The organism is Fictibacillus macauensis ZFHKF-1 (genome assembly GCF_000269865.1).
GTDB classification, from domain to species: Bacteria; Bacillota; Bacilli; order Bacillales; family Fictibacillaceae; genus Fictibacillus_C; species Fictibacillus_C macauensis.
In genome coordinates this window covers 230,687-392,263 of the sequence record NZ_AKKV01000020.1, presented here as the reverse complement: position 1 = coordinate 392,263, position 161,577 = coordinate 230,687, and the positions used below count along the sequence as shown (strand labels likewise).

At 40.8% G+C, this 161,577-nt stretch carries 164 protein-coding genes, 1 tRNA gene, 1 other RNA gene, 1 pseudogene and 1 other annotated feature (1 of these 168 running past the window's edge); of the genes and pseudogenes, 126 read left to right on the top strand and 41 right to left on the bottom strand.

What is annotated here, in order from left to right:
* Both A374_RS04950 and A374_RS20470 read right to left on the bottom strand, forming a co-directional pair.
* Window positions 1-785: pseudogene (locus A374_RS04950) on the bottom strand (IS3 family transposase); the annotation flags it as partial.
* Window positions 786-796: 11 nt separating this feature from the next.
* Window positions 797-1,222, bottom strand: coding sequence for an HTH domain-containing protein (locus A374_RS20470; protein WP_007201095.1), 426 nt, complete (start codon window positions 1,220-1,222; stop codon window positions 797-799).
* A 382-nt stretch (window positions 1,223-1,604) separates the two neighbouring features.
* On the opposite strand from A374_RS20470, the gene cotE reads away from it, so the two are divergent.
* The 6 genes from cotE to hfq all read left to right on the top strand — a co-directional run bounded on the left by cotE (window position 1,605) and on the right by hfq (window position 10,235).
* Window positions 1,605-2,177: an outer spore coat protein CotE gene (gene cotE / locus A374_RS04940; RefSeq protein ID WP_007201094.1), complete on the top strand. Its 573-nt coding sequence runs from the start codon at window positions 1,605-1,607 to the stop codon at window positions 2,175-2,177.
* Between the two features lie 106 nt (window positions 2,178-2,283).
* Complete coding sequence (gene mutS, locus A374_RS04935; RefSeq protein ID WP_007201093.1) at window positions 2,284-4,863, top strand: DNA mismatch repair protein MutS; 2,580 nt, start codon at window positions 2,284-2,286, stop codon at window positions 4,861-4,863.
* A 15-nt stretch (window positions 4,864-4,878) separates the two neighbouring features.
* Window positions 4,879-6,753, top strand: a complete 1,875-nt coding sequence (gene mutL / locus A374_RS04930) for a DNA mismatch repair endonuclease MutL (protein ID WP_007201092.1) — start codon at window positions 4,879-4,881, stop codon at window positions 6,751-6,753.
* A gap of 301 nt (window positions 6,754-7,054) precedes the next feature.
* Window positions 7,055-8,800 (top strand): MFS transporter, encoded by a 1,746-nt coding sequence (locus A374_RS04925; protein ID WP_007201091.1) that lies wholly within the window; start codon window positions 7,055-7,057, stop codon window positions 8,798-8,800.
* Window positions 8,801-9,027: 227 nt separating this feature from the next.
* Window positions 9,028-9,975 (top strand): tRNA (adenosine(37)-N6)-dimethylallyltransferase MiaA, encoded by a 948-nt coding sequence (miaA, locus tag A374_RS04920; protein ID WP_007201090.1) that lies wholly within the window; start codon window positions 9,028-9,030, stop codon window positions 9,973-9,975.
* A gap of 29 nt (window positions 9,976-10,004) precedes the next feature.
* Entirely contained in the window at window positions 10,005-10,235 is a 231-nt protein-coding gene (gene hfq / locus A374_RS04915; RefSeq protein ID WP_007201089.1) for an RNA chaperone Hfq, read from the top strand.
* A 25-nt stretch (window positions 10,236-10,260) separates the two neighbouring features.
* Here hfq and A374_RS04910 read toward each other — a convergent pair whose 3' ends face one another.
* Entirely contained in the window at window positions 10,261-11,277 is a 1,017-nt protein-coding gene (locus A374_RS04910; protein WP_007201088.1) for a tyrosine-type recombinase/integrase, read from the bottom strand.
* A 142-nt stretch (window positions 11,278-11,419) separates the two neighbouring features.
* Here A374_RS04910 and A374_RS04905 point away from each other — a divergent pair, with 142 nt between their 5' ends.
* From A374_RS04905 to A374_RS21430, 8 genes are all read left to right on the top strand, one after another.
* Window positions 11,420-12,034: a YhcN/YlaJ family sporulation lipoprotein gene (locus tag A374_RS04905; protein ID WP_007201087.1), complete on the top strand. Its 615-nt coding sequence runs from the start codon at window positions 11,420-11,422 to the stop codon at window positions 12,032-12,034.
* Between the two features lie 252 nt (window positions 12,035-12,286).
* Complete coding sequence (spoVK, locus tag A374_RS04900; RefSeq protein ID WP_007201086.1) at window positions 12,287-13,249, top strand: stage V sporulation protein K; 963 nt, start codon at window positions 12,287-12,289, stop codon at window positions 13,247-13,249.
* A 40-nt stretch (window positions 13,250-13,289) separates the two neighbouring features.
* Entirely contained in the window at window positions 13,290-14,522 is a 1,233-nt protein-coding gene (gene hflX / locus A374_RS04895) for a GTPase HflX (RefSeq protein WP_007201085.1), read from the top strand.
* A 13-nt stretch (window positions 14,523-14,535) separates the two neighbouring features.
* Window positions 14,536-15,804, top strand: a complete 1,269-nt coding sequence (locus A374_RS04890; RefSeq protein WP_007201084.1) for a methionine gamma-lyase family protein — start codon at window positions 14,536-14,538, stop codon at window positions 15,802-15,804.
* A gap of 152 nt (window positions 15,805-15,956) precedes the next feature.
* On the top strand, window positions 15,957-16,349 hold the full coding sequence (locus tag A374_RS04885) for a MerR family transcriptional regulator (RefSeq protein WP_007201083.1): 393 nt from the start codon (window positions 15,957-15,959) through the stop codon (window positions 16,347-16,349).
* A gap of 46 nt (window positions 16,350-16,395) precedes the next feature.
* Window positions 16,396-17,730, top strand: a complete 1,335-nt coding sequence (gene glnA / locus A374_RS04880; RefSeq protein WP_007201082.1) for a type I glutamate--ammonia ligase — start codon at window positions 16,396-16,398, stop codon at window positions 17,728-17,730.
* 199 nt (window positions 17,731-17,929) lie between these two features.
* Window positions 17,930-18,484, top strand: coding sequence for a GNAT family N-acetyltransferase (locus A374_RS04875; protein WP_007201081.1), 555 nt, complete (start codon window positions 17,930-17,932; stop codon window positions 18,482-18,484).
* 152 nt (window positions 18,485-18,636) lie between these two features.
* Window positions 18,637-18,729 (top strand): NUDIX hydrolase, encoded by a 93-nt coding sequence (locus tag A374_RS21430; protein WP_420794942.1) that lies wholly within the window; start codon window positions 18,637-18,639, stop codon window positions 18,727-18,729.
* 285 nt (window positions 18,730-19,014) lie between these two features.
* On the opposite strand, the gene A374_RS04870 is transcribed toward A374_RS21430, so the two are convergent.
* Window positions 19,015-19,467, bottom strand: coding sequence for a hypothetical protein (locus A374_RS04870; protein WP_007201080.1), 453 nt, complete (start codon window positions 19,465-19,467; stop codon window positions 19,015-19,017).
* A 486-nt stretch (window positions 19,468-19,953) separates the two neighbouring features.
* Window positions 19,954-20,574 carry a transcriptional repressor LexA gene (gene lexA, locus A374_RS04865; RefSeq protein WP_007201079.1) on the bottom strand — a complete coding sequence of 207 codons (621 nt, stop codon included), beginning with the start codon at window positions 20,572-20,574 and terminating at the stop codon, window positions 19,954-19,956.
* Between the two features lie 155 nt (window positions 20,575-20,729).
* On the opposite strand from lexA, the gene yneA reads away from it, so the two are divergent.
* From yneA to A374_RS04810, 11 genes are all read left to right on the top strand, one after another.
* Entirely contained in the window at window positions 20,730-21,008 is a 279-nt protein-coding gene (yneA, locus tag A374_RS04860) for a cell division suppressor protein YneA (protein ID WP_007201078.1), read from the top strand.
* Between the two features lie 7 nt (window positions 21,009-21,015).
* Window positions 21,016-21,684, top strand: coding sequence for a YneB family resolvase-like protein (locus A374_RS04855; RefSeq protein ID WP_007201077.1), 669 nt, complete (start codon window positions 21,016-21,018; stop codon window positions 21,682-21,684).
* Between the two features lie 30 nt (window positions 21,685-21,714).
* On the top strand, window positions 21,715-21,954 hold the full coding sequence (locus tag A374_RS04850; protein ID WP_007201076.1) for a DUF896 domain-containing protein: 240 nt from the start codon (window positions 21,715-21,717) through the stop codon (window positions 21,952-21,954).
* 98 nt (window positions 21,955-22,052) lie between these two features.
* Window positions 22,053-22,337, top strand: coding sequence for an iron-sulfur cluster biosynthesis family protein (locus A374_RS04845; protein WP_007201075.1), 285 nt, complete (start codon window positions 22,053-22,055; stop codon window positions 22,335-22,337).
* 178 nt (window positions 22,338-22,515) lie between these two features.
* Window positions 22,516-24,501, top strand: coding sequence for a transketolase (tkt, locus tag A374_RS04840; protein ID WP_040340337.1), 1,986 nt, complete (start codon window positions 22,516-22,518; stop codon window positions 24,499-24,501).
* A gap of 163 nt (window positions 24,502-24,664) precedes the next feature.
* Window positions 24,665-25,105 (top strand): sporulation inhibitor of replication protein SirA, encoded by a 441-nt coding sequence (gene sirA / locus A374_RS04835; RefSeq protein ID WP_007201073.1) that lies wholly within the window; start codon window positions 24,665-24,667, stop codon window positions 25,103-25,105.
* An 80-nt stretch (window positions 25,106-25,185) separates the two neighbouring features.
* A complete protein-coding gene (locus A374_RS04830) occupies window positions 25,186-25,398 on the top strand; it encodes a YneF family protein (protein WP_007201072.1) in 213 nt (70 codons plus the stop codon).
* Between the two features lie 205 nt (window positions 25,399-25,603).
* Entirely contained in the window at window positions 25,604-27,358 is a 1,755-nt protein-coding gene (locus A374_RS04825; RefSeq protein WP_007201071.1) for an ABC transporter transmembrane domain-containing protein, read from the top strand.
* A complete protein-coding gene (locus A374_RS04820; protein ID WP_007201070.1) occupies window positions 27,355-29,142 on the top strand; it encodes an ABC transporter ATP-binding protein in 1,788 nt (595 codons plus the stop codon). The genes A374_RS04825 and A374_RS04820 overlap by 4 nt, the downstream gene beginning before the upstream one ends.
* A gap of 59 nt (window positions 29,143-29,201) precedes the next feature.
* On the top strand, window positions 29,202-29,909 hold the full coding sequence (locus A374_RS04815; RefSeq protein WP_007201069.1) for a cytochrome c biogenesis CcdA family protein: 708 nt from the start codon (window positions 29,202-29,204) through the stop codon (window positions 29,907-29,909).
* A 28-nt stretch (window positions 29,910-29,937) separates the two neighbouring features.
* Window positions 29,938-30,396, top strand: coding sequence for a CcdC family protein (locus tag A374_RS04810; protein WP_007201068.1), 459 nt, complete (start codon window positions 29,938-29,940; stop codon window positions 30,394-30,396).
* An 83-nt stretch (window positions 30,397-30,479) separates the two neighbouring features.
* Here A374_RS04810 and A374_RS04805 read toward each other — a convergent pair whose 3' ends face one another.
* The gene (locus A374_RS04805; protein ID WP_007201067.1) at window positions 30,480-31,637 is read right to left on the bottom strand and encodes an MFS transporter; all 1,158 of its coding nucleotides are present in this window, start codon (window positions 31,635-31,637) and stop codon (window positions 30,480-30,482) included.
* Window positions 31,638-31,785: 148 nt separating this feature from the next.
* Between A374_RS04805 and A374_RS04800 the strand changes: the two genes are divergently transcribed.
* Entirely contained in the window at window positions 31,786-32,685 is a 900-nt protein-coding gene (locus A374_RS04800; RefSeq protein ID WP_007201066.1) for a LysR family transcriptional regulator, read from the top strand.
* 381 nt (window positions 32,686-33,066) lie between these two features.
* Here the strand turns inward: A374_RS04800 and A374_RS04795 are convergent, their stop codons facing one another.
* From A374_RS04795 to A374_RS04780, 4 genes are all read right to left on the bottom strand, one after another.
* Window positions 33,067-33,495, bottom strand: coding sequence for a DUF2621 domain-containing protein (locus A374_RS04795; RefSeq protein ID WP_007201065.1), 429 nt, complete (start codon window positions 33,493-33,495; stop codon window positions 33,067-33,069).
* 359 nt (window positions 33,496-33,854) lie between these two features.
* Window positions 33,855-33,995: a small acid-soluble spore protein P gene (locus tag A374_RS04790; RefSeq protein WP_007201064.1), complete on the bottom strand. Its 141-nt coding sequence runs from the start codon at window positions 33,993-33,995 to the stop codon at window positions 33,855-33,857.
* 21 nt (window positions 33,996-34,016) lie between these two features.
* Window positions 34,017-34,181 carry a small acid-soluble spore protein SspO gene (gene sspO, locus A374_RS04785; RefSeq protein WP_007201063.1) on the bottom strand — a complete coding sequence of 55 codons (165 nt, stop codon included), beginning with the start codon at window positions 34,179-34,181 and terminating at the stop codon, window positions 34,017-34,019.
* 126 nt (window positions 34,182-34,307) lie between these two features.
* Window positions 34,308-34,499: a DUF378 domain-containing protein gene (locus A374_RS04780; protein ID WP_007201062.1), complete on the bottom strand. Its 192-nt coding sequence runs from the start codon at window positions 34,497-34,499 to the stop codon at window positions 34,308-34,310.
* A gap of 249 nt (window positions 34,500-34,748) precedes the next feature.
* On the opposite strand from A374_RS04780, the gene acnA reads away from it, so the two are divergent.
* The 6 genes from acnA (at window position 34,749) to A374_RS04755 (ending at window position 39,427) form a co-directional block, all read left to right on the top strand.
* Window positions 34,749-37,472: an aconitate hydratase AcnA gene (gene acnA, locus A374_RS04775; protein WP_007201061.1), complete on the top strand. Its 2,724-nt coding sequence runs from the start codon at window positions 34,749-34,751 to the stop codon at window positions 37,470-37,472.
* A gap of 117 nt (window positions 37,473-37,589) precedes the next feature.
* The gene (locus A374_RS19855; protein ID WP_007201060.1) at window positions 37,590-37,718 is read left to right on the top strand and encodes an FbpB family small basic protein; all 129 of its coding nucleotides are present in this window, start codon (window positions 37,590-37,592) and stop codon (window positions 37,716-37,718) included.
* Window positions 37,719-37,786: 68 nt separating this feature from the next.
* Entirely contained in the window at window positions 37,787-37,927 is a 141-nt protein-coding gene (locus tag A374_RS04770; protein WP_007201059.1) for an acid-soluble spore protein N, read from the top strand.
* A gap of 131 nt (window positions 37,928-38,058) precedes the next feature.
* Window positions 38,059-38,559 carry a hypothetical protein gene (locus A374_RS04765; protein WP_007201058.1) on the top strand — a complete coding sequence of 167 codons (501 nt, stop codon included), beginning with the start codon at window positions 38,059-38,061 and terminating at the stop codon, window positions 38,557-38,559.
* A gap of 116 nt (window positions 38,560-38,675) precedes the next feature.
* On the top strand, window positions 38,676-39,101 hold the full coding sequence (locus A374_RS04760) for an acyl-CoA thioesterase (RefSeq protein WP_007201057.1): 426 nt from the start codon (window positions 38,676-38,678) through the stop codon (window positions 39,099-39,101).
* 2 nt (window positions 39,102-39,103) lie between these two features.
* Complete coding sequence (locus A374_RS04755) at window positions 39,104-39,427, top strand: hypothetical protein (protein WP_007201056.1); 324 nt, start codon at window positions 39,104-39,106, stop codon at window positions 39,425-39,427.
* 19 nt (window positions 39,428-39,446) lie between these two features.
* On the opposite strand, the gene A374_RS04750 is transcribed toward A374_RS04755, so the two are convergent.
* Complete coding sequence (locus A374_RS04750; protein WP_007201055.1) at window positions 39,447-39,728, bottom strand: HesB/YadR/YfhF family protein; 282 nt, start codon at window positions 39,726-39,728, stop codon at window positions 39,447-39,449.
* Between the two features lie 165 nt (window positions 39,729-39,893).
* Between A374_RS04750 and asd the strand changes: the two genes are divergently transcribed.
* Both asd and A374_RS04740 read left to right on the top strand, forming a co-directional pair.
* On the top strand, window positions 39,894-40,718 hold the full coding sequence (gene asd / locus A374_RS04745; protein ID WP_007201054.1) for an archaetidylserine decarboxylase: 825 nt from the start codon (window positions 39,894-39,896) through the stop codon (window positions 40,716-40,718).
* Between the two features lie 20 nt (window positions 40,719-40,738).
* Window positions 40,739-41,377: a uracil-DNA glycosylase family protein gene (locus tag A374_RS04740; RefSeq protein WP_007201053.1), complete on the top strand. Its 639-nt coding sequence runs from the start codon at window positions 40,739-40,741 to the stop codon at window positions 41,375-41,377.
* Here the strand turns inward: A374_RS04740 and A374_RS04735 are convergent.
* Window positions 41,358-42,770, bottom strand: a complete 1,413-nt coding sequence (locus tag A374_RS04735; RefSeq protein WP_007201052.1) for a Na+/H+ antiporter NhaC family protein — start codon at window positions 42,768-42,770, stop codon at window positions 41,358-41,360. The two genes, A374_RS04740 and A374_RS04735, sit on opposite strands and share 20 nt — an antisense overlap.
* A gap of 458 nt (window positions 42,771-43,228) precedes the next feature.
* On the opposite strand from A374_RS04735, the gene cshA reads away from it, so the two are divergent.
* Both cshA and A374_RS04725 read left to right on the top strand, forming a co-directional pair.
* Window positions 43,229-44,773: a degradosome RNA helicase CshA gene (gene cshA, locus A374_RS04730; protein ID WP_007201051.1), complete on the top strand. Its 1,545-nt coding sequence runs from the start codon at window positions 43,229-43,231 to the stop codon at window positions 44,771-44,773.
* Between the two features lie 318 nt (window positions 44,774-45,091).
* Window positions 45,092-48,736, top strand: a complete 3,645-nt coding sequence (locus tag A374_RS04725) for a dynamin family protein (RefSeq protein WP_007201050.1) — start codon at window positions 45,092-45,094, stop codon at window positions 48,734-48,736.
* Between the two features lie 56 nt (window positions 48,737-48,792).
* Here A374_RS04725 and A374_RS04720 read toward each other — a convergent pair whose 3' ends face one another.
* Window positions 48,793-49,299: a hypothetical protein gene (locus A374_RS04720; protein WP_007201049.1), complete on the bottom strand. Its 507-nt coding sequence runs from the start codon at window positions 49,297-49,299 to the stop codon at window positions 48,793-48,795.
* Window positions 49,300-49,473: 174 nt separating this feature from the next.
* Here A374_RS04720 and A374_RS04715 point away from each other — a divergent pair, with 174 nt between their 5' ends.
* Complete coding sequence (locus A374_RS04715) at window positions 49,474-49,740, top strand: DUF2533 family protein (protein WP_007201048.1); 267 nt, start codon at window positions 49,474-49,476, stop codon at window positions 49,738-49,740.
* Between the two features lie 97 nt (window positions 49,741-49,837).
* On the opposite strand, the gene A374_RS04710 is transcribed toward A374_RS04715, so the two are convergent.
* Entirely contained in the window at window positions 49,838-51,004 is a 1,167-nt protein-coding gene (locus A374_RS04710; protein WP_007201047.1) for an aminotransferase A, read from the bottom strand.
* Between the two features lie 136 nt (window positions 51,005-51,140).
* Between A374_RS04710 and bcbE the strand changes: the two genes are divergently transcribed.
* The 7 genes from bcbE to A374_RS04680 all read left to right on the top strand — a co-directional run bounded on the left by bcbE (window position 51,141) and on the right by A374_RS04680 (window position 56,666).
* Window positions 51,141-52,382 carry a bacillibactin exporter BcbE gene (gene bcbE, locus A374_RS04705; protein WP_007201046.1) on the top strand — a complete coding sequence of 414 codons (1,242 nt, stop codon included), beginning with the start codon at window positions 51,141-51,143 and terminating at the stop codon, window positions 52,380-52,382.
* Window positions 52,383-52,739: 357 nt separating this feature from the next.
* A complete protein-coding gene (locus A374_RS04700; RefSeq protein WP_007201045.1) occupies window positions 52,740-53,558 on the top strand; it encodes a hypothetical protein in 819 nt (272 codons plus the stop codon).
* A 10-nt stretch (window positions 53,559-53,568) separates the two neighbouring features.
* Entirely contained in the window at window positions 53,569-53,907 is a 339-nt protein-coding gene (locus A374_RS04695; RefSeq protein WP_007201044.1) for a hypothetical protein, read from the top strand.
* Window positions 53,908-54,112: 205 nt separating this feature from the next.
* The gene (locus A374_RS04690; protein WP_007201043.1) at window positions 54,113-54,439 is read left to right on the top strand and encodes a hypothetical protein; all 327 of its coding nucleotides are present in this window, start codon (window positions 54,113-54,115) and stop codon (window positions 54,437-54,439) included.
* Window positions 54,440-55,356: 917 nt separating this feature from the next.
* Window positions 55,357-55,509 (top strand): IS3 family transposase, encoded by a 153-nt coding sequence (locus tag A374_RS21425; RefSeq protein ID WP_083841941.1) that lies wholly within the window; start codon window positions 55,357-55,359, stop codon window positions 55,507-55,509.
* Window positions 55,510-55,552: 43 nt separating this feature from the next.
* Window positions 55,553-55,885 carry a hypothetical protein gene (locus A374_RS04685; RefSeq protein ID WP_040340336.1) on the top strand — a complete coding sequence of 111 codons (333 nt, stop codon included), beginning with the start codon at window positions 55,553-55,555 and terminating at the stop codon, window positions 55,883-55,885.
* Window positions 55,886-56,327: 442 nt separating this feature from the next.
* A complete protein-coding gene (locus tag A374_RS04680) occupies window positions 56,328-56,666 on the top strand; it encodes a hypothetical protein (protein WP_007201040.1) in 339 nt (112 codons plus the stop codon).
* A gap of 83 nt (window positions 56,667-56,749) precedes the next feature.
* Here the strand turns inward: A374_RS04680 and zwf are convergent, their stop codons facing one another.
* Window positions 56,750-58,240, bottom strand: a complete 1,491-nt coding sequence (gene zwf, locus A374_RS04675; RefSeq protein ID WP_007201039.1) for a glucose-6-phosphate dehydrogenase — start codon at window positions 58,238-58,240, stop codon at window positions 56,750-56,752.
* A 107-nt stretch (window positions 58,241-58,347) separates the two neighbouring features.
* On the opposite strand from zwf, the gene A374_RS04670 reads away from it, so the two are divergent.
* The 9 genes from A374_RS04670 (at window position 58,348) to A374_RS04630 (ending at window position 67,666) form a co-directional block, all read left to right on the top strand.
* Complete coding sequence (locus tag A374_RS04670; RefSeq protein WP_007201038.1) at window positions 58,348-59,187, top strand: sulfurtransferase; 840 nt, start codon at window positions 58,348-58,350, stop codon at window positions 59,185-59,187.
* A gap of 118 nt (window positions 59,188-59,305) precedes the next feature.
* The gene (ablB, locus tag A374_RS04665; protein ID WP_007201037.1) at window positions 59,306-60,163 is read left to right on the top strand and encodes a putative beta-lysine N-acetyltransferase; all 858 of its coding nucleotides are present in this window, start codon (window positions 59,306-59,308) and stop codon (window positions 60,161-60,163) included.
* A gap of 68 nt (window positions 60,164-60,231) precedes the next feature.
* Window positions 60,232-61,617: a sigma-54 interaction domain-containing protein gene (locus tag A374_RS04660; RefSeq protein ID WP_040340335.1), complete on the top strand. Its 1,386-nt coding sequence runs from the start codon at window positions 60,232-60,234 to the stop codon at window positions 61,615-61,617.
* Window positions 61,618-61,871: 254 nt separating this feature from the next.
* Window positions 61,872-63,290, top strand: a complete 1,419-nt coding sequence (gene kamA / locus A374_RS04655) for a lysine 2,3-aminomutase (protein WP_007201034.1) — start codon at window positions 61,872-61,874, stop codon at window positions 63,288-63,290.
* Window positions 63,291-63,301: 11 nt separating this feature from the next.
* A complete protein-coding gene (locus A374_RS04650; protein ID WP_007201033.1) occupies window positions 63,302-63,580 on the top strand; it encodes a YokU family protein in 279 nt (92 codons plus the stop codon).
* Between the two features lie 74 nt (window positions 63,581-63,654).
* Window positions 63,655-65,022 (top strand): aspartate aminotransferase family protein, encoded by a 1,368-nt coding sequence (locus tag A374_RS04645; RefSeq protein WP_007201032.1) that lies wholly within the window; start codon window positions 63,655-63,657, stop codon window positions 65,020-65,022.
* A gap of 21 nt (window positions 65,023-65,043) precedes the next feature.
* Window positions 65,044-65,766, top strand: a complete 723-nt coding sequence (locus A374_RS04640; protein ID WP_007201031.1) for a CoA transferase subunit A — start codon at window positions 65,044-65,046, stop codon at window positions 65,764-65,766.
* Window positions 65,736-66,398, top strand: a complete 663-nt coding sequence (locus tag A374_RS04635; RefSeq protein WP_007201030.1) for a 3-oxoacid CoA-transferase subunit B — start codon at window positions 65,736-65,738, stop codon at window positions 66,396-66,398. Before A374_RS04640 ends, A374_RS04635 begins: the two co-directional genes overlap by 31 nt.
* Before the next feature lie 23 nt (window positions 66,399-66,421).
* Window positions 66,422-67,666 (top strand): peptidase, encoded by a 1,245-nt coding sequence (locus tag A374_RS04630; protein ID WP_007201029.1) that lies wholly within the window; start codon window positions 66,422-66,424, stop codon window positions 67,664-67,666.
* A gap of 38 nt (window positions 67,667-67,704) precedes the next feature.
* On the opposite strand, the gene A374_RS04625 is transcribed toward A374_RS04630, so the two are convergent.
* The gene (locus tag A374_RS04625; protein WP_007201028.1) at window positions 67,705-68,076 is read right to left on the bottom strand and encodes a hypothetical protein; all 372 of its coding nucleotides are present in this window, start codon (window positions 68,074-68,076) and stop codon (window positions 67,705-67,707) included.
* Between the two features lie 235 nt (window positions 68,077-68,311).
* A complete protein-coding gene (locus A374_RS04620; RefSeq protein ID WP_007201027.1) occupies window positions 68,312-68,563 on the bottom strand; it encodes a hypothetical protein in 252 nt (83 codons plus the stop codon).
* 163 nt (window positions 68,564-68,726) lie between these two features.
* On the opposite strand from A374_RS04620, the gene ssrS reads away from it, so the two are divergent.
* A non-coding RNA gene (ssrS, locus tag A374_RS19845) (6S RNA) lies at window positions 68,727-68,914 on the top strand.
* Between the two features lie 76 nt (window positions 68,915-68,990).
* Window positions 68,991-69,872, top strand: a complete 882-nt coding sequence (locus A374_RS04615; protein WP_007201026.1) for a 5'-3' exonuclease — start codon at window positions 68,991-68,993, stop codon at window positions 69,870-69,872.
* 415 nt (window positions 69,873-70,287) lie between these two features.
* On the opposite strand, the gene A374_RS04610 is transcribed toward A374_RS04615, so the two are convergent.
* Window positions 70,288-70,680, bottom strand: a complete 393-nt coding sequence (locus tag A374_RS04610; protein WP_007201025.1) for a reverse transcriptase-like protein — start codon at window positions 70,678-70,680, stop codon at window positions 70,288-70,290.
* 89 nt (window positions 70,681-70,769) lie between these two features.
* Between A374_RS04610 and A374_RS04605 the strand changes: the two genes are divergently transcribed.
* Together A374_RS04605 and A374_RS04600 are read left to right on the top strand one after the other, a co-directional pair.
* On the top strand, window positions 70,770-71,432 hold the full coding sequence (locus A374_RS04605; RefSeq protein ID WP_007201024.1) for a reverse transcriptase-like protein: 663 nt from the start codon (window positions 70,770-70,772) through the stop codon (window positions 71,430-71,432).
* A gap of 58 nt (window positions 71,433-71,490) precedes the next feature.
* Entirely contained in the window at window positions 71,491-71,769 is a 279-nt protein-coding gene (locus A374_RS04600) for a DUF6123 family protein (RefSeq protein WP_007201023.1), read from the top strand.
* Window positions 71,770-71,803: 34 nt separating this feature from the next.
* Here the strand turns inward: A374_RS04600 and A374_RS04595 are convergent, their stop codons facing one another.
* Complete coding sequence (locus tag A374_RS04595; RefSeq protein WP_007201022.1) at window positions 71,804-72,055, bottom strand: DUF2564 family protein; 252 nt, start codon at window positions 72,053-72,055, stop codon at window positions 71,804-71,806.
* A 77-nt stretch (window positions 72,056-72,132) separates the two neighbouring features.
* Here A374_RS04595 and A374_RS04590 point away from each other — a divergent pair, with 77 nt between their 5' ends.
* The gene (locus A374_RS04590) at window positions 72,133-72,774 is read left to right on the top strand and encodes an HD domain-containing protein (RefSeq protein ID WP_007201021.1); all 642 of its coding nucleotides are present in this window, start codon (window positions 72,133-72,135) and stop codon (window positions 72,772-72,774) included.
* 35 nt (window positions 72,775-72,809) lie between these two features.
* Here the strand turns inward: A374_RS04590 and A374_RS04585 are convergent, their stop codons facing one another.
* Window positions 72,810-73,130: a 2Fe-2S iron-sulfur cluster-binding protein gene (locus A374_RS04585; protein ID WP_007201020.1), complete on the bottom strand. Its 321-nt coding sequence runs from the start codon at window positions 73,128-73,130 to the stop codon at window positions 72,810-72,812.
* Window positions 73,131-73,272: 142 nt separating this feature from the next.
* Between A374_RS04585 and A374_RS04580 the strand changes: the two genes are divergently transcribed.
* The 9 genes from A374_RS04580 to A374_RS04545 all read left to right on the top strand — a co-directional run bounded on the left by A374_RS04580 (window position 73,273) and on the right by A374_RS04545 (window position 82,445).
* A complete protein-coding gene (locus A374_RS04580; protein WP_007201019.1) occupies window positions 73,273-74,958 on the top strand; it encodes a formate--tetrahydrofolate ligase in 1,686 nt (561 codons plus the stop codon).
* Window positions 74,959-74,983: 25 nt separating this feature from the next.
* On the top strand, window positions 74,984-75,142 hold the full coding sequence (locus A374_RS19840) for a YycC family protein (RefSeq protein WP_007201018.1): 159 nt from the start codon (window positions 74,984-74,986) through the stop codon (window positions 75,140-75,142).
* A gap of 55 nt (window positions 75,143-75,197) precedes the next feature.
* On the top strand, window positions 75,198-76,058 hold the full coding sequence (locus tag A374_RS04575; protein WP_007201017.1) for a CvfB family protein: 861 nt from the start codon (window positions 75,198-75,200) through the stop codon (window positions 76,056-76,058).
* 175 nt (window positions 76,059-76,233) lie between these two features.
* The gene (locus tag A374_RS04570) at window positions 76,234-76,911 is read left to right on the top strand and encodes an MgtC/SapB family protein (RefSeq protein ID WP_007201016.1); all 678 of its coding nucleotides are present in this window, start codon (window positions 76,234-76,236) and stop codon (window positions 76,909-76,911) included.
* 14 nt (window positions 76,912-76,925) lie between these two features.
* On the top strand, window positions 76,926-77,480 hold the full coding sequence (locus tag A374_RS04565) for a cysteine hydrolase family protein (RefSeq protein ID WP_007201015.1): 555 nt from the start codon (window positions 76,926-76,928) through the stop codon (window positions 77,478-77,480).
* A gap of 127 nt (window positions 77,481-77,607) precedes the next feature.
* Window positions 77,608-78,249 carry an NAD(P)H-binding protein gene (locus A374_RS04560; RefSeq protein ID WP_007201014.1) on the top strand — a complete coding sequence of 214 codons (642 nt, stop codon included), beginning with the start codon at window positions 77,608-77,610 and terminating at the stop codon, window positions 78,247-78,249.
* An 89-nt stretch (window positions 78,250-78,338) separates the two neighbouring features.
* Window positions 78,339-78,764 (top strand): BrxA/BrxB family bacilliredoxin, encoded by a 426-nt coding sequence (locus A374_RS04555; RefSeq protein WP_007201013.1) that lies wholly within the window; start codon window positions 78,339-78,341, stop codon window positions 78,762-78,764.
* 572 nt (window positions 78,765-79,336) lie between these two features.
* A complete protein-coding gene (locus A374_RS04550) occupies window positions 79,337-80,995 on the top strand; it encodes a M4 family metallopeptidase (RefSeq protein ID WP_007201012.1) in 1,659 nt (552 codons plus the stop codon).
* Window positions 80,996-81,170: 175 nt separating this feature from the next.
* Complete coding sequence (locus A374_RS04545; protein WP_007201011.1) at window positions 81,171-82,445, top strand: ammonium transporter; 1,275 nt, start codon at window positions 81,171-81,173, stop codon at window positions 82,443-82,445.
* Between the two features lie 56 nt (window positions 82,446-82,501).
* On the opposite strand, the gene A374_RS21420 is transcribed toward A374_RS04545, so the two are convergent.
* Together A374_RS21420 and plsY are read right to left on the bottom strand one after the other, a co-directional pair.
* Complete coding sequence (locus tag A374_RS21420; protein ID WP_007201010.1) at window positions 82,502-82,855, bottom strand: YjcZ family sporulation protein; 354 nt, start codon at window positions 82,853-82,855, stop codon at window positions 82,502-82,504.
* Window positions 82,856-82,933: 78 nt separating this feature from the next.
* Window positions 82,934-83,512, bottom strand: a complete 579-nt coding sequence (gene plsY / locus A374_RS04535) for a glycerol-3-phosphate 1-O-acyltransferase PlsY (protein ID WP_007201009.1) — start codon at window positions 83,510-83,512, stop codon at window positions 82,934-82,936.
* Window positions 83,513-83,668: 156 nt separating this feature from the next.
* On the opposite strand from plsY, the gene A374_RS04530 reads away from it, so the two are divergent.
* The gene (locus A374_RS04530; RefSeq protein WP_007201008.1) at window positions 83,669-84,457 is read left to right on the top strand and encodes a class I SAM-dependent methyltransferase; all 789 of its coding nucleotides are present in this window, start codon (window positions 83,669-83,671) and stop codon (window positions 84,455-84,457) included.
* Window positions 84,458-84,486: 29 nt separating this feature from the next.
* Here the strand turns inward: A374_RS04530 and A374_RS04525 are convergent, their stop codons facing one another.
* Window positions 84,487-84,762 carry a YciI family protein gene (locus tag A374_RS04525; RefSeq protein ID WP_007201007.1) on the bottom strand — a complete coding sequence of 92 codons (276 nt, stop codon included), beginning with the start codon at window positions 84,760-84,762 and terminating at the stop codon, window positions 84,487-84,489.
* A 158-nt stretch (window positions 84,763-84,920) separates the two neighbouring features.
* Between A374_RS04525 and A374_RS04520 the strand changes: the two genes are divergently transcribed.
* The 11 genes from A374_RS04520 (at window position 84,921) to dat (ending at window position 91,525) form a co-directional block, all read left to right on the top strand.
* On the top strand, window positions 84,921-85,205 hold the full coding sequence (locus A374_RS04520; RefSeq protein ID WP_007201006.1) for a hypothetical protein: 285 nt from the start codon (window positions 84,921-84,923) through the stop codon (window positions 85,203-85,205).
* 77 nt (window positions 85,206-85,282) lie between these two features.
* Window positions 85,283-85,666, top strand: coding sequence for a DUF2203 domain-containing protein (locus tag A374_RS04515; protein WP_007201005.1), 384 nt, complete (start codon window positions 85,283-85,285; stop codon window positions 85,664-85,666).
* Between the two features lie 90 nt (window positions 85,667-85,756).
* Window positions 85,757-85,831, top strand: a tRNA-Arg gene (locus A374_RS04510).
* An 89-nt stretch (window positions 85,832-85,920) separates the two neighbouring features.
* Window positions 85,921-86,868 carry an oxygen-dependent tRNA uridine(34) hydroxylase TrhO gene (gene trhO / locus A374_RS04505; RefSeq protein ID WP_007201004.1) on the top strand — a complete coding sequence of 316 codons (948 nt, stop codon included), beginning with the start codon at window positions 85,921-85,923 and terminating at the stop codon, window positions 86,866-86,868.
* Between the two features lie 123 nt (window positions 86,869-86,991).
* Window positions 86,992-87,741 carry a DeoR/GlpR family DNA-binding transcription regulator gene (locus tag A374_RS04500; protein WP_007201003.1) on the top strand — a complete coding sequence of 250 codons (750 nt, stop codon included), beginning with the start codon at window positions 86,992-86,994 and terminating at the stop codon, window positions 87,739-87,741.
* Complete coding sequence (gene pfkB / locus A374_RS04495; protein ID WP_007201002.1) at window positions 87,738-88,655, top strand: 1-phosphofructokinase; 918 nt, start codon at window positions 87,738-87,740, stop codon at window positions 88,653-88,655. Before A374_RS04500 ends, pfkB begins: the two co-directional genes overlap by 4 nt.
* A 16-nt stretch (window positions 88,656-88,671) precedes the next feature.
* Window positions 88,672-88,959, top strand: a complete 288-nt coding sequence (locus A374_RS04490; RefSeq protein WP_007201001.1) for a hypothetical protein — start codon at window positions 88,672-88,674, stop codon at window positions 88,957-88,959.
* A complete protein-coding gene (gene kapB / locus A374_RS04485; RefSeq protein ID WP_007201000.1) occupies window positions 88,956-89,336 on the top strand; it encodes a kinase-associated lipoprotein KapB in 381 nt (126 codons plus the stop codon). Before A374_RS04490 ends, kapB begins: the two co-directional genes overlap by 4 nt.
* A gap of 126 nt (window positions 89,337-89,462) precedes the next feature.
* Entirely contained in the window at window positions 89,463-90,278 is an 816-nt protein-coding gene (gene nadE, locus A374_RS04480; RefSeq protein WP_040340333.1) for an ammonia-dependent NAD(+) synthetase, read from the top strand.
* A gap of 87 nt (window positions 90,279-90,365) precedes the next feature.
* The gene (locus A374_RS04475; protein ID WP_007200998.1) at window positions 90,366-90,623 is read left to right on the top strand and encodes a hypothetical protein; all 258 of its coding nucleotides are present in this window, start codon (window positions 90,366-90,368) and stop codon (window positions 90,621-90,623) included.
* Between the two features lie 47 nt (window positions 90,624-90,670).
* On the top strand, window positions 90,671-91,525 hold the full coding sequence (gene dat, locus A374_RS04470) for a D-amino-acid transaminase (protein ID WP_007200997.1): 855 nt from the start codon (window positions 90,671-90,673) through the stop codon (window positions 91,523-91,525).
* 19 nt (window positions 91,526-91,544) lie between these two features.
* Here dat and A374_RS04465 read toward each other — a convergent pair whose 3' ends face one another.
* From A374_RS04465 to A374_RS04455, 3 genes are all read right to left on the bottom strand, one after another.
* The gene (locus A374_RS04465; protein ID WP_007200996.1) at window positions 91,545-92,057 is read right to left on the bottom strand and encodes a hypothetical protein; all 513 of its coding nucleotides are present in this window, start codon (window positions 92,055-92,057) and stop codon (window positions 91,545-91,547) included.
* A gap of 148 nt (window positions 92,058-92,205) precedes the next feature.
* Complete coding sequence (locus A374_RS04460; RefSeq protein WP_007200995.1) at window positions 92,206-93,216, bottom strand: inorganic phosphate transporter; 1,011 nt, start codon at window positions 93,214-93,216, stop codon at window positions 92,206-92,208.
* An 11-nt stretch (window positions 93,217-93,227) separates the two neighbouring features.
* Window positions 93,228-93,848 carry a DUF47 domain-containing protein gene (locus A374_RS04455; protein WP_007200994.1) on the bottom strand — a complete coding sequence of 207 codons (621 nt, stop codon included), beginning with the start codon at window positions 93,846-93,848 and terminating at the stop codon, window positions 93,228-93,230.
* Window positions 93,849-94,198: 350 nt separating this feature from the next.
* On the opposite strand from A374_RS04455, the gene A374_RS04450 reads away from it, so the two are divergent.
* Entirely contained in the window at window positions 94,199-94,867 is a 669-nt protein-coding gene (locus A374_RS04450) for an SGNH/GDSL hydrolase family protein (RefSeq protein WP_007200993.1), read from the top strand.
* A gap of 65 nt (window positions 94,868-94,932) precedes the next feature.
* Here the strand turns inward: A374_RS04450 and proC are convergent, their stop codons facing one another.
* Together proC and A374_RS04440 are read right to left on the bottom strand one after the other, a co-directional pair.
* Window positions 94,933-95,772, bottom strand: coding sequence for a pyrroline-5-carboxylate reductase (proC, locus tag A374_RS04445; RefSeq protein ID WP_007200992.1), 840 nt, complete (start codon window positions 95,770-95,772; stop codon window positions 94,933-94,935).
* A 206-nt stretch (window positions 95,773-95,978) separates the two neighbouring features.
* Entirely contained in the window at window positions 95,979-96,554 is a 576-nt protein-coding gene (locus tag A374_RS04440) for a cysteine dioxygenase (protein WP_007200991.1), read from the bottom strand.
* 184 nt (window positions 96,555-96,738) lie between these two features.
* Between A374_RS04440 and A374_RS21260 the strand changes: the two genes are divergently transcribed.
* Window positions 96,739-97,314: a cell wall hydrolase gene (locus A374_RS21260; protein ID WP_007200990.1), complete on the top strand. Its 576-nt coding sequence runs from the start codon at window positions 96,739-96,741 to the stop codon at window positions 97,312-97,314.
* Between the two features lie 52 nt (window positions 97,315-97,366).
* On the opposite strand, the gene A374_RS04430 is transcribed toward A374_RS21260, so the two are convergent.
* The 4 genes from A374_RS04430 to fabL all read right to left on the bottom strand — a co-directional run bounded on the left by A374_RS04430 (window position 97,367) and on the right by fabL (window position 101,844).
* The gene (locus tag A374_RS04430) at window positions 97,367-97,870 is read right to left on the bottom strand and encodes a universal stress protein (RefSeq protein WP_007200989.1); all 504 of its coding nucleotides are present in this window, start codon (window positions 97,868-97,870) and stop codon (window positions 97,367-97,369) included.
* 134 nt (window positions 97,871-98,004) lie between these two features.
* Entirely contained in the window at window positions 98,005-99,597 is a 1,593-nt protein-coding gene (locus A374_RS04425) for an MDR family MFS transporter (RefSeq protein WP_007200988.1), read from the bottom strand.
* 21 nt (window positions 99,598-99,618) lie between these two features.
* Window positions 99,619-100,500: a TetR/AcrR family transcriptional regulator gene (locus A374_RS04420; RefSeq protein WP_007200987.1), complete on the bottom strand. Its 882-nt coding sequence runs from the start codon at window positions 100,498-100,500 to the stop codon at window positions 99,619-99,621.
* A gap of 594 nt (window positions 100,501-101,094) precedes the next feature.
* Complete coding sequence (gene fabL / locus A374_RS04410; protein WP_007200985.1) at window positions 101,095-101,844, bottom strand: enoyl-[acyl-carrier-protein] reductase FabL; 750 nt, start codon at window positions 101,842-101,844, stop codon at window positions 101,095-101,097.
* A 180-nt stretch (window positions 101,845-102,024) separates the two neighbouring features.
* On the opposite strand from fabL, the gene A374_RS04405 reads away from it, so the two are divergent.
* Entirely contained in the window at window positions 102,025-102,918 is an 894-nt protein-coding gene (locus A374_RS04405; RefSeq protein ID WP_007200984.1) for an ATP-binding protein, read from the top strand.
* A gap of 27 nt (window positions 102,919-102,945) precedes the next feature.
* Window positions 102,946-104,847: a nitric oxide reductase activation protein NorD gene (locus tag A374_RS04400; protein WP_007200983.1), complete on the top strand. Its 1,902-nt coding sequence runs from the start codon at window positions 102,946-102,948 to the stop codon at window positions 104,845-104,847.
* A 45-nt stretch (window positions 104,848-104,892) separates the two neighbouring features.
* On the opposite strand, the gene A374_RS04395 is transcribed toward A374_RS04400, so the two are convergent.
* Both A374_RS04395 and A374_RS04390 read right to left on the bottom strand, forming a co-directional pair.
* On the bottom strand, window positions 104,893-106,266 hold the full coding sequence (locus A374_RS04395; protein ID WP_007200982.1) for an MATE family efflux transporter: 1,374 nt from the start codon (window positions 106,264-106,266) through the stop codon (window positions 104,893-104,895).
* Between the two features lie 136 nt (window positions 106,267-106,402).
* A complete protein-coding gene (locus A374_RS04390; protein ID WP_007200981.1) occupies window positions 106,403-107,476 on the bottom strand; it encodes a bifunctional 3-deoxy-7-phosphoheptulonate synthase/chorismate mutase in 1,074 nt (357 codons plus the stop codon).
* Between the two features lie 258 nt (window positions 107,477-107,734).
* Window positions 107,735-107,970 (top strand) — a binding site (T-box leader).
* 64 nt (window positions 107,971-108,034) lie between these two features.
* On the opposite strand from A374_RS04390, the gene aroC reads away from it, so the two are divergent.
* The 13 genes from aroC (at window position 108,035) to A374_RS04320 (ending at window position 123,779) form a co-directional block, all read left to right on the top strand.
* On the top strand, window positions 108,035-109,204 hold the full coding sequence (gene aroC / locus A374_RS04385; RefSeq protein WP_007200980.1) for a chorismate synthase: 1,170 nt from the start codon (window positions 108,035-108,037) through the stop codon (window positions 109,202-109,204).
* Window positions 109,204-110,304: a 3-dehydroquinate synthase gene (gene aroB / locus A374_RS04380; RefSeq protein ID WP_007200979.1), complete on the top strand. Its 1,101-nt coding sequence runs from the start codon at window positions 109,204-109,206 to the stop codon at window positions 110,302-110,304. Before aroC ends, aroB begins: the two co-directional genes overlap by 1 nt.
* On the top strand, window positions 110,301-111,404 hold the full coding sequence (locus tag A374_RS04375) for a prephenate dehydrogenase (protein ID WP_007200978.1): 1,104 nt from the start codon (window positions 110,301-110,303) through the stop codon (window positions 111,402-111,404). The genes aroB and A374_RS04375 overlap by 4 nt, the downstream gene beginning before the upstream one ends.
* A 12-nt stretch (window positions 111,405-111,416) precedes the next feature.
* Window positions 111,417-112,700: a 3-phosphoshikimate 1-carboxyvinyltransferase gene (gene aroA, locus A374_RS04370; protein WP_007200977.1), complete on the top strand. Its 1,284-nt coding sequence runs from the start codon at window positions 111,417-111,419 to the stop codon at window positions 112,698-112,700.
* A 138-nt stretch (window positions 112,701-112,838) separates the two neighbouring features.
* Window positions 112,839-114,458: an ABC-F family ATP-binding cassette domain-containing protein gene (locus tag A374_RS04365; RefSeq protein ID WP_007200976.1), complete on the top strand. Its 1,620-nt coding sequence runs from the start codon at window positions 112,839-112,841 to the stop codon at window positions 114,456-114,458.
* 98 nt (window positions 114,459-114,556) lie between these two features.
* Entirely contained in the window at window positions 114,557-115,381 is an 825-nt protein-coding gene (locus A374_RS04360; RefSeq protein WP_238535148.1) for a DUF2268 domain-containing putative Zn-dependent protease, read from the top strand.
* 331 nt (window positions 115,382-115,712) lie between these two features.
* Complete coding sequence (locus A374_RS04355; RefSeq protein ID WP_007200974.1) at window positions 115,713-116,291, top strand: thioredoxin family protein; 579 nt, start codon at window positions 115,713-115,715, stop codon at window positions 116,289-116,291.
* 111 nt (window positions 116,292-116,402) lie between these two features.
* Window positions 116,403-117,335, top strand: coding sequence for an EamA family transporter RarD (rarD, locus tag A374_RS04350; RefSeq protein WP_007200973.1), 933 nt, complete (start codon window positions 116,403-116,405; stop codon window positions 117,333-117,335).
* Window positions 117,336-117,642: 307 nt separating this feature from the next.
* A complete protein-coding gene (locus tag A374_RS04340) occupies window positions 117,643-120,519 on the top strand; it encodes a 2-oxoglutarate dehydrogenase E1 component (RefSeq protein WP_007200972.1) in 2,877 nt (958 codons plus the stop codon).
* Window positions 120,512-121,759: a 2-oxoglutarate dehydrogenase complex dihydrolipoyllysine-residue succinyltransferase gene (gene odhB, locus A374_RS04335; protein ID WP_007200971.1), complete on the top strand. Its 1,248-nt coding sequence runs from the start codon at window positions 120,512-120,514 to the stop codon at window positions 121,757-121,759. The genes A374_RS04340 and odhB overlap by 8 nt, the downstream gene beginning before the upstream one ends.
* Window positions 121,760-121,833: 74 nt before the next feature.
* Window positions 121,834-122,076: a DUF2584 family protein gene (locus tag A374_RS04330; RefSeq protein ID WP_007200970.1), complete on the top strand. Its 243-nt coding sequence runs from the start codon at window positions 121,834-121,836 to the stop codon at window positions 122,074-122,076.
* 89 nt (window positions 122,077-122,165) lie between these two features.
* A complete protein-coding gene (locus tag A374_RS04325; RefSeq protein ID WP_007200969.1) occupies window positions 122,166-123,434 on the top strand; it encodes a dicarboxylate/amino acid:cation symporter in 1,269 nt (422 codons plus the stop codon).
* A gap of 141 nt (window positions 123,435-123,575) precedes the next feature.
* Complete coding sequence (locus tag A374_RS04320; RefSeq protein WP_007200968.1) at window positions 123,576-123,779, top strand: DUF6501 family protein; 204 nt, start codon at window positions 123,576-123,578, stop codon at window positions 123,777-123,779.
* Window positions 123,780-123,820: 41 nt separating this feature from the next.
* Here A374_RS04320 and recQ read toward each other — a convergent pair whose 3' ends face one another.
* Complete coding sequence (gene recQ / locus A374_RS04315) at window positions 123,821-125,935, bottom strand: DNA helicase RecQ (protein WP_007200967.1); 2,115 nt, start codon at window positions 125,933-125,935, stop codon at window positions 123,821-123,823.
* A 401-nt stretch (window positions 125,936-126,336) separates the two neighbouring features.
* On the opposite strand from recQ, the gene eutS reads away from it, so the two are divergent.
* The 15 genes from eutS to eutH all read left to right on the top strand — a co-directional run bounded on the left by eutS (window position 126,337) and on the right by eutH (window position 139,065).
* On the top strand, window positions 126,337-126,678 hold the full coding sequence (eutS, locus tag A374_RS04310; protein ID WP_007200966.1) for an ethanolamine utilization microcompartment protein EutS: 342 nt from the start codon (window positions 126,337-126,339) through the stop codon (window positions 126,676-126,678).
* Window positions 126,679-126,689: 11 nt separating this feature from the next.
* Window positions 126,690-127,181: a EutP/PduV family microcompartment system protein gene (locus A374_RS04305; RefSeq protein ID WP_007200965.1), complete on the top strand. Its 492-nt coding sequence runs from the start codon at window positions 126,690-126,692 to the stop codon at window positions 127,179-127,181.
* A 141-nt stretch (window positions 127,182-127,322) separates the two neighbouring features.
* Entirely contained in the window at window positions 127,323-128,759 is a 1,437-nt protein-coding gene (locus tag A374_RS04300; RefSeq protein ID WP_007200964.1) for a sensor histidine kinase, read from the top strand.
* Complete coding sequence (locus A374_RS04295) at window positions 128,752-129,351, top strand: ANTAR domain-containing response regulator (protein WP_007200963.1); 600 nt, start codon at window positions 128,752-128,754, stop codon at window positions 129,349-129,351. The genes A374_RS04300 and A374_RS04295 overlap by 8 nt, the downstream gene beginning before the upstream one ends.
* A 93-nt stretch (window positions 129,352-129,444) precedes the next feature.
* Entirely contained in the window at window positions 129,445-130,863 is a 1,419-nt protein-coding gene (locus A374_RS04290; protein WP_007200962.1) for an ethanolamine ammonia-lyase reactivating factor EutA, read from the top strand.
* Between the two features lie 15 nt (window positions 130,864-130,878).
* The gene (locus A374_RS04285; RefSeq protein ID WP_007200961.1) at window positions 130,879-132,240 is read left to right on the top strand and encodes an ethanolamine ammonia-lyase subunit EutB; all 1,362 of its coding nucleotides are present in this window, start codon (window positions 130,879-130,881) and stop codon (window positions 132,238-132,240) included.
* A gap of 18 nt (window positions 132,241-132,258) precedes the next feature.
* Window positions 132,259-133,188, top strand: a complete 930-nt coding sequence (eutC, locus tag A374_RS04280) for an ethanolamine ammonia-lyase subunit EutC (protein WP_007200960.1) — start codon at window positions 132,259-132,261, stop codon at window positions 133,186-133,188.
* Between the two features lie 13 nt (window positions 133,189-133,201).
* Window positions 133,202-133,855, top strand: a complete 654-nt coding sequence (gene eutL / locus A374_RS04275; protein WP_007200959.1) for an ethanolamine utilization microcompartment protein EutL — start codon at window positions 133,202-133,204, stop codon at window positions 133,853-133,855.
* 21 nt (window positions 133,856-133,876) lie between these two features.
* The gene (locus A374_RS04270; RefSeq protein ID WP_007200958.1) at window positions 133,877-135,412 is read left to right on the top strand and encodes an acetaldehyde dehydrogenase (acetylating); all 1,536 of its coding nucleotides are present in this window, start codon (window positions 133,877-133,879) and stop codon (window positions 135,410-135,412) included.
* Between the two features lie 31 nt (window positions 135,413-135,443).
* Window positions 135,444-135,725: an ethanolamine utilization microcompartment protein EutM gene (gene eutM, locus A374_RS04265; protein WP_007200957.1), complete on the top strand. Its 282-nt coding sequence runs from the start codon at window positions 135,444-135,446 to the stop codon at window positions 135,723-135,725.
* A gap of 22 nt (window positions 135,726-135,747) precedes the next feature.
* Window positions 135,748-136,398, top strand: coding sequence for a phosphate propanoyltransferase (gene pduL, locus A374_RS04260; RefSeq protein WP_007200956.1), 651 nt, complete (start codon window positions 135,748-135,750; stop codon window positions 136,396-136,398).
* The gene (locus A374_RS04255) at window positions 136,395-137,030 is read left to right on the top strand and encodes a hypothetical protein (RefSeq protein WP_007200955.1); all 636 of its coding nucleotides are present in this window, start codon (window positions 136,395-136,397) and stop codon (window positions 137,028-137,030) included. Before pduL ends, A374_RS04255 begins: the two co-directional genes overlap by 4 nt.
* 18 nt (window positions 137,031-137,048) lie before the next feature.
* Complete coding sequence (locus tag A374_RS04250; protein ID WP_007200954.1) at window positions 137,049-137,321, top strand: EutN/CcmL family microcompartment protein; 273 nt, start codon at window positions 137,049-137,051, stop codon at window positions 137,319-137,321.
* An 8-nt stretch (window positions 137,322-137,329) separates the two neighbouring features.
* Window positions 137,330-137,686, top strand: coding sequence for a BMC domain-containing protein (locus tag A374_RS04245; protein ID WP_007200953.1), 357 nt, complete (start codon window positions 137,330-137,332; stop codon window positions 137,684-137,686).
* A 101-nt stretch (window positions 137,687-137,787) separates the two neighbouring features.
* Entirely contained in the window at window positions 137,788-139,065 is a 1,278-nt protein-coding gene (gene eutH, locus A374_RS04240) for an ethanolamine utilization protein EutH (RefSeq protein WP_007200952.1), read from the top strand.
* Window positions 139,066-139,132: 67 nt separating this feature from the next.
* On the opposite strand, the gene cbpA is transcribed toward eutH, so the two are convergent.
* The gene (gene cbpA / locus A374_RS04235) at window positions 139,133-139,780 is read right to left on the bottom strand and encodes a cyclic di-AMP binding protein CbpA (RefSeq protein WP_007200951.1); all 648 of its coding nucleotides are present in this window, start codon (window positions 139,778-139,780) and stop codon (window positions 139,133-139,135) included.
* Window positions 139,781-140,003: 223 nt separating this feature from the next.
* Between cbpA and A374_RS04230 the strand changes: the two genes are divergently transcribed.
* The 6 genes from A374_RS04230 to A374_RS04205 all read left to right on the top strand — a co-directional run bounded on the left by A374_RS04230 (window position 140,004) and on the right by A374_RS04205 (window position 145,700).
* On the top strand, window positions 140,004-141,500 hold the full coding sequence (locus A374_RS04230; protein ID WP_007200950.1) for a M1 family metallopeptidase: 1,497 nt from the start codon (window positions 140,004-140,006) through the stop codon (window positions 141,498-141,500).
* Window positions 141,501-141,668: 168 nt separating this feature from the next.
* Entirely contained in the window at window positions 141,669-142,577 is a 909-nt protein-coding gene (locus A374_RS04225) for an NAD(P)/FAD-dependent oxidoreductase (protein WP_007200949.1), read from the top strand.
* A complete protein-coding gene (locus A374_RS04220; protein ID WP_156793126.1) occupies window positions 142,574-143,758 on the top strand; it encodes a MalY/PatB family protein in 1,185 nt (394 codons plus the stop codon). Before A374_RS04225 ends, A374_RS04220 begins: the two co-directional genes overlap by 4 nt.
* Before the next feature lie 142 nt (window positions 143,759-143,900).
* Window positions 143,901-144,389 (top strand): hypothetical protein, encoded by a 489-nt coding sequence (locus A374_RS04215; RefSeq protein WP_007200947.1) that lies wholly within the window; start codon window positions 143,901-143,903, stop codon window positions 144,387-144,389.
* A gap of 131 nt (window positions 144,390-144,520) precedes the next feature.
* On the top strand, window positions 144,521-145,300 hold the full coding sequence (locus tag A374_RS04210; protein WP_007200946.1) for an STAS domain-containing protein: 780 nt from the start codon (window positions 144,521-144,523) through the stop codon (window positions 145,298-145,300).
* Between the two features lie 28 nt (window positions 145,301-145,328).
* Window positions 145,329-145,700: an STAS domain-containing protein gene (locus tag A374_RS04205; RefSeq protein ID WP_007200945.1), complete on the top strand. Its 372-nt coding sequence runs from the start codon at window positions 145,329-145,331 to the stop codon at window positions 145,698-145,700.
* 399 nt (window positions 145,701-146,099) lie between these two features.
* Here the strand turns inward: A374_RS04205 and A374_RS04200 are convergent, their stop codons facing one another.
* Window positions 146,100-146,336, bottom strand: a complete 237-nt coding sequence (locus A374_RS04200) for a hypothetical protein (RefSeq protein WP_007200944.1) — start codon at window positions 146,334-146,336, stop codon at window positions 146,100-146,102.
* 60 nt (window positions 146,337-146,396) lie between these two features.
* Entirely contained in the window at window positions 146,397-147,296 is a 900-nt protein-coding gene (gene gltC / locus A374_RS04195) for a glutamate biosynthesis transcriptional regulator GltC (RefSeq protein ID WP_007200943.1), read from the bottom strand.
* 117 nt (window positions 147,297-147,413) lie between these two features.
* Between gltC and gltB the strand changes: the two genes are divergently transcribed.
* The 4 genes from gltB to A374_RS19445 all read left to right on the top strand — a co-directional run bounded on the left by gltB (window position 147,414) and on the right by A374_RS19445 (window position 155,611).
* Window positions 147,414-151,970, top strand: a complete 4,557-nt coding sequence (gltB, locus tag A374_RS04190; protein ID WP_007200942.1) for a glutamate synthase large subunit — start codon at window positions 147,414-147,416, stop codon at window positions 151,968-151,970.
* On the top strand, window positions 151,942-153,399 hold the full coding sequence (locus tag A374_RS04185) for a glutamate synthase subunit beta (RefSeq protein ID WP_007200941.1): 1,458 nt from the start codon (window positions 151,942-151,944) through the stop codon (window positions 153,397-153,399). The genes gltB and A374_RS04185 overlap by 29 nt, the downstream gene beginning before the upstream one ends.
* Window positions 153,400-153,770: 371 nt before the next feature.
* Complete coding sequence (locus tag A374_RS04180; RefSeq protein ID WP_007200940.1) at window positions 153,771-154,913, top strand: NADH-dependent flavin oxidoreductase; 1,143 nt, start codon at window positions 153,771-153,773, stop codon at window positions 154,911-154,913.
* Window positions 154,914-155,056: 143 nt separating this feature from the next.
* The gene (locus tag A374_RS19445) at window positions 155,057-155,611 is read left to right on the top strand and encodes a lamin tail domain-containing protein (protein WP_083841938.1); all 555 of its coding nucleotides are present in this window, start codon (window positions 155,057-155,059) and stop codon (window positions 155,609-155,611) included.
* A gap of 36 nt (window positions 155,612-155,647) precedes the next feature.
* Here the strand turns inward: A374_RS19445 and yhfH are convergent, their stop codons facing one another.
* Window positions 155,648-155,776 carry a protein YhfH gene (gene yhfH, locus A374_RS19830; protein ID WP_007200938.1) on the bottom strand — a complete coding sequence of 43 codons (129 nt, stop codon included), beginning with the start codon at window positions 155,774-155,776 and terminating at the stop codon, window positions 155,648-155,650.
* A 230-nt stretch (window positions 155,777-156,006) separates the two neighbouring features.
* Here yhfH and A374_RS04170 point away from each other — a divergent pair, with 230 nt between their 5' ends.
* Window positions 156,007-156,936: a manganese-dependent inorganic pyrophosphatase gene (locus A374_RS04170; RefSeq protein ID WP_007200937.1), complete on the top strand. Its 930-nt coding sequence runs from the start codon at window positions 156,007-156,009 to the stop codon at window positions 156,934-156,936.
* Window positions 156,937-156,987: 51 nt separating this feature from the next.
* Here A374_RS04170 and A374_RS04165 read toward each other — a convergent pair whose 3' ends face one another.
* Complete coding sequence (locus tag A374_RS04165; RefSeq protein WP_007200936.1) at window positions 156,988-157,608, bottom strand: CAP domain-containing protein; 621 nt, start codon at window positions 157,606-157,608, stop codon at window positions 156,988-156,990.
* 116 nt (window positions 157,609-157,724) lie between these two features.
* On the opposite strand from A374_RS04165, the gene glsA reads away from it, so the two are divergent.
* Window positions 157,725-158,660 (top strand): glutaminase A, encoded by a 936-nt coding sequence (glsA, locus tag A374_RS04160; RefSeq protein ID WP_007200935.1) that lies wholly within the window; start codon window positions 157,725-157,727, stop codon window positions 158,658-158,660.
* Between the two features lie 41 nt (window positions 158,661-158,701).
* Here glsA and A374_RS04155 read toward each other — a convergent pair whose 3' ends face one another.
* On the bottom strand, window positions 158,702-158,893 hold the full coding sequence (locus tag A374_RS04155) for an alpha/beta-type small acid-soluble spore protein (RefSeq protein ID WP_007200934.1): 192 nt from the start codon (window positions 158,891-158,893) through the stop codon (window positions 158,702-158,704).
* A gap of 109 nt (window positions 158,894-159,002) precedes the next feature.
* On the opposite strand from A374_RS04155, the gene A374_RS04150 reads away from it, so the two are divergent.
* The 3 genes from A374_RS04150 to A374_RS04140 form a co-directional block, all read left to right on the top strand.
* Window positions 159,003-159,833: a MerR family transcriptional regulator gene (locus A374_RS04150; protein ID WP_007200933.1), complete on the top strand. Its 831-nt coding sequence runs from the start codon at window positions 159,003-159,005 to the stop codon at window positions 159,831-159,833.
* A 65-nt stretch (window positions 159,834-159,898) separates the two neighbouring features.
* Window positions 159,899-161,125: a multidrug effflux MFS transporter gene (locus tag A374_RS04145; RefSeq protein ID WP_007200932.1), complete on the top strand. Its 1,227-nt coding sequence runs from the start codon at window positions 159,899-159,901 to the stop codon at window positions 161,123-161,125.
* A 164-nt stretch (window positions 161,126-161,289) separates the two neighbouring features.
* Window positions 161,290-161,577 carry the 5' portion of a TetR/AcrR family transcriptional regulator gene (locus A374_RS04140; RefSeq protein WP_007200931.1) on the top strand. The gene runs 279 nt beyond the window's last position, so only the first 288 of its 567 coding nucleotides appear in the window; the start codon lies at window positions 161,290-161,292; the stop codon falls past the right edge of the window.

Below are 161,577 nucleotides of genomic sequence, written 5' to 3'. Positions count from 1 at the left end.
TGCAGCTCTTCTATCGTCTTACAGGAAGAGGCATCAATTTCGTCCTTCATATGTCCAAAGAATGATTCCATAGGGGCATTATCCCAACAGTTTCCTTTGCGAGACATCGATTGGGTAAAGCCCATTTCTTTTACGCGGCGGCTATATTCCGGATGCGTATAATGCATCCCTTGATCCGAATGTAAAAGAGCTTCCGGGTGAATGTTACCCTCCAATGCCTCATCTAACCGACGCAATGTTTGATAGACAATGTCCATTTTTAAAGAAGAGGAGAGGTAATAGGCTAACAGTTCTTTTGTTGTAGCGTCTTTCACACAAGACAAGTAAGCAGGTTTTCCACTTTGTAAATACAAATACGTAATATCTGTGAGTAAAGCCATTCCAGGTTCCGGTTGAACAAATGCACGGTTGAGCTTATTCTTGCAGGTGCGATGTTCTTGCGTTGCTTGTGCCATCTTACGGTAGGGGTTCACGCGTCTTTTCAGGGTGTACATTCCGTACGCTTTCATCAGGCGGTAGATTTTCTTAAGATTCATCATGATCTCATATTGCTGTTCTAGTACCATTTTAATGAAACGTCCGCCTACTTTCTTGTTGTGTTGATCATGGATTTCACGGATGAGCTCCACGTCCTGTTCGTCCTGAATTTCTTTCTCTCTTCGCTTCTTTTCAGCCTTTAGCCACGCATAATAACTTTTTCGTTTCACGTCTGCTAGTTGACAAAGGTACGATACCATACGTTTTAACCCATGATGACGAATGGTTGCTTCAATGAGTGTAAAGCGTTCCCCTCTTGTTACTTTCGTTTCTTCGCCTGCCTTTCGAGTTCTTCCAGCTTTTTTAAGAAATCATTTTCTGTTTCAAGAAAGGCAATACGAGCTTCTGCCTTTTTCAGTCGTTCTTCTACCGTTTGTTCCTTTGCAGAAGGGCGTCCTGTGCTGCCTTTTCCGCGTAGTTCTGTTTCTAGTCCTACTTCTCCATGAAGTTCATACGTCTTTCGCCAACGCTTTAAGCATTGCGTAGGTTTATCGAGACCAATCATTTGCAGATCAAATCCGTTGTCGATAAAAATCCGTTGTGGCCCTTTTCCAGCAAGATTTTCTTTCACAGCACGAACTTTAAAAGCCGGCGAATACGTGATGGCACGTTCCGTCACATGGGCTACATTTGGGTTATTCTCTAATTGCTTCAGCTCAAAGGCTGTAAACGTTCTTTTACTCATTCTACTCTCTCCCCGTACATCTTTGTTCCTTTCATTATAACGAGGATCTTTTGTGCAAGCACACAAAAATCCCGAATAAGGGACTTTTTTATAAGTGTCCATTATTCGGGATACAGTTCAATCAAAATGGATGAAGACTTTTTTTATAGGTAAAAAAGTATAAAAAGGATGCAATTCTAAAATAAAAGCAGAGATGTACAACCTGTTTCAAGATTTCACGTACCGTATTCCTTGTTTTTTTATATTTTTTTTTGAAAAACAGGTCACCATTTGGGCGGCTGACATAAACTAAAGTATGTGATTTCTTTTTTGCACTTTTTGCACACTAGTCATTCGCCCTGCATACGATGAATTGAAGATTGGAAGAGGAGGGGTTAAGTCTATGTCAAGCATAGATCAAGAACTGAATTATCGAGAGATTATTTGCAAAGCTGTATGCGGCAAAGGTCGTAAATTCTCTCAATCGTCTCATACGATCACTCCAAACCATAGACCGACAAGCATCCTTGGAAGCTGGATTATTAATCATTCCTATAATGCTGCCAAACGAAGCGATGACAAGGTCGATGTGGAAGGACAGTATGACATTAACATTTGGTACTCGTATAACAACAACACAAAGACAGAAGTTGTGACCGAAACGGTGAAGTACAAAGATGAGATTGCGTTGAGTACGAAAGATTTAAATGCAACGGGCAAACATTATGAAATTGCTGCTCGCTGCATTCAATCGCCGAATACGCTTGAAGCAACAATCTCTCCAAATGGAAGTAGAATGGTCATTCAATGTGAACGAGAATTTGTTTGTGATGTCATTGGTGAGACGAAAGTATGTGTATATGTGAATCGCAGTGGTCCACCTAACGAATGGCAAGATAAAAATTGGGAATATGAACTGGATGATCAAGACGTAGATGATATCGATCAGTTTTTCATGGGAGAACTGGATGAATAAAAAAGCAAGGAAGAAGACATCTTCTTCCTTGCTTTTTTTCGTTTATAAGAGGGGGAGTATGCTATAATGAACTATTGAAAAATAGTATGTGAGATTAGGTGAGAGAATGTCCCAATATACGCCGATGATTCAGCAGTATTTAACAATAAAAGAAAAACATCGAGATGCTTTTTTGTTTTTCCGCCTTGGTGATTTTTATGAAATGTTTTTTGAAGATGCAAAACGTGCATCACAGCTTTTAGAAATAACATTAACGAGTCGTGATGGGGGATCAAAAGACCGCATCCCGATGTGTGGTGTCCCACATCACTCGGCTCCCAATTATATTAAACAACTAGTAGAAATGGGTTATAAAGTAGCGATTTGTGAGCAAGTAGAAGATCCAAAAGCAACAAAAGGTGTGGTGAAGCGCGAAGTCATTCAAATTATCACGCCAGGAACGGTAATGGATCAAACTTTATTAAAAGAAAGCGAGAATAACTTTATTGCTGGAGTTGCTCACGAAGGAACAGCATTTAGCATTGTGTTAAATGACTTGTCTACAGGTGAGCTCCGAGGCTATTTATACAACGGCGATGTTGATAGTATACTTCAAGAGCTACAGGCACTAGAAGTACGAGAAGTTGTCGTCTCCTCGCAACTATATGATCAGCTTGCCGAGCCGCTTCGTATCCGTCAACAAGTCATTGCATCGATTCAAGAGGAACATACTGTTCCAGCATCGTTTGTTGGTAGTATGGCTAATAGTGCACATCCTTTAGTGACGGCAGCAAGCGGTCGATTGTTTTCTTATTTAGTACACACTCAAAAACGTTCACTTGAGCATATCCAGCCACTGGCGATGCAAAAAAATGAAGAGTTTATGAAGATAGATAGTTTTTCAAAACGAAACTTAGAGCTAACCGAAACGAATCGTTTAAAAGGCAAAAAAGGCTCACTGCTTTGGTTATTAGATCGAACGGTAACTGGAATGGGCAGTCGTAAGTTAAAGCAATGGATGGAACAACCGTTATATATAAAAGAACACATTGAAGAGCGTTTACACGTTGTTGAAGAATTAATGAGCGAATTTTTTATTCGTGAAGAGCTACGTGATGCTTTGAAAAATGTATATGATTTAGAACGATTAGCAGGGAAAGTTTCATTTGGCTCTGTTACGGCGCGCGATTTAGTACAGTTAAAAGTAACGCTAACGTGTATGCCGAAAATCAAAGAGATTATCTCTCGTTTGCGTAGTGCATTTAGTGAGCGCGTTGCTCAAAATTTAGATTGCCATGAATCACTCTGTGAGTTTTTAGACGAAGCGTTGCATGAAGATCCGCCTCTTTCGATTAAAGAAGGTGGACTTATTAAAGTCGGCTATCATGAAGCGCTCGATCGTTATCGCGATGCAAGTGTGAACGGTAAAGCATGGATTGCTGCTCTTGAACAACAGGAGCGCCAAGCTACAGGCATTAAATCTTTGAAAATTGGTTATAACCGCATTTTTGGTTATTTTATTGAAGTGACGAAAAGCAATTTACACGCAATTCCTCAAGGACGTTACGAGCGCAAGCAAACGTTAGCTAATGCGGAGCGTTATGTGACACCAGAGCTTAAAGAAAAAGAGCGATTAATTTTAGAAGCCGAAGAAAAAATGGTCTCGCTAGAATATGAGCTTTTTTTGCAACTTCGTGAGCATGTGAAGCAATACATCCAATCCTTGCAGCAGTTAGCAAGTCAGGTGAGTGCCATTGATGTACTGCAAGGATTTGCGGTGATTAGTGATGAACAGCATTACGTAAAACCTGTGATTTCTGAGCGGGGTACTGTATCAATTGTCAACGGACGTCATCCGGTCGTCGAAAAAGTGCTAGATTCTCAAGAATACGTGCCAAACGACTTCTCCCTTCATGAAGCACGTTCGATGCTGCTTATAACGGGACCGAATATGGCAGGAAAAAGTACGTATATGCGTCAATTAGCATTGACGGTGATTATGATGCAAATTGGTTGCTTTGTACCTGCTGATGAAGCAGAATTACCATTGTTTGATCAAATCTTCACACGCATTGGAGCTGCAGATGACTTAGTCGGTGGCCAAAGTACATTTATGGTAGAAATGCTTGAAACGAATTATGCGCTTAATAAAGCGACGAAGCATAGTTTACTATTGCTTGATGAAATAGGGCGCGGCACGTCTACTTATGATGGAATGGCACTAGCTCAAGCGATTATTGAATATATTCATCACGAAATTGGGGCGAAAACGCTCTTTTCAACGCACTATCATGAGTTAACGGTGTTAGCAGAAATGCTGCCATCATTGCAAAATGTATTTGTTTCAGCGGTAGAAGAGGAAGGGCGCTTAGTCTTTTTACACAAAGTAATTGATGGCCAGGCCGACCGTAGCTTTGGTATACACGTAGCACAGCTTGCACAATTGCCGGCAGTTGTTATTAACCGCGCAAAGGACATTTTAACTGTGTTTGAAGCAAATGAAGATCGTCCAAGCGCTCAGCAAGAAACTGCCGCCGCGCTTGCAGATACACAGCTGACCTTATTTACAGAAGAACAGAGTGAAAAGAAGGTGGAGATTGAAAAGCCTTCGGAAGTTGAAGACATGTTACGAAGCATGAATGTGTTAGACATGACACCGCTAGATGCGATGAATGCACTATATGCTTTACAAAAGAAATTGAAATAAAGGAGCGTGGAAGTGTTGGGACAAATTATCCAGCTAGATGACCATTTATCAAATAAAATTGCAGCTGGGGAAGTAGTTGAGCGTCCTGCTTCCGTCGTGAAAGAACTTGTCGAAAATGCGATTGACGCCAAGTCAACTCGAATCGAGATTGAACTAGAAGAAGGAGGGCTCTCTTCCATTCGTATTCTTGATAACGGCTCAGGAATTGAGCCGGAAGATTGCGAATTAGCATTTAGTCGCCATGCGACCTCCAAAATTAAAGACGAACAAGATTTATTTCAAATACGTACGATGGGCTTTCGTGGTGAGGCATTGCCGTCCATTGCGTCCGTTTCTCATGTTGATATGAAGACAGGGACAGGCAACGGTCCAGGAACAGCTATGAAAATCGTAAATGGGCGTGTACAACAGCTTGAACGAGCTAATGCTAGAAAAGGGACGGAAATTACCGTATCAGCTCTTTTCTATAATACGCCTGCTCGTTTAAAACATATGAAAACGATTCACACGGAGCTAGGCAATATTTCAGATGTGGTGAATCGACTTGCCTTAGGTCATCCTCATATTTCGTTTCGCTTAAAGCATAATGGCAAAGAAATGCTTCATACGAATGGTAATGGAAATCTATTACAAGTAATTGCGGCTGTCTATGGCATGAGTACGGCCAAGCAAATGGTTGCTGTTTCAGGACAGTCGCTTGATTATAGCATTGAGGGCTTTGTTGTAAAACCTGAAGTAACAAGGGCCTCACGCAATTATATGTCTTTTTTTATGAATGGTCGCTACATTAAAAACTATGCTGTACAAAAAGCACTTGTGCAAGCCTATCATACCTTGTTGCCTATTGGTCGGTATCCTATTGCAGTGCTTTCCATTACGATGGATCCTTCGATTATCGATGTGAATGTTCATCCATCTAAATTAGAGGCGCGCTTAAGTAAAGAACCAGAGCTAACAGCACTCGTTGAAGATGCTGTGAAACAGGTTTTGCGTCAACTTAAGCTTATTCCAGAACCGTTGAAACAAGAAAAGCGTGAGTCGCTCTATAGTGAACAAGCAGCATTAAGTTTAGAGCATTCTTTTCAAGCGGCTGATATAGCCGATCGTCCTAAAGAAGATGACCACCAAGTCTTTTTACTACGTAGCGAGCCTTCGTATACAACCATCGTCTCAGAAGAAATCGAGACGGTAAAAGAGGAACGAGCTCAAGAAGTAGTTTGTGAGGAACCGGAAAATGAGGTTTCAAGCGAAGTAATGATGCATGAGCCCGCTCAGCAAGAGCATAGAATGGAGCCTGCCACAACCCAAAAGGTACCTGTACTCTATCCTGTCGGGCAAGTGCATGGCACGTACATTATTGCTCAAAATGATCAAGGCATGTATTTAATTGATCAACACGCTGCTCAAGAGCGAATTAAGTATGAATATTTTCGTGAAAAAGTCGGCGACATTGCGTCTGAAGTACAAGATTTACTCGTCCCAATGACCTTTGAAGTCACACATAAAGAATGGCTTATTTTAGAAGAGCACCAAGCTTTATTACAACAAGTTGGCGTGTTTTTAGAGCACTTTGGTACGCATTCGTATATTGTTAGGTCGCACCCACAATGGTTTCCAAAAGGATACGAACAAGAAACGATTGAAGAAATTATCGCGCAAGTTTTACAGGAAAAGCGTACAGATATTAAGAAACTACGTGAAAAATCAGCCATTATGATGTCTTGTAAAGGTTCTATTAAAGCTAATCATCATTTAACAGAAGATGGGATGTTTACCCTCTTAGAAACACTTCGTCGCTCCGAAGATCCGTTCACATGTCCGCATGGCCGCCCGATTATTGTTCATTTTTCTACATATGAACTTCAGAAAATGTTCAAACGAGTAATGTAGTAAGCATTTAAAAAACTTCTTTAGGCTGCGTTCGACCAACATACATGGCGAATGGCAGCCTGTTTTTTTACCTAAAGTACGGATCATTTATAAAGGCATTTTACCTACTACGCACCGTTCACTTCACTTCTTTAATTAACCACTTTTAAAACCTTTTTGTTAAATTTTTCTTGTTCTTACATAATCTTTTATGCTACTTTTATAACAGTTGAAGGTCCTTTCTTACCGTATGTTGAGTGTTTACAATTCTATGGTTTTAGAGAATTTGCAACAATTAAGAAAGAATGGAGAGAAAAGAACAATGAAGCAATCGAAAGGTATGAAGATTGTTTTCTTAATGTGCATAGGTATTTTTCTTTGCATGTTAGATACGACCATTATGAACATTGCTTTGCCTGCTATACAAACAGACTTAGGAACATCATTAGAAAAGCTTTCCTGGGTGCTTAATGTTTATACAATTACCATTGCTGTGTTATCCATTCCACTAGGGAGAATGGCCGAAATAGTAGGTAAGGGTAAAATTTATATGTTGGGATTACTCCTATTTGGTGGAGCTTCTTTACTTTGTGGTCTAGCATCAAGTGGAGACTATTTAATCATTGCCCGTTTTATTCAAAGTATTGGAGCGGCCATTATTTTTCCAACGGCTATGATTATTGGGGTGTCAGCTGTACCGATTGAAAAACGTGGGATTGCATTGACGTTATTAGGCGTAACACAAGGCTTATCTGCGGCGATTGGTCCGATTGTTGGAGGAATGATTACGGAAGCCCTTGGCTGGAGATGGGTATTTACAATCAATGTTCCAATCTGCATCCTTGCTATTGTTCTAGGTTATTTCTTATTAAATTTAAAAAATGAAGAACGAGTACGTACAAAAATTGATTGGTTAGGCGTGTTGCTTTGCAGCATATCAATTTTTTGTCTCACTTTAGTGTTAGTCAAAGGAAACACGTGGGGATGGACAGATTCCTATTCAATATTCTGTTATGTTAGCAGTTTCGTTTCCTTCCTTTTATTCATCATTACGGAGCGGAAAGTAAAAACCCCGATGATTAATTTAACCTTATTTAAGGATCGTACATTTGTGGGTGCAGCTACTACACTGATACTATGCAATGTATTTTTAATTGGTGTTAACGTGTTACTTCCAACGTTTCTAACGAAGATGCAAGGTAAAAGTGAATTAAATGCCGCGCTGCTTATTACGCCGATTTTTGTTATGATTTTTTTCATGGCGCCAATAGCCGGGGGACTTATACGAAAAGTAGGCAATGCGACCGTATTCTTTATAGGATTTTTATGTATGACAGGGGCTTATGTTTTGCTAAAAGACCTTGCAGTAAGCGCTTCAATGGTAAGCATCATCATCGTTTGCTTATTGTTAGGAACAGGGTATGGATTAATTGTCGGACCCGTCACTACCCTTGGTGCCTCCTCCTTTGAAGGAGAATTACTTACTGCATCACAATCCGTTCTTTCCATGTTTCGTCAGGTCGGAATCGCCTTAGCGATTGCCATTTTTGTTTCTACCCTTACAAATAACTTACATACTAAACAAGCCGATAGTTTGCTTTATGCAAAAAAACAAGTGGAATCGTTAGAAGTGGAACCATCCGTAAAGGCGCGTATGATCGATCATGTGCAAAAAAAATTGAGCGACCCTAGCCTTACTAAGAATACGGCTTTTTCTCAAAAAGAGACCACGCTAACATCAGGACAGCGGGATCAGATCATTAAAGAAAATGTTGACATACAATTAAAAAAACTACCACTCTCAAGGCGTAATGAGGCGAGACAACAAGTTGAAAAAGAAGTGACTTTTGCAGTAGATCGTAAAAATGAAAAGCTAAAAAAACAAATAGAGTCGTTCCGTCATGATGTATCAAACTATGCTGAAAACAAAATGGCTGAAGGATTTGCGGATCTTTATAAAATGGCAACACCGTTCGTGTTCCTTTCTGCCTGTATCAGTATCGTTTTATTTAGAAGAGGCAAGGTAAAGCAAGTGCAACAAAATGTAGCTAGAGACTCAGGTCAATAATGGATAACAAGTACCTAGCCTTTTCGTAGTAAGTTTTTTGTGTTTTTTATTGTTACTCCCTTTTTTTTAGTGTAGTCTAAAAGAAATAGGGTCCTTTGTGAATGGTCGTGGCAATGCTAGTGCCTAACCGTTATAAAGGACTTTTTCTTTGTAAACACTAAGTGAGTATACACTCAGAGAAATTAACGGAGTCTCCCGAACAGGTGGAGAATAGGATTGGAGACGTTATGAAAGAAGAAGTTATTGTTGTTGCTGGGCCTACTGCGGTCGGAAAAACAAAAACAGGCATTGAACTTGCGAAAGCATTACATGGGGAAATCATTAGTGGTGATTCCATGCAAGTTTATCGAACGATGGATATTGGAACGGCTAAAGTAACGAAAGAAGAGATGGAGGGTATTCCTCACCATTTACTTGATATAAAAGAGCCAACCGAATCCTTTTCGGCCTCCGAGTTTCAAACGCTTGCACGCGCATGCATTGCTGATATTTCATCACGTGGTAAAGTGCCGATTATTGTTGGGGGAACGGGCTTATACATTCGGGCAGCAATCTCCAACTATGCGTTTTCAGAAGCAAAGGAAGATAAAGCATATCGCATGCAACTAGAACAGATGGCTGCTGAAAAAGGAAATGAGGCTGTTCATGCACTTCTGTTGGAACGTGATCCCAAAAGTGCCGAGCGTATTCATCCTAATAACGTAAGACGCGTCATTCGTGCCCTGGAAATATATCATATTACGAAACAAACAATGACAGAGGTTTTAGCAGATCAACAGCCAGAGGAAATGCTTTATAAGCCCATACTAATTGGGTTAGAAATGGAGCGGGACTTATTGTATCAACGCATTAATGAGCGGGTTGATCTTATGGTAGAGCGTGGCTTGGTTCAAGAGGCAAAAGCGTTGTATGAAGCTGGCGTCATTGATTGTCAATCGGTTCAGGCTATTGGCTACAAAGAAATGTACGCCTACTTCAAAGGGGATGTTTCTTATGAAGAGGCGATTGCTCAATTAAAACAAAATTCAAGACGTTATGCAAAACGGCAATATACGTGGTTTCGCAATCAAATGAATATGAACTGGTTTGATATGACATCGTTAGATTTTCAAAAAGAATTTAAGGAAATCCAGTCTTTTACAGAAGGAAAACGTGCCTCTTTGTCGAATGAATAACATAATGGCAAATGAGGAGGACTGTATACATGAAGCAAGGGATAAATATCCAGGACCAATTTTTAAATCAGTTACGTCGGGAAAATATTTATATTACCGTTTATTTGCTCAATGGCTTTCAGTTGAAAGGGCTGGTCAAAGGATTCGATAACTTTACGGTCATCCTAGAATCAGACGGAAAGCAACACTTAATTTATAAGCATGCCATTTCTACATTTACGCCTCATCGGCCGGTAGAGCTTTCGGCTGAACAACAATAGATGGAAGAAAGCAACAACCCCTTTATCAGAAGGGAGTTGTTGCTTTTTTAGTGTCTACAGATTGCAGTTGTTCTTGTTCTAAATAGGCAATGAATCGATTTAAGCTAAGCGGTGTCTTAAACCCAAACCATGATTGCACGGTTTCATAAGCTTCCCCTGCTTGCAATTGCTTTAAAATACACGTCCTTCGTAAATGTTGAGCGGATATTCCTTTACGAAGACCGCCGCGCTCTACTTCTAGCCGCATCATTTTTTGCACAGCAATTTCTGTTAATGGTTTTGGCGCATGATCTGAATAAACCCAACGATAGGTGCCGCGTTGGTAATCAAAGGCCACAAAAAAAGCATCGCCAGAATAAAGGGCAGGCCGGACGGGTGAAGGAATGTTCTCCCAATACGAATAGAGAAGCTGATGATCGGCCTTTGTTAGAGGTAAGATGCGCGATCGTTGTCCGTTGCTATAGACGGCTAACTCATGATGGACGAAGTTAATGTGTCGCATTTTAATACTCGTTATTTCTTGTAAGGTGAGCCCGTATTGAGCTAATAAAGTAAAAATGGATAAGTTACGCTCCATGAGTAAATGTCGATATTTTTGCTGATTTTCAGTTAACCCTTCTTCGGAAGTAATAATGTCTTTTAATTGCGCTAATTCTTGATCCGAGACAAAATCTAACGTTTCAAATGGCGTAATCTCTTCCTGATGCAACTGAACCTGTTTCGCACGATTGTAGGATAACTTGTTGCGTTCTACGTAAAACTGTTCCATTTGTTTGGCAACCGTTAAAACGCGCTTGAGTGTTCTCATCGAATACGCGCGTTCGTTCGTTAGAAAATCAAAATAGGATTGTACCTCATCCGTCGTCAATCGTTCATAGACGAAAAAGGAGTCATCTCCTTTTACGACGCGCATCCAAGCTGCTACATCATTTAAGTCATAGAAATAACGTTTAATCGTACTTTCTCTGCGCCCTTTCGCATGAAGCGACGCTAAATAATCCTTCATATAGGGGGGAACACAGTCAGCATCAAAAGGTAACAAAGGATCACGTCCTTTCCTTATAAGGATATATGTGAGTTGTTTGTTACATTATACCAAGAAACATAGTGTTCTTCCCAATGTATAAACCAAAGTAGAGAAAAGAACACTAAGCGTGTTGAACAATAGAAGGGATGATATTTCTATGAAACGAATGATGAGCACGTTCATGGCTATTGCATTTCTAGTAGGCTGTAGTTCAGAAAAAAGTCTAGAACATGAAAAAAATTATCGTCGCCCGACGAATGTAAATATGAAACACCTTCCAAATGAACAAAGTGATTTACCGAATTTAAAGCCATTTGCTTATGAACGAAAAAATGCGCGGGACCTTGCGCATCTTGTACAAACAGTAGATGGTGTGAAAAGCAGCGTTGTGATTGTTAGTGGCATTTATACGGTCGTAGGCGTTCAACCTAAAAAACCTGTTAAAACAAAAGCAGCACAGGAAGCTTTTCGATTGCGTATTTATCGGGCTATTCAAGGTAATGCTCATGGTGCCAATGCGGCCATTACAATCAATCCAGAGCAACTAGCACAACTGAAACAGATCTATCGAGGTGTAAAGGCAAGTCCGCGCAATGCTCACTATCATAATCAATTAGGTGTATTAATTGGAAAAATCCAACCACTACCGAATCAAGTGAAAAGAATCAGGGAAAAACCAATGCAACAACCGGGAAATCAACCGGAAAATTCAAAGCAACCTTCTTCATTTATTTCCCGGATAAGCGCAGAAACTGACAAATTGAGCATATAACGTCGACAAAGCAAACGTTATAAAGAGAGTAAAGGGAGAGGCAGTGTTACAAACTGTACTCTCTTTTTTCATGCTATTTTTCGACAAATCGTTACATAAGCAAGGAAAAGAAATTGCTTGATCCTGTAAGAGAGACAGTATAAATAGGGACGATAGTCAATAGTATAGAATGAGGCGATATGGTAGGCATGTGTCACCATCATCAATGTCATGAGTATAGTATTTAAGATCGCAAAAAAAGAGGTGAATCTCTTGCATGATTCCATGACATTTAAGAAGAAAACGCAAATTAATATTATTTTAAATCAAGAACAAGAAAAAGGGGTTACCGAACGAATAGAGAAGGCGGCGCCCGTGTCAAAATCGAAAGCGGCAGCACTTGAAAAGCATTTACCGTTAAAAAAAATGGAACAAGAGATGGCAACGTTAGTCGGCATGGAGGAGCTAAAAAGTTTTGTAAAAGAGGTTTATGCATGGATTTATGTGAATAAATGTCGAGAAAGTCAAGGGTTAAAAGTAGAAAAGCAAGTATTGCACATGATGTTTAAAGGAAATCCTGGAACAGGTAAAACAACGGTAGCTCGACTTTTAGGGCGCCTATTTCATGAAATGAATGTACTATCTAAAGGTCATTTAATTGAAGTAGAGCGCGCAGATCTTGTAGGTGAATATATCGGCCACACCGCCCAAAAAACACGTGATCTCTTAAAAAAAGCAATGGGTGGCATTTTGTTTATTGATGAGGCGTATTCGTTAGCGCGCGGGGGAGAAAAAGATTTTGGTAAGGAAGCCATTGATACGCTTGTAAAAGCAATGGAAGATCAACAGCACGACTTTATTTTAATTTTAGCAGGCTATTCAAAGGAAATGGAAAAATTTCTTGAATTGAATCCTGGGTTGCCGTCACGGTTTCCGACGATTGTTACCTTTCCTGATTATTCAGTGGAAGAGTTGATGGAAATTGCTCGGCGCATGATTGCGGAACGGCAATATTTACTTTCAAAAGATTTAGAGTGGCGCTTAAAACAACATTTACAAAAAGTGTGTTCCAATGGAGAAAAAGGCTTTAGCAATGGGCGATACATTCGCAATATTATTGAAAAAACAGTTCGCAAACAATCGGTTCGTTTGTTGAAAGAAGAAAAAACAGATAAAAAATCATTAATGACGTTAACCGCGGATGACCTCCATCTGGAAGAAAAACTTGGGATTTGATATGATAGAGGTATCATGAGTTAGAAAGCAGGTAGGTTATTTGGAAGAAATCATTCATGTTCCAAATGAAAAGGCTATTCTCGTTGGCTGCCAATTGCCACGGCAGTCTGATGAGCGCTTTTTTTATTCGATGGAAGAGCTTCAATCGCTCATTAAAACCGCAAACGGAACGGCCGTTGTAACGGTTACCCAAAAACGTGAACGCTATGATGCATCAACGTTTATTGGAAAAGGTAAAATTGAGGAAATTAAAGCATTACAAGAAGAGCTAGAAGCAGATATTATCGTGTTTAATGATGAGTTAACGCCTGCCCAAAATCGAAATCTTTCTCGTTTTTTTGATGTATTAGTGATCGATCGCACGCAGCTAATTCTTGATATTTTCGCTACGCGTGCGCAATCGCGTGAAGGAAAGCTTCAAGTGGAACTAGCGCAACTGCAATATTTATTACCGCGACTTTCCGGAATGGGTGTTTCCCTTTCACGGCTTGGCGCGGGAATTGGAACGAGGGGACCTGGAGAAACAAAACTTGAAAAAGACCGTCGTCACATTCGTTCACGCATTACCGAAATTAAACATCAGTTGCAAGATATCGTTCATCACCGCGATCGCTATCGGGAACGCCGTAAGGAAAACCAAAGCATCCAAGTAGCGCTCGTTGGCTATACGAATGCAGGTAAATCTACCTTATTTAACGGATTAACAGAAGCGGATAGTTATGAAGAAAATCTATTGTTTGCTACGCTCGATCCGCTGACGCGTAAAATGAAGCTTCCAAGTGGTTTTCAGGTGCTTGTAAGTGATACGGTGGGCTTTATTCAAGACTTACCAACGTCCTTAATTGCAGCGTTTCGTTCGACGTTAGAAGAGGCAAAAGAAGCGGATTTGCTACTTCATGTTGTGGATGGTTCAGCGCTTGATCGTGAGCAACACGAACAAACGGTTCATTCCATTTTAAAAGAACTAAAGGCGTCACATCTGCCGATGGTTACGCTTTACAATAAACGTGATAAAGGGACAGGGCCTTTTGTCCCCCCTGAAGCTTTTGCCATTAGTGCAATTAACGAGCAAGATATTAAGAAAGTAAAACAGCTTCTAGAAGAAAAACTAAAAGAACAGCTCCACTACTATCATATTTATGTTTCAGCATCTGATGGTCGCAAGCTGGCACTTTTGCGGAGTCATACGCTCCTTACGTATCAACAGTTTGACGAAGAGAGTGGTAGCTATGAATGCAAAGGCTACGCTCCATCCTCTATGAAATTACACTAAAAGGAGTACTACTATGTTTTCACAGTTTCAAAACGCCGACGCATTGCGATCGCTTGCGCAGCAAACCGAAGAGAAAATAACAGAGCAACATAAAAATATTCAAGCAACCGCTGAATACAACCAGCTTAAGGTGTTGAATAGCTTTAAAGCACATCAAGTGAGCGATTTTCATTTTACGCCATCGACCGGATACGGTTACGACGATGCCGGACGTGATACGTTAGAAAAAGTGTATGCATCCGTTTTTGGAGCGGAGGCGGGGCTCGTTCGTCCGCAGCTTATTTCCGGTACACATGCGATTTCAACCGCCCTTTTTGGCGTATTGCGCCCAGGTGATGAGTTATTGTACATTACAGGCAAGCCATATGATACGCTTCAAGAAATTGTCGGCATCACGGGTTCCGGTATTGGTTCTTTAAAAGAATACAATATTACCTATCAACATGTAGCGTTAGCGGCAACAGGTGGCGTGGATTTTGATGAAGTAGCTCGGCAAATTAAGCCAGAAACAAAAATGATCGGCATTCAACGTTCCAAAGGGTACGGTGAGCGTAAATCATTTTGTATAGATGAAATTAAAGAAATGATTGCTTTTGTGAAAAAGATCAATCCTGAACTCGTTGTTTTCGTAGATAATTGCTACGGTGAATTTGTTGAAGAACTAGAACCGTGTGATGTGGGCGCTGACTTAATGGCAGGCTCGCTAATCAAGAACCCAGGAGGCGGTTTAGCTAAAACGGGTGGCTACATTGTTGGAAAGCAAGCGCTCGTCGAACGCTGTGCGTATCGCTTAACAACGCCAGGAATCGGAAGTGAAGCAGGAGCATCACTTTATAGCCTGCTTGAAATGTATCAAGGCTTCTTCTTAGCGCCCCATGTGACCGCGCAAGCGTTAAAAGGAGCTGTGTTTACAGCAGCACTTCTTGACTCGTTAGGCATGACAACAGAACCTGCGTGGGATGAAAAGCGGACTGATTTAATTCAAGCCGTCAAACTAGGCGACAAACAACGAATGATTGCGTTTTGCCAAGCCATTCAATCGGTCTCACCGATTAATGCGCATGCGACACCTTATCCTGCCTATATGCCAGGCTATGAAGATGATGTCATTATGGCAGCAGGGACATTTATCCAAGGAGCGAGCATTGAATTAACAGCAGATGGCCCAATTCGTGCGCCATATACGGCTTTTGTTCAAGGTGGCTTAACGTATGAACATGTGAAGATTGCCATTTTAACCGCTGTCGACCGCTTAATAAGTGACCAATTAATTACATTGTAATGTATGAGGAGGAGTTAGCTTTTCACGGCTAACTCTTTTTTTCGTGCTTAGGACCTATTTTTCAAATAATCATGTTAATTTTTCTAACATAGGTTGACATGTGAGGTTTTGTGACATAATATAAAAGCAAGTTGAAAGGAGAATGCAACATGATGAATGACGATACAAGGCGGAATCAGCCATTGTTTCCTATAAGTATTGTAATGAAGCTTACGGAGTTATCTGCCCGTCAAATCCGCTATTATGAGGAACATCAATTAATCCATCCTGCTCGCACAGAGGGCAATCGGAGGATGTTCTCTTTCAACGATGTGGATACGTTGCTTGAAATCAAAAGTCTTCTTGAACAAGGAGTAAACTTGGCGGGAATCAAACAAGTTTTCGAAATGAATCAAAAAGCCGTCAATCTTTTGAAATCAGGTGCAAAAAATGAAACGATATCAGACGCGGCTCTTCATCGTCGCTTAAAGCGTGAGTTAATGCATGCCGGTCGATTTGGGAAAACCTCGCTCATTCAAGGGGAGCTTTCACGTTTCTTCCACTAAACCATAATAAATGCTTAATTCCAACATTATTTAGGAGGAGTAACCATTGGCTAAGTTCACGAAAGAAAACATTAGAAAAATTGCAAAAGAAGAGAACGTACGCTTTATCCGCCTGCAGTTCACAGATTTACTTGGTGTTATTAAAAACGTTGAGATTCCTGTAGGACAATTGGAAAAGGCATTAGATAACAAAATGATGTTCGATGGCTCTTCCATTGAAGGCTTTGTACGTATTGAAGAATCAGATATGCTATTGTACCCAGATTTAGATACGTGGGTTGTTTTTCCATGGACATCAGAAAAAGGAAAAGTAGCTCGTTTAATTTGTGATATTTATAATCCGGATGGCACACCATTTATCGGTGATCCGCGTGGCATTTTAAAACGCGTTCTTAAAGATATGGAAGAACTAGGATTTACAGACTTTAACATTGGACCTGAACCAGAATTCTTCTTATTTAAAAATGATGATAAAGGTGAACCTACATTAGAGTTAAATGATAAAGGTGGTTACTTTGACCTTGCACCTACTGACTTAGGGGAGAATTGTCGTCGTGATATCGTTCTCGAACTAGAAGATATGGGCTTTGAAATTGAAGCTTCTCACCATGAAGTAGCGCCAGGACAACATGAAATTGATTTTAAATATGCAGATGCCATTACGACGTGTGATCATATTCAAACCTTTAAGCTTGTTGTAAAAACCATTGCGCGTAAGCATGGCTTGCATGCGACATTTATGGCAAAACCGCTATTTGGTGTCAATGGATCGGGCATGCATGCGAACATGTCACTCTTTAAAAATGGTGAAAATGTATTTTATGATGAAAAAACAGAAACAGGTTTATCAGAAACAGCAATGCAATTCCTAGCAGGAATTTTAAAGCATGCGCAAGATTTCACGGCATTGACAAATCCAACCGTAAACTCTTACAAACGTCTTGTACCAGGCTATGAAGCACCATGTTACGTTGCTTGGTCTATGCAAAACCGCAGCCCACTCGTTCGTATTCCAGCATCCCGTGGCTTGAGCACACGTGTAGAGGTTCGTAGTGTCGATCCAACGGCTAATCCTTATTTAGCAATGGCAGCGCTACTTGCATCCGGTCTTGATGGTATTAAAAATAAACTTCAAGCGCCAGCCCCAGTTGATCGCAACATCTACGTGATGGATAAAGAAGAGCGTGAAGAAGAAGGCGTAAAAGATCTTCCAGCAACACTAAAAGAAGCCATTGAACGCTTAAAGAAAAGTGAAGTGCTTCTAAAAGCAATCGGCGAGCATGCCGCTGAGCACTTTATTGAAGCAAAAGAAATCGAATGGGATATGTTCCGCACACAAGTTCATCCGTGGGAACGTGAACAATACATGAGCATGTACTAAGATGATAAAACCCTTTAACGTCAAGCGTTAAGGGGTTTTTATTTGTGTTTATGCTCAACTGTTAAATTTTTTTTCTACTATGCTTACCCACGAAACACCCACAAATTTTTTGAACTGAAGTAGCTAAAAAGAAACAAAATAGGTAACATAGAAAGATGGAACAAGAAAAATAATGGAAATGGTAAGGTGGGCAAAAAGAATGGAGTATAACGAACCTAGTTATATACAATCAAATCGGTTAACGCTACGACATTTTTCAAAAAGAGATGTTGAATCTTTTTATGCGTATCGTTCTACGCCTGAAGTGGCTAAATTTCAGTCGTGGGAGAACTATCAATACAGTGATGCTGAACAGTTTGTTGAAAAACAAGTGCAAAATAAACCCAATCAACCAGGTACTTGGTTTCAGTTTGCGGTCGCGTTAACAGATACCAATCAATTGATTGGAGATTGCGCGCTGCATACCCTTTTGGATGAGCCTAGAATTGTGGAAATTGGTTTCACCATCGCTAGCGAGCACCAAGGAAAGGGCTATGGTAGTGAAGCCGTCAGAGCGTTACTTACGTATGTATTTAAGACGCTAGGAAAACACAAGATCATCGCATTTACAGATGTTAGAAACGACCATTCTATTGCTTTGCTTGAGCGTGTTGGCTTTCGACGCGAAGGCCATTTGCTTCAGAACTATATGTCAAAGGGGAAGTGGATTGACGAATATCAATATTCGCTATTACATTCAGAATGGTCCCTTTGAGCTGGTTTCAATTGCTAGACGCGATGATGATCGATTCTCAGTCAAAGATGGAAAAGGAGAGATGATTCATGAGAGATAGAGGTTCGGTGATCATCATAGAAAATGAGAAAGTCTAACTCATTCAAAGAAGTAGGAATGGTTCTATTGATTATGTGTTCCCTGGTGGGGGAATTGAGAATGGTGAAACACCAGAAGCGGGAGCTAAAAGAGAAGCTTTTAAGGAATTAGGGGTACTGGTACGCTAGGAACGGGACAAGGTGAAGAATACACAAACGAAAATAGAGGTAGAGGAACGTACGTCCCCATGTGGGTAGCTATAAAACGATGATCTTCTATTGATGTAAGACCGAATGAAGTGGCTTTAAAGGTTCAATCCCTACGAAATGGAGCACTCCGTAGCTGTTAGAGTGCTCTCCTAGGATTGTAATTTTACTACACCTGTTAAAATGCATTCCATTACATGTCGCTCATTGCTTAATCACTCTACTATTCTTTTTTTTTGAGGTGAAAAAAGCCAAGGAGTCATTCATTTATGTAATGAAATAGTGATAATAAAAAGAGAACGTGGTGACAATACCAATCAACGTAAAAATTAAAGTGCCGAGTGTAAAAGGATTAACACTAACTTTCAACGCTCGTTTAGATTCATAATGCGTTCCGATGTAAAACTTTTCTGTCATATTAATATAGTTTGTAGAAGATTGGCTGAAAATCGTAATAATCCACATGATGCTGGGAAAGATGATTGAACACGAAAACAGAGTATCAAGATAGAATAGATGAAAACGATTAGAAAAATACCATACGATGAATAGTTCACTACAAATGATTACGAGTGTTTGACAAAAAGTAATGAAAGTTGGGCTTACTCCTTTCTGTTTAAGTTTGTCAATTAGTTCCTCCGTTTTACTCCAAATAAGCGCAAATCCAAAAATTAACCCCACAAATAGTAAATCTATGAATAATCTCAGTATAAAATACATGCTTTTTACTCCTTGTCTGGAATCCTCCTTTTAATGTAGTATAAATCAAATGGAAATATTTTGGAATTTTTATTTCCCTAGTTAGTGGGTTAATAAAAGATAGTGGTGACTTCTAATCAAATTCTTTGAATGGATGAGGAGAAAAGAACAACTCAAGCCTTATAGGTTCCCTTTTATGAAAAGAGATGAAGTCATGGATGCTATAGATAGAAGCGAAAATGAGGGAATGTGTTTCACTCCAGATAAAAATTGTTGTTACATCGAAGAGAGTCATAGAAATCTACTGTCATACTAGTTCATTCCTAAATGAAATCATAGCTTGGAGTAAATAGCAGTGTAGTAGCGGTGAGAAGCATCATAATAGACAAAAGAAGCGTGGCTTATTTGCCACGCTTCTTTTGTTTAAGTACAGTATTTCATTTGCGAATCTATTGTCTTTTTTCTGTTTTGCACCCTTTAAGTAAATCCCCATCTTAAGCTAGGGTGTTAGTGGATGGTGCGATAAACGCCAATCACTTTTCCGAGAATGGTGACGTTATCTAAAATGATTGGAGACAAAGTAACGTTTTCAGGCTGAAGACGAATATGATCCTTTTCTTTGTAGAAACGTTTGACCGTTGCTTCATTTTCATCTGTCATGGCTACGATAATATCACCATTTTCAGCAGTAGGCTGCTGCTTTACGACGACGAGGTCTTTGTCATATATGCCGGCGTCAATCATACTTTCCCCTGATACGATGAGCATAAAAACATTGTCATCGCCTACAACGTGGTCAGGTAGTGTAAAGTAGTCATCGACATTTTCAATCGCTGTAATCGGTGATCCAGCGGTAACTTTCCCAATAATGGGTACGTTTACAGAACGAGATTTAGAAATGACGCTATCACTATCTAAACCGAGTACTTCAATGGCTCTTGGTTTTGTTGGATCGCGACGAATTAATCCTTTTTTCTCAAGGCGAGAAAGATGTCCATGTACGGTTGAACTTGAAGCAAGTCCAACTGCCTCCCCAATTTCTCGAACAGAAGGAGGATATCCTTTGGCGTTCACTTCTTCTTTAATAAAATCTAGAATATCAAGTTGTCTTCTCGACAGTTTCGTCATAATTACACCTCTTTTTTACTGAAAACTCTTAAAAAAAGTATAGCATGTACGTTCGCTATATACAAACATAAGTTCGAAAAAACAGTTGAAAAGAACGAATGTTCGTATTATAATCATAAAAAAAGGGAACAAATATTCGCAAAGGCGGGAGAAAGATGAAAAGAAATTCTCAAATTTTTGTGCTACTATCATGTATGGTGATAGGTTTTTGTTTGCTCGCATACCAAGTTCACGCAGATCGTTCGACAAAATATATGAAAATTACCGTTAATAAAGGAGACTCGCTATGGGGAATTGCCAAGCAATATCAGCAAGGTAAAGAACCTCGATGGCAGTTTGTAGAATGGGTCGAAAAAAATAATGGCGTACAAGCAGAGTTAATTACACCAGGTCAACAACTCGTTATTCCAGTGAAAGCAGAAGGAAAAAGGTGAGAAAGAGATGAGATGTATTATTTATTGTCGTGTGAGCACAGAGAAGGAAGCGCAAGCGCTCTCGTTACAGCGACAGGAAGAGGAACTGCTTAGATTGGCGCAGGAAGAACAGCTGGAGGTAGTGGAGATCATAAGAGAAAAAGAAAGCGGTTATAGCATGGATCGTGAGGGGATTTTTCAACTTATGAAACATGCGACTGAAAAAGCGTTTGATATTCTTTTAGTAACAGATGATACTCGACTTGGCCGAGGAAATGCAAAAATTGCCCTTTTACATGAACTCGTTAAGCGTGATATTAAAATTTATACGTTTACCAATCATGGAGAATATCAGTTATCAGAAGCGGAATCGATGGTACTTGAAATTGTCGGTGTTGTCGAGGAGTATCAGCGCAAATTGCATAATTTAAAAATTAAGCGTGGCATGCAAGAAGCCGTGAAGCGGGGCTATAAACCGCAAAATAATTTAAAGAACACGCACCTAGGAGGACGGGATCGCAAGCAACTTCCGATTGAAGAAATTGTTCGGCTTCGGTCTTTAAATATGACGTTTGCTGACATTGCCGCTGCGCTGCGAGGTTTCGGATATGATGCTTCGAAAGCAACCGTTCATCGGCGCTATAAAGAATATACAGAATCTGAAAGTGGAAAGTCTCCCGAAAATCCTGTACGATAGCGGTACGAACTAAATAAAGGGAGAGTTAGTATGTTAACACCTGAGAAATTAGCGCGAATCAATGCGCTTGCTAAAAAAGCAAAAACAGATGGATTAAGTAAAGAAGAAACGTTAGAGCAAAAAAAACTACGTGAAGAGTATTTAAAAAATGTTCGTGCTTCATTTGAAAATCGTCTTCATTCCATTAAAGTAGTGGATCCTAACGGAAATGATGTAACACCGAAAAAGTTAAAAGAGAGTAAAAAAAGCAAACAAAATCCAAAGCAATAAGGAGCAAAACCCGGTTTGAAAAAACCGGGTTTTTTGTTGTTGCAAAATTAAGAATTTTGTATATACTGTTGTATAACAAAAAGCAAGGAGAGGAAATGATGGCGTTTTCATTAAGTGAGTCAGTCATCAGCCTTTATCGTCAAATTGATTTTGATGAGGGAGAGGCGCTTCAATTGTTTGCACGGTATTCGGGCAGTCCTGATCACGGTGGATATGCTATTGGCGTGCAAAAAGGGCATCCGACTGATAACGATTACATTCAAGAGTATGAAGGACTAACGGTTTTCGTACGTCCAGATGATCAGTGGTTCGTTCAAGATATGATGCTTGATTATGATGAGCAAGAAGATTTCTTTTCTTTTGAGTTTCCAGCTGTTCTATAGAGGGTACTCCTGTCTGTAATATAACAAATGTTCATATTACAGATTTTTTTTGTGCATGAATTCTGATTTTTTTTGGAAGGCTAACTGTGTGCATTGTGCTTGTATTCATGATGTAATGAGTTTATGATTGAAACGTAAAAAACATTTACATATTGTAGATGAAGGGATGATTAGTATTATGTCAATTGAACAATTATCAATCAACACTATCCGTACGTTAGCGATAGATAGCATTGAAAAATCCAACTCAGGTCACCCTGGTATGCCGATGGGTGCTGCACCAATGGCTTATAGCCTTTGGACAAAATTCATGAACCACAATCCAGAAAACCCAGAGTGGTTTAACCGCGATCGTTTCGTATTATCTGCAGGTCACGGTTCTATGCTACTTTACAGCTTGCTTCACCTTTCTGGATACGATCTTTCTATTGAAGATCTAAAGCAATTCCGTCAATGGGGAAGTAAAACACCAGGACATCCAGAGTTCGGTCATACTGCTGGGGTAGACGCTACAACAGGACCACTTGGACAAGGTATTGCAATGGCAGTAGGTATGGCAATGGCAGAACGCCATCTTGCAGCTACTTATAATAAAGAAAACTTCGACGTTGTTGACCACTATACGTATGCAATGTGTGGAGACGGCGACTTAATGGAAGGTGTTTCTGCTGAAGCAGCTTCTCTAGCTGGACATCTTGGTCTTGGTAAACTCGTTGTTCTTTATGATTCAAACGATATTTCTCTTGATGGAGATCTACACCTTTCTTTCTCTGAAAGTGTTCAAAATCGTTTCGAAGCATACGGTTGGCAAGTAATCCGTGTAGAAGACGGAACGGATACGAAAGAAATTGAAGCAGCCATTGCAGAGGCGCGTAAAGATACAAGCCGTCCAACGCTAATTGAAGTGAAAACAGTCATCGGATTTGGTTCTCCTAACAAATCTGGTAAATCTGCTTCTCACGGTGCGCCACTTGGAGCTGAAGAAACAAAACTTACAAAAGAAGCGTATAAATGGGTATTTGAAGAAGATTTCTACGTACCAGACGAAGTACGCTCTCACTTCGGTGAAATAAAAGAAGAAAACAAAAAGAAAGAACAAGCTTGGAACGATCTTTTTGCAGCGTATGAAAAAGAGCATAGCGAAGCTGCTGCTCAATTAAAACTTGCGATGCATAATGAGCTTCCAGAAGATTATGATGCAAACCTTCCAGAATTCGAGAAAGCTATTGCGACTCGTGCTTCTTCTGGTAAGGCCCTAAATGCATTTGCGAAAAACATTCCAGCTATGTTTGGTGGATCTGCTGACTTAGCAGGGTCTAACAATACAATGCTTGAAGGCGAAAGCAATTTCAGCCGTGACGACTATAGCGGTCGTAACATTTGGTTTGGTGTTCGTGAATTTGCAATGGGTGCTGCAGTAAACGGAATGGCTCTTCACGGTGGGGTAAAAGTATTCGGAGCGACATTCTTCGTATTCTCTGACTACTTACGTCCAGCAATCCGTCTTGCGGCGCTAATGAAACTTCCTGTAACATTCGTATTTACACATGACAGCGTAGCTGTTGGTGAAGATGGTCCAACGCATGAACCGATCGAACAACTTCCTTCACTTCGTGCAATGCCAGGTCTTTCCGTTATTCGTCCAGCAGACGCATATGAGTCTGTAGCAGCTTGGAAACTTGCGGTAGAAAGCAAAGACAAGCCAACGGTTCTTGTTCTTACTAGACAAGCTCTTCCAATCTTGAACGGAACGAAAGAAAATGGCTACGAAAACGTGAAAAAAGGTGCTTACGTTATTTCTGAAGCAGAAGGTACACCACAAGCACTACTTCTTGCTTCAGGATCTGAAGTAAGTCTTGCGATTGAAGCACAAGCGAAACTAAAAGAAGAAGGAATTGCAACTTCTGTTGTGTCTATGCCTTCTTGGGATCGTTTTGAAGAGCAATCTGCAGAGTATAAAGAAAGTGTTCTACCGTCTTCTGTACGTGCGCGTCTTGGTATTGAAATGGCTGCTTCTCAAGGTCTTCACAAATATGTAGGTCTTGATGGAGATACCATTGCGATTGATCAATTTGGTGCTTCTGCTCCTGGTGAAAAAATCATGCAAGAATACGGCTTTACAGTAGAAAACGTAGTAAACAAAGTAAAAGGTCTTTTGAAATAAATAGATAAAAGATAAAGTCTGAAGCGAAACATGCTTCAGACTTTTTTCTTTTTTGACAGAAGAAATGCACCTTCGACAATAATAGTGGACAAGTTGCTGTCAGTAACAGACAAGGATTTTACCCTTTCTTTCGTATAATAAAAAGAAAGAGAGGGGGAGGGCTATGCGAGAATATTACATCTATCAACTTCATGAAGGAATTGCAGAAGATTATTTTGGAAAGGAACAAAAGCTGTATCAGCTGTTTTTAGATGAATATCGATCACAGGCCAGCCGAAAGACCCTGTTAAGACGGCAAATTCAATACATTACAAAGGAACTACATGCACATGACATTGTGACCTTTTTAAATGCAAAGCTTCTTTCCTATGAAGGGTTTGTCCCTCATGATCATTCACTTCTTTTAGAATGCTGTAATAGTAGCGCGCGCTTAATTATTTCGAATCACTATTTACTTTTACAATCTGAAGGAAGTTTTGAAGCAGAAAGTATTTTATTTGAGCTTCTTCGAAAATATGGTAGCGGCTTTTTAGCAATGGATTTACTAGAGGGCAATTATGGCTGGCTGAACCCCCTAAAACCGAGAAGAAGTTTAACGCTATAATTATTTTGGCGGGTACCTTGTATATACTTGTCTTTTTATAGTAAACTAGTTCTAGACAACATGAAGGAGGAAGTTTTTATATGTTTTATTATATCCTTGTGGGTATTATTGCGCTTCTTGCTGGGGTCGCACTTGGCTTTTTCATTGCCCGCAAATACATGATGAGTTACTTACAAAAGAACCCGCCAATCAATGAAAATATGCTTCGCGTGATGATGATGCAAATGGGCCAAAAGCCATCACAAAAGAAAATCAATCAAATGATGCAAGCAATGAACAAACAGATGAAATAACGCGTTATATAAACAAGGCAGGGGTGGTTACGTTGTAACTCGCTCATCCATTGTCTCTATAACGCGTTTGCGAAAAACCACCTTTTATAAAAAGGTGGTTTTTTTACTTGCTTAAAACCATAGATATGAATACAGCAAGAAATGCACATTATTTGTTAGGGTATTTTTGGTAAAATGAAAAGAGGTGTAAAAAGGGGGAAAGAGTGTGAGTGTGTTTGCGGATTTATTTTGGTATTTTAAGTCAGAAAAAAAGCGCTACATAGGAGGCATTGTGTTGTTGGCGCTCGTTTCATTATGTTTGCTGCTTCCGCCGAATATTGTCGGACGAGCGATTGATCAAATGAAAGCTGGGACATTAACGAAGAGCGACTTACTTTTGTACGTGCTTCTCTTGGCGATTGTCGCTGTAACCGTTTACGTGTTGCGCTTTTTTTGGCGGGTATTGATTTATGGTGCGTCCATTTCACTTGCTTTGTTGCTAAGAAATCGTTTGTTTACTCATTATACGAAAATGTCGGCCTCTTTTTATCATAAGCGCCGTGTCGGAGATTTAATGGCGCATGCTACAAATGACTTACAGGCTATTCAGCAAACCGCTGGAGATGGGGTATTAACGCTCGTTGATTCAATCATGATGGGCAGCTTTACGATGATTGCAATGACTACGACCATTAGCTGGAAGCTTACCCTCGTTAGTTTGTTACCGTTGCCTTTTATGGCGTGGTCGACGAGTCGCTACGGCAATCTACTACATAAACGCTTCGCTTCTGCACAAGCCGCGTTTTCATCGATGAATGATAAAGTGCAAGAAAGTATAGCTGGTGTTCGCGTCATTAAAGCATTTGGTGAGGAAAAACATGATCGTGACGCTTTTCAAGCGCTGTCAAAGCAAGTGGTGAAGCAAAATATTGAAGTGGCCAAAGTGGATGCGCTTTTTGATCCTACCATTTCTTTGATTATTGGTCTTTCGTATTTACTTAGCGTATCGTACGGCTCTTATCTTGTCATCGGGGAGCAATTAAGTATCGGGCAATTGATTGCATTTACAACGTATTTAGGCTTGCTTATATGGCCTATGCTGGCTTTTGGTTGGTTATTTAATATCGTAGAACGTGGGAAAGCCTCCTATGAGCGGGTCACGGCTTTGTTAAAAGAAGAGGCGTGCATTCAGGAAGAGGCGCATGCTTGTGAGAAAGTCCCGCTTGGAGAGATTTCGCTTGCGCTGTCTACTTTTACGTATGATGGAGCTAATAGTCCTGCGTTGCGTGATGTGTATCTAACCATTGAGCAGGGGATGACAATAGGGATTGTCGGTCCGACTGGGAGTGGGAAATCAACGCTTTGTAAGCTGCTGTTACGTGAAATGGACTGTGAGGAAGGGAGTATCGTCATTGATGATGTTTCCATTCGAAACTATCGTGTGGATACACTTCGTCAAGCGATTGGTTATGTACCACAAGATCACTTTCTTTTTTCGTTATCCATTTTTGAAAATATTGCTTTTGGAAAGCCGGATGCTTCGTTTAAAGAAGTGAAGCGGGCCGCACAAGCAGCGGCTATTTATGAAGAGATTTGTCAGTTAAGCGATGGGTTTCAAACGCTCGTTGGGGAGCGCGGTGTGACGCTATCAGGCGGTCAAAAACAACGGCTTTCCATTGCGCGAGCGCTGCTCTTGCAATCTACTATTTTGCTTTTAGATGATGCGTTATCTGCGGTTGATGCGAAAACAGAAGAAGCCATTCTAAGCGTGCTTAAAAAAGAGCGACAGCAGCAAACGACACTCATTACCGCTCATCGGTTATCGAGTGTGGCGCATGCAGATTGCATAATCGTCCTCGATGAAGGCAGGATGGTTCAAAAAGGAACACACGAAGAGCTTATTGCCTCGCAAGGGTGGTATCAAGAAACTTACCGCCGTCAAGCGTTAGAGCAACTTCTCGAAAAGGGAGGATCCTCATGAGTCAACGAAAAGAACGCAAGCAGCAGTGGATGACACTAAAGCGCTTACTTGCTTATTTAAAAGGAGAACGAAAGCGACTAAGCTTCGCGGTTTTGTGTTTAATTTTAGCATCGGGGGCGGAGTTGACCGGTCCGATTTTGATTAAGCATGTACTAGATGAATATGTAACGAAGCAGCGGTTCCCGACCAACACGTTAATGATGTTAGGAATGGCCTACGTTAGTCTCCTAATAGTGGCAGCAATTTTTCACTATGTGCAGCTCGTATTATTTCAAACGACAGCCATGCATGTGATTCAAACGATGCGCAATGATTTGTTTGCGAAAGTTCAAAAACTGAGTTTGCGCTTTTATGATCTAACACCAGTCGGTTCGCTCGTTTCGCGTATTACAAATGATACGGAAGCCATTAAAGACCTATATATGACCGTTTTATCTACGTTTGTCCAAAATATCGTTTTCCTAACGGGTATATTCATCGCGATGTTTTCATTGAATGTGACGCTCGGCTTGTTTTGCTTGTCTCTTTTGCCGCTCATTGGACTGATTATGATGAACTATCGAAAGTATAGCTCACAGTCATTTTTGCATATGCGTGAAAAGCTCAGCGCATTAAATGCAAAATTGCACGAATCAATTCAAGGTATGATGATCGTGCAAGCATTTAGACAGCAAAAACGAGTGCGCCAAGAGTTTCAAACGATCAATGAAGCACATCACGCCGCTTGGATGAAGAACATGAAGTGGAATGGCTTGCTATTGCGTCCTGCTGTTGATCTTGTCTACGTATTTTCCATCATGTTGATTCTTTCTTATTTCGGTACGCAATCGTTTACGAATACGGTTGAAGTGGGCGTAATCTATGCGTTTGTTGCCTATATTGATCGTTTTTTTGAGCCGGTTAATATGATGATGAGCCGATTAGCAACGGTGCAACAAGCGATTGTTGCTGGCGAGCGTGTATTTGCATTGTCTGATGAAAAAGAAGAAGAGGTAGAAAACCGTACGACGCATCCCTCCCCAGTGATTGCTTCGGGTGAAATTCAATTTGATAACGTATCGTTTTCATACGATGGAGAACGCGACGTTTTAAAAAACATTTCGTTTACAGCGAAAGCCGGTCAAATGGTTGCGCTTGTTGGTCATACTGGTAGTGGGAAAAGCTCTATTAGCAACGTACTGATGCGTTTTTATCCATATCATAGCGGTGAAGTTCGCCTAGATGGAGAATTGCTAGAGCAGTTTAGCGAGCAAGAGCTTCGTTCCAATATAGGTCTTGTGTTGCAAGATTCCTTTTTGTTTTCAGGGGACGTGGCTCACAATGTGCGCTTTTTTTCGAACGCTTCCATGGCACGAGTAGAGGAAGTATGTCAGTTTGTTCAAGTGTCACGATTTATTGAAAAGTTACCTGAAGGCTATCATCACCCTGTAGCCGAACGAGGAAGTCGTTTTTCAAGTGGTGAACGTCAGCTGTTATCCTTTGCTCGAACGATGATTCGCGAGCCGCGTATTTTAATTCTTGATGAAGCAACAGCGACCATTGATACACAAACGGAGGAAGCGCTACAGCGTGCGCTTCAAGTAATGAGACAAGGACGAACGACACTAGCAATTGCCCATCGCTTATCAACGATTCAAGCGGCTGATCTCATTTTAGTGTTGCATCAAGGAGTCATTATTGAACGCGGTACACATGAAGAATTGTTGGCGTTAGGGGGACAATATTACCGCATGTTTTCTCTACAGCAAGGAATAATGGAAAAAATCCAATTGAATAGCGATTGAAACCTTGCGTGAAATTCATTACACTTAAAGGAAGAAGTAGAAAAAAAGGGGTGACTTCGATGGATTTAAACATATGGTTAGCATTTGCTGCAGGTTTACTTTCTTTTATATCGCCTTGTTGTTTACCGCTATATCCTGCGTTTTTGTCGTATATTACTGGCATTTCAGTACGTGACTTAAAAGAGGAAAAAGGCATGTTAAAACGACAAGCGATGATACATACCGCATGTTTTCTGTTAGGATTTTCGATAATCTTTATCGTGTTAGGGCTTTCTTCTTCCTTTATTGGCCAGTTCTTTGTACAATTTAAAGATGGATTACGGCAAATCGGCGCGATTATTATCGTCGTGTTTGGTCTTATTATTTTAGGTGTCTTTAAGCCGTCATTTCTTATGAAAGATCATAAATTAACGTTTCGTAACCGGCCTACTGGATACCTTGGTTCTATTTTAATTGGCATTGGTTTTTCCGCCGGTTGGACACCTTGTACAGGTCCCATTCTTGCGGGAGTGATCGCACTAGCTGTGACTCATCCAGGTGCAGGGATGTTATATATGTTTTTTTATGTACTTGGATTTGCGGTACCTTTTCTATGTTTAAGCTTCTTTTTAGATAAACTAAGTTATATTAAGCGATTTAACGTGCAAATTATGAAATCAGGTGGTGTGCTTATGGTGAGCATGGGTGTGATTTTATATTTTGATTGGATGACAAAAGTAACCTCGTATCTCGTCAATCGTGTTTTTGGTGGGTTTCAAGGATTCTAATTGATGGTGAAGAAAGAAGGATGTTCCATTGTTTTTAATCGTAAGTAGTGTATTTGCGGTGTTAATGGCAGTTTTTATCGTTTTTGTACGCCTGAAAGCAACGAGCAAACCAGTAGATGCTAAAAAAGTAATTTTACCGCCTTTTTTTATGGCAACGGGCTTTTTAATGTTTGTTTTTCCGGTATTTCGGGTGACGTGGAGTGAAGCAGCAGAAGCATTTCTCGTTGGTTGTGTTTTCTCGCTTTTTTTAATTAAAACGAGTAATTTTGAAAAGCGTGGTGAAGCGATTTACTTAAAACGTTCGAAAGGCTTTGTTGTCATCCTGATTGCTCTTTTTCTAATTCGAATGGGCATGAAGCAGTTTTTTGGACACTACATATCCGTTGGGGAAACGAGTGGTCTCTTTTTTATCGTTGCGTTTGGCATGATTTTACCGTGGCGTTTTGCTATGTATTTTAAATTTAAAAAAGTAAAAGCAACGTCGTAAATAAGCGTTTAAAAAGGTGATTTCCTCGTGTGGAAGTCACCTTTTTTTGGTGTGCCTGGCATGGGTTCAAGCTATATATAAAATCACGTTACTAAGCGATGGTGTTTCATTCTAAATGTAATAAAAAGTGTGCTTACGGCTAACGATAAAATTCCGACAAACACGATGTATGGCGTTCCTAGAGATGAAATAAAAAGACCACCAACAAAGGTGCCTAGTGTTGTCCCTAAGTTTACTGCTGATAAAAATAAGCCATTAGCGAAATCAGGAGCTTCAGGCGCTGCAGATGAAATCCAGTATTGATTAATATTGGTGCCGATTCCAGCGACTATCCCCCAAATGAAAGTGATGATTGCCATTGGCAACGTAAAGGAGCCAATTAAAAATAAAAGGATATAAACGAAGCCTAACGCAAAGGGAAACATGATGACTGTTTTCAAGGGTGATTTTATAAGTATACTTCCTGCAATGGTGTTTCCCAATATATTGGCTCCCCCAAATATAAAAAGTAGGAAGCCAATCAACTGTCCAGAAATATGGGTAACACTTTTAAGGTACTCCGCAAGAAAGCTATACACACCAAAGATGGCAGCATTAAATAAAACAACAGCAAAAATAGAATGCCAAACAATTGGTTTTTTTAATATGTTTAACTGTGTACTGTAAGATGCCTTTTTCGTAACGGGCATGGAAGGAAAAAACACCCATGTGCATATAAGAACGATGATGTTTACAAGAGCGAAAAAGGACATGGATACTTGAAGCGAGAAGGTACTTGCGAGAAAACTTGCAATTGGTACTCCGAGGACCATACCTGCTGATACACCAATAAACACTTTTGAAACTGCTCTTGGAGCATCCTTTTTTTGAACAGAATGCGCAGCCAGTGTAAAAGCAGATGAAAAATAGAGTGGATGAACTAAAGCTGGTATAATGCGAGCGATCAGAGCGATGCTATAATTTGTCGTGAAGAGAGCGATGAGATTACCTACAACGAAAATACTAAGTACAATTAGCATTATTTTCTTGCGATTAATCCCAGAAAATAACAACGGCGTGGTAGGTCCGGAAATTGCCACTGTTAAAGCGAAGATACTAACTAGCAATCCAGCTGTTGCTACGCTCGTGTGAAAATGATTCGCAATGTAAGGGAGGATTCCGATAACCCCCATTTCGGTGTTGATGATCCCAAATGCTCCTAACGTTAATACGAAAAGAAATAATTTATTGTTACTATTCATTTAAATAACCTTCTTTCTACGAAACGTTGCCTCTAGTTTAAAGGTTTCTGTTTTGTATAGAAAATACTTATATCTTATACCTTGTTATGCTTGATAGGCATTTCTTAAATGACTATACTAAAAAACATAGATTGGAGGAACAGGCACTATGGAACTGAGAGTGTTGCGCTATTTTTTAACAGTTGCTAGAGAAGGGACTATAACGAAAGCAGCTGATTTTTTGCATATAACACAGCCCACCTTATCGAGACAGTTAAAAGACTTAGAACTTGAATTAGGGAAAAAACTTTTGATTCGTAGCAGTCATAGTGTTACTTTGACAGAGGAAGGAGTGATTCTGCGTAAGAGAGCAGAAGAAATTTTGAAGATGGTTGATAAATTAGAAAATGAATTCACAGCGATGGAAGAGATGATGAGTGGCGATGTATACATAGGTGGAGGGGAAACGGAAGCGATGAAGCTAATTGCCAAAGTAGCAAAAGATGTGCAGAGTCGTTATCCAAACATTCGCTATCATTTGTATAGTGGTAATGAAGAAGATATAACGGAGCGACTTGATAAAGGATTGCTTGATTTTGGTATTCTCATTCAACCAGCAGATCTCTCAAAATATAATTACTTAGATGTGCCGGCAAAAGACGTATGGGGAGTAGTCATGAGAAAAGACAGTTTTCTTGCTAAGTATGAAACAATTAACGCGAGTCAACTGCTCGAACTTCCACTCATCTGTTCACGACAAGCAGTACAGCAGACATATTCAAAAAATGATTTTGCTGCTTGGTTTGGCGAAGATTTTCATAAGCTAACTATTGTTACGACCTATAACCTTGCCTTTAATGCTTCTTTAATGGTGGAGGAGGGGATTGGTTATGCGATTACCCTTGATAAAATTGTAAATACATCGGACGATCGCTTCCTTTGTTTTCGCCCGTTGCAACCTCGTTTGGAATCTGGACTACAATTGGTTTGGAAAAAGCATCAACTTTTTTCAACGGCAGCTGAAGTATTTTTAAAAGAAATACAGAAAGAATTTTCGCGCACTGTGTAGCGCATCGACTCGTTGTTCATTCGTTGGTATGGAAGCTGCTTTCTTGAGCTGCTATGTGATTACAGTTAGCTCTCCTTAAACAAAGCTACTTTCTGAGAATCTAACGATCGGTCAATTCATAATAAAAGATAATAGATAAAACAAAGGCTATAAAAAAACGTAATCGTAAAAGAAGTGCCCTCTTCTAAATAGGAAACAGTTTAAGTAATAATAATGTCTGGACAACCTAGGAATGGCTATCAATCAGTTCCTAAAGAAGGTTCGTCCACATAAAAAAAACAAAAGTTTATTATACCATTTTTAACTTGTTAACAAGTGAGACCCTAAGTCGTTGTCCTAGAACACCAACTTAGGGTCTCGTTTGTAAGCGATGCCATTTTTTTAAGAACCGAGCAATTGCTCGTAAGGTGATAAATCTACCTTTTTTTCATGTAATTTTTTAACGAGCCAACGATGATCCCGTTTCGGGGTGGCGATGATATAACCGCGCACAATTAAATCTTGTGTCATGCGTGGAGCGCGTTCTTTTAGTGCTAGTTCACCGATAACGCCAGCAATTTTTTCGCGAGCGACGTCTCGAAATAACTCTGGAACCGGTGAAACGAGTTCCTCTAAAAACGCTTTTTGCTCGGTACTCCATAAATGGCGCGTTTGCTCAATATAATGATCTTGCCAATCAAGAATGGATTTGCCGTCTTCTTTTGGTAAACGTTTTAGAAACTTGCGAAACATAAAGTAGCCTCCGATCGCAAACATTCCTAATAAAAAAACCATCCAAAACGAAATAAAAAGAAAAAACCCCGTAGACATCGTGCCCACCTCTATACTTGAAAAGTTTCCAATCTCTGTCTTTATAGTAAATTATAGCGTGAAACTCTGTCGAAAATCAACTATACAATAACCGACAATTGTCGCGAGTTAGTACAGTCTTTTTTTCTATGTATAACAGCTTATGGTATCATACAGTGCTCATTAGGAAGTAGTACAGAAAGAGATGTGGATAAGTGTGGATAACTTTAATATCCAATTACGCTACTTTGTATAAATATGCAATCGTGGATACAACGTGAGAAGGCGGTTGGGAAATAATGAGATGCTAAAGCAGCTTGGGGGATTTTGACAGAAAACGTTCACAGTAAAAAAGAGAGCAGTGAAGCTCTCTTTGGTCGTTAAAGATGGCCGCCGTGCTTTTGACGCGTATGTTGACGATTTTTCACCTTTTTTGAACCTTGTAATGGTTCAGGTTGTCCAGAATGTTCTCCCTTTGGCGCGTTTTTGCGAATATCTTTCGCTGTATTATGTTCAGTCATTTTGTAATCATCCTTCCATTATTACTGTCGTTTTTTACGTTTTTTATTATTTTGGCGAGCTTCTTCTGATAGTGGCTCATTCTTTTCTAACAACGCTTCATTACCAAATTCCGTATTATAACCTGCTCCGCCGCCTTGTGATTTAGCAGCGTTCATTCCCGAAATGACGTGTTTTGCTTTTGGCATATTCGTCACCTGCCTTTCCTTTATAGTGTGTACGAAAGTAAACGAGACCATGGTGGCAATATAAGGAGTGCTTTATAAAAAAATGCGTACACTCTCAAAAAAAGAGTGCACGCATTAAAAATTCAGTCAATCGCCTTTGATCCAATTTGCCAGTAGATAAAGACCGCTTAATCCAACAAGAATATAAATAATTTCGGCTGTGATGGAGCTGCTGCCAAACAATTCATTTACAACATTGTAATCAAAAATACCTACAACGCCCCAATTTAGTGTACCAATCACAGCTAACAGCATGGCTAAATGTTTCAGTATGGCCATGTATTGTCCCTCCTTCGCAACGAAGATTTTGTTTTTCAATTTAGCATATGAAAAGAAAAGCAAAAGGATGAGAAGAATTTTCAATAAGTTTTTCTTATACTTGGCCATAACATATATGTACTTTACTTACTGTAAGCACTTTCGTATGATAAACAAGGGAGAAAATTGCAGAACGAAAGAGAGAGAATTTTTTTTCGACAATTACTCCGTGTAAATGTACCAATGGTTTTTAAGGAGGAGAGTGGAGTTATGACGAAACAACAACATGATATTTTTAAAGCGCGTTCATCTTTTAACGCCAATGGAAAAACGTACAACTACTACAATTTAAATGCACTTGAAGAAGCAGGGGTAGGCCAAGTTTCCAAACTTCCTTACTCAGTAAAGGTATTGCTTGAATCTGTATTACGTCAACATGACGGTCGCGTAATCACGAAAGAGCATATTGAAAATTTAGCTAAATGGGGTACGGATGAGCTACAAAACGTAGACGTACCATTTAAACCTTCACGTGTCATTCTACAAGATTTTACAGGGGTACCAGCGGTTGTAGACCTTGCATCCCTTCGTAAAGCAATGAAAGACATGGGTGGCGATCCAGCACAAATCAATCCAGATATTCCGGTTGATCTTGTTGTTGACCACTCTGTACAAGTTGATAAATTCGGTACAGCTGATTCCTTAAACGTAAACATGGATCTTGAGTTTGCGCGTAATGAAGAGCGTTATAAATTATTAAGCTGGGCACAATCTGCCTTTGATAACTATCGTGCCGTTCCACCAGCAACAGGTATCGTTCACCAAGTAAACCTTGAGTATTTAGCATCTGTAGTGCAAACGCACGAAGTAGATGGTGAATTCGAAGCATTCCCAGATTCACTCGTTGGTACGGATTCTCATACAACGATGATTAACGGAATCGGTGTACTTGGCTGGGGTGTTGGTGGTATTGAAGCTGAAGCAGGTATGCTTGGTCAGCCTTCTTACTTCCCAGTGCCAGAAGTTATTGGTGTAAAACTAACAGGTGAACTTCCTGATGGAACAACAGCTACGGATCTTGCTTTGAAAGTAACACAAGTTCTTCGTGAGAAAAAAGTAGTAGGGAAATTCGTAGAATTCTTCGGACCAGGTCTTGCGGAAATGCCGCTTGCTGACCGTGCAACGATTTCTAACATGGCACCAGAATACGGCGCTACATGTGGTTTCTTCCCAGTAGACGAAGAAGCATTGAACTACTTACGTCTTACAGGCCGCTCAGAAGAGCAAGTGAAAGTGGTTGAAGAATACTGCAAAGCAAATGGCATGTTCTACACGCCAGCTTCAGAAGACCCAATTTTCACAGACGTTGTAGAAATTAAATTAAATGACATTGAATCCAACCTTTCTGGTCCGAAACGTCCGCAAGACTTGATTCCTCTTTCAAAAATGAAAGAAGCATTCAATACAGCGCTTGTTTCTCCACAAGGAAATGCTGGTTTCGGTTTAACAGATAAAGAAATCAACAAAGAAGCAGAAGTGAAGCATGCGAATGGCGAAACTTCTCTTGTTAAAACAGGTGCGGTTGCAATTGCGGCGATCACAAGCTGTACAAATACATCAAATCCATACGTAATGCTTGGCGCGGGTCTTGTAGCGAAAAAAGCGGTTGAAAAAGGCTTAAACGTTCCTGCTTACGTAAAAACATCGCTTGCTCCAGGATCAAAAGTTGTTACAGGGTACCTTGATAAAGCGGGTCTTACACCATATCTTGATCAATTAGGTTTTAACCTTGTTGGTTATGGCTGTACGACATGTATTGGTAACTCAGGACCACTTGCTCCAGAAGTAGAAGAAGGCATTGCAAACAATGATTTAACGGTAACTTCTGTTCTTTCTGGTAACCGTAACTTTGAAGGACGTATTCACCCGCTAGTTAAAGCGAACTACCTAGCATCTCCACCGCTTGTAGTGGCTTATGCACTTGCTGGAAATGTGAATATTGATCTTCAAAAAGAATCTCTTGGTAAAGACCAAGATGGAAAAGATGTATTCTTTAGCGATATTTGGCCTTCATCTGACGAAATTAAAGAAGCAATGCGTCTAGCAGTTACGCCAGAATTGTTCAAGAAAGAGTATGAAAGTGTATTTGATGAGAACGCTCGTTGGAATGCTCTTAAAACAAGCGCTGACAAACTTTACGGTTTTGATGATGATTCTACGTACATTCAAAACCCACCGTTCTTCGAGAACTTATCTGCTGAGTTAAAAGAAATTGCACCGCTTAAAGATCTTCGTCTTGTTGCGAAGTTTGGTGATTCTGTAACAACAGACCACATTTCACCAGCGGGAGCAATTGCTAAAGATTCGCCAGCAGGTAAGTACTTAATGGACAACGGTGTAGAACCTCGTGAGTTTAATTCTTACGGCTCTCGTCGTGGTAACCATGAAGTTATGATGCGTGGTACGTTTGCAAATATCCGTATTCGTAACCAAATCGCACCAGGAACTGAAGGCGGCTGGACAACATACTGGCCTGAAGATAAAGCTATGAGCATCTATGATGCAGCGATGAAATACAAAGAGCAAGGCACAGGTCTTATGGTCATTGCAGGTAAAGATTACGGAATGGGAAGCTCACGTGACTGGGCAGCGAAAGGAACTAACCTTCTCGGCATCCAAACGGTTCTTGCTGAAAGCTTTGAGCGTATTCACCGCAGTAACCTTGTGTTGATGGGTGTTCTTCCTCTTCAATTTAAAGAAGGCGAAAGCGCTGAAACACACGGCTTAACAGGTAAAGAATCCTTTACTGTAGCTGTAGATGAAACGGTAAAACCACGTGATTTTGTAAAAGTAACAGCTGTTGCTGAAGATGGTACAACGAAGGAATTCGACGTACTCGCTCGTTTCGATAGTGAAGTTGAAATCGACTACTACCGTCACGGTGGAATTCTTCCAATGGTACTTCGTAATAAAATTGCTGCGGCAAAAGCGTAAGCAGTTCATAAAGGATGACATCGACGTATACTCGATGTCATCCTTCTTTTTTTCGTTGCATGCATAAAGACGCAGCTATTCGTCGATACTGCTTGTAAAAATAAAGAGGTGCCCATTATGCGTAAACAACGCCATAAAAGCTTTAAAGAACTCGTAAATGAAAACAAACGTGAATTGCTTCAAGATCGTGAGGCGATGGAACGATTAGAACAAAAATGGGAAGAAAAACATAGCAAACAAGCGTAAAAAGAGACAGTCAAAGCTGTTTCTTTTTTTTGTGTGAGGTCATACTACTAGTGAGGGAGGTGGAAAGCATGAGCAATCCAAAAAAATTTCCGCAACCGTTCGTACCGAGTCATATGGGAACACAACCTCGTGAAGGAAAAGGTAATAAAGGCAAGCAAATGGCGCAAAAAAGTAACGAACAACCTGATTATGTGCCACCAAAAGGATAAGGAATTAAAAACTGTGCTTCACCATCAGGAGCGCAGTTTTTTTTATTTGGTTTTTATTACAAACTTTTCGACCACCATAACTGATTTCATAGCTCGAACATTGTAGTAGTGAAGAAATAGGAGGGGTATGGTTGATTATTGCGGAAGTGAAACCATTACCGGTTTCAAGAAAAAAAGAAGACCAAGATCTCATGTATCGAAAATTAGAATTAAAAATGCAACAATTAGGACATCTTGTTTCGTTTCGCGAACAGCTTAACTGGGAGCATTCGCTTCATGCCGTTGAAATTGAAAAAGAAGCACTACAGAAGTTGCGAAAGACAGCTGCTAAAAGTGACGGAGTACTGTTGTTATACGCTAAATTACTAAAAGGGACGGTATATCAGCACATTATTTTGCATCCTAATACAGAAGGATTTTATTTACCATTTCGTTTTGATTCACCATTTTACATAGAAGTAAACCGTAAAAAAATATGGATTGGTTCTTCCATTCGTTTACAAGAAGAGTTGAATTGGCTCAAGTTAACGATACAAGAATCTCAAGATGAAAAAGCAAAGGCCGCTTGGCAAACCTACCAAGAATTATGTCAACAAAGCATTGCCACTTGCTCACCTATTGTTTTTGCTTAAACCTCGTGAAGCCGTTGTTTTGTGGGAGAATGTGTAAGTCGTTCTAGTTTTGCTAATAATGGTGCTATGGTACACTAAACGATGATACGAATAAGTGAAAAGTTAGGTGTAAAGGTATGTTACTTTCAAAAACAACCGTCGACGTTCGCTACGCTGAAACCGATCAAATGGGCGTAGTTTATCATGCGAATTATTTAGTTTGGTTTGAAATCGGACGTACGGTATATATTGAAGACTTAGGCTTTCAATATGCACAAATGGAACAAGATGGTGTGCTCTCACCGGTAACAGAAGCTCATGTACACTATAAAAAGCCACTTCGTTATCCAGATCGTGCAACGATTTCAACGTGGGTAGCTGCTTATAATGGTGTGAAAGTACACTATCATTATGAAATTCACAATGAAAAAGGCGAGCTTTGCTTAACAGGCTCTACAGTTCATGTATGTGTTGACAAGGATACGTTTCGCCCGCTTTCTTTGAAAAAACATTTTCCACAGTGGCATGCGGCGTATGAACAACATAAGAAGCAGGAGTGTTAAGGATGGCGTTTGGTATTACGCGACATGAATTGCAAGTATGGAAAAATGAAGTAGCCTCCGGAAAAGTAGCGTTTTTAACTCACTACTGGCAAGATGACCGCTTTCCAGAATGTTATACCGTAACGAAAGTCGGCTGTAATAATAAGGAGAAATTACTGAAATGGGGAGCGCAATACGGACTGAAACCGGAATGGATCGATGATCATCCTGGATTGCCCCATTTTGATTTGTTAGGAGAGCGTCAAGTCGCTATTCTTCAACAAGAAAATGAGTATGAGCAGTTGCGAAAATTAATACAACGAAAAAAGGCCGGCTCTCTTAAATAGAAAGCCGACCTTTTTTTCGTTAAGAGAAAAGATAGGTTAAGGCGCCATTTTCAGTATCGACCGTTAAATCATGACCATCTAGATACCAAAGATCTTCTTGCTCAATGAAAAAGTGATAGCCCTTTTCGTCTACAGCAAGACCTGCTTCTTTTGCTGCTTCTTTTGTTACCCCAAGTGAAAAACCGCTTTGTGCCGTACTGCATCCACCGAGGCGCACGAAAAAGCGAAAAGCATCCCCTTCCGTTGCATCCATTTCTTGTTGAAACCATGAGAGTGCTTGCGCAGTAATTGTTAAATTCATTGTAAAACCCCTTTTCTTTAGTGCACCAGTAACATTCTATTGTATCAATGCTACTATACCGAAAGAAGCATTACAAATAAAGAATGTTGTGTTTTTTTGTCCATGTTATAATATAAAATTAGTAGACAAGCTAGTAGAAATGAATGGATATTGAGGGGACGATGTATGAAACAGCGAATGGCAAAACAAGTAATCTCTATGCTTCCACAAAATGCGATTTCAAAAGCGGCAGGGGCGTTAGGACGTTCAAAAATGAGTCGCTTAGCAATTAAGCCGTATGCGAAGCTTTATGACATTGATCTATCACAAATTGAAAAACCAGTGCACCACTATAAGCACTTAACGGAGTTTTTTACGAGAAAATTACAAGCTGGAGCGCGTCCGATTGCAAATGGAGAAAAAACGATTGTTTCGCCAGTAGACGGTACAGTTGCACAGCTTGGCTTTATTACTGAAGGAGCAATGATTCAAGCGAAAGGCATTGATTATTCAGTCGAAGCGTTGCTTGGCGATCGTGTAGCCCATTTCCAAAACGGTTCATTTATTACGATTTATTTAAGTCCACGTGATTATCATCGCATTCATATGCCGCTTGCTGGCTATATTACGTCCAGTACGTATATTCCTGGACGGCTATTTCCTGTTAATGAAATTGGTGTGAATCATGTACAAGGGTTGTTTACAAAAAATGAACGACTCATCACCTATGCTAATACGACGGCAGGAGAGGTTGCTATCGTCAAAGTAGGAGCGTTTATCGTTGGTAGTGTGAAAGTCGGTTATAATGAGGCATTCAAACAAGGTGGCCGTGATGTTGTGAAAACAACTCATGAAGCTACGCACGTGGAAAAAGGTCAAGAGCTCGGCTTATTTGAATTTGGTTCCACGGTTATTTTATTATTTGAAGAAGGAAAAATGACGCTCAATCATACGTTAAAGCCGGGTTCAATAGTTAAAATGGGAGAAGCAATCGGCACGATAACAACCTAAGATGAACAGGAGTGAAGGCAATGGAATATCCTATAGAAGCTCTCTTTCAAGAAGCACAAGAGCGTTTTTCTGTTCATGATGTGATCCGAGAGGGCGTATCTCTAGTATTTCTTTTAGAATCTCCGCATGTCGACGAGCTTACATTCAATGCTCCTTTAGCAGGTAGTTCAGGTCGGTCTGTAACAAAAATTTTAACCGATCAAGCTGAAACGTTACCTTTTGGTCGTCTGTTAGCTCAAGAAAAAGATCACGACCTTTATCGCCGTATTGGCATTATGAACGTATGCTCGTTTCCTTTGCAACAAGCGGCGATTCAAGATGTTCAATTTACATCTTCTCATGCCTCTTTTTTTACCATAGCCAATAAGGTGCGGACAGCAAATGAGCGTACTCACTATAAAAACGAAGAATGGAACACCTTTCAACACGTGATGCAACGCCATTTTCAGCAACGATTAAAGCGGCTGCAAAAGCAACCGCTCATTCTCGTGCCTTGTGGCAAGTTTGCCCAAAAGCATCTTCTGTTAAGTGGGATTACAAGTGAGCAATGGAGAATTATTTGGGACGTTCCACACCCATCATATAATGCGTGGAGTAAGGACCGCTATGCGCCTAACATTCAAAAAGTAAAAGAAGCTTTTACGTCATTAAAAACGTAAGGCCATAAAGGACGGTGCTAATGCCTGCAGCAATAAGCGCGGGCTTTAGCTTATACCGTGCGTACTCAAGCACGGGTAAGTTTAAGATGCGAGCAATGGTATTTGTATCATCGCTTAACGGGGAGGCAAATGCCCCAAACGTACCGCTCGCAAAGACAGCGCCAATGACGAGTGGCATTGAAACGCCAGTCGCTTGCGAGAGGGAAATTCCAAGCGGCATTAAAATGCCCCATGTTCCCCAACTTGAGCCGATAAAATAGGAAACAGCAGAACCAAATACAAAAAGGGCAGCGGGCACGAAAGCGTGTGGGATCCAGCCTGTATGAGCGGTTATAAAGCCGGAAAACCCTAGATGATCTGTCGTCGCAGATAACCCCCAAACGACCGCAAGTAAGACGATGACCGACATTAGCTCATTGCCACCTTGTATAAACCCTTCCATTAATGAAGCGATCTTCATGCCCTGTAGGCGATAAAAAACAATCGACACAATTAGCGTTACAATCAGGGCCATAACCATCACGCGTAATACATCTGCCTTCACAAAAGCTCCGATAAAGCTTGTCGCGTGTGAATGACCATCCCACCATGTTAACAAGAAAATAAAAAACAGAAGTACAATCAGTGGGAAAAGTAAATTCCAAGGCTTACTTGGCAAATCTTGATGAACAGCAGGGTCACACGTATGCCAATCCTCTTCTTTTTCTTCGCTTTGAACGTCTTCTTTCTCACTCATAGGCTGTGAAGAGGAGCGATGGAAAAAACTTAAGTATAGACCGAGAAGAATCATAACGAACGAAAAGAAGTTAAACGGAATGCTTGAAATAAATAAACGATACGCGTTAGCTGAAAGATGTTCGTTCTCTAATGACATATCTACAATGCTCGTCATATACCCAACAAAAGCGGTTGCTACTGGTATAAGCACAATTAAGGGTGTCGCCGTTGTTTCGATGACAAAGCCTAACTCTTGAGTGGACATCTTTATTTTTTTGAGCAAGGCTCGCATAATCGGAGCAATCGTTACAAAACGAAAGCTTGGCGCTGTAAACGTACCAATCGCGGATAAGTACGTAAGGGCAAGCGCTCCTTTTTTAGTTTTGATTCGGGTGGATGCTTCTTCTACAAAGCCACGAATGCCACCAGATTGTTTAATAATACCTATTAATCCAGAAAAACTATAAAGAAAAAGAACTATTTTTAAATTCGTACCATCTTTTAAACCGTCCATAACAAGGATTACAAGCTCTTTTATTCCCCCAAAAAGAGAAGGTTTAAGTAAGTAACAACCGGTTAGAAGACCGGCAAATAAACCAGGCAATACTTGACGTGTAATCATAGCTACAGGAATCACAATAAGGAACGGTAAAAGAGAAACCCAATGATGTTCCATACGTTGCCTCCATACTTTAAGAAAGTTAACTCTTTCCTTAGAATGGTTGGCGATGAGGGGAATTATACTTTTTTCCATATACGTAAAGGTTGCAAAAATTCACGTCGCATGGTAAGGTTATGTTCGATAATAAATGTACGGCAAAACTGTTTATATATACTTCTGTATAGGGGCATATTAAAATATATATGTGCCTTTTTTTAAGGCCTATTTTATACGATCAGTACGTCTAAATGGATAGTAAGCGTCCATTTGAAGAATGAAGTATAAGAGCAACCACGCCTCTAGTACGCCTAAGGGCTCGCAACCATTGCGGGTTTTCTAAGACAATGATCTTTTTTGATGGAAGAGACACCGAGCTGGATTTTCGGTTTTTTAAGATTGTAGACGTTTTTTTTAGGATATGTATTTTGAAGTATTACGAAATGGTTTTGACGAAAAAAGGAGACAGTTACACATTGACAACATTCAGTGAATTAGGATTAAGTCCCGAATTGCTAAAATCGATTAATAACATGGGGTTTGAGGAAGCGACACCAATTCAACGTGATACAATTCCAACAGCACTTCAAGGAACAGATCTAATCGGTCAAGCACAAACAGGTACAGGAAAAACAGCCGCTTTTGGGATTCCGTTGATCGAGAAAATCGATGTTAAATCACGTAAGATTCAAGGTATCGTTCTTGCTCCAACTCGTGAGCTTGCAGTGCAAGTAGGAGAAGAATTAAACAAAATTGGCCAATACAAAGGAATTAAAACACTTCCTATCTATGGTGGTCAATCAATCGTTCGCCAAATTAAAGCATTAAAAGGTGGACCACATATCATCGTTGGAACACCAGGTCGTGTCATTGACCATATTAACCGTAAAACGTTAAAGCTTGAAGATGTTCATACTGTTGTTCTTGATGAAGCAGACGAAATGTTAAACATGGGCTTTATCGAGGATATTGAAACAATCCTTGAGAATGTGCCAACAGAGCGTCATACAATGCTCTTCTCAGCAACAATGCCAAAACAAATTCAAAAGCTTGCTGAACGTTTCATGAAAGATGTGCTTATCATTCGTGTAAAAGCAAGTGAAATGACAGTTAAAAGCATTGAACAAGAATATGTTGAAGTGAAAGAAAAGCAAAAGTTTGACGCGCTAACTCGTTTGCTTGACATTCATTCTCCAGAGCTTGCGATCATTTTCGGACGTACAAAGCGTCGTGTAGATGAGCTAACAGAAGCGTTAAATAAACGTGGCTATTCTGCTGAGGGAATCCATGGTGATCTTCCACAAAACAAACGTGACATGGTCTTGCGTGCGTTTAAAAACAATACAATTGAAGTATTAGTTGCAACAGACGTTGCTGCCCGTGGTCTAGATATTAGTGGTGTATCTCACGTGTACAACTTTGATATTCCTCAAGATCCTGAAAGCTATGTTCACCGTATTGGACGTACTGGTCGTGCAGGAAAAACAGGTTATGCTATTACATTCATTACGCCTCGTGAAATTGATCATCTTTATACGATCGAAAAAATTACAAAGCGTAAAATTAATAAGCGTTCTGTTCCTTCTTTACATGAGGCGATTGAAGGTCAACAAAAAATGACCATTGAGAAATTGTTAAATGTGATGGAAGAAGGCGACATGCAAGCCTACAAGCAAACAGCAATGGAATTGCTTGAAGAGCATGATTCTGTATCCCTTCTTTCTGCGGCGCTTAAAGTGCTTACGAAAGAACCTGATGAAACACCGATCGAGCTTACTTTTGAGCCACCATTGGCTGTGAAAAAACGTCGTGGCGAGCAACGTGGTGGCGGTGATCGTCGTCGCGGTAACTATAACCGTGGTGGTGGTGAATACCGTGGCGGTGGCGATCGTCGTCGTTCTGGTGGTCGTCCTGGCGACAAATCACGTAGCGGTGGAGCACAAGGATCAAAAACACGCAGTACGGGTGACATGTCTTACCGTGCGTCTAAACGCGTTCGTGAAGACAAAAAAGCTAGATAACAATCGGAAAGACTGGAGTTCTCTTCACAGAGAATTTCAGTCTTTTTTGGTTTATAGCTGAAATGACAAGAAAAGTTCCTTCCTAAAGAGGGAGACAAATAAAAAAATTATACGTGTCCAGATGTACAAAAACTCGCAATGGGTTGAAAAAGAGGCTTTTTGTATACAATGGATAGGATTGATTATTTCTAAAATGAGTGAAATGAGTGCGGCAAAGATTCGCTATGATATGCACGAATTCCATTTTATTTCATAGAGATTAATACATATATATGGTAAAGTGAATAGGACAATAACTGATGAGATTGGGAGAGTTTCATGAAAAACGCAAAAGATACAGTCATACAAGATCCTCACTATAAAGAAGTAGCCTCTGCTGTTGCTTCTGTGTATACAAAATTAGAAGAACAATCCTATCCTACGGAAGCGCCTGCTGTGCTAGAGCTTTATGAGAAACTAGTACAGCAAGAGTTTGCGATTGCTTTTTGTGGGCATTTTTCAGCTGGAAAATCTACAATGATTAATGAAATTATGGGTGAAAATATTTTGCCATCTAGTCCGATTCCGACAAGTGCAAACGTTGTCAAATTGCGAAGTGGAGAATCATTCATTTCTGTAAAAATTAAAGATAAAGGTCATGTCCGACTTGCGCCACCCGTTAATTTAGATGATGTGAAAAAATGGGCCAAAAATGGAGATGATGTAGAAAGTATTGAAATCGGAGTCGGTGAAGGGCTCTTACCTCCAAACGTGGCTGTGTTCGATACGCCTGGAATTGACTCTACTGATGATGCCCATAAAGTGGCGACTGAGTCCGCCTTACATATGGCTGATGTCGTTTTTTATGTGATGGACTATAATCATGTATTATCACAACTGAATTTCTCATTCGTACGCTTATTAAAAGAACAAGGAAAGAAATTATATTTAATCGTTAATCAAATTGATAAGCATAATGAAGAAGAGATATCGTTTGCACAATTTCAAGAAAACGTGATAGCGGGCTTTCGATCGTGGGACATCGAACCAGAAGAGATTTTCTTTACGACGATTAAAGAGCCAACTCATAAGGGCAATCAGTTAGCCGACATCAAAACATTGTTTCAGAAGTTTTATTTAGAAAAAGACGAATGGATTAAAGAAAACGCTTTAAAAGAAACAGAACTGATGATTCAAAAAACAGTGCAAGCAAGCTTAGCTCATGAAGAAGAGACGCATGCTGAGGCATTTGTGATCGCTGAATCGTATGATGCGGCTGAATTACAACAGAATTTCGAAGCCAATCAGAAGCAACTTACGAAGCTTACCAGTGAAAGTGAAGAAAAAAGTAAAGAGGCAGCTAAAACGTTTAAAGAAATTCTTGATACGGCAATTTTAATGCCTTTTCAAACGCGTGAAGCAGCAACGCACTATATCGAAAGCTTGCAAGCGGGCTTTAAAGTAGGCTTTTTATTTTCTCAAAAGAAAACAGAACAGGCACGAAACGAACGTTTACAAGTATTTTATGAAAGTGTACTGGAAAATATTAAAACACAAATTAGTTGGCACTTGAAAGATTATTTTCATGCTTATCAACAAACAGTGCAGAGTGAGCCGGAATTGACACCAGATCACTTGCGTTCGCTCGTTCAGAGTGGGGCGTCCTTATCTGGCAACTATGTGCTTCAATATTGTAATGATGTTACCGCTGCTATTCAAAAAATGTATACCGCTCATTATCGAAATGAAATTCAAGCCATTCAACAGGTAGTAAAAGCAGAAAATGAAAACGAGATAACAGCTTTAAAAGAGATGATTTTAAAAGAAGAACAGGCACTTGATGCATTACAACGTGTGCGTAGCATTAGAGATCGTTGGAACGCCATACAAGAAGAATGGCTTGTCACCTTATATGAGCGTCACGTTAATGAACAGGCTCTACAGCATGCTAATGAGGCATTATTTGCGATTGAAACGAATGTAGCGACCTTAGAAGACCTCTCACAAATGACCGCAAGTGCTTCTCCTGAGGCAGTTGAAGGGGTGGTAGAAGAACAACCACTTACAGAGAAACAAGATGTAGAGCAAGAAGCAACGACGTTACAGAAAGCGTCTAGCGTTCTTGCTGATGCGCAGTTATTACCGACCATTGCAGAAGCCTTGCAACAAGCTTCTTCGCGGATTACACAGCGTTCGTTTACGGTGTCATTGTTCGGAGCCTTTTCAGCTGGGAAGTCTTCCTTTGCAAATGCCCTTATTGGTGAAAAGTTACTTCCTGTATCACCAAATCCAACAACGGCGACGATTAATCGTATTCTTCCGCCAACAGCAGAGCATCAACATGGAACAGCGCTTATTACATTTAAGGAAGAACAGGCGCTCTTAATTGAATTAAATCAATCGTTAGCTCCTTTTGGACTAAAAGGAGAAACACTAGATGAGGCTATACGAGCCGCTCAACAAAAAAAAGAAAAAGTAACCGATGCTCTTCGTCCGCATTTGCAATTTTTATCAGCGGTTGTTGCTGGTTATACGGAAAACAAAGAAAAACTTGGAACGACAATGGTTGTATCTGTTGCTGACTTTCAAGCGTTTGTTGCACAAGAAGAGAAGGCGTGCTTTACAGAAAGCATCGCTGTGTATTATGACTGTGCGTTAACGAGGATGGGTGTGACACTCGTCGATACGCCGGGAGCGGACTCCATTAATGCGCGTCATACGAACGTTGCTTTTGAGTTCATTAAAAACAGTGATGCCATTTTATATGTCACGTATTATAACCATGCTTTTTCCGCAGCAGATCGAGAATTTTTAATTCAGTTAGGACGTGTTAAAGATACGTTTGAGCTAGATAAGATGTTCTTTATGATTAATGCCGCTGATTTAGCTCAAGACGAAGCGGAGTTAGAAGAGGTTACGTCTCATGTTGCTTCGAATTTGCAGCAATTTGGCATACGAAATCCGAAGTTATTTCCTCTTTCCAGCTATTATGCGTTACTTGCACAACAAAACAATGAAGAAGCACACCGGAAATTAACAGCACTCTATGGCGAAGAAGAGAATGAAGCAACGTATTTGCAAAAAACAGGCTTTCCATCATTTTATGATTCCTTTACCCACTTTTTGCGGCATGATCTTGCTCAAGTGTTGTTAGCATCTGCTCATAAACAACTAACACAAGCAAAATCAACGTTAGGTCAATTTATTGCGCAGGCGGAAAAAAGTGAAGAAGAGCGAGAACAAGAAAAAGCAAGACTTCAAGGAGCGCTACAAGAAGGAATCCGTTGTCTGCATGCGTATTCAGAAGAGAAGCAAAGTGAGCTTCTTACCAAAGAAATAAGCGAACTATTGTTTTATGTTCGACAGCGTGTGATGTTGCGCTTCACGGAATTTTTTAATGAAGCGTTTAACTCTTCTGTTATAACAGGAGGAGTACGTGAGCAAAAAGCAGCTTTAGCTTCCTGCTTACAGGAATTACATCAAATGATTGAATTTGATTTGCAACAAGAATCACGAGCGACGGCTTTGCGTGTAGAAAAGCAACTGTTATCGCTAGTAACGGCTTTTAATGAGGAGCTTGACGAAGTATTACAAGGCTATGTTGCACCAGCCTTTATCAGTCAAGTTGAACAACTGTCTATCGACACTCTGCAATCAACGGTTTCATTGTCGTTCCCAGCTCAGGCGCCACATATTGTTAAAGACTTTAAAAATGCGAACCATTTCTTTGAACAAAATGGTAAAAAAGACATGATGGAACGATTATATGAACAGCTTGATCAAGAAGTGGCAGTATTTGTAGAGCAAAGCATTCCTGTGTTTGAGCATTATTATCAAGCTATTTTTGAAAATGTAATTGAATCTCAAAAGCAAGAGCGCGAGAAAGAGTATGTTCGTTACATTCAAAATAGTATTGAGGCGATGGATTCACCGGAACAAAAAGAAAAAATGAAGCTAGCACTATCAAGCTTACAAGCGCTATAAAAACAAAGAACGCTTTAGGAAAGTATGACTCCTAAAGCGTTCTTTTTTCGTTCCTGTTATTTTAAGTTAGCATGAAGATCGCCAGTAGCTAAGCCTAGCTTCTTGTTCACTTCATCAACTTTACTGTTAAATGATTTGAATGAAGCATCGCCAGAAGCTTGAACGTCTTTAGCATCTAAGTTCTCGCCTTCTGTTTTAAAGAATTTACCGAGATCAGCAAGTGCTTCTTTTAGCTTGTCGCTGTTTTCTTTTGACACGTCACCAGGAATTTTCATTTCTGGAATTTCTTTAGCTGCTTGATCAGCACCATCTTTAGCTTCTTTTTTCAGCTTTTCTAGGTCAGCTTTTGGTGTTTTTAATTCAGGATTTTTTGCGCCTATGTAATTGCTAATTGGTTCTTGATTTTTTTTCATCGCTGTTCCTAACTCTGCTGTAAAGGAAACTACTGCGTCTTTTTCACTGCCTTTTTTCTCATCGCCGCTTGACTTGCTATCTTTGTCTTGGCAACCAACACTAAATGCAAGCAATGCTACAGCTGCTAAACCCATCATTCGTTTTTTCAATGATTTCATCCCCTTTTTAACTGTATCTCTTTTAAATCCTGTCAAATCTTAGTGTAAACTAAATGCCCTATATTTGTAAATATATTAATAATTCTGAAAAATTTGTAATAATAGAAAGTTACAAAAAGATGCTATACTGGAAATATAGAAGAAAAAGAAGAAAGGGTGAGGATTGTGAGTGTCCATCAAGCGATTAGTGAACATTCAAAAAATCAACATCAGATCGTTTCCCAATTTGTAGGATTGGAACAAGAACGCGAACGAGCCATTGCAGAAGCGCTTCATCTTTGTCAAAATGAACAATTTTTTTCTGTAGAGGATATTAACAAGATTACGAAAGAAATGAATGCTCTTGCGCAAAAAGGAATTGTGCCAGCTCGCCAATATGTAACGGTAGAGATGGTTAAAGATTATGCTAATAAAGTAAATTCAAAAAAATAAAAAATTTAAAAAATGTAGTAGAAAAGGTGTAGGAAAAGGACGCATTGCCATACAATGGGTCTTTTTTAGTGCAAAAAAAAGGCCCCTCGGCCTTTTTTTATTTATTCTTTTTGTGTTGAGATAAAAACTGCTGAAGGCGATCTAGCCCCTCGCGTAATTGCTCAAAGGAAGCCGCATAAGAAAGGCGGATAAAGCCTTCGCCATAAGAAGAGAACGCAGAGCCAGGAATAACGGCTACTTCTTGTTCTTGTAATAACGTGGTAGCAAATTGAAGGGATGTTAGGTTATAGTCAGCAATTGACACAAAGACATAAAATGCGCCTCCAGGATTTTCAACATGTAGCCCCATATCTTTTAGACGACCCACAACATAATCGCGTCGTTGATGATACTCGTGGCGCATAACAAGCGCATCATCAATGCCCGTTGTTAATGCTTCAAGTGCGGCCATTTGTGAAACAGTAGAAGTGCAGGAGACATTATATTGATGAACCTTTAGAAGATGTTGGGCAATGGCAGCAGGTGCAAATAATAACCCAATACGCCAGCCTGTCATGGCATGTGATTTCGATAACCCATTTATAACGATGGTTCGATCACGCATGCCAGGAAAAGAAGCGATGGAGCGATGAGGCTGTTCATAGGTTAATTCACTGTAAATTTCATCCGATACGACAAAGATTTCTTTGGAAGAAAGCAATTGCGCAATAGCTCCTAGCTCTTCCTCAGTAAGCACACACCCTGTTGGATTGGAAGGGTAGGGTAAGATGACAGCGCGTGTATTCTCCGTAAGATGCTGTTCAATGAGCGAAGCAGTTAATTTAAACTCATGCTGCGTCGTATCGACATACACAGGTGTTGCGCCACACATCTCAATGACCGGTGCATATCCAGGATAAACTGGGGCAGGAAGAATGACTTCACAACCACTTTCTAAAATAGTGCGCAATGAAATATCGATTGCCTCACTCGCGCCAACGGTGACAATCACTTCAGACGCTGGGTCATACGTTAATTGGTATTTACGCTCTACAAACTGTGCAGCAGCTTCTCGCAAAGGCAAGTACCCAGCATTATGAGAATAGGTAGTATAATCTTCATCAATGGCTTTTTTGGCAGCGTCTTTAATACCCTTCGGTGTTGGGAAATCCGGTAAACCGAGTGTAAAAGAAATAGCATTTGGGTACTGACTGACTAAGTTATAAAAGGTTCGAATGCCTGAGATTTGAATATTTTTTACGAATGGATTGATTAAGTGTTCCATAGTGCTACGTCCTTTCTTTATAAACGTTGTTTCAGTGTAGCTTTATTGTGAATGACAGTCAATAGTGTGAATTACGTGTATGACTTGCGCTGTAATCTCCATACTAAAAGAAAGACTGTCGTTTTTGGAGGAGATTATGGAATCGAAAAAGAAATGGGACTTGGTTGCACTTGCATCCATTCCTCTTGTTATGACGCTAGGGAATTCGATGTTAATTCCCGTGCTACCTTCCATTGAAAAAGAATTGCATATTTCTGCGTTTCGCGTATCGATGATTATTACGGTCTATTCAGTCGTTGCCATTTTATTAATTCCGATTGCAGGGTATTTATCCGATCGCATCGGGCGAAAAAAAGTCATTATTCCAAGTTTAGTGATCGCCGGCATCGGTGGCCTTGTGACGGGGTGGGCTTCTTGGCAATTAGCGCATCCTTATTACATTATTTTAGTCGGCCGTCTTCTGCAAGGAATTGGCTCAGCTGGAGCGGCCCCTGTCGTTATGCCATTAGTAGGGGATATGTTTAAAGACGAAAAAGAAGTGAGTGCGGGTCTCGGCTTAATTGAAACGAGTAATACGTTTGGAAAAGTGATGAGTCCCATTATAGGGGCCGCATTGGCAACGTGGATTTGGCATTTACCGTTTTGGTTTATTCCGATTTTTTGTGCCATTTCTATCGTTCTTGTCGGCTTTTTAGTAAAATCACCACAAAAAGAGAGTAAAGAACCGCCGCCGTTTAAAACGTTTATTAGTAACTTTAAAAAGACCTTTAAAAATAATACGCGCTGGTTACTCGCCATCTTTTTTATCGGTGGTATTGTCATGTTTGTGCTTTTTGGTGTGTTATTTTATTTATCTACAACACTGGAAGAGCGCTATCACATTAATGGCATTAAGAAAGGGCTTGTGTTAGCTGTTCCGTTAGTGGCATTATCGCTCTCTTCTTATATTGCCGGAAAGAAAATAGGTCAAAATAAGCAAGTCATGAAATGGCTCATTTTTAGCGGTATTTTATTGCTAGCTATTTCGCTCGTTTCGGTTACGTTTACGGAAGGGTTGTATTTTTTACTAGGGATTTTATTTATAAGTGGAGTGGGGCTCGGTGCCGCCCTACCGTGCTTAGATGCTTTAATAACAGAAGGCATTGAAAAAGAAGAACGAGGCACCATTACCTCATTATATAGTTCCATGCGTTTTGTTGGTGTTGCTCTTGGACCACCGATCTATGCCATCATTATGAAAGGTGATCACGCCATGGTCTTTTACACTTCATCAGGAATTAGTATCGTAGCGGCATGTTTAGCGTTTTTTGCCATTAAGCCTGAAAAAAGTGAGAAATCAGATACGACGAAAAAAGCATTTAAACCCGCTGTTCATTAGTTGGAAAAGGGTGTTGAGTTAAAGAATAACTCAACAGCCTTTTTTTTTGTGGATTGAAAAGAAAAAGAGCACTAAATTCGTTGAAAGATGGATACATAGCACTATTCATGAAAGATTTTCGAAAATGATACTATAAAACAGAGGTAAAGTTTTACATGGGATTTTATTTTCTCATACAATAATGAGTTTTTTAACATATGAGAAGAGCTATGCAAACCCTGTTTGATGAGTGCTAGTAATGAAAGGTGAGGAAATTAACTCTCACTTTAAAGAAATCGTGTGAAATCTTCGAATAGTGGTTGAGGTAAGAATGTGGTCTTTTAGTGGAAGTAAATCTAGTTTGAAAAGGAGAAGGATATGGACACTATTATTTCAATGACAAGTGAAGAATTAGGCGTTTTATTAAGCACAGCCGAATTTGATGACGAATCACGTATTATGATTCATGACTTCATTAAACCTAAAGGTGAAAGAGAGCTTGTAGCCATTTTTAATTCTACCGTCAATCAGCTCCGAATGAAGGGAATTTGGGATGAAGAGAAGCATAAAAAGGAGTTAAATCCGATCAGTGAAGAAATCATGACTTTTTTAAAAGTGTATAGCAATTATCGTTACATGATCCGCGCAACGAATGAATGGAAAAAAGCGACATTGGTGCTACGCTATGTAAAAGAAGATACATGGTTATACCAGTATATTGACGATGAAATTATACATAATTTTGCTTATATATCAGAAGTAGAGATTCCTGAGGTTCTAAAAGAGTTTTACGCCTATTCTTTTATCGAAAATGAGTATGATGCTATATTTTATTTAAGTGACAAGGAATTCGACCTTATTTGTAACCCTAAAAAACAAAAAAAAGTAGAGAAAAGTTTTACTGGCACATCCTTAGAAAAAATGTCATTTGAAAAATTCATGGTTGACTTACATACCAATTATCATGCAAGAGAAAGTATATGTGTTCTTTCATACGATGAAGGGGGACAATTGCAACTTCTGAATGGCGCTTATTTCTTTTATGCCCCGAACGGCGTCTGGTTAACGGAATATGAACACGAAAAAGAAGTACCTGTGAAAATACATTTAGCTCATGAGGAAACATGGGATGAGATTTTGTATGGGGTTCGATTATTTTCATCGAATTTGATAAAAGAATTAGCTAAAGAATTATAAAGGAGACGGTATGGTAGAGTTAATCAGAATTGGTATTACCGTTGTTTTAACAACACAAGCATCCTATTTTGCTGCAATGATTCTCGTCTACGAGTCTATGATGGACTGGTATGAATGGAGTACATTTCCTGATCCAGAGAATATTTTTGAGAAAACAGTTAATGTTGTAACGGCGTCATTTATAGGCGTTGCTTATTGGGCAGGACTTAGAGTGAAAAAGAGAAACTGGTTTATGAAACGTGTGTATTTAGTGGGCTATTTAAGTGTGTATACTATTTTTGCAACCATTGTATATAACATTTTATATTCTTTCGTTAAATTTCTTGGAAGAACATTTGGCTGGTCATGAGAAGTAATAAAAAGGCGCCAATCCTCCTTTATGAACTGTAGCCTTAATTTTTGGATACTTATAAAAAGCACCGATTCGGGATTGATGTATGCATAAAAGATTGTTTGATGGCGTTTCTTTTAATTAGTAATAAACTACACGTCTGGGATAGGGATGTGAGTTTTTAAATTTGAAAATAATGAACAATTTAACTTAAGGAGTGGTTGTGATAGAGTTAATTAGACTTGGCTTATATATGATTATAAGTGCCCAAGCAGCTTATTTCATAGTCATTATTCTACTGTATGATTTGATGATGGATTGGTATGAATGGGGTACATTTCCTGATCCGAGGAATATCTTTGAAAAAACGGTCAATATATTAACTGCTCTAATATTTGGATTGTCTTATTGGGCAGGACTTAGAGTAAAGAAGCGTAATTGGTTTATGAAGCGTGTATATTTAGTAGGATATTTCATCTTATTTATTATTCTTGCGACAATTACTTATAAATTAATAAATATTGTTCTTAAGTATATCGAGCAATTATAAGATGCACATAGGATAAAAATATATAAATTGAAGGTCGACAAGGTGATTTCATTAGGTCACTGTTAGGGGATGATTAAAGTTTGGTGTCATAGTAATTCCGTACGTTGGCTAGTTCTTGTCTACTCTCAAAAATGTCAAGACAAAAAACTTCCAATTTTTAGATTGTAAAGAAAACTTCCTTGATTGTAATCAACAGTTTGTAGTTTGTAAAATGCTTAATCCGACTATCTAAGCATGACTTCTTCAAATTCTGTATCGTGACCTTAATGAAATAGGCGCTTGTCCGCTTTTTTCTCTGCGACAATACGAATGGATGTGACAAGGTGCGTTTTTCCAACTCCACTGAAGCCTGAGATGTTCTTGACGCGTTCTATAAAACGAAACGTATATAGAAGTTTTTTCTCTTGTTCTCTTTGGAATAAATGCATTTAAATATGTATCCAGTTTTCGGCGATCCACATTTCCTACTATTTTACTTTTCTTGATCTACATTTTTTAATGCTCCATTATTTGTTTGCCTTTTGGTAAGTCTTCTCAACTTTTTGATTCATATTCAGTGCTGCCATCATTTCTAGATACACATCAATCACCTCTAAATCAGTTTTTGTACATTTTTATTCAAGTAGGAGTCTTCATTTTTAAAGTAGCATTTATACCTTGATGGCGTTGACATAACCATTTCCTTTTCGAGACATACTCTGAATGAGCTGGATGATGCCGTTAGGGAGAACATTACAAGGATTTCTTTTTATAATAACATGTAGATGGATAAAAAGTTAATTATTAGTAATGGCATGTAATAGCTCGTAAATCGAAGAACGTTTAAAAGTGAATAAGCTGTTCTAGTGTTGATAATAATTATCAATTTAAAATTACCCTACTTAGTCATTGGAAATAAACCATCTTTTTACATATGAGTGGCTTTCAAACATCGCTTCCTTTCCCTTAACCACCAGGAGCTTAAAGTTTTTAATGATCTCAATTGGTATAATAACATCTGTCTACGTAGTGCCCTTGGGTATCAAAGTCCTGTCAGTTATCGAAACGCAGCTCTTAAAATTGTTGTTTAATTTGGTGTTGACATACCCTATTAGCAAAATAAAAGGAGAAATTATGACAGAGTTAATCAGAATCGGTATACTAACCATATTAGGTTCACAAGCTTCATATTTTATTTTGCTTATTTTAATATACAATATAATGATGGATTGGTATGAATGGGGCACTTTTCCTGATCCAAGGAATTTTTTTGAGAAAACGGTGAATTTCTTAACTGCTCTTATTTTCGGAATAGCATATTGGGCAGGTTTAAAAGTGAAAAAACGTAAATGGTATTTGAGACCGTTTTATTTAATTGGGTATTTAGCAATGTACACAATTCTTGCTGTGATCATTTATAAATTACTAAATGCTGTGCTTAAGTATATTGAATGGAACATCATCTGAGTTGAATTATTTTAAAGATTTTACTGCCAAGCTGCTTGTTTTTTGCCACTATTCATACAATCTCATTATGAATGGGGATACAGGGGCACATCTCCTGATGCAGTATTTTTTGAAAATCGGTTAAGTTCTTAACCTCTTTATTATTGGAATAGTATATCGGGCAGGTTTACAAGCTACCTATTTTTTCCTACATAAACATATACGACAAAACTATAAATTTTTTACCGTTATTATTTTGGAATCGCGGACTGGGTGGGTTTGAGATGGAAGAAGTGGATGTATCTAATAGGGTAGGTATATTGTTGTTGCAACTATTAACTATAAAATTATGAGACAAATCTATTATATTTGTCTAATAAGATAATAAAAAACACGGATGGGGTTCGATTATTTTCTTCAAATTTGATTAAAGAACTAGCAAAAGAAAGCTAAAGGAGTCACTATGGTAGAGTTAATCAGAATTGGTATTATGGTGGTTTTAGGAACACAAGTATCCTACTTTTTGGCGATGTTGCTCGTCTACGATTCTATGATGGACTGGTATGAATGGAGTACGTTTCCGGATCCAGAGAATATTTTTGAGAAAACAGTTAATATTGTAACGGCGTCATTTATAGGAGTTGCTTATTGGTCAGGTCTTAGAGTGAAAAAACGAAATTGGTTCATGAAACGTGTGTATTTAGTAGGCTATCTAAGTGTATATTCCATTATTGCAACCATTATTTATTTCGTATTATATTCTTTCGTAAAATTTCTTGGAAGAACATTTGGCTGGTCATGAAAGTATACAACTTTAAAAAAATAAAAAGGCGCCAGTCCTCCGTAAGGATTTGGCGCCTTTTCTCTATCTACTTCATCAACGTCTTAGCGTTTTACTGTAGTTGGGTTCCACCATGTGTAGCCATCTTCATTAAGAAGTTCTTCTGCTTCGAGTGGTCCCATTGTTCCAGATGTATATTTGTACAGTGGAATGTCTTTGTTTTTCCATGCGTTTGTAATACCATCAATGAATTCCCATGATAGTGCTACTTCATCCCAACGTGTAAAGTACGTAGAATCACCAACGAGGCAGTCGTACATTAATTTTTCATACGCTTCTGGTGTATTCATTTCGTTTTCACAGTTATTGCAGTAGCTCATATCGATTGGAAGGAGTGTTGGGTAATCTCCTTGTGGCTTCGCGTTGAGTGATAAGCTTAAGCCTTCATCTGGTTGAACGTGAATGCGTAACAAATTCGGTTGATCGTTATCACTGTTTTCATGATAAAGAGCCATTGGTCCTTTTTTAAATTGAACAACAATCTCTGTTGCTTTTGTCGCTAGTCGTTTACCCGTACGCAAGTAGAATGGTACGCCTGCCCAGCGGAAGTTATCAATAAAGACACGTGCTGCGACAAATGTATCTGTTTTTGATTGTGGATCAACGTTGTCTTCATTTACGTAAGCAGGTACTTCTTTGCCATTCATCGTACCTTCTTTATATTGGCCGCGAATAATGTTTTTCGCTACTTCATCTTCATTATAGAAGCGAAGAGAACGTAATACTTTTACTTTTTCATCGCGAATTAGTTTAGGATCAAGTCCTCCTGGTGGTTCCATCGCTACCATCATTGCCATTTGAAGCATGTGGTTTTGAAGCATATCTAAAATGGCTCCAGATTTCTCGTAGTAAGACGCACGATCTTCTACACCGAGTGTTTCACTAGCGGTAATTTGTACAGAAGAAATGTACTTGTTATTCCAGATGGATTCAAAGATTGCATTACCGAAACGAATCACTTGAATGTTTTGTACCATTTCTTTTCCAAGATAGTGGTCAATACGGTAAATGCTTTCTTCAGGGAAGCTTTGTAACAACTGTTCATTTAGTTCAGTTGCTGATTGAAGGTCATGTCCGAAAGGTTTTTCGATAACAAGACGTTGCCAACCATCTGTTTCTGTTAGGCCTTCTTGCTTTAAGAACGTTGGAATCGTTCCGAAAAAGCGTGGTGCCATTGATAAGTAGTACATACGGTTACCACCGAGGTCATACTTGCTGTCTAGTTCGTCAGCTAGTTCTTTTAGCTCGCGATAACTTTGTGAATCAGAAACATCCATTGGGATGAAGTAAAAATGAGAGCTAAATGTATCGACTGTCTCTTGTGCATATTTACCGTTAGGGTCTACAGACTGGCGTACCTCTTCCTGAAATTGTTCACTTGTTAGCTCTTTTCGGCCCGTACCAATGACAGCAAACTTTTCGTTTAGCTTATCCTTTTGGTACAATTGGAAGAGAGCAGGGTAGAGTTTGCGGTGAGCTAGGTCGCCTGTTGCTCCAAACAAGACGATACATGCTTCCGGAACTTGGTTCATCATAATAAAAATCAGTCCTCACTTTGCTTTGTAATGCTTATTATTTTAGTTTCCCCCATGGCATTAAAAAATAACGATAAAATATTTTTCTTGTCGAAAGGAGTCGCCTTATGAAAAACATTGTAACACAAGAGTGGTTATATTCTCATTTCTCACGCTCACAACTCATCATTTGTGATTGTCGCTTTTTGTTAGGACAGCCTTTAGAAGGGCAAAAACAATATGAGCAAGATCATATTGAAGGTGCGATTTATGTAGATTTAGAGCGTGATTTATCGCAAGAAAAAAGCAAGCATGGTGGCAGACATCCGCTCCCAGCGATCAACCGTATGCAGGACACAATGGGAAGGTTAGGGATCAAAGAAAGTAGTACCGTTGTTGCTTATGATGATCAAGGAGGAGCCATGGCTGCTCGGCTTTGGTGGATGCTAAAATATCTCGGGCATGAAAATGTGTTTATTTTAGATGAAGGCTATGCCGCATGGAAAGTAAAAGGTTACCCCGTGGCTCATGAGGCAACGGTCTTAACGCCCGTTACGTACGTTGCTCAAAAACCAAAAGTGGAGCTCGTAACGATGGAAGATGTCCACAAGCTTATGAATGCAAACGATTCTCTCACCGCCTTAGTTGATTCACGTGATGAGAAGCGCTACACAGGAGAAGAAGAACCCGTTGACAAAAAGGCGGGGCATATCCCAACCGCCATGAATATGCCGTGGATGAAAAATTTAGAGAATGGCAAATGGAAATCTGCTGATGAACTGCGCAGGATTCATCAATCCATAAAGGGAAAAAAAGAAGTTATCGTCTATTGTGGATCAGGAGTGACCGCATGTGCCAATATCGTAGCAATGCAGGAAGCAGGCGTGACCAACGTGAAGCTGTATAGTGGTAGCTGGAGTGATTGGTCGAGCTATGATGAAAATCCTATCGCGACAGAAAAAGAATAAGCAAAAGGCACGACGAGCAGGAGAGGCCTCCTCGTTGTGCCTTTTTATATGGAATGAAAATGAGTAAAGGAGTCCTGCAATTTTTGTTGAATTACAGTATATAGCAGGAGGGATTACAATGCAGACAGAAAAATTTTATAAGACGGTACAACTTCAAAAGGAAACATTTACGGCAGAACTTTGCCTAGATTACTTTAACGAGCGGTTACGCGTTGATGATTATCGGGGCAATATTAACGATTTAGCACATGAAGTGATTACGTATGCTGAACAAAATGATTTTACGAAAGTCATAATAAAAGCAAGAGAAGAGCATATGAGTGCGTGGCTCACGTTAGGTTATCAGCCAGAAAGTTTATTCCATTCTTATTTCAATGGCGGCAATGCGATTATGATGTGTCGCTATTATACAGATGAGCGCAAGCGAAGTGATCATTGGTTGCAGGAAGATGACATTATGGATCAAGTGATCGCGCTGCCACCAAAAATGGAGCAAGCTGTTCTTCCTCCTAATTATTCCATGCGTCTTGCGTCCAAGGAAGATTGTCTTAAACTAGCCAAATTGTATGATGCTGTGTTTGAAGTATATCCAACACCGATGGATGATCCGAATTATATTGTATCAACGATGGATAGCGGCACTATTTATTATGTCGTAGAACATCAAGGTGTTCTTGTTAGCGCGGCGAGCGCCGAAATTAATGCAACGTATCATAATGCGGAAATTACCGATTGTGCGACGTTAGTAGAACATCGTAAATATGGACTGATGAAAGTGTTAGTTCAGCAGTTAGAAGAAGAACTAAAGAATCGCCGTATTTTTTGTGCTTATTCCATTGCACGTGCGCTTTCGTTTGGGATGAATGCTGTTTTTTGTCAGCGAAACTATCGTTACTACGGAAGAATGGTAAAAAATTGTCGGATTTTTGATAAATTTGAAGATATGAACTTATGGGTGAAAGATTTGTCTCAATAAAACGCCTAATTTTTGGCGCCTATGACGAAAAATGGGCATTTGCAGCGAGAGCACCAAAGGAGGCCGTGATGTTTAAAGAAACCATTGAGACGATTGAAATGTTAAAAGCCATTTTAAAAACGATTGATGAAGGCATTCATGTGGTCGATGCCAATGGAATGACGATTTTTTATAATGAAGTCGCTGCGCGCTTAGATGGAATGAAAATACCTGAAGTCCTTCATCAGCATGTGCTAGACTCTTTTCCCTCGCTTGATCATCAAACGAGCACCCTTTTAAACGTCGTTAAAAGTGGTCAACCGATTTTAAACGAGCCGCAATCTTACACGAATTTAAATGGTAAGCGCGTAGATACAGTCAATACAACGCTCCCTCTCATCGTGCAAGGGGAGTTAATTGGTGCGATTGAAATTGCTAAAGATTTAACGCGCATTAAAGAATTATCTGAGCAGTTAGTAGACTTGCAAGCGCGTATGCACAAAAGCCCTAAACAAGTGGCAACGGGGCATATAGCTACCTTTGAACTTGACGATTTTTTATCTCATGATCCGAAGATTCACCAATTAAAAGCGCTATCAAAAAAAATAGCCCAGACCTCTTCTCCGGTCCTTGTATATGGCGAAACAGGAACAGGCAAAGAAGTGCTCATTCAAGGCATTCATAATGAATCACCACGAAAAAATGAGCCATTTATTGCGCAAAACTGTGCAGCCATTCCCTCTCAATTGTTAGAGAGCATTTTATTTGGAACGGTAAAAGGAAGTTTTACGGGGGCCGTCGATCGACCAGGATTATTTGAATTAGCGGATGGTGGGACGCTCTTTTTGGATGAAATTAATTCAATGCCACTGGACGTACAGGCGAAATTATTACGCGTTCTTCAAGATGGTGTCGTCCGCAGAATCGGTGCTACGAAAGGAAAGACGGTCAACGTTCGGATTATGGCGGCGTTAAACGAACATCCTCTTCTATGTGTGGAGCAAAAAAAACTGCGGGAAGATTTGTATTATCGCTTAAATGTCATCTATTTTGAATTGCCACCTTTACGCCTACGTCCGTTTGATTTTGAACTGTTAAGTCACCATTTTATTAGCATGTATAATGAAAAATTCCAAAAAAATATAACGGGAATTAAAAAAGAGGCGTTACACCTTTTTCAGCACTATCCGTGGCCAGGCAATGTGCGGGAGTTAAAGCATGTCATTGAATATGCGATGAACATTGCTGACGCTACGGTCATTACGTGTGATGATTTACCACAGCATTTGTGGGTGGATAGGGAGCCTATTGCAGAGTCTTCACCCATTGAACCGTTGCGTGAAGCATTAAAAAGAAAAGAGCAAGAGCTGATTACGCAAGCACTACTAGAAACAGACGGAAATGTTCAACAAGCCGCGCTATTGTTAAACATTCCACGGCAAACGCTGCAATATAAATTAAAAAGTCATGCTTGAAAGAACTGCCGAAAAATTGGCAGTTCTTTCTTTATGAGATGGAAAGCGGTAAAAAAGGGTAAAGGGCGAATGCTGTTGAACCATCACGAACGAAAGAGGGGCGGAACACGCATTGGAATGCCCATTTATGAGAGTTCTGCATATAGTAAGAATAGGCAGATGATAATGAATCGTTCCATTATTTTTAATAATGAAACTTTGGCATGGAAATTGCATCTATAAAAAAGCGAGGCAAGTATAAAGGAGGAATTAGAATGCCAATCGTAAATGGACTGTATCAACCGAAGAAACATTGGAGCGAATATGAACTATGGAAAGACGTAACAGAAGAACAATGGAATGATTGGTTATGGCAATTAACGCATACGGTACGCAATTTAGACGATTTACAAAAAGTTGTAAATTTAACACCTGATGAAATTGAAGGTGTTAAAATTTCGACGATGACAATTCCCTTAAATATTACACCTTATTATGCATGGTTAATGGATCAAGACGATGCACGTTGTCCGATTCGCATGCAATCTGTTCCCGTTGGAAATGAAATTTTGAAAACGAAATATGATTTGGAAGATCCTTTACATGAAGATGAAGATTCACCAGTACCAGGTTTAACACATCGATATCCTGATCGTGTCTTATTCCTTGTTACGAATCAATGTTCAATGTACTGCCGTTACTGCACACGCCGACGCTTCTCCGGTCAAGTAGGAATGGGGGTACCGAAGAAACAACTTGATGCGGCCATCGATTATATTGCAGCGACACCTGAAGTGCGTGACTGTCTCATTTCTGGTGGGGATGGCTTACTCATTAATGATAATATTTTAGAATATATTTTAAAGCGCTTACGTGAAATTCCACACCTAGAAATTATCCGGATTGGAACGCGCGCACCTGTCGTATTCCCACAACGTATTACAGAGAATTTATGTAATATTTTAAAGAAATATCATCCGGTTTGGCTCAATACCCATTTTAATACGTCAATTGAAATGACAGCAGAATCGAAAAAAGCATGTGAGATGTTAGCCAATGCAGGAGTTCCTGTCGGCAACCAAGCTGTCATTTTAAAAGGTATTAATGATAGTACCCATATTATGAAGAAGTTAATGCACGATCTTGTAAAAATTCGTGTTCGCCCTTATTACATTTATCAGTGTGATTTGTCGGAAGGAATTGGCCATTTCCGGGCGCCAGTTTCAAAAGGGCTAGAAATTATGGAAGCGCTGCGCGGCCATACGTCAGGGTATGCAGTTCCAACCTTTGTTGTAGATGCGCCTGGTGGTGGTGGGAAAATATCACTGCAGCCAAACTATTTAATTTCTCAATCTCCAGATAAAGTTGTTTTACGAAACTTTGAAGGAGTTATTACATCGTATCCAGAACCTAAGAATTATGAACCGGGAACGGCGGATGATTACTATAACAACATGATGGGCATTACCGAGCACGAACCGGCGATTGGTATTACAGCGCTTATGAAGGATGAGAAATTTAACCTTGTGCCAGAAGGGCTACGCCGATTCGATCGCCGCAAAAATTATGAAGTGAATCCAGATCACGCAACGATCAAAGATAAGCGTGATAAGCGAGATGAAATGAAAGAACGCAAGTATAAGCATGAACAGAAAAAAAACGAAGTGGCGGATGAAAGCCCGGTGCAAGCGTAGGAGGTGCTTATATGAAGAAATGTCATTGGTGCAATGAACAAGCTGCAGTAGCAAGCGTGAAAACGGGCTACTGGGAGCTACATGATGGCACGCGTGCGATTGAAATTAAAGAGATTCCAAGTATGACGTGTATGGCATGTGGCATGGAATATCATGAAGACGAAGTGGTGGAAGAAATTGAAGATCAACTCATGCTCATTGACACGAAGAAGCTTTCGAATAGCATGACACATGAAGAACTCATGGGTCACGAACGGTTTTTAAAACGCAATTACTTTAAAATGTCGTAGCTAGAAAAAAAGGAAAGCAGCGGGCCTTTCCCGTTGCTTTTTCCTCCATATTAGAGAGAGAGGAGTGCTTTTCAATGGAAAATCGAGGTGTCATTAAACCGATGCTTGGCACTCATTATCCAATGATCAGCCATGGAAAAGGGATTTATCTATATGATGATCAAGGGAAGCAGTATATTGATGGATCCTCTGGAGCTGTTACTGTAAATATTGGGCACGGGGTAGATGAAATTGCGATGGCAATGGCAGAACAAGCTTCAAAGGTAGCTTTTGTGTATCGTTCTCATTTTACAAGTCAAGCGGCAGAACGATTAGCGAATAAACTGGCAGATTTAGCACCTGGCGATTTGAATTGGACGTTTTTTGTAAACAGTGGTTCAGAAGCAACCGAAACCGCTCTGAAAATAGCAATTCAATATTTTCAAGAACAAGGCATTACGTCAAAAACAAAAATTTTATCACGATGGACCTCATATCATGGCATTACGCTCGGAGCCTTATCAATGTCTGGTCATTTAATGAGACGGGCGCGCTTTACCGATTTGTTAGAAGATTTCCCAGCCGTTTCCGCACCGTATTGTTATCGATGTCCGTTTCATAGTACGTATCCTGGTTGTGGACTACAATGTGGCGAAGATTTAGAACGTGCCATTTTAGAAATTGGTGCAGAGAATATTGCTGCCTTTATTTTCGAGCCGATTATTGGCGCGGCTGGTGGTGCAATTGCTCCACCTCCAGGTTATTATGAGAAAATTCAAGAAATTTGTCATAAATATAATATCGTAACCATTGCAGATGAAGTCATGACAGGAATGGGTCGAACAGGAAAACTATTTGGCGTTAACCACTGGAACATGACGCCAGATATTATGACGCTCGGTAAAGGGCTCAGTGCAGGGTATACGCCAATGGCTGCAACCATCGTTTCAGATCGAATTATTTCTGTGATTAAACAAGGAACAAAAAGTGTAATGAGCGGTCATACGTTTAGTGCCAATCCTCTATCCGCCGCTGCTTGTTGCGCTGTATTAGACTATGTGGAAAGTCATCATCTTGTCCACAACAGTGAAGCACGTGGGGAAGAAATGATTACAGGTTTAAAAGAACTCATGATGAAATATGCCATTATTGGTGATGTTCGTGGGAAAGGATTAATGGTCGGGGTTGAATTTGTGTCCGATTTAATGACGCATCGTCCGTTTCCAGCAGAAGCAAAAGTAGGAGAACAATTTCTTTCTATTTGTTTTGAAAAAGGATTAATCGTTTATCCGGCATTTGGCGGTGTTCGTGGTTATGAAGGCGATTCCATTATGATTGCACCTCCGCTTGTTGTAACAAGTGCACAAGTAAAAGAAATCTTAAACATTATGGATGAAAGCTTAAGTGAACTGATGACACGATTAATCGCCTCTGGAAGATATGAACATAAGGCGAGTAGCTAAAAGGCAGAAGGGAAGATGAGGATGCTTTCACATACAGAAGCACATCCACTAAAAACGAAACAAATTACAATGGATGAAGCGGCTCGTTATTTTTCCGATGGAATGTCACTCATGGTAGGAGGCTTTGGAGGTGTCGGGGCGCCTCCAGGCCTCGTACAGCTTATCCTGGATCAGGAAATAAAGGACATTACCATGATTAGTAACGATACTGGGTTTCCATGGATTGGTCCAGGCAAGCTCATTACTGAAAAGCGCGTCACGTCACTCATTGCATCACACATTGGATCAAATCCTGAGGCAGGAAAGCAAATGCACGAAGGAACACTTGCAGTAGAATTCGTCCCACAAGGAACACTTGCTGAACAAATTCGTGCGGGCGGCATGGGATTAGGTGGCGTTCTTGTTGATGTTGGTCTAGGAACGGTCGTTGAAACGGGCAAAGAAAAAGTTAGGCTAAAAGAAAAAGAATATATGATTGCTCCGGCATTAACGGCTGACGTTTCCATCGTTTATGCGTGTAAAGCAGATACGTATGGAAATTTAATGTTTGATAAGAGCGCGCGCAATACAAATCCACTAGTAGCCATGGCAGGAACGATTACGATTGCTGAAGTCGATGAAATTGTACCTGTAGGCACATTAGATCCAGAGTGTATTGTTACGTCTGGCGTGTTCGTTGATTATATCGTTCAAAGCAAAGGGGTGGATTGGAAATGGGTTTGGGAATTGAAACAAGGCACTTAATTGCCCGCCGCGCAGCATTAGAAATCAGGCCCAATATGATTGTAAACTTAGGCATTGGCATTCCAACACTTGTAGCAGATTATATTCCCAATGACCATGGCGTTCTTTTGCATACAGAAAACGGGATATTAGGCATGGGTGGCTCTCCTGAAACAGGCATGGAAGATGGTAATTTAGCCAATGCCGGTGGGTATCCCGTTACCATCTTAGCCGGTGCTTCGTATTTCGATAGTGCAACGGCCTTTGGTATGATTCGTCGAGGCTTGTTAGATGTAACGGTATTAGGCGCATTAGAAGTGAGTGAAAAAGGCGATATTGCTAACTGGATTGTTCCGGGAAAACGGGTTCCTGGTATGGGTGGGGCTATTGATCTTGCGCAAAAAGCTAAAAAAGTAATTGTTCTGATGAATCATACGGATAAAACAGGTGCGCCTAAAATTGTAAAAGAATGCAGCTTACCACTTACGGTGCAAGAAGGTGCACATATGATTATTACGGAAAAAGCAGTCATTGACGTTACCGAGAAAAAATTAGTATTGCGTGAAGTTATGCACCCCTATACGGTGAAGGAAGTGCTAGAAACGACCGGGGCTCCATTATCGCTTCCAGAAAAAGTAGCTGTCTTTCGCTAATGCTACATAGAGGAGGAGAACGCGTGAAAGATCAAATATCTGCTTGGATCGCTAATGAAAAGCAAGAAGGCATTCAATTGCTACAAAAAATGGTGCAGCTTGAAAGTGAACAAGGTCATGAAGAGCGTGTCCAATTGCTCGTTGCCAATAAGTTAAAAGAGTGGGGCATGGACGTGGATGTATGGTATCCAGATGAGAAGGAATTTCTTGAACATCCTTATTTTTGTGCGACAAGAACAGATTTCTCGAAAAGCCCAAACGTTGCGACGGTCCTAAAAGGGACAGGTGGTGGACGTTCAATTGTCTTAAATGGTCATGTGGACGTTGTGCCACCTGGTGATGTAAAGCAATGGAGTGATCACCCATATAGCGGAGACATTCGCGACGGGAAATTGTACGGTCGAGGCGCTACAGATATGAAGGGTGGCAATTTATGTTTATTGCTAGCATTAAAATGTTTAAAAGAATTACAAGTTCCCCTTAAAGGCGATGTGATTTTTCATAGCGTAATGGAAGAGGAAAGCGGCGGTGCAGGAACCCTCGCTGCTATTTTACGTGGCTACACGGGAGATGCGGCTTTAATTCCTGAACCGACCAATCTGAAAATTTTTCCGAGTCAGCAAGGATCGATGTGGTTTCGGATTCATGTTTATGGTCGTGCTGCTCATGGCGGTACACGATATGAAGGTGTGAGCGCTCTTGAAAAAGCAACAACCGTTATAACAGCGCTACAAAACTTAGAGAAAAAACGGAATGATGCGATAACGGATCCCCTGTATGAAAAAATTCCGATTCCATTACCGATTAATCTTGGGAAAATTCAAGGAGGAGAGTGGCCTTCTTCGGTACCGGATCATGTTATCATCGAAGGGAGAATTGGTGTCGCACCAACTGAGTCACTTGATGACGTTCGCGCAGAGCTCGAGGAATGGATTGAGCAGATTGAAGATGATTGGCTGCGTCAACACCCGCCAACGGTAGAATGGTTTGGGGCACAGTGGTTACCGGGAGCCATTCCAACACATCATGAATTAATGAACATTTTATCCGCTACGTATAAACACGTTCGTGGCAGTGAACCGGTGGTTGAAGCGTCTCCATGGGGAACAGATGGCGGTTTATTAACAGCTGTTGGCCATACACCAAGTCTTGTATTTGGTCCCGGTGTTACTTCGGTTGCTCATTATCCAGATGAGTATATCGAGCTTGACGCCGTATTTGAGGCAACAGAAATTATCATTGGAACGATTATTGCTTGGTGTGAATAAACGAGTGATTAAGCCTGCTTCGGCGGGTTTTTTTAGTTTTAGTGAATACATACTTCTTCAAAAGTAGGCAACGTACGCCAATGTAACGGTTGCTCAGTAAGAGCTTGTGCTGTAATTAAGGACGAGCGGTGGTTTGATGGGGTAGTTTGTAGTTGGTCATACACGAAGTTTAACCCTAGTGGTAAAAGAAAAGAAGAAACATAATGAGGAGAACAAATGTTAAGCTGATACGCAGCATCGTACGTTATGCCAAGTTCATATAACATATAAGGTGCCCCTTGCTGTGAAATGATGAAATTTCGATATAAATACCGTTCATGTTCATAGAAATGAGAAATAATTTGATAGTGAGCATCTGCGATGGAACAGTGATTTGCTTTAAATAAATAGTTGGTTGAATTTTCAATCATAGACTGTAGCCTCCTTATTATTCCATTAGTTTCGACATGAAATGACAAAACCCTTCCTATGGATAAAAAAAGCATAAGGTATGCTTACTGAAGCGTAGTTGCGAACACTAAAACGAATGGTTGAAGAAGCTGCAGGGGGGCGCTCATGTGAGGATAGCGGACAATCGCTGTATCCAATAAAAAGCTTGCTGAGAAGTTTTTTCTCAACAAGCTTCAGGTGAACAGTTTTTCTTTTCTACAACGGTTTATGTTGTGCATGTTTAACAAAGGTTGTTTCGTCAGCAACCACTCCACAAGCTGCGCATTGAACAAGGCGCTGTGTACCGTTATAAGGTAAGTGAAACGGATCCAGTTGCTCATCGTTTTCATAGTGAGTAACAACAGCTCCTGTGGCTGGATCTAGCTTAACAGACGTAGGCACTTGTTCAATGACGTTAAAGCGTGTGCGATTGCTTTTGCAATTGGGACATAAATACGCATTTGACATTATTTTTCAACCTCCTTCTCGTATAGAATGCTTCTTTTCATGGGAAAGTATGTAAAAGATTTCTACTTTGACTTTTAGAACAAAACGAGCTATGCTATATATACATTGCAAGTGACGATGTTTTATTGATAACTTTACATGAAAAGTTTTATACGTTATAATAAATTTTCTGCGATGTTAGTAGCTCTTATTTTGTCTTAAACCGATATGTAAAAACCGGGAATCCTACATGCCTGTTGAATACACCGTGCCTCTCTCTTTTAGACAGTGGAAGGTGAAAAGATAGCTGCGGATACCCACCTGTGAGAACGGGTTTTAAGACAGGATGGGTTACGGCAAAGCGGATATACATAGAGAGAAGCTTATTTTACTTCATAGTAAAATAAGCTTTTTTCATGATGAGGTTGATTGGATGGAGGAATGGGTTATGGAGGAAAAATTACTTATGATTGACGGCTTTAATTTATTGAGCCGTTGTTACTTTGCCACATCATATGGGAAAGAGATGCATCAGCTGACGCGCAATTCGCAAGGACAATTTATAAATGGCCTGCGAGCAACATTTCAAAAGCTGTTGCAGCTAAACCGTCTTCACCAACCGACGCATCTATTAATTGCTTGGGATGTTAAACGAAATGAAACCATTCGAAAAGAAACATTTCAAGAGTATAAAGGAACAAGAAATGAGCTTCCTGAGCCTCTCATTCAACAATACGAAACAGCGGTTGCTTTTTTTGAACAAATTGGGCTGGCACAATATACAATTCCAAGATATGAGGCAGATGATATTCTAGGGACGTTTGCCCAAAAATGGCGTGAGGAAAAAACAGGGAAGTGTATCATTTATAGCAATGATCGTGATTTACTTCAATTGTTATGTCCACAAACGTCACAGCTGATTGCTACGAAGCAAGGAGAACTAAACTATTCATTAGCTCACTTTCAACAAGAATATGGCATCGATCCTTCGCAATGGGTTGATGTAAAGGCATTACTAGGGGATAAAAGTGATAATATTCCGGGAGTAGCAGGAGTGGGCGAAAAAGCAGCCTTGCCGCTCGTTCAACAATATGGTGGCATTGAACAAATTTACGATGAGCTACCAACATTAGATGACCGCTATAAACGCTATATTAACAAACTGCAAGCAGGAAAAGAAATGGCATTTTTAAGTAAAGAATTGTGCACGATTATTACAGATGTTCCTACCATTAAAGAACAAACGTGGGATGCTTGCTGCTTACAAATCGAAAGAAATACGCTCGTACAAGCGTTAGCCTCTCTTGAAATTGCCATTAAAATAAGCTAAAAAAAACGAACGATTTGGGAGTGACCCCTACCGTGATAGAGGTGTTCCCGAGTCGTTCGTTTTTTCATGATGATTTACGAGCTAGCGGTACTGTGGAAAGTAGCATCCCATAAAGAATAAGCATACACCGAAAAACCGTAAACGGTGAAGGCTCTCATGACCATAAGTAACAGCTGTTAAGGCCCCAGAAACGAGCTTTAACGCATAAATAATAGCGACACGTTTTGCACGCGCGTTTGTACATAGAAAGCGAAGGCCGTCGCAAACAAAGAAGTAAGCACTAAAGCAAGAATCACTTCTTTTTTTTAAATTGAAGAGAGAGAATTCTGAACGGTGGCCTCTTGAACGATGACAAACGTCGCTCCCAAAAAGAAAGCACCCGTTACGAGCGCTGTCGAGGCAAAGCGTGTCGAAATCATCTCTTGAGCAAAATTGCTTTGCGAGCTAGTTTGTCGGCTTGTTTATTCTGTTTGCTTGGGATCCATTTAATAAAAAACAGCTGTAATTGATCAATGAGCCCAAGCGCTTCTTGTAAGAGAGGTTCATAGCGGGCGTCTTTTGCAAAGCGTTTCTCAACAGCACGTTCAACAGCTTGGGAGTCTGTGCGGAAGGAGACAATCTGATAGCCTTGTTTGAGACAATGTGCAAGAGCATTCACTAAGCTATGAAACTCCGCTTCATGGTTTGACATAATGCCTAACGGAACGCTGTAGCTTTCCGTTTCACCATTTCCGCGCTTAATAAAAATGCCAGCACCAGACGGTCCAGGGTCGCCAGCGCTTGCGCCATCAATATAAACTTCAATCATGTGAAATCTCCTTGTCATCTTTTTTTCTTTATTATAATAAAGTTGGTTACAATAGGATAGAGAATCGTACGACAAAAGGAGGGTTCTTAATGAATGTTCGTTTAGAATGGCGCTATAAGCTTCCAAAGCGCAGTGAAGGCATTGCGATGGTTTCTGAGGATCTTTCAATAGAGGAAGCACTTTTGTTAATTCTTGATTTAGAGAAAAGTGGTCGGTTGTCGACACTTTCTATCGTGGATGAACGTGGTGTCTATTGGTCAAAAAAAGAATTAAAAAAACGAATAGAAATAGAAAAAACGGCGATCAGCGAAGTTACGATCTATTTTGATGGCGGTTTTGATCTGCAAGACCGCCACGCAGGGCAAGGAGCCGTCGTCTATTATAAGCAGAATGGTTCGAATTTTCGTGTCCGTGTGAATGAGGAGGACCGAGAATTACAGTCCAATAATGAAAGTGAATATGCAGCACTGTGGCTTGCTGTGCGTGAACTTGAAAAATTAGAGATCGCGTCACAACGTATTTCATGTCGTGGTGATTCCATGGTCGTTATTCGTCAAATGAGTGGGGAATGGCCTTGTTATGAAGAAAGGCTTGAGCGATGGATGGAGCGTATTGAACAAAAGCTTCACAAGCTGGGACTATCTGTAAACTACGAGCTGATTGATCGAAAAGAAAATAAAGAGGCAGATGAGCTAGCAACAAAAGCAATGAAGGGATCGATTGTCCATGCCAAGAAAGAAATCATTGCTTAAATGATTGCGCTCTTGATACAATTTAAAGTGGATTGCTAGGTAAGGGAAGGGATGCTTTATGGCATTTTCTATTGAAGAATATGTGCGTTTTTTAGCGTCGAAGGGCATTGTGTTACAAGAAAAGGACAGAGCTTTTATTGAATTTGGACAGCATTATACGGGTATGAGTGAGCAGATGGTAACCGTCGCCATTGAGCTAACGTTGAAAATTCAACGAGAGTTTGATGGAAGCTATTATATTGCCTTATTAGAAACATTTAAGAATCAATGGATTGCTTCTAAACAAGCGGCGTATGCGTATCTCGCTCAAGTTGAAAAAGAATTGATTCAACAGTAAACAAACTCGCCATTTGGCGAGCTTGTTTTCGTCTTTATGCTTTTAATGCTTCGCTTATTTGTGACTCACAACGTGTTACTATTTCTTTTGCTTGTGACAACATAAAGCTATTCTGATCCGTTTCCTGTGAGGCCATTTGTTCATAGGTCGCTTTTGCGAGGGCAAGAGCTTCTGCTGCCTCTTGCAGCTGTTGCGGATTCATGCTCATCGTTGCTTGGCCAACCATGTGCTCCGCGCTCTGAAGTAACAATTGGACTTGTTCTAAATCGTTAAAAGGCTCTGACATACTGCTTCCCCTTTCCATAGAAGATACTCGTAGTATGGTTAGCTTTTTAAATTTTTATAAGGAAAAGGGGAAATCCTATGAATACTGTACTTGAAGCGGCAACTTCTTATGTAAAAGAAGAATTAGCTGGTGAAGGAAGCGGTCATGACTGGTGGCACATTTATCGTGTGGAACAGTTAGCGATCACACTGGCTACGGAAGAAGGAGCTGATCTTTTTATTTGTCGATTGGCGGCATTGCTTCATGATGTAGCGGATGAAAAGCTTAATGAGTCAGAAGAAGCCGGTATGAAAAAAGTAGCAGACTGGTTAGCGCTTCATGCTGTTGATCCTGAGCAAGCACAGCATGTGTTAAGTATCATCCAAGGAATGTCCTTTAAAGGTGGCGGCGGTCAAATAATGCCAACGCTTGAAGGGAAAATTGTTCAAGATGCTGATCGCTTAGATGCTCTTGGTGCTGTCGGCATCGCGCGAACGTTTCAATATTCAGGTAACCGCGGACAATTGATTTACGATCCTGATTTACCTGTACGTGTAACGATGACAAAAGAGGAATATCGTAACGGTCGTTCAACCGCGATTAATCATTTTTATGAAAAACTACTAAAATTAAAAGAACATATGAACACAGATTATGGGAAGAAGCTGGCTGAAGAGCGTCACGCGTACATGGAAACTTTTTTAAAAACGTTCTATGCAGAATGGGATGGCAAAAAATAAAACAACCAATCATTAAAGATTGGTTGCTTCGTAGGCTATTCGGCAGGACGAGGGCCAGGGTCGAGTCCATCTTTTTGGACGGTCATGACGGGCACGATGTCTGCATCTTCTTGGACGGTTACTTGACAGGAGAGGCGAACGTTATCGGGTAATCCTTTACTTTGAATGAGAGCTTGTTCCATTTCATTCATGGCACCTAAATCGCCTGCTAGCACTTCGACGCGACACGTTGTACAACGCGCTTTTCCACCACAGCGGTGTAGAATGTCAACGCCGTGATCTTCGAGTGCGTTAACGAGTTTTGTGCCATTTTCAATGGTATACGTTCCATAGCCTTTTACGTTAATTTTTGCCAATGATCATCAACTCCTTTTTTCATAGTACATACTTTCGCCTTCTGGAAGAAACAACCCTTCTTTCTTCGTGAAACTTCTTTTCCATTGTGTGCAGTTATTAGGTAAAATAGAATTAAGTGAGTTTGAAGGAGGTTTTAGCGCATTGACGAAAGTAACCTATAAATCAGATATTGAGATTGCTCAAGAAGCATCTATTGAAAAAATTAGTACGATTTGTGAACAGTTGCAGCTAGAGGAAGAAGATTGGGAGCCGTATGGGAAGTATAAAGCGAAGCTCTCACTGAGCCTTTTTGATAAATTGCGTACGAAAAAAGATGGGAAAGTGATTCTCGTAACATCAATTAATCCCACTCCCGCTGGTGAAGGAAAATCAACGGTGACCGTTGGCCTTGGACAAGCGCTCAATGCTATTGGGGAAAAAGCGATTGTTGCTTTGCGAGAGCCATCGCTTGGACCAAGTATGGGCTTAAAAGGTGGAGCGGCCGGTGGTGGCTACTCACAAGTCATTCCTATGGAAGATATCAATCTTCACTTTACAGGAGATATTCATGCGATTACGACCGCTAACAACGCTTTAGCAGCGTTCATTGACAATCATATTCATCGAGGCAACGAACTAAAAATAGATCCCCGTAAAATCGTTTGGAAGCGTGTGTTGGATATGAATGATCGCGCGTTACGGCAAGTCGTTGTAGGACTCGGTGGTCCTCTTCAAGGTGTTCCAAGAGAGGATGGTTTTGATATTACTGTCGCTTCAGAAGTCATGGCTATTTTCTGCTTAGCAAGCGACATGAACGATTTAAAACGGCGTTTAGCAGCCATGGTCATTGGTTATACGTATGATCATGAACCAGTTACGGTTGCCGATTTGAAAGTAGAAGGCGCCTTAACGTTATTGTTAAAAGATGCGCTAGCGCCCAATTTAGTACAAACACTAGAAAATACACCAGCGATTATCCATGGTGGTCCGTTTGCGAACATTGCACACGGTTGTAATAGTATTATTGCCACTAAACTAGCGGCAAAGCTCGGTGATTATGTTGTCACAGAAGCAGGCTTTGGTGCCGACTTAGGTGCTGAGAAATTCTTAAATATCAAAGCACGGTACGCACAAATAAAGCCAAGCGCTGTCGTTATTGTAGCAACGGCGCGCGCATTAAAAATGCACGGAGGCGCCAAAAAAGACGAGCTAGCTTCAGAAAACCTTGTTGCCCTAAAAGCAGGCATGGCGAACTTGCAAAAGCATATTGAAACAATTCAAGCGTTCGGCTTACCACTGGTTGTTGCGGTGAACCATTTTGTGAATGACCATGAAGAAGAAATTGACTATATCCTATCGTGGTGTCAAGAGCAAGGGGTGAAAGCGGAACGAGCGGAAGTATGGTTAAAAGGTGGAGCAGGCGGTGAAGCGTTAGCAAGAACGGTTTTAGCCATCACTGAATCAGAAGAAAACCATTTTGCGCCATTATATACGCTCGATCAATCGTTAGAAGAAAAAATAACGATAATTGCTCAAAAAGTGTACGGTGCCTCTCGGGTTGATTTCTCACCAAAAGCGTTGGTGCAATTAAAAGAATTTGAACACAATGGATGGGGAACATTGCCTGTATGTATGGCAAAAAGTCAATATTCGTTATCAGATGATCCGACAAAGCTCGGCCGGCCCACTGATTTTACAATAACAGTGCGTGAATTAAAGGCATCTGTTGGTGCGGGCTTTATCGTTGCTTTAACTGGAAATGTCATGACGATGCCTGGACTACCTAAGCACCCAGCTGCGTTACAAATGGACGTCACAGAGGATGGAAAAGCAAAAGGCCTATTTTAACGATGGGATCAGGAGGAGAAATCAAGTGAAACCTTTACAAATTTCCGCGGAAACGGCAGTAATGTTAGCCAAAAAACTAAACGTTCCGCTTGAACAATTAATGCATATGCCGCAGCATATTTTAATGAAAAAGTTAATGGAGCTAGAGCAAGCAGACAGTGAAAGTGAAACGAAAAAAGACTAACTTTTCATAACGTACTTTTATAAAGTATTTTAAAGAAAAAAAGGATGGAACAACAATGGATACGACAATTAGAGCCGGTGAAATGTATACCTTAAAGGTAGATCGTCAAAGTGATTTTGGTTATTTTTTAAGCGACGGAACAGAAGAAGTGATGTTGCATAAAAGAGAAGCTTCACGATCATTGCAAGACGGAGATGAAGTAACGGTATTCGTCTACCAAGATCACGAAGGACGATTAGCGGCAACAATGAGTGAACCGAAAGTCCGTTTAGATAGCTTAGCGTGGCTAACCGTCGTTGGCTCACAAAAACGTCTTGGAGTCTTTTTAGACATTGGCATTGCAAAAGACGTACTGTTATCAAATGATGACTTGCCAGGTCCGCTAGAAGAGTGGCCGCGCATCGGTGATCAATTGTATGCAGGGTTACGTTTAGATAAGAAAGGACGTTTGTTTGCCGATTTAGCTTCAGAAGAAGAACTTGTTGAGATTGCTGAAAGTGCGGAAGAAGCACACTTTAACAAACAAGTAACAGGTCATGTGTACAAGTTAAACGAAGTGGGTGCATTGCTGTATACGAAAGATCATCATATTGGCTTTATACATCGAGACGAAATGACGCGCCCTCTTCGTTTAGGAGAAGAAGTAGAAGCACGAATCTCCTTTGTACGTGAAGATGGTCGTGTGAATCTTTCAATGAAGCCGCGTAAAGAACAAGCATATAGTGAAGATGCTGAGATGATCTATGCGTATTTAAAAGAGCATAAAGGACAAATGCCTTATACAGATCGTTCCGAACCAGAGGCGATTAAAACCGAATTTAACATTTCAAAGGCAGCCTTCAAACGAGCGCTCGGAAAGCTTATGAAAGAAAATAAAATTAAGCAAGAAGAAGGCGTTACCTTTTTAAAAATTTAAGAGAAATCAAACGAACGATAGTTGGCGATTCGCTTTACTATCGTTTTTTTTAGTACATGTGCCTAAAAGAGTGAAGAATGACGATGGAGGGAACGCTAACGTTACCTTTTTGCAGATGTTACGGAAGTTTTTGAGAGTAATGCCATACATATAGAAGAGAGAGGGCGGTGAGGGAATGGATGTAATACTCATAAAGCTTGGCATTTCAGCTTTGCTCGGCTTAATTATTGGGTTAGAACGAGAATTAAAACGCAAGCCCGTTGGCTTAAAAACGTCGCTTGTTATTTCTATAAGCAGTTGTTTGTTAACGATTGTATCGATTGAATCAGCGCAAGCTTTTTCAGAAATCAGTGGCAGAACACAAATGGACCCGATGCGGTTAGCCGCTCAAATTGTAAGCGGAATCGGTTTTTTAGGAGCCGGTGTTATTTTAAGAAGAAGTAATGATGTCATTTCTGGGCTAACGACGGCAGCAATGATTTGGGGTGCTTCAGGTCTTGGGATTGCTGTTGGCGCAGGCTTTTATTTGGAGGCAGGAGCAGGGGCATTAATGATGTTGATTTCTGTAGAATTGATTCCAATGCTCATGAAGAGGTTAGGACCTAAAGCATTAAGCGAAAAAGAAGTAAGAGTGCGGCTTCATGTTGCGGATGATGCAGACATGACGGCGATTGTGAAAAGCATTAAAGAGAAAGAAGTAAAAATCTATAATGTTCGGGTAAAAGATTTAGAAAGTGCCTCGTCGAAAATGGAACTCATGCTTGGCGTGTATGAAAAGCGCTATACAACGGACGTTTATTATGAAATTAAAAGCATTCCTGGTGTTCAAAAGGTGGAAATTGAGACGTTATAAGAGGTGAGGACGTTATGAGAGCGTTGCTTGTAATTGATTATACGTATGATTTCGTTGCTGATGATGGGAAGTTAACGACTGGGAAGCATGGACAATACATCGATGAAGCCATTTCCAAATTAATTATGCAATTTGCGGAGCGTGGTGACTATATAGTATTTGCGGTCGATCGTCATGAGCTATCTGATCCGTTTCATCCTGAATCGAAATTATATCCACCACATAACATTGTAGGAACAAAAGGAAGAAGCTTATACGGTAAGGTTGGCTTTCTCTATGAGGAGCTGCTCCGTAATAATTACCCTTACGTCACTTATATGGACAAAACACGTTACAGCGCCTTTGCCGGTACGCCTTTAGATATTAAATTAAGGGAACGGCGCATTACAACTATTACGTTAACAGGCGTCACAACCGATATTTGTGTGCTACAAACGGGTATTGATGGGTATAACCTTTGTTACGACATGATTGTTCCAGCTCAAGCGGTACAAAGTTTTACGCAAGAAGGTCAACGATTTGCGCTACAGTATTTTAAAACGGTACTAGGAGCTACAGTCTTAATGTAGATTGTACGGTTAAATAGGCGAGCCTTTATTATGGTTCGCCTTTTTTAGCACTTTATGAGAAGATAGAAAAAGATGTTACTAGAACGATTTGTAAACGTGAGTTCATGAAAGTAAAAGGAGTGGGGATATGGGGAAAAAGGCGGTTCTTGCTGGCGCAACCGGGCTTGTGGGTCGTCAGTTAGTACAACTATTAATGGAAAGTACTCAGTATGATGAAGTGGTTCTTTTTAGTCGACGGGAAACGGGTTATCAACATAAAAAAATTCGCGAAATCATTTTGGATTTTGCGCATTTAAAAAATTATCGGCAAGAATTTCAAGGAGCAGATGTTTTTTGTTGTCTCGGTACTACGATTAAAAAAGCTAAATCAGAGGCCCTATTCCGTATGGTTGACCGCACGTACCCGGCGGTTATGGCTAAGTTAGCGGCCGATGAAGGTGGGGCATGTTTTGCGGTCATTTCTGCTCTTGGCGCTAAAGTAAACTCGCCATTTTTTTACAATCGGGTAAAAGGAGAAATGGAGCGGGATGTGTTAAGTGATGGTCCAGAAAAGACAGGAATCTTCCGTCCGTCCTTATTAACAGGGGAACGTGAAGAATGGCGGTTAGGCGAAAAAGTGGGTGAAAAAGTGTTACAGGCATTCTCTTTCGTCTTAAGTGGTCGTCTCAGTAAGTATCGATCGGTGTCTGCGAGTGCAGTAGCCTATTCTATGTATGGATGGGCCCAATCAAAAGAAACAGGCAAAAAGATTCTCTATCCATCTTCGTAACGAACTTTTTTTCACTAAGAACAAGCGCTTACTGGTTTTATCCTTACATAAAATCCGCTATAATAATAAGAGAAAGTGGAGGGATTACAATGAATGCATATGAAGAATATATGAAACAAATGGCACAGCCGATGAGAGACGAGCTTACAAACGCTGGTTTTCAAGAGCTAACAACACCTGAAGAAGTAGAGCAGTTTATGGAAAGTGATGAAACATCGCTCGTAGTGATTAATTCTGTTTGTGGTTGTGCAGCAGGTCTTGCGAGACCATCTGCCATCTATTCATTAAACTATGAAGGACGTCCGCAACGCATCGCGACTGTTTTTGCTGGTCAAGATAAAGAAGCTACTGCGAAAATGCGCGAATACTTTGAAGGCTTACCACCATCATCACCTTCAATGGCCATCTTAAAAGGCAAAGAAGTTGTACACTTTATTCACCGTCATGATATTGAAAATCATAGCCCAGAAGAGATTGTTGGCAATCTTGTTCAAGGATATGATCGCTTAAAATAAAGCGTTATGAAAAGAAACAGAGAGGGCTCTGCGTAGAGTGCTTCCTCTGTTTCTTTTTTTATGTTTTCTAGCCTTGTAGAAAGAAACGGGCTAGATACTTTTTACTACCTTGCTTCCTAGAACACACGGTATTTCTATAAACAGTAACCCTTTTTTATAGAAGAAGGTTTAGTAATTTGGAAAAAAATCCAGGGAAAACGTAGTTTAAAAGGGAATTTTATATGAACATTCTACTAACTCTTTCTTTTTTTTTTGAAAGTAGAGAGGCAAGGAGAAAAGTGTCAAGGTCTTTTTTCCTTTTCAACCTATAATTTTCAGAATATTTAGTTAAAAAATCAAGGTTGTTAGGGCTTCTTCACTGAAAAATTTGCATAATTTGTCTATTAACTAGTGAAGATAGGTCTTCTTTAAATAGGAAAATCTCCATTTGTGCACTTATTGAAGAATTGTGTATGATATAGTCAATATTCAGAATATTCATAGCGAAGTAAACAGTGGGAAATGAGACGATTGATTACTAGCATGCATGAATGTTTGTATTATGTACTATTAAACTATTGGAGGTATGTAGAATGCGTAAAAAACAAGTTGTGGGAACGGTATTATCGGTAGGGTTACTAGCTGCGAGCTTATCAACAGGAGGACAAGCTTTTGCTAAGGGAGCAGACGAGGGTAAGTCGTTAGTGAAAAATGTCTTAAGCGTTGAAAAGTATAATCAAACCATTGGCGCTGTCGAATTTAAATCTGGCAAGCTAACGAAAGCATCATCCAAGTCTCCTAAGCAAGTTGTTTTTAATTATTTAACGCAAGATAAGAAAACCTACCAATATGGAAAAGGAGATGCGGCGCGTTCCTTTATTGTGAAAAAGCAAGTGAAAGATCCTCAAGGTAACACGGTTGTTAAACTGCAACAAAAGGTTAATGGTGTCCCTGTTTGGAACTCAGAACAAGCAGCTACCGTAGCAAAAGATGGCACGATGACCGTTTTCTCTGGAAGTGTTATTCCGCATTTAGAACAAAAGCTACAAGGGCAATCTAAAAAGGGTGTTTCTGCATCAAAAGCAGTAAAAATCGCTCAAAAACAGTTAGGCTTTGTGCCAAAATACGAAAAGAAGCCTAGTGCCGAGTTAGTAGTTTATACGACAAGTGATCAAAAAGCACACTATGCGTATAAAGTGAATTTAAATTTCCTTTCACCTAAGCCGGGAAATTATGATTATTTCGTTTCTGCAACGAATGGTTCCGTTCTTCATCACTTTAATAGTATTGATCTAGTGGATGGAGAAAATGCAAAAGGAACCGGTGTTGGTGTATTAAAGGATAAAGTTGATCTAGATTTAACGTCTGCTGATGGTAAGTTTTATTTGCAAGATAATACGCGAGGAGATGGTATCTTTACGTATAATGCCAATAATTCAGAAGACATTCCTGGTACGCTCTGGTCAGGTGATAAAAAAGACTTTACGAGTAAAGAAGATGCAGCAGCGGTTTCTGCTCATAATTTTGCAGCTAAAACGTTTGACTATTACAAAGATACATTTAAACGAAATTCCTATGATAACAAAGGAGCTGCGTTAAAAAATAGTGTTCACTATGGCTCTGACTACAATAATGCCTTTTGGAATGGTTCTCAAATGGTGTACGGTGATGGCGATGGAAAAATGTTTATTCCGCTATCAGGGGCAGTCGATGTTGTCGCTCATGAATTAACGCATGCGGTTACCTCAACAGAATCAAATCTTACGTATGAAGGTGAATCAGGTGCTTTAAATGAATCATTATCTGATATTTTTGGAACATTGGTAGAGTTTAAAACATCACCGGATACAGCAAATTATGAAGTAGGCGAAGCTGTATACACGCCTGATCAAGACGGAGATGCTTTGCGCTCTATGTCCGATCCAGCAAAATATGGCTACCCAGATGATTACACAAAACGCTATAAAGGTTCTGAAGATAACGGTGGTGTTCACAAAAATAGTAGTATCATCAATAAAGCAGCTTATTTGATTGCAGCTGGTGGGAAGTTTAATGACGTTGACGTAAAAGGAGTAGGCAATGATAAGCTTGGTGCCATTTTCTATAAAGCAAATACATCCTATTTGACGTCTTCATCTAACTTTTCCCAAGCTCGTCAAGCAGTAGTTCAAGCCGCTTCTGATTTATACGGAGCTGATAGTCAAGAAGTTAAAACAGTCAATGCAGCCTTTGACGCGGTCAAAGTAAAATAAGTACTGTGCAAAACGTAAAGAAACCGGTTCATTATTGAACCGGTTTCTTTACGTTGTTTCACCCTCTTATTCATCCTCCATTCTTAAAAAAAGGTTGCTTGTAGCTTTTATTCGTCATATAATATCACTTATTGATGTAAGGAAATATGACATATGATGAGGGGTGATGAAGTCTATGAAGGAATCAGTACTGCTTAATTTGCTATGGGTGATGTTTGCTACGATCCTTGTGATGGGGATGCAAATCGGATTTGCCTTACTAGAAGCGGGTTCAGCACGAATGAAAAATGCTGCTCATGTTGCCGGCAAGCAAATGATAAGTTTTGCTATTGCTACCCTTTCTTTTTGGGCTATTGGCTTTGGAGTTGCCTTTGGAAAAGGGAATGCGTTGCTAGGAACAGAAGGGTGGTTTATGCATGGAGATAGCATGTCAACTGCCGGTGTACCGATTGCTAGTACCTTTTTATTTCAACTTTCTTTTGCGGGGGTATCGTTAGCCATCGTTTGGGGAGGGTTTGCGGAACGAGCAAAGCTATCTCTTTATTTTCTGTTCGGGGCGTTTTATATGATCGCGATCTATCCGGTTGTTGGTCATTGGGTTTTTGGTGGTGGTTGGTTAGCTGCATGGGGAATGCAAGATTTTGCTGGATCCACAGTCGTTCATTTGCAAGGAGCAGTGGCAGCTTGTGTGGCGAGCGTGCTTCTTGGGCCGCGAAAAGGGAAGTTTAATAGGGACGGTACTGTGAATGTGCTGCCTGGACACAATCAGGTGTACACCGTCATTGGTGGATTCATCCTTTGGATTGGCTGGATTGGGTTTAATGCGGGAAGTACGTTAAGTGTAAAAGATGGTTTCTTTGCTTATGTCACCTTTACTACGATGCTTGCGTCTAGTGCAGGTGCGGTTGTTGCTGTCGGTCTCTCATTATTGCATGGTAGAAAAGCTGACATACCGACGATGGTAAATGGAGTGATTGCTTCACTCGTAGCCATTACGGCTGCGTGTGCTTTTGTTGAGCCGTGGGCAGCTGTCATTATTGGTGGAGTTGCTTCAGCGATCGCTTATTGGACAGCGATTGTTGTTGAGCGGCGAGGATTGGATGATCCGATTTTTGCTTGCTCTGTTCATGGAATCGCTGGCGTTGTCGGCACCCTTTTAACAGGCGTATTTGCTGCTCCTCGTCTTGTTGAAAAAGTAGGGGTGGGACAGATGGGGCTCATCTATGGCGGAGGCATTCACCAAATGGTCGTGCAGTTGGCGGGTATTGGTGCAACGATTCTGTATGCAGGAGGAGTGTCATGGTTTGTTCTGAGTGTACTAAAGAGGTGGATGGGTCTTCGTGTACAAGAGAGAGAAGAGGTATCAGGATTAGATTTGAGTGAGCATGGTGCTTATGGCTATCCAGAGCATATCGCCTTTATGAAGGAAGAAAAGCGTAAGCGTGCGTAATATAAAAAACACACCAAGAAGCAACTATCGTGCTGTTTCTTGGTGTGTTTTCGTTCTTATTTATAATTGCTGCTGCAACATGTGCTAGAAGAGCTGCAAGACGAGCTAGAAGATGAACTGCAAGACGAGCTTTCTTCTTGTTTGCTTGTGCCATACCAACAAGAACAACCAATAATAATAAGCAAAATAAATAAAACAATAAGTAACGTAAAACCATTGCGGCCCCCAAAACCACCGTAGGATACACCGCATCCGCCTCCTGCGCCATAGGACATACCGTAGTGAGGAAGCCCTACTGAAGGTAGTGCTGTAATGGGTGCATTCATACTAGGGTAGGCAATTGGTGCGTTTAATGCTGCATTAGGTTTCACGCCCGCTGTTAGTGGTATATTGCTTTTTGATCCTTCCATTTCTATTCCCTCCGCCATAAAAAAATAGTCATCTCACTACACTTTATGTAGCAGGAGGAAAAAGGGAACTAGGATTTCTTATAGCCATTTTACCTTTGGTTCCGTTTTGGCGATTATGCGACGAATATTGGCACGATGGCGGTAGAGTAAAAATAATAGAAAAGCAACCATAACGAGTGTTAAGGTAACATCTCGAACAACGATGCCGTAAATAACAGCGGCTGCACATGCTAATAATGAAGATAGTGATACGTATTTTGTCACATATAGTACGAGGAAAAAGACAGCGATTAATAGACAAAACATAAGTGGTGCATAAAATAGCAAAACACCCGCTGATGTTGCAACGGCTTTGCCGCCTTTAAATTTAGCAAACACAGGATAACAATGACCGATTACCGCGGGAATACCAGCAACGAGAATGGGTAAGCTGCTGTCGAAGAAAAAGGGCAGTGCTGCTGCAAGTGTTCCTTTTAACAAATCTGAAATGGTTACGATAAAACCTGCTTTTTTTCCAAGAACACGAAACGTATTCGTTCCGCCTAGATTTCCGCTTCCGTGTTCGCGAATGTCTACATCATAAAACACTTTTCCTACAATTAATGCAAAAGGCACAGAGCCAATTACGTAGGATAACAATAAAATAATGGCAATCATTACTTCACCTTCCGCTTCTCTCTTTTCTTCTTATTATAATGGCAAACATAAGTTTGGAATAGTTCTTTTTTAGTGAGGAGCCCGTTGCCCTTTCTTTTGAACTGTGCTATAGATGAAGGTGAATATACATAGAAAGATAATAGGTGAGCAGAACAGATGATTGTTACAACGGCAGGAAAATTTAATGAAAAACTAATACAAAAGGCATTAACTCTTTGTGAAGAAGTACAAGGAACATTTGTTTATCGGAAAAATCGTTCCATCGCCTCGTTGCAAGAACAAGGGAACGATTATGTTTTAATGGTGGGCGTTGAGAAATTAACATTATATGCACCTGGAAGCAACGAGCCGGTCTTTTTTCATCCGAATTCATCCATGTTTCGCGTAAAGCAGCTTTTGCGCAGGGAACATGATCCGCTCGTAGCGGCGGCGCAATTAACGACGGGAATGACCGTGTTAGATTGTACAGTTGGACTTGCCTCTGATGCGATTGTCTGCAGCCTGGCAGTAGGAGAAACAGGCTCTGTGACAGGCATTGAAAAAAATCCTTATTTAGCCTTACTTGTTAGAGAGGGTTTGCGAGCATGGGACAGTTCGCTGCCTGAAATGAATGAAGCAATGCGGCGGATTGTCATTGAAACAAATGACCATTTGACCGCTTTGAAAAAAAGAGAAGACGCTTCTGTTGATGTGGTCTATTTTGATCCGATGTTTGAACAATCACTGGATTCTCCGGGGTTAGCGGGCTTAAAAACCGTTGCGGCCCATACGACGATTACAGAAGAAGTACTTCATGAAGCATTGCGGGTCGCTAAATGTCGTGTTGTCATGAAAGATCATTACGCTAGTTCCCGATTTCAAGCATTTCCTTTTCATGTATATAAACGACCGTCTTCGAAGTTTCACTATGGTGTAATCGAAAAAGAAGCAAGACGAACCATGTAACGTGAAAGCATGGTTCGTCTTGCTCAGCATTAAGAAGTGAGAACGTCTGTATTCATGACCCATTCTTTAATGACGCAGTCGCGAGCACCGGTCGTTACGTAAGGATCATTTGTAGCTAATTCTTCAGCAGCTGCTAGAGACGCTGCCTTATAAATAACGAGTCCGCCCGAACCGTCGGCAAAACGACCATAGGTAACGATGTGTCCTGCGCTCGTAGCTTCTTGTAAATACGCTAAATGCTCATCGCGGTACCTAACACTTTTCTTTTCATCTAGAATGGGTAAAGTTACTGCAAAATACTTCATAAAATCGCCTCCTTCTTTTATTATGCGTAAAAATTGCTAGCCTTGCAAAGATGTTCTACTAAATTAGTAGAGAGATTTTTTTTCGTTGATTAGTATAAATCGCTTCTTTTCTGAATAATATGGTAACAACAAAGGGAAAGAGGAAGGTGGCCGACTCTATGAAAACGATTGAAACGCTAACGATGTATAGTAGAAAGAACGAAGCGGAAAATTCCAATGATAGAATAACGTTGTTCTTAACTAAATTTCATCTGAAGTCTAAGGTAGCACGTTGTATCACCTTGCGTCGATTAATGCTTGGTGGGGCAAGAGCTGTCGTGGCACACATTTTAATTTCCTCTGAATATCGAGCGGACTTTCATGAGTTATTAGAAGACACTGTCATTAAAGATTTTTATTTGGATTTAAAAAGAGGTAACCTAGAATCTGTCGTTTCTGTGTAAAAAAGCACGTAATAGGTGCCAATCCCTCAAACAGTTGTTATAATATGAAATGAATGAACTTAAGAGGGGTTTTGTAGGTGAAGTATTTTACAGTCGAAGAAGCAAACCAACTTATACCTGTAATCTCAAAGGAATTAGAGGAGCTTCAAGCGCTTCAACGCTCCTTTGCGCAGTTTTATGACGAGCTTGAACGTGTGAAAAAATCAGACAACCCACCCGATGACCATTTTTTTCAATTGGAAAGCAACTTGGACCTGATGGAGCATGAGGCACAAGCTCGTATTCAAGCCATTCATTCCCTTGGTGTAGAACTAAAGGATATTTATGATGGCCTTGTTGATTTTCCTGCGATCATTGACGATGAAGAAGTATTGTTAACATGGCGGCAAGGGGAACCGACCGTCGTTTATTATTATCCATCACATGAGTATGAGGCAAAAAGCCGAGCGTTATGGAATTAACACATCTTTATAATGGGGGTTGTGTTTTTTTGAGAAATGTCTTATGATAAATGTCGTGACAGTACCTCGAAAGAATGGAACAACTTTCCTGCGCCTATAGTGAAATGGATATCACACGAGATTTCGGCTCTCGTATTCTGGGTTCGAATCCTGGTGGGCGCGCCATTAAAAAGTTATAAATACCACGGGGGAACCGGTGGTTTTTTATATGCATTTTAAACTAAAAATACAACGTTGCAGGTTGGTGATTTAAAGTGTCGAAAGAAGTAGAAAAACCGTATCGCATTTTATTGTACTATAAGTATGTACCAGTGGAGGAGCATGAATACTTTGCGAAGCAACACTTAAAGTATTGTAAAGAGCTAGGTGTGCTAGGACGTATTATTGTTGCTCCTGAAGGAATTAATGGTACTGTTTCTGGTACAGTGGAACAAACGGAACAGTATATGAAAGATTTAAAAAGTGATCCTCGTTTTGAAGATGTAGTTTTCAAAATTGATGAATCTGATGAACATGCATTTAAAAAAATATTTGTTCGTCCAAAACAAGAACTCGTTACGTGGCGTTTTGAACAAGACGTCAATCCAACGGAGCTTTCAGGGAAGCGATTAAGCCCGAAAGAATGGATGGAAATGATTCAACGTGATGATGTTGTGATTGTTGATGGTCGTAACGATTATGAATATGAAATTGGCCATTTCCGAAATGCAATTCGTCCGGGTGTACAAGCATCAAGAGATTTTCCGAAATGGGTTCGTGAAAACTTAGATCAATTTAAAGATAAAAAAGTACTAACGTATTGTACGGGTGGTATTCGTTGTGAGAAATTTTCTGGCTTCCTTCTTCAAGAAGGGTTTCAAGATGTCTATCAGTTAGAAGGCGGTATTGCGACGTACGGTAAAGACGAAGAAACGAAAGGTCGTTTCTGGGATGGTAAAATGTACGTATTTGATGAGCGTATTTCTGTGCCTGTCAATCGTACCGAAGAAGATGTTGTTATTGCCTCATGCTATTATTGCGGCAAAACGGAAGATCGCTATGTAAACTGCGCAAATCCTGATTGCAACCGTCAGCACGTTTGTTGTGAAGAGTGCGAGAAAACGTATAAGCGTTCTTGTTCAGATGAGTGCCGTGAGCATCCGAAAAATCGATATGACCTTGAAATGCAACAAGAAAACGAACAAAAAGCATCGCATGCTTAACGATGCGCCCTAACAGTCAACATCACGTTGGCTGTTTTTTTAGGATAAAAATGAACGTTTTTGATTGAAAATGATTGTTATTGGATGATTCTTTCGTTATACTTAGGATAAAGGAGGCGGAAGATGCTACGTTCGTTACGATTAGAAAAAATTATGGGGCTTGTTGATAGTAAGCAAATGGCGACGCTTGATGAGTTAATGCAAGCAACGCACTCTTCAGAATCGACCATTCGTAGAGATTTGGATGCTCTTGAAAAAGAAGGTAAGTTATCACGTGTTCACGGCGGCGCAATTAAGCGCTCATTAAAAAATAGGGAAGCTTCTTACGCTGAAAAAGCGGTGAAATTTAGTGAAGAAAAAGAACGAATTGGGCAATACGCGGCAACGTTCGTTGCAAATTATGCGTGTATTTTCTTAGATGCGGGTACAACGGTTGCGAAAATGATTCCATACTTAACGGCGGTTGGTGTAACGGTTGTTACAAATGGCATCGATCTCGTTTCGCCTTTATTGAAACAAGGCATACAAACGTATGTTGTTGGAGGTAAAGTAAAGGAGCGAACCGGTGCATTTGTTGGAAGTAACGCGCTTCATAGTCTTGAACAATATCGTTTTGATGCTTGTTTTCTTGGTATGAATGGTATTCATCCGGAATGGGGCTATACGACGCCAGATCCCGAAGAAGCCATGTTAAAACAAAAAGTTCTATCTCTTTCTAAAGTGGGCTACGTTCTTGCAGATGCCTCTAAACTAGGAGAGAGTTGTTTTTCAAGTGTTGCATCCTTACGGGCAGCGACGCTAGTAACGTCGAATGGAACAACGCCGCTAACGTTATACGAAAACAAAACAAACATAAAGGTAGTGAAGCTATGATTTATACAGTAACGTTAAATCCATCTGTCGATTATCATGTAGAAACACCAACCCTTCATGTTGGCGAAGTAAATGTTGCTCAGCGTCAGCACTATAAAGCAGGTGGAAAAGGAATTAATGTTTCCATGGCTTTACAGAATTTACATATAAAAAGTGAAGCTTTTTTACTTGCAGGTGGTTTTACAGGTCAATTTATTGTAGAAACCTTACAAGAAAAGGGAATTGTTTATCATGCGGTTGCTGTGGAAGAGCCAACGCGTATTAATGTGAAATTAAAGCAAAAAGTAGAAACGGAATTGAACGGACGATCTCCTTATGTATCTGAACAAGTCCTTCGTTCTTTAACGCAACAACTACTAGATGTTGTTGCCCCAAAAGACTATGTTGTTCTATCGGGAAGTTTACCTGAAAGTGTAGCAGCATCCACCTATGCGACGCTATTAGAACAATTGGAGAGTAAAGGTGTATACGTTGTAATTGATAGCAAAGGGAAGGCATTAGAAGAGGCGTTACCGAAGCGACCGTTTCTCATCAAACCCAATCAGCATGAAGTGTCAGAATGGCTTGGTTCAACCATTTCCACTCCACAAGCAGCATGTAACGCAGGGAGAGAAATGATGAAACACGGTGCAGAGCATGTGATTGTTTCCATGGCTGGTGAAGGCGCTGTATTCGTAAGTGAAGAAGTATGCGTAGTTGCGAATGCTCCAAAAGGCATTGTTCAGCATTCAATTGGAGCGGGAGATTCAGTAGTAGCTGGCTTTCTTGCGCATTATTCGCAGCATGGCGATTTAGTAGAAGCTTTTCGTTATGGTGTGGCAGCAGGAAGCGCGTCGGCATTTTCGCACGATTTATGTACAAAGGCTGAGGTAGAGGCACTTGTAGACCGCGTAACGATCTCACCACTAGATTAAAAAAGGAGATTGGACGATGAACTCAGAAGAAGTGATTAAAAATTATAAGGATCAAGAAGCAATGATGGTTTTATTATTTGCGCAATGGTGTACGAATCATGGCTACGATCCCATCGCATTATACACGGCTGCTTACCCAGATCAACCTAACAATGAAGCGTTGCAACGCGCCATCCATGAAACGGTTGCAAAGGAAGAAGAAGCGTATGTTCCAGATGAGCTTTTATTACAGGTGTTATCTTCTTTCGGAAATGAAGAACTCGCCTTTGTTATTACAGAAAAGATGAAAGGAAGAAAAAAATGATACAAACAGGAACGATGGTTACGGCTTTATATAAGACAGGTAAGTATATTGGTCAAGTGGTCAACATAAAAAATGATAAAGCGTTAGTTGAAGTGCACGCCGTGCTAAAGCATCCTGATCAAGGAGATTTGCATCAGTATAAACAGAGTGATGTTGGCTTTTTTCATCAACGAAAGGCACTGGCTTTTCAAGAAAAAACATGGGCACCGCTGTCTACTGTTTCCGCATATGAAGGGGAAGTGCCTCTTTATGACCATTCGCTGCAAACAGCCTTAACAGCTCTGGAAGACGTCTTGAAACAGCGTGGTGATGAGTGGAGTGCTCGCTCATTAATGTGTTTAGAGTCGTTAAAAAAAGAGTACGTAAGTTTACGTTAAAATGTGCGTGTATCTTTAAAGGGTGCTATACTATATGTGAAGAAAGCTCACATGATTTTTTAATCGCAAAAAAGGGTAGTCTATGAAAGATAATGATTTGTAAAGGTGGCTTAAAACATGAAAGAGATGCAGCAACACATTATTTCTCAGTTGGCGGTGAAATCGTCCATTGAGCCTGCGGAAGAAGTACGACGTCGTATTGAGTTTATGAAAACGTATGTAAAAAAGACGGGTATGAAAGGATATGTCCTCGGCATTAGTGGGGGGCAAGACTCTTCTTTAGCCGGTAAACTTGCGCAGCTTGCGGTGGAAGAACTGCGTAAAGAAACAGGAGAAGATTTTGTTTTTATTGCGGTTCGTCTTCCGTACGGCGTACAAAAAGATGAAGATGATGCTCAGCGTGCTCTGCAATTTATTGCGCCAGATGAAACGGTAACGGTAAACATTAAAGGAGCGGTCGATGCTTCTTCTCAAGCGTTTCGTGAAGCAACAGGCACAGCGATTACGGATTTCTTAAAAGGAAATATTAAAGCGCGTGAACGTATGAAAGTACAATATGACATCGCTGCCTCTCGTAAATGCCTTGTTATTGGAACAGATCATGCAGCTGAAGCAATTACTGGGTTTTTTACAAAGTATGGCGATGGCGCTTGTGATCTTGCCCCGCTTACCGGTCTAAGTAAACGACAAGGAAAAGCTTTGTTAAAAGAAATGAATGCTGAAGAGCGCATTTATATGAAAGTGCCAACAGCGGATCTAGAGGATGACAAACCGCTTGTTCCTGATGAAACGGCACTAGGTATTACGTATGAAGAATTGGATGATTATTTAGAAGGAAAAGATGTATCTGAACAAACGCGTCAAAAAATTGAAGATCGGTACCGAATGACCGAGCACAAACGCCAATTACCAGCTGCGCCAAGTAACGATTGGTGGAAGTAATGTAAGAAGCAGACAATGAAACTCATTGTCTGCTTTTTTTTGTTACGTTATACTAATTTTGGGAGGAAAAGAGAGGGGGGAGCAGCGATGAGTAAAACAGCAAAGTGGGTATTTATTATAGGTGGATTGATTACCGCTTATGTGATCTTTTCAAGTGTTCAACGAGAAAATGATCGCAAAGCAAATTTGGAAGCGATTCACACGTATTTTCATAAAAAAGTTGAGATAGATGAAAAATTGAAAAAGCAATATGATGATACATTTTATGTGACAGTTGAAAAGAAAAAGTATGTTGTTACAGTAAAAGATCATAAAGTTTCAAGAGTGAAAGAGCAAAAACAATAGCAAGTGCATGGTTTTTTAGCATATAATCGGGGCAAGAGGTGAATTTAATGGAAACGAAATGGGTGCTTTACGGAACAGAAGTAGTAGAGCGAGACAAAGTTTCAATTGATTTGGAAGACCGTGGCTATAACTTTGGTGATGGCATTTATGAAGTCATCTCAATCCATGGTGGCAAACCATTCGCCTTACGTCCGCATTTTCTTCGTTTTGTAGAAAGTGCACGTAAAATGCAAATAGCTTTACCTTGTAAGTGGGAAGACATCGCAATGAGTGTAGAGGAATTACTTCGGAAAACGGGTGTGCAAGATGGCATCGTCTACATTCAAATGACGCGTGGTGTTTCGCAGCGCAATCATGTATACACTCACAAAGAACAAGCCGTTATCACAGGGTTTGCACGCAGTACAAGCTCAATGGAAGAAGAGCAAACGAACGGAATGGCTTGTTTTGTTACCGAGGATCTTCGCTGGTTACGTTGCGATATTAAAAGCTTAAATTTATTAGGTAATATTATGGCTAAACGCCAGGCAGCAGATGAGGGCTGTCAGGAAGCCATTTTACATCGCCAATGGCAATGTACAGAAGGCTCTGCGTCCAATGTATTTATCGTAAAGAATGGCATCGTTTACACACATGAAGCAAATCACTATATCTTAAACGGCATTACACGTCAATATGTGCTCAGCTTGGCGCAGAAACTTAATATCACGGTCCGTGAAGAAGCATTTTCTCTTGCTGCTCTAGAACGAGCGGATGAAGTGTTTTGTACGAGTACGTCATTAGAGGTTGCTCCTGTTGTTGAGGTAAAGGGAGACATTCAAGCAACGTATGAAATCGGACAGGTAACCAAAACGTTACAGCAGGCTTTGCAGCAAGTTCTTTTTGAAGAAGTAAATGCCTGAAAAAACTGTTGTCTCTCTTTTATTTAAAGAGAGAGACAACAGAACCTAGTTGTTGCATAAAGCCCATGGCAGAGTTAATGCCATTAAATGTTTTTCCCCAGCTAAAGGGACTTTGATTCTGACCTTGATTTTGAGGGTTGGTTGCGTTTATGCCTTGATTAAAGGGAAACCCTTGTGGAAAGCTGCTGTTACCAAAAGGAAATGAGTTGCTTTGGTTGTAAGGATTGTTGTTTTTGGAAGCACCGAAGCCTTGTTTTTTTGAAGGATATCCTTGTGGCGGTCCTGCGTAAGGAGGCGGTGCTGGTAACATTGGATAGGCAGCATACGGACTTTGCGGTGGATAAAGAGGAGATAGTGGTGGTGGAGCGTAATTCCCGCTTGGAAACGGTGTAATCGGTGTGGCATTCGTTGGCGGACGAGGAGGAGAATACTCGGTTAGTTCGGGCTGATGCGAAACGGGTTGACTATGAAATGGATCATATCCACCATAGGGAAAATTACGGAGTGAGCGTTTCGTAGGTTCATCGTACATATGTTTTCACCTCGACTTTTTCTTTTTATGTATATGTACAGGGACTAATAAATGTATAGACAAGAATCCTAGAAGAGATAAAAAGAGTGCTTTAAACAAAAAACCCCCGAGAAAAGCCAGGAAGACTATTCTCGGGGGTTTCACTATGTTATACGAAAAGATGTAGAATTTGATAAATGATTGAAGCAACTATAGCGGAAATCGGTAGCGTAATAATCCACGTCATAACGATGCGACGAGCAACGCCCCATTTTACCCCTTTTACACGTTTGGCCGAACCAACACCCATAATTGCAGAAGAAATCACGTGTGTAGTACTGACAGGAAGCTTCAAGGCTGTAAATGTAAAGATAATAATAGAAGAAGAAAGGTCAGCGGCTGCGCCGTTTACAGGCTGCAACTTCATAATTTTCCCACCAACAGTTTTAATGATTTTCCAACCACCGATGGACGTCCCAATCCCCATTGCTAGCGCTGCTCCAAAACGAACCCACATTGGAATGCCGTCAGAGTCATTTAAATATTTACCTGAGACAAGGGCAAGTGTAATAATCCCCATCGCCTTTTGAGCATCATTCGTTCCGTGAGAAAACGATTGTAAAGCCGCAGTGAATACTTGGAAAGAACGGAACCCTTTATTCGTTTTTGTTTTGTTAAAGTTTTTAAAGATCGCTGCGAAAAGCGTCATAATGATAAATCCGACCGCTAAAGCAACGAACGGTGAAATAATGAGTGCTTCAATAATTTTTACGAAGCCTCCATAGTTTAGAACGCCAAATCCTTTTGCGGAAATCGCTGCACCCGCAATGGACCCGATAATCGCATGAGAGGAACTAGACGGTATGCCGAAATACCACGTCACTAAGTTCCAGGCAATACCAGAGATAAGTGCTGACAATACAATTGTAAGCCCAATTTTCCCATCTGAGAATTGAAAAGGATCTACAATGTCTTTACTAATACTTTTAGCAACACCAGTAAAGGTAAGTGCTCCAACGAAGTTCATTGTAGCTGCTAAAGCAATCGCGACTTTAGGTGGTAATGCTTTTGTTGAAACACTCGTAGCAATGGCATTAGCTGTATCGTGAAAACCGTTAATAAAATCAAAAGCAAAAGCAAAGATAGCTATAAGAACAATAAGTACGAAAAGAGTATCCATTACGAGTCTCCTTATGCGTTACGCATGATGATCGTTTCTAACGTATCAGCTACATCTTCTGTGCTGTCAGAAACGCCCTCTAGCAATTCGTAAATCTCTTTGTACTGAATAATTTTAATTGGGTCTTTCTCAGTCTTGAATAAGTGCTTAATGCTCGTACGCAAGAGGTCATCTACTACAGATTCTAAGTCGTTAAGTTTGATCGCGTGCGGACGAATGTCCATTAATTTCTTTTTGTTTAACAATTTTGCAGATTCAGCCACATAATACGTCGCTTCAAGAATATGTTCTGCAAATTTAATCATAAATTGGTCAGCGGTTGTAATGTTGTACATTTCGAAACGAGACGAACATTGTTCCATGCCATCAAGAATGTCATCCATTTTGTTGGCAAGTTCTAAAATATCCTCACGTTCTAGGGGGGTGATAAAGGTTTTATTTAAACCGATAATAAGTTCATGAATGAATTTATCGCCTTTGCTTTCATATTCCTTCATTTTTTTTGAGAAAACTTTTAAATCTTCATCGGATTTGATTTTGAAATCGACAAAATATTGTGCTGAGTCGCGAACGTTGTCGGCGATGCTCATAAGTAAATCTAGAAACAAATCCTTTTTTGATGAAAAAATCATTTACTAAAACCTCCGTTTTGTTAAGAAAAAGTGAATTTCCCCTAAAATTTTTGCTAACCCAAACCAATCGTATTATATCGTGTATGTACATAAAGATAAACAGCTTTTTCGACTTTGAAATAAAACCTTTACAAAAGGTTTACAAAAGCTTAGGCTCGGTATGATTCAGTATGCCCGAGGACATTTAAAAAGATTAGGGATTAGAGGAAAGACACCATTCGTCAAATTTCGCATCCTTTGTAAATGTACCGCCTTTTTTCATGGATGACAAGCATTTAGGTGAAATCTTGTGTACATTTCTTTTGATTGTGTCATATTGTATTGCAAATGGATGAAAGGTGAATAGGAGGATGGGTGTAAAACGGGAAAATAACAGTTTTTATACGGCGTTAGGAGATTCAATCTCTGTTGGGGTGCGAGCGCGTAATCCTAGTCATGGATTCGTGCAACGATACGCTGCCAGATCAGAAGAGGTGTTAGGGAAATCTTATCACGTACACAATTTTGCTGTTAACGGTTTTACTACAGAAGATGTGTTATATGGTTTAGCAGAAGGAAAAGTAAAAGACGCGGTTATCCAATCGGAGATCATTACGATTTCTGCCGGTGGCAATGATTTACTAAAAGCTGGAAAGCGCTACTTATTGCGTAAAGATGAAGCTGGTCTTGCGCGTACCGTTGCTCAGTGTCGTCAGAATATGACGGACATCGTTCAACATATACGTGCCTTGAAGGAAAACAGTTGTCATCGTTATATGATTCGATTATTGAATATGTATAATCCTTATCGAAAATGGGACATTGCCCATCGTTGGATTCGTCATTTTAATGAAATGATGCTGATGTATAATAAAGTCAATCATGTAAAGGTTGTCGATCTTTATACGCCTTTTCTACAACGAGAGCGAGAACTCCTGTCGTGGGATAGCATTCATCCTAATGAAGAAGGACATGATGTAATTGCTGAAGCAGTTTTTCGATCGGGATATCGTGAGTTACGTTCACGAAAAAGACGATAACCTAAAAAGAATAACCCGTCTCCAACGAGAAGTTACGCTGGAGTTGGCGGGTTTTTTTGTATGAATTAGGAATGCAACATTTCTAGCTCTTTCGCAATGGCGGTCGAACGATTCTTCGCTCGTAAAATCGCCTCTGTGAAGGCCATTCCGGCACCATGTTGTTTCAAAGCATCGACCCCAGCTGCGGTTGTACCGTTAGGAGAGGTAACTTTTTTTCGCAAAGTACGCGGAGAGGTTTTCGTTTCTAACACCATTTTACTAGCCCCTAAGACCGTTTGAGCCACGATTTCACGCGCGAGTTCAGGTGGAATTCCCTCCTGTTTTGCGGTTTCCTCCATATGCTCTAAGACGTAGTAAATATAGGCAGGACCGCTGCCAGCAATGCCAGTAAAAACATCCATTTGTTGTTCATTAATGACGGTTACGCCCCCTATGCTTTCAAATAAGGTTCTAGCTAGCTGAAGATGATCTGCTGAAACAGCTACTCCTGGAGTGAGCGCTGTAATGGACTCTCCAATGGTGCTAGATGTGTTAGGCATGACTCGAATGACGGGTTGCTCTAACGGAAGCATGCCTTCTAAAAAGGTAGTCGTTACCCCGGCAATCACTGATAAAAGCAGCTGATGTGGCAAGAGTTTTGGTGCCAGCGCGGCTATCGCGGATGCGGCATCCTTTGGCTTCATTGCAAGCACGATGAGGTCCGCTTCTTGCACTTCTGTCTCTTCAATCGGCAAAGAAATGACATGGTAGTCTTTCATAAGCTGCACACGTCGTTGTTCGTCTTGCTTGTTAGTCATAGTAATGTGGTTAGGTGGTACCTTGTTTTGCTGAACAATGCCAGCTGCAATGGCCTCGGCCATGGATCCTGCACCAATAAAAAGCACCTTTTTTTTCTGAAGCATCATTCTGCTGCTACTAAAAAGATCATTTCTTTCCCCATTTCTACGAGAAATGGCCTCATTAATGATCTTTTTTTAGTAACAGATTCACCGTCCTTTCGTTTTGGAAAATGACTGTTTCTTTTGGGAGGACTGCGCAATAGGTTGGTGACCTTGCTGCTTAATAGTGTTTTATGTTAGCAGAAAAGAAGGTGCTTTTTAAGTGATATGCTTTAGCGCTCTATACGAGTTGAAGAGTAACGCATTTCTTGAACAATTTGCCGCTGATCTTCTGGCCACCATGCTCCGCAATCATCGGCGACGATACAAACCGCGCATTTTGGAAGATCGTACACTTTCATTCCCGAGACGGGTGGCGCATACACGTGAAGGGTAATCAGTGGTTCTTCTCCCGCTGTGCCCATTTTATGCACCAATTGATTGGTAACGCGTAAGGAACTGCCGGTTGGTTCAATCTTTTCTTTAATTGCCTGCGGTTGCCCTTGTTGATCAACGCGATAAAGCGTATGAGATGATTGGCCCGATAATAGTTGAACCCATCCGTAAGACTGGCCGTGATCATGAGGAGCGCAGTCTATTGTTTTCGACCAATGCATGACGAGCATTTCAAGCCAGGGAGTCTTATAAATCATTTTTCTTCCATATGGATAGTGTTCAGGTGCTTGTAAAAAGGGTTGGACGTCAGCTTTCGTGGCTTGTAGGTCATGTAGTGCATCGCGCAGTTGTTCTGAAGTAGGATACGTTGTGAAGGAAAAGTGCGTATGAACACGTTCGAGAAAAGAAGACATAAAAACCTCCTGAAATAGTGTAAACAAAGGATTTTACTGATTATTCCATAAAGTGGAAGGCGAATCTTGAACATGACATGGACAAAAAGGTCTCCTCTCTTCCGAACAATAAACGGTGAGGGTAGTTAAGCACAGATGCTACCGATGTAGATGAATCACCTAAAAGGTTAGAGGAGGAGTTCTTATGAAGAAACTTAGATTATATACAACAGCATTTGTACTTGGGCTAACGATGGTAGGTGCAACTACAGCGAGTGCGCACACTGTTCAGCATGGTGAATCGTTATGGAAAATTAGCCAAAAATATGGTGTTTCCATCCAAGCACTAAAAGCAAAAAATGGATTAACCAGTAATTTAATTATACCTGGGCAACAGTTGAAAGTGGAAGGGCAAAATACAAAAAAGGTAGCAAATGGTGAAACGCATCTATTAGCGTCTCTTGTAGAGTCGGAAGCTGGCGGGGAAAGCTATGCAGGGAAACTAGCTGTAGCAGCTGTCGTCATGAATCGTGTGGAAGCCAAGTCGTTTCCGTCCACTATTAAAGGGGTTATTTATGATAAAGGTCAATTTCAACCTGTTATGGAAGGGACGTTAAAAGCACCTTCTAATGATGCGGTTAAAGCAGCAAAAGAAGCGATTGAAGGTAAAGATAATACAGGCGGTTGCTTATTTTTCTATAATAAAAAAACGGCACAAAATCGTTGGTTAGATCATAAACCTGCGCAAAAAGTGATCGGTCGTCATACATTTTCAAAATAAAGAGAGGAAAGCGACTGAATGTAGGCAAGAAATCTACATTCAGTCGCTTTTTTTACATGTTGCTTGTATAGGTCGTGCTTTTAATGCTAGCGCCTGTAGCTTCTGTTTTTCGTTCAGGTGTCCGAGCGATGAGGACATCACACGTTGCATGTCGCATGACATATTCAGATACGCTACCGATGAATAAACGCTCAACCGTACTCATACCAGTAGCTCCACATATGATTAAATCAACATTATGCATAGAAGCAAAGGAAAGAAGTTCATTTTTCGGTGACCCTGCGTTATTTAAGAGGCGATACTGTGTAATGCCTGCTGTTTGCAATTCTTCTTCATAGCGTTGTAATAAATGCTCATTCGTATTTTGTTGACCAACATATTGAATCATTGAAGCATCAATATCTAGCGGTGTTGGAGTTGGCATAGGTTCTTCCGAAATGTGGGCAATAAACAATTCTATTTCGCCTTCTTTTGCGAGAGTAATGGCTCGTTGAAAGGCAATTTTTGCGGATTGAGAGCCATCAACACCAACGAGAATTCTTTTATACTGAAGCATAAAAGTCACCTCCATTTTTAGTTAGTTTGTAAATTCCCTTCTTTTTCCTTATGCAAACCTCTTTCTTTTTTTATACTTCACCATTCCTATTCAAAAAAATCCAGAAAATCACGAGGATTTTCTGGATTAACTTCTTACGATTTCAGCGGTTGCACGGAAGGATCATCCGTCGTTGCGACGTTTTTTGTTGAGGCAATTCTACCAGATCCAACGGATAAGGCTACAAAAATACCAATGCCAATAAAAATCAAGCCTGTTAAAAAGACAGTCGTAAATGAGTCACTCCAAATCGTCTGAATGCTGTGAATGACGGTTGTTTTTAATGTCGTTGGTAACTTTAGTAGTTCTGGATGAATCAATAAGCTAAAGAGAGCATCTGTTTTTTCGCTGAGTTTCATAAACATAGCTTTTAACATCGGCGTTGTTTCTTGAGTAGCAACGTCCGTCATTTTTTGTTGAAGCGTGTGATTCATGACTACATTTAGGATGGTAATACCGATTGTTCCACCAATAGAGCGGAAAAACGTTGAAGCGGAAGTGACGGCACCAAGCTTCGTTTTAGGAAATTCATTTTGGATGGCAATCATTAAGGTAGGCATAACAAGCCCCATACCCACACCCATGATGACCATATAGAAATAAGCGGTCATTTCATTTGATTGTGTTCCCATCGTACTCATTAAATAAAAGCCGATACTCGTAATGATCATACCGCTCGTTAATACGGTACGGTAGGTTACTTTTAGCAGCAATCTCCCGCCAACAATGCTCGCAAGAATGAGTGAAATCATCATCGGTGTCATTGTAGAACCAGCTCTTGTTGGTGTCACCCCGAGAATACCTTGCATAAACATCGGAACGAACATAATGGCTCCGAACATACCTAGACCTAATAAAAACCCAAGTGCATTTGTAGTGGCAAACACGCGGTTTTTAAAAAGCGATAAATCTAAGACAGGCTCTTTTGCTTTTCGTTCAATTAAAACAAAAACAATTAATAGTAACAATGACCCCCCGAAAATAAGAAAGCTATTCGTTGAGAGCCATGCAAATCGATCGCCACCAAATGTTAAGCCAAGCAGCAGCAACACAACGGCAGGAATAAGTGTGGCAATCCCCAAATAATCAATGGACACATCTTCTTTTGGACGAATGCTTTCATGCTTCATGCCTACGAAAATTAAGATGGCAGACAAAAGACCAAATGGCACATTGATCAAGAAAATCCAGTGCCAACTAATGGTGTCAACGAGAAAGCCACCAATAAAAGGACCAATAACGGAGCTTAAGCCGAAAATAGCGCCAAAAACACCTTGCCATTTGGCACGTTGCTCCGCAGTGAAAATGTCACCAATAATGGTTTGTGATAATGGCATAATCATACCGCCACCAAGTCCTTGAATGCCTCGGTATAGGATTAATTGTTCCATGGAAGAGGCGGTAGCGCAAAGGCCAGAACCTATAACAAAAATAATGGTGCCTATTAAGTAAAGCGATCGTCTGCCATATAAGTCAGAAAGCTTGCCGACAATCGGTATGATGGTGGTTGACGTAATCAGATAAGCGGTTGTAACCCAGGCAAAAATGGAAAAACCATTTAATTCACCAATAATGGTTGGCATGGCTGTACCGACGACCGTTTGTTCCATGGCACTAAAAAACATGCCGATAATTAAACCGATTAATACGACATTTCGATTAATGGTTGGTGGTGTTGATAAATTCATGTGACCTCTCCTTTTGTTGACTTACAGTGTAATGTCATAGTGTTGCGCTAGCTGGTGGCAGTAAGTTGTGAGCGGTTGAAGTTGTTGAATGATGGTTAAAGCTCCCCGTACACTGTATACGTCCACGTCTTCTTGCGATAGTATTCTTTCTAAATGAAGAATGGCTTTTTCACTTTCTTTAAGTAAGGATGCCTCGCCTGTTAAAGTAGGCACTATTGTTTTCATGTGCAGAACAAGATCCTTTGCGTCTAGAGGCTCGGGAGAAGAAGAGGGCTGAAAAAATCGTTGAATCGCTTCTTCCTTTAGAAGGGGTGGAGCTGCTTGGTGCAAAATCCCTTTAACAAGATCATCCATTCGATGCAAGATATACGTACCTATCTCTTCTGTATTAAGCGGCAACGATGTAATGAGTAATAATCGAATAAAGCCGTTTCGAATGCCATCTAAAAGTAAGGAAAGATCGTATCGATAGGGTGTTAACTGTTGACCGTAAATGGTTAACAGCATGTTTTCATACCATTCTTGAATTTCACGTTGGGTTGCTTTTGTCAGTGCGCGTATTTCATCATTTAGTGCCACTGTTTGTTCGCGATAATGCATGATAATAAAATCACGTCGTTCAATAATTTCCGAAAGCTGCATAGAAAGTTGCTTGATAAAGGTGTCGCGAGCTGGTAAGTGTAGCGCCTCGATGGCACGGATTTTTTTGCGAAGATGATCTTGGTTGTATTGAAAAATAGAGAGAAGTAGCGCCTCTTTTGATTTAAAGTGCAAATAAAAGGCACCTTTTGAAATGTCGCAAGCAGTTGCGATTTCTTGAATAGACGTAGCATCATAGCCTTTGTTAGCAAATAAAGCACTTGCTTCTTCTATGATCAGTTGTTTCCTTTCATTCGTAGTCATCACCCCATTACATTATAGTGACTCATTGGTCATTAATTAATAAATAATTGCTACCGGATTATTATAAACGCTTGCTGACTCATTGGTCAATTGTTTCTTTTTTCAAGCGAAAAAGTGACGTTTTTTGACAAAAAAGGAGGAGGGACACACTTTGTGGCACATGCGGTGGGATGGACTTAGATTGCGCGAGTCGGAGGCTTCTGCGCACGAATGGTCTGGGTCTGCGCACAAACTAAGAATCTCTTATGCGCTTCACTCTTTTCACAATTATGGAAGAGCTTTTACACTATTTCTTCTCATTTTTGAGCGCATTTATGAGATTATCTCTTTATTTGTTCTATTGATCATCCTTTACATCCGCCGCTGGAGGTGATTTATCTAGTCTGCGCGCGAATCGAAGGCACCTGAGCGCGAACGGACCTAGTCTGCGCGCTAATACAGAGGAGCTTGCATCCTACTCCATTTTGGTGCAATCAATGGCTGCTTAAACGAACGAGCGACATGAAAAAAATGGCTTAATCAATCGAAACCGATGATCAAGCCATTTGTATGTGGTAAGGCTGTTTAAGTCCCAGCCACTTTGTTACTCTTTTCTTAGGCGAGTAGTGATAAACCGCCATCTACAATTATCGTTTGGCCACGAATCATACGTGCAGCCGGTGTTGTTAAGAAGTATACAGTAGCTGCTAAATCTTGTGGTTCGACAATGCGACCGGCAGGGTTGTTTTGTTTTGCCGCTTCTAGTAATTCTTCGCGATTTGGAAAATGCTTCAGCGCATCCGTATCGACTGCGCCGCCAGAGACAGCATTGACGACAATGTTTTTGGAAGCAAGTTCAACCGCTAAATAACGCGTGATGGCTTCAACGCTAGCTTTTGAAACACCAACAGCTACGTAGTTAGGCAAAGCACGAATGGAACCGAGACTCGATAAGGCTACAATGGCACCCCCTGTTGCTTCCATGAGCTTTGCTGCTTCTTGGGCTGCAAAAAGGTAAGCTTTTGCATTAATATCCTGTGTCCAATCCCAGTGATTTTCTTCAATTTCCATAAGCGGTCGCAATACGCCAGAAGCAGCGTTGTTTACAAAAACATCGAGTCGCCCACATACATCCTTTACTTCGGCAAACAATGCTTTAATTTGATCAACCTCACCAACATTTGCCTTGATGAGATGAACGTTAATTGAATAGGTAGATTCAAGCATTTCCTTCGTTTGCTCAGCATCTTTTCGTTTTCGCATATAGTTTAAAACGAGATCATAGCCTTCTGATGCGAATTTTTCGGCGATGGCTTTGCCGATTCCTCGACTTCCCCCTGTAATGAGTGCTACTTTTTCAGCCATTTTTCCACGTCCTTTTCTTCTACTGTTAGTACCTGGTCCTAATATTAAAGATTTCTTCATACGTTGTCAATGTCAGGGAGACACTAATGACTTCAACTGCAATCATTTGAAACACGTGCTTAAAAAGTATACGATAGAAGAGATTTTTTAGGCTTACATGAAAGGTGATTAACGTATATTATGGAGAATTATGCTCACGAGCTTGCAGCTTCATTACAAGCTCGTCTTGATGAACAACGAAAACAACGCTTGGCTTCCTATAGTGCAGAAGAGCAAGCGATGATTGGCAGTGAAGGGTACCGAGCGCACGATCATGCGATTTTAAATGATGCGATAACCGCCCTATTAATGGGGAAAAATGTGCTTTTAAAAGGGCCAACGGGATCTGGGAAAACGAAGCTTGCTGAACATTTATCAGCGCTTTTCGGACAGCCGCTTCATGCAGTGAACTGTTCTGTGGATTTAGATGCTGAAGCGTTGCTTGGCCATAAAACAATTACTTATGAAGATGGTCAATCTCACATTACCTTTATTCCTGGACCTGTAACGAAAGCGGCACTCGCAGGTCATTTTTTATATATTGATGAAATTAATGTGTCCAAACCGGAAACGTTACCCATCTTAAATGGGATGCTTGATTATCGCCGGACGATTGCCAATCCATTTACAGGAGAAGTAATTAAAGCGGCTGAAGGATTTAACGTCATCGCGGCCATCAACGAAGGATACATTGGAACGGTGCCATTAAATGAGGCGTTGAAAAACCGTTTTGTCGTTATTGAAGTTCCCTATATTCAAGGCGACGCCTTGCTGACTATGTTGCGTCAGCAATCACAACAACAGGATGAAGCAATGCTCCAAACGTTTGTCCAGTTTTCTAGCGACCTTGTATCTCAGGCGCAACACGGTCATCTTTCGGAAGAAGCTGCCTCTATTCGAGCGTTATTGGATGCGTGTGATCTCTCTCTTTATCTTCCACCAAAGCGTGCAATCTTGCGTGCAATTACCGATAAATTAGAAGATGAACGCGAAAAAGCGCTCATAAAAAATATTGCAGATACGCTCTTTGTGTAAAAAAAGCAGGTTAGAAGGGAGAATCCTATGAAATTTTTAACCTTTGCTCATACGAAAATTGATTCTTTTCTTCAAATGGAGCTATTAGATCTTGCGCGCAGTCTATCTCGAGATAAAAAACTAAAGGTGGAATTTTCTTACCATTCCTATTGTAACCGAACAGGGGGCGTCATTCACGTAAGTCAGTTTTGGATGCCGTATGCGGACGAAATTGCGCGCCCAGGCCTAAAGAGTGATGTATATTTACGGGCATTTGGTAGTTATTATTATAGCGATGCGGCTGCTATTTCTAATGCGTTAGATGAGATCAAAGGAAGCGAGCATGCCAATTTTTTAAAACATCTTCTTTTACTCTTTGAAGATATTCGCCTTGAAGCTCTTTGTGTAGCAAACCGCCCAGGAATGAAGGCGGCGTTTGAAGTGCGAAGAAAGACGTTGGCTACTCATTATCAGCGTCAATTTAAGCAGCATGTAGTTCAAAAACGTCAATTAGATGCCTTGTTTTGCTTTTTATTTGCTAGAGTGTATCGCCGCTTGCTTTCGTTAGAGACGTTAGCACCCCTTTTCCATGAGCTAGCGCCGTTTCTTCAGAAGTTGCATGAGGCTTCTTCTACGAGTGAAATGGTGCACGTTTTACCAGAAATTTCTCAACGTCTGAAACAAGCTGGTGTAAAAGATATGGAAACGTCTTATTTATCTTTTCATGAGTCACAACCAACAGATGAGACGTGGAAAGATCTTCTTCGTGAGGACGATTTACAAAGTGTGAGGCCTGATGATACAACACATGAAGCGAGCGAAGAGGGGACGGTACGAGAGGAAATGCCAAGCTGGCATGAAGAAACGTCATCTCCTCATGAATCATTTTTACAATTTGATTTAGAGCAAGGAACAGCGACTGATTTGCTCGGTGAAGGTGAGCGCCAAGCGGAAAGCGGCGACCAAGCGTATGGCGCCGTTCAGTCAGGCACACAAACTAAAAAAGGCAATAATTTTGATCAACAAGACGCAGCAAGTAATGAGCAAGGGAAACCGGCGTTAGGCGAACAGCCGATCTTTCGCTATGGTGAATTAAATCGCTATGCAACATTTAAAGAAAGAGAGCCAGTCACCCCCTCCTTAGAAGAGGTTGTCACGTATCGAGAGCTCAAAAAGGACATTCAGCCGTCTGTTCACCGCTTGCAACAAAGCTTTTTAAAAACGTTGCAGCATAAAAAGAATACGCCAATGTCGGATTTGCATTTTGGCCGTTTAAGTCAAAAGAAACTAACAACGCTCATTACCGAAAAAAACCCGCGTTTGTTTTATAAAGTAGCAGAGTCACCTAAAGAACTCGACGCTGTCTTTACGTTATTGGTGGATTGCTCGGCTTCCATGTTTGATAAAATGGAAGAGACGCACAAAGCGATTGTTCTTTTTCATGAAACGTTAAAAGCGGTGTCTTTGCCGCACTCTGTTATTGGTTTTTGGGAAGATGCTGCCGATGCGACGAAGGAAGAGCAACCAAACTATTTTCAAGAAGTGTTATCGTTTACGAGTTCTACACAATCGCAGGCAGGTCCTGAAATTCTACAGTTAGAGCCACAAGAAGATAACCGTGACGGCTATGCGATTCGAAAGGCGGCGGAAGCATTATTGCGCCGTTCCGAGAAACAAAAGTTTTTACTCGTCTTTTCGGATGGAGAGCCAGCAGCGTTTGATTATGAAGATCATGGCGTTCGTGATACGCATGAAGCGGTTATGGAAACGAGAAAAAAGGGCATTGAAACACTAGGCATGTATATTGCGAACGGTCACGTAACCGAAGAAGAAAATCAATTAATGAGAAATATTTATGGCAATCATCAAGTCGTTGTACCAAGCGCATCAGAGCTTGTAAGCTATTTAGTACCAATCTTACGTCGTCTTTTATTTGCGCTTTCAATATAATGGAATGAAAAAGAACGAAGCAGCTGCTTCGTTCTTTTTCATTTCTTATAAGCTGTTTTCGTAGGCAGGGGTTGCTTGATGTTGTTTTCTTTGAATGGTGAGAAGTCGCATCCATAATAAACAAGCTCCAGCAGCTAAACCTGAAATGAGACCAATCCAATAGCCATAAGGACCGATGGCTGTATAATGGGCTAGCACATAGCCAAGTGGTAGGCCGATGACCCAATAGGATATAAGGGACAAAACAAGCGTGACATTAACATCTTTATAACCACGAAGGGCTCCTTGAATAGGGGCGGCGATGGCATCCGATAGTTGGAAAAAGATGGCGTATAGTAAAAAGTGTTTCGTTAAGGATAAAACGTCCGTATTGTTAGAGTACAGTGCCGCAATAGAATCTGTGAAAAAATACAATCCTGTTGCGCAAAAAACCGCTAAAATCAAGGCGGAAAGAATGCCGAGTCGGCTGTATTGACGGGCATCACGGAAGCGTTTTGCACCGACTTCATAGCCTACTGCAATGGTCATTGCAAAGGAAATCGATAAAGGTAACATATAAAGAAAACTAGCAAAATTCAGTGCTGCCTGATGAGCGGCAATCGTTTCCGTATTGTATACGCTCATAAATAGCGTCACTGCCGCAAAAATACTCGTTTCAAAAAAGATAGAAAAACCGATTGGAATGCCAATTTTCAACTGTGTTTTCCATGCTTGAAGAGAGACGGGAAACCATGTCTTGAAAATACGAAGTGCTGAAAAAGGTGCTTTTTTATGAACAATATAGAGAGCAATAAGTGTAATAAACCAATACGTAATCGCCGATGCATAGCCTGATCCAACGCCACCGAGCTTAGGAAAGCCCCATTTTCCGAAAATGAGCAAATAATTGATGACAAAATTAACAGGAAGTGCGACCAACGTAATGGTCATCGTTACACGGGTGCGTCCGAGCGCATCAATAAAACTGCGTAACGTATTGTAAATAAACAGAGGAATCATTCCGAAACTTAAAGCAACAATATAACCGTGAGCAACATCGCGGACGGCTCGTTCTAGGTGCATGGCATCCAGTAATGGGTTTAAGACGAATGAGCCAAGCACAATGACAGAAAGTGCTAAGGCGATGGCTAAATAGATGCCTTGGATGACCACATACGGAATTTTAGTTGATTGGTTGGCGCCGTTTAATTGTGAAACAAGAGGGGTAATGCTTGTTAAAATCCCGCTTAAACCTGTAAATACAGGCACCCAAATGCTCGTGCCAATGGCAACACCTGCAAGTTGAGCAGCGCCAGCATGGCCAGACATGACCGTATCTAAAAAGTTCATGGCGTACAAACCGATTTGTGTAATGAAAATAGGAAGAACGAGACGGAAAAAAAGTGCCCCTTTTTGTTGTAAATTACTTGTGCTGTTCATAGCATCGTTCCTTTTATCGTTGATTGTAGCATTATATCACATTCTTTCCTGAAAAAAGGAAGGGAATTTTATAAGGATGTATGCTACACTTGAGAACAATAAAAAAAGCCTCTCTAAAGAGAGGCTAGTCTTACATTTATGCATGTACAACAGCGTGTTTGCGAACTTCTTCAAGAAATTCATTGAATTGAGGAATGTTCATTTGTTGTGCAGAATCAGAAAGCGCAACAGCTGGATCTGGATGAACTTCTGCCATAACACCGTCTGCCCCAATGGCAAGTGCTGCTTTTGCGGCAGGAATAAGAAGATCACGACGACCTGTAGAATGCGTTACATCAACCATAACAGGAAGGTGTGTTTCTTTCTTCAAAATTGGAACAGCGGAAATGTCAAGCGTGTTACGTGTTGCGCGTTCGTACGTACGAATACCGCGTTCACATAAAATAATTTGGTCATTTCCTTGTGCCAAAATGTACTCAGCTGCGTACATGAATTCTTCAATAGTTGCTGCCAGACCGCGTTTTAGTAAGATTGGTTTATTAATTTTACCTGCTTCTTTTAACAATTCAAAGTTTTGCATGTTACGTGCACCAATTTGTACTACATCAACGTAATTTAATGCTTCTTCGAGATCATTTGGGTTTAAAATTTCAGAAATGATCGCTAAGTTTTCTTCGTCAGCTACTTGACGTAAAATGCGTAATCCTTCCATACCTAGACCTTGGAAATCGTATGGAGATGTACGAGGTTTGAAGGCGCCACCGCGCATCAATTTTAAGCCTTGTGCTTTCATGGCTTGTGCTACTTGTTTTACTTGGTCATAGCTTTCAACCGCACATGGCCCCATAACGAAATGCTGTTCGCCTGTTCCAATGGCAACACCTTTTACATCGACAATCGTATTTTCTGGCTTTTTCTTACGAGATACGAGCAATGCTTTACGGTTATCGTCTTCTTGAAGTTCAAGGCTTGCTTTAAAGATTTGTTTGAAAATGTATTGTAACGTGGACGTTTCAAACGGTCCTTTGTTGTGTTCAGCGATAATATTTAACAATTTACGCTCTCTCACTGGATCAAAGCGTTTTACGCCTTGCATTTCTTTTAATTTACCAATTTCTTGAACGACTGTGGCGCGTTTGTTGAGCAGTTCTAAAATTTCATGATCAATTACTTCGATTTCACTACGTAATGTTTCAAGTTCTTTTGCCATTGTGTGTTCCTCCTCGGGGACTCCTATATTCATGACGAGTTCATTCGTCAATGTCTAACCTAATTGCTGATCATGCGTAAAGTCATGATGAGACAGCGCATGGTGAAAAATTTTAATGTAATTGTTTGCTACTTTAAAGCACCAAATATCATCTTGTCAAGTGATTATGAAGTGTTTTTTTTGGAGAAAATAAAAAAAGACGTTTTCTCTTTACATTCACGCTTTTAAGTGTTAAAGTATCTTTAAAATTTATTATAGAAACACGCAATGACAGGCAACAGTAGAATTCTTCTCCCTGTTTCATAGAGAGCTGATGGTTGGTGGAAATCAGCACAAAGAAGAAATCGAATTACACCCTCGAGCATTCCTTACCTAAACGCGGTATACCTTCCGTTGTTTAAGTAAGGACGGTGCATAGCCGTTATATAAAAAGAAGTGGCGGAACTACGATTCCGCAATTTAGGGTGGTACCGCGATGCACATTCGTCCCTGCTAGAGTAGCAGGGACTTTTTTGCGTATACAGCCGTTTTCTACAATAGGATAAGGAGGAATAAATAATGAGATATTTAACAGCAGGAGAATCCCATGGACCACAATTAACGACGATATTAGAAGGGGTGCCAGCAGGACTGAGTCTTACGGCAGAAGATGTAGATCAAGAGCTACTAAGAAGACAAAAAGGGTATGGACGTGGACGTCGCATGCAAATTGAAAAAGATACGGTTGCCATTAATAGTGGTGTTCGTCACGGCCGTACACTAGGCTCGCCGATTACATTAACAGTAACCAATGATGACTTTACGCATTGGACGAAAATTATGGGGGCTGCTCCGTTAGAAGACGAGGGAGAAGAAGTAAAACGTCAGCTATCACGTCCTCGTCCTGGACACGCCGATCTTAATGGAGCCATTAAATACAATCATCGTGATATGAGAAATGTTTTAGAGCGTTCGTCAGCACGTGAAACGACTGTGCGTGTAGCAGCGGGCGCCGTAGCTAAACGATTCTTAAATGAACTAGGTATTTCTGTTGGTGGACATGTGATTGAAATTGGTGGTGTTGTTGCTACCGATTTACACTACCAATCCATCGAAGCGTTACAAACTCGTACAGAAGCATCTCCTGTTCGTTGTTTAGATGAAAAAGCAGGACAACAGATGATGGCGGCCATTGATGAAGCAAAGAAAAATGGTGACTCAATTGGCGGGATCGTAGAAGTAATCGTCGAAGGAATGCCTGTCGGAGTTGGAAGTTATGTTCATTACGATCGCAAGCTTGATGCGAAATTAGCAGCGGCAATTATGAGCATTAATGCTTTTAAAGGAGCGGAAATTGGTATTGGCTTTGAAGCAGCTCACAAACCGGGCAGTCAAGTTCATGATGAAATTTTATGGGATGCAGAAAAAGGTTACACACGCCGTACGAATAATGCGGGAGGATTTGAAGGTGGTATGACAACAGGCATGCCAATCGTTGTTCGTGGGGTGATGAAACCCATTCCGACGCTCTATAAACCGCTGCAAAGCGTAGATATTGAAACGAAAGAGCCATTCTCTGCTAGCATTGAGCGTTCAGATGCTTGTGCAGTTCCTGCAGCTAGTGTAGTGGCTGAGGCCGTCGTTGCTTGGGAGCTAGCGGCAGCGATTGTTGAACAATTTGGTGTTGATCATATTGATCGCATTAAGGAAAACGTTCAACGTCATATGAAAGAGGCGCGTGAGTTTTAATGGAAATCGTTCACGTTTCAACGCCTTCAAAATCATATGATGTGATGATTGGCAGTCATTTATTAGACGCGCTTGTTTCTTTTTTTCAGAAGCAAGCGTCGTTACCATCAAGTATTTTTATTCTTACCGATGATCACGTAGCGCCTCATTATTTAGAAAATAGTAAAGAAGCATTAGCGGCTTTAGGGGTACCCATCTTTGATCACATTGTACCTCATGGCGATCATGGAAAGTCTTTTGATAACTATTATCGTGCGATCACCTACGCTCTTGAAAGTGGAGTGGATCGTAAGTCCTTTATTGTTGCACTAGGTGGAGGAATGATTGGTGATTTAGCTGGTTTTGTAGCGGGTACGTTTATGCGTGGTATTTCCTTTGTACAGCTGCCAACGACGCTGCTAGCGCACGATAGTGCTGTTGGAGGCAAAACAGGCATCAATCATCCGCTTGGTAAAAATATGATTGGCGTGTTTCACCAACCAGAAGCTGTATTTTATGATACGAGTACACTTGTTACCTTGCCTCATGAACAATGGCGTTCTGGTTTTGCTGAAGTGATTAAGCATGCCCTCATTCAAGATTCAGCGTTTTATACGTGGCTACAAGCCCATGTAACCTCGTTAACGCACGTAACGGATGAAGATGTTGTGCACATGTTAAAAAAAGGGATAGCTATTAAGGCGAATGTTGTTTCCAAAGATGAAAAAGAAAGTGGCTTGCGCGCTATCTTAAACTTCGGACATACCCTCGGTCATGCGATTGAAAGTGAAGCGGGATACGGTGTTGTTTCACATGGTGACGCTGTGGCCATTGGCATGCGTTTTGCGCTTGAACTAAGTCGTGATCTCGGCAGTGAAACGTTGCCGGTTGATGAAATTACGGCTTGGATGAAACGACTCGGTTACCCAAGTATTCCAGATGGTATGAGAGCAGAGGCATTGTTAGAGAAAATGAAACGAGATAAAAAGTCAACAGCAGGGAAGGTAACAATGGTATTATTACGCAACATTGGAGACACCTATCTACGAGAGCTAGACGACTTTCTACTATTAAATGCACTGCAACAATTTATACAGCGAGACAAGGAGCAGTTTGCGTGAATAAAAGAGTTCTTATCGTAGGGTTAGGATTAATTGGTGGCTCGGTCGCCTTAGGAATTAAACAGCAGCATCCGGACAGTATGATCATAGGCTATGATCGGAGTGAGGCTAACCTTGAAACCGCTAAGCGTCTGTTCATTATTGATGAAGGATGTACAGACTGGCTCGAAGCGGCAAAAGATGCGGATTTACTACTGTTAGCAACACCGGTAGAAGTAACGAAGCAGTTGTTAGTTGACTTAGCAGATGTGTCACTAAAAGATGGTGTGATCATAACGGATGTAGGTAGTACGAAAGGTTCTATTATGAAGGCGGCTTCGGCTTTAGTAGAAAAAGGTATCACGTTTATTGGCGGACACCCCATGGCCGGTTCTCATAAATCAGGCCCTGCTAGTGCAAAGGCGCATTTGTTTGAAAACGCCTTTTATATGTTAACACCTTTTTCCGACACACCGCCTCATCAACTAGAACAGTTAAAAGACTGGTTACGTGGAACGCGTGCGAAATTTATGACGCTAGATGCCGATCAGCATGACTTGCTTACGGGTGTCGTTAGTCATTTTCCGCATATTGTAGCGGCAAGTTTAGTGCGTCAAACGAAACGGTATGCGGAAAGTTTTGAAGAAATAAATGATTTAGCGGCCGGTGGCTTTAAAGATATTACGCGCATTGCTTCAAGCAGTCCGGAAATGTGGAAAGATATTACGAAACAAAATCGAGCGCATCTTCTTACCTTTTTAGATGAATGGATGGAAGAAATGAAAGACGTTCGCTCGTGGGTAGCGCAAGGGGACGATCATGAGCTCTACTCGTATTATGCAGGAGCAAAAGAATACCGCGATGCGCTGCCGATTCAAAAGCGAGGAGCCATTCGCTCATTTTATGATTTGTACGTTGATATTCTTGATGATGTTGGGGTGCTTTCACGGGTAACAGCCATTCTTGCGGAAAACCAAGTGAGTATTACAAACATTCGGATTATGGAAGTGCGCGAAGATATATACGGCGTCTTGCGCATTAGTTTTCAAAATGAAGACGATCGACAAAAAGCAAAAAATAGTCTTGAAGCATTGCAGTTTACGACTTATATAGCACTTTAAAGGAGAGTTACTATGAAAAAACTTCAGAGCGTGAATGGCCTAAATGGGGAAATTCCTATTCCAGGCGATAAATCAATTTCTCATCGATCTGTTATGTTTGGTGCGATTGCGAATGGAACGACAAACGTAACGGGCTTTCTTCCGGGCGATGATTGTTTAAGTACAATAGCTTGTTTTAAAAAATTAGGAGTGGATATAAAGCAACATGAAGACTCCGTTATAATAGAAGGAAAAGGAATTGATGGGCTTGTGGAGCCTACAGAAGTGTTAGATGTGGGTAACTCTGGGACGACGATTCGTTTAATGCTCGGTATTTTAACGAATACACCGTTTCATTCTGTTTTAATTGGCGATCATTCAATTGGAAAGCGACCGATGCAACGCGTAACAAAGCCGCTACAAGCGATGGGAGCAGCCATTGAAGGACGCGCTGAAGCCAATTTTATTCCGTTAAGCATTCGAGGAGGACAAGCAGAAGGAATGGCGTACACGTCACCAGTCGCAAGTGCGCAAGTGAAATCTGCTATTCTTTTAGGTGGCTTACAAGCGAGTGGAACGACAACAGTAACCGAGCCTCATAAATCACGTGACCATACGGAGCGTATGCTAAAAGCGTTCGGTGTAGATGTACAAGTTGATGGCAATACGGTTAGCATTCGTGGTGGACAATCACTCCGTGCTACTGCAATTGAAGTGCCAGGAGATATTTCATCGGCGGCTTTCTTTTTAGTAGCAGGATCGATTGTGCCCAATTCATCACTACATTTAAAAAAGGTTGGCTTAAATCCAACGCGTACAGGCATACTTGATGTGTTACACAATATGGGAGCATGTCTTGAGCAATTAACTGTGCATGGCGAAGAAGCAGAACCGTTTGCGGATCTTACGGTAAAAACCGCCGCGTTGCAAGCAACCGAAGTAAGCGGCGAGCTCATTCCTCGTTTAATTGATGAAATTCCGATTATCGCTTTAGCAGCGACGCAAGCGACTGGTACAACGGTCATTAAAGATGCTGCTGAATTAAAAGTAAAAGAAACGAACCGCATCGATACGGTCGTTCAAGAACTTTCAAAAATGGGAGCAAACATTGAAGCAACAGAAGATGGCATGATTATTCACGGTCCAACGCCATTACATGGAGCAAACGTTGATAGCCATGGCGATCATCGCATCGGCATGATGCTAGCGGTAGCTGCTTCTATTGCGCAAGGCGAGACAATCCTTGCGAATAGTGAGGCAGTAACGGTGTCTTATCCGAAGTTTTTCGCTGAATTAGAGCGCTTAACACAAAACTAATGATGAGCCTTTATGATCGTATGATCGTAAAGGTTTTTTCTATTCATAGTCACTTGAAAAGGATAACTCTGTTGTATGTCATTGAGCTGTGGTATGATACAATCAGTGAGAATGGAAAACGAAGGAGAACAGAATTTTATGATTACAGTAACGAACGTCGGTCTTCGCTATGGTGACCGCAAGCTTTTTGATGAAGTAAATATTAAGTTTACACCGGGCAATTGCTACGGATTGATTGGAGCAAATGGAGCTGGGAAATCTACGTTTTTAAAGATTTTATCCGGTGAAATTGAAGCGCAATCAGGCGATGTGCATATTACGCCAGGCGAGCGATTGGCCGTTTTGAAACAAAACCATTTCGAGTATGAAGAGCAAGAAGTGTTGCAAACCGTTATTATGGGACATGCTCGTTTATATGAGGTTATGAAAGAAAAAGACGCGATTTATATGAAAGCGGACTTTACCGATGAAGATGGGATTAAAGCAGCTGAGCTTGAAGGCGAATTTGCTGAACTAAATGGTTGGGAAGCAGAGTCCGAAGCAGCCATTCTTTTAAAAGGTCTCGGCATTACAGACGAACTTCATATGAAGAAAATGGCTGAGCTAACAGGTTCTGAAAAAGTAAAAGTCTTACTTGCGCAAGCGTTATTTGGCAAGCCTGATATTCTCTTGCTCGATGAGCCTACGAACCATTTAGATTTGCGAGCGATTCAATGGCTTGAAGAGTTTTTAATTAACTTTGAAAACACGGTCATCGTTGTTTCCCATGACCGTCACTTCTTAAATAAAGTATGTACACATATGGCCGATCTTGACTTTGGCAAAATTCAACTTTACGTAGGAAATTATGACTTCTGGTACGAGTCTAGTCAATTAGCGTTAAAAATGGCTCAAGAGCAAAACAAAAAGAAAGAAGAAAAAATTAAAGAGTTGCAAAACTTCGTGGCACGCTTTAGCGCGAATGCTTCAAAATCGAAGCAAGCCACTTCTCGTAAGAAGCTTTTAGATAAAATTTCACTAGATGATATTCGTCCATCTACGCGTAAATATCCGTATGTTAACTTTGGTATTGATCGCGAAATCGGCAATGATTTATTGTTCGTAGAAAATCTTTCAAAAACGATTGATGGTGAAAAAGTTTTAGACAATGTTAGCTTTACTGTCAATAAAGGCGACAAAATCGCCTTCGTTGGTAAAAATGAGCAAGCGGTAACCGCGCTCTTTAAAATTTTAATGGGTGAAATGGAAGCGGATAGCGGTACTTTCAAATGGGGCGTAACGACGAGTCAAGCGTACTTCCCGAAAGATAACTCAATCTACTTTGAAAACAATGAGTTGAATCTCGTTGATTGGCTGCGTCAATACTCTCCGGTTGATCAATCAGAAAGCTTCTTACGTGGGTTCTTAGGACGGATGCTGTTTTCTGGAGAGGAAGTCTTAAAGAAAGCAAAAGTGCTTTCTGGAGGCGAAAAAGTTCGTTGTATGCTTTCAAAAATGATGCTTAGTGGAAGCAATGTGTTGTTGCTTGATGATCCGACGAACCATTTAGACCTTGAATCAATCACGGCACTAAATAATGGTCTAATGACGTATAAAGGCTCGCTTCTTTTCACTTCACATGACCATCAGTTCGTCCAAACGATTGCAAACCGAATTATTGAAATTACACCTAAAGGTCTTCTTGATAAGCAAGCTACGTATGATGAGTTTCTTGAAGATGAATCATTACAAAAACAACGAGAAGCACTCTATCAATAAAGTAGAAAAGCAAAAGCGGTCCATTGTGGATTGCTTTTGCTTTTTTTTTGATACACTAAAGTCTCTATAAAAGGGTCGTTTTAGAAAGGGTGGTAAATGTGGGTATAGTGAAAAATAGGGGTCGTCTTGCACAAATGGAGACGTTTATTTCAACTGTAAAAGGCAATCCTGCTGTGAACGTGAAAGAAACATTGTTAACTAGCTTCTGTTTTAAGGAAGAGGAATTTGAAACGATGTCATTTTTTGGATTGTTTCACTATACGAAGGAGCTTTCGGTACTTGAAAAGCAGGTAGCATTGATAAAAGCGCTTGATCTTGAACGGTTGATCACCGAAGAATTGAAAGCATTAGCGCGTCAGTATCCTACGAAAAGGGATGTACAGTTTGACCTCTTTCTGTTAGATGAACAAGATGCGTTCGTACGCTCGAAATTAGGTGGCGTTTCTGCTTTTACCGATTGGAATGGTATTATTTCATTTGTTGTTTTCCCAGCAGAAAACGTCCGTCACACGTTAAAATCGGTCATTACTCACGAATATCATCATCTTTGGCGCATGAGTGCTGTGGGGGGAGCAGAAGAGGAAGAGACGTTACTTGATCGTCTCATACTAGAAGGCTTAGCCGAACATTTTGTTAAGAATAGACTAGGAGAGCATAATCTCGGGCCATATAAAGAGGCGTTAACAAAGTCTGAAGCTCTCTCCTTATGGGAAAGTACGTTTAAACATTCTCTTGATTGTAGTGGAGCTGCAACCGATCCCTTTATGTTTGGAAGTAAAGAAAAAGGGTTGCCGTTTTGGGGTGGTTATGCCATAGGCTTCTACTTAATCGAGCGCTATATGGAAAAAAATAGTTCACTCTCCATTGAAGAGCTAACGCTGTTACCAAGTGCTGCTTTTGTCGCTGAAGACCTCTTTACTTGAAAGTTACAAATCCTGTTATAGAGCAGAAAAAACGTATAATAGCTGGAAGATGGAGAAGGATGATTATAAGCGAAATGGACTAGGATGAAAGGCTACTTACAGTGAACAACGTAGCTGTTTTTTGGAATGAAAAGGTAAGATTATGCGTTTTGGCCAATCAGAGAAATGATATCACTTTTTATAGCATTCTTCGGAGAGAAAATCTGTTATAATACAGTTTAGATGCTTGCTTATTGCCGTCTTAAAAGTACAAATTTCACTCAGTGATTTATGTGCGGTACACTTTTCAAATAAGGCGTAACGCGCTACAATCAAGCAAGAGGTGAATAAAATGAAAACATTGCCGTATTGGTTTGAAAAAGGAATGACGAAAGAAGCTTATATTGAAAATATGACGACCAATCAAGAAGAACTGTTAAGCATTGAGCAAAACTACACGCTCTCAGAAGCAGAAGTAAGTGAGCTTGCGTTGCTATCTACTAAAAAGATTAAAGGGGTTGTACTCACCGCTGATTGGTGTGGCGACGCACTTCTTTGTGTCCCTGTTATTAGTAAAATGGCAGAAGCAGCAAACATTGAGCTTTCTTACTTAATTCGTGATGAGAACCTAGAACTTATGGATCGCTATTTAACGAACGGAACAGCGCGAGCTATTCCCAAGTTTATCTTTTTTGATGAACATGGTGAGGAATGGGCAGTATGGGGACCGCGCTCTGCGGCTGTTCAAGAACATATTATGGCAGAGCGTGCGAAACTCCCTCACAGCGAGGATCCAGACTTTGCTTCTGCACAACAAGTTATGTATCAAAATTTTCGTCAACGTCTTTCTACCGATCGTGAATTATGGCAGTCGGTCACCGATAGTGTGCTAACATTATTTAAACAAGCACGTAAAAAAGATCTTCGTTAAGAAGGTCTTTTTTTATGAGGTGAAGAGCTTAGAGCACTTTTTTTGTACAATGATGTTTACTTCACTATAATAAGGACGATAGAAATTGAACAGATAGGGGTTAGTACATCGATGAACAAACAGTCAGAGCACACGAAGGGGATTATTTTTACAGCGCTCGCTTATTTCATGTGGGGATTTTTACCACTCTATTGGAAGCCGCTTCATAGCATCGAGGCAGGTGAGCTCCTTTCTCATCGAATAGTATGGTCTTTTGTTTTTATGATGATCATTGTAGTTGTAACCGGAAAAACGCGTGCCTTTTTTCAAAATTTAAAACAATTATTTACAGAACGCAAGCACTTTTTTGCGATTTTAGCCGCTTCTTTACTGATAAGTGCGAACTGGCTTATTTATATTTGGGCCGTCAATGCAGATCATGTCATTGAAGCGAGTATGGGCTATTATATCAATCCGCTTATCTCAGTGCTCCTTGGCATTATTGTGTTAAAAGAAAAGTTAAACTTTTGGCAGAAAGCTTCATTTGGTGTGGCGTTGATTGGTGTATTGATGTTAACCATTCAATACGGTCACTTTCCATGGATTGCTTTATCACTTGCCTTAAGTTTTGGTTTATATGGGTTAGTAAAAAAATTGGGTAATTATGATGCGGTGCTTGGTTTAACGTATGAAACGATGTTTGTAACGCCGCTAGCGCTGCTATTTCTTCTGTTTTGGGGACAGCGTGGCTTTGGCGTTTTTGCAACCTCAGGAGCTGGCATTAACGCGCTCATTTTATGTGCAGGCATAGCGACGGCCATTCCGCTCTTGTTTTTTGCATCAGGTGCACAACGAATTTCGCTTGCAATGGTTGGCTTTTTACAATATATCGCGCCATCTATTATGCTTTTATTAGGCGTATTCTTATATCATGAACTATTTTCAACGGTTCATCTCATTGCTTTTTGCTTTATTTGGTTGGCACTTCTTCTTTTTTCTTTTTCTAAACATAAGTGGATGGTGCGCTTACAGCCCAAAAATAAGCGTAAAACCTATAGTATGTAGCTGAAATCGGGAGCATTTCCATGCTTCCGGTTATTTTTTTTGAAAGTTAACTTTTGACGTGTGGCAATACTGTGCTAAAATAACCATGAAAACGTTTAATAAAGAAGTTCAAGAAATACCTTTTTCTTTATGGCAAAAGAAAGACTTTTGGCAAATGATGGGTTTCACCGTTAGGCTTTTAGGGGATGGAAGCCTTGATGACAGATTTGCTTTTGCTTTAAAACAGGCACTTTTTTGAGAACTTCTTTCCGTTCTCTTTATTATTGTTAAAATTTGCGATTAAAAATGCAGCAGGGGGTATCAACCAATGAGTACAAACCGTCCGAGCCAGGATTCTCCATGGCAGGGATTTTACGGACCTAACCTCGGTTATGTGATTGAATTGTTTGAACAGTATACCGCTGATCCTAATTCAGTTGACGAGGAATTAAGACAACAATTTGAAGCGTGGGGTCCGCCACCATCTACTGATGAAGCAGATGAAAACATCGCGCCTACGCAACAAGCTTCTTCAGGATTGCCTGTAAGCAAGATCGTAGCCGCATCAAAGCTTGCGGAAAATATCCGTACATACGGACATTTAGCAGCTGATATTCATCCCCTTAATGAAACACCAAAAAATATTAAAATGCTGGACCCTACTCACTATGGATTGAGCGAGGGAGACTTGAAAACGATTCCAGCCACTCTTATTTGGAGTGAGGCACCTCGCGATGTGAAAACAGCGCTAGATGCTATTCTTCGTCTGAAAGATCTTTACACAAAATCATTAGCGTATGAATTTAGCCACGTGCATGTCGAAGAAGAGCGCAACTGGTTAAACAACATGGTGGAATCAGGTTACCTATATCCTGAAATGACAAATGAGCAAAAAATTGCCTTGTTAAAGCGGTTATCCGAAGTAGAAGGCTTTGAAAAATTTTTGCATAAGACCTTTGTTGGACAAAAGCGTTTCTCGATTGAAGGATTGGACATTCTCGTACCAATGCTTGATGAGATTGTTTCTAAGAGCGTAAAAAATGGAACGAAAAATGTCATGGTCGGCATGGCTCACCGTGGCCGTTTAAATGTGCTTGCGCATACGCTTGGTAAACCATATGAGAAAATTTTCTCTGAGTTTCATCATTCGCCAAACAAAGAGCTTATTCCTTCTGAAGGTTCTCGAGGAATTAACTTTGGTTGGTCTGGCGATGTGAAATATCACCTTGGTGCCGATCGTTCGATTGAAGAAAATACAGTGAAAGCAAGCGTTACGCTTGCTAACAATCCAAGTCACTTAGAGTTTGTAAATCCAGTCGTTGTAGGTTACACACGTGCGGCTCAAGAAGTACGAACTGAAGCGGGCTATCCTGTTCAAGATGTGAATAAGTCGTTTTCGATTTCCATTCACGGTGACGCAGCGTTCCCAGGTGAAGGAATTGTAGCGGAAACATTAAACTTAAGTCGCTTAAAAGGCTACCAAACGGGTGGTACCGTTCATATTATTGCCAATAACATGATCGGCTTTACGACTGAAAGCTATGACTCTCGTTCAACGAAATATTCAAGTGACCTTGCAAAAGGCTTTGAAATTCCGATTGTTCACGTGAATGCAGACGATCCAATTGCTTGTATTGCCGCGGCATCGTTAGCATATGAGTACCGTACACGCTTCCAAAAAGATTTCTTAATTGATCTTATTGGTTACCGCCGTTTCGGTCACAATGAAATGGACGATCCGACAGTAACACAACCGGCGCTTTATGAAAAAGTAAACAACCATCCAACGGTTCGTACGTTGTTTGCGAAGCAGCTTGAGACAGCGGGCGTATTAGCAGCTGGCAAAGGCGAGGAAATTGACGCAGACGTACAGCAAATGCTTCAAGAAAAATACGACAAAGTGAAAGGTGCAAAAACGGCTGGCGAAGTAAAAGACGTTGTTGTTCCAGAAACGATTGTTAAGGGCATTCCTAAGCAAGATACGGCTGTGGATCATGAACAATTGAAAGCGATTAATAAAGCGCTTCTTGAGCGTCCTGAAGAGTTTAACGCGTATCCGAAGCTTGAGCGTATTTTAGCACGTCGTGCGAATGCGCTAGAAGAAGGCGGAAAAGTGGACTGGGCGCTCGCGGAAACATTGGCGTTTGCTTCCATTTTAAGTGATGGAACACCAATCCGAATTACAGGACAAGATTCAGAGCGTGGAACATTTGCTCAACGTCATCTCGTGCTGCATGATAGCAAAAATGGCAAGCTGTTTTCACCGCTTCACCATATTCCGCAAGTGAAGGCATCGTTTGGCATTCACAATAGTCCACTTTCTGAAGCATCTGTAGTTGGCTTTGAATATGGCTATAATGTATTTGCTCCAGAAACGCTTGTACTTTGGGAAGCACAATATGGTGACTTTGCAAACTGTGCGCAAGTCATTTTTGATCAATTCTTATCAGCTGGACGCGCAAAATGGGGACAAAAATCAGGTCTTGTTTTATTGCTTCCACACGGTTATGAAGGTCAAGGACCAGAGCATTCTAGTGGACGTATTGAACGTTTCCTTCAGCTTGCGGCTGAAAACAACTGGACGGTGGCTAACTTATCAAGTGCAAGCCAATACTTCCATGTGTTGCGTCGACAAGCAGCGATTTTAAATAAAGAAGAAGTTCGTCCACTCGTCATTATGACGCCAAAGAGCTTGCTTCGTAATCCTAGAGTCGCTTCTGATCATACGCTTCTTTCACAAGGACGTTTCCAATTAGTCGTTGAAGAAGAGTTGCTTGGAAAAAATGTAGACCAAGTAAAACGTATTATTTTAAGCAGTGGGAAAGTAGCGATCGATCTTGCAACGGAAATTGAAGGAAAAGCAGAAGAGTTAGATCACGTGCACGCCCTTCGAGTAGAGCAACTCTACCCGTTCCCGAAAAATGACATTAAAGACATCCTTAATCGCTATCCGAACCTAGAAGAGATTTCTTGGGTACAAGAAGAACCGAAGAACATGGGATCTTGGGCATACATTGAATCGAAACTTCGTGGTGTTGCGCCTGAAGGAGTCGCTGTGAAGTATATCGGACGTCCTGATCGTTCAAGCCCATCTGGTGGGGACCCAGAAGTTCACAAAAAAGAACAAGAACGCATCGTTTCGGTAGCATTAAGAAAAGAACAGACAAAAACAACGACTCATGAGGGAGGCAACGAACGTGATTGAAATTAAAGTACCAGAACTAGGAGAATCCATCTCTGAAGGAACCATTGCTCAATGGCTTAAAAATGTAGGTGACAATGTTAAGAAAGGTGATAACATTGTAGAGCTTGAAACAGATAAAGTGAACATGGAAATTACGGCTGACCATGATGGTGTCATTCAAGAAGTGTTGCGTGGCGAAGGCGATACGGTTGAAGTTGGCGACATTATTGCTGTTATTTCTGAAGGTGGTGCAAGCGAAGCTCCAGCGGCTGCAGCTCCAGCTCCTGAAAAGAAAGAAGATAACAAACCAGCAGCAGCGCTTCCAGAAGAAGTAAAAGAAACAGAACCGAAAAAAGAAACAGATCGTCCGCTTGCTTCACCAGCTGCACGTAAACTAGCGCGCGAACTTGGTATTGATCTAGCTAACGTACAAGCGCGTGATCCACTAGGACGCGTTCGTCCGGAAGATGTAAAAGCAGCGGCTGAAAAGCCAGCGGCGCCAGCGCCAAAAGCACCAGAGAAAAAAGCTGCGCCACAAAGCACGCCAGATGTTCCTGGTAAACCTGTTGAGCGCGTGAAATTATCACGTCGTCGTCAAACGATTGCGAAGCGTCTTGTTGAAGTTCAACAAACAGCAGCAATGCTTACAACGTTTAATGAAGTAGATATGACAGCGATTAATGAGCTTCGTAAGCGTCGCAAAGACTCATTCTTGCAACAAAACGATGTGAAGCTTGGCTATATGTCATTCTTTACAAAAGCTGTTGTAGGGGCACTAAAACAATTCCCACTTCTCAATGCTGAAATTCAAGGAGACGAAGTACTTCTTAAGAAATTCTATGATATCGGTATTGCTGTTGGTGCGGAAGAAGGACTCGTTGTACCAGTCGTTCGCGATGCAGACAAGCTTACGTTTGCTGGCATTGAAAAAGAAATTATGGCACTTGGAAAGAAAGCACGTGATAATAAATTAACACTTGCTGAACTTCAAGGTGGCACATTTACCATTACAAATGGTGGTATTTTCGGTTCATTAATGTCAACACCAATTTTAAATGCACCGCAAGTAGGGATTCTTGGTATGCACGGCATTAAACTTCGTCCAGTAGCGATTGATGCAGAGCGTATGGAAAATCGTCCGATGATGTACATTGCGCTTTCTTACGATCACCGCATTGTTGATGGTCGTGAAGCGGTTAGCTTCCTAGCAAAAGTAAAAGAAATGCTAGAAGATCCAGAAACACTATTGCTTCAATCCTAATAACAAGAGAGCTGTTTAGAAAATCAAAATGATTTTCTAAACAGCTTTTTTCTAATCAAGAGAGGAGAAGGAAAATGGGAATGCCACTTGAAGTGCAAACGATGATCGTAACGAAAGGAAAAGCAGAACGGCAAGAAGATTATAGCTATCGCTTAGTTAAAGCAGGCTATCGCCTCTATCCGCTTGATGTACCACTTACGGTTCACAAAACAAAAGATGCAAAAAGCCATGCAATCGCAACCATTTATTCTTTAACTTGGCACGAAAATAAAACGGAAATTCAGTATAAACTCCTGGATTTACACGGCGTCAATTAAGCCTAAAGGTGCCTTTAGGTTATGTTATGAAGCGTGGTATGATGGTTAAACAGCATAAAAATACAGAGATTGAAGAAAGGAGTTAAAAAATGAAAGCGTTTTATAAGAACTTAACGTTTCAAGTCATTCTTGCAATTGTGCTAGGGGTGATCGTTGGTAAAGTGTGGCCAAATGTTGGACAGCATATGAAACCATTAGGCGATACGTTTATTAATGCCGTAAAAATGGTCATTGCACCGATTATTTTTTTAACGATTGTACTTGGCATTGCTAAAATGGGTGATATGAAAAAAGTCGGTAAAGTTGGCGGTAAAGCGCTTCTTTATTTTGAAATTGTGACAACCTTTGCTTTAATTATTGGGATCATTGTTGTTAACATTGTAAAGCCGGGTGCCGGCCTAGATCCTTCTCAAATAAAAGGAGGCGATGTTTCTCAATATACATCAAAGAGTGGCGGCGAAATTGACTGGGTGCAATTTTTCACACATATCGTTCCCCATAATATGGTGGATGCATTTGCTAAAGGTGATATTTTACAAGTGTTGTTTTTTTCTATTTTGTTTGGTTTAGGATTAACGGCCCTAGGAGAAAAAGGCCAAAGCGTTATTGCTTTTTTTGATAAACTATTGCACATTTTCTTTTCTATTATCGGCTATATTATGAAAGCAGCACCGATTGGCGCGTTTGGTGCAATGGCATTTACAATTGGTAGTTTTGGCTTCGGCTCGTTGGCGCAGCTTGGAAAACTTATGCTTTCTGTGTACGCGACGATGTTTTTGTTTGTTTTTATCGTTTTAAATGTAATTTGTAGAGCGAATGGCTTTCGTTTATGGACCTACCTACGCTTTATTAAAGAGGAAATTCTCATTGTTCTTGGGACGAGTTCTTCTGAATCCGTATTGCCACGAATGATGGCGAAAATGGAGAAATTCGGTTGCTCCCAATCTGTAACAGGGCTTGTTATTCCTACGGGCTATTCATTTAATTTAGATGGAACGTCGATTTATTTATCAATGGCTGTCGTTTTTTTAGCACAAGTCTTTGGCATCGATTTAAGCATCACGCAACAACTGACGATTATTCTTATACTCATGTTAACGTCTAAAGGCGCAGCTGCCGTCACAGGTGGTGGGTTTATCGTGTTAGCCTCGACTTTATCGGCTGTTGGGAGCATTCCAGTTGAAGGACTTGCTTTACTTCTTGGCGTGGATCGTTTTATGAGTGAAGCACGGGCGATCGTTAATTTAATAGGCAATGGTATTGCAACCATCGTTGTCTCAAAAAGCGAAAAAGAATTTAATGAAGAACAAAGTAACCAGGCCATTCAAGCTATGAAAATGGCAAAAAAGACAGCGTAAGGCTAACAGACGAAGAAAAGTCCTAAAAAATGAAGTGAGTGGTGATTGACAATAGGCGCTAAAACTCGATAAACTTTTTAAAGCAAGAGGTAGTGAAGGGCTTTTACACTTCTTGAATAAAAAATGAGGTGACACTTGAAAATGATGCATAAAACATGGCAAGCGAAACAAGCCGTTAAAAAAGTAACGTGCGTTTCTACGGAAGCGAAAAAGTATATGGTTCATCATATGCTTACAGAAGGGAAATCATATGATGTGCAAAATGAAACGGACGAATTTTATTTTGTGATCGATAATTCTGGAAGAGTTGGCGGCTATTACAAAACGTATTTTGTAGACGCGTAAAAAAAGGATCTAGTAGCATAGCAGCTGCTAGATCCTTTTTTTTAAGAGTGGACGGCTTGTTGTTCAAGCGCTATTTTGCATAGAACAGCTTTAATCGTAAAGTACGAAAAATCTTCACCAAGTTGTTCTTTTAAGGCGCTTAATCCAGCACTGTCACTCGTCTTAATGACTTCTTTTACGCGCTGTTCCTCTTCTGTAGAAAACAATCGTTGCCAAGGGAGAGAATAGCCTTCTTCGGCAGAGCGCAATAAGTGATTTTCGACTGTTTGTGGAGATAAACCGCGCTCGTTAGCAATGCTATCAATATCCTTGTTCTCCATAAAGAAATGATAAGAGTCAAGATGGCTATTTTTTTTGCCAGATGATGTTTCCTGCGGTTGAGGAGCCCTTGCTACATATTCGAGAATAACGGTTAAAAAGGCTTCGCCGTAGCGCTCCCATTTTTTCTCCCCCATTCCCTTTATTTTTAACATCTCATGCTCCGTACGCGGTTGTTTGATACTCATTTCCGTTAAGGTACTATCTGCAAAGATCACATAAGGAGGTACAGCTGCGTCTTGAGCCATTTCTTTTCGAAGTGTGCGCAGCTGCGTAAACAGTTCATTTCGTTCGGAAACGGCTTGAATTGGTTGCTGTGCTTGTTTTCTCATCACACGTTCTTCGCCTTTGAGAACAGCAATGGCTTTATGAGATAGCAAAAGAACAGGATACTGTCCGTCAGAAAGAGAGAGATAGCCTTCTGCCGTTAAATAGTCAATAAGCTGTAAAATCTCTTTTTGTGAGCGCTTGTTCATAAGTCCATACGTAGAAAGCTGATGAAGCTTTAGCTCTTGTACTTTTTTAGCGCGCGATCCGTGTAGTGTATGGGCAACGAGTGTTTTACCGTAACGGTTTTTCATGCGTTTAATGCAGGAAAATACCATTTGAGCATCAACGGTAATATCACTCATCTCGCGATCGTCTGTACAATTTGAGCACGTTCCACAGTCGGTAGTAGTTTGGTCACCGAAATACTCAATAATGAAACGCTGCAAACATTGCTCGGTATGGCAATAATCGGTCATGAGTTGCAGTTTTTTATATTCATTTGCTTTGCGCTCTTCTTCTGACTGCCCTTGATCGATGAAGAATTTTTGCAATTGTACGTCGCGTGCCGAAAAGAATAATAAACATTCACTAAGCTCTCCATCACGTCCGGCACGTCCTGCTTCTTGATAGTACGCTTCGATGTTTTTTGGCACATTGTAATGAATGACATACCGTACGTTCGTTTTGTTAATGCCCATTCCAAAAGCATTGGTTGCAATCATGACGAGTATATCATCATGAATAAAGGCATTTTGTGAAGAGCGGCGTTCTTCCTCAGATAGGCCAGCATGGTATTTACCAACTGAAACCCCTTTTTTTTGAAAGTAATGATGAAGCTGATCGACTTCCTTGCGGGTAGCTGCATAAATAATTCCAGAGTTTTCTTTATTTTGTTGAATGTAGCGTTCAATAAATGGTCGTCGCTCTTCATCTTTTAGAACCGAGAAACTTAGGTTTTCGCGAGCGAAGCCTGTTACGAAGGCTTGTTGTGGTGCAATGTGTAGCAAGTGACAAATATCTCTTTTGACTTGTTCTGTTGCGGTAGCGGTTAACGCCGCAATGACAGGCTTTGTTGGTAAGGACTCGATGACTTCTTTAATGCGTAAGTAACTTGGCCGAAAGTCATGCCCCCATTGCGAAATGCAGTGCGCTTCATCGATCGCTACCATGGAGACCGGCAACGTCTGTAACAAGTGTCGAAAGCTAGCCACCTCTAGACGCTCAGGAGCGACATAGATCAGTTGATAAACACCTTGTTTTGTTTCTTCTAAACGCTGTGCTACTTCATGGTGTGATAAGGAGCTATTAAAATAGGTCGCTGCTATACCGACATTTTGTAGGGAATCTACTTGATCTTTCATTAATGAAATAAGAGGAGAAATAACAAGTGTTACGCCTTGAAATAAGACAGCAGGGATTTGGTAACAGATTGATTTTCCCCCACCCGTTGGCATAATGCCTAACGTATTTTGTTTGTTTAAAATGCTTTTTATAATTACATCTTGACCAGGACGAAAATCCGCATAGCCATAATATTTACTTAATACTTCTTTAGCGAGAGTATACATCGTACCTGCTACTAAAAATAGCTTCACTAAAATAAAACGGTAGTGAAACGCTATTTGTGTTAGTTTAGTAGTCAGTTTTCATCTCCTTTTAGCTTACACTAACACGGTGTGTTTCTTTGTCGTATGTAAACCCCTCAAGGTGTGTTCGTCGCTCCTTCCCTCATGGGTGAAGGAAGTCATGCTTTTGATTATTCTCTACCTACGCGTCTGCTTTTTTCATTGTAACATTCTCTGTTAACGAGTCGGTAGTCTTTACTTTTTGCATCTTTAGTAAGAAAACGTTTTCGTTTTGGGTTGGACAGCTTTTTATAGCATGTTATAATAAGAGAAAAACGGCAATGACGCCTCTTTTTCACGCAACGTGAAGAGAGGCTTTTTTTGTTGGAAAGGGGTATTTAACGATGGAAGAAGATAAAAAAAGATTTATTCAAGAATTTGTCCCAGGTAAGCAGGTGACACTCAGTCATTTAATTGCCAATCCAGATCCGGAAATGTTTGAAAAGTTAGGCATTACACAAGCAGGAGCACTTGGCATTTTAACGTTAACACCAAGTGAAACGGTCATCATTGCAGGAGATTTAGCAACAAAGGCTGCGAGCGTATCGCTCGGCTTTCTCGATCGGTTTACAGGAAGTTTAGTGCTAGTTGGCAGTGTTTCTGAAGTAGAATTAGCAATGGAAAAAGTGAATACGTTTTTAAGTGAAAATTTAAAATATACACCATCTGTTATTACGAAATCATAGGGGGAGTCAGCGTGAAACAACCTCGGGTTATGATTATCGGGGCTATTGGAGCAGGAAAAACGACCTTAACGAATGCGCTTTTAGGAATGACGCATGTGGCAGTAAAAACACAAGCGATGAATTATAAAGATTGGATTATCGATACGCCAGGTGAGTATAGTGAAAATCCGATGTTTTATAAAACGATTATGGCCACATCGCTTGAGGCGAGTCATGTTATATTTTTACAAGATGCTACGCGAACGACGTGTATCTTTCCACCAGGCTTTTCGAAAGGGATTCCAAAGCGCACGCTCGGTGTTATTACAAAAATAGACCACGATCAAGCCGATGTGAAGCGAAGTATTACGTTGCTTCGTCGAGCGATGTCAGCAGGTCCCATCGTGTTAACGTCAGCTCCAAACGCTATTGGAATTCACCATATTTACCCGATACTAGCATGCGAAACAGACGAAGAAATACAGCGATATTGTCATGAAAATTCTGAAAATATAGTACTTTAAACATGAAAGCCTTTACAACTGTCGGAATTTGCAGTATTCTTGTATTGAAAATAAATATGCAGTAGGCAAAGGCGCCTATCAACCAAAAGAGGAGAGATCTCTGTGTTGAAGGAGCCTTTTTGTTTCAAAAGGAGTCTTCGCATGGAACCATCTGGGCTATACCAGTTATGTCGTCAGTACACCGACTTAGAAGATGAGGCCATTGCGCTCATCCAAGAGCAAAGTCAATCGTTGCAAACGATGGCAGACTTATCACAATCTCATGTTTTTATTGATTGTATTATTGATGAGGGAACAGCGATTGTTGTTGCCGAAGCCATTCCTAGGACAACGATTCCTATTTATAAAGAACATGTAACGGGAAAATGTATTTCTAAAGCATTTGAACCAGCTGTCTTTCGTTCCTTTAAATCAGGGAAGCCGGTTATGAATCATCGTGCGGTTACTCCTGAAGGAATGACCGTTAGTCAAAATGTATTGCCAATTATTCATACCAATGGAACGGTGATTGGCGTAGTGATTGCAGAAAAAGATATAACGGCTCAAATTCAAGACGAGAAAGCCATTGAAACATTAACGAAAACGACGGAGGAAATGAGCCGAACCGTATGGGGCATTATTTCTCAGGAGCCGTCGATTCCTGATGTGTTAGAAGAAGGCTTATTGTTTTTAGAGGGTACAGGAGAGATCTTGTATGCAAACAATTATGCGCTGCGTCTAATGGAAAATCATTCAAATGCGTCGTCGCTCTCTTATAAAGGCAAAAAGGTAGACCAGGTATTACCGTTCATAACACGAGAGGTTCTTCGTCACAGCGACTTAAGTGAACGCGAGGAAGCCTACGAAGGAAGAGTCTATTGCAAACGCATTATTCGGCTTCGTTCCGGCGATAACTCCGGAAGAGTGCTTCTTTACATACGAGACATTTCTGATTTACGAGAGAAGGAACGTCAATTAGTCGTAAAGTCTGCTGTCATCAAGGAAATTCATCATCGCGTCAAAAATAACCTTCAGACCGTTGCAAGCCTTTTGCGCCTTCAACTTAGACGCGGTGTTCCCGAAGAGGCAAAAGGGTTGTATCAGGAAAGCTTAAATCGAATTGTTAGCATTGCGACGGTTCATGAGTATTTATCCTATAGCGGGATTGAGGAAGTGGACATTAAAGAGGTCATTCAAAAAGTGTCAAAAATGCTTGTTTTTCAGGCAGAGATGGAAGATACGCGCATTCACTTGGAACTGCAGCTTGATGCGGTCACGCTTCCTTCCAGTCATGCTGTTTCTTTAGCACTCGTTGTAACAGAGTTGTTACAAAATAGTTTAAAGCACGGGTATCAAAAAAAGAAACAAGGATCAATTGAAGTGAAAATGGTCAGCGATCAGCGCACCATCCAACTGTTTGTAAAAGATGACGGTGATGGGATGCCTCTTCAAGAAAGTAAAGAGCATCTTGGTCTAGAAATCGTACGGAATTTAACAACGTTTGATCTTGGCGGCCAATTTACGCTTTCTCGTAACGCTGATCATGGAACGACAGCGTATGTTGAATTTAGGATTGAACAGGAGGATGAACATGAGTAAAGGTAGGATTATGGTCGTGGACGATGAATCCATTTTACGAATGGATTTAAAGGAAATGCTGAGCGAAGCCGGGTATGAAATCGCGGCTGAAGCGAACACGGGGGAATTAGCCATTGAAATGGCGGCACTACATCAACCGGACTTAATCTTAATGGATGTGAAGATGCCTAAAATGAACGGCATTAAAGCGTCACGTATCATTGAAAAAAGCTTTAACATTCCTGTTCTCCTCTTAACAGCCTATAGTCAAACAGAAGACGTGGAAGATGCAAAAAAAGCAGGTATTGTCGGTTATCTCGTTAAACCGGTAACTGAGCAACAGCTGATTCCAGCCGTTGAAATTGCGCTGGCACAAAGCCAAAAAGTAAAACGCTTATTAAAAGATATGAGAAAGCTAGAAGAAAAGATTGAAGAGCGTAAGCTAATTGAAAAGGCAAAAGGTATTATAATGGAAACGCATCATCTCAATGAAGAGAGTGCGTACCAAAAATTACGCAGCTATTGCATGAATCATCGCATCGTTATGAAGCAACTTGCACAGTATATTATTACGCACCAATCCTTTGATTTTTCCGTAAAAATTTCATCTTAATGGGCAACGGCGCCTGACAATTCACTCAAGTTCTGCTTGTGTGTTGTCAGGCATTTTTTTTATGGCGATCTTACGAGAAGAAGGGGGGAGACGATGTCAAGAGCCAACCGTAAAGAAACGATCATAAGCGCTGGAATCGATATTGGAACGAGCACGACAAAAATGATTATTAGTGAATTTACGCTTGTAAATACAGCAGGTGTAAGCCATGTACCGCGCATCGAAATTATTGATAAAGTAATTTTGTATCGCAGTCCGATTTTTCAAACGCCGTTACTAGATGGTGGTACCCACTTAAATATGCCTGCCATTCATGAAATCGTTCATGGAGAATATGAAAAAGCGGGCATTGCTTCGAGCGCTATTCGAACAGGAGCTGTCATTATTACCGGTGAAAGTGCGACAAAGGAAAATGCAGCAGAAATGATTCACGATTTGGCGAGCGAAGCGGGTGAGTTTCTTGTCGCAACCGCAGGACCGGATCTAGAAGGCATCATCGCAGCGAAGGGATCAGGCGCGTATGACTATTCTATTGCAACAGGTCAATGTGTAGCGAATATTGATATTGGCGGTGGTACGGCAAATCTAGCTGTCTATAAAGCTGGTAAACTATGCGGCACATGTACCCTTCACGTCGGGGGGCGTTTAATTCAATTTCAAGACAATGTGGTGACGCATGTTTCAAAACCGGTCATGCAATGGGCACGTACTAGAGGCATTAATAATGTCGACATGGCTCATGTAGATGCGTTATTAGAAGAGATGGTGCGAACGCTCGTCTTAGCTTTACAAGGCAGTCAGGAATTACAACATCATCCTTTTCTGCTCGGTCATGTACCTGATTGGTCTGACGAGGTAGAAGTGATCATGTTTTCTGGAGGCGTAAGTGAGTGTTTATATTACAGCGATCGTTGTGATGGTCACTATAACGATATCGGAGTGAAGCTAGCGCAAAAGCTTAAAGAGAGCCCTGCCTTAGCGCGTTGGCAAAGAGTAACGCCTACGGAAACGGTTCGTGCAACCGTGCTAGGCGCAGGAACACAAACGACAGAAATTAGTGGAGCAACGATTCAAGTCAGTCCTGACGTGTTGCCATTAAAAAATCTACCGGTTCATCGCTTCCATTTTCCAAATGGTCAAATTGATGAACAGATTGTTAGAAAAGAAATGGAGCAAGCGGGAGCACTGTATGATCCATTGGCGGAAGGAAATCTATTTGCGCTGTTCTTATCAGGACTTGGTGTCTTGCGCTTTAAAGACATACAGCAACTGGCTGTTTGGCTAGTGGACTCGTTACACCACACAGTCCATGACGCCTTGCCAATCGTGATTGTTGTGGCCAATGATTTAGCAAAAGTTCTTGGTCAGTGTATCCAAGCAATTGTGCCTCATCGACCTGTTATTTGTATTGATCAAATTAGTATTGATAATGGCGACTATCTTGACATCGGTAGCATGCTACAGTCAGAAGTCGTTCCAGTCGTTGTGAAAACATTAGCTTTTCACAAATAGAAAGGTGAGAACGATATGAAGCTGCAAACAAAACTTCTCGGACAAGTATATCAGTTTAAAAGTTTAAAAGAAGTATTTGCAAAAGCAAATGAAGAAAAGTCGGGCGATCGCTTAGCGGGACTAGCAGCGGAAACGGTCCAAGAACGAATTGCTGCTAAGCATGTTTTAAGTGAAATTACGTTAAAAGATATCCGCGATTATCCCTTTTTATCTCCGGATGAGGATGCGGTCTCGCGTTTAATTGATGAGCAAATAAACGAGACAGTCTACATGGCGGTGCGGAATTGGACGGTTTCGGAATTGCGTGAACATATTTTAGCAGATGACACGCTGGGGAGTGATTTACGTAAGTTAAGCACTGGCCTCAATAGTGAAATGATTGCAGCAGTTACGAAACTCATGTCCAATTTAGATCTCGTGTTTGCAGCGAGTAAAATGGAGATTATTACGTGTTGTAATACACCGGTTGGACAAAAAGGTGTGCTTGCTTCTCGTCTGCAACCGAATCATCCGACCGACAACGTTGAAGGCATGCTCGCATCATTACGAGAAGGATTATCGTATGGCATTGGTGATGCTGTAATTGGAATTAACCCGGTCGATGATTCCGTTGAAAGTGTGAAACGCCTGCTTCATGCCACGCATGATTTTATGCAAGATTGGAAGATTCCTACGCAAAATTGTGTGCTTGCCCATGTAACGACGCAAATGAAAGCGATCGAAGAAGGCGCACCAGCAGATATGATTTTTCAAAGTATCGCTGGCACAGAAGCAGCGAATAAATCATTTGGGATCTCACAATCCCTTCTTGATGAAGCGCACGATATGATTAATTCTCTCGGAACATCAAAAGGGCCGAATCGTTTGTATTTTGAAACAGGACAAGGTTCAGAGCTATCCGCTGAGGCGCATTATGATATTGATCAAGTTACGCTAGAGGCGCGCAACTATGGCTTTGCACGCAAATATGAACCGTTTCTTTTAAATACAGTCGTAGGTTTTATTGGACCAGAGTATTTGTATGATAACAAACAAGTGATTCGTGCAGGTCTTGAAGATCACTTTATGGGGAAAATGCACAACATTTCCATGGGTGTTGATATTTGTTACACAAATCACATTAAAGCCGATCAAAATGATATGGAAAACCTTGGTGTTTTATTAACAGCTGCTGGGGTGAACTTCATCATTGCAACACCGATGGGTGATGATTGTATGTTGAACTATCAATCGATGAGCTATCATGACGTTGCCACACTTCGCCAAACGATGAGTAAACGAACGTCGCCTCATTTTGAAGGCTGGCTTGAATCAATGGGTCTAATGGAAAAAGGCAAATTAACAGGACTTGCAGGAGATTTAACACTATTCCATTAAGGGAGGTGATGTAAAGAGATGGATCGCACATTAATCGAAAAAGTAACAAGCATGGTATTAGAGGAATTAAAGGTGGAGCAGCATAGCGCTTCAGTAAAACCACCAGCTTCTATGCGTATGGTGAAAATTTATAACAATTTAAATACGAAACCTACCTTCGGAGAAGTGACTGACACAACGCGTAGTGACGAAGAAGCAATTGAAGAACCTACTTTTTATTCAACAGTAGCGTCTCCAAAGAACAAAGAAAAGCTTTTAGAAAATCAAGAGAAAACACCAGCCCGTATTGGTATTGGACGCGCGGGTGTTCGACCTAAAACGAACGCACTCTTGAAATTTCGATTAGATCATGCGGCGGCTGTCGATGCAGTATATGGCAAAGTGACTGAGGATCTATTATCACGCATGAAGTGGTTTTCTGTCCAAACGTCCACCGAAACACAAGAAGAATACATTCGTCGTCCAGATCTTGGTCGCAAGTTAAATGAAGACAGCAAAAAACTGATTGAATCACAGTGTGAAAAAAATCCACAAGTACAAATCGTGATTTCGGATGGCTTAAGTTCGGAAGCGATCGAACAAAATGCGGAAGATGTGTACTTATCGCTATCACAATCGTTAAATCAATTAGGTTTTCAAACGGGCACACCCTTTTTCGTGAAAAATGGCCGAGTGGCCGTTATGGATGAAATCGGTGAATTGTTACAACCAGACGTTATTATTTTATTAATTGGTGAAAGACCAGGGTTAATTTCCGCTGAATCATTAAGTGCCTATATTTGCTATCAGCCGCGCAAAGGAACGATTGAAGCGGATCGTATGGTTGTTTCCAATATTCATAGAGGTGGAATTCCACCGGCAGAGGCTGGGGCTTACTTAGGAAATGTTATTAAGAAAGTATTAACCTTTAAAGCGAGCGGCGTTTCCTTGCTACAGAAAGAAAAATAAGGAGGGACAACGAGTGAGCTTACGAAGAATACAAACGGACATTTTAGCTGTACGGCTTATTCCGAATGCAGATGCTGCTCTATGTGAGGCGCTTCATGTTCCATCGTCGTTTAAAAGTTTAGGGATTTTAACAACGACGAGCGATGATGTGGGCTTTACAGCACTTGATGAGGCCACGAAACAAGCGAATGTCGAAGTAGCGTATGCTAAATCGTTTTATGCTGGTGCTAGTCATGCTTCTGGCCCACTTTCCGGAGAATTTATCGGCATTGTTGCCGGTCCGACTCCCGATGAGGTAAGAAGTGGTATTGATGCGGCCATTCATACGATTGAGCATGAAGCGGCTTTTGAGGCGCTTGATGAAGAAGGCAACCATGCGCTGTTTGCCCACGTAATTTCACGAACAGGCAGTTACTTATCAAAAGTGGCTGGAATTGCTATAGGACAGCCTCTTGCCTATTTAATTGCTCCTCCGCTTGAAGCGGTTGTTGGTCTTGACTATGCGTTGAAAGCAGCTGACGTACAACTTGCGACCTTTTACGGACCACCTTCAGAAACAAATTATGGTGGAGGCTTAGTAACAGGAACGGAATCAGCATGCCGTGCCGCAGCAGAAGCCTTTAGAGAAGCAATTATTTCCATAGCAAAGTCACCTAGAAGCTATTAAGGAAGAGAAAGGAGCCATATCATGGCATTTGATCACGATCTCGTTTCCTTACAAGAAATGAGAAATGCTGTACAACAAGCAAAAGAAGCACAAGAAATTTTCAGTACGTTTACGCAAGAGCAAGTGGATGCTGTCGTGCAAGCAATCGCTGATGCGGCGTATGCGCAATCTCTTCACCTGGCAAAGCTCGCTGTAGAGGAAACAGGTCTTGGCGTTGTCGCACATAAAGAGATTAAAAACCAAGTGGGTTCTAAAGACGTTTATGAATCGATTAAAGATGTTAGAACGGTCGGCATTCTTCAAGAAGATCAGCGTCAAAAAGTAATAGAGGTTGCTGTTCCATATGGCGTCGTTGCTGGCATTGTTCCAGTAACGAATCCAACATCAACCGCCATTTTCAAAACGCTAATTGCGGTTAAAGCACGTAACGCCATCGTATTTAGTCCGCATCCATCGGCAAAGAACTGTACGATTACGGCAGCGGAAATTTGCGCTGAAGCCGCTGAAAAAGCGGGAGCGCCTAAAGGCCTCATCGGTTGGATCTCATCGCCTACGATGGAAGCAACGCAGCAGTTGATGAAGCACCGTGACGTTAACGTTATTCTTGCTACTGGTGGCAGCGGACTCGTACGCGCAGCGTATAGCTCAGGAAAGCCGGCCTTTGGCGTTGGACCAGGTAACGTTCCAGCGTATATCGAAAAAACGGCCAATGTAAAAGCCGCTGTCGGCCATATCGTTGATAGCAAAACATTTGATTATGGAACCATTTGTGCTTCAGAACAAAGCATTATTGTCGATAAGAATATTAAAGAAATGGCGGTTCGTGAATTAAAAAACCGCGGTGCTTATTTTTTAAACGATGAAGAAAAGAAAAAGATGGAGACAACGATTTCTCCACTTCCAGGCAAATTAAATCCGAAAATCGTTGGGAAGTCGCCGCTAGTCATTGCAAAAATGGCCGGCATCTCCGTGCCAAGCGAGACAACGTTATTAATTGCCTTCGAAACAGAAGTCGGCAAACATGTGCCGTTTTCGATTGAAAAACTAGCACCTGTGTTTGCATTCTATACAGCAAGTGATTCAGTGGAAGCGCTTGATTTATCCAATCAACTTCTTGCGCTTGGCGGCCGTGGTCATTCGCTTGCGCTGCACACATCGGACGATGAAATCGTTAAAACGTTCGCCTTAAAAATGCCTGTTTCCCGTTTGCTTGTTAATACGCCTTCAGCACTTGGGGCTGTTGGTGCAACAACGAACTTGAAGCCATCCTTTACACTCGGTTGCGGAACGTATGGCGGGAATGTGACATCTGACAACGTAACGGTTACCCATTTGTTTATGAAAAAACGTGTGGCGTATGGAACAAGAGACATTGTCGTAGAAAAAGCAGTTGAAACAACTGTAAACGACGAGCAACAGGAAACACAGCTCGCAACAGATGACAGCATTCAAGCGATTGTCGCTCAAGTGCTAGCGAAAGCTAGTCCTGAGATGGCGAATGATCCTGTTGCCATTAAGAAACTAGTAAGTGCAACGTTAGCAAAACAATCACACTAAAAAATAACCAATCCTTGAGGAGGAACTAAAAATGTCTAACGCATTAGGAATGATTGAAACGAAAGGTCTTGTTGCATCAGTGGAGGCAGCGGACGCAATGGTAAAAGCAGCAAATGTTAATCTTGTAGGAAAAGTTCATGTAGGTGGCGGGTTAGTTACAGTACTCGTACGTGGTGATGTAGGAGCAGTAAAAGCAGCAACTGAAGCAGGAGCAGCGGCTGCACAACGAATTGGTGAACTATTATCTGTTCACGTAATTCCACGTCCACATAACGAATTAGAAGCGATTTTACCAAAGGGAGAATTGCTCTAAATAGAAAGGAAGGCGATCACCTGTGAATGAGCAAATGGTTCGCTCTATCGTAGAACAAGTCGTTCATAAACTTCAAGAACAAACTGAACAAAACAGTGTTCCGATCGCTGTATCCGCGCGTCATGTTCATCTTTCACAAGAGCATGTGACGATCTTATTTGGACCTCAGTATGAATTAACACATAGAGCTGATTTATCACAACCTGGACAATTTGCAGCCGAAGAAACGGTTACGATTGCTGGGAAGAAAGGAAGCATCGAACGGGTTCGTGTCTTAGGACCCGTTCGTAATGCTACCCAAGTGGAGATCTCCCTGACCGATGCCTTGAAAATAGGGATTAAGCCACCGCTTCGTCAGTCGGGAGATATTAAGGGCTCTGCTTCATGTGTGCTGATTGGTCCCAGAGGAAGCATCGTACTTGAAGAAGGCGTCATCGTCGCCCAACGTCATATTCATATGAGTGTTGAAGATGGTCAGCGCTTTAATGTAGCTGATGGGGAAAAAGTAACGGTTGTTATTTCATCAGAACGGCCAGTCGCCTTTCATGATGTATTGATTCGCATATCTGACCGCTATACGTGTGAAATGCATATTGATACGGATGAAGCAAACGCTGCTGCTGTTTCGGGAGTAGTGACAGGCACGTTGTTGAAGGGAACAACTACGTCATGACAACTTCTGTGGATGCAACGCTTATTGCTACCATTGTTCAAGAAGTACTTCAACAACTGTCAGCGCTTCCCGTAAAACCACATCTTTACGTATGGGGAGAGGTGGAGGATGAAGGGAGCATGAATAAGCTAACGCAAGCGATCGGTCAGCGCTATGAGCTTACCGTGCTTTCTTCGCTACAAAAGGATCTCGACGTAAAGAAGGAAAGCGACATTATATTTTTAAATTGTGATCAAGATTTGATTGTGCGTGGTGCATTAGGTTTAACGGATACGGCAAAAAGTAAAGCGCTTGCCGAAGCGTTGCACCAAGGATTACAACCAACATTGTTTCTGTCTTACGAGGACTCTTTTAAATTTAATGGAAACAGTGCGTATAAGGCTTACTTACACAATCAAAAAAGTAGATTAGAAGCTTTTGGTGTGAGCTGTACGACAATGGAGCAATGGCTTCATGAGCAGCAGGAAACGAAAGTCTCTTCATCTACTGCCGTCTATGATGCCCCTTTATTAACCGAACGTGCAGTCGAAGCATTCACTGAACAAACACTGCTGCTTGCACCGGGAACCATTGTTACGCCGTTGGCACGAGATGCGGCAAGAAGAAAAGAGATCACGCTTAGTAGAACGTAAGCGATTTGGGGTGATGGGATGCGCTTAGGCACGGTTATAGGTAATATTTGGGCTACCCGAAAAGAAGAGGGACTAACCGGTTTAAAATTTTTGTTTGTGCAATTAGAAAATCCCGATGGAACAGCAGTTGATTCGCCAATTATTGCTGCAGATCGAGTAGGCGCCGGTTTAGGTGATAAAGTGATGATTACGAACGGAAGTGCAGCGCGTTTTGTAATGGATGATCACGATGTTCCTCTCGATTCAGTCGTTATTGGTATTGTCGATTCGATCGATGTTGAGAAGAGGTGAATAATCTTATGGGAAAAGCAATTGGTATGATCGAAACGAAAGGTTTAATCGGCTCAATTGAAGCAGCTGATGCCATGATTAAAGCAGCTGATGTAAAGCTATTAAAGCAGGAGAAAGTCGATGGTGCGCTCGTTACCGTTTTAGTCGAAGGTGACGTTGGTGCCGTACAGGCGGCTGTTGAGATTGGAAGAGAAGCAGCGATGCGCGTCGGAGAACTCGTGTCGAGTCATATTATTCCACGTCCAGATGATGAATTAGCCGGTATGTTACAGCCTGCTGCGAAGCCAAACGTCTTGAAACCGAAAGAAACATCAAGAGATGAAGAGGCAGACGTAAAGACAGCACCGAAGAAAAAAAGTAAATAATCTAAATCAAGTAACCCGTACCTCTTTTACGATGAGCGGGTTACTTGATTCATAGAAATGTAAGTGCTTTCAAAGTAAAAGTAAAAAGGAGGGGTTATCCTTTGAGTCAGATTGGAACGTATGTGATTTATGTCATTATGGCGTGTGCGGTTATTGGTGCCTTTGCGGCCATTAAAAACAGTGAGGACGGCATTGGGCGCGAGTTTATGGAAGGATTGCATTCCGTTGGCTATATTTTTGTCCCGGCAGCAGGTATTATGGCGGCCATTCCTTATTTATCGGCCTTTATTGAAAAAGTATGCGGACCGTTGTTTCATGCCGTTGGGGCAGATCCGGCGATAGCTGCGACAACGATTATTGCGGTAGATATGGGTGGCTATCAACTCGCCAATGCGCTAGCGGCTACGAAGGAAAGCTGGATTATGGCGATGACGGTTGGCTTTATATCTGGAGCAACGATTGTATTCTCTATTCCAGTTGGACTAGCCATGCTTGATAAGCGCGATCATAAATATATGGCGTTAGGTGTGATGTCGGGTGTGTTGACGATTCCGATTGGTGTCTTTATTGCCAGTGTCACGATGATGTTAATGAATGCAAATGTTCGTGGCGTCATTAGTACGGGCGGTGAAGGTAGTTATCAACTATCACTAACACTTGGGCAAATTCTTTTAAATTTATCGCCGTTAATTATTTTTGTAGTTGTCCTTGCCCTCGGTCTAAAATTTTATCCTGATGTGATGATTAAAGGCTTTATGTGGTTTGGAAAACTAATGGATGCAGGCATTAAACTCGTTTTAGTTTTTGCAATTGTTGAATACTTTACAGGTGCCTTTTCGGCGCTCTTTGGTTCGTGGGGCTTTGATCCTATTATTGCCGATAAGAAAGATCAATTCCGTGCACTAGAAACAGCAGGTTATATCGGTATTATGCTTTGTGGAGCGTTTCCGATGGTGTATATGATTCGAAAATTCGGCGCAAGACCGTTGAATGCTATGGGGCGCAAATTAGGACTTGGTGCTTCTGGAAGTGCAGGACTGTTAGCGTCTTGCGCGAATATTTTAGCGATGTTTCGTCTCGTGAAATTCATGCGTGCGAAAGATAAAGTGGTCAACATTTCCTTTGCGGTATGTTCAGCCTTTTTATTTGGCGATCATCTATCCTTTACAGCCAATTTTCAACCATCGTTAATCTTACCAATCTTACTTGGGAAATTTGGTGCAGGTGTCATTGCCGTTGGTTTTGCTTATTGGTTATCTGTTCCAAAGGCGATGGAGTTAGAGCAGCAAGATTTTGCAACAGGCGTTCGCCATCTATCGGAATATGAAGGAGAAGGTCTTGTGGAAGAGCGTCCTCTTCCTGAAGTGAAAACCGTATAAGTTAAAAAAGAACGATGGCAAAAGAGCGAGCTCTTTTGCCATCGTTCTTTTTTTATGGTAATCATGCTTAGTGCGTCGCATGGTCCTTTACATTTTCTACATCAGCTACTTTGAAGCCAGAGTGTTCAATTTTATAAATAAGCGCATCTGTTTCTTTTTCAGTTAGAACGGAGTTAAACGTGATGACAATTCTGCGTACAAACGATTTCCCAGCATCTTGCGTGAAGACGCCTTCAATATTATAGTCATCAGGAATGGCAGCAAATAATTTTCGTAGGGAGCCTTTTCCTTCTGTAGTAGAAACCGTTAAGGCATAGCCACCTTTTTTCAGTCCGTAAGAATCTTCAATGATATCCATTACTTTCGAGTGCGTTAAAATGCCAAGAAAGACGTGTTGTTCATTGACAACAGCTAAAAAGGGAAGTCTGCGAATGGAAAATAAAGCTTGGTAAAAAGGAGTTTCTTCGTTAATAAAGCTGTCTTGTTCTTTTAATAACGAGGTGACCGGTTCAGTAAGCGAGCCCACACCATCAATAATATAATCAGACGTACTTTCTTTATAGATGAGTCCACGAAAGTGTGTTTCGCTCTCATCAAGAACAGGTATACAACGATAGCCTGATTCTATAAGACGATGTCTTGCTTCTGCGATGGTCGTTTTTTCGGTTACATACGTAACTTTCGTTTTTGGGATATAGTGCGACTTAATTTTCATTGAAGATCCCCCTTGAAATAATGTACTTTCTCAGTTATTCGACACAACTATCTAAATTCCTTCCGTTTCACACTATTTTTTCTAAAAAAAAACAGCGAATTTGTTCTAGAACTAGTACTTTTGACAGATAAAAATTTGTCGTGTAGTTCCTGCTTTTGTCGGAAGGGATTTTTTAGAATAATCTGGAATTTAAACAGAGTAACAAATAAAGGGAGGCGTATGAATGAGAAATTTGAAAAAGAAAACATTGGTTGCATCCGCGTCAGCAGCAATGATTGCAGCAAGTTTATTTTCAGGATCACACGCATTTGCTTCACCACACAAGAATCAGTTGCCGCAAGCAAACCCTCATCTTCAACAAGGTAAGTCTTTTAAGTTCGACGGGATGGTACCTAAAGCGCCATTTGCTGCCAGCAATAAAGACGCTGGTATGAAAGGTGTTGTCGGTCCGACTCACCCAGATTATAAAATCCAAGCGTATTATGATGGTAAAAAACATCGGATTACGGGGAAATTGTCTGTCACATTTTTAAACAATACGAAAAAGAAATTAGATGAGCTCTATTTTAACTTATGGGGCAATGCAAAAATGTATCGTTCAAACAATGGAGGCATGGATGTCAGTCACGTTAAAGTGAACGGCAAACGTGCCGTGTATAACGTTGATGATACGGCTCTCCACATTCCTTCTCTGTCATTGAAAAAAGATCAAAAGTCAACAGTTACGATGGATTTTACGGTGAACGTTCCTAACTTACCAGATCGCTTCGGTTGGTACAAAACGACGACTTCCCTTGGTAACTGGTTTCCGATTCTTGCCGTTTATGATCAGAAAGGCTGGAATATAAATCCGTATTATGAAGCCGGTGAATCGTTTTACTCGCTAACAGGCGATTATGATGTGAAATGGACAACAGATAAAAAACAAGTGATTGCCGCCACAGGAACAGAGGTAGGCAAACCACAAAAAATGGGCAATTTAGCACTGCATCATTATAAAGCGAAAGATGTTCGTGACTTTGCGCTTGAAATGGATTCAACGTATAAAGTGAAATCCAAGCGTGTGAATGGTGTAAAAGTGAACGTTTATTATAATGATCTGCAAGCAAAATATGCCGATAGCATGATGGAGTCTGGGTTAAAAAGTATTAAACTTTTCTCCGATCATTTTGGCACCTATCCATGGCCAGAGCTTGATATCGTTGGCATGGAAGGTTGGTTTGGCGGGATGGAATATCCACAGCTTACGATGATTAGTATTGCGGGACCACGCTCGCAAGAATGGGTAAAATCAGTCACCGCTCATGAAATTGGTCATCAGTGGTTTTATGGCATTATTGGCGATAACGAATACGATGAGCCGTGGTTAGATGAATCGTTTGCCGCTTATTCTCAAGCGTTATACGGCAATACACTCAATCAATTGCGAACACCGCCGGTTGGTAATTACTTGTTATCCTCTCCGGTTTCAGCGTTTACAGCGAACGGCAGTTCTGGCATAAATGCTTACTATCAAATGATTTATGATTATGGTTCACGAACATTGAATGATTTACGAATGAAATTGGGCGATGATGTGTTCTATAAAGCCATGAAAGCGTACTTTAAAGAAAAGAAATTTAAAGTAACGACTACAAAAGACTTTATGACCATTATGCAACGCGAGAGCGGGAAAAACTTAGGGGAATTCTTCCAAGATCATCGCATTGTAGCTAAATAAAATAAGGATGCGTTTCTAGAGCTGTTTACTGCCTACGTAAACAGCTTTTTTGTATGAAGTTGGATTTGTTGCAATTTTTTCCTGTTCTCTTCATACTAACAAAAAGAAGACATCTGCCTCCCTTTTTTGGACATAGTAAAGAGAGATTCTAAAAAAGTAGGTGGAACGTTGCTACAATATGAATGTCTTATTATTGGGGGCGGCATTGCGGGGTTGCAAGCGGGCATACAGCTCGGGCGCTATCAGCGCAACGTCTTGCTTGTAGACGCTCATTCCGGGCGCTCGTCTCTCTGTAGAAAATATCGTAATTTGTTAGGTTATCCTGACGGTGTCAGTGGAAAAACTTTACGAGAAAATGGGCAAAAACAACTTGAGAAGGTTGGTGTACCGATTGTCTCTGACTACGTTACAGCCATCGAGCGGCAAGGAGATGGGACGTTTGTTGTCTCAACAGCTACGACGCAATGGCAAACGCAAACTTTGTTGCTAGCAACGGGCATTACCGACCGATTACCAGCTATTCCTTCATTAAAAGAATGTTTAGGCGAAAGCATTTATATTTGTCCAGACTGTGATGGGTATGAAGCGCTTGATCGTAACGTAATCGTCATAGGAGCTGGCGAGGCAGGGTGTCAAATGGCATTGGCGTTGCTAAGCTGGGCCCGACGAGTCACGTATATTCATCATGAAGATCCACTGCTTAGTGCAAACCAAAAGCACGCCTTGCAACAGCAAGGAATTTCTTATGTGCAAAAAAAGGTGAAAGCCATCATAACGTCACGCTTTTCAATCTTTGCAGGTGTGCAATTAGAAGACGACTCTCTCTTAATGGGAGACTGTGCTTTTGTCGCTTTTGGAGGCAATATCGTACATACCGAATTGCTGCGCTCCCTTGGTGTTCATATGCATAAGGGACATATTGTAACGGATGCGAGAACGAAAGAGACGTCAATACACAACATATGGGCAGCTGGTGATGTAACGGCTCACTCTGAACAAGTGGCTATTGCGATGGGAGACGGTGTCCAAGCGGCCATTTGGATACAAAAAAAGTTAAAGGGGATGAAGAAATCGTGAGTATCTTTCATGATGTATTCGATCGAAAGAATACACATTCTGTGAAGTGGGATCATGTGGATCAACTATTTGGAGGAGAAGCGCTCTTACCGATGTGGGTAGCAGACATGGATTTTAAGGCGCCACAACCTGTGCTAGACGCCTTGGGTGAACGAATTGCTCACGGTATTTTTGGCTATTCAAAAGCAACAGAACAAACGCGTGAAGCGATCACGACGTGGTTGCAAAGAAAACACGGTTGGACAGTGGATCCAGAATGGCTTGTTTTTACAGCGGGAATCGTACCAGCGATCGCTGCGGCCATCCAAACGTATACGAAAGAGGGCGATGGCATCCTCCTGCAAAGCCCTGTTTATTATCCATTTTCTAACCTGATTACGAAAAATAAACGAACGCTTTATGATAGTCCGTTACAATTTGATGGGCAACAGTATACAATCGATTTTCGTGATTTAGAAGAGAAAATGGCAAGTGGTCATATTAAAATGATGTTGCTTTGCAGTCCTCATAATCCGATTGGACGCGTATGGCGAAAAGATGAACTTACGCAGCTCGCAAAGCTTTGTATTCAGTATGAAGTGTTATTATTTGCAGACGAAATTCATCATGACCTTGTCTATTCCAATTATGAGCATACCGTTGTCTCTTCTTTAAATGAAGAAATAGAACAACGAACATTGACTGGCATTGCACCGAGCAAAACGTTTAATTTAGCAGGTTTACAATTTTCGGCGCTTATCATTCCGAATAAAAAAAGACGGCAGCTTTTTATAGAGCATCTTGAGAAAAATGGATTTTCGTCCCCAGGGGCGCTCGGGATTGTTGCAGCGGAAGCAGCCTATCAACACGGCGAAGCGTGGCTTAATGAATTGCTTCTCTATTTAGAAGAAAACATTGCTTATCTTAAGACGTTTATCGCGGAGCGGCTTCCTGAGATCACGGTCATTGAGCCAGAAGGAACGTATCTTGTATGGCTAGACTGTCGAAAGTTATCCATCGATTTTAAAGCGCTTGAAGCAGTGATGCAAAAAGAAGCTGGTCTTGCTTTAGATGAAGGTTATATTTTTGGAACAAATGGACAAGGGTTTGAACGCATGAATATTGCTTGTCCACTGGAAACGTTAAAAGAAGGGCTAAATCGGCTCGAAACAGCCGTAAACCGTATAAAAACTCGGCTATGAAGAGATGAAGCGCTTAAAACAGCGCTTCATCTCTTTTTATCTTCTTATATGCGTTATTCTCCACTTTGCAGCCACGTCATTATTTTATTAAAATAAGAACTTGTGTGATGAAACGGAAAAAACAATGGAAAGGAGGTTCCACATGTCAACGATGGTAGCAGAACGTGCAATGAATGAGGTTAGTGACCTTGAATTTCAAGTATTACGTATGCAAAATGATCTAAAAGAAATTGCCAAACGATGGGACGTTGTCGGTGTAGAACAAAGTAAGGATGAGCATTTAACAATTGTGTATAAGCAAGAAAATCAGCATCAGTGCAAAATAATGTTAAATGACTGTGCGTCCTCTTTTCAAGGTACGTGGGACTATTCAATTGATGCGGCTTTTAAAGGAGAGGACGGAATCTTTATCGGTGATATTCGGGGTCCAGCTAACAAGGGCTATGGCTCCATCTGTATGCCGTATTTAAAGGAAATTGCCCGAGAGCATAACATTCCGTGTATAACAGGAGATATTGCAAAACGAGATTGGGATCATGTGGATCGGCTTGTTTATTTTTATGAAAAACATGGATTTATCGTAGAGTTAGATGAAGAAAAGCAAACGGGATCCATCGTCTGGAGAAACTAAATGCTCTTCATTGAGAATCGTGTCATTTTATGTTACAGTAAAATTAACCCATTGATAATAAACGAGTAGCGAACTACATGTGTCGTTTCTCGTTTTTTTTTTTCAAAATCGTAAGGATTAGGGGGGGTTAGATGGCGATAAAGCATATGCCTATTCCTTATTTTGAAATTGATAAACAGTTTAATATCTTAGCCCGTTCGGATCAAAGTGTAGAAACCTTTCTCGAAAAAACAAATTTTTTAGAACTTGTTGATGCAGAGAGCAAAGAAAAGGCGTCTCTTTTCTTGTTGTCTCCCGAGTATCATAAGGAAATAGAACTTGTTCTACACACGATTGCAACACCCTTTGCTCTATTTAGTTGTTCCATTCAGTGGCATGAGGATGTGGGGCATTTAGTTTGCTTAGAACAATCGGAAAAGCTTAAAGTACTCGAAGAGAAAGTACAACATCAATCGGAGCGACTGGCCCAGACAAACTTTGAATTGTTTGAGCAAAAAGAGCAGTTAGAAAAGTCGTTAAAGCGCGTCTTGGAATTATCGGCTCACTTTGTGCATTTATCTAAAAGTGTAGGGCTTGTACCATTTACAGGTGATTTGAATGAAGCGTTAATTACTGAAAATAAAGAAACACTTATTCAACTCGTCTACGATGGGGCATTAAACAGTGTATTCTTTGATTTTAGTTCAGTGGAGAAATTAACGGCAAGTGGGTTCGAAGGATTTTGTGAGCTCATTCGCGAATTAAATTTAGTAGGTGCGCTCTGTTATGTTGTTGGTTTGAAACCTGAGCACGCGATGCTGTTAAAAAATAAAAACATTCAAGATATGACCTATTTTATGCGTAACTTAAATGAAGTCATTCATGTCGATTCAGCCTATAGTCCAGAACGCTCTTCGCTGTTATTACAATAGCTCATATCGTAAGGAGGGACTGGTGACGATGGGAATACCAATCTTAAAGTATAGTGATTCTTTGTTTGTTTCGATTCAAGAGGAGCTAGATGATGAGAAGGTCGTGACGTTGCAACAGGATATTTTACGTGACATTCAGCGTCATAGTGCCGCCCGTGTAATCTTAGACGTTTCAGCTTTAGATATCATTGATTCATATAGTGCAAAAGTGTTTAGTGAAAGTGTACAAATGGCAGAGTTAATGGGAGCAAAAGTTGTTTTAACGGGTGTGCAACCAGCGGTAGCTATTACGTTACATGAGATGGGAATTTCAATGCAGCATATTAAGACGGCACTTGATATAGAAAGTGGTCTAGAAGCGTTAAAAAAGATGGAAAACGAAATAAAATTCGAGCGATGAGTTTACTCGTTCGAATTTTTTTTGTGCATTTTTTTTCGGAACCTTTCGACGCTAGTGTGTGGAAAAGTTGAAAAAGAGGAGGAGAGGCGTCAGAAACTGTTGATATTTGCTGAACGATTTTTATTCAGGAAGCGTTTGGTAAGCGATTAGCGTGGTATATATAAGGTACAATGATTAAATAGCTCAATAGCTTTCAATCGATTTTTTAAGTCTATAGCGGATGGAGGCGGTGTTATGAAATATAAAGTGAAAGACTGGCGGCGGTTAACGTTACGTGAACGGTATTTGCTACTCTATGCGGTTGCGCGATTGCAAAAGCAACAACGAATACAAGAGATGTAGAAAGTGAACAAGATGTGTTCATGCTTTCTACCTCTCTCTTTTTTTTGCGTAAATACTTTACGCAGTCAAGCGATCATAGCGCTTCTTTAATATTCTCTCTGTGATGAAACCAGCGACTATACCCGCTATAAATGGCCCATAAGAGGCATTTATGTTGAGTTGAAATGGCTCACTCGTTTGGAGATGGAAGTGCCAGTGTAAAAAATCAAGATTCCATAGAAAGCCGATGCTATAGAGTGCAATCATCGTCAATAGAGAAACGACTAATGGATCCCTAATTAATTTACGTTTCATGACAAACAACTCCTTTTTTTACCATTTTATAAACGATATAAAAAAGTGTCAATGAAGTCCTTATTGATATTGCTCTAACGTTGCAAAGAATGCTGTTGCAAAGTCATAAAACACTTTTTCGGACGGAGCTAACTTTCGCGTGGCGGACGAAATAATGCCAACTGTACGTTCAACGATCGGGATCGCAATGCGCTTTCTTACGGTATAGCGAGGGGTTGTTTCATAAAAAGAACTGTCGGGTAATAACGTAATACCCATCCCCGCCGTCACTAGGCCCTTAATTGCATCCAAATCTTCGCCTTCACACGCAATGTTCGGTGTGAAACCGGCATTTCGGCAAGCATCGGCCACGAGCGTGTGCAAAATATATCCTTTTGGAAACATAACAAAAGGTTCATGACGTAAATCATTTAAAATGAGTTCTTCTTTCTCTGCAAACGGATGATGAGCAGGTAAAAGGGCAGAAACTTTTTCTGTAAATAAAATATGTTCGGTAAGCGCAGGCGAAGAAGGAACCGGTCCGATAAACGCCAGACTAATCTCTCCTTTGGCGACAGCCTCCGTAAGAAAATGATAAGAGCCTTGTCGAAGCAAGAAGGCGATGTGTGGATGCTCTTGTTTAAAGGCGCTAATCACCGTAGGTAACAGATGACTTGCTAAGCTTGTTGGAAACCCGATTTTAATACTACCGCGCTCTGGATCTAAGTATTCTTGCACTTGTTTCTTAGCATAATCAATCCCTTGTAGCGCTGTTTGAATATGATTTAAGAAAATTTTCCCAACAGGTGTAAGCTTTACGTTTCGCCCTTCGCGTTCGAAAAGATCCACCCCGAGCTCTTTTTCGAGATTGGCGATTTGGCGACTAACCGCAGATTGTGCAACGTGGAGATGGTGAGCGGCTTCTGAAACATGTTCACGATGTGCTACTTCCATAAAATAGTATAATTGTCGTAGTTCCATGGTATCTTTTCCTCAATTCATCTCAATAATAGATCATTCCAATCTAAATTATATATTGTTTATATTGATTTTTAAACCTACACTGTTAAAAAGATCTTTAGAAATGAGGGAGCGACAATGAATGTAAGAAAAACGTTACCGCAACAACAAGGATTGTATCAGCCATCTTTTGAACGAGATGCATGTGGCATTGGTGTTTATGCGAATATAAAAGGAAAAGAAACGCATGAAATCATCCAACAAGCGTTAACGATGCTTGTACGAATGGAGCATCGCGGAGGTCAAGGTAGTGATAAAAATGTAGGCGACGGCGCTGGTATGATGGTCGGAATTCCTCATAATTTTTTCCATGAAACCTGTTCCTTTTCACTGCCAGCACGTGGAGAATATGGCGTGGGAATGCTGTTTCTTCCAAATGAAGAGGGGGAACAACGCCGCATTAAAGATCAGATGACCGCGATTATACGTGAAGAACAACACGCAATCATTGGGTGGCGTACCGTACCTGTAAATAAACAGGTGCTAAGTCCGGTGGTTGAGCAAGATACACCTGCCATTGTTCAAGTGTTTATTGAAAAAAGACACGATCAAGACGAGGCAATGTTTCAAACAGCTCTCTATCGTATTCGTAAAAAATGCGAGGCATGGTCTCAAGCGTGCGAGCAAGCCTTTTATATTGTTAGTTTGTCAGCTACAACACTCGTATACAAAGGGCTGTTAACGCCGGCTCAGGTTGGTACCTTTTATGTAGACTTACAGGCGCCGCAATTTATGTCTGCCTTTGCCCTTGTGCATTCTCGTTATAGTACGAATACGTTTCCGAGTTGGGAGCGCGCACATCCTAACCGGTACCTTGTTCATAACGGAGAAATCAATACGTTAACAGGCAATGTACAATGGATGAAGGCAAGAGAGCATGACTTACTTCCTTTTTTATTTTCAAAAGAGGAGAGTGAACGCTATCGCTTGCTTGATACGAGTGGCAGTGATTCGTCTATACTTGATCAAGCCTTTGAGTATTTCTCCTTGGCAGGTCTAGATCTGGCACATGTAGCAATGATGCTTTTACCTGAGCCGTATTTACAGGATACTACCATGGATGAACGGAAGCGCGCTTTTTATGAATATCACAGTCATGTAATGGAACCATGGGACGGTCCGACGGCCATTGCTTTTACGAATGGAGTGCAAATTGGGGCGATGCTTGATCGCAACGGGCTGCGACCAGCGCGCTATTATGTAACGAAAGATGATCATGTCATTTTGTCATCAGAAGTTGGGGTAGTGGATGTAGCGCCAACCAACATTTTATATAAAGGGCGATTATCACCAGGAAAAATGTTACTGCTTGATTTGCAGCAAGGCGTCATTCTTAAAGACGAGGACATAAAACGCAGCTATAGTGAAGCGTATCCGTATCGCGAATGGGTGCAGCACCAAATAACATTGCCTGCAGCAGAAGAGCGCTACGAAGAACTGAACGATGTTGAACAGGCGCAGCACGTTTATGGGGTTAGTTATGAAGAGGTACAAAAGTATTTAGTAGCACTGCTTACAGAAGGCAAAGATCCAATGGGCTCCATGGGAAATGACCGGCCTTTAGCCATTTTATCCAGTCATCCGCAATCCCTATTTTCTTATTTTAAACAACTTTTTGCGCAGGTAACGAATCCACCGATTGATGCTTTGCGAGAAACGCTTGTCACGTCCACGGTAACGTATCTTGGCGGAAGTGGACATCCATTATGTTTCTCGAAAGAAAACTGTCAGTCGATTGTGCTCTCATCACCGGTTTTGTTGCCAAGTGAATTTGCAGCCATTCAAAGCAATCACCTTTTAACATTTCCTGTCGTTACGTTACCAACTTTATTTTCGGAAAATTTAGAAAAGTCAATAGAACAGCTTTGTGAGGAAGCTGAACGAGCAGTTCGGAACGGAACGAGCATACTCATCTTATCAGACCGCGCCTATACGCAGCATGACGTTCCAATGCCTAGTTTGCTCAGTTTAAGTGCCGTTCATCAACATTTAGTAAGCAAAAAGTTACGCATGAAGGTGAGCTTACTTGTCGATAGTGGTGAAGTTCGTGAAGTGCATCATTTCGCCACGCTACTCGGTTATGGTGCTGATGCGATTTATCCGTATTTAGTGTATGCCACGTATGCGCAAGAAGAGGAGCATTTATCAGATTCTTGGAGCGATACGGTGCACCGCTACAAACAAATTATGACAGATGGCATTGTGAAAGTGATGGCTAAAATGGGCATTTCAACGATTCAAAGTTATCGCGGTGCCCAATTATTCGAAGCAGTCGGCATTGGTCGTGATGTAATGAAGAAATTTTTTCCGGACACAGTCTCACAACTTTCCGGTCTATCTTTACCATCTATTGCTCTTGAAGCAACGCTTCGCCATGAGCAAGCCTACAATCGCAGAGGAGCGTCTTTGCCATCTGGCAGTGATTTTCAATGGCGACAAGATGGGGAACATCATGCATTTTCACCAAAAACCATTCATATGTTGCAATGGGCTACGAGAAGAAATGATTATTCCTTATACAAACAATACAGTGAAGCCGCGAATGAAGAAGTACCAACATTTTTACGTCATCTTTTTACATTTAAAAAACGCCAAGCGATTCCGTTAGAAAAAGTAGAAAGTGTAGAACGACTCGTGCAACGCTTTAAGACAGGTGCGATGTCTTTTGGTTCCATCTCGCAAGAAGCGCATGAAGATCTGGCGCGGGCTATGAATGCGCTTGGTGGGAAAAGCAACAGTGGAGAAGGAGGCGAGGATGCACGGCGGTATACACCGGACGCATCCGGAACCTTAGCGAAAAGTGCCATAAAGCAAATTGCTTCCGGCCGTTTTGGCGTGACGAGTCATTATTTAGTCCATGCAAATGAACTTCAAATTAAAATTGCACAGGGAGCAAAGCCAGGAGAAGGTGGACAATTGCCAGGAAACAAAGTATATCCGTGGGTGGCACATGTTCGCAAATCTACACCGGGTGTTGGCCTTATATCGCCGCCACCGCACCATGATATTTATTCTATTGAAGATTTAGCGCAATTAATCTATGATTTGAAAAATGCAAATGAGTCGGCACGCATTTCCGTGAAGCTTGTTTCTAAATCAGGAGTTGGTACCATTGCTGCTGGCACAGCTAAAGGTGGCGCAGATGTTATTGTAATTAGCGGGTATGATGGCGGAACGGGCGCCTCTCCGAAAACGAGTATTACGCATACGGGTTTACCATGGGAACTTGGATTGGCAGAAACGCATCAAACGTTAGTACTCAACGATTTGCGTGAGCGCGTTGTGATCGAAACAGATGGAAAGCTCATGACAGGAAAAGACGTCGTGTATGCTGCTTTATTAGGAGCAGAAGAATTTGGCTTTGCAACGGCTCCTTTAATTGTTTTAGGCTGTGTGATGATGCGGGCGTGTCACTTGGATACATGTCCGGTTGGCATTGCTACCCAAAATCCAGCACTTCGCGAAAACTATACGGGCAATGCAACGCACGTCATGAACTATATGCGGTTTGTCGCTGAGGAAGTTCGAGAGATTATGGCGAGTCTTGGCTTTGCGACATTTGATGAAATGGTTGGACGCAGTGATGTGTTGACACCTTCCAAACGTTATGAAGAGCATTGGAAAGCGCGTCAGCTTGATCTTTCACCATTACTCTATCAAGTGCCTACGAGCAAAGAGGTAACGTCTAGTGAACAATCCAACCTTTTAGCTGATACGCTCGATCGTCAGGTGTTACTTCCCCTAGCAAAGCAAGCGTTACAAAAGGGAGAACGCCTTTACCATTCACTTCCGATTACGAATCAGCATCGCACCGTAGGTACCTTACTAGGAAGCTATATTTCTAGAGAATATGGAGAAGCAGGCTTACCAGAGGATACGCTCACTTTTCATTTTACAGGCTCAGCCGGGCAATCGTTTGGTGCGTTTTTACCAGCCGGGTTATCGCTACATCTTTTTGGAGATGCCAATGATTATGTTGGGAAAGGACTATCTGGCGGTAAGGTTTCCGTTGCAGCTGAACAAGGCGTTTCTTACTTAAGTGATGACCATGTGCTCATTGGTAATGTGGCGTTTTATGGAGCAACCGCTGGAACAGGCTTTATTGCAGGCGCAGCTGGGGAGCGCTTTGCTGTTCGTAATTCGGGTGGTTCCTTTGTCGTTGAAGGAATTGGTGATCATGGCTGTGAGTATATGACAGGTGGTAAAGTTGTCATTTTAGGAGACGTGGGGAAAAATTTTGGTGCTGGTATGTCCGGTGGAATTGCTTATTTATTACCACATGAGGCAGAACAGGTTACGAAACAAATCAATACAGAGCAAGTATGGATTGAAAGCTTACATGATCCACAAGAAGTGCATGATGTGCGGCAGCTTTTAAGACAACATGTACAGTATACGAATAGCACAAAGGCACTTCATGTGCTCCAACACTTTCCAGAAGTAGCGTCACAATTTATAAAAGTAATTCCGAAAGAATATAAAAAAATGCAACAGCGCATTACCGAGCAACAACACCATTATTCAACCGAAGAAGAAGCGATATTAGCCGCTTTCCAAAGCAGTACAGAGAACAAGCAATCACCACAAGTGAAAGGAGCATCACGCCATGAACAAGTTGGACTTTATCCATTATAAGCGCATCGAAGCAACCGAGCGTGATCCGAAACAGCGTATTGATGATTGGGGAGAACATATAGAGTCGCTGGATGAAGCGTATGTTCAACAACAAAGCAAACGATGTATGGATTGTGGCACGCCCTTTTGTCATATTGGCATGGAAATTGGTCAATTTGTTTCCGGTTGTCCTCTTCATAATGTTATACCTGAATGGAATATGCTCGTCTCACAAGGAAAATGGAAAGAAGCGTATGCACGCTTAGTAAAAACGAATAATTTTCCTGAATTTACAGGGCGCGTTTGTCCAGCTCCTTGTGAAGGAGCTTGTACAGCTGAACTGGCATCAGCTCCCGTTACGATTAAAAACATTGAGCTGGCCATTAGCGAACAAGGCTTTACGAACGGTTGGGCGCGGCCGAATGTGCCAACGACGAGAAGTGGTAAAAAAATCGCGATCGTCGGTTCTGGTCCGGCCGGCTTAGCAAGTGGCGATGAGTTAAACCAACGAGGCCACGAGGTAACGATTTTTGAAAAAGCAGATGAACCGGGGGGCTTGTTGTTATACGGCATTCCAAATATGAAATTAGATAAACAAGTGGTGGCACGACGCATTGCGCTTCTAAAAGAAGCGGGAATTACCTTTGTTACGAACATAGAGGTAGGTAAAGATGTGACGTTACAGACGTTGCAAACCGAGTATGATGCCGTTATTTTATGTGTGGGCGCGCAAACCCATCGCGCTCTTCAACTAAAAGGAGATCATGCGCGTGGCATACATGAAGCGATGGATTACTTAACCGAAGCAACGGAAGTTCTTCAAGGGAAACGAACCGATCAACAAGCAGCGCTCCATGTAAAAGATAAAAACGTGATCGTCATTGGTGGGGGCGACACGGGGGCAGATTGTGTGGCAACAGCCTTACGACAAGCGTGTAAGAGCATCGTACAATTTGGAAAATATGAACCACTTCCAGAGAAACGACATCAGGAAAATAGCTGGCCTGAGCTGCCGCAAATTTTCACAATGGATTATGCCTATAAAGAAGCTAGTGCTGTTACAGGAGAAGATCCTCGCCGTTACAACCTTAAAACAAAAGAAATTCTCCTAGATGAAACCGGACATGTAAAAGGGGTGCATACGGTAGAAACGAAAGCGACGAAAGGGAAGGATGGCACGTGGGTTTGGGAGGACATTCCAGGCAGTGAAACGGTGTGGGAGGCAGATTGCATTCTTGTTGCGATTGGCTTTGAACCACCTGCAGCATCCTTATACGATCGCTTTCACGTGTCACAAGGAGCTCACTATGAAAGCAGTGAACCGGGCGTATTTCTAGCCGGAGATGCAAGACGTGGCCAAAGTTTAGTCGTTTGGGCCATTCAAGAAGGCCGAGAAGTTGCCCGTCACGTGCACGCTTTTGTTGAGCAACAGTCGGTTGTGGGGGAATAAACGAAAAACCAAGCGGTTACGCATGTGTAACTGCTTGGTTTTTTTACGCAGCATATTTAAATTTCACGTACCGTATTTTATTTCTTACTATACTAAATTTAAAACCAAAATTTAGTATGCTTTAGGATAACCGATCCCTTACTTTATAAATAGCCTTTGTGCAAAAAAAAGACGCAACACCTTTTCAACATTTTTTGCGAAAATAGTCAGCCATAATCGACGAAAGACGCGAAAGTAAAACGTTCTCTTTCAATCTTTGCCTGGTAGGTCTTTGAATTTTCGTCAATTTTTACGAAGTGCATATTAACTGACTTTCTGAGATAACCTGTGTATGATGATTCGTAATAACTCTTTTGAGAAAGGAAGTTACGATGAAAAAACAGTATGAAGCATTATTTCAATCTTACGAATTTAAAAAAGGAATATCGTTAAAAAACAGAATTGTAATGGCACCTATGACAAACTTTGCCTCCCATGATGATGGGACCGTTTCACAAGATGAATTAGAATATTACAAACGCCGTAGCAAGGGAGCAGGCATGGTCATTACAGCATGCTCTTACGTGTCACCAAGTGGAAAAGGATTCCTAGGTCAGTTTAGTAGCTATACAGATGATATGGTAGGAAGCTTACGAAAGGTCGCAACAACCATTCAAGATGAAGGAGCAAAAGCGATTTTGCAAATTTATCATGGAGGTCGTTTATCACCAGCACATCTTGTTCCAAATCATGATGTTGTAAGTGCAAGTGTCGTTGAAACTGAGCAAAAAAATGAGGACGGATCAACCTTGATGACGCGTGCATTAACACATGAAGAAATTGTAGCTATCATTGATGATTTTGCAGAAACTACACGACGAGCCATTGAAGCAGGCTTTGATGGGATTGAAATTCACGGTGCGAATCGTTATTTAGTGCAACAGTTTTATTCAGGATATACCAATCAACGAGAAGACGCATGGGGAGGTAGCGTAGAAAAACGCATGAAATTCCCTCTTGCTGTTGTGGATGCTGTTGTTGATACTGTCAAGAAACATGCAACGAAACCTTTTATCGTTGGTTATCGTTTTTCTCCAGAAGAACCAGAAGAAGCTGGTATTACAATGAAAGAAACGTATGCTTTAGTGGATGAGCTTGTAAAAAAAGACATTGATTATTTACATGTTTCTGTTTTTGATTTCTGGTCTTTACCACGAAGAGGAGAAGAAAATCAAACGATCTCTCGAATGGAACATTTACAAAATCGCGTCGGTGCTGATATGCCTATTATAGGTGTAGGATCCATCTCTACCCCAGAGCAAGCGGCTAAAGCACTGCAAGTGGTGCCTTTACTTGCTATAGGAAGAGAACTCATTATTGACCCTGATTGGGTACAAAAAGTTGAAAAGGGTCAGGAAGATACGATTGTGACAAAACTTCATTCAGACAAACAACAACAGCTCGTTGTTCCTGATGCGTTATGGCAAGTTATTTTAAATACGCCCTCTTGGTTCCCGATAGAAGGGGAAAATTAATAGGTAAAGCTAGCAGAAGAATTTTTTTGCTAGCTTTTTTTTTGCCCATTTTTTAACGGTCAAGAGAGGTACCTATACGCTTGTACGTCGTTGGAAATATAGTAGGGATAAGGATGCCTGTTTTCTAGTGAAAAGAGGAAGGAGTGAGTAAGAACGTGGGCTGTTGTTTATGTACTGCTTTTAGTCAACTACAAATAGGAGCGAATTTTCAACCGATCTTTGCTACAAGTGGTGTAGCTCCCTTTAATGTAAAGTTTATTGCATTTGATTGTTGTACAGGAAATGTCATTGGGACTGTAGGGGGAGGCATCATACTCTTTCAATGTGGTGAAATTGTTGGTTATTATGCAAATTCTGCTGCACCACCAAATGGGGTAGGTATTATCATCTCTAATTTAAATTTAGGGGGCCCAGGAGCACAGCTGGAATATGTGCAAGTGCAAAATACGGGGTTAGTACCAGTTGATTTAACTGGTTGGACCATTCAAAGCAGTCGAGGAGGACAGACGTTTACGTTTCCACCAGGCTATGTCTTGCAGCCGGGTCAGTCTGTTTTTGTCCAATCTGGTGCGCTTGCCTTTGATGATCCGCCCACCTATTTGCTGTGGACGAATGCAAACGTATGGAATAACAATGGTGATACAGCTGTATTATTTGATGCTTCAGGTGCACCCGTTAGCGTGTATAGTGCGCAATAAAAAAATCCCTCGCAAGGGATTTTTTTTAATGGGATGCTACATAGCGTCGTTCTTTAAACAGGCTTCACATTCTTGTACATAACATTCATGCTGTTCATCCATCACTTTACCACATTCCTTGCACTGCTTATCGGGTAAATTACGATAAAATTCCAATGTCATCATGTCCAATCCCTCCTGTTATTTGTTGGACTAATTGTATTATAACAGATTATATTAGTCAACATCTGTTATAATTATATTGGGTAAATAAGAAAAAAGACCTGAAAAAGAAATAACAGGACGTAAGAGATCTGTTTTACCAATAGAGGGGTTTCTGCTAAAATAAGAAACGAACACGACAGCGTTATAGACTGTCGGCAGTAGAGAAGAAGACATGCGAAGGAGTCAGTAAAATGGAAAAGACATTAATTTTTGGTCACAAAAATCCAGATACAGATACGATTTGCTCAGCAATCGTGTATAGCGATCTGAAAACAAAGCTAGGACAAACTGTGGAAGCCGTTCGTCTAGGTGAAGTAAATAGCGAAACACAATTTGCGCTTGATTTCTTTAACATACAAGCACCACGCCTTGTGGAAACAGTAAGTAATGAAACGAGTTCAGTCATTCTTGTGGATCATAATGAACGTCAACAAAGTGTAGCAGATATTGATCAGGTGACAGTTCTTGAAGTAATTGATCATCATCGTATTGCAAATTTTGAAACGAGTGATCCATTGTACTATCGCTGTGAGCCTGTTGGTTGTACGGCTACGATTCTTTATAAAATGTACAAAGAAAATGGCGTAGACGTTACGAAAGAAATGGCTGGCTTAATGCTTGCTGCTATTATTTCTGATTCCTTACTATTTAAATCACCAACATGTACACAACAAGATATTGATGCGGCCAATGAACTTGCGCACATTGCACAAGTAGAGGCAAATGTATTCGGTCTTGATATGTTAAAAGCAGGTGCTGATCTTAGCAAAAAATCTGTTGCTCAACTCATTACATTAGATGCAAAAGAATTCCAAATGGGCGATAGCAAGGTTGAAATTGCACAAGTAAACACCGTCGATCCAGCAGAGTTACTTGAACGTAAAGAGGAAATTGAAGCGGCCATTCAAGAAACGGTCATCGCAAAAGGTTTAGATTTATTCTTGTTTGTGGCAACCGACATTTTAACAAATGATTCTACGGGAATTGCTATCGGTCATAAAGCTTCTGTCGTTGAAAAAGCATATCATGTAACGTTAGTAAACAATGAGGCGCTACTAAAAGGCGTAGTTTCTCGCAAAAAACAAATTGTCCCTGTTTTAACGGAAGCATTCGGTCTCTAATACGTAAAACGACGGTGAAAGTAATTTTACACCGTCGTTTTTTATAGTGTGCTATTTTTTTATAAATTCCTGAACCCACATTTCATCGGTAGTAGTATGACCAACACCAATATGTGTATAGTCTGGATTTAAAATATTTTTTCGATGACCTTCACTATTCATCCAATCATTTACCGCATCAGATGGTGTATTTTGACCGGTTGCGATGTTTTCCGCTGCTTGATTATAATCAACGCCCGAATTTTTCATCTGATTAAAAGGAGATCCTTTTGTAGGACTATTGTGTGAAAAGTAATTATTTCGGTCCATATCGTTAGCTTTCGCTTGTGCCATTTGTGTCAATTGGCGATCAAGCGTTAACTCTTTTAACCCGTTTTTGCGGCGTTCTGCGTTCGTTAGATCTACAACTTGTTGAATTTGTGATGCATTCGTTGCTTCTGTCGTCCCGTTTTGTCCTTGATTTGTTGCCGGTGGATTTTCGGTTGGGACATTATTTTGAGTAGAAGGCTGCATGGTATCCATGCCTGAAATGTATCCGTTTTTTGTTTTGATTGCATGCTTATAAGCGGTCGGTGCGAGATGCTTCGTATGGTCATTCGGCTTTAAAGACGAATTGCAAGCTGTTAGCAAAAGAAGACAGCTCGGAAGAATAAGTGTGCATTTTTTTATCATAGGAAGGTTACTCCTTTATACGCCATTTTCCTTTAGTATGAGTTATGATGAAGTAACTCATTCTTATAAATTCACTTCTTTCGTAAACACTATAGAAAAATGAAAGGAAGCGGATTATGACATGTCAAGAAAATGAGCAATTAGAAGCGATTGTAGAAGAAGCAAAACACGTAATTACCCATGGGAAAGTGGCAACCTACATTCCAGCGTTACAGTCGGCAGATCCAAATGCACTTGCAGTAGCGATTTATCGTCCAGATGGCTCTTGTTTAGCCGCGGGGAATATTGATATCAAATTTACGTTGCAAAGTATATCAAAAGTACTCGTTCTTGCACTTGCCCTTATGGATCGTGGTGAGGAAACGGTCTTTCACAAGGTCGGTTATGAACCGACAGGAGATCCTTTTGATTCCATTATTAAACTTGAGACGATCTCGCCTTCAAAGCCATTAAATCCAATGATTAATGCGGGAGCACTCGCTGTTACCCATTTAATATGCGGCAACAATGAAGAAGAACAATTTGAGCGTTTGTTAACATTTGTAAGGAAATTAAGTAACAATCCACAGGTTACGTATTGTGAAAATGTAGCACACTCTGAATTTGAGACCGCCTATTTAAATCGAGCCTTGCTGTTTTATATGAAACAACACGGTGTGATCACGTGTGATGTTGAGGCATTGATGAAGTTGTATACAAAGCAATGCGCCATTGAAATGACGTGTCGTGATTTGGCGCGTATTGGCCTCATTTTTGCGATGGGAGGTATCGATCCAGACACAGGTGTCCAGTTAATTCCAACGGCTATTAATACAATTTGTAAGACATTTATGGTTACATGTGGCATGTATAATGCTTCAGGAGAATTTGCTATAAGAGTGGGCATCCCAGCGAAAAGTGGTGTATCTGGGGGGATTATGGGCGCTGTTCCGAATAAGCTTGGCATCGGTGTTTATGGACCTTCGTTAGATACGATGGGCAATAGTATTGGTGGGTTAAAAATGTTGGAATTGTTATCAAAAGAATACGCGCTCAGCATATTTAGAACATAGAAAAAGAAGGAGGCCGAATGCTCCTTCTTTTTCACGAGATGTTAATCTCTTTTCGTTACAAGCTGCTGCTGGGCCATGGCTACTAATCGTTTGGTCATTTCGCCACCGACGGAGCCATTGGCTCTTGAGGTTGTATCCGCTCCAAGATGGACACCAAACTCATTGGCAATCTCTTCTTTCAAGCTCGTTAAAGCCTGTTCAGAACCAGGAACCAATAGTTTGTTTCTTGACATAAGGACACCACCGCTTTCACTTGTAATGTGAGCACAAGGCTCGTTATTTAAGATGCCCTCTTTTTTCTTCTTTACATACGTAGAATATGGTAGGAGGCTAGACGAACATATGAACACAAAATTTACTATTGGGCAAATGGCTAAATTGCATAAAATCCCTATTAAGACGTTGCGATATTATGATGAAATTGGCTTGTTTCCTCCTGCAGAAGTAGATCCTAGTACAGGTTATCGTTATTATTCCATTGATCAATTCGAATGGTTAGATCTAATTTATTATTTAAAAACGTTAGGCGTGCCACTTAAGGAAATTAAAAATCAGTTGCAAAGCCGAACGTTAACTTCATTTTTACACATGTTAAAAAAATATGAGGAGATTACTTCTGAGAAAATAACCGAGCTTCAACGCATACAAAAACAATTACACCACCGAATTACAGAGCTAGAAGGAACGAGACAAGACAACGAAGAGCGCATTCACATTAAACATTTCCCAAAGCGGCATGTTATTCAAATTAAAGAATCCTTTACTTCGCTTTATGAATTAGAACAGCATTTGCGAACAATACAAGACACGGTAAATAAAGCTTCTTCCATTATGATCGGTAAAGTAGGCTTAACCATTGCAAAAACACATGTTTTAAAAAATCAGTTTGATCAGTATAATTCACTCTTTTTACTGTTGGAATTTCCAGATGAATGGAGTGAAGGACAGGAACATGTTACTTCGTTTGTAGAAGGCAGCTATGCTTGTCTTGCTTTTCGTGGTTCACATGAGGAAGCGCCTTATTATTATCGTAAGCTGCTTGCGTATGTACAAGAGCATGGTTATTCGATTGTTGGCGATGCCATTGAGCGTGTCATTGTCGACGCATTTATCTCTCATGACCGCAAAGATTATTATACAGAAATTCAACTACCGGTCGTTTCTGTCTATTGACTCTCCCGTTACTGGAGCCTTTATAGTATTAAAAGGTTAGAGAATTTTAGATGAGAGAGGACGTTATGATGCGTAAGATGGAAGAGAACACTACCCGACGCTTTTCATTTGCGATTATATTAGGAGCATTGACTGCAATCGGGCCACTGTCAATTGACATGTATTTACCTGCTTTGCCGAAGCTTGCGACAGAACTAGCTACACCTGTATCGTTTGCACAATTAAGTTTAACAGCATGCTTGCTCGGTATTGCAGCAGGACAAGTAGTAATCGGTCCACTATCGGACCGAAGAGGAAGAAAGATGCCGTTGTTAGTGTCATTATTCGTTTATGCACTTGCTTCCTTATGGTGTGTTTTTTCACAGCATATTGTCATGTTAATAGTATTGCGATTTATTCAAGGGGCAGCTGGAGCCGGGGGAATTGTCATTGCTCGGGCCATGGTGCGGGACTTATTTTCTGGCACGGAGATGACAAAGTTTGTTTCGTTATTAACGCTTATTAATGGAGCTGCCCCCATTTTAGCGCCGGTCATTGGAGGGCAATTGTTACATTTCACCTCATGGCGCGGTATTTTTGTTACGTTATTCCTTTTAAGTCTGGTTATGATAATTAGCGCAGCTATTGGCTTACCAGAAACTCTTGCTAAAGAAAACAAGGCCGTTGGCGGTATGAAAGAGACACTGATTACGTATGGCAAGCTCGTGCGCGATCGACAATTTATGGGCTATGCCTCGGCTCAAGGATTTGTCATGGCAGCCATGTTTGCTTATATTTCGGGTTCTCCTTTTGTTTTGCAAACGGTCTTTCACGTATCACCCCAAGGCTTTAGCTTACTATTTGCACTAAATGGGCTTGGTATTATTCTCGGAAGTGCGATCGCTGGTAAGCTTGCGGGCACCGTGAAAGAAGAAAGCATTTTAAAGGGTGGCTTGTTACTGGCGGTTGTTGGCAGTCTGCTTATGCTAGTTGTAACATGGCCGACGCACCATTTAATCGGTCTACTCATTGCGCTGTTTTTAACCGTTTCGAGCGTTGGGGTTGTTAGTACCGCTTCCTTTACATTGGCGATGGAAAAACAACAACGATCTGCTGGAGCTGCAGCCGCTTTACTCGGTTTATTACCGTTTATTTTAGGAGGGGTTCTCGCCCCACTTGTAGGACTTGGTCACGATTTAGCAGCAACGATGAGTCTCGTCATTGCCTTATGTGAAGGAATTGGTTTTCTTCTCTTTATAACATTAACGAGGCAGTCGGTAACGTTGACAAGGGGAAATAACCTCAATCGGTAAGTGCTATGCACGGTTACAAAAACGTAACCGTGCTTTTTTTATTGTTTCTTTTTCGCAACATTCAAACAAGGATGGTTGAAAATTTTGTAAAGAAGTGTATAGTAGTAAACATACCGACCGGTTAGTAGGTAAAGGATCAGCATAAAAAGTGTGGGGATGAAAGCATGAAAGATAAAATTATAGAAGTTAGTGTGGCATTGTTTGAGCAAAAGGGCTTTAGTGAAACGTCGATTCAAGATATTGTGGAAGCACTGGGAGTGACAAAAGGAACGTTTTATTATTATTTCAATAGTAAGGAAGCCTTGCTGATGGACATTCATTCTGTCTACATTAATTCCCTCTTAGGGCAACAGGAAGCGATCTTAAATGATGAGGCGAAAAGTAGTGCAGAAAAAGTAACAGCGATGATTGAAATGTTATTAGTAACCATTCGTCAAGCAGGAAGCAGTGCT

Excerpts from the sequence above, each read along its gene's own strand:
- A374_RS04365 (WP_007200976.1), top strand. The coding sequence starts at position 112,839 with ATGATTACAGTAACGAACGTCGGTCTTCGCTATGGTGACCGCAAGCTT.
- A374_RS04300 (WP_007200964.1), top strand. The coding sequence starts at position 127,323 with ATGGAACCATCTGGGCTATACCAGTTATGTCGTCAGTACACCGACTTA.
- A374_RS04205 (WP_007200945.1), top strand. The coding sequence starts at position 145,329 with ATGGGAATACCAATCTTAAAGTATAGTGATTCTTTGTTTGTTTCGATT.
- A374_RS04780 (WP_007201062.1), bottom strand. The coding sequence starts at position 34,499 with ATGGCCATACTGAAACATTTAGCCATGCTGTTAGCTGTGATTGGTACA.
- eutC (WP_007200960.1), top strand. The coding sequence starts at position 132,259 with ATGGATCGCACATTAATCGAAAAAGTAACAAGCATGGTATTAGAGGAA.
- A374_RS04255 (WP_007200955.1), top strand. The coding sequence starts at position 136,395 with ATGACAACTTCTGTGGATGCAACGCTTATTGCTACCATTGTTCAAGAA.
- rarD (WP_007200973.1), top strand. The coding sequence starts at position 116,403 with ATGAACAAACAGTCAGAGCACACGAAGGGGATTATTTTTACAGCGCTC.
- A374_RS04290 (WP_007200962.1), top strand. The coding sequence starts at position 129,445 with ATGTCAAGAGCCAACCGTAAAGAAACGATCATAAGCGCTGGAATCGAT.
- A374_RS04490 (WP_007201001.1), top strand. The coding sequence starts at position 88,672 with ATGAACTCAGAAGAAGTGATTAAAAATTATAAGGATCAAGAAGCAATG.
- A374_RS04150 (WP_007200933.1), top strand. The coding sequence starts at position 159,003 with ATGAACACAAAATTTACTATTGGGCAAATGGCTAAATTGCATAAAATC.
- A374_RS04755 (WP_007201056.1), top strand. The coding sequence starts at position 39,104 with ATGGCGTTTGGTATTACGCGACATGAATTGCAAGTATGGAAAAATGAA.
- A374_RS04700 (WP_007201045.1), top strand. The coding sequence starts at position 52,740 with ATGGACACTATTATTTCAATGACAAGTGAAGAATTAGGCGTTTTATTA.
- A374_RS04555 (WP_007201013.1), top strand. The coding sequence starts at position 78,339 with ATGAATGCATATGAAGAATATATGAAACAAATGGCACAGCCGATGAGA.
- A374_RS04285 (WP_007200961.1), top strand. The coding sequence starts at position 130,879 with ATGAAGCTGCAAACAAAACTTCTCGGACAAGTATATCAGTTTAAAAGT.
- A374_RS04545 (WP_007201011.1), top strand. The coding sequence starts at position 81,171 with ATGAAGGAATCAGTACTGCTTAATTTGCTATGGGTGATGTTTGCTACG.
- A374_RS04815 (WP_007201069.1), top strand. The coding sequence starts at position 29,202 with ATGGATTTAAACATATGGTTAGCATTTGCTGCAGGTTTACTTTCTTTT.
- A374_RS04660 (WP_040340335.1), top strand. The coding sequence starts at position 60,232 with ATGTTTAAAGAAACCATTGAGACGATTGAAATGTTAAAAGCCATTTTA.
- A374_RS04165 (WP_007200936.1), bottom strand. The coding sequence starts at position 157,608 with ATGATAAAAAAATGCACACTTATTCTTCCGAGCTGTCTTCTTTTGCTA.
- A374_RS04645 (WP_007201032.1), top strand. The coding sequence starts at position 63,655 with ATGGAAAATCGAGGTGTCATTAAACCGATGCTTGGCACTCATTATCCA.
- eutM (WP_007200957.1), top strand. The coding sequence starts at position 135,444 with ATGTCTAACGCATTAGGAATGATTGAAACGAAAGGTCTTGTTGCATCA.
- kamA (WP_007201034.1), top strand. The coding sequence starts at position 61,872 with ATGCCAATCGTAAATGGACTGTATCAACCGAAGAAACATTGGAGCGAA.
- A374_RS04685 (WP_040340336.1), top strand. The coding sequence starts at position 55,553 with ATGACAGAGTTAATCAGAATCGGTATACTAACCATATTAGGTTCACAA.
- A374_RS04170 (WP_007200937.1), top strand. The coding sequence starts at position 156,007 with ATGGAAAAGACATTAATTTTTGGTCACAAAAATCCAGATACAGATACG.
- A374_RS04740 (WP_007201053.1), top strand. The coding sequence starts at position 40,739 with ATGGAATATCCTATAGAAGCTCTCTTTCAAGAAGCACAAGAGCGTTTT.
- A374_RS04695 (WP_007201044.1), top strand. The coding sequence starts at position 53,569 with ATGGTAGAGTTAATCAGAATTGGTATTACCGTTGTTTTAACAACACAA.
- A374_RS04855 (WP_007201077.1), top strand. The coding sequence starts at position 21,016 with ATGAGATGTATTATTTATTGTCGTGTGAGCACAGAGAAGGAAGCGCAA.
- dat (WP_007200997.1), top strand. The coding sequence starts at position 90,671 with ATGGAAACGAAATGGGTGCTTTACGGAACAGAAGTAGTAGAGCGAGAC.
- A374_RS04525 (WP_007201007.1), bottom strand. The coding sequence starts at position 84,762 with ATGAAGTATTTTGCAGTAACTTTACCCATTCTAGATGAAAAGAAAAGT.
- A374_RS19855 (WP_007201060.1), top strand. The coding sequence starts at position 37,590 with ATGCGTAAACAACGCCATAAAAGCTTTAAAGAACTCGTAAATGAAAAC.
- A374_RS04750 (WP_007201055.1), bottom strand. The coding sequence starts at position 39,728 with ATGAATTTAACAATTACTGCGCAAGCACTCTCATGGTTTCAACAAGAA.
- A374_RS04890 (WP_007201084.1), top strand. The coding sequence starts at position 14,536 with ATGTTTTCACAGTTTCAAAACGCCGACGCATTGCGATCGCTTGCGCAG.
- A374_RS04550 (WP_007201012.1), top strand. The coding sequence starts at position 79,337 with ATGCGTAAAAAACAAGTTGTGGGAACGGTATTATCGGTAGGGTTACTA.
- A374_RS04400 (WP_007200983.1), top strand. The coding sequence starts at position 102,946 with ATGAAATTTTTAACCTTTGCTCATACGAAAATTGATTCTTTTCTTCAA.
- A374_RS04475 (WP_007200998.1), top strand. The coding sequence starts at position 90,366 with ATGAGTAAAACAGCAAAGTGGGTATTTATTATAGGTGGATTGATTACC.
- A374_RS04600 (WP_007201023.1), top strand. The coding sequence starts at position 71,491 with ATGGCATTTTCTATTGAAGAATATGTGCGTTTTTTAGCGTCGAAGGGC.
- A374_RS04805 (WP_007201067.1), bottom strand. The coding sequence starts at position 31,637 with ATGAATAGTAACAATAAATTATTTCTTTTCGTATTAACGTTAGGAGCA.
- hfq (WP_007201089.1), top strand. The coding sequence starts at position 10,005 with ATGAAGCAAGGGATAAATATCCAGGACCAATTTTTAAATCAGTTACGT.
- tkt (WP_040340337.1), top strand. The coding sequence starts at position 22,516 with ATGTCAATTGAACAATTATCAATCAACACTATCCGTACGTTAGCGATA.
- mutS (WP_007201093.1), top strand. The coding sequence starts at position 2,284 with ATGTCCCAATATACGCCGATGATTCAGCAGTATTTAACAATAAAAGAA.
- A374_RS04625 (WP_007201028.1), bottom strand. The coding sequence starts at position 68,076 with ATGATTGAAAATTCAACCAACTATTTATTTAAAGCAAATCACTGTTCC.
- glsA (WP_007200935.1), top strand. The coding sequence starts at position 157,725 with ATGACATGTCAAGAAAATGAGCAATTAGAAGCGATTGTAGAAGAAGCA.
- A374_RS04355 (WP_007200974.1), top strand. The coding sequence starts at position 115,713 with ATGAAAACATTGCCGTATTGGTTTGAAAAAGGAATGACGAAAGAAGCT.
- lexA (WP_007201079.1), bottom strand. The coding sequence starts at position 20,574 with ATGACGAAACTGTCGAGAAGACAACTTGATATTCTAGATTTTATTAAA.
- A374_RS04615 (WP_007201026.1), top strand. The coding sequence starts at position 68,991 with ATGGAGGAAAAATTACTTATGATTGACGGCTTTAATTTATTGAGCCGT.
- sirA (WP_007201073.1), top strand. The coding sequence starts at position 24,665 with ATGCGAGAATATTACATCTATCAACTTCATGAAGGAATTGCAGAAGAT.
- sspO (WP_007201063.1), bottom strand. The coding sequence starts at position 34,181 with ATGCCAAAAGCAAAACACGTCATTTCGGGAATGAACGCTGCTAAATCA.
- A374_RS04605 (WP_007201024.1), top strand. The coding sequence starts at position 70,770 with ATGAATGTTCGTTTAGAATGGCGCTATAAGCTTCCAAAGCGCAGTGAA.
- A374_RS04845 (WP_007201075.1), top strand. The coding sequence starts at position 22,053 with ATGGCGTTTTCATTAAGTGAGTCAGTCATCAGCCTTTATCGTCAAATT.
- A374_RS04870 (WP_007201080.1), bottom strand. The coding sequence starts at position 19,467 with ATGTATTTTATACTGAGATTATTCATAGATTTACTATTTGTGGGGTTA.
- miaA (WP_007201090.1), top strand. The coding sequence starts at position 9,028 with ATGAAAGAAGAAGTTATTGTTGTTGCTGGGCCTACTGCGGTCGGAAAA.
- A374_RS04620 (WP_007201027.1), bottom strand. The coding sequence starts at position 68,563 with ATGTCAAATGCGTATTTATGTCCCAATTGCAAAAGCAATCGCACACGC.
- A374_RS04395 (WP_007200982.1), bottom strand. The coding sequence starts at position 106,266 with ATGAACAGCACAAGTAATTTACAACAAAAAGGGGCACTTTTTTTCCGT.
- A374_RS04530 (WP_007201008.1), top strand. The coding sequence starts at position 83,669 with ATGATTGTTACAACGGCAGGAAAATTTAATGAAAAACTAATACAAAAG.
- A374_RS04905 (WP_007201087.1), top strand. The coding sequence starts at position 11,420 with ATGAAACGAATGATGAGCACGTTCATGGCTATTGCATTTCTAGTAGGC.
- A374_RS04460 (WP_007200995.1), bottom strand. The coding sequence starts at position 93,216 with ATGGATACTCTTTTCGTACTTATTGTTCTTATAGCTATCTTTGCTTTT.
- A374_RS04795 (WP_007201065.1), bottom strand. The coding sequence starts at position 33,495 with ATGTCTACGGGGTTTTTTCTTTTTATTTCGTTTTGGATGGTTTTTTTA.
- gltC (WP_007200943.1), bottom strand. The coding sequence starts at position 147,296 with ATGGAACTACGACAATTATACTATTTTATGGAAGTAGCACATCGTGAA.
- zwf (WP_007201039.1), bottom strand. The coding sequence starts at position 58,240 with ATGATGAACCAAGTTCCGGAAGCATGTATCGTCTTGTTTGGAGCAACA.
- pfkB (WP_007201002.1), top strand. The coding sequence starts at position 87,738 with ATGATTTATACAGTAACGTTAAATCCATCTGTCGATTATCATGTAGAA.
- A374_RS04295 (WP_007200963.1), top strand. The coding sequence starts at position 128,752 with ATGAGTAAAGGTAGGATTATGGTCGTGGACGATGAATCCATTTTACGA.
- A374_RS04925 (WP_007201091.1), top strand. The coding sequence starts at position 7,055 with ATGAAGCAATCGAAAGGTATGAAGATTGTTTTCTTAATGTGCATAGGT.
- A374_RS04440 (WP_007200991.1), bottom strand. The coding sequence starts at position 96,554 with ATGTCTTCTTTTCTCGAACGTGTTCATACGCACTTTTCCTTCACAACG.
- A374_RS20470 (WP_007201095.1), bottom strand. The coding sequence starts at position 1,222 with ATGAGTAAAAGAACGTTTACAGCCTTTGAGCTGAAGCAATTAGAGAAT.
- cotE (WP_007201094.1), top strand. The coding sequence starts at position 1,605 with ATGTCAAGCATAGATCAAGAACTGAATTATCGAGAGATTATTTGCAAA.
- A374_RS04250 (WP_007200954.1), top strand. The coding sequence starts at position 137,049 with ATGCGCTTAGGCACGGTTATAGGTAATATTTGGGCTACCCGAAAAGAA.
- A374_RS04560 (WP_007201014.1), top strand. The coding sequence starts at position 77,608 with ATGGGGAAAAAGGCGGTTCTTGCTGGCGCAACCGGGCTTGTGGGTCGT.
- recQ (WP_007200967.1), bottom strand. The coding sequence starts at position 125,935 with ATGTATACTCTCGCTAAAGAAGTATTAAGTAAATATTATGGCTATGCG.
- A374_RS04325 (WP_007200969.1), top strand. The coding sequence starts at position 122,166 with ATGAAAGCGTTTTATAAGAACTTAACGTTTCAAGTCATTCTTGCAATT.
- A374_RS04635 (WP_007201030.1), top strand. The coding sequence starts at position 65,736 with ATGGGTTTGGGAATTGAAACAAGGCACTTAATTGCCCGCCGCGCAGCA.
- kapB (WP_007201000.1), top strand. The coding sequence starts at position 88,956 with ATGATACAAACAGGAACGATGGTTACGGCTTTATATAAGACAGGTAAG.
- aroB (WP_007200979.1), top strand. The coding sequence starts at position 109,204 with ATGGAAATCGTTCACGTTTCAACGCCTTCAAAATCATATGATGTGATG.
- aroA (WP_007200977.1), top strand. The coding sequence starts at position 111,417 with ATGAAAAAACTTCAGAGCGTGAATGGCCTAAATGGGGAAATTCCTATT.
- A374_RS04270 (WP_007200958.1), top strand. The coding sequence starts at position 133,877 with ATGGCATTTGATCACGATCTCGTTTCCTTACAAGAAATGAGAAATGCT.
- A374_RS04710 (WP_007201047.1), bottom strand. The coding sequence starts at position 51,004 with ATGGAACACTTAATCAATCCATTCGTAAAAAATATTCAAATCTCAGGC.
- fabL (WP_007200985.1), bottom strand. The coding sequence starts at position 101,844 with ATGGCTGAAAAAGTAGCACTCATTACAGGGGGAAGTCGAGGAATCGGC.
- A374_RS04770 (WP_007201059.1), top strand. The coding sequence starts at position 37,787 with ATGAGCAATCCAAAAAAATTTCCGCAACCGTTCGTACCGAGTCATATG.
- A374_RS04390 (WP_007200981.1), bottom strand. The coding sequence starts at position 107,476 with ATGGCAAAAGAACTTGAAACATTACGTAGTGAAATCGAAGTAATTGAT.
- A374_RS04455 (WP_007200994.1), bottom strand. The coding sequence starts at position 93,848 with ATGATTTTTTCATCAAAAAAGGATTTGTTTCTAGATTTACTTATGAGC.
- A374_RS04800 (WP_007201066.1), top strand. The coding sequence starts at position 31,786 with ATGGAACTGAGAGTGTTGCGCTATTTTTTAACAGTTGCTAGAGAAGGG.
- gltB (WP_007200942.1), top strand. The coding sequence starts at position 147,414 with ATGAATGTAAGAAAAACGTTACCGCAACAACAAGGATTGTATCAGCCA.
- A374_RS04725 (WP_007201050.1), top strand. The coding sequence starts at position 45,092 with ATGAAAAACGCAAAAGATACAGTCATACAAGATCCTCACTATAAAGAA.
- A374_RS04245 (WP_007200953.1), top strand. The coding sequence starts at position 137,330 with ATGGGAAAAGCAATTGGTATGATCGAAACGAAAGGTTTAATCGGCTCA.
- A374_RS04210 (WP_007200946.1), top strand. The coding sequence starts at position 144,521 with ATGGCGATAAAGCATATGCCTATTCCTTATTTTGAAATTGATAAACAG.
- A374_RS04610 (WP_007201025.1), bottom strand. The coding sequence starts at position 70,680 with ATGATTGAAGTTTATATTGATGGCGCAAGCGCTGGCGACCCTGGACCG.
- A374_RS04450 (WP_007200993.1), top strand. The coding sequence starts at position 94,199 with ATGGGTGTAAAACGGGAAAATAACAGTTTTTATACGGCGTTAGGAGAT.
- A374_RS04430 (WP_007200989.1), bottom strand. The coding sequence starts at position 97,870 with ATGCTTCAGTATAAAAGAATTCTCGTTGGTGTTGATGGCTCTCAATCC.
- A374_RS04565 (WP_007201015.1), top strand. The coding sequence starts at position 76,926 with ATGAGAGCGTTGCTTGTAATTGATTATACGTATGATTTCGTTGCTGAT.
- cbpA (WP_007200951.1), bottom strand. The coding sequence starts at position 139,780 with ATGAAAATTAAGTCGCACTATATCCCAAAAACGAAAGTTACGTATGTA.
- A374_RS04650 (WP_007201033.1), top strand. The coding sequence starts at position 63,302 with ATGAAGAAATGTCATTGGTGCAATGAACAAGCTGCAGTAGCAAGCGTG.
- A374_RS04735 (WP_007201052.1), bottom strand. The coding sequence starts at position 42,770 with ATGGAACATCATTGGGTTTCTCTTTTACCGTTCCTTATTGTGATTCCT.
- A374_RS04465 (WP_007200996.1), bottom strand. The coding sequence starts at position 92,057 with ATGTACGATGAACCTACGAAACGCTCACTCCGTAATTTTCCCTATGGT.
- A374_RS04885 (WP_007201083.1), top strand. The coding sequence starts at position 15,957 with ATGAATGACGATACAAGGCGGAATCAGCCATTGTTTCCTATAAGTATT.
- A374_RS04230 (WP_007200950.1), top strand. The coding sequence starts at position 140,004 with ATGAGAAATTTGAAAAAGAAAACATTGGTTGCATCCGCGTCAGCAGCA.
- plsY (WP_007201009.1), bottom strand. The coding sequence starts at position 83,512 with ATGATTGCCATTATTTTATTGTTATCCTACGTAATTGGCTCTGTGCCT.
- A374_RS04595 (WP_007201022.1), bottom strand. The coding sequence starts at position 72,055 with ATGTCAGAGCCTTTTAACGATTTAGAACAAGTCCAATTGTTACTTCAG.
- nadE (WP_040340333.1), top strand. The coding sequence starts at position 89,463 with ATGCAGCAACACATTATTTCTCAGTTGGCGGTGAAATCGTCCATTGAG.
- bcbE (WP_007201046.1), top strand. The coding sequence starts at position 51,141 with ATGGAATCGAAAAAGAAATGGGACTTGGTTGCACTTGCATCCATTCCT.
- A374_RS21260 (WP_007200990.1), top strand. The coding sequence starts at position 96,739 with ATGAAGAAACTTAGATTATATACAACAGCATTTGTACTTGGGCTAACG.
- A374_RS04680 (WP_007201040.1), top strand. The coding sequence starts at position 56,328 with ATGGTAGAGTTAATCAGAATTGGTATTATGGTGGTTTTAGGAACACAA.
- A374_RS04850 (WP_007201076.1), top strand. The coding sequence starts at position 21,715 with ATGTTAACACCTGAGAAATTAGCGCGAATCAATGCGCTTGCTAAAAAA.
- A374_RS04340 (WP_007200972.1), top strand. The coding sequence starts at position 117,643 with ATGAGTACAAACCGTCCGAGCCAGGATTCTCCATGGCAGGGATTTTAC.
- A374_RS04820 (WP_007201070.1), top strand. The coding sequence starts at position 27,355 with ATGAGTCAACGAAAAGAACGCAAGCAGCAGTGGATGACACTAAAGCGC.
- A374_RS04215 (WP_007200947.1), top strand. The coding sequence starts at position 143,901 with ATGTCAACGATGGTAGCAGAACGTGCAATGAATGAGGTTAGTGACCTT.
- A374_RS04520 (WP_007201006.1), top strand. The coding sequence starts at position 84,921 with ATGAAAACGATTGAAACGCTAACGATGTATAGTAGAAAGAACGAAGCG.
- A374_RS04320 (WP_007200968.1), top strand. The coding sequence starts at position 123,576 with ATGATGCATAAAACATGGCAAGCGAAACAAGCCGTTAAAAAAGTAACG.
- A374_RS04155 (WP_007200934.1), bottom strand. The coding sequence starts at position 158,893 with ATGTCAAGAAACAAACTATTGGTTCCTGGTTCTGAACAGGCTTTAACG.
- aroC (WP_007200980.1), top strand. The coding sequence starts at position 108,035 with ATGAGATATTTAACAGCAGGAGAATCCCATGGACCACAATTAACGACG.
- proC (WP_007200992.1), bottom strand. The coding sequence starts at position 95,772 with ATGATGCTTCAGAAAAAAAAGGTGCTTTTTATTGGTGCAGGATCCATG.
- ablB (WP_007201037.1), top strand. The coding sequence starts at position 59,306 with ATGCAGACAGAAAAATTTTATAAGACGGTACAACTTCAAAAGGAAACA.
- A374_RS04875 (WP_007201081.1), top strand. The coding sequence starts at position 17,930 with ATGGAGTATAACGAACCTAGTTATATACAATCAAATCGGTTAACGCTA.
- A374_RS04405 (WP_007200984.1), top strand. The coding sequence starts at position 102,025 with ATGGAGAATTATGCTCACGAGCTTGCAGCTTCATTACAAGCTCGTCTT.
- yneA (WP_007201078.1), top strand. The coding sequence starts at position 20,730 with ATGAAAAGAAATTCTCAAATTTTTGTGCTACTATCATGTATGGTGATA.
- A374_RS04670 (WP_007201038.1), top strand. The coding sequence starts at position 58,348 with ATGAAAAACATTGTAACACAAGAGTGGTTATATTCTCATTTCTCACGC.
- A374_RS04760 (WP_007201057.1), top strand. The coding sequence starts at position 38,676 with ATGTTACTTTCAAAAACAACCGTCGACGTTCGCTACGCTGAAACCGAT.
- A374_RS04180 (WP_007200940.1), top strand. The coding sequence starts at position 153,771 with ATGAAAAAACAGTATGAAGCATTATTTCAATCTTACGAATTTAAAAAA.
- A374_RS21420 (WP_007201010.1), bottom strand. The coding sequence starts at position 82,855 with ATGGAAGGATCAAAAAGCAATATACCACTAACAGCGGGCGTGAAACCT.
- asd (WP_007201054.1), top strand. The coding sequence starts at position 39,894 with ATGAAACAGCGAATGGCAAAACAAGTAATCTCTATGCTTCCACAAAAT.
- A374_RS04590 (WP_007201021.1), top strand. The coding sequence starts at position 72,133 with ATGAATACTGTACTTGAAGCGGCAACTTCTTATGTAAAAGAAGAATTA.
- A374_RS04145 (WP_007200932.1), top strand. The coding sequence starts at position 159,899 with ATGATGCGTAAGATGGAAGAGAACACTACCCGACGCTTTTCATTTGCG.
- eutS (WP_007200966.1), top strand. The coding sequence starts at position 126,337 with ATGGAAGAAGATAAAAAAAGATTTATTCAAGAATTTGTCCCAGGTAAG.
- A374_RS04425 (WP_007200988.1), bottom strand. The coding sequence starts at position 99,597 with ATGAATTTATCAACACCACCAACCATTAATCGAAATGTCGTATTAATC.
- A374_RS04330 (WP_007200970.1), top strand. The coding sequence starts at position 121,834 with ATGGGAATGCCACTTGAAGTGCAAACGATGATCGTAACGAAAGGAAAA.
- A374_RS04790 (WP_007201064.1), bottom strand. The coding sequence starts at position 33,995 with ATGACTGAACATAATACAGCGAAAGATATTCGCAAAAACGCGCCAAAG.
- A374_RS04420 (WP_007200987.1), bottom strand. The coding sequence starts at position 100,500 with ATGACTACGAATGAAAGGAAACAACTGATCATAGAAGAAGCAAGTGCT.
- A374_RS04640 (WP_007201031.1), top strand. The coding sequence starts at position 65,044 with ATGCTTTCACATACAGAAGCACATCCACTAAAAACGAAACAAATTACA.
- A374_RS04500 (WP_007201003.1), top strand. The coding sequence starts at position 86,992 with ATGCTACGTTCGTTACGATTAGAAAAAATTATGGGGCTTGTTGATAGT.
- A374_RS04575 (WP_007201017.1), top strand. The coding sequence starts at position 75,198 with ATGGATACGACAATTAGAGCCGGTGAAATGTATACCTTAAAGGTAGAT.
- A374_RS04185 (WP_007200941.1), top strand. The coding sequence starts at position 151,942 with ATGAACAAGTTGGACTTTATCCATTATAAGCGCATCGAAGCAACCGAG.
- A374_RS04570 (WP_007201016.1), top strand. The coding sequence starts at position 76,234 with ATGGATGTAATACTCATAAAGCTTGGCATTTCAGCTTTGCTCGGCTTA.
- acnA (WP_007201061.1), top strand. The coding sequence starts at position 34,749 with ATGACGAAACAACAACATGATATTTTTAAAGCGCGTTCATCTTTTAAC.
- A374_RS04830 (WP_007201072.1), top strand. The coding sequence starts at position 25,186 with ATGTTTTATTATATCCTTGTGGGTATTATTGCGCTTCTTGCTGGGGTC.
- yhfH (WP_007200938.1), bottom strand. The coding sequence starts at position 155,776 with ATGATGACATTGGAATTTTATCGTAATTTACCCGATAAGCAGTGCAAG.
- A374_RS04200 (WP_007200944.1), bottom strand. The coding sequence starts at position 146,336 with ATGAAACGTAAATTAATTAGGGATCCATTAGTCGTTTCTCTATTGACG.